This is a genomic window from Streptomyces sp. NPDC019443 (genome assembly GCF_044389785.1).
In the GTDB taxonomy this organism is placed as follows: Bacteria; Actinomycetota; Actinomycetes; order Streptomycetales; family Streptomycetaceae; genus Streptomyces.
On record NZ_JBIRYJ010000006.1, the window covers coordinates 1 to 224,143 of the forward strand.

Consider the following 224,143-nt stretch of genomic DNA (forward strand, 5'->3'; position numbering starts at 1 on the left):
GGCAAGATGGGGTGTTACTTGCCGTCAGAGGGCATGAAAAGGCCCCTCACCAGCGGGTTTCCCACCAATGAGGGGCCGTGTCAGGCCGCTTGGGCCGTCTCTGGGCCGTCATGAGCGTGACCGGCGGCCCGGTACATCGCGGAGATGGCTTTCCGGGTCCGGGTCTCGCTGGACGGCATGAGGTGCGTGTAGACGCGGAGCGTGAAGCCCGGATCGCTGTGACCGAGGTACAGGCTCAGCGCCTTGATGTTCTCCCCGGCGTCCAGGAGGACCGAGGCGTAGAAGTGCCGGAGGGCGTGCATGCCGTGTTCGCGGGCGGCCGCGTAGCGATCGCCCTTCTCCGGGGTCGGGATGATGCTGGCGAATGCCAGGGCAGGCTTCCAAGCTTGGTCATTGAAGCCTTGGCTCCATATGGCGGCGCCGATGCCGCTCGTGAAGACGAGGCGGTGTGTCACCTTCGGGCCGGTCGGGGTGAGCCAGGGCAACGTCACCTCGACGGGCGGGAAGCGCTGCATGTGCTCGCGCAGTGCGGTTGACACCTCGGGGTCGAGGGGCACGTCACGGAGCTTGCCTCGCTTGGGAGGGGCGAAGACGAGCGTGCCGCGAACCTTCTTGACCTGCTGGCGAACGTACAGCCAGCCGAGATCCCCGATGTTGTCGACGGCGAGTCCGAAGATCTCGCCCTGCCGCAGACCACATCCGGCCCCCACGTCGACCATGGCCTTATTGCGGTCGGACAGGCCAGCCCGTACGCCGAACACCTGCTCAGCAGTCCACGGATGCACGCGAGTCGGCGCGGGCCGAGGTGCCTTGACCGATCGGGCTCGGCAGGGATTCGAGGCCAGCAGACGGTCATCTACGGCCGCGTTCAGCACTGAGGAGACCGCGTCGAAGATGAGGCGCCGGTACTGGGCAGACGCTACGGCGTCTTCGAGCTGCCGGTTCCAGTCGCGGACGTGCTCAGGCTGGAAGGAGCCGATGGGTCGAGCTCCGAGGTACGGCAGAGCGTGAAGGCGCAACCTGCCCTCCACGGCGGCGCGGCTCGTGAGGTCGGTCGTGAGGGCGCCGATCCAGCGTTCCGTGTACTCGCGGAAGGTGACGCGACCAGCCTTCGGGTCCATGTACTGCCCGCGCGCCATGTCGGCTTCGATGTTGGTCAGCCACGTGTCGGCCAAGCGCTTCTGCTTGTCGGGGAAGCTCTTCGACTTCTCGGTGCCGTCGGGGGCGACGTATCGCGCCCGATAGCGCATGCCCAGGCCATGACGATCGGTCTTGACCTTGCGGGTCTTGCCGTCCGGGCCGACCTCGGTCCGGAACCAGCGGTCTTGGACGTGTCCGGCCATCAGGCAGCCTCTCCCATCTGGGAGTCCACCCAGGCCCGCACGTCGTTCGGGTCGAATCGCAAGTGCCGGCCGACGCGGAAGCCACGAGGACCGGTGCGCTTGCGGCGCCACTGGTAGACCGTCTCGACGCTGGGCAGCTCGAACATCTCCACCAGGTCGTCAGGCGTCAGGAAGCGATTCGGCAGCTCGGAGGACATGTCACCACTCCCTCTCGTCGGCTTGGTCGCGTAGGGCTTCCCGGGCGGTTTCGCGGTTGTGCTGGAGGTCCCGGGCGATGGTGGCGGCGAGGGCGGATTCCCCGGGGGTGTGGCCGTGTCCGGCGTACTGCCAGTCGGCGAGGACGAGGACGGTGTCCGGCTCGCGGTCGTCCAGGCCGAGGGCTTCGCGTTCCTGGGTGGCGCGGAAGTCGGCGCGGACCTGGCGGAGTTCGCCGAGGGTGGTGGAGTAGCGGCGGGACTTGGAGGAGAAGTGGCCGCGGAAGCCGAGCATGTGCGCCCAGGCCCACAGGCGCCGGTCGGGGTAGAGCGGATCGAGGATCTTGCACGCTTCAATCAGGCGGCGGGTGTGGTCGGGCACGTCGTGGCGGTCGAGTTCGGAGAGTTCGCCGATGCGGCGGTCGAGGGTGCCGGTGTTCTCAGCGGCCTTGGTGGCGTACTTGGCGACGTAGGAGGCCACGGCCTGTTCCGTGATGTCGGAGCCGTCTCCGCACGCCTTGACCGGGCGGACGTCGAGCTGTGTGCCCCAACGGAACGTTCGAGCGGGTTGGTCTTCGGCGGCGGGTACTGAGACCGACGTGTACGAGTGCGTGGCGGCGGCCCGGATCGCGTCGGCGAGGAGGTCGACGGTTGCCCAGGACGGCGGCGGTGTCTCGGGTCCCTCGGGGCCGTCGATGCGGATCACGGCGTGGAAGTGCAGGGCACCGCGCTTCTGGAACTCGGCGACCTTGCCGTACGAGATACGTACGTGATCGGCGAGTTCGCGGCGGGTGAGTCCGGCGCGGGCGGCGATCTCGCGGCGGAGGCGAGTCGTGAACCTCATCCACAGGTTGCCTGCGTGGTTATTGAAGAGGACGGCGGCGGCGTAGTCGTACGTCGTCGGGTCGAGCGCCGTGCCGAGCGCTGGATCATCGGGGGTGTGGCGGGTGCCGCAGCGGCAGGTGCCTCGGTCGGGCCGGTTGTGGACCGGGCCGAAGGACGGGGCGGTGAGGGTGGCGAAGACTCGGGGGTGGTCGCGGACGGTGGCGGGGATGTCGCGGCGGTCGTCTCCGGCCAGGCCTGCGCGGATGAGGTGGTAGGTGTCGCCCGCGTAGGTGAAGGCGCAGGAGGGGCAGCGGGAGGCGCGGCGGTTGCCGCAGGCGAGGCGGAGGCGTCCGCCCGGTTCGGACTCGGTGGAGTAGTGGTGCAGGGTCTCGCCGGTCGTCTTGTCCTTGGTGAGGGTCCAGCCGGTGAGGTGGATGGGGTCGGCGCAGCCGCCGGTGCGGCGGATCTGCTCGTGCCAGCGGTCGAAGTCGTCGGCCGAAGCCACCCTCAGCAGGTCGCCGAGGGTGGTCGTGTCGAGCAGCGTGTCAGGCACGGGCGCCCTCCCGGACGGGCGAGCGGCGGGCGGTGCCGGTGCCGTTGCACACCGAGCAGTGGGCGGTGATGGTCCGCAGGTGGCCGTGCTGGTCGCGGCCGCCGAGGGTGATGGCGGCGGAGGCGTGGCCGTCGCAGTTTGGGCAGATGCGGGACGGCGGGCGGGTGCGGTCGGTCATGCTGGCGGTTCCTTCCGGTTGTGAGATCGGAGTGGGGCACGGCTCCCGGGCGGCGGAGACTTGGCGGTTGAGGCCGCCCGGGGGCCGGTCAGCGGCGCTTTGCCTCGCTGTTGATGAGCGAGCGGATGACCAGGGCGCAGATGGCGACGGATGCGCCGGTGATGGCGACCGCGAGGAGCATCGAGACGAGGACGGCGCCGACGACCAGGACAACGGCCGCGCCACCGCCGACGAGGGCGATGACGGTGCCGGGGGTGAGCTGGACGGTGGGCCGAGCCGGAGCCGGAGCGGGCGCCATGGGTGCGGGGGCCGCCGGGGTGTGCTGGATGCCGGTGGTTGGCTCGACGACGGCGGGCGGGGTGACGATGCCGGTCGGCTGGGGCATGGTCGGGACCTTGGGGCGGAACATGATCGATCTCCCTTCAGCGGTGGTTACTTGACGGCGGTGTTGATGACGGGGGACAGCAGGCTGTCGGCGAGGAGGTAGCCGCCGAGGAGGAGCACGGCCACGAGCCACCAGGGCGGGCGGATGAGCTTGATGCCGAGGTAGCCGACGACGATCAGGGCGAGCCAGAGCGGGACGTCCACGGGGCGGGCTCCTATCGGGCGGTGCAGCGGTGGGTGCGGGCGGCGAGCTGGGCGGCGCTCTGGCTGGAGTAGTCGGCAGACCAGCCGCACCGGTCGGCGGTGCACACGGCGGCGTGTTTGGTGTGGCCGTGGCGGTCGCGGTGGGTGCCGATCTGCACGGGGCCGATCCGCATCACGGAGTGGAAGTGGTCGCGGGCGGGCATGTCGGTCAGTCCTTCCGGGTGGGGGCGGGGAACTGGGCGCGGATGCTGCGTGCGGTGGCCGGGTCGGTGGTGCGCTGTGCGGCTTCCTCGGCGAGGAGGTGGGCCAGGTAGGGGCGTCCGGCGGCGTGCATCTCGCGTGCACCGTCGAGGTAGTCGGCGTTCGTCAGGTCGGCCGGGTTGTTGGTCATCCGGGGCTTCCTTCCGCTTCTGGTCAGGCGAGTTGGGCGGCGATGGCGTCGGCGAGCTGGGGCGGGACGCCGAGGCGGGCGCGCAGGGTGTCGGTGTCGATCCGGCTTCCGGTGCGGGCGTGGTGGTCGTCGGCGACCTTGCGGGCGTGGTCGACCAGGGCGGCCGGGACCGGTGCCGCCGGGGTTGGGTCGGCGGCGGGCAGGGCGGGGGGTTCGTCAGCCGCGGGGATCTCGGCGGGCTCCGATGCCGGGGCGGAGGCCGCAGGTTCCGGGATCTGTGGTGCGGGTTCGGGGGCTGCGGGTGCCGGCGGATCCGGCACCCGGTCTTCGGCCGTAGGCGAGTGGGCGAGGAGCGTGCCGCCGAGGAAGGCCAGCGCGGGCCATCCGGCGATGCCGAACCGCAGCCAGGCCGGGGGGTGTTGGAGGTCGAGGAATCCGGCGGTGGCGACGTTGGCGCCGAGCGAGGCGACCAGGGCGATGAGGAACCAGCACCAGGCCAGCCGGGACGGGCCGTCCGAGCGGAGCCGTCGCCAGGCGGCGACCAGGAGCAGGTCAACAGAGATGGGGTAGGCCCAGGCTTTCCATCCGATCTGTCCGGCAGCGGCGGCCAGGTCGTGCAGGTGGGCGAAGGACAGGGCACCGGCAATCACGGCCTGTACGAGGACGGCGTCCGGGCGGATCGAGCGGGGCATGTCTTCACCTCCTTCAGGGGTGTTGGGCCGGGACGGGGCGGGGATCAGGTCCGGCCGCCCGGTCCCGGCGGGTGTTCAGTCGGTGGGGGCGTCGCCGGAGCCGAAGCAGGTCAGACAGAAAGCGGCCTGCCGGTCGGTGGTCTCGCGGGGCTTGCGGGCGGAGCCGACGCGGACGGATTCGGTGATCTCGCCGGTGCCCTTGCAGTCGGGGCACTTCTTGATCCGGGGCTTGCGGGCAGTGGGCTTGCGTGCGGCCATGGCGATCAGTCCTCCTGCCGGGGGTAGCCGTGGCCCACCGGCGGGTAGGCGCCGTCCGCGTGGTGAGCGAACTCGGTCTCAAAAGCGCTGCTCAGGACCGCAAGGAAGTCGTCCACCGTGGGGTGGAAGTGCAGGTGATTGCGCAGAGCCTCGTACAGGAAGCCGAGCCGGTTGGCGTCGTCCCGCTCGGCCGGGTCGAACTCGTACCAGCGTTTGTGGGACATCGGTGTCCTCCCGGATTTCAGGCATGGGCGGGGTAGGGACCTGGCGCGATGCGGTCGCGCCGACCGATGGAGCGGGGAGTGTCAGGCCGTGGCGGGCGCGGTCTTGGACAGCGGCACGCAGGCTGAGGGCAGCGGGGCGACGGCGGGCCGGAACGGGGCGAGTGCGGGCAGGTCCGGTGTGCGGTCCGCGTAGCGGTTGCAGATGTTCACGGCCTGGCGCAGCGAGGTATGCGGGGCGCGGATGCGGGCCCATCCGCCGGTCGAGTCGCCGGTGACGGCGATGCCGGGGGTTTCGGTGGGGATCTGGATGGCGGCGAGGACGGCGTCCGGGGCGATGTCGCCGAAGGCCATGTTTGCGGAGGATTCGTCGTTTACGCGATGGGCGGTGCGGCCGGTGAGCTGGGCGCGGAGCATGGTGATGCCTTTGCCGAGTTCGGAGCCGAAGCGCTGTCCGCAGATCTCCAGGTAGATCCCGGCTGCGCGGCCGAGCTGGGCGAGGCGGACCAGGGCGGTGATGATGCGGTCCCGGCGCTTCTCCTCGTCCTTGGTGGCGAACAGGGCGAGTTCGGCGACCTCGTCGACCAGCACGACGACCGGGACGGGGCGCAGGTCGTCGGGCAGGTCCCAGATGTCGGCGGCGATCTCCGCGTCCGGGACGTTGACGCTGACGCGTTGCTGAGCGCGGATGAGCTGGTAGACGTCCTCCATGTGGGAGACGAGCGCATCCAGGAGGTCGAGGGCGGTGTCCGGGTTGTCGGCGAGGGCGGAGAAGCGGCGGGCGAGCGGGAAGAGTTCGACACCCTGCTTGCAGTCGATGCCGACCAGGGCGACATCCTGCGCGGCGAGTCCGGCGACCAGGTTGCGCTGATAGACGGACTTGCCCGACTCGGTGGCGCCGAGCGTGAGCCCGTGCGGGACGGTGCGGTAGTCGCGGTAGTGGACGGCGCCGTCTTCGCGCAGCGAGACGGGGATCCGCATCGGAGCCGAGCCGGTCTTGGCGGGCATCTGCACCCGCTTGAGGACGTCGTAGCCGGTCATCCGCAACTCGACGACGCCGGAACGCAGTTCGCGGGAGGTGACGCCGTACATCCCGAAGGAGTGGCGCAGACGGTCGGTGGCGGCCGAGACGTCGAAGGCGTCCTGTCCGGGGCGGAGCTTGAGCCGCAAGACCAGGCCGGTCCGGGTGGCCCGCAGCCGCAGGATGCGCGGGGCGCGGGACTCAGGGACCGGGCGGTTGGTCGTCCGGGCGAGGGTGAGGCGCCAGCGGGAGGGAGGGACGGTCAGTCCGCAGGCGTCCATGACGGAGGCGTAGCGGAAGGCGACTCGCAGGGTGGCGAGGGTTACGCCGAAGGACAGCCAGAACCAGGCGGGGCGCCGCCACCGCAGAAGACCTGCGGCAGCGACGACCAGCACCAGCGCGACCGTGAACCAGGTCATGGTCAGGCCGCCTTGGGCTTCGTGGCACCGGCGGCCAGCGACGTGACGGCGACCGCGCGGAAGGCGATGCCGTGGCGCTTCTGCCCGTTGAACTCGTTCTCCCACGCCGAGGCGACCAGGCCCGTCAGGGCGACCGGGGTACCCATGGTCAGGTCCTCGGAGACGCCGGGCTGCGGGACGGTGAGCTTGAGGATCTCGACCTCGTCGGGCGTGGAGAACATGACCTCCACGGTCATCAGGGTGACGCCGTCCTTGTCGGTGGCGATCTCGCCGGTACGGCGGTCCTTGACCTTGGACTGCGGGGTCTTGGCAACCATCACGGTCGCGTTGGCGGTGTCGACGGGAATCTGACGCACAGCAGATCACTCCTCTATAGAGGGCTGGACTCCGTCACTCATGTATATGAGTGACATGAAGAAGAGTGCCCGACTCCTGTACATGAGTCAACCCGCCGCGAAGAAGAACTCGCGACGGGCTGCGGTGAGTTGAGCGCGCGTCAGTCGGCGGCGGGGATCCGGTACTCGAAAACGAACTGGTCAGCGGCCATGAGCGTGTCGCAGACCTCGACTACGAGACCGTCGGTCGTGCGTGCCTCACGGGTCAGGTGAACCACCGGTGCACCGGGGCTGAGCGCCAGCTCGGACGCCTCCGCCTTGGAGGCCGGGCGCGCTTGGAGCGTCTCGACGAACTCCGTGAACTCGTGCCCGTGGTCTTCGAGTCGGGCGTAGATGCCACCGCCGCCAGGGTTCTCGGCGAACAACTCGGGAATCTCCTTGACGACGTCCCAGGGGAGGTACGAGGTCGCGGTCTCGACAGGCGTGCCGTTGCGGAAGTAGAGGCGTCGCCGGGCGAGGACCTGAGTGCCGGCGGGGACGCCCAATCGCTGGGCGGCATCCTCGGGGGCCTCCATGGGGCCGATGTAGAGGACGCTCACCTTGGCCGTGGCGCCGGACTGTTCTGACTCGGCGAGGTACGCGGCTTTGCCGCCCTGCCGGAGCGAGCGCCGGAAGCGATCGGAGGAGCGATGCCGTACCGGCGGCCGATCCTTCACGATCGAGCCCTTGCCGTGCCGAGTCTCGACGAGCCCACTCGCGCGCACCTCGACCATGGCCTTGCGGATCGTGCCGCCCGAGACGCCGTAGCGCTCGACGAGATCCGACTCACTCGGCACCATGTCACCAGGCTTGAGGATCCCCGCCCGGATCTGCTGCACAATCTCGTCGGCGATCTGTACGTACCGAGGTGCGGACCTCTCTCCTCCTACCGCAGTTCCCATAGTCCTTCTCTTCCTCCTATGCTCCTGTACATGAGTCAATCACAGGAAGCAACGTCGCCGCCGCTGCACTCCGTATCTGTGGCCGGAGTAGTGGTGCGCGAAGACGGCCGCCTCCTGGCGATCCGCCGGGCGGACAACGGCACTTGGGAGCTCCCCGGCGGCGTACTCGAACTCGACGAGGCCCCCGAGACGGGCGTAGCCCGTGAGGTCCTGGAGGAGACAGGCATCCACGTCGAGGTGGACGAACTCACCGGCGTCTACAAGAACACGACCCATGGCATCGTGGCCCTGGTCTTCCGCTGCAAGCCGTCCGGCGGCACAGAGCGCACGTCGAGGGAGTCGACGGCGGTCTCTTGGCTCACGCCCGAGGAGGTCGCGGAGCGCATGTCCGAGGTCTTCGCGATCAGGCTCTTGGATGCCTTGGACGGCAACGGCCCTCACGTGCGGAGCCACGACGGCAAGCGCCTCATCCCAGCGGGATAGAACTTTCCCTACTTCATCAAGTGCTCGCTTCGCTCGCTGCCCGACCGGCGTTCGGTGCGAGCCAGATCATTGCCAGCCCAGCCGCCGTCACGCAACCCAGCCACAACGGGCCCGGCTCTGCCCCACGCCCGCCATGCGCCCGAGTGGCCCCCAGAAGGCTTCATAGGCACAAGCGCAGCAGGCCCGGGGGAAGAGGCGGACGCTCGGGAGAACACCACATTTGACGCATCGAACGTCTGCTTTCCCGGCCTCCTGAACTGCGGTAGCAGTCTGATCAGAGATCAGAGGCTGCCGCGCACAGCGCGGCGGCGCCGGCCGGACGCCGACGCGCTTGCCCCTCCATGTCTACGCCACCGGGGCCGCACGTCGTCGCCCGCCCGCGCCCACAAGGGGGCGAAATACCAGGCCGGGGGTGGGGGCGGTCGGCTCCACGGCTTTACCCACACTCCCCGATTCGGGTCCCGCGTCGAGCAAGACCAGGGGGCCACTCGGACACATTGCGGGCAGGGGACAAGCCTGCCCGAGTAGCTGGCAAGCGTACGGCCCCCTGATCATGCTCGACCCCAAACCGGGCAGGACACCGGCCAAAGCCCCTCCCCCGACCTCACGAAGTTGGACGCCCAGCCCGATTGCCCGCGCGCCCCCGAGTGCACATCAGCGGGCGAAAGGCACCCCATCTGGACAGGCCGATTACACCGATCTGCTGATAATCGGCGCATTCCTATCGAGCGGGACGATCGATCGGCTGCGCACGGGTCAAGCTCACTCCTGGGTTCTGACAAACCAACTGAAACAGGGAGTAAGTACATGAGTCCTGACATCAGGACAAGGTCCCCGCTGGGACCTGTGCCCCGTCGAGACAAGTGGAAGGCCCGCGGCACGATCGTCTCGCTCGCGCTGGTCCTGGCGGCCGGGGTGGTCAGTCCGGTCGCGGCCGCAGCTCAGAGCATGGGCGAACGCGTGAGCGCGTCGAGCGGGCCGGGCGGCGGAGACGATAAGTGCAAGGGCGTATCGATCCTCGGCGACAGGGACCGTTGCAAGGGAGGGACGGGTGCGACGGGTGCCACCGGTCCCGCTGGTCCGACCGGCGCGACGGGTGCAACCGGGGCGACGGGCGCGACCGGGGCGACCGGGGCGACGGTCAATGTCGGCGCGAGTGTCTTCTCCACACAGGACCAGACCATCCCGAGCGGCCCCGTGACTCAGATCACTTTCGATGGCTTCGCCTACGACACGGACACGATGTTTGATTCGACGACCTCCGAACTGGTGGTCAACACTCCCGGGCGCTACCTCCTCAAGGGGAGGCTTCTCTGGTCCTTCACTCTGACTCCGGGAGGCGATCGTCAACTAGGCATCTTCGTCAACGGCGTTCTCGCGGCCGTTGACGAGCAGGACACCTCAGCCACCGGGGCCAATCCTGGAATTTCGCAGGAGGTGTCCACGATTGTTGAGCTGGATGCCGGTGACAGGATCTCCCTCCGGGCCTTCCAGAACACCGGAAGCAACGCCTTGTCGCTCAGTGAATCTGGTGGAGGGGGAGGGCCCATCACAGCTCCGCAGCTCCAGGCGGAGTGGCAAGCGCCGTAGACAGCGCATCCGGCCCGGTGGATTCAGTGACGGTCCGCCGGTCCGTCCGGCAGGCCGTCACTGAGCCTCTCAGCTCGGCACCAGTGACTCAGCGGGTCGAGCGGGTGTGGGGTGCGACGAACCAGGCCTCCTTCGGGCTTTTTGAGGAGTCTCGGACCGTTGGCGATCAGGCGGCCAGGGCCATAGCCGCTCATACACGCTTCGGGTCGCGCAGTTAGGGCGAGCCGTACAGCAGTGAAGTACCGCAGCAACAACAACCGATCACGTCCGGTAGCGTTCCTTGGAGGCCTTGAGGCGGCCGGTATGACCACCGCTGACCGATCCAGCTAGAGCTACGGATCAGAAGGTGGCCATGCCCTTCCCGTGCCCGTTCGGTCGGGAAACAGCGGGGAACAGCGGTCGCTGGCGGACAACGCTCATGTGAACGGCCCCTGACCGAGTTGCCTGGTCAGGGGCCGTTCACCTGCGGTGGGTGTGGGATTTGAACCCACGGTGACATCGCTGCCACGACGGTTTTCAAGATCGCGGACTAGGTCCGGGGCGGAGCCGACGCTCGTACCCGAGGATGTCGTGAACCCATCGATCGAAGTACCGGGCCTCGGCCTCTCGGTCACCCTCGATGGTCAGCCACTCACGGGCGGCAGTGATCATATGTGTCTCGGCTTGATCCGTTTCCGCAGGACGGAGCTCGACCCAATCGGTCAGCGCGCCCCAGATGAGCGCGAGCGAATAGCACGCTTCGTCACCGTCATCCCCTGGCCACCCGCGACTAGCGAGACCCAAGATCTCCAACGCCGGGTCGTACGGTGAAGCATCGCCGTTCAGCATGCCCGCTGCGCACGCTCTGACCGCGGCGCGGAAGGCCTCCGAGTCCTCCATGATCTAGAGAATAGGGGACGCGATCCGCATCGCCTTTACAGCACAGAAGTACAGCAACCTCGGCGACTGTAAGTGACCGTCCAGTACCGCGAACGCCCTCGTGGCCAGCCGAGCAGACCTCAGCGACCTCCCCGCCCATAGTTCGGGACGAAATGGTCGCGTGCCACAACCGTGCCAGATCGATCGGTCCTGGACGGTCAATCGAGGCGCGTAGCGGCGTGGATGACCGTCGCTGGCCTCAGCGTCCCGGGCGGCCAGTGACCAGTGAGGATGTGTCTGCGGAGGGCGCCAGGCTTACAAGGCAGTGGTTTCCAAACACCGCTGTGGCCGGGTGTGTCACCCAGTAGCCTGCGGCCGTCAGCCTTTGCCGACCCTGGAGGCTCAGTGGACGCTGCTGCCATCACCAAGCCGGAGCAGCTGTGGTCGGCGCAGGAGGTGTTGATGCGACCCAGCCCTGTGCCAGCGGCGGCCGGGGTCTACGGGTGGTACTTCGAGGAGGCGCCCTACGTAGACCTGGCTGCTGGGCGCCTGCTCTACGTCGGCATAGCCCCGCGACACATGACGAACCGATCCAGCACGCAGAATCTGCGGAAGCGTGTGCGGTACCACTACCGTGGCAACGCGGCCGGATCAACGCTTCGTCTCACCCTTGGCTGCTTGCTGGGGCTGGAGCTGCGCCGCGTAGGCAGCGGGAAGCGCATGACCTTCGGCAAGGCCGGCGAAGCAGTCCTCAGCCAGTGGATGGCAGAGAACGCGCGGGTGTGCTGGATCGCGCGGAACGAGCCGTGGATCATGGAGTCCGAGCTCATCTCTCAACTCGACGTGCCGCTGAACCTCGACCAGAACCACCACAACGCATTCCACGGCCGTCTCAAGGAGCTGCGCGCCCAAGCGCGCCAGCGAGCACGAGCGTTACCCATCAGCGCATAGGGCGTCGGGTTGACACCGGCAGCTGAGATCAACGGCTTTGAACAGTCGTGGTCTGAAGGGGCCGCAGCCACCACGCCGCACCATAACGAGCGGCCTCCTAGATCACCACAGCCTCCAGAGCTGAGGTTGCAGCGCCGCCCGGCTCGGGCTCCACAACGGCCGCGCGCCGATGCGACCCGCACGCGCCCTTTCGACCCTGAACGTCCGTGCTCACTGTCGAACGCATGGGGGCAATTGGGGTCAATGCCGGGATCGTATGTCAGCGCTGTGGTGACGACGGCGCAACGGTGAGTGAACGTGGTCGCGTCAGTCTCATGGCCCTGCTCTGTGAGCGCTGCTGGAAGGCACACGCCGATGAGCTAGCCATCCACGAGGGCGCTACATGCACGCAGAGGCCGGAACCTGATCAGGATGACGTGACCCCGTACGAGCCGCTGCGCTGTCCTCACTGCAATGCTGAGGTCAAGTCCTACCCAACCAACTACGACCGCTGGATCCACCTCGCGACCAGGGACTACCCCGCAAAGGATGTGCCTCCTCGCTACCGGTGGCGCCTTGTGGCCGTCAGGGCTCGTCACTCCAGCGTCCCCACTGAGTTTGTGGCCGTGAGGGTCCGCGGGATCGAACCACTTCCCGGTGACCTCGTACGCCCTGCTCATCGGGCGTTGTGCCTCAGCCCGGACGCCATGGACGAAGTCGAGCAGGAGTAAGTCTCGGACTTGTAGCGAAAGCGAAAGGTCACATGACGCTCCGGCGAGGTATGCCTCGATACCTTCCATGCCCGGGCCTGGGCCGTCTCTGGGCCGTGCGGGGCTGCCCAACAGCGACCGACGGCGACAATCAGTGACAGATCAGCTACGGCCGCGGTCAACGAACGTCCAGGTCACGAGCGCCCTCACGTACTGGTTTCCTTCGCGGGGTAGCGGTCAGGCAAGATGGGGTGTATCTGCCCACCCACTTCTTGCCGGACGGTTTCTCTTGGCTGAGTACATCTACACGATGCGCAAGACGCGCAAGGCGCACGGCGACAAGGTCATCCTCGATGACGTGACGCTGAGCTTCCTGCCCGGTGCGAAGATCGGTGTGGTCGGCCCCAACGGCGCCGGTAAGTCCACCGTGCTGAAGATCATGGCCGGTCTGGAGCAGCCCTCCAACGGCGACGCCTTCCTCTCGCCCGGCTACACCGTCGGCATCCTGCTGCAGGAGCCGCCGCTGGACGAGTCGAAGACCGTGCTGGAGAACGTCCAGCTCGGCGTCGCCGAGGTCAAGGGCAAGCTCGACCGGTTCAACGAGATCGCCGAGCAGATGGCGACCGAGTACACCGACGCCCTGATGGAAGAGATGGGCAAGCTCCAGGAGGAGCTCGACCACTCCAACGCCTGGGACCTGGACGCCCAGCTCGAGCAGGCCATGGACGCGCTCGGCTGCCCGCCCGGCGACTGGCCCGTCACCAACCTCTCCGGTGGTGAAAAGCGCCGCGTCGCCCTGTGCAAGCTGCTGCTCGAAGCCCCCGACCTGCTGCTCCTCGACGAGCCCACCAACCACCTGGACGCCGAGTCCGTGCAGTGGCTGGAGGCGCATCTCGCCAAGTACGCCGGCACCGTCGTCGCCATCACCCACGACCGGTACTTCCTCGACAATGTCGCGGGCTGGATCCTGGAGCTCGACCGCGGCCGCGCGATCGGCTACGAGGGCAACTACTCCACCTACCTCGAGACCAAGCAGACGCGTCTCAAGGTCGAGGGCCAGAAGGACGCCAAGCGTGCCAAGCGGCTCAAGGAAGAGCTCGAGTGGGTCCGCTCCAACGCGAAGGGGCGGCAGGCCAAGTCCAAGGCCCGTCTGGCCCGTTACGAGGAGATGGCGGCCGAGGCCGACAAGATGCGGAAGCTGGACTTCGAGGAGATCCAGATCCCGCCGGGCCCGCGGCTCGGCAGTGTCGTTGTCGAGGTCGAGAAGCTCTCCAAGGCCTTCGGTGACAAGGTCCTCATCGACGACCTCAGCTTCACGCTGCCGCGCAACGGCATCGTCGGCGTCATCGGTCCGAACGGCGCGGGCAAGACCACGCTGTTCAAGATGATCCAGGGGCTGGAGGAGGCCGACTCCGGTGAGATCAAGGTCGGCGAGACCGTCAAGATCAGTTACGTCGACCAGAGCCGCGCCAACATCGACCCCAAGAAGTCCCTGTGGGCCGTCGTCTCCGACGAGCTCGACTACATCAATGTCGGCCACGTCGAGATGCCGTCCCGCGCCTATGTCTCGGCGTTCGGCTTCAAGGGCCCGGACCAGCAGAAGCCGGCCGGCGTGCTGTCCGGCGGTGAGCGCAACCGCCTCAACCTGGCGCTGACCCTGAAGCAGGGCGGCAACCTGCTGCTCCTCGACGAGCCCACCAACGACCTCGACGTCGAGACGCTCTCCTCCCTGGAGAACGCCCTGCTCGAGTTCCCCGGTGCGGCCGTGGTCGTCTCCCACGACCGCTGGTTCCTCGACCGCGTTGCCACGCACATCCTGGCGTACGAGGGCGACTCCAAGTGGTTCTGGTTCGAGGGCAACTTCGAGTCGTACGAGAAGAACAAGGTCGAGCGGCTCGGCCCGGACGCCGCCCGTCCGCACCGTGCCACGTACAAGAAGCTGACCCGGGGCTGAGGTTCACACATGGCCCGGCACATCTACCGCTGCCCCCTTCGCTGGTCGGACATGGATGCCTTCGGGCATGTCAACAACGTCGTCTTCCTGCGGTATCTGGAAGAGGCGCGCATTGACTTCATGTTCCGGCTGGCGCCGGGGGACGGTTCCCCGTCGTTCTCCGGCGGGTCCGTCGTGGCCCGGCACGAGATCGACTACAAGCGGCCGCTGGTCCACCGGCACGAGCCGGTGATCATCGAGTCGTGGGTGACGAAGATAGGCGCGGCGTCGCTGACCATCGCGTACGAGGTCAAGGACGCGGAAGGGGCCTCGCAGGTGTATGTGCGGGCCTCGACCATCGTCGTGCCGTACGACCTGAGTGCGGAGCGTCCGCGCCGGATCAGCGCGGAGGAGAAGTCCTTCCTCCAGAAGTACCTCGACGACGCTGACGAAATGGCTGACGAAAACGCCGACGAGAACGCCGACGCCGACGAGGGTGCTCTCGCGGCATGAGCGTGCCCGTGCAGAGTCTGCACTTCGCCGACGCGGGGGAGGCTGAAGATCTCGCAGCCTTCCTCTCCCGGCTGATCCATTACGACCGCGCCGCCGCAGTCCGGCTCCAGGCCGGCGGTGGCGCGCTCGCCGTTTTCGGGCGTCCGCCCTCCTTCGAGGTGCTCGCGATCCGTACGGCCAGACTCGGTGACCGAGTCGAACTGGATGTCACCGTCTCCGCCGGTGAGCTGCTGGAGGCCCTCGGCGGGGCTGAGTTCACCGTGCCCGCCGCCGTCACCGGGCCGCCCTGGGCCGGAATGCTGCCGCCGCGCGGCGGCTGGCGGGAACTGCCGGGGCTGCCCGAAGTGACCGCGATGCGGGGCGCGGTGGCCGCGGCCGTGGCCGAATTCCGCACCCGAGACGAGCAGTTGCCCGCCGAGCGGCGTACGCGCGCCGAGCGGGACCGGATCGGGCGCGAGATATGGTCGCGCACCGTCGGCGCAACCGGGCTGCCGCTGCGCGCCGTGCACGCCGCCCAGTCGCTCGGCTTTCTGCGTCCCGGAGTCCCGGTCGCGCTGCTGTCCACGGGCGCGTGGCTCAGACTGCGTACGCCCTTCGGGTCGATCGCCGTACGCAAGAACGGCCTCGGCGGACTGACTGTCACCCCCGTCAGGCCCGGCTGACCCGCTTGCACGCGTGCGTGACCGGGCAGATCGCCCAGGTTCCGATGCTGATCAGTCCGCGGTGTTCAGCATGGAGGCCGCGGCGTATGTGAGGTAGTTCCAGAGCGTCCGCTCGTGCTCCTCGGACAGGCCCAGCTCGTCGACGGCGGTACGCATGTGCTTCAGCCAGGCGTCGTGCGCGGCCCGGTCGACGGTGAACGGTGCGTGCCGCATCCGCAGCCGCGGGTGGCCGCGGTTGTCGCTGTAGGTGCGGGGCCCGCCCCAGTACTGGATCAGGAACAGCGTGAGCCGCTCCTCGGCCGGACCCAGGTCCTCCTCCGGGTACATCGGCCGCAGCTGCGGATCCGCGGCGACGCCCTGGTAGAAGCGGTGGACGAGGCGCCGGAAGGTCTCCTCGCCGCCGACCTGCTCGTAGAAGGTCTGCTCCTGAAGCGTGCCGCGCGGAATCTCTTTCACCTGACCATCGTCTCAGATTCACCGGCCGAGGACCGAGGCCCTAGGACCATCCACGAACGGGTGCTCGCCTCAGGCGCGGCGCCGCAGGACAGTGGATGCATGGGTGTGGATCTGGAGCAGTATGCCGAGCCGGCCGCCGAGGCGCGGCGGTCGCTGGTGCGGGTGATCGTGGCAGAGGGCGGGCTTACCGATCCGGCCTGGCGGGCGGCGTTCGAGGAGGTGCCGCGGCATCTGTTCGTGCCGTACTACTTCGTGGTCCGGGGCGGCGCGTACGAGCGTCTGTGGTGCGAGGACCCCGATCCCGTGCGGCGGAACCAGTGGCTGCGAGGCGCCTACACGGACGGGCCGCTCGCCACCCGGGTGCGTGACGGCGAACTGATCTCCTCCAGCAGCCAGCCCTCGCTGATGGCCATGATGCTCGAGGAGCTGGAGGTACGGGACGGGCACACCGTCCTCGAGATCGGCGCGGGCACCGGCTTCAACGCGGCGCTGCTCGCGCACCGACTCGGCGACGAGTTGGTGACGACTGTCGACGTGGACCCGGAGATCACCGAGTCCGCGCGTACGCATCTGGCGTCCGCGGGCTACCAACCGGCTGTGATCACTGGCGACGGGGCGCGCGGCTGCCCGCAGCGCGCGCCCTTCGACCGCATCATCGCGACCTGCACGCTGTCGTCCGTGCCGTTCGACTGGCTGCCGCAGTGCCGGCCGGGCGCGCGGATCCTGGCCCCGCTCTCCACCGGGCTGATCGCGCTGCGGGTGCGCGACGACAGCCGCGGCCGGACCGCGGAGGGGCACTTCCTGCGGACATCCGCGTACTTCGTGCCGCTGCGAGGCGGCGTGCTCGCCCGGGAGGGGCACATCGGCGGGCTGCCGAGGCGCGCGGTCGAGAACGATCTCTTCCGCTTCCTGTTGACGCTGACCGCGGGCAGCCTCGATCCGCACGAGGCGCTCTCGCTGTGGGAGCGGGAGCGGCGCCCGCAGCGGGACCGGTTCGGGGTCACGGTCAGCGGGCAGCACCAGTGGGCCTGGCTGGACGACCCCGAGGGGCCCTACGCGTGGCCGCTCGGGCATCCGTCCAGCTGACTGTCCTTGCCGACTGTTTGGCGGGCGGGGCCAGACGCGTCTACAGGCGGAGGCTAGCCCCGGCGGATGGTGATGGTCGTCCAGGCGCCGACGTGGACCCGGTCGCCGTCGTTCAGCGGGATCGGGACATAGGGCTGGATCGGCTCCTCCGCGCCGTTGAGCGTGGTGCCGTTGGTGGAGTTCTGGTCGACGACGGCCCAGGAGCCGTCGGGCTGCTGGACCAGCACCGCGTGCTGGTGCGAGACGCCCGGGTCCTCCGGCGGGACGGACAGGTCGATGTCGGGGGACTCGCCGGTGGAGTGCCGGCGGCGGCCGATCGTGATCTGGTTGCCGCCGAGCGGGAGGTGCTGCTCGGGGGAGTACGCGGGCAGGTTGAGGCCGCTGGCGTCGGGGCCGCTGCGCTGCATCATCGCGAGGAAGTACTCACGGTCGGGCGCTATGACGGCCGTCCAGCCCGCCGGAGCCTGGGTCTGGTACTGCGGGGGCTGCTGCGGACCGGGCTGCCCCTGGGGCTGACCCGGCTGCCCCTGCTGCTGGCCAGGCGGCGGACCGGGCTGCTGGGCGTACTGCTGCGGCATCTGCTGCTGGAACGCCTGTGGCGGCTGCTGGAACGCCTGGGGCTGCTGCGGCGCCTGGGGTGCCTGCGGCTGCTGCGAGGGCGGGGACAGCATCCAGTCGTCCCCGCCGCCCGTCTGCTGGGGTTGCTGCGGCACGGCCGGCGCCGACGGCTGCTGGAAGGACGGCGGGGGCGGGCCGTGCGGGCTCTGCTGCGGCTGCTGGAAGGACGGCGGCGGGGGCGGCGGCCCCTGCTGCAGGTACGACTGCGGCTGCTGCGGCGCCGACGGGTCGTTCATCAGCGGCTCGGCCGGCCGGTTCATCTGCGAGGGCCGCGAGCCCTGGTAGTCGTACGGATCGGGCTGCTGCGGCACAGGAGGAGGCGGCGGCGCGGGCGCGGGCTGTGACTGGAAGCCCGGCGGGAGGTTCAGCCCGGACGGCTGCTGCTGGGACGGGGCCACCGGGGTGTACGACGTGGCCGTGTGCGTGAGGAAGTTGTACCGGCACTCCTCGCAGAACGGGGCCATGGCCTCGCGCGGGGTGCGGCACTGCGGGCAGAGCTCGGCCTGGGCGGTGGCGTTCGGGTCGCCGGGGCCCGGGTAGCCGTAGGCCGACGGCGGGGGAGGCGGCGGCGGAACGGCACCCGCGGGAGCGCCAGGACCGGCCATGCGGTGGCCACAGACCTCGCACCAGTCGTCGGAACCCGACTGGTGTCCGTTCGGGCAGGTCGGCATGTCGGCGCTTCCCCCTCTCCTCGTCCGGCCCGAGGGCCGTTTCACTTCTGTGTTTCTGTCGGCCTTTGTGCCGGCTACTTCTTCACACGAACCGTCTTGGTGGAGCGCGTTTCGAGCGTCATCTCGTCAGCCTCCGCGACCTTCGCCTTCAGTCGCACAGTACCTGTCGCGGCATCGACGACGTCCACCACCTTCGAAAGGAGTTTCGCTGTGTCCTCGTTGCCCGAGTCCGCCGCGAGTTGCACCGCACGGCCGAGCTTCGCGGTCGCACCGTCATAATCACCCGACTTGCGGGCGTCAAGCCCCTGTTGGATGACTTGTGCCAGTTCGGCCTGGCCTGTGTAGTGCGCGACCTGCGGGTTGATCGAGGTGGACGCCACCATGTCGTCCGTCCACACCGCCCGTACGAGACCCTGCGACAGCACCTGCGGAGCCCCGCCGTCCGCGGCCGGAATGATCAGCGATACCCGGGCCGCCAGCATCTCCTGGCCGATCCCGGCCTCCGGGACCTGCACGCACACGTGGTAGTCGCGGGACTCGTCGCCCCAGGAGCCGGTTGGATAGTCGCCGGCCCGCGGGCCGGCTTCCGTACGCCGTCCGGTCAACTCCTCGACCGTCGGCGCCACTTGCTTGACGAACTTGATCTCCACGCCGACGGGCGTCCACAGCCGCAGCGCCACATCCGCGACCTCCTTGCCCATCGCGTTCTCCATCATGCTGGTGAAGTCCGCGGCCAGCTCTGCCGGGTTGGCGACGATGTCCGCCGTGCCGAGCAGCGCGGAGGCGATGCCGGTGACCTCCTTGACCTCCCAGTCGGTGCCGACGCCGCGGGCGTCGCACGTGAAGCGGCCCGCGCCGGCTTCGAGGGTGGCCCGCAGATCCTCCGGCGACTCGTGCTCGTTACGGCCGTCGGTGAGCAGGATGCCGTGCCGGATGGTGACATCGGAGCTTGCGAGCAGCCGGTCGGCGAGACGGAGCCAGGTGCCGATCGCGGTGCCCCCGCCCGCGGTGAGACGCCGCAGCGCTTCTTTGGCCTGGCCGCGGGTCCCCGGATCGGCGACCGCGAGCCGGCCGTCGCCCGGATAGACCTCGTTCGCCACATGCGTGCCCGCGACCACCGCGAAGGCGACGCCGTCGCGCAGCGTGTCGATGGCGGCGGCCGTGGCATCACGGGCGTTGCGCATCTTGGTCGGCGGATAGTCCATCGAGCCGGAACAGTCGACCATGATCACAACGGCGGCACTCGGCGCCTGTCCCGGTATGTACGCAGGTGAGCGCGTAGCGCCCGCGAGCGGTGCCCCGCCACTGGTGCCGCCTCCGGTGGAGGTGACGGTGACGATCCCGTTCACCTCGCGGCCGCCCTCCGGAAGATATTCGTTCTGATACACCTCGACGGAGAACTGCGGCACTTGTGACTTGGAGAAATTGGCCATCTGATTGGCTCCTTGAGGCTCCACTCGGGCAGAGAAATGACAGGAAGGTCCGGCAAGCGGTGACAGGCGGCGACAAGCATCCACTCGGCGGACATAAGGGGGCTCAAGCCCGGTTGTAGGCCGATCCTGCCCCTTGGTGCGGCACGGCGAACGGCAGGACGGCCACTGTTACGTTGTCGTGGCCCCCGCCGTCGAGTGCGTGGCCGACCAGAACCTGCGCGCTGTGCAGCGGGCGGCCCGCCGCGTCGACCGGGATCGCCTGTGCCATGTCCTCGGCGCCCTCCGCGTAGTTCCACAGGCCGTCCGTGCAGACCACGACCACGCCGGAACGGTCCGGCTTGAACGAGGCGGTGTGCGGCTCCAGTTCGTACGCATCGGCTCCGAGCCAGCCCGTGATGGCATGGGCGCGCTCGTCGGCGTACGCCTCCGCCTCGCTCATCAGGCCGGCCGCCACCATCTGGGCGGCCCAGGAGTCGTCCTCGGTGAGCCGGGCGGGCGGGCCGCTGCGGTCGTCCGGCACCCAATAGGCGCGGCTGTCGCCGACCCAGCCGACGACCAGCAGGCCGCCGGCCGCCACGGCGCCGACGATCGTGCAGGCCGGCGCGTTCTGGTGGCGGTGCGAGTCGTGCTCCATCGCCTCGCCCTCACCGGGCTCCCTGGCAAGGGAGTTGACCGCCTCGGAGGCCGCGACGATCGCCTCGTGCATGGCCTGCTGGGGGTGGGTGCCGCGTGGCAGCGTCTCGAGCAGCAGCTCATTGGCTGCGCTCGCGGCGGCCTCGGAGGCCTCGTCGGGGCGGGTCGCCGACGACACCCCGTCGCAGACGATCGCGACGACGGCGGGCGAGCCGTCGGGCAGGGCGGTGGACGACACCGCGAACGAGTCCTCGTTGCGGTGGTGGCGCAGCCCGCGGTCGCTGACGGCGGCGACCGAGCCGAGCTCCTGCTCCATGTGGTCGCGCTCGCGGGGCTGGGCGTGGCCGCAGTTCTCGCAGTACCCGTCGGTGTCGACATGGCCGGCGCGGCAGGCCACACAGAGTTTGGTGCCGGATTCGGGGGTGGTGATCGGGTCCACGGCGCGCGGGTCGGCGGCGACGGCGCTGCCCGCGGCGGGCGCGGGCAGCTCGAAGTCGCCGCTGGAGGACGCATTGGGCGGGGCCGTGGGCGAGACGGGTGGTGAGGCGTACGGTGAGGCGGGCGGGTCGTCGTAACGCACGGCGGAGGCGGGCAGCGGGCCGCCGCCCGAGTCCGTGCCCGGCAGATCTCCGGGCAGGTGCGCCGACGGGGGCATGCCCGAGCTGTCCGTCGCGGTCGCCGACGGCCACTCGACGGGCGTGCCGATGGCCATGGTCGGGTGGTCGTCCGGCGGCGCGGGAACGACGGAAAGGTCGTATCCGCACGCACCGCAGAAAAGGTCACCCGTTTCCAGCGGCTCGGCGCAGCTTGGGCATGTCGACCCGGCGGCCGGCTGGTCAATCTGCGAGGCCATCAATCACACCCACGTCCTGGGGCGGAAGCGGTTCGCCCGCTCCACCAGGTCTATCCGCTCCTCGCCACGCTGGGCGAGCCGGGCGAGCACCCGGTAGGAGCGTTCCAGCCCGAAGCGCAGGCCGCGCTCGTCCAGTTCGCTGCCGAGCAGCACGCTCTGTCCGGACGGCGGGGCTCCGGGACTACCGGAGAGTACCCAGTCGAGGGCCGTGCCGAGTACTTCTGTGGACAACTGCGCGCGGCGCACCGCGTCCAGACCGAAGTCCTTCAGGGCGTCCACCTGCGCGGCGGCCGCCGACAGGTCGTCGATCAGCGGGTCGTGCGCGGCGCGTCGCCGCAGCCTCGCCCGTACGGCGGCCACTCGCGCGGCCGTGTAGTGGATCGACGACTCCGGCACCGACTCCAGCGTCCGTACGGCTCCGGGCCGGTCGCCCGCCGCGAGCTGCACCCGGGCCAGGCCGAACGCGGCGCTGACATAGCTCGGGTCGGTCGTCCACACCAGGCGGTAGTACTCCGCGGCGTTGTCCAGCTGGCCGAGCACCTCGGCGCAGACGCCGAGCGCCAGCTTGGGCGCGGGCTCGCCGGGGAACGCGTCGTAGATCGCGTCGAAGGAGAGCGCCGCGACCTCGTTGTCCCCGGTCACCAGCGAGGTGAGGCCGCGGTACCAGACGACCCGCCAGTCGTCGGGGTGCTGGCTCTCCAGGGTGGCGAGAGCCCTGGTGGCGGAGTCCAGTTCCCCCATCTCCAGGCGGGCGCGCAGCTCGCGCAGCCGGGTCTCCGGGGAGGCCGCGGACGCGGAGTGGAGCGCGGCGATGAGCTCGGCGGGCGCGGAAGCCATCAGACCGGCGAGGAAACCGGCGTTGGGGTCGCTCGGGTCGACGCGCGGCACGGGCAGGGCGAGCGAGGTCGCCCGGCAGTCGAGCACGGCGAGATGCGGGGCGAGGGCGAGGTTCGGGGGAGCGGAGGCGAGTTCGGCGGAGCGGGGCGCGGGGATCGGTGCGGCGTAGGCATTGGCCGCTCCACCGCCCGGGTACCCGGCACCCGGTTGCCCCGGACCGGTACTCGGCACCGGCATGCCACCGGCGTTCCCAGCACCGCCGGCCGGAGCCCCGGCGCCCCAGGGGTGCGCGGCCGGGCCGCCGCCCACCGCCGGGCCGCCCACCGCGGCCGAGCCGTTTGCCGCTGCGGAGCGCTTGCCGCGGCCGCGGCCCGAGGGCGCCGACGTACGCCCGCCCAGCTGCGAGACGTCCTCCGTCAGTTCCGCGAACAACTGCGTGTCCGTGACCCGCAGTTCAGTTCCGAAGAGCGTCGACAGCGCAGGGCGCGGGCGGCCCGTCTGGATCGCGACGACCTCTCTGAGCACACCCGTCAGCTGCTCCGCCATCTCCTGCGCCGAGGCGAACCGACGCGCCGGGTCCGGGTCCGTCGCCCGTACCAGCAGCCGGTAGAAGGACTCGTACGTCTGGAAGACCTTGATGTTCTCCGGGTCCGGCAGGGAGTCCACGAACACATTCGTGTAGCCCTGGAAGTCGAAGGTCAGCACGGCCAGCGTGCGCGCGACGGTGTAGAGGTCGGAGGCGACGGAAGGGCCGACCTCGCCGACCTCCGGGGCCTGGTACCCGACCGTGCCGTAGATCGCCGACTCGTCGTCGTCCATCCTGCGGACCGCGCCCATGTCGATGAGCTTGAGCTGGTCCTGCTGCTGGATGGCGTTGTCGACCTTGAAGTCGCAGTACAGGAGGTTCCTGCTGTGCAGATGCCCGAGCGCCTCCAGCGCCTCGATGCCGTACGCACACGCCTGATCGACCGGCAGCGGATCGCGCTTGCCCCCCGGGTCGCGCCGTTCGTTGGCGATCTCCTTCAGCGATTTGCCGCCGACGTACTCCATGACGATGTAGCCGTCGAGCGAGCCGGTGCGCTGGTCGAGATGCTCCACGAAGTTGTAGATCCGGACGATGTTGGAGTGCTCGATCTCCGCGAGGAAGCGGCGCTCCGAGATCGCCGCGGCCATCGCGTCCTGGTCGCCCGTGTCCAGCAGGCCCTTGAGCACCACCCACCGGTCCGATACCGCGCGGTCCACCGCCAGATAGACCCAGCCCAGGCCGCCGTGGGCGAGGCAGCCCACCACTTCGTACTGCCCGTGCACGATGTCGCCGCCGGTGAGCTTGGGTACAAAGGAGTACGGGTGGCCGCACTTGGTGCAGAACCCTTCCGTACGCCCGGGACGCTCCCCGCGCGACCGCCCCACCGGGGCCCCGCAGTCGGAGCGCGAACAGAACCGCTTGCGCTCGGGTACCTCGGGGTTTTCCATCACCGCGGTACGCGGCTCGGGGCGCGGTACGTCGGGCACGGAAACCAGGCCCGCGCCCAGCCGGTTGCGGCCTGACGCGCCTGTGGAGCTGCCGGAGCTGCGCACCGAGACCGACCGGGACGAGGTGCTGCTCCCGGACAGCGAGCGCGAAAGCCGCCCGGAGACGGAACGGCGCGAGGTCGACGAGCGCGACGAGGCCCGCGACGAGCGCGAACTGCTCCGCCCGGAGCCGGAGTCCCGGCCGCCGCCCGTGATGCCGGTGGGCTGAGAGGACACCATCCCGTTGGACGCGACGACGGGCGCGAGACCGCACGTGTTGCAGTACAGCTCACCGCCGCCCATGTCCTCGTACGAGCCCTCACAGCCGGGACGCTGGCAGTTCTTGGTCTCGCTCACGAATCCCCCCTGCGGTCATTGAGCCCGGACGGTCCCGGCTGTCTCGGGACAAGGACTTCGGCGGCGGCCTGCTGATAACGCAGCACCGCCTGCTCGGCGACGCGCAGATCGCACGGCGCGCTCCACAGCATCCGGCGGGCGGCGTCGTACCGCTCGATCAGCAGTGGATCCTCCGCCATCCCGTGCCGGGCCACTTTCGCCTTGTACGCGTCGAGACGGCCGCGCAGCTCGGCGCGGACCGCGAGCGGGGCGGTGACGGCCGTCAAAGACTCACGGGCGCGCAGCAGTTCGTCCTCCGCCTCGCGCTCCAGGGATTCGAGCAGCGGCGAGAGCCGGTGCCACTGTGAGTGCCTGCGGTACTCGGCGGCGGTGGCGAGCCGCTCCTGCAGCGCGGTCGGCGGGCCGCTGACCGCGGGCACCTCGGAGGCGGCGATCTTGGCCAGCACCTCGCCTCGCGCTGACCGGGCCTCGGTCAGCGTACGGTCGGCGCGCGACAGCACGTCGCGCAGCCGGATCAGCCGCTCCTCGGAGTCCTGCCGGACCCGGAGCACGGCCTCGATCTCCCGGCGGATGTCTTCGAGTGCGCGCGCCGCACGGTCGTAGCGGTCGGTGTCGGGGCGGCCGCCGCCGGGTGCCGAACTGCCGAGCGCGGGCCGCCAGAAGGCGAGCGGATCGGAGATCACCTGGGCGCGCAGCGTGGACAGTTCATGGGTGATCGACTCCAGCTCGTCGCCGGCCGGGTGCTCCCCGGGCCGTACGCCGACGGAGTGCGCGAGTGAGCGGGTGCGCTGCAGCTCGGCGGAGAGCAGATCTATCCGGGCGGGCAGCGCCGACCACACCGAGTCGGCCGTCACCACCATGTCCAGCGAGCCCGCGTACAGCTCGTTCATCCTGGCGACCAGCTCTTCGAGCGTGAACTGCTGGGAGAGCTTGGCGGGTCCGGTGATCGAGGGTGCCGTGTGGGTGGCCGAGCTGGCGATCGTGACGCTGCGGCCGCGCAGCCGGTCGGTCAGCTCCACCAGGTCCTCGCGGTTCGGCCAGCGACGCCTGGCGCGCAGCTCACGGGTGTCGTTCAGGGCGGCGGTGTACGCGTCGAAGTACTCCCACAGCAGGCTGATCGCCTGCTCGGCAGAGGCCCAGCGGTCCTTGGTGACGCCTGTCAGCTCGGCGCCTTCGAGGAGTCTGCGGCCGGCATGGTCCTGCAGGGCGAGGAGCGAGGTCTCGATCGCCTCGTGCTCCGCGCCGAGCCGCGCCAGCGCACGGTCCACCTCGTCCCGGTCCATCACCGGGCCTGGGGGTCCCCCCGCGGAGCTGGGGGAGGGTCCCGCCGCGCCCATCGATCACCTCTCTGCTCTTCCCGTGTTCCTTGGAGGACTAGTTGTTCAGCCAGTCAGCTCGTTCAGCTCCGACTGTCTCAGCCGGCGCGGTACTTCGGCGCCGGTGGCCCGGTTATTCCGGGGAGATCGGCCACCAGCCATTTTTTGTACGCCTCCGTCCAGGCGCCCTTGCGGTACTCGTCAAGCACCTTGTTCACCCGGCGCACCAGGTCGTCCTTGCCGAGCTTGGTGGCCACGCCGTAGTACTCGGTGGTGAAGGGCTTGCCGCCCTTGAGCTCGACCGCCGGGTCCTGCGCCGCCTGGCCGGCCGCGAGCGCGTTGTCCGTCACGATCGCGTCGACGAGGCCCTGCTGGAGCCGCACCAGGCAGTCCAGCTGGTTGGACACGGTGAGCACGTCCTCGTCCCCCGGCTGCCCGTCGTGCTTGTCCTTGAACGTGGCGCCGAAGGAGTCCTTCTCCAGCGCGTCGTACGCCGTCGAGCCCTCCGCCGTGCAGACCTTCTTCCCGGCGAGGGACTTGTCGTATCCGGTGATGGACGAGCCCTTGGAGGCGAGGACCTGCTGGCCCGCTTGGAAGTACGCGGTCGAGAAGGCGACCTGCTTGATCCGGGCGCAGTTGATCGTCATCGTGCGTACGACGATGTCCACCGTGCCGTTGTTCAGCGCGGGTATGCGCTGATTGGTCGGGATGGCACGGAAGATGATGGCGTCCGGCTTGCCGAGGATGTCCTGGGCGATCGCCCGGGCGAGATCGATGTCGAAGCCTTCGAGGCCGCCGGTGGCCGGATTGCGGTAGCCCCAGCGGTAGCTGTTCTGGTCGACGCCGACGATCAGCTTGCCCCGCGCCACGATCGCGTCGATGTTCGGTCCGTTCGCCGCTGACGGCGACAGGGAGCGCTCCGGTTCCGTGCAGCTGTCGGCCTTGGCCGGCGTCGCCGAGGCGGCGCTCTGGCCGTCCAGGCCGGAGCCGAGGGCGTCCGCGCCGCCGTGGGACAGCGGCAGCAGCGTGACGGCGGCAGTCAGCGCACAGGCAGCGGCCATCCCCGCGACGCCGCCCCAGCCGCGGAACCTGGTCCTCAGGTCCGTCATCGCTCCTCCTCTCACCGGTACTCCGAAAGCCTGCGGTTGATACCGAGCAGGGCGCCCGCCGCACCCAGCACTGCCAGTGCCGCGGCGCCGACCGGCAGCCCGGTCAGCGCGCCGCGCCCGTCCTCGGCGGCGCGGGTGAACTCGCGCTGCTCATGCGCGAGCGCTGTCGCCAGCGCGTCGTCCACCTGGTCGAAGGACTGGCCGGTGGAGACCTTGGGCCCGATGACCTTGTCCAGCGCGCCTTCGTAGTCACCGGCCTTGTCGGTGGTGCTGGCGCTGGCGTGCCGGACCTTCCACTCGGACACGCCCTTGACGGCGGCCTCGACGGGGCCGAGACCTTCCTTGTCGTCGGCGAGCTTCTGCGCCTCGCTCAGCCGGTCGCCGAGCTTCTTCATGCCCGTGGTGTAGTCCGTTTCGTACTTGTCGCTCTTGCCGTCGTCGGTGAGCACCGCGCCCCGCGCGACGAGCGTCAGGTTCTCATTCGCCCGCGCCTTCAGGGAGCTGATCCGCGCGTCGTTGAGCACCTTGAGCGACTTCTGGCCGTGCGCCTCGGCGTCGTTCAGCTCGGCGCGGGCCACCGTGTGTCCCACGGCCAGCCACAACAGGACGACGGCGGCCGCGGCCGTGGCGGCGAGCAGGCCGTGGTTGAACACCCTGTTCGTCCGCTGGTAGTTGCGGCGCTGCGCCCACACCAAGGCAGCCAGCGCGACCACTCCCACTGCGAGCGAGAAGACCGGCCAGAAGCGGGCGTTGTCGTCGTCCCGGTCGAGTCGGGCCGTCTCCGCGTCGTACAGCTTCTGGGCGGCGGGCAGCAGATCCCGGGTCATCTGCGCGTTCGCGAACCGCAGATACGCGCCGCCGAGGGGCAGGCCCTGCCGGTTGTAGGAGCGGGCCGTCTCGATCACGCCGGTGTAGCGGGGGAGCTGCTCGTTGAGGGCAGCTATCTGGCGGCCCGACTCGCTCGAACTGTCTGTGTTCGCCGCGGCCTTGACCAGCAGCCGGGAAGCGAGCGCGATGTCCTTCTGGTACCGCTCACGGGCAGCGCGGGGCTCCTCGGCGCCGGCCAGGAAGCCACTGGAGGCCGCTGTGTCCGCGTCGGCCAGCGAGCGGTAGATGGACGCGGCGTCCGCGCTCAGCGGCTGACTCCGGCTCACCACATCGTCGGCCGCGGATGCCCGGTCGGAGATCTCGAACGCCGTCACCGCGCCGAACGCCACCACCAGCGCCGCCAGAACGGCCCCGATGATCTGCAGCCGCCCCGGCTCGGTCGTCGCCGCCGTGCGCAGCCGCTTCTTGCCCTCGGCCCAGGCGCCGCGGTGGGAGGGCGGCGTGGCGGGCGGCGTGGCCGGTGGCTGTGCCGGCGCATGCGTCGGAGCCGATTGGGGCGCGGTGCGCACAGTCGGCGGGTATGTCACGTGACCTCCCCCTCGGTCGCTGACGTCGGCCCGCCCCCGGCGGGTCGGGGGACGTCCCCCGGCCAGCAGTATGGCCGCAGTGACTGACATACACAGCAGGATTGACTGGATCTTGTCCTATCGCAGCAATTACAGGATCCGTCATGCCCCCGTCTCCCCCGCCATTCTCCCCACCATGAATACGCTTCAGCACCTTGATCGGTTCCCGTTGCAGGGATGTTGGTCAGCGGGGATGTCGGGCGGCACGGATGTCGGGCGGCACGGATGTCGGGCATGGCCAATCGCCGGACGGGCGTGACGTCAGCCCGTCCGGCGATTGGAGACGCAGCGGCTACGCGTAGTGCGCGCGCAGCCTGGCACGGACCTCGGGCGAGGCCCCGATGTGGTCCATGCCCAGCAGGGCCGCGCCGAGCACCGGCGGTGCCGTCACCACCTCGATCACCGCTTTGGGCGCCTTGGCCGCGAGCAGCTTGCCGATGTGCTCGTCCAACTCCGGGTGCCTGGCCGCGAGGACGCTGCCGCCCAGCAGCACCGGCGCCTCCTCGTCGAGCAGATCCAGCCGCGCCAGCGCCACCGTGGACAGGGCGACGACCTCCTCGGCCAGCCGGTGCACCACCGAGCGGGCGACCGCATCGCCCTCCGCGCTGGTGGCGAAGAGGACCGGCGTCAGCTCGTGCTTGCGCGCCGCGGGGATCCGCCGCAGGTGCAGCGCCTCGATCAGGGCGTACATGGAGTCCAGGCCGAAGTGCGCGGGCAGCGTACGGGCCAGGGCGGTCGGCTCGCCGCGTCCGTCCTCCGCCCGCGCCGCGAACCACAGCGCCTCCTCCGCGAGCCACGCGCCGCCGCCCCAGTCGCCGGAGATCCGGCCGATCGCGGGGAAGCGCGCCGTACGGCCGTCCGGCAGCATGCCGACGCAGTTGATGCCCGCGCCGCACACCACCGCGACCCCCCGTGGCTCATCCACGCCCGCCCGCAGGATGGCGAACGTGTCATTGCGCACCTCGGTCGTGAGCCCCCAGCCGCGCGCCTGCACCGCGGCCGCCAACTCCCGCTCCTCGGCCGGGAGATCGGCGTTGGCCAGGCAGGCCGAGACATGCGCGACGAACGGCTCGGCGAGCGCGGTGACGCCGTCCGCGGTGACGCCGTCCGCGGTGACACCGTCCGCGGTGAGGCCGCCCGTGGTGACGCCGCCCGTGGTCACACCGGCCGCGGTCGCGGCGGCAGCGACCGTACGGCCCAGGGCGTCGACAGCCGCCTCGATGCCGACGGCCGGCGGCTGGAACCCCCCGCCGCGGGCCTTGCCGAGGACGGTCCCGTCGGCCGCGACCACCGCGACGTCGGTCTTGCTGTTACCGGCGTCGATGGCCAGGACGCCACGTGCGGTCATGCCCACGCGAGGTGCTCCCGGTTGTGCGCGATCAGCTTGTCGGTGAGCGGCTCGGCGTACTCGTACTGGCCGATCAGCGGATGCGACAGCAGCGCCTTGAAGACTCGGTCGCGGCCGCCGCGCAGGGCGGCCTCCAGCGCCAGGTCCTCGTACGCCGTCACATTGGCGATCAACCCCGCGTACAGCGGGTCGAGTTCGGGCACGGCGAGCGGCGTGGTGCCGCTGCCGTCGACGCGCGCCTGCACCTCGATCACGGCGTCGTCCGGCAGGAAGGACAGCGTGCCCTTGTTGTACGTGTTCACCACCTGCACCGAGCTGCCGCCCCCGCCCAGCAGCGAGGCCGCGAGGTCCACGGCAGCCTCCGAGTAGAAGGCGCCGCCGCGCTTGGCGAGCAGCTCCGGCTTGCTGTCCAGCGCAGGGTCGCCGTACATCTTGAGCAGGTGCCTCTCCATCTCCGCGACCTCTGCGGCCCTGGACGGCTTGGTCCTCAGCTCGCGTACGACGTCGTCGTGCGCGTAGAAGTAGCGCAGGTAGTACGAGGGGACGACACCGAGCCGGTCCAGCACCTGGCGCGGCAGCCGCAGATCGTCCGCGATCGCGTCGCCGTGGTCGGCCAGCAGCTTCGGGAGCAGATCCACGCCGTCGGGCCCGCCGATACGCACACCCGTCTCCCACGTCAGGTGGTTGAGGCCCACATGGTTCAAGTGGATGTCGGACGGGGCTACTTCGAGAAGCCTCGCGAACTTGCGCTGGAAGCCGATGGCGACATTGCACAGCCCGACGGCCTTGTGCCCGGCCTGCAGCAGCGCCCGGGTCACGATGCCCACCGGGTTGGTGAAGTCGATGATCCAGGCATCAGGGTTGGTACGCCGCACCCGCTCGGCGATGTCGAGGACGACCGGGACGGTCCGCAGAGCCTTGGCGAGCCCGCCCGCGCCCGTCGTCTCCTGCCCGACGCAGCCGCACTCCAGCGGCCAGGTCTCGTCCTCGTTCCGGGCCGCCTGCCCGCCCACGCGCAGCTGCAGCAGCACCGCGTCGGCGTCCGCGACGCCCGCGTCCACGTCGGAGGTGGTGACGATCTTTCCGTCGTGACCCTGCTTGGCGAAGATCCGCCGCGCCAGGCCGCCGACCAGCTCGAGGCGGTCGGCCGCGGGGTCGATGAGCACCAGTTCACTGATCGGGAGGGTGTCCCTCAGCCGGGCGAAGCCGTCGATCAACTCAGGGGTGTAGGTGGATCCACCACCCACGACTGCGAGCTTCATATGTGCATCAGCCCTTCACTCCGGTCAGTGTGACGCCCTCGACGAACGCCTTCTGGGCGAAGAAGAAGACGAGGATCACGGGGGCCATGACCAGGACGGTCGCGGCCATGGTCAGATTCCAGTCCGTGTGGTGCGCGCCCTTGAACGACTCCAGGCCGTAGCTCAGAGTCCACGCCGCCGGGTTCTCCGATGCGTAGATCTGCGGGCCGAAGTAGTCGTTCCACGCGTAGAAGAACTGGAAGAGCGCGACAGCGGCGATGCCCGGCTTGGCCATCGGCAGCACCACCTTGATCAGCGTGCGCAGTTCACCGCAGCCGTCGACCTTCGCCGCGTCCAGGTACTCATTGGGAATGGTGAGCAGGAACTGCCGCAGCAAGAAGATCGAGAACGCATCGCCGAACGCCATCGGGATGATCAGCGGCCAGAGCGTGCCTGCCAGGTCCAGCTGCTTCGCCCAGAACAGATACATCGGGATGATGATCACCTGGGGCGGCAGCATCATCATCGAGATGACGAGCATCATCGACAGATTGCGGCCGCGGAAGCGGAACTTGGCGAGCGCGTAGGCCACCGGGATGGACGACACGACGGTCAGGACGGTGCCGAGACCCGCGTACAGCAGGGTGTTCTTCCACCAGGTCAGGAAGCCGGGGGTATCCAGGACCCGGGTGTAGTTGCCCCACTCCCACGTCGCCGGGACGAGATCGCGGGTGAGCGTCTGCTGGTCGCTCATCAGCGAGGTGAGGACGACGAAGACGAACGGCAGCACGAAGAAGAGCGCGGCCGCGATGCCCAGCGAGTGCACGGCGATCCAGTGCAGCAGCGCCTTGCGGCGCGCCGTGCGCCCGGCCTGGGAAGCGGCGGTCGGCGGCGCGGCAGGCTTTCCGCGCCGGCCGGGCTTGTCGAGTACTTGAGTCATGGCGGTCACCCACCTGCCTGCATCAGGCCGCCGCGCCGTCGCATCAGAAACGCGGTGAAGACCATGGAGAGCACGAACAGAACGAGCGCGATGACAGCGGCGGACCCGTAGTCGAAGCGCTGGAAGCCGAGGTTGTAGATGAGCTGCGGCAGCGTCAGCGTCGACTTCTCGGGGTAGCCGGGCTCGAACTGCTGCCCGCTGCCGCCGATGATTCCGGAGGCGACCTTTCCGGCCACCAGCGGCTGCGTGTAGTACTGCATCGTCTGGATCACGCCGGTGACGATGGCGAACATCACGATCGGCGAGATGTTCGGCAGGGTGACGAACCGGAAGCGCTGCCAGGCGGTCGCGCCGTCCAGCTCCGCCGCCTCGTACTGCTCGTTCGGCACATCCAGCAGCGCCGCCATGAAGATCACCATCAGGTCGCCGATGCCCCACAGGGCGAGCGCGGTGAGCGCCGGCTTGGACCAGGCGGGATCGGTGAACCAGCCGGGGGTGGGCAGCCCGATCGAGTCGAGGATCGAATTGACCGGTCCCGTACCGGGGTTGAGCAGGAAGACGAAGGCGAGCGTCGCCGCGACCGGCGGCGCCAGATACGGCAGATAGAACAGGGTGCGGAAGACTCCCGCGCCCGTCCTGATCCTGGTGATCAGTAGCCCGATACCGAGGCCGAAGACGACCCGGCAGGTGACCATCACCAGCACCAGCCACAGGGTGTTCTGCAGAGCCGGCCAGAACATCCGGTACTCGCTGAAGACGTACGTCCAGTTGTCCAGGCCGTTGAAGACGGGCGGCCGGAAGCCGTCGTACTTCATGAAGGAGAAGTAGATGGTGGAGATCAGCGGGTAGGCGAAGAAGACGCTGAAGCCGATCAGCCAGGGCGACATGAAGGCCGCGGTACGAAGCGTCGAGCGATGACGCTTCGACCGCAGAGTGTGCGTCGTCACGGTGCTACTTCGCCTTCGCGATGTCCGTGTCGATCTGCTGCGCGGTCTTCTCCAGACCGGCCTTCAGGTCGCTCACCTTTCCCGCCTCGTACTGGTAGCCGAAGTCCTGGAAGGTGACCTGGTACGCGCCGCCGTCGACGTTGGCCGGGGTGGTGCTGGACTTCGGGTGCTGCGCGATGTCGATGAAGGTCTTGAACTCCGGGTCGATCTTCAGCTGCGGCGACTTGAGCGCCTCGATCGTGGAGGGCACGTTGTGGATGCCGTTGGCGAAGGCCACCACCGCGGCGGTGTCCGTGGTCATGTACTTCACCAGCTCCCACGCGGCGTTCTGCTTCTTGCTGGTGGAGGCGATGCCCATGATCGTGCCGGAGAGGTAGCCCTTGCCGTAGTCGGCGGCCTGGTCGTCGGCGACGGGCAGCGGCGCCGTGCCGATCTCGAACTTCGCCTTCGCGTCCTTGGCCATGCCGAGCCGCCATTCGCCGTCCAGCTGCATGGCGACCTGACCGGTGTGGAAGGGGTGCTTGGCGCCCCACTCGTCACCGAAGGTGTTGCGGTACTTCTCCAGCTTGGCGAAGCCGCCCAACTTCTCGACCAGGCCCTTCTGGAAGGTCAGCATCTTCGAGAACGCCGGGTCCTTGACGATGTTGGACTTGCCGTCGGCGTCGAAGTAGGTCGGGCCCCACTGCGAGACGTAGTGCATCGGAGTCGTCTCGTAGCCGTGGTAGTTCGGCATGAAGCCGAGCTGCGAGTAGCTGTCGCCCTTGGACTTGGTCAGCTTCTCGGCGACCTTCTCGAACTCGCTCCAGGTCTTCGGCGGGGCGGTGATCCCGGCCGCCTTGAACGCGTCCTTGTTGTAGTAGAGGCCGTACGCGTCATTGAGGAGCGGCAGCGAGCACTGGTTGCCGTCGAACTGGGTGTAGTCCAGCAGCGGCTTGTGGAAGACCTTGGCCGGGTCGATCTTCGACTTGTCCAGGAACGGCTTCAGATCCACGAACGCACCGGAAGCGCAGAACTTACCGACGCTGTCGGTCGTGAACGACGAGACGACGTCCGGGGCGTTCGAACCACCCGCCCGCAGCGCCTGGTTGATCTTGTCGTCGGTCATATTGCCGACGACCTTGACCTTGATGTTCGCGTGCTCCTTCTCGAAGCGCGCGACGTTGTCCTGGATCGCCTTGACCTCGCTGGGCGCGGACCAGCCGTGCCAGAAGGTGATGGTGGTCTTGGCTTTGGGGTCGTCGTTCGCGGCGGTGTCGCTCGACCCCGTACAGGCCGAGGCGAGGAGGGATATCGCGGCGGTGGCGGCGAGCGCGGCGGCCGTGTTCCGGGTGCGTGTGGACATGGCGGGGTCTCCCTGTGACGGGTCGAGGTGGCAGGGGATTGCGCGGGTCTCTCAGCGGTCTCTCAGCGGTCTCGGCGGTCTGTCAGCGGTCTCGGCGGTTGCTCAGTGGTCTCGCGGCGGTCGCTCAGCGGTCTCTCAGTGGTCTCTCAGCGGGAGGTGTCGAAGATCTCGTCCCGTGTGGTGACCAGGGCGCTCTCCAACGCCCCGCGCAGGACCGGGTGTTCACGTACGGAACCGAGCACAAGGCGCGGCCGTGACGCTGCGAGTTCGGTGAGCTCCGCCTGCACGCGTTCGCGCAGCGGCTCGCCGCCGGCGGTGATCACATCGCCGGACAGGACGACGAGTTCGGGGTCGAGCACGGCGACCATGGAGGCGAGACCGGTCGCAAGCCCCGTCGCGTACGCGTCGAGAAGCTCGCGGTACGGACCCGAGTCGGCGCCGACCGCCCGGGAGACCAGCGCGGAGGCGACCTCGGCGTGCGGGCCGTGCCCGACGCCCTCGATCCCGAGCCCGCGCGCCAGCCGCGGCAGCGCCTGGGCACCGGCCAGTTCCTGGAAGCCGCCGCTGTTCGCCTTGGTCACCTGGCGTACGAGGGGGGTACCGGGCACCGGCAGAAAGCCGACCTCGCCGGCGCCGCCGGTGAGGCCCCGGTGCAGCCGGCCGCCGATGACGAGGGCGGCGCCGAGGCCTTCCTCGTTCCACAGCAGCACGAAGTTCTCATGCCCGCGCGCGGCGCCGAGGCGCTGCTCGGCGACCGCGGCCAGGTTGACGTCGTTCTCGTACTCGACGGGCATCGGCAGCACGGCGGCCAGCTCGTCGAGGAGGGTGGGGGAGTGCCAGCCGGGGAGATGTGATGCGTACCGCAGCCGCCCGGTGGAGGGGTCGAAGGCGCCGGGCGTCCCGATGACCAGACGGTGCACGTCGGAGCGGGTGACCCCGGCGGCCTTCACCGCCCCGTCGAGCGCCTCGGTGACCTGCCGTACGACACTCTCGGCACGCCGCCCGGGGGTCTGCAGCTCGAACTCGCCGACGGTGGCGCCGGTGATGTCGGCGACGGCGGCGCGGATGCGCTGCGGGGTCACATCGAGCCCGGCGGCGAAGGCGGCCCGCGCGTTGACGGCGTACAGCTGGGCGTTGGGCCCGGGCCGCCCCTCGGTGGTACCGGTGGCGACGACGAGGCCGGCGGCCTCGAGCCGGGCGAGCAGCTGGGAGGCGGTGGGCTTGGAGAGGCCGGTGAGCTTCCCTATCTTCGTCCGGGAGAGGGGCCCGTGTTCGAGCAGCAGGTCGAGCGCGGCCCGGTCGTTCATGGCGCGCAGGACGCGCGGGGTTCCCGGTGTTCCGGGGGTTCCGGGAGTACCCGGGGTACTGGGTGTGGTTCCGGCCACGACGGGGTCCACCTGCCCTTCGGCTGCCCACTTCCCCAATGCACTGTTAGGAAAGTTTCCTATTCGGTGAGAGGAAAGTAAGCCGCACGTCAGGCGGACGTCAATGGCCAGCGCGTTCTAGGCAGTCAAAGCGTTACCTGCCTGGATGTCAGTCGACGCCACTCGCGGCGGGGCCTTTTGGTTGTGTCTGTGCTGGTCTGAGCCGTTCCGGGGTGGGGTCAGGCTCTTGCATGACCTAAGGCTTTACGGCTGATTTTGATTGTCATGGACATCTAGGTGTGCCTAAGCTGCCCCGACTGATCTTCACCTGATCAGCTCTTTGTGATGGGTCTGGGGAGGCCCTGGGGCGGGGGAGCTATGTCTTGGCGTGCTCTGGGCGGCAGACGCTCGGTGATCGTGACGTTGGCCTGCGGGCTATTGATGGGCTCAACGTCGGCGCCCGCGTTCGCGGCAGCGCCTATACATGCGGCTGATGCGCGGAGGACCGCAGAACAGTCGGCGTCCGCCGACGCCGCAGCCTCGGGTGAGCCTGTCGAGGTGGTCGAGGAGCGCACTGAGTACGCGACCACAATGGCGAACCCGGACGGCACCTTCACACTGACGCAGTCCACCCGGCCCCAGCGGGCCCGCGCCAAGGACGGCTCGTGGCGCGGCATCGACGTCACGCTGGAGCGCCGCGCGGACGGCATGGTCGGCCCGAAGTCCGCGGCGGTCGACCTCTCCTTCTCCGGGGGCGGCAGCGCCGACCCCATGATCAGCCTCGGTGGCAAGCGGGGTTCGATGTCGCTGGGCTGGCCGGCGGCCTTGCCGGAGCCGCAGCTGTCGGGGGCCACCGCCACCTACCCGGAGGTCTTCAAGGGCGTCGACCTGAAGCTGACGGCGACGGCTGAAGGCTACCGCGAGGTGCTGGTGGTCAAGTCGGCTGAGGCGGCTGCCAACCCTGAGCTGGAGCGGATCAAGCTGACCGCCAAGGGCGATGGCCTGGACATTGCGGCGGGTGCGGGCGGAGGTTTGCGCGCGATCGATGCGGACGGCAACGCGGTCTTCACGGGACCGGCCGGGGTGATGTGGGACTCGGCGGGCGACGAGGGCGGCGCCCGGCCGCAGTTGATGCGTGCGATGAGCGCGGCGAGTGTGGCCGAGGAGCCGGAGCCGGAGGACCTCAGTCGGCCGGGTGAGGGTGACGCTACTGCGGAGCTGCCAGTGCAACTGGACGGCAGCGCCGTCGCGGTCACGCCGGATCTGGAGCTGCTCCGGGGCGAGGAGACGGTCTACCCGGTCTTCATCGACCCGCCGATGGGCGCGGCCCTGCAAGAGCGCACTGTGCTCTCGTCGGACGGAGACCGGTTCTGGGACTTCGACGGCGACGAGGGCGTGGGCAACTGCAGCCGTCTGGGTCCGTGGTTCTGCGGCACGGACTACACGAACCGTATGTACTTCGAGTTCGCGTCTACCAATCTGGCGGGCAAGTACGTGGTGGACGCGGACTTCCGTGCGTACGAGACCTGGTCGTTCTCCTGCAGTGCGCATCAGGTGGATCTGTGGCGCACGAACAACATCTCCGAGGGCAGCAGCTGGCCGGGGCCTGCGCATCTGGACAAGATGGGCGACGTCAATGTGTCCGCAGGACGGGGCACTAACTGCAGCCCCGAACAGCCGGACAGCTGGGTCGAGTTCAACGACAACCCGGCAGAGAGCGACGAGAATCTGACGTCCACGGTGCGGGCCTTCGCCGACGGAAAGTTCGCGCGGTTGACGTTGATGCTGCGCGCGCAGGACGAGGGCAATCCGGACGCCTGGAAGCGGTTCGACGACAATGCCGAGTTGCAGATCAACTACGTGCCCAAGCCGGGCTTGCCGACCCCGTACGGAATGATCCCCGGGAACGGCAAAACACCTCTCTGCAGGCCGTTGAACGACCCACTGACCGTCACCATCGCCACCCCGAAGGTGCAGGCCGGCACACAGACACTGGTGCCGCCGGCGTCCAATGGGTTCAAGGGGTCCCTGCGGGCCTATTTCTACGCCGAGCGGCAGGACCCGGTGACGAAGAACTGGATCCATACATGGGACGGCCTATCGCCCAGCTACCGTCCTGACGGTTACCTGGAAACGATCCAGATGACGAACCGGGCAGATCAGATCCTGTATCGGGTTCGGATGCAGACGCGGTCCTACTGGACTCATGAGGGAACAACGTCGTTCATGTCGTCGGGTGCGACACCGTGGTGCCACTTCAGAACCGACACCACCGCTCCCAAGTCCCCGCAGATCACGAGCGACGGCAAGTACTCGGAGTGCACCGCCAACGCGTGCGAGGGCATGGGCGGTCCGAGCGAGGCCGGAGGGTTCACCTTCCGTCCGAACACCGCAGACATTGATCCAGTCACGCAGAAGTCAGACATCACGGGTTACCGCTGGCGGCTGCTGACGGAGACCGGGCCTCACGAGGTCGAGGGCGAGGCACCACCGCCACAGCCAGTGGAGCCTACTTTGGCCGGCATTCAGGTGCTGACCGTAGAGGCCAAGGATGTGCGGGAGCGCTGGGGCGAGCCTCAAGAGTTTGAATTCAAGGTAAAGCCCGGTGAAGGCGCTGTGGGGCGCTGGCAGCTCGCTGACCGCCCGGACGAAGTAACCGTGACGACTACGAAAGACACGGCGACCGAGGGCGCTGTGCGGCATGACGCGACGCTGAACGGCGGGGCGACATGGTCTGAGCGGGCCAGACGGGGCAGTGGCGACTACTCGTTGGACTTGAGCAGCGCGGATCCGGCCAAGCAGCAGGCTTATGCCGCCACGACCGGGCCCGCGGTGAATACGAAGGATTCGTTCACGGTCTCTGCGTGGGTGTACCTGACCGACACCAGCGCGAATCACGTGGTGCTTTCCGCCCCCGGCGACCAGGACAGCGCGTTCACGCTGTACTACTCGTCCGGCTACAAGAAGTGGGCCTTCAACCGCGGTGCCGAGGACAAGAGCACAACACCGGATGTCATCTCCTGGGGGAACACGATCAATCCCCCTACCCGTGTCTGGACGCACCTGACCGGCGTCTTCAACACTCAGAAGACGACGGACGCGGCGGACGACACCATTCAGCTGTTCGTCAACGGTCGCCAGCAGGGCGATCCGGTCAACCTCAGCCAGGGCGCGGCGGCGTACGAGCCGTGGACGTCCTCCGACGGGCTGCAGATCGGCCGGACCAAGAGCACCGGTACCTACCAGCAGTACTTCCGCGGGTACCTGGACGAGGTTGCTGTGTGGCAGGGAGCGCTCAACCCGGACCTGGTACGGGAGGAGTCCCGGCTGCAGGAGGACACAGGACCAGCTACCGAACTCATGGCGTACTGGGATGCATCCCGGTCTTCGGGCACTGAGGTCACGGAGCGCAGTGGCTACGCGAAGCCGGGCTTGAAGCTTTCGGCCGAAGGCGCCCAACTGAGTGCCGCCGACGACGGGACCACACTGGTGCTCGACGGAAGCAAGGGGTACGCCTCCGCCACTGGACCCGTCCTGGACGAGACCGCATCGTTCACGGCTACTGCCAGCGTGAGGCTGGACAACGCCAAACTGGCCGCCAGCCCAGTGGGCTCCCGCGCCTACGTCTTGGGACAGGCAGCCCCAGCCGGTGGCGAGTCTTCTTGGGCACTGTGGGTCGAGAAGGTCGCTGAGGAGGGTTACCTGTGGCGCTTCGGGCGCACTGCCACTGACGCCAGCGGCAAGGTGACTGAGACGGCGTCGGTACCCTCCGATGAATCTGCGGAGCTGGGCACATGGGTCCAAGTCACCGGCGTGTTCGATGCTGCCGGGCCAGACGGCACCGGGCAAGGCAGCACTCGCCTCTACGTCAACACTGCCAAGCAGGCTGAAGAAGGCAACGCGTCCTTCACGACGACGATGCAAGGGAGCGGTGCGCTCTCCGCAGGTCGCGGACCTGCGATGGGTGTTACTGGGCATGCCCTGCCCGGAGCCCTGCGCGAGATGCGCCTCTGGACCGGGGCGATGACCGCGGACCAGGTCAACTCCAGGGTTCTGGGCAATCCCGGCGACGAGTAGCCGCACTCCGGCCTGGGTAGCCCCGCGGGTTGCCCCGTGCCCAGCCCAATCCCTGCACTCAACACCACCCCGTCCCTGGCCGCATGGCGGCACCATTGGAAATCGGAAGTCCCATGAACCGGTTCACACGGACCGCCGCTACAGGTGGCCAGAACAGCCCGCGCAGCAGAGCATGGCTGCTCCGCCAAGTCGCAGCCGTCGTTGGCTTTGCTTTGATACCGGGGTTGCTCACTCCCGTTGCATTCGCCGCTGACGCTGATCCGCTGGGCAGGCCGGACCTCAAAGCACCTCGCGCGGACAAGGTGTCCCGGTTTACCCCGCAGGAGAACAAGAAGGCCGCCGCGGCCATGGAGAAGGCGGCGGCTGCAGGCCGTGCGGACTCCGCGCGTGCCAAGAGGGAACAGGCCGACCGCAATGTGACCTGGCCCAAGGCCGGAACCGCGACAATCAACGCCCCCGCGACCGGTACGGCCAAGGCCGAACCCGGCGGGCTGCCTCTCACCCTCATGCCTGCCAAGTCCGCCCGGGGAGTAAAGCCGCCCAGGGCGGCCAACTCTGTCAAGGCCACTGTTCTGGATCAGGCGCAGGCGGCAAAGCTCGGCGTCAAGGGCGTAGTCCTGTCCGTCACCGGGCCCGCAACCGGCGGCAACGCCCAACTGGGCATCGACTACAAGGCGTTTGCTTCCGCGTACGGCGGTGACTGGGCCGGGCGTCTGCAGGTCCTGCGGCTGCCCGACTGTGCGCTCAAGGACGCGGCGAGTGCGAAATGCCGCACCCGCACCCCTCTCGAATTCACCAACCGTCGCCGGCAGAGCCGCATCGACGCCCAGTTGACCTTCGCGTCTGCTCCCACGCCTCAAGCCACGAGCGTTGCCTCCGGCCAGACGATGGTGCTGGCGCTGGCAGCCGGCACCAAGTCTGGCAGCGGCGACTACAAGGCCACTCCACTGGCGGCCTCCTCCACATGGGAGGCCGGCGGCTCGTCGGGCACCTTTACGTGGTCGTATCCGCTGCGTACGCCCCCAGCCGCGGCTGGCCCGAAGCCCGACGTGAAGATCTCGTACGACTCCGGAAGCGTAGACGGCCGAACCGCATCCACGAACAACCAGGGCACAGTGATCGGCGAGGGCTTCGAGATCACCTCCTCGTACATCGAGCGCAAGTACGGCTCGTGTGACGACGACGGCCAGACCGACAAGTTCGACCTGTGCTGGAAGTACGAGAACGCCTCCCTGGTTCTGAACGGCAAGGCCACCGAGCTGGTCAAGGACGACACCAGTGGCCAGTGGCGGCTGAAGAACGATGACGCTTCCACTGTCATCCACCGCTCCGATGCCAACGGTGCCGACAACGGTGATGACAACAAGGAGTACTGGACTGTCATCACCGGTGAGGGCACCAAGTACCACTTCGGCCTCAACAAGCTGCCTGGCTCGACCACGCAGGCCACCCAGTCGGTATGGACGGTGCCGGTCTTCGGCGACGACGCGGGTGAGCCCGGCTACAGCCAGAGCGGCTCCTTTGCAGGCCGGGCGGAGAAGCAGGCGTGGCGGTGGAACCTCGACTACGTCGAAGACACCCACGGCAATGCCTCTTCCTACTGGTACGCGGCCGAGTCCAATCACTACGACATGCTCGGCGACGACACCACGGGTACGCAGTATGTGCGCGGCGGCATCCTCCAGGAGATCCGCTACGGGCAGCGCAAGGACACCCTGTTCGCCTCCCCTGCCGGCTCGAACCGTGTGCTCTTCGACTACGCGGAACGCTGCGTGGCCTCCGGCACGGGTTGTGACTCGCTGACCGAGGACACCCGGGACAACTGGCCGGATGTGCCGTTCGACGCGGAGTGCAAGGCCGACCTGAAGTGCACCGGCAACGTCGGCCCCAGCTTCTACACCCGCAAGCGCATGACCGGCATCACTACCCAGGCCTGGGACGCGGCTGCCGCAACCCCCGCCTACGTTCCTGTGGACTCCTGGGCACTGAAGCAGACCTATCTCGACCCGGGCGACACCGGCGACTCCACCGACCAGTCCCTCTGGCTGTCCGAGATCCGCCACACGGGCCGGCGCGGAACCGCCATCATTCTCCCGCCTGTGACGTTCGGCCATGAGTACCGTCCCAACCGCGTCGATGGCGCCAGCGACAACATCCTGCCCCTCAACAAGCCGCGCTTGTACACGATCACGTCCGAGGCCGGAGCCCAGACGATCGTCAATTACATGCAGGCCGACTGCCTGGCCGGCCAGGCCAAGCCGAGGGTCGACACCAACACACGCCGCTGCTACCCGGTCTACTGGTCTCCCAACGGTGGTAAGGAACCGACGTTGGACTGGTTCCACAAGTACCCGGTTAGTTCAGTTTCCTCCAGCGACCAGGTGGGTGCCGCGCTCCCGGTGCAGCACACCTACACCTATGCGGGTGGCGGTGCCTGGCACTACAACGACGACCCGATGACCAAGGAGAAGGAACGCACTTGGTCCGTCTGGCGCGGTTTCGAGAAGGTCACCCACGTCACGGGTGCCGCTGACAAGACTCAGTCCAGGACCGTCAGCGTCTTTATGCGCGGTATGAACGGCGACCGTGTTCTCGGCCCGGATGGCAAGACCCCCGACGCGGACCAGCGCAAGGGTGTCACGGTCACGGGCATTAAGGCGTCGGAGCTCACCGACAGCGAGCAGTACGCCGGTTTCACCCGGGAATCGGTGACCTATAACGGAGCCCAGGAGGTCTCCGGCACCGTCAACGACCCGTGGTCCAAGCGGACAGCCACCCAGCACAAGTCCTACGCCGACACGGAGGCACACTTCGTCCGCACTGGTGCCACCCACGCCCGTACCAATGTCACCAGCACGGGGACCCCGAAGGACCGGGTCCGGACCACGGAGACGCTGTACGACGCGTACGGCATGGCCTATCAGGTCGTGGACCAGGGCGACGATGAGCTCACCAATGACCAGAGGTGCACCCGCACCTGGTACGCCCGTAACGACGCCGTCGGGATCAACTCGCTGGTCTCCCGTACCCGCACCACGTCCGGACTGTGCGTCCCCGATGCCCTGCTGGACCTGCCCGTCGATTACACGAGCCCCGGCGATGTCATCTCCGACACCGCCACCGCGTATGACTCCACCACTTGGTCGGCCTCGCAGGAACCGACAGTGGGCGAGGCACGATGGACCGGCCGTGCCAAGGGCTACGGCATCGATGACCAGCCCGCCTGGCAGAAGACCGCCACCATCTCCTACGACACGCTCGGCCGCCCACTGACGGTCAAGGACACCAACGACACCACGGTCACCACCAGCACCTACACCCCGTCGGCCGTCGGCCCGCTGACCTCCACCACGGCTGCCAACGCCAAGGGGCATACGACTACCACGCTTGTCGACTTCGCCACCGGCGCTGCCAAGAAGGTCACCGACTCCAACGGTAAGATCACCGAGTCCGAGTACGACGCCATGGGACGCGTCACCAAGGTGTGGCTGCCGAACCGGTCCAAGTCGCTGGGCAAGACGCCCAATTACGTCTACGCCTACAGCCTCACCACCTCGGCGCTGCCGTGGGTGTCCAGCGGGACGCTGAAGGGCGACGGCTCGGGCTACAACACCGCGTATGAGATCTACGACTCCCTGTTGCGACCCCGCCAGGTCCAGGCCCCCTCACCCGCTGGGGGCATGACGGTTGCCGAGACCTTCTATGACGAACGAGGGCTCGCCGTCACCGCCCAGTCCGACATCTGGGCCAACAACACCGCGCCATCCGGCACGCTGGTGGAGACCGACGGCGCCCAGGCGCCGACACAGGCCGACACCACCTATGACGGTGCCGGACGCGTGATCAAGACGATCACAAAGACCCGCAACGTACCCCGCTGGACCACGGAGACCACGTACTCCGGTGACACAGTCGCCACCAGTGCCCCCGCGGGCGGACAAGCCACCGCAGTAGTCACCAACGCCCTGGGCGAGGCCACGGAGCGACGCGAATACGCAGGTCCTCAGCCCACTGGCACAGGCTTTACCGCTACCAGCTTCACTTACACCGCAGCCGGTCAGCAGCTGACCATCACCGGCCCGGACCAGGCCAAGTGGTCTTACTCGTATGACCTGTTCGGCCGTCAGACCAGCGCCACCGACCCCGACAAGGGCACCGGCACCACCACGTACAACGAGCTGGACCAAGTAGTCAGCACCACAGACGCGCGCGCCAAGACCCTGCTCTCCGAGTACGACATGCTCGGTCGCAAGACGGGCGTGTGGGACGGCACCAGGACCGACGCCACCAAGCTGGCCGCCTGGACCTTTGACACTCTCGCCAAGGGGCAGCAGGACACCGCCGTCCGCTACGAGAACGGCGTCAATCAGGCCAACAGCAAGGCTTATACGCAGAAGGTCACCAGCTACAACTCCCTTTACCAGGCCACTGGCAATCAGCTGACGCTGCCTGACAGCGACCCCCTCGTCGTATCCGGTGTCCCCAAGGCCCTCGCGTTCTCTGTGGGTTACAACCTCGACGGCACCGTCATGCAGGTCGGCTCGCCAGCTGTCGCTGGGTTGCCGTCCGAAGTGGTCGCCTACACCAACAACGATCTCGGGCAGCAGCTGACGGCAAACGGGGCCACCGGCTATCTCCAAGGCGCCCTGTACTCCCCGCCCGGTGACCTTCGCCAGCTCACCTTGGCCACCAATAATGTGAGCACGACGAAGAAGGCCTACCTCAACTACGACTACGAGGACGGCAGCAGGCGTCTGACCCGCTCCTACGTCACTGACGACGTTCATGGCTACATGCCCCAGGAACTGAAGTTCGCCCAGGACGAGGCTGGGAACGTCAACTCCATCTTCGACGCCACGACACAGGGCGGTACGTCCAAGGCCGACTACCAGTGCTTCGCCTACGACGGCCACCGCCGCCTGACGGAAGCCTGGACTCCCAAGACCGCCGACTGCGACACCAGCGGCCGCACGACGGCGAATCTGGACGGAGCGGCTCCGTATTGGACGAGTTATACATATACGGCGGGCGGCCAGCGTAAGACGGAGACTCAGCACGCCACTTCGGGAAACGCCACGACGACGCACGAGTACGGGACCGCGTTGGGTCAGCCGCACGCGGTGAGCAACACAACGGGCGCCAAGGCATCCACATACGCCTACGACAAGGCGGGCAACACCACCAGCCGCCCCGGAACCCAGGCCCAGCAGACGTTGACCTGGAACACCGAGGGCAAGCTCGTCGGCACGACCGAACCCGCCGCCGGCGCCAAGCCCGCCACCGGCACCAGCTATCTCTACGACGCCCACGGCGAACTCCTCATCCGCCGTACCACCACCGGCGACGGCGATACGGTTCTGTACCTTGGCGGCAACGAAGTCCGGCTCACCACCAAGGGCACGACGAAGACGCTGTCCGGCACCCGCTACTACTCGGCGGCCGGCCAGACCATCGCAGTCCGCACCGCCACAGTGGGGACTACCGGCACCAAGCTCAACTTCCTCGCCGGTGACCACCACGGCACTTCCAGCCTGGCGATCGACGCGACCACTCTGGCGGTTACCAAGCGCTACACGACGCCGTTCGGCGCCCCTCGCGGCACGAACCCCACGGCATGGCCGGACGACAAGGCATTCCTGGGCAAGCCGGCCGACACGACCACCGGGCTCACCCACATCGGCGCACGCGAATACGACCCGGGAATCGGCCAGTTCATAAGCGTTGACCCCTTGTTGTCGGTCGACCAGCACCAGTCGTTGAACGGCTACAACTACGCCAACAACACCCCCGTCACCTCGGCCGACCCCACGGGTCTTCGCAGCGACGGCGACACTCCCTGCGGCGGAGTCGGCAGGTGCCCAGGGGCAGGACAGCCCGGAAGCGACAACTGCTACGCAGGCAACATGTCCGCGTCCTGTGACGGCATCGGCGGCAACAACATGGGCACCGGCGGCACGGGGGGCACCGCCAGCGGTGGCGGGGGCAGCGGTGGCGGCGGTGGCGGTGGCGGCGGGAACACCGGGGGTGGCTGGTGGTCGGACTTCACCAGCACCTTCGTGGACGAGGCGAAGAATCTGGGCAACGGCTTCGTCGACCAGATAGGCAACACCCTCAGCAATACCTGGAACTGCGTCACGCTTGATGGCACGTGCAGTGAGATGGCCCAAGGTTTCTATGCCGCGACCCCGAATGGGATGGCCACGGCGGCCGCAAATGGGCTGGCTGCTAGAGGCAACGAGATCTACACCGACTTCGACAATGGGCGGTCCGCGCAGGGCTCTGCCAAGATCGCATTCGACGTCGCCCTTGCCGCGGCGACGCGAGGGGTCGCTGGAAAAATTGGTGGCAGCAAGATCCCCCCTGGCTGTAAATGCTTCCTGGCGGGCACCGGTGTCCTCATGGCCAACGGCCAAGTCAAGGACATCGAGGACATCGAACTCGGCGACAAGGTGTTGGCCACTGATCCCGAGACAGGAGAAGCCGGTCCCAGAGAGGTGACCCGCCTCATCGTCACGGAGGCCGACAAGCACTTCAACAAGCTGTCCATCGCAACCAAAGATGGTCTTGAAACGCTCACGGCGACTCATGAGCATCCCTTCTGGTCACCATCCGAGCACGCCTGGGTCGAAGCGCGCGACCTCGAACCAGGCATGACTCTGCTGACTGACCACGGCAACACCGTCATCGTCACGGCGAACCATGCCTTCGCGAAGCACGCCCGCACCTACAACCTCACCGTCGATGACCTGCACACGTACTATGTGCTGGCGGGCGCCACTCCGGTTCTCGTTCACAATTCAGGCTGTGGGACCGCTGGCCCGTATACATTGAGTCGCACTGAAGGTCTGTCGGGAAATGCTTCGATCAAGAACGTAGACAAGCTGGCAAAGGACATGAAGGAGAACGGGTGGCAAGGAGACCCGATCGAGGTGTTCGAGCATGGCGGATCGAGGTATGTAATCAACGGCCATCACCGGGTAGCTGCTGCCAAACGTGCTGGGATAGAAGTTCCCTACACAAATATTTCCTTGGAGCGGCTCCAAGGATATGGATACAAGAGTGCAGATGACGTTGTAGCCGCATGGGCGAATGTCAGGCCGGATAGCCTCACAAATAAGTACAAGCGGAGATGACCGTGGTGAATGGATCAGCGCGTGAATACGTGCTCGAATTCGTCTCAGCGCTGGCATCGGTGAAGCAGTCGATGGTCGCCAGCTACCCAGAGTTGAGGACACTTTCTGACGTGATTCCGCTGGTCAGGCGTGGCGACATGGATCGACGTGGCGCCTCGCGCGAGGGTGTCTCCTACGCGATTCATGGGTTCGGTTGCAGGATGGTCGATCGGGAGGGCAGGGAAGTAGATGTCGACTTCCTGCCGGATGGGTCGGAAGTCTTCGACGATTGGCGAGTAATTCGCTTCGCCGAGAGCCTGGATGACGGAATCGCTATTTCTCGGGAGAATGTCCTGTCATCCTGTCGTGAACTAGTGCGTGATGGAATACTCGAAGAGGTTAGGGCGGGCTGGTTTGGTCCTGCTGGGCTGAAGGAGTAAGCAGCGCTGGGGTGAGATGTCGCCTGATCAAGTGGCAGGTCCCACGTCTGGGATCTATTAGCACTTGATGGTTGCATGTGGAATTCCATGTGCTGAGCACAAGGATTTTGTGCCTTCCGCCTCAACTCTCCGAAATACGCAAGGCGATGCCCCGCCGGGTTTGGTTCCGGCGGGGCATCTGGCCGTCCTGACGGCAACGCTGACGGCAACGTCAGTGGACGACTGCCGCGGCGGGTGGATCGTCAGGGGCGTCGTCGGCCTGGCCGAGGACATCGTTGAGCGTGTCTATGGCTTGGCGTTGGAGTCGGAGTCGGACGTGGGCGTAAACGCCTGCGGTGACGCCGATGTGGGCGTGACCGAGGAGTTCCTTGATCACGACGAGGTCGATGCCTTGCTCCAGGAGCAGGGTGGCGGTGGAGTGGCGAAGATCGTGGAAGCGGATCATCCGGAGCCCAGCGCGGTGGAGGAGGCGGCGAAAGCGGCGGGTGAGGTTGGCGGCGTCGAGGGGGCCGCCGGCGGGAGTGGTGAAGACGAGGCCGTTGTCCGTCCAGCCCGTTCCGCCAGCTTGGTGTTCTTCATGCTGTCGTTCCCGGTGGAGCTTGAGGGAGTTGATGCATTCGGTGGGGAGGGCGATGCGGCGTTCGGAGGCTCGGGTCTTGGTGTGCAGGAGGGTCAGGCCGCCGGTGCGGGTGCGTTGGAGGGAGCGGTGGATGGTGGCGGTACCGCTGTCGAGTTCGAGGTCTTCCCAGTGGAGGCCGAGGAGCTCGCCCTTGCGGAGTCCGGTGCGCAGGGCGAGTTCGTACAGGGCGTGGAGCCGGTCGCTGTTGGCTGCCTGGAGGAACTGCCGGGCCTCGGCGGCGGTGAGGGGCTGGAAGCGTCTCGGCCGGGGCGTGGCGGTCTTGACGTTCCGGGCGACGTTGCGCGGAAGTTCGTCCTCGCGAACGGCGTGTTCGAGGGCGGACTTGAGGACCGCGTGGACGTACGTCACGGTCAGTGGCGACAGCCGCTTTTCGCAGCACTGGCCGATGGCGCAGCAGCGCCGTCGGTTCGAGTCCCGTTCCTGGGTGCAGCACTGGCGGGTGGTGCGGAGTCCGGCGTAGCGGGTGTGGGTGTTCTCTCGGAGGTGGTGAACGGCGACGCCGTCCAGCCAGTACGTGAGATAGGCGTTCACGGTGCTGTCGGCCGTCGCGACGGGGAGACCGCGATTGCTGGCGGCGATCTTCTCGGTGAGCTTGGTCAGCGCGTCTTTACGGGTAGTGCCGTAGACGCGGACGCGCTTGCGGGTGCTGCCGGGGGCCAGCATGTATCCGGCGGCTTCCCACCGTCCGTCCTTGCGCTGGTAGACGGTCCCGTCTCCGTTCGCACGGGTGCGGGAGCGGCGGGACGAAGCGGGGCGGGGTGTGGTCATCAGGCGGCTTCCTGTTCGAGGCGGCTGCGGATGAAGTCGGTCAGCGCGTGGGTGGGGATGCGGCGGGCGCGGCCGAGGGTGATCGAGGCGAGCTGGCCGGTGCGGAGGAGGTCGTAGACGGCGGAGCGGCCGAGCTGGAGGTGGGCCATGACCTGGGGGACCGTCAGCAGCTCCAGCGTCGGGCCCGTCCCCGTGTGAAGGACGGCGGGCGGGTGCGAGGTCATCAGCAGCCGCCTTCGCCCGCGAACTGCCGTTCCAGGTCTCTGCGGTGCCGGACGGTGGCGGCGAGGAGTTCCGTGCCGGGGCTGTAGCCGAGCCCTGGTAGTCCCAGTGGCCGACGACGAGGGTGGTCGTCGGGTCGAGGTCGGGCAAGCCGGCATGGGCACCGGCCTCCTCAGTGCGCCAGGCGCGGCGGGCCTCGCGGAGCGCGCCGAGGGTGGTGGAGTAGCGGCGGGACTTGGTGGAGAAGTGGGCCCCGGAAGCCGAGCATGTGCGCCCACTTCCAGAGCTTGAGGGCGGCGAACTCCGGCGCTTGCCCAGTTCCCAAAAGGTGCGGATCATCTGCCGCACGTGGCGTGCGTCGGCGAGGCGGGCCAGCGGGTGGGCCTGCCCGGTGCCGGTGCATGCGGCGCACTGCATCGGGATTCCGTGCGCGCTGAGTGTCGCTCCGCGTCCCTGGCAGGGACGGCAGAACAGCGCGCGGTCGAGGGTGCCGGAGGCGTCGGCGGATTTGGTGGCGTACTTGGCCACGTAGGCGGCGACGGCCTGGTCGGTGAGTTCGGCGTCGGTGCCGAAGGTGGCGATCTCGCGTACGTCGAGCTGTTCGCCCCAGGCGAGTTCGCGCTCCCCAATCGCGTTCGACACGACGGAGATGCGGGCGCGGGGTGCGGCGGCGCGGATGGCGTCGGTGAGCACAGCGGCGGTGGCGTACGGGGGTGGGGCATGGCTGGTGCCGTCCGGGCCATCGAGTCGGATGACGGCGTGGAAGTGGACCAGACCGCGCTGCTGGTACTCGGCGACCTTGGCGAAGGACACGCGCAGGAAGCCGCCGAGGAGCGCTTCGCGAAGGCCGGCGCCGAGTTCGAAGCCGCTACCGTCCACCGCGACGCCATGCGAGCGGTCATGGAGCAACGCAAGCGCCTGAGCGGCAACTACACGCCCGAGGAGAATGCCGCCAAGGCCCAACGCCTGCACGACCGGCTGTCCGAAGGCAAGCGCCGACGCTGAACGCCGCCGAGCGCAACGGCCGCGCACGAGGCAACTCGCGCCTGTCGACGCTCAGTTGATGGTTGACGGGTTGGCTTCGGGTGATGCTTGACGTTTGTCCTAGACGATCTTCCGGCGGTTGTGTTCGCCGGACTTGCGGACGACCACCTCCTTTCTGGTCACGCGCGGGACAGTGGTGATCAGCTCTGGGCCGTGGAAGACGCGGATCACGTCCTCGTTCAGGTGGGCGGTGACGGCCTGGTGGGCATAGCCGCGGCCGAGTTGGATGCGCTGTCCGGCGACCAGGAAGCCGCCGACGCTGCTGACCGTTCGCTCTGCGATCTGCTCGGCGGGCGGGGGTGGCAGTGGTGGTGGCCCGGCCGGGCGGCCTCCTTGCGGACGTCCGCAAGCGGAGGCCGGCAGGGGGCTGGGCAGGGTGGCCTGCAGGACACGCTGCTCGTCGAGGACCTGGAGGACCCGGCCGTCCAGCCGCAGGATGACCCGTTGCCCGGCGAATGGCCAGCCGATCAGGACCTTGTCTCCGCCCAGGCCGACGTAGCCGACCGCGTTGACGGTGCGGTCCACCTCCACCGCGCCGCCGGACCGGTCGGCTGGCGCGCGGTCGTCCGCCCGTGGCCCGGCCGGGCGGGCATTCCCACTGGCCAGCAGGGCTTTCAGATCCCGGCTCGACAGCTTTGAGGGCAGCGTCAAAATGCAGCCGGTTGACGTCGATGCGCAGGGTCACCGTGGTGCCGGACAGGGCCGGGCCGAACCAGATCTGCTGCCCGCGCAGGCTCAGGTTCCCCGACGCGGGAACCACCGTTCCACCTCGATCGCACCGACCTCTCCCTCGATCATCAGCCAGGCCACGGCCACCGGCTCCGGCGCAGGCTCTGGGGCAGCCGGAGCGGGGACCGGATCGAGGCGGGCGGGCAGGACCACCGGCAGCGCATCCTGCTCGGACCGCTGTCTGGGGACGAATCTGCTGGCCGGGACGGCCATGTCCAGGGCCTGATGCGGCCGTGTCCGGTTGTAGTCCTCCAGCCAGCCGTCCACCGCCGCCTGCGCGGCCACCACGTCGACGAACGGCTGTGACCGTCGAGAAGTTCACGCCGCAAGGTCTGGTGGAACCGTTCGATCTTCCCAGTGGTGGTCGGGGACTGCGGTCTGGTGAGCCGGTGGGTGATGCCGTTCTCCCGGCAGATCCGGTCGAACATCGTCTCTCCGGGCTTGCCGGAGCCGAACCGGGCGGTGAACTGCTTGCCGTTGTCGGTCAGCATCTCGTCGGGCACTGCGAACCGCACCAGTGCCTCACCGAAGGCCAGACACACCGCACGGGCCGTCGCCCGCTGCACCACCTTCGCGATCACCACGAACCGCGAGTGGTCATCGATCCCGGTGACCACCTTGCACTCGCCGCCGTCAGCCAGCAGCACTCCACCAACGATGTCCATCTGCCACAGTTCCATCGCCGCCGACCGCTCCCACCTGCGGTAATCCGACCGGCGACGCCTGCGAACCCCGGCTCGACCAGGCCGTTGCGAACCAAGACCCGGTAGACCGTCGCCCTGGAGGGCACCGGCGTGATGCCCCCGCGTTCCAGCTCGTGCACCAACCTGCGCGGACCCCAGTCCGGATGCCGACGCCGCAGTTCACACACCACCGCCTCCACCTCCGCCGCGATCCGGTGCGGACACGAGGCCGGCCGATGCGACCGGTCCGCCAGCCCCGGCAGACCCGACTGCTCGTACTTGCGCACCCAGGCATGCACCGACTGCCTCGACACCCCATACCGGGCGGCGACTTGAGTGACCGGAACCCCCGCGGCCACCTCCATGACCGCGTGATACCGGATGGTCGCGGTCTCGCCCTATATGGACCTGGGCGGCAGGTCGCCCGGCGCGTCAGCGGCATGCCTTGGGTGAAGGGGCGGCGAGAGCCACTCCATCGACTTCCGGCGGATCCACCATGAGGACGGAGGCCGGACGCTGGCTGGTAAACGCATCACACCGGCGGTTCGGCTGACAGCTGCTGGCCCGGAGCCGACCCGGGGACGGTTGTGTCGGTCCGCTGCTCTACTCTTCAGCTTCCGCAAAGGATCCAGAGATCATCTCCCAGGGGGAAAGAGCATGGCAACACCGCCGCAGAATATTGATCCGTATCCAGCTCCACCGACTCAGCCCGCACCAGTACCGCTTCAAGGGCTCACAGGGGCCGACTCGCAAGGCTGCCAGTTCTGCGGAGGGATGCCGGCGCTCAAGGCCACGGTCCGGGGGCATCAGGGCCTTCTGGTCATCATGCGATTCCTCAAGCAGCAGGGGCACTTCTGTCGCACCTGCGGCATCGCTCTTCACCGTGAGATGACCACCAACACGCTGTGGCAGGGCTGGTGGGGCATCGCTTCCTTCGTCATCGCTCCGATCACTCTGATCCTCAACCTTGTCGCTCGCGCCCGCTTCGGTCGAATGGCGCCTCCCGCCAACGGCCTGCGACCTCCGCTCGACCCCGGCAAGCCGGTCATACGACGTGCCGGAGCGCTCGGCGTCTTCGCGCCGTTCCTCATCGTCGGTGTCCTCGCGATCGCCGCGGCGCTGGACGACAGCGCGAACACCGCAAGTGTCGGCGAGTGCGTGCGCAACAGCGGTACGGAAAGCGCTCCCGAAGTCGCTGTCGTCGACTGCCGTTCGGGCGAGGCGGAGTTCAAGGTCGCGGAGCGGCACGAGGGCAGTGACGCCGGCTGCGACCGCAATCGCTTTACCGAGTACGCCGAGTACGGAGGCCGAGACAGCTTCACTCTGTGCCTCACTCCGCTTCCCTAGAGTTATGCGATCCAGGAGCGGGGTGACGGTGGAGTGGCGTAGATCGCGGAGCCGGATGCGGTGGACGCCCGTTTGGTTGAGCAGGACATGGCTTGGCCGTTCGTCCTACTTGGACCAACTCCCATGAGGCCAGAGCCTCTTTGGGCGACATGGGGTTGATCTTCGTCGCCCCCTGAGACCTCGCGGCGTACTCTGCCTGTGACGTGGGTTGCACAGAGAGAGGCAAGGCCATGCCGTCTGATGTCCCCCCTGCCCCCTTCGCCGAGCCCATCGCCTTCGGCCAGCGCATGCAGGTCCTGCGCACCCGCCGTGGCATGAGTCGCACCGTGCTTGCCGGGCTGGTCGGAAAGTCTCCGAGCTGGGTGAAGCAGGTGGAGGGCGGGCAGTTGCAGATGCCCAAGCTCCCGATGGTGTTGCGGATCGCCGAAGCGCTGCGCGTACGGGATCTCTCCGAGCTCATGGGGGATCAGACCGTACCCGTCGCTTTGTTCGCCGGTCCGGGCCATGCGCGGCTTCCTCAGGTGCGTGCGGCTATCGATGCGTATCCGTTCACAGCCGACTATGAGGCTCCGCCTGTCGCTCACTTGGAGGCTCGCCTCGTGCGCGCCTGGCAGGCTCGGCACTCGGCTCCGAACCACCGAGAGGTCATCGGCTCTCTGCTGCCCGAGCTGATCCGCGACGCGCAGCTTGCCGTGCGACAGTCCGAGACGGCGGCTGAGCGGCGCGTCGCACAGGCGTTGCTCTCGCAGGCGTACAGCCTGTGTCAGTTCTTCATCGCCTACCAGCCCGACGTCGCACTGCTCTGGCGCGTGGTCGAGCGAGGGATGGTCGCGGCTCTGGAATCGGAAGACTCTCACACGCTTGGTGTGGCTGCGTGGCTTGCCGCGCAGGCGCACCGTGACAGCGGCCCGGGGCATTTCGACGCGGCTGATGCGGTGACGTTGGAGACCCTCCGCTATCTCGAACCACTGCTGCCGGAGTCGGGCGATGATGTGCTGGCAATCGCGGGGGCCCTTCAGTTCGAGGCTGGGTATACGGCAGCGCGCCGTGGCGACACGGGCTCGGCGTGGGGGTACTGGGACACGGCGCGGGCCATGGCCGAGCGCCTGCCGGCCGACTACTACCACCCCGTTACGTCGTTCTCACGGGCCATCATGGGCGCGCACGCGGTCACCGTCGCTGTTGAGTTGCACGCGGGTGGGGAGAGCGTCAGGCAGGCCGCCGTCGCCGATGCGGCGACGATTCCTTCACGCCCTCGGCGCGCTCGGCACCGCATTGAAGAGGCTCGCGGATACCAGTTGGACAGACAGCCGGAAGCGGCTTTGGCGGCTCTGGACAAGGCGTACGGAGCTGCCCCGGAGACCATGCGATACAACGGCTACGCGCGCCGAATCCTCTTGGAGGAAACGGAGTCGAAGAGTCCGTCCCAGCGGCGGCGAGCCAGTGAACTCGCGGTGAAAGTTGGCATGTTGGCCGCCTGACGGAGGGGCAGGAACTCTGCCCCTTCCTCCTGCACAGGGGACCTACGGTCGGTGGTCGTACGACTACCGAAGACCCCCGCGGCCGCTGTCACGGCCCGGGGGCGTGGTCCACCTGAAGAGAGAGCAGGTCGACGTGCCGCACTGTATCGCCCGTATCTTCGAGCAGTTGCTGATTCTGCTGTTACCCGCCCGTGGCCGACACCGGGGCTCCTGCTCGATGCCCACCGACGTACCCGCGGCCGCTCCACCCCTTCTGCGGGGTGAGGACTGCGCGCTCGTACGCCCGTATCTCGTTGCTCATGAGCAGCGATTGCGCAAGCAGCGCCGCCGGGTGTTGTTGTTCGCGTCGTACGGGATTGATCTCGACACCCGGGACATCCACTCGCTGGGGGCGATCTGATGGCCGGGGATTCCGCGGTCCGGCTGCTTCCGTGGACCGGCCCCGAGGGCAAGCCCTGTTACGTGCTCACCGACGGCAACGGAGGGTGCGTCTCTCGGATCGCCGACCAGATCGAGTGCGTGCAGCTCGGGATGGGTGCCGAACTGCTCGGCCATGCCGAGGCATTGCTCGACGAGCCCCGGGCCGACAGCAGTGAGCTCCGTTTTCTCTCCTCCCGGCTGGTTGAGGCGTTGCGTGATGCCCTGCGCGTCGCCGAGAGCCGTGGCGCTCGATTGCCGAGGCGTGACGCCGTGCCGCCATCCGAAGCCTGATGGACCCAGGGCGGCTCATCCGAGCCGCCCTGTCGAGGTCGGGAGCGGTGACCCACAGTGCTGGTCACCTAGACTCGAAGCGACACCCGTCCGCGAGGAGTCTCCATGGACACCAAGACCTACGATCGCCTGCGCGCGATTGCCGACGAGCTGCCCATCGAGCCCCCGGTCTGGGCTGTCGAGATCGACGAGGAGGGCATCACGATGATGATGAGCCCGGTCAAGCGGCACGAGCTCATCACCCTGCGGCTGCGTCGGCAGCTGGATGCTCAGTTGCTCGCCACCCACCCTGGGGTCGTCGCTCACAGTGGGCCGGAGATCGAGTCGCCAGCCATACAGCGCATGCGGCGGCCCGACCTGCTTGTGCTCCCCGAGTCCGCCCTGGACGAGGACGACGCCTACGTGGATCCGGCCGATGTGCTGATGGTGGCGGAGATCGTTTCGCGCTCGAATCCCGATAATGACTACGAGGACAAGGCTCGGGACTACCCGGCCATGGGGATCCCCGTCTACGTGATCATCGACCCCCGGAAGGGCACGGCCGCGGTTCTCACTGACCCCGGCCCCGGGGCGGAGGGCATCCGGTACCGGTCCAGGCACGACTACGTCTTCGGCGACACGATGACCGCCGGAGCCTGGGTTATCGACAGCGGACAGTTCCCGACCTACGAGAGTCCGTAGTACCGGAAACAGGACAGGGCCCCTCCGCCACGGGAGAGGCCCTGTCGCTGCCAGAGCTACTTCGACAGGTTCGCCGGCGGCGCGATCGGCGTCGCCGCCATCGACTGCGGCGACGTCGCCGACGCGTACGCCGACGGTGCCGCCATCCCCGCCGTCGGGTCTGCCGCCGACGCCTCCTCGACCGCCGGCGGCAGGCCGCCCACGATGCGGATGCCCGCCGCGTCGAAGGCCTGCTTGATGCGCCAGCGCAGTTCCCGCTCCACGCCCAGCGCCTTGCCCGGCATCGTCTTCGCCGAGACCCGGATCGTCATCGAGTCCAGCAGCACCTCGTTCAGGCCCAGCACCTCCACCGGGCCCCACAGCTGCTCGTTCCACGGCTCGGACTTCGCCAGGTCGTCCGCGACCTCGCCGATCACCGAGCGGACATCGTCCAGGTTCTCCGAGGAGCGGACCATGACGTCGACCGTCGCCGTCGCCCAGCCCTGGCTGAGGTTGCCGATGCGCTTGATCTCGCCGTTGCGTACGTACCAGATCTCGCCGTTGTCGCCGCGCAGCTTCGTCACGCGCAGGCCGACCTCGATCACCTCGCCGGAGGCGACGCCCGCGTCCACGCTGTCGCCGACGCCGTACTGGTCCTCCATGATCATGAAGACGCCCGAGAGGAAGTCCGTCACGAGATTCCGCGCGCCGAAGCCGATCGCCACGCCCGCGACACCCGCCGAGGCGAGCAGCGGGGCCAGGTCGATCTTGAAAGCGCCGAGGATCATCAGGCCCGCGGTGCCGAGAATCACAAAGGAGGAGACCGAGCGGAGTACGGATCCGATGGCCTCGGAGCGCTGCCGGCGTCTCTCGGCGTTGACCAGCAGACCGCCGAGGGGGGTGCCCTCCACGGCCTGGGCGGAGCGGTTCATCCGCTCTATCAGCTTGGTCAGGGCACGGCGGAGAAGCATGCGCAGCACCAGCGCAACCACCAGGATCAGCGCGATGCGCAGACTGGTGTTCAGCCAGGTGGACCAGTTCTCCTCCACCCAGCCCGCTGCGTCGCCGGCCTGCTTGGCGGCCTCGTCGAGCGAGACGGGCTCGGGTGACGGATCGGCGGCCAATAGGACGGACCAGGACACGGGGGGAACCTCCAGGCATTGCGGTAGCAGACCAACCACCCTAACGGGGCATCCGGTGTGTTCCGGTGCGCTGTTCGAGGGAGAGACGAGGCTCACCTGGGGATGAACCTGCCGAAGGCATGCCGAGGCACGTCACGGCACGTCGAAGGCATGTGGTTGAAAACACCTCGAGCCCGTTACCCGCACGTGGTGGCGCTCGGACCTGGCATGAGGAGAGACTGAGAGCAGATCGTCCCGGCGCGAGCCACGCGCCGCCGGCGTACAAGGAGGCATCCACCGTGCCGCACGTCCTGGTCCTCAATGCGTCGTACGAGCCCCTCGGCGTCGTACCGCTCCGCCGCGCGCTCATCCTCGTCCTGGAGAACAAGGCTCTCTGCCTCGAGGAATCCGGCGCCTTCATGCACAGCGCGACCCGTGTCATCGCCGCCCCCAGCGTCGTACGTCTGAAACGGTTCGTGCGGGTCCCCTACCGGGGGCCTGTTCCTCTCACCCGCAAAGCACTCTTCGCCCGCGACGGCGGGCGCTGTATGTACTGCGGTGGCGTCGCAACCAGCGTCGACCATGTCATTCCGCGCAGTCGCGGCGGACAGCACGTCTGGGACAACGTGGTGGCGGCATGCCGCCGCTGCAATCACGTCAAGGCGGACCGGCATCTGCGGGAGCTGGGGTGGCGGCTGCGCCATCAGCCCGCCCCGCCGAGCGGGCTCGCGTGGCGCATCATCGGGACCGGGCATAGGGACCCGCGCTGGCTGCCATACCTGCAGCCGTACGGCGCGGACGACGCGATGGCCCGGATCGACGGCATTTCTGCCTAAGATCCGGGCCTTCGTCGTCCCCCTTGTCCGGACTGTAACGGCTCGCTCACTCTGCGACGGCGTATGCCTCCACCGACCAGAGTGAGTAGCCGTACTGCGTTGCGCGCGCATCGCCCTGGACGCGGATGAAGCGGGTGTCGCGGCTGTCCATGCGGACCGCCTCGCGCCCGCCCCTGCCGTCGGTCACCGTCGCGGCCGTACGCCAGGTGCGGCCGTCCGCCGACGCCTGGACGCGGTACTTCGTCGCGTACGCGTCCTGCCAGTGCAGCACCACCTGGCCGACCCGGGCGGGCCGCTGCAGCTCCAGCTGCCACCAGGCGCCGTCCTCGGCGGGCGAGGACCAGCGGGTCTTCGGGTCGTCGTCGATCGCCGAGGCCGCCGGGAAGTCGGCCGTCTCGTCGCCGGACGAGGAGGCGACGGAGGCCGCGGCGCGCGCGAGGTCGGGACCCGCGGTGCGCGGATAGGCACGCACCGTGAGCGTGCGCTCCTGGCCCCCGAAGGACAGCGGCACCCGGTACTCCCCGGCCGGCGTGCCTGCCGGGACGGTGACCTCGACCGGCACGGTCGTACGCAGTCCACGCGGCACCGTCGTCTCCTTCGGCACCGACACCTTGATGCCCGCCGGAGCCTTCGCGGTGAGCGCGCCGCGCACGTCGGCGGGGCGGCGCGGGGTCAGCCGGATGCCCGCCCGCTGCGGACCGCCGCCGATCTCGGCGTCCGTCTCGCCCTGTACGAGATCCAGGCCGGCCGGCGGCTCGTCGGCGAACCAGGGCACGACGGACCGTACGGCGACGGGCTCGTCCCCGTCCGACGCGACCCGCACCGCGTCCATCCGCAGGCCCTTGGCGTCGGCGTGGGTCCAGCCGCTCGCCGAGAGGGGGCCGAGCGTGCGCCAGCCCTCGCCCGGGACATGCGCCTCAAGGCGGCCGGCGGAGCCCGAGCCACCGCCGGAGCCCGAGCCTCCGCCGGGGGTCCCGCTCGCGCCCCTGCCCGGGGCCCCGCTCGCGGCCCCGGAGACCGCCGCCCCGCGCGTCGGCTCCGACATCACCGTCACGGCCGCCACCGGCCTCGCCCGGTCCAGCCACACCGTGTCGTCGCCCGCCGTGTCCTTGACGCGGTCCGCGCCCGTCCAGGCCGCCGACTCCTTCGCCGCCCGGTCCAGGAACGGGTTCAGCACGCCCTTGCCGACCGTCGCCCGGCTCGCCCCGAGCCTCTTGCGCAGCGGTTCCAGGTCCAGCGAGGCCCGCCAGCCCGTCTCGCCGTCGCCGCGGGCCTGCGCCTGCAGCATGTCGACGGACAGCTCGCCGGCCCGGCCGTACCGCGCCAGCTGCTCGAGCCACGGCCGTACTTCGTCGCCCAGACGGCCGTCGGCGGGCCGCTTCAGCCGCTGCGGTGCCTCGCGCATCACGGTGAACGCGGCGCGCAGCGAGGCCGCGGCCCGGTCCCTGGCCGCCACGTCCGTCGTCGTACGCGACCACCAGAAGTCCTTCAGCAGCGGCTGCAGATAGCCGGACTCGGCGGGGCTGAGGATCGAGGAGGCGTGGTTCCCGGCCAGCGCGCGCAGCGCCTCACGGGTCGACGCGTCGCCGCCCGCGAGGTCGTTTATCGCGGCCTGCCAGGACTCCTGGGGGCGGTAGCTCCTCGGGTTCCAGGCATAGTCGGCGGCCGTGAACAGCGGGATGCGGGAGGCGGACGCCTGCTCCATCGCGTTGGCGAGCAGGGCGGCCGAACCGCTCGCCACGGCAGGCTCGCGGCCCGTGTAGGGGCCGAGGAACATCCGGTCCTGTGCGTAGTCGTTGACCGGGTAGTTGTCCATGGTGATCAGCGGGTGCTTGAACACGTCCCGCGCAACCACCAGTTCGCGCCCGGTGATCGTGCGTGGCACCACGCCCACGCCCGTCCACGCCACCTGGACCCGGCTGTCCAGCTCGCTCGCGAGCGCCTGCCGGTAGTCGGTGGCGCCGTCCTGGTAGAACTCCGTCGGCATCAGCGACAGGGGCTCGGCCCCGGGATACCGGTCCGCCAGGTGCCGGGCCACCGCGCCCGCGACCCGCGCATGTGCCCTGGCCGCGGCCTCCGGGCCCGAGCCGAAGGCGTCCGCGTCCTTGTCGCAGTGCCACTCGCTGTAGCTGACGTCCTGGAACTGCAACTGGAAGGCGCGCACCCCCAGCGCCCACATCGCGTCGATCTTGCGCGTCAGCGCCTTGACGTCGCCGTTCTTGGCCAGGCACATCTCCTGGGCGGGCGCGACGGCCCAGGAGAGCGTGACGTGGTTCTGCCGGGCGCGCTCGGCGAGTTCGCGGAACTCGGCGCGCTGCGCGGCGGGGTACGGGTCGCGCCAGCGGGCCTGCCGGAAGGGGTCGTCGCCGGGCGCGTAGAGGTAGCGGTTCTGCTTGGTACGGCCCATGAAGTCCAGCTGTGACAGCCGCTGTTGATGGCTCCAGGGCTGTCCGTAGAAACCCTCCGTCAGGCCGCGGACGGCCGTGCCCGGCCAGTCGCGTACGAGAACTCCGGCGACAACCTTGGCGACGGTCTTCCGGCCGGTCCGGGCGACGGCGTTCCGGTCGGTGATCAGTTGGCGCAGCGTCTGGACGCCGTGGAACAGCCCGTCCTCGCCGACGCCGTCGAGCGCGACCGTGTCACGGCCCTCGACCTGGCCGACCGCGATCCGGTAGCCGCCGGAGGGCAGGTCGGCGCGTTCGGGCGCGCGCAGGGCGCGCAGCGCGTTCTGCGCGCCGGTGCCGCCGATGCGCAGGACGGGGCCGCGGCCGGGCAGTTCGGTGTGCACGGTCCGTACGCCGGACTGGCGCAGCAGTTCCTTGAGCCGCTCCACGGTGTACGGGTCGGCGGCGCGGTCCGCGACGACGGTCACCTCGTCGCCGAGCGGCACGGCGGAGCCCGCCGCCCGCATCGACTGCGGGCGCGGCCACACGGAAGGCAGCGCGGCCTCGCCCTCGGGGTCCTTGGCGGTGCTGGGTGGGGAGACGGGGTCCTCGGGGGCCGCGACCGCGCCGTGCGCGCCGCCGAGCAGGCTGCCGATGACAGCGACCGCGACGGCTGTCGCGGTGCGCCTCCTGCGCGCGAGCCGCACGCCCGTCTCCCCTCGTTCTCCCCTGCCGTGCCGGTCGGTTTCGAGCCCACCACCACCACACTGAGGGTGTCAATGCGCATGGCCGTTGTGCACCTTTTGCCTGATGCGATGGGTGGTTTGCCGCAATGAGACTCAACTGCTCGGCGAGGAAGGGAATGCGGGGAACGGAATGTGATGCGGAACACGTTGACTGATCGTGTACGTCTGCCGTTGCGCCCGCTGGGTAGGGCGTCTGTGTCCCACTACCGTCAGCTTGGAGTGACCCCCATGGCCGCATCCGCACATCTGCTGCTCTCCGCCCTGTCCAAACAGGTCCCGGGCCCCGGCCCGCTGACCAGCGAACCCCCGCTCGCCGACGCCGCCCCGCTGACCAGCGAGCCGCCCCTCGCCGACACCGCTCCCCTCACCAGTGAGCCGACCGCGCCCGGCATGGCCGGCGGCACGGAGTCCCCAGGAGTCTGAATGGGCCTTGCCCGGCTCGCTGCGCTGCACGGAGTCGCCACCGCCTACGCGCCTTCGGAGGGCGTCACGGTCCCGGTCGCCGACGCCACGGTCGTCGCGGTCCTCGCCGCGTTGGGCGTCGACGCATCGACGCCCGCGGCGTTACGCGACGCCTTGAACCACGCCGAGTCCGCGGCGTCGGCCCGCCTGCTGCCGCCGACGGTGGTGCTTTGGCGCGAGGGCGCCCAGGCGCTCCCACCTGTCCTGACGGCGCTCCCCGCGGGTACGAATGTGCGGGTCGAGACGGAAGGGGGCGTGGCGGTCGAGTGGACCAGCCCGGGTGCGGCCGACGCTGTCCAGCAGGGCGGGGCGGAGCCGAACACCACGGCTGATGCGACGACTCCGGCCGATGCGCCTCCGGTCGGCGCGACGCCTCCGGCCGATGCGCCTCCCGCCAATGAGCCCCGCGTCTGGTCGCAACTGCCCCTCGGTGTGCACCAGTTGTATGCCCACGCCCACGCCCCCGACGAGCGCGTCGCACACTCCACCCTCATCGTCGCGCCCGCCCGCGTGCCGCAGCCCGACCGGCGTTCGTACGGCTTTCTCGTGCAGCTCTACTCCCTGCTCTCCGCCCGGTCCTGGGGCATGGGCGACCTTGGTGATCTGGCTGAGCTCGCCACCTGGTCGGGGCGGGCGCTCGGAGCCGGGTTTGTGCAGGTCAACCCGTTGCACGCGGCTGTGCCCGGGACGCCCACCGATCCCTCGCCGTACCGGCCGTCCTCACGGCGGTTCCCCGATCCCGTCCATCTGCGGATCGAGGACATCCCCGAGTACGCGTACGTCTGCGCCCGCGACCGGCAGCGGCTGGACGAACTCCGTGACGAGGCTGCGCGGCTGCGTGAATCCGTGCTGGAGAAGGGCGCGTTGATCGACCGGGACGCCGTGTGGGCGCTGAAGCGCGCGGCCCTGGAGATCGTGCACGGTATCCCGCTCGGGCCCGGCCGCCGCGCCGCGTACTGCGACTTCCTGGCCGAGCAGGGCCAGGCCCTGGAGGATCACGCCACCTGGTGCGCCCTCGCCGAGGTGCACGGGCCCGAGTGGCACTCCTGGCCCGCCGCGCTGCAGGACCCGCGCTCGCCCGAGACCGCGCGGGCCCGGCGTGAGCTGATGGACCGGGTCGACTTCCACGGGCGGCTCGCCTGGCTCACCGACCAGCAGCTGGCCGCCGCCGGGCAGGCGGCGCGCGAGGCGGGCATGGGCGTCGGCATCGTCCATGACCTGGCCGTCGGCGTGCATCCCGGCGGCGCGGACGCCTGGGCGCAGCGGAAGGCATTCGCCGCCGGGATGTCGGTCGGCGCGCCCCCGGACGCCTTCAACGCACGCGGTCAGGACTGGGGCCTGCCCCCGTGGCGGCCCGATGTGCTGGCCGCGTCCGGTTACGCCCCGTACCGCGGACTGCTGCGCGGCCTCCTCCGGAACGCGGGCGCGCTGCGCATCGACCATGTCATGGGCCTGTTCCGCCTCTGGTGGGTCCCGGAGGGCAGCCCGCCCACCGACGGCACGTATGTGCGGTACGACGCGGAGGCGATGCTCGCGGTCCTCGTTCTGGAGGCGCACCGCGCGGGCACGGCCGTCATAGGAGAGGACCTCGGCACGGTCGAACCGGGTGTGCGTGAGGCACTGACCCACAGGGGCGTGCTGGGCACCTCCGTGCTCTGGTTCGAGCGCGACTGGGCAGGCACGGGCCGCCCGCTGCCGCCCGAGCGCTGGCGCGAGGGCTGCGTGGCCACCGCGACCACGCACGATCTCCCGTCCACCGCGGCCCGCCTGACCGGCGAGCATGTGGCGCTGCGGCACCGCCTCGGTCTGCTCACCCGCCCCCTGGAGCAGGAGCGTACGCAGGACGCGGCGGACGTCGCCGAGTGGATCGGCCTGCTCACCGGCCTGGGCCTGCTGCCCGAGGGCAGGGGCGACGAGGAGGGCCAGATCCGCGCGGCCTACCGCTTTCTGCTGCGTACGCCCGCCCGCATGGTCGGCGTCTGGCTGCCGGACGCGGTGGGCGACCGCCGACCGCAGAACCTCCCGGGCACCTGGGACCAGTACCCGAACTGGCGCCTGCCGGTCGCGGACGCCGAAGGCCACCCGGTCACCCTGGAGGAGCTGGCCGCCTCGCCCCGCCTGCACGAGCTGATGGGGGTCTTCGGGCCCCGTACGGCACCCCCGGACGCGCGGCCGGGATAGCCGTTCGCTACGTTGGCACCGTGGACAAGAAGAACGCTTTGCGCGCCGGCGCCGTCGCGGCCGGTACGACGCTGATGATGCTGCTCCTGTCGTCGCCCGCGCTCGCCGCTGCCCCCGGCGCCGACGACGGCTCGGACCCGGGCCCGGGTCTGAGCGTGATCGAGACGCTGGGCCTCTATGTCGCGGCGCCGCTGGTCCTCTTCCTGGTGATCGCGGGCCTGGTGATGGTTCTCGACAAGTCCAGGAAGCAGAGCTGACCGGCTCCGAGCTTCACCAGCTCCACTAGCTCCTAGCTCCACCGGCTTTCCAAGGGCGCCTTGGGTGTGTACGCACCCAAGGCGCCCTTGCCATGCCTCCGCCAGAGGCAAGGGGGCCGATGGCAGTCCTGGTGTTTCCCCTACCCGCCCCTTCCCGCACTGGGGACGAGCCCCCAGACCCCCGGGGGAGGAGGGTGTGGGGGCTCGCCCCACACCCTCGGCGCGCCCGCTTCGCGGCGCCGTGTCTCCTTGGGGAGCACCTTCGCGTTGCACCGGGCGATGCGCCCGCTTCGCGCTGCGGGTGGGTTGCCGAGTGGGCGGCGCTGGGCAGGGCGTGGCCCGGGTATGGCCTCGAGATGCGCTGAGGGTGGAACATCGGCTGGATCAGCCGAGGTGACGACGTACATGGGCATCGTTCCGAGGTCTACCCGGACCAGATCGCCGCTGTCCCGCAGTGACTTGAGAAAGCCGAGCGGGTCGCGCCACAGCTTCAGGGCCTGCCCGAGAAGCGGTACCGCTCCGGGCGCGCGGGGAACCGACTGCAAAGCAGCCGCACCTGACACTGACACCGAGGAAGACATTGTTCTAGGCCGCGGTCTCTTGTACCGGCCGGCGCAGTGAGCGTGATGCGGTCTCGTCGGCCACGAGGCCGGGCACATGGTCGGGCACATGGTCGGGCACATGGTCGGGCACCAGGTCCCACCACCAGGACACGGCGGGGATGTCCAGCGGCTCGCGGCTGTCGTCGGTGGGCGTATCGCGGAACACCGAGGGGAAGTCGGCCGGATCGTCCGGCGTCGTGTACCGCACGGAGCTGATGCCCCAGTCCTGGGCGCCGCGTATGAAGCAGGCAAGGCTGTGCAGATACCGCCGCAGCTGCGGGCTGGCCTCCGGCTGCAGGTGCGCGCTCAGGCGCATGAAGAGAGTCATCACCCGGTCCCGCTGGGAGATCGCCGTGTCCAGCGCCTGGGCGGGGGTGAGGCCGTGCTGCTGCTCCAGCACCCGCAGGGCGTTGAGGTAGTAGCCCGACCCGTTGCGTTCCTTGTGGTGCGAGAAGATGTCGTTGTCCCACGTGATGATGAAGGACGCCATCTCGGCCGCGGCGCGCACGGCGGTGTGGTCACGCTCGTGGGGCTGGAGCTCGTAGCCGTGTCCCATCTCCAGCAGCGGAAGTACGACGGACGTCGCGCCGTCGTAGAGGCGCATCAGGGTGTAGTCGTTGAGGTCGGGCACGGTGTCCGCCCTGCGGTGGGCCGCCTCCCACACCACGGAGAAGAAGTACTCCCGCAACGCGTCCACCCAGCGGGCCGCCTGCCCCGCGGTGCCGTGGCGGCCGACCCTGAGCCGCAGGTCCCGCAGTCCCGCGGCCAGCGGGTCGTCGAGCAGTATTGGGACTTCCGGGTTCTGGGCGACGCGCAGCAGACGGTGGAGCAGGCCGGCCAAGTCGCCCGGCCGGTGGCCGAGTTCCCCCTCTTCGCAGTGTCCGTCGTCCACGCCGAAGAGCCACAGGACGAAGTCCGCGAGGAGAGAGACGACCTCCTCACTACCTTCCGGCAGTATCCGGGCGGAGAACGTGCCGATGTCCTGCATCACGAGTCTGCCGCGCAGCTCGTCGGACCCGATGCGAAACGTTTCGGCCCAGGCCGCGGTCTGCACATCTATGTCCGCATGGCGTGGATGGATCGCCGGCGGAATGGGAGAGAAGATCGGTGGAACTATCAGCTCGGGCCCCACTGCGGCCTCCCTCTCGTTGGGGGGCGACGCGAACTCTGCTTTCACAGACGCCACTTGCACCCCATAGTCATCAACTATGGCGCATAGTAATGACTCCGAACGGTTGATCCAATAGGACAATCCCTAAGGTATGCGGCATCGCGGCACTGTTCATCGCCGTGACCGGAACAGGCGGCCCCCGCCAGGACGTACGGGCCGGACACCACGGCGAAACCGCAGGCGCCGCCGGAGCAGTAACCGGAGCAGTAACCGGAACCGTGTCCGCTTCGGCCCGGGTATCGCCGACGTGCCGACGCACAGTCGAGGGGCAGTCCAGGGCGCCTTTACGCCACCCGGCCCTCGCCCCTCCCGGGCGTGCTCACGACGCTTCCTGCGTCGTGGCAAGTCTCTGCAGATAGCGCATCAGTGTCATCAGTACGTCCCGGCTGGACGCGCGCTGCCGGGCGTCGCACATCACGATCGGCACCGCCTCTGGCAGATCCAGGGCGGCCCGCAGCTCCTCCACCGGATGGCCGGGCGCGTCCGGGAAGGAGTTCACGGCCACCACGAACGGCACCCCGCGCTCCTCGAGACGGCCGATGACGTCGAAGCTGACTTCAAGGCGGCGGGTGTCGACCAGTACCACCGCACCCAGCGCGCCCTCGAACAGACCGCGCCACAGGAACCAGAAGCGCTCCTGCCCGGGCGTGCCGAACAGATAGAGCACCAGCTCCTCGTTGACACTGATGCGGCCGAAGTCCATCGCGACCGTCGTCGACGTCTTGCCGCCGATGCCCGCCGTGTCGTCGACGCCGACCCCGGCCTGGGTCATCGTCTCCTCGGTGGTCAGTGGCCGTATCTCGCTGACCGAGCCGACCAGGGTCGTCTTGCCGACCCCGAAGCCACCCACGATGACCACCTTGACGGCGGCGGTGGCGGTCGCCGGCAGCGCATCCTCGCTCCGCGGCCCGGCTGTGCGCGCCGGCTGCTCAGAGCCTTTGAAGTCCATCGATCACTGCCTCAATCAAAGCGCGGTCGGGAAGTCGGGCGGGTGGGACGGGCGCGCGGGCGACGATCCGGTTCTCGGCGAGCAGATCGCCGATCAGGACGGTGACGACGCTGAACGGGAGACCGGTGTACGCGGAGACCTCGGCGACGGACAGCGGCGCTTCGCAGAGCTCGATGATCGCCGCGTGCTCCGGCTGCATTCCGGGCTTCGGCCCGGACCTGGCGACGATCAGGGTGACCAGGTCCAGCGTGGCCGGGACGGACGAGCCGCTGCGGCCGCCCGTGATGACGTAGAGCCGCTCGGGACTGTCCTCCCAGTCCCCGCCGCCCGCGTCGCTCACCTCGGCTGTCCATCCTGACGCGGCGGGGTGCTGAGGTGCTCACCGATCCGCAGAACGAGGTCCCGCATCCGCTGGCCCATCAGCCCGGCGTCGACTCCCTCGTCGGCGAGAACCGCGAGGAAGGCCCCGGAGCCCGCCGCCATCAGATAGAAGAAACCGCCGTCCATCTCGATCACGACCAGCCGCATCCGGCCGTCGCCGTGCGGGAGTTCGGAGGCGACCGCGCCGGCCAGGGACTGCAGCCCGGCACAGGCGGCCGCCAGCCGGTCGGCGGTGTCGGTGTCGGTTCCGTACTGGGCCATGCGCAGACCGTCGGCGGAGAGCACGACCACATGCCTGGTCTGCGGCACGCCCTCCGCGAGGTCCTTGAGCATCCAGTCCATGTTGGTCTGCTGCTGAGTCATGGCTGGTTGGTCTCTCTGTTCGTCTCGGGGGTCTCGCCGGTCACGCCGCTCTGGAAGGCGGCCAGCCACATGCCGGGCTGCACCGCGGGTGGGGAATCCCGCCCGGACTCCGGCTCCGGCGCGGCAGCTGCGGCCAGTGCGGCCGGTGCCGCGACGGGCGTCTTGCGACGCCGCTGCGGCAGACCGTTCAAGGTCCGCTCGGCCACGACAGGGAGCTCGTCGTCCGCCGTCATGGGGCCGGTGGCCGGCCTGGGCGGCCGCTCGGCGGGGGCCTGAGGCAGGGTCGGGCGGGGACCTGAGGAGGCGCCGATGCCGTGCGCGAGACCGGTCGCCGAAGCGGCCGTGGTGATCAGTGCCTGCGGGACGACCAGGACGGCGCGCACACCGCCGTACGCGGAGGAGCGCAGCGAGACCTGGAAGCCGTACGCCTGCGACAGCCGGCCGACCACGGCGAGGCCGAGGCGCGGCGTCTCGCCCAGGTCGTTGACATCGATGCCCTGCTGGGCCTGGCGGAGCATGCGCTCGGCCCGCTTGCGGGCCTCCTCGCTCATGCTGACGCCGCCGTCCTCGATCTCGACGGCGATGCCCGACTGCACGTCGACGGCGGTCAGATGGACCTTGGTCTGCGGCGGCGAGTAGCGGGTGGCGTTGTCGAGCAGCTCGGCGAGCGCATGGATGAGCGGCTCGACGGCGGTTCCGAAGACGGCGACCTCGGTGACCGAGTGCAGCTCCACCCGCTGGTAGTCGATGATCCGCGACATGGCGCCGCGCAACACGCTGTAGAGCGGTACGGCCTTGCTCCACTGGCGGCCGGGCCGCGCACCGCCGAGCACGGCGATCGAGTCGGCGAGCCGGCCGATAAGCGCGGTGCCGTGGTCGATCCGGAGCAGATCGCCGAAGACGTCGGGGGACCGGCCGTGCCGGTCTTCCATCTCACGCAGTTCCTGGGCCTGTTGGTGGACGATGGCTTGAACCCGGCGGGCGATGTTGACGAAGGCGCGCTGTGCGGATTCGCGCAGGTCCTCCTCGGCGACGACGGCGTTGAGCACCGAACGCAGCACCGCCTCGTGCTCGGCCGGGGCGTCGAGCGAGTCGAGTACGTCCTCCGGGAACTCGCCCTTGCGCAGCCGCTCCACCACCTGCGGCAGCAGTTCGTCGGCGAGGTGCCTGGTCTCGGCCTGCTGCCGCGCCACCGCCGCATCCCGCTCCGCGAGTCTGTCCCGCAGCTCCTTGACCAGCCGGCCCCGGCGCGCCGCTTCGGCGCAGGCGGCCGCCACCATGACGACCGCTACGGCACCGATCCAGAGCACGGGGGTGCGGGCCGACTCGGAGACCAGTGCGGCAGCCGCCGCAGTGGCCACGGCTGTTACGGCGACGGGCAGCAGCCACACGGAGGAGGCCGCAGGCCGCGGACTTCCGGTCGACGTTTCCTGTCGAACCATCAGCACCCTCAAACCATCGAACGGGAAGATCACATGACGACGGTCGGGAGCATATCGGGGTAGTGCGAAGGGGTTTGACGGCGGGTCATCAAAATTGGCGCGTTGTTTTCGCCTTGAACGCGCGAGGGCGCCCCGGGCCGCCGTGGCCCGGGGCGCCCTCGCGCGAGGGAGTTACGCAGCCGCCGCGTCAGCCGCCTGCGCCTTCAGTGCACGCTCGACGCCCGAGCGCGACTCCGAGATCAGCCGCCGCAGCGCCGCGTTCGGTTCGGCCGATGCCAGCCACGCGTCCGTCGCGTCCAGCGTGGCCTGCGAGACCTGGAGCGAGGGGTAGAGCCCGACCGCGATCTGCTGCGCGATCTCATGGCTGCGGGACTCCCACACGTCCTTGACCGCGGCGAAGAACTTACCGGTGTACGGGGCGAGCAGCTCGCGCTGGTCGGTCTGGACGAAGCCGGCGATGACCGCCTCCTGCATCGCGTTCGGCAGCTTGTCGGACTCGACGACCGATGCCCAGGCCTCCTCCTTGGCCTCCGCCGTCGGCCGGGCCGCGCGCGCCGTCGCCGCGTGGCGCTCGCCCGCCGCCGTCTTGTCCCGCTCGTACTCTGCCGCGATCTCGTCCTCGTCGAGCTGGCCGACCGCCGCAAGACGCTCCACGAACGTCCACCGCAGCTCGGTGTCCACGGCCAGACCCTCGATCGACTCCGTGCCGTCGAGCAGCGCCTGCAGCAGGTCCAGCTGCTGCGGCGTCCGCGCGGTCGCGGCGAACGCCCGCGCCCACGCCAGCTGGTGGTCGCTGCCCGGCTCCGCCGCGCGCAGATGCGCCAGCGTCGCGTCCGTCCACTGCGTCAGCCCCGTCTCGCGCCACTCCGGCGCCGCGTACAGGTCGATCGCCAGCTTCACCTGGCGCTGCAGCGACTGCACTACGCCGATGTCCGACTCCTTGCCGATGCCGGAGAGGACCAGGGACAGATAGTCCCGCGTCGCCAGCTCGCCGTCGCGGGTCATGTCCCAGGCGGAGGCCCAGCACAGAGCACGCGGCAGCGACTCGGTGAAGTCGCCGAGGTGCTCGGTGACGACCCGCAGCGACTCCTCGTCGAGGCGGACCTTCGCGTAGGACAGGTCGTCGTCGTTGAGCAGGATCACCGCGGGGCGGCGGGTGTTCTGCGGGAACGGCACATCGGTGTGCTCGCCGTCCACGTCCAGCTCGATCCGGCTCGTACGGACCAGCTTGCCGTTCTCGTCGAGGTCGTAGCAGCCGATCGCGATCCGGTGCGGGCGCAGCGTCGGCTCGCCTTTCGCGCCGGCGGGCAGGGCGGGGGCCTCCTGGCGTACGGAGAACGAGGTGACGTACCCGTCCTCGGAGACCTCGATCTCCGGGCGCAGGATGTTGATGCCGGCCGTCTCCAGCCACGCCTTCGACCAGGTCTTCAGATCACGGCCGGAGGTCTCCTCCAGCGCGCCCAGCAGATCGGACAGCCGGGTGTTGCCGAAGGCGTGTGCCTTGAAGTACGCCTGCACACCGCGGAAGAACTCGTCCTGTCCGACATACGCGACGAGCTGCTTCAGCACCGACGCGCCCTTGGCGTAGGTGATGCCGTCGAAGTTGACCAGGACGTCGTCCAGGTCACGGATGTCGGCCATGATCGGGTGGGTGGACGGCAGCTGGTCCTGCCGGTAGGCCCACGTCTTCATCTGGTTCGCGAAAGTGGTCCAGGAGTGCGGCCATTTCGAGTCCGGGTGGTACGCCTGGCAGGCGATCGAGGTGTAGGTGGCGAACGACTCGTTCAGCCACAGGTCGTTCCACCACTCCATGGTGACCAGGTCGCCGAACCACATGTGCGCAAGCTCGTGCAGGATCGTCTCGGCGCGCGTCTCGTACGCCGCGTCCGTCACCTTCGAGCGGAAGACGTACTGGTCGCGGATGGTCACCGCGCCCGCGTTCTCCATCGCGCCCGCGTTGAACTCCGGCACGAAGAGCTGGTCGTACTTGGCGAAGGGGTAGTCGTAGTCGAACTTCTCCTGGAACCACTCGAAGCCCTGCCGGGTGACCTCGAAGATCGCGTCCGAGTCCAGGAACTCGGCGAGGGAGGGCCGGCAGTAGACGCCGAGCGGGACGCTCTGCCCGTCCTTCTCGTACGAGCTGTGCACGCTGTGGTACGGACCGACGATCAGCGCGGTGATGTACGTGGAGATCCGCGGCGTCGGCTCGAAGTGCCAGACGTTGTCCTTGGGCTCCGGGGTGGGGGAGTTCGAGATGACCGTCCAGCCCTCGGGGGCCTTCACGGTGAACTGGAAGGTCGCCTTCAGGTCCGGCTGTTCGAACGAGGCGAAGACACGGCGCGCGTCGGGCACCTCGAACTGCGTGTAGAGGTAGGCCTGCTGGTCCACCGGGTCGACAAAACGGTGCAACCCCTCACCGGTGTTGGTGTACGCGCAGTCCGCGACGACCTTCAGCTCGTTCAGGCCCGCGAGCAGATGCGGCAGCGCGATCCGCGAGTCCCTGAAGACGGCGGCGACGTCCAGTGCCTTGCCGTTCAGCACGACTTGGTGCACGGCCGGGGCGACCAGGTCGATGAAGCTCTCCGCGCCGTCCTCTGCGGAGTCGAAGCGCACGGTGGTCACGGACCGGTAGGTCCCGCCCTCTTGTGCCCCGCTCAGGTCGAGGTCGATCTCGTACGAGTCGACATTCAGCAGGCTCGCCCGCTGCTGCGCCTCTTCGCGGGTCAGATTCGTGCCAGGCACGCTGTCATCTCCTCGGTTCGTGACGTTTGCGGCCATCCTTCCATGGGGCGCGGGTCCGTCGCCTGCCCTATTTGCCTGCCCTGATGGAAGGGGCGGAAGCAGCACGAGGGCGGGGCACCCAGGGGTGCCCCGCCCTCGCCGGTGTCCGCAGCCGTCAGCCCTTGAGCTCCTCGGCGACGAGCTCCGCGATCTGCACGGCGTTCAGCGCCGCGCCCTTGCGGAGGTTGTCGTTGGACAGGAAAAGCGCGAGCCCGTTCTCGACGGTCTCGTCCACGCGGATACGGCCGACGTACGAGGCGTCCTTGCCGGCCGCCTGCAGCGGCGTCGGGATCTCGGAGAGCTCGACGCCCTGGGCGTCCTTCAGCAGCTCATAGGCGCGCTCGACGCTGATGGGTCGCTCGAAGCGGGCATTGACCTGCAGCGAGTGGCCGGAGAAGACCGGGACGCGGACACAGGTGCCGGAGACCTTGAGCTCCGGAATCTCCAGGATCTTGCGGGACTCGTTGCGGAGCTTCTGCTCCTCGTCGGTCTCGAAGGAGCCGTCGTCGACGAGATTGCCCGCCAGCGGCACGACATTGAAGGCGATGGGGCGCTTGTAGACGCCGGGCTCGGGGAATTCGACGGCCTCGCCGTCGTGCGTCAGCTCGCTCGCGCGGCCGGCGACCTCCTTGACCTGCCCGTCCAGCTCGGCCACACCGGCCAGCCCGGAGCCGGACACGGCCTGGTAGGTGGTGGCGACCAGCGCGGTGAGACCCGCCTCGGCGTGCAGGGGCCGCAGGACCGGCATCGCGGCCATCGTGGTGCAGTTCGGGTTGGCGATGATGCCCTTGGGGCGGTCCTTGATCGCGTGCGGGTTGACCTCGGAGACGACCAGCGGCACCTCGGGGTCGCGGCGCCAGGCCGAGGAGTTGTCGATCACGACGGCGCCCTGTGCGGCGACCTTCTCGGCGAGCGCCTTGGAGGTCGCGCCGCCGGCCGAGAAGAGCACGATGTCCAGGCCGGTGTAGTCGGCGGTGGAGGCGTCCTCGATGGTGATCTCCTGGCCGTCCCAGTGCAGGGTGGAGCCCGCGGACCGGGCCGAGGCGAACAGTCGCAGCTCGTCGACCGGGAACTTCCGCTCGGTGAGGATCTTGCGCATGACTCCGCCGACCTGACCGGTGGCTCCGACGATTCCGACCCTCACGGACGACTCCTTCGTACTGATTCGTACTGATCTGCTGGCCTGGGTGCTGCTCCATCATGCGTATGTCCCCGGCCGACTTGTCCAATCCATTGTCCGATGGCCGGGACGTGTGACACAGGACATGCCGGCGGGGCGGGTGCTCCGAAGAGCGCCCGCCCCGCCGTCGTACAGATCAATCCGCTACGGGAGTGCTACGGCGTGACCTTCTCGATCACTACGCTGCCGGCGCCCGCAACCGTGCCGCGACCGTTCAGCAACTGCACCTCGCCGAAGAACTGCCGTCCCTCGGGAGCCGCGCCACCGACCAGAACCTCGGCGCTGACCTGCGCCGACGCCCCGTTGGCGAGCTTGACAGGCTGCGCGGAGTCGACCTTGACCGAGCCGAGCGACGCCGCGAAGAACACATCGCGGTAGTTGTACTCGGTGGTCCCGGCCGGGACGGAGTAACCGTCGACCACGATGGTGTAGGTGCCGGCGGCCGGCTTGAGCAGGCTCACCGCCTCCTCGGAGTCGCCGTCCGCCGCCTGGCCGACCAGCACGTTGTTCAGGTAGACCGACAGGTCCAGGTCCGCGCCGTTGTCGGAGACCCCGCCGATGGCGACGTCGAGACGCTCGACGCCCTCACCGATGGTGACCGTCGACTCCTGCGACTCACCGTGCTTGATCGACGGGCGGGTGACCTTTGCCGAGCCCAGCGAACCGCCGGCGAGCTTGCCGTCGATCGCGGCGAAGCCGTTGGTGACCTTCCACTCGACGGGGGCCGGCGTGCCGACCTTCGCCTCGGGGAGCGTCTTGACGGCCGGGTCGAAGGAGGCGCCCAGCAGGCTGACGTCCAGCTTGTACGGGTTCTCGAGCAGCGGAGACGTACGCCGCGACTCGACCTCGATCTCCCAGACGCCCGGGGTCGGCTCGGCATACGAGCGCAAGTCCGGGCGGCAGGTGTTCGCCGGATTGTTGTAGTTCGGGTAGCAGAAGATCGTCGAGCTGTCGTCGACCGGGACGCCGTACGGGTGGATGCCGATGAACCGCGTCTGGCTGTCCTTGGCGAGTCCGCCGAGCGCGACCTCGAGGTTCTTCGCGCCCTCCGGCACCGTGACGAAGTACGACTTGTGGCTGTTGCGGTCCACCGAGCCGGACGCCGAGAAGGTGTACGAGGGCTTTGCCAGCTCCTTGGAGACGACCACGGTGGCGAGGATCTGCTTGTCCACACCCTCGGTGCGCTCGTCGTCCGCCTCCAGGATCGCGCTGTGCACCCCGGCCGAGCCGGGCTTCGCCTCGACCTTGACGGTGACCGGCTTGTTCAGCGGCAGCGAGACCGCGCCGGAGCCCGGCAGGTCGAAGGTGCCGTCGTTGTACTTCCAGTCCAGCTCGTGCCGTACGGGACGGTCCGGGCCGGTCGTACGCGTGATGGTGACGTCGTACGTCTTCTTCTGGCCGGCCTTGAGACCGCCCTCGCGGTCGTACAGACCGGTGCCGAAGCCCGGGGTCTTCAGCGCGAAGTCGATCGCGGTGTCGACCGGTGCCTTGACGCTGTACTCGTGGGCGGTGGCGCCGTCCTCGATGGCGTCCCAGGCGTCCACGATGTCGATCAGGCCGGAGCCCTGCTCATGCGCCTGCACTCCGGCGATACGGTGCGCGGTGCTGGTCAGCGCCGTGCGCAGCTTCGCCGGGGTCAGCTCGATGTTCCGCTGCTTGGCGGCCGACAGGAGCAGCGCGCTCGCGCCCGCGGCCTGCGGCGAGGACATCGAGGTGCCCTGCAGCATGGAGTAGCCGGCCGGGAGCTGGTAGCCCGCCTCCTTGACCGGGCCGCCGGGGGCCCAGGTCTGGGTGGTGTTGATCGACGCGCCGGGCGCGGTGATGGTCGGCGTGAAGCCGCCGTCCTCGCGCGGGCCGCGGGAGGAGAACGGCAGAAGGTTGTACTTCTTCCGCACCTCGGAGCCGTAGTTGGCGGCCCAGGTCTCCTTGGAGATGGAGGCGCCGACCGAGATGACCTTGTCGGCTACGGCCGGGTCACCGAGGGTGTTGGTACCGGGGCCCTCGTTGCCGGCCGAGATGACCAGCTGGACTCCGTAGGTGTCGATGAGCCGGGTGTAGAGCTCGGCGCGGGCGTTGTTGCCGTCGTTCAGCGGGGGCAGACCGCCGATGGACATGTTGACGATGTCCACGCCGCGGTTGATGACCAGGTCGGCCATGCCCTCGGTGAGCGCGATGTTGGTGCAGCCGCCGCTCCAGGTGCAGGCGCGCGAGGAGACCAGCTTGGCGCCGGGCGCCGCTCCGTTCATCCTGCCGCCGAAGAGGCTGTTGGCGGCGGTGATGCCGGCGACGTGCGTGCCGTGCGAGCCCTCGATGACGCCGATGTTGACGTAGTCGGCCTTGGCGCCCGCGGCGTTGTAGACGACGTCCTTGCGGACCTCGATGACGAACGGGATGCGCTCGACGACCTCGGTGGCTGGGTTGTCGGTGCCGAAGTAGCCGATCTGGAAGCCGTTCTTGTACGGCTTCATCACGGTGTCGTTGGAGAAGTCCGCGTCGTTGTTGAGGTCGACGCGGGCGGTCCTGGTGCCCGCGTCGTAAAGCACGCCCCAGACGTCGGTGGTGTCGCCGTCCCGGTTGAGGTCACCGGCCATGTCGCCGCCCTTGGTGGCGGCCTCGGCGAAGAGGTTGAACTTGTACGCGCCCGCCGGGGCGGAGTACGTACGGCCGTTGACGGTGAACGTCGGGCCGCTCACGTCGAGCGACATCCGGCGCCAGGTGCCGTCGCCGTCCGCCACCGGGTCGGTCGCGGTGACCCAGTCGACGATCTTGCGCTCGCCGGTGGTGGTCTTCTGCAGCGCCGGGTGGCCGACGTCGACGCCCGAGTCGAGGATGCCGATGGTCACACCGCGGCCGTCGGCCTTGGGGTGCTCCTTGACGAAGTCCACCGCGCCGGTCTCGAAGGACGGGTTGTACGGGTTCTTCGCCGGGGTGTTCTTCCCGGGCGCCGGGTACTGCGCGGCCTGCGCGCCGGCCGTGCCCGCGCCCTTGGCCGTGTCGCCCGCCGGGGTGGGGTCGTCCAGCTTGATCTCGTGCTTGAGGTCGATGCCGTGGACGCTGGAGAGCTTGGCGGCCGCCTTGAGCGCGGCCTCCGCCCGGCCGGTGGGGAGGGTGGCCCGTACATAGCCGAGCTGGTCGTACGTCTTGCCGACCACGGCTCCCTCGACGGCGTCGAGCTGGCCCGCGACCTGCTCGGTCGCACCGGGGGCCGTGGCCACCATGACGGTGACGCTCTTCGCGCCCGTGGCCTCGGCCTCGGCGAGAAGTTCGGCGTCGGCAGAACCGAGCTTGTCGGACGAGGACTTGGCGGCCTTGACGCCGGCGGTGGTGCCGGGGTCGTCGGCGGGCGCGTCGGAGAAGGCCGGTACGGCGCCCGCGGCGACCAGCGCGGCCACCATCGATGCGGCGGCCGCAATACGGGCCACGCGTCTGTGACCTGGTACGGAGCGCCCTGATATGGGGCTCTGGGATTCGGGGGTCATCAGCATCCCTGTTTTGTGAAAGAGAGGGTCCGGAATTCGGTGCCGGATGACCGCTCAGCCTTTCGTAAGTGACAGGGGTTTGTGGAGAGTTGCCGGAGGCGGGATGTGGTCATGGCGGACATCCGCCATCGCGGGCGATGTGCCATGAGGGGCAAAGGGGAAATTCAGGCTTCGCGGCTGCGGGCGTAGTGCCGGGACGCCTTTGCGCGGTTGCCGCACAGTGCCATGGAGCACCAGCGGCGGGTGCCGTTCCGCGATGTGTCGAAGAAGTGCAGGATGCACGCCTCGTGCGCGCAGGCGCGGATGCGGTCGGGCGCGGTGCGCAGCAGATCGAGATGCCCGCGGGCGGCGATCCAGCCCGGGCCCCAGGCCGGGTCCGCGAACTCGGCCTCTTCGCCGGGGCCTTCGGTGGTGAGAGTGGCGCGGATGCGCCCATGCCCGAGCACAGCGTCGACGCGGGCGGCCGCGGTGGGGTCGCCGGGGCCGTCGACGAGGACGGCGAGCGCCTCGCGGGCGGTCAGTGTCCGCTCCAGGGTGGCCGCGTCGGCGGTGAACCGGTCGGCGAGGCCGTTGGCCGTCAGCCAGATGTGCAGCCCGTCGACGCCGGTCAGCAGATCCTGGCGTACGCCGTCCTGCATCCAGCGGGTGTTGAGCAGGTCGAGGGAGACCGGCTCGCCGGTGAGCGGCCGCGGGTCGGACAGGGCGGGCATCCCTGGGCTCCTCTCATAGCTAACCCCTGAAGGTTACGTGACCGGTTGCATACCTTGATTCTAACCTCTAAGCTCAAATTAAGTGGTTAGTGGGTATCGACCTTCCGAGAGGTGTGCCATGACGGCGACCAGCACTCTGCGTACCGGCCATATCGGCCTCAATGTCACTGACCTCGACCGGTCACTCCCCTTCTACGGAGACGCCCTCGGCTTCGACGTCCTCGGTCAGGGCAAGGAGGAGGGCCGCCGCTTCGCCTTCCTCGGCCGGGACGGGCAGCTCATCCTCACGCTCTGGCAGCAGGCGGACGGGGCGTATGCCCCTGGTCTCGCCGGGCTGCACCACCTCGCCTTCGAGACCGAATCCATCGAGCAGGTCCGCGCCGCCGAGGCGCGTCTGAAGACCCTCGGCGTCGACTTCGCCTACGAGGGCGTGGTCGCCCACGGCGAGGGTGCGGCCTCCGGCGGGATCTTCTTCCACGACCCCGACGGCACCCGGCTGGAGATCTACGCCCCCTCCGGCGCCGAGGGCGCTCCCGCGCCGACCGCCGAGGCGCCCACCTGCGGTTTCTTCTGAGAGGGCTGATCCCCTGTGGACCCGGACCTGAAGCAGGACCCGGAGCCGTACCACCGCGGCTCACTCGCCGTGCAGAGCCGCGTCGGGGTACGCGACCAGGCCGCGCACGTCGGCCGCTCCATCGGCCAGGGCATCAAGCCGGTTGCCGCCGCCTTCCTCGGGCTCCAGCCCATGCTGGTGCTCGGCGCGGCGGACGCGGCGGGCCGGACATGGGCCTCGCTGCTCACCGGCGCGCCCGGTTTCGTCCGGGCCACGGGGGCGCACTCCGTCTCGGTCGCCGGCGGCGTGCACCAGAGCGACCCGCTCGCCGACGCCCTCGCCGCGGGCCCGCTGCCCGTCGGCACGATCGCACTCGACCCGCGCACCCGCCGCCGGATGCGGATGGGCGGTACGGTCCGCCCGTCCGCCCGCGGGCTCGCGATCGAGGCCGAGCGGGTCTTCGCGAACTGCCCGAAGTATCTGCAGAAGCGGGAGCTGTACGCACCCGATGGTGGCGGTGACAGCACCGGTGGCGTGCGGCGCGGCGGGCGACTCACCCCCGACCAGGAGGAGTTCGTCCGCGCCGCCGACACCTTCTTCATCGCCACCGGCACGCCGGAGGGCGTCGACGCCAGCCATCGCGGCGGCAACCCCGGCTTCGTACAGGTCACCTCGCCCACCACGCTCAGCTGGCAGGACTATCCGGGCAATGCGATGTTCCTGACGCTGGGCAACCTCGAGACCGACCCGCGCGCCGGACTGCTCTTCCTCGACTGGAGCAGCGGCACCACGCTCCAGCTCACCGGTACCGCGCGCACCGACTACTCCGACAGCGGCCGTACCGTCCGGTTCACCGTCGAGCAGCTCGTCGAGACCGAGGGGGCAAGCCCGCTTCGCTGGTCCGCGCCCGAGTACTCGCCCGCCAACCCGCCCCTCGAGCAGGGCGCTTGAACGTGCGTCTACCCTCACCGCATGAACAGGCAGTTGCGGAACAGTGAGTTGAGGGTTGCGGCCTACGCCGTGTGCGTACGGGAGGAAGAGATCCTGCTCGCCCGCTGGGTGGCCCGCGACGGCGTCAAGAAGTGGACGCTGCCCGGCGGCGGAATGGACCACGGGGAGGACCCTCTCGACACGGTCGTCCGCGAGGTCGAGGAGGAGACCGGCTACACGGCCGAGATGACCGCGTTGCTCGGCCTCGACTCCATCCGCCGCCGGTATCCGCGCAAACTCGGTGCGTTCGCCGATTTCCAGGGGCTGCGCATCGTGTACGAGGGCCGGATCACCGGAGGCGAGCTGCGCCATGAGACGAACGGGTCCACGGACCTGGCCGCCTGGCACCCGCTGGCCGCGGTGACCGGCCTGGAGCGGGTCGAACTGGTCGACATCGGGCTGGAGTTGTGGCGCTCCAGGCCCCCGGTGGGCCGGATCGCCGGAAATGGCCGATAGCCGCTCAACCCTCCTGCCCCGGGCAACGCCGCACGCTCCCCCCGAGTCCTGTCAGCCGACCTCAGTCGTAGAGCAGTCGGAGACAGGAGACTGGCATGTCAGTGCGTATGGTCCGGACGGCGTTGACGGGAGCGGTGGCGATGGCGGCCGTGGCGACCGCCGCCCTCGTGACCCCCGCCGCGGCGGACAGCCGGACGGGTGAGCCCCGTCACGGCAGCCACCGCAGCACCCAGCAGGCGATCGAGGCCGCCGTGCGCGACGGAGTGCCCGGAGTCGTCGCCCAGGCGCGCGACCGCGACGGCACCTGGAACGGCACGGCCGGCGTCGCGAACCTGCGGACCGGGCGCGAGCGACTGCCGCAGGACCGCTACCGCGTCGGGTCCATCACCAAGACCTTCGTCGCCACGGTCGTGCTCCAGCTGGAGGCCGAAGGCAGACTGAGCCTGGACGACACCGTGGACCGCCGGCTCCCCGGCCTGGTGCGCGGCCACGGCCACGACGGACGCCGGATCACCCTGAGGCAGCTCCTCAACCACACCAGCGGGATCTACAACTACACCGACGACCAGGGCTTCCTGGAGAAGGTCTTCGGCGACGGCTTCTTCCAGCACCGCTACGACACCTGGAGCCCGCGGCAGCTCGTAGGGATCGCGACGGAGCACGAACCCTACTTCGCGCCCGGCACGGGCTGGCACTACTCCAACACCAACTACATCCTTGCCGGGATGATCGTGGAGAAGGTGACGGGACGTTCGTACGCATCCGAGATCGAGCGCCGGATCCTGCGCCCGCTCTCGCTGCGCGCCACCTCCGTGCCCGGGACCGACGCCCGGATGCCACGCCCCAGCGGCCGGGCCTACTCGAAACTGTCCGAGGACCCGAAGGCGAAGATCCACGATGTGACCGAACTGAACCCGTCGGCCGCCTGGTCGGCAGGCGAGATGATCTCCGACTCCGCCGATCTGCAACGCTTCTACCGGGCCCTGCTGAAGGGGAAGTTGCTACCGCGGAAGCAGCTGCGGGAGATGACCAGCACCGTCCCGGTGCACCCGAAGGAACCGGACATCCGCTACGGCCTCGGCCTGATGCAGGTCAAGACGGGCTGCGGCACGGACGTCTGGGGCCACGGGGGCGGGATCCACGGGTCCTCGTCAGAGGCGCTCACCACGCGGGACGCGAGCCACTCACTCGCGCTGAACTTCAACGGCGACTGGTCGGGGGACAGTGGGGCGATCGTGGAGGCGGAGTTCTGCGGCTGACGCGGCCGACCGCTCAGCGCGGGAGCACCATCACATAGGCGGCGGGATCGCGGTCCGGCGCCGCCATCAGGGCCGTGCGGACTACGGTCGCCTGCTGCTCCGGCGACTCCCGCAGTCTCCTCGGCGCGAGGTGTACGACGGTGATGCCGAGCCGCTCCAGCTGCTCGCGCTTGCGGACGTACTCCGACCAGAGGGCGTCCCCGTCGTTGCGCGGCGCACGGGTGTCCAGCTCGACGGCGACGGCCTGCTCGGGCCAGTAGGCGTCGACGCTTCCGAGGTTCGGGCCGCCGGGGAGGCGCAGGTCGACGTTCCACAGGGGGTTGGGGAGCCCGTGCGTACGCACCAGGTCGTACAGCCGTTGCTCGGCGATGGTCCGCGCCTCGGCGAGCAGCGAGTCGACGGCGTCCGCGACATGAGGGAGGGACAGCAGCCGCGCGCGGCTCAACTCCTTGAGTACGGCGCCGGCTTCGCAGTGCCTGCCGCTGACCGCCTCGGTGAGCAGTCGGCGTACGGCACTGGCGTCGGCGAGCTGCGCGACGGCGTCCGCGAGGGCGCGGGGCACGGGCGCGACGGGCACGCCGGTGATCTCTTCCGGTCTCGGCAGCGTGTGCGTCCGTACGAGCCGGGCACACCCGGTCGACCGCAGCCGCCGGGTTCGGGGCACGAGGACGTCGATCCGGTCGAGGGAGAGGAGCGGCGGGGCGGAGGAGAACCGGTGCAGGGCGAGGGCGGCGAGTCCGGTGACCATGGCTTCGCCGTAGGGGGGTGGGGCGGGTGCCCCCTGGGGCTCGCCCTGGACGGGAAGGGCCGGCCGCCCCGCGTAGAGGAGGGCCCCGTGCAGCCGCTCCTCGCTGGTGGGCGGCCCGGGGTGCAGGAGATACACGCCGGGCAGCAGCGACTGCCAGGGCCCGCCCGGCAGGCACTGCGAGGTGATGCGGGCGGTGGAGATCCCGTGCGCACGCAGCTGGGCTGCGGTCAGTACGCGGCGCTGCACCTCGGAGAGGTGGCTGAGGGGGAGGGGGGAGAGCGGGGTGTTGTGGTTCATGCGACGGGGATGCCCGCGGGGGACCGGGTGGCTAACCGCTGTTACAAGCCCGTCGACAATTCGGGACAAGCTCGCCCTAAAGTACGGACGTTCGACTGCCGATCAGCCGCCCCGACGATCGGGGTGCGGGGTGTTCTTTTCCCCCACCCCGCCCCTTCCCGTAACTGGGCTCCGCCCCGGACCCCGCACCCCCACGATCACCCTCACCCCGCCGGGGTCCGGGGCATGGCCTCGAATGCACCTGCCGGGGACGGGGGCAGCGCCTCGAAAAGCACCCGCACACGCACCCGGCGCCGGTGACCCCTACGCGCCCGCACCCCCATCGCACGCCTGGGCCCGCAGCGCTCGTGCCAGGTCGTCCCTTGCCTCCAGTACCAGCCTCCGCAGCGCCGGCGGCGCGTCCGCGTGGGATGCCAGCCACTCGTCCGTCGCGGCCAGCGTCGACTCGTCGTCCTGGAGGCTCGGGAACAGGCCCTTCACCACGTCCATGCCGATCTGGATCGACCGCTCCGCCCACACCCGCTCGATCGCGTCGAAGTACTTCGACACGTACGGCGCGAGCAACTCCCGCTGCCCCGGCTGCACAAAGCCCGAAATCGTCGCCTCCACCAGCGCGTTGGACAGTGAGTCCGACTCGACGACCTGCGCCCACGCCTGAGCCTTCACCGCCGCCGACGGCCGCGCCGCCAGGCAGCGGACCTGGTGGCGCTTGCCCGACGCCGTGTCGTCGCGGGCCAGTTCCGCCTCGATGACGGACTCGTCCGCGACCCCGTGCGCGGCCAGCGGCAGCAGGAACGCCCAGCGCAGCTCCTGGTCCACCACAAGGCCGTCGATCCTCGCGGTACCTTCCAACAGCCCCTGCAGCAGCTGCAGATCCGCCGCCGACGTCGCCGTCGCCGCGAAGAACCGCGCCCACGTCAGCTGGTGCTGGCTCCCCGGCTCGGCCAGCCGCAGCTCACGCAGCGCACCCTCCGCCAGCAGCCGTCCGCCCTCCTCACGCCACGCGGGCGCGGCGTAGTGCTCCAGCGCGGAACGCGCCCACGCGTGCAGCATCTGCAGCACCCCGATGTCCGACTCGCGCCCCGCGAACCGCAGCACCAGGTCGATGAAGTCCCGCGCCGGCATCAGCGCGTCCCGCGTCAGATTCCACAGCGCCGACCAGCACAGCGCCCGCGGCAGCGGGTCCGTGATGTCGCCCAGGTGCGCGCGCAGCGTCGCCAGCGAGCCCTCGTCGAAGCGGATCTTGCAGTACGTCAGATCCTCGTCGTTGACCAGGATCAGCTCCGGCTTCTCCGCCCCGGTCAGCCCCTCCACGACCGTCCGCGGCCCGGCGACGTCCACCTCGGCCCGCGCGTACCGCACCAGATCCGTGTCCTGGCGCCGGTACAGGCCCACCGCCACCCGGTGCGGCCGCAGCTCCGGATGGGAGGCGGCGGCCTCCTGGACGACCGCGAGCTCCGTGATCCGGTCACCCGCGTCATAAGTGACCACCGGAGTCAGGGAGTTGACCCCCGCCGTCTCCAGCCAGGACCGCGACCACGCCGCCATGTCCCGCCCGGACGTCTCCTCCAGCACCGTCAGCAGATCGCCAAGACGCGTGTTCCCGTACGCATGGCGCTTGAAGTAGCGCCGCGCGCCCTCCAGGAACGCGTCCTGCCCGACGTACGCCACGAGCTGCTTCAGCACACTCGCCCCCTTCGCGTACGTGATCCCGTCGAAGTTGAGCTTCGCGTCCTCCAGGTCACGGATGTCGGCCGTGATCGGATGGGTCGACGGCAGCTGGTCCGCGCGGTACGCCCACGACTTGCGGTTGTTGGCGAAGGTGATCCAGCCGTTGGTGAACCGCGTCGCCCCCACCATCGAGAACGAGCCCATGAAGTCGGCGAAGGACTCCTTCAGCCACAGGTCGTCCCACCACACCATGGTGACCAGATCGCCGAACCACATGTGCGCCATCTCGTGCAGGATGACGTTCGCCCGGCGCTCGTACGACGCCTGCGTCACCTTCCCCCGGAAGATGAACTCCTCGCGGAAGGTCACACACCCCGGGTTCTCCATCGCGCCGATGTTGTACTCGGGCACGAACGCCTGGTCGTACTTCCCGAAGGGGTACGGGTAGTCGAAGTGGTCGTGGAAGAAGTCCAGTCCCTGCTTCGTCACCAGGAAGATGTCGTCCGCGTCGAAATGCCTGGCGAGCCCCTTGCGGCACATCGCCCCCAGCGGGATCTTCAGCGTCGAACCGTCGTCGAACGTCCGCGTGTAGACATCGGTCTCGTAGTGATACGGACCGGCCACGATCGCCGTGATGTACGTGGAGATCGGCTTCGTCTCCGCGAACCGCCACACCCCGTCCTCGCCCAGCGCGCCCTCGCCGTTGCTCCAGACACTCCAGCCCGCGGGCGCGGTCACCTCGAAGCGGAACGGCGCCTTGAGGTCCGGCTGTTCAAAGTTGACGAAGACCCGGCGCGCGTCGGCCGGCTCGTACTGCGTGTAGAGGTAGACCTCGCCGTCCTCCGGGTCGACGAAGCGGTGCAGCCCCTCACCCGTACGGCTGTACGCGCACTGTGCGTCCACGACCAGCACGTTCTCCGCGGCCAGGCCGTCCAGCGCGATCCGCGAGCCGTCGAAGACGGCGGCCGGGTCCAGCTTCTCGCCGTTCAGCGTCAGGGCCGTCACCGCCGGGGCCAGTAGATCGGCGAAGGTCGGGGTGCCCGGCTCCGCGCAGCGGAAGCGGATCGTCGTCACCGAACGGAAGGTGCGCGGCCCGGCGCCCTGTGGGGCCTCCCCGACCGCGGAACGCAGATCGAGGGCCACCTCGTACCCGTCGACGGATACCAGCTCGGCCCGCCTACGGGCCTCGTCGCGGGACAGATTCTCACCGGGCACGGGCACTCCTTTGTGTCTCGTTCGAACAGGACCGATCCTCCCATGTGCACCTGGCACGCGATATCCGGGAATCGGCCGGTCACGGTGGGCGTTGCCTGTTCGAGGCAGACGCGACGTTCCCCACGAGGAGAGACATGTCCGAGAACGGCAAGCCCGGCCAGTCCGGCAAGACCCCCGTCGACTTCTGGTTCGACCCCCTGTGCCCGTGGGCCTGGATGACCTCCCGCTGGATGCTCGAGGTGGAGAAGGTCCGCGACGTCGAGGTCCGCTGGCATGTGATGAGCCTCGCCGTGCTGAACGAGCCCAAGCTGGACGAGCTCCCGGAGCAGTACCGCGAGGGCATGAAGCAGGCGTGGGGCCCGGTCCGGGTCGCGATCGCCGCGCAGCAGAAGCACGGCGACGAGGTCCTCGGCGAGCTCTACACAGCGCTCGGCACCCGCTTCCACAACCGGGGCGAGGGCGCGACCCGCGAGGCGATCGCGGCGGCGCTGGACGAGGTCGGCCTGCCGGCCGAGCTGATCGAGTACGCCGACTCCGACGCGTACGACACGGAGCTGCGCGCCTCTCACAAGGAGGGCATCGACAAGGTCGGCCAGGACGTCGGCACCCCGGTCATTGCGGTCCCGGGCTCGGACGGGCAGCAGATCGCCTTCTTCGGCCCGGTGGTCACACCGGCCCCGAAGGGCGAGGAGGCGGCAAAGCTGTGGGACGGGACGCTGATGGTGGCGTCCATCCCGGGCTTCTACGAGATCAAGCGGACCCGCACCCAGGGCCCCATTTTCGACTGACCCGACCCGACCCGGATGTGGGCCGAGGGGCGCGCGCATGGAAGGACCCCCGCGAGTCACGTCCTCGCGGGGGGTCTTTCGTTACTCCGCCTGCAAGTGAAGGTTGAGAAGACGATCACGAGCAGGACGCTCACAGGGTGCTACGGGGCTACGGCACGAGCAGAAGGCTGTGCGCGCGCTGCTTGGCGTACGCGTAACGCTTCGCCACGTCCTGCCAGTCGACGACCTTCCACATCGCCTCGATGAAGTCCACCTTCTGGTTCTTGTACTGCAGATAGAAGGCGTGCTCCCAGGCGTCGAAGACCAGGATCGGGACCGAGCCCTGTCCGACGTTGCCCTGGTGGTCGTAGATCTGCTCGACGATCAGACGGCCGCTGACCGGCTCGTAGGCGAGAACGCCCCAGCCCGAGCCCTGCGTGGTCGCGGAGGCCTTCGTCAGCTGCGACTTGAACTTGGCGAAGGAGCCGAAGGACTCGGCGATCGCGTCCGCGAGCTCGCCGACGCCGTCCTTCTCCAGCGGTTCGCCGCCGCCGTCGCCCGTCATGTTGTGCCAGTAGATCGAGTGCAGGATGTGGCCGGAGAGGTGGAACGCGAGGTTCTTCTCCAGGCCGTTGATCGCGCCCCAGGCTTCCTTGTCGCGCGCCTCCTCGAGCTGCTCGAGGGTGTCGTTGGCGCCCTTGACGTAGGCGGCGTGGTGCTTGTCGTGGTGGAGCTCGATGATCTGCGGGTTGATGACCGGTTCGAGCGTCGCGTAGTCATAGGGGAGTTCAGGAAGCGTGTATGTGGCCATGTCTGTCCGGTCCCTCCGGCTGCTTATTGCACATCTTATGCAACTGCACGCTAGCAGCAGGAGGGCCGCTTCATGATCAGGCGCTGGTCCTAGGACCTCGGGTCGTTCCCGGCCTCGCTTCTGGCGATCACCGCGAGGTCCGGGAAGTCCGTGACGACCGCGTCCACACCGAGGCCGTAGTGCAGGGCGTACTCGGCGAAGGCGTCACCGAACTCGCTCGGGTTGGTGCCGCGCCGCAGCGCGGCCGGCAGGAACTGGTTCTCCGCACGGAAGGTGTACGCGCCGACCTTCAACCCTGCCGCGTGTGCGTCCGCCAGCAGCGGGGACGGCGGAACCACCGAAGACTTGTCCGGGCCGATCCAGTCCGCGTACTCGGCGATCTCCCGCAGCCCGGCCGGGGTCATCATCTGCGCGTACGTCGTGGTGTGGCCGTACGGACCGCCGGACGTGCCCAGCGCCTGCCAGAGCGGGAGGCGCAGCCGCGCGTCGGCGATGCGCAGCAGGCTGGAGGGCTCGAAGGACTGGACGACGCACTCGCGGGCGTCGAGGTGGCCTTGACGCACGACGCGTACGAGCTCCGGCTCCAGCGGGAGGCCGATGGAGCGGAAGTACGTCGGGTGCTTGGTCTCCGGGAAGACGGCGATCCTGCGGCCGTGCTGCCGGGAGAGCCTACGAGCCAGGTCGACGACCTCCTGGAAGGTCATGATCTGCTGGGTGCCGTCGAAGACGGTGTTGCGGTTACGGACCAGCGGCAGCCGCTCCACGGCCCGCAGGGTCTTCAGCTCGGCGAGCGTGAAGTCCTCGGTGAACCAGCCGGTCACCGCGCGCCCGTCGACTGTCTTCGTGGTGCGGCGCTCCGCGAACTCCGGATGCTTCGCGACGTCCGTCGTCTGCGAGATCTCGTTCTCGTGCCGGACGACCAGCACATGGTCCCTGGTGGGGACGAGGTCCGGCTCGATCCAGTCGGCGCCGGCCTGGACGGCGAAGGTGTACGAGGCTGCGGTGTGCTCGGGCCGCCAGCCCGCCGAACCGCGGTGGCCGATCACCAACGGCCGTGCGGAGCCGGGCTGTTGACGGACCTGGGCCGCCGCGGCGGGCAAGGCGGACACGGTGGTCGCGGCGGCCGCGGCGGTCGCCGCGCCGGCCGCGAGAAGAATCGAGCGGCGTCTCGGCAGTGCGGGCATGCGGGTCTCCCTCGTCGGTTCCCGGTCGTGGGGGGCGCTGTGCACCACGCTCCCGACGACGGGTTGCGGCAGAGGGGACTCAGGGTGTCAGGGACATGTCCTACGAGCCCGTCCGCGACGACGGTAATTGGATCCGTCCAGGACGCACCGGACCCCCGGGCCGTGGCGGCCCGGGGGTCCGGTGCGCTGCGTCGCATCAAGCCTGTCCTGCTGATTGAAGACGAACGGGGTGCGAAATCAAGCCCGTTGGGGCCCCCGGGCGAAGTCTGAGGGAGATTGAGGACAAAACGGCCGCCGGACGGCCCCGGCTACCTCTCGCCGACCCCCGCGTCGACCGCCTCCGGCTCCACGTCCCCCTTCGCCGCCGCCGCGACCTGGCGGATGTACCCCACGACGGCCAAGGCCAGCACCAGCCCACCCGTGTAGTACAGCTGCGTACGCGTATCCGCCTCCCGCGCCATCAGCACGAACACCGCCGCCATGCCCGCCAGCGCCACCCACGTCAGCGCGGGGTACAGCCACATCTTCACGACGAGCTTCTCCGGCGCCTCGCGCTCCAGCTTGTGGCGGAGCACCAGTTGGGAGACGGCGATGAAGATCCAGACGACCAGGATCACCGCGCCGATCATGTTGAGCAACCACATGAAGACGTCGTTGGGCCGCCAGTAGCTGAGCAGCACGCAGGCGAAGCCGAAGACGGAGGACACCAGCACGGCGATGCGCGGGACGCCGCCGGAGACCTTGCCCAGCGCCTTCGGGCCCTGGCCGCGGGCCACCAGCGAGCAAGCCATGCGGGAGGCGCCGTAGACGTTGGCGTTCATCGCCGAGAGCAGGGCGATCAGCACGACCACGTTCATGATCTGGCCCGCGGCGGGGATTCCCAGATGCTCAAGGGTCGCGACGTACGGGCCCTTCTCGACGACCTTCGGGTCGCCCCACGGTACGAGGGTCACGATGACCGCCATCGAGCCGATGTAGAAGAGCGCGATACGCCACATCGCCGTACGCACGGCCTTGGCGACACCCTGGACCGGCTGCTCGGACTCGGCCGCCGCGATGGTGACTGTCTCCAGGCCGCCGTATGCGAAGACGGAGGCGAGCAGGCCGACGACGAGGCCCTCGGAGCCGTTGGGCATGAAGCCGTCGTCGCCCGTGAGGTTGGCGGTGCCTGGGGCGTCGGTGCCCGGCAGGATGCCGAGGATCGCCAGTACACCGATGCCCAGGAAGAGGGCGATCGCGCCGACCTTGAGGGCGGCGAACCAGAACTCGAACTCGCCGAAGTTCTTCACAGCCGCCAGGTTGGTGCCGCAGAACACCAGCATGAACAGGGCGACCCACGCCCACTCCGGTGTGCCGGGCAGCCAGCCAGTCATGATCTTGGCGGCGCCGATGCCTTCGAGGCCGACGGCCACACAGAGCAGGAACCAGAACGCCCAGCCCGCGGTGAAGCCGGCCCAGGGGCCGATCGCTCGCTCGGCGTGCACGGAGAAGGAGCCGGATGCCGGGTTGGCCGCCGACATCTCGCCGAGCATGCGCATCACGAGCATGACGAGCAGGCCGGAAATCGCATAGGCGATGACGATCGAGGGTCCGGCAGCGGCGATGCCCGCGCCGGATCCGACGAAGAGTCCGGCGCCGATGACGCCGCCGAGAGCGATCATCGAAAGATGGCGTTGCTTGAGTCCGTGCGAGAGCGGCGTGTCGACCGGCTGGTCGACGGGCGCGGGCGCGGAAGTCCGAGACATGGGCGTGCCCTGTTCAGTAGCTGAGAGAGGGAGTGGGAACAGTCTGAGCACGCGTCCGGTTACAGGGAGCGGATGTCCGCTATACGGGCACGATGCTCACACAAGGTGAACACTCACCCACTTCGCGCCGGTACCTCTCGCACCCCGATGGTTTGGTGGGACCCCACAGTCTCCCCAAGTTCGGCCCCACTGCGCAAAACGGGCCGACTCGGCTCCGACCTCAGTGACGAGCGTCACGCCAACTCGTGCATGACGGGCCACCTTTGTGCGAACCCAACCAAGCGACAGAGTCGGCCTTTGTCACCGGCTGACGGTGATCGAGCGATTCCCGGTCGGCTACCGTCAGCCTGTCCTTACCTGCCCTCACCTTTCGCGGAGTCCCGATGAGCACTGCTTCCGTCATCTCACGCCCGGGAGCGGTCCTCGCCGACCTGCTGCCTGCATCTCGTACGAAGGACATCGCGTTGGTCGTCGGCGGCGCCGCGCTCACCGGCATAGCGGCCCAGATCGCCGTCCCGGTCCCCGGCTCCCCGGTCCCCGTCTCCGGGCAGACCTTCGCGGCCCTCCTCGTCGGCACCGCGCTCGGCGCCCGCCGCGGCTTTCTCTCCCTCGCGCTCTACGCGGTCGTCGGCATGGCGGGCATGCCCTGGTTCGCCCAGGGCGCCTCGGGCTACGCGATGCCGTCCTTCGGCTACATCCTCGGCATGGTGCTCGCCGCCACGGCCGTCGGCGCCCTCGCGCGCCGCGGCGCCGACCGCTCCGTGCTGCGCACGGCGGGCGCGATGGCGGCCGGCTCCGTGATCATCTATGCGGTCGGTGTCCCGTACCTGGCGCTGGCCACCGGCATGACACTGTCGCAGGCCGTCGCCGCCGGTCTGACGCCCTTTCTGATCGGTGACGCGCTGAAGGCGGCGCTGGCGATGGGCGCGTTGCCCACGGCATGGAAGCTCATCGACCGACGGGGCTGACAACGCCGTGTTGAGGACTGGGGCCCGCGACCGACGACGGCCGCGGGCCCTGCCTGCTTACCGTTCGCTCCGGGTCGTCCACCAGATCCCCGTGCCGCCGATCACGAGGAGCGCGAGTGCGGCCAGTGCGAGCGGCAGGGTGCCGTCCGGCGGACCGGTGCGCGGCAGCTCGGCGGCCGGTGGCTTCTGCGGCCCGAAGGGCACATTCTCGGTGCCGAGCAGCAGGGGAGTGTCGGGGGCGTTGGGCGTCGGCTGCGATGCGCCGAAGGGGACGGGGCCCTGCTGCCAGATCAGCTTCTCGCTGGTGCCGACAGTGACCGGGAGGCAGATCTTGCCGGTCTTCTGCAGATCGAATGTCGCGGCCACCTGATACGAACGGTCCTTGCCGGCGGCGAGGTTGTCGATGACGCAGGCGAAGCCGCTGTTGGAGCCCTGGGGGAGGCGCGCCTCGGGGATGGGCATGCAACCCTCGACGCCGGTGATCCGCATACCGTCGAACCCGACGACGGAGAGGGTGATGGGTCCGCTGTCCTTGCTCCCGCTGTTCTTGACCTTCGCTGTCACGGTGGTCTGCTCGCTCTTGTTCTTGACGGTGATCTTCACCGGCAACTCGGTGGTGATCTTCACGTCCGCGGGTGCGGCGGGCCCGGGGGAGCCCCCCTTGCTGCTCCCGGGCGTGGGGTCGTCGGCGGCGTGCGCGCTGACCGGAAGAGTCAGTACGACCGCCGCAATGAACGCGATGAATGCCCCCGAGGATTTTCCTGACCTTTTCAATACCTGCATTTCCCAGCCCCCTTGATGCACATCGGACAGTGCGTACAAGAAGGGTTCCACAAGATTGCGGCGAACTATGCTGTCATGGGGGAAAGTTCATGCTTCTGTCCTGGTCGCAGCAGGGGCTGACGGGGAGGAAGGGAATGCCGGGTATCCCAGGGCTATTGGTGGCGGGGCGTTACCGGCTGGACGAAAGCATTGGGCAGGGGGGAATGGGGCGGGTGTGGCGGGCGGCCGATGTAATTCTTGACCGGCCGGTCGCGGTCAAAGAGATGCGGATGGACGACGCGGACGCGGAGGACACCCGTATCCGCCGCGAACGCACCCTGCGCGAGGCGCGTGCGACCGCGCGTACCGACCACCCCAATGTGGTGCGGGTCTACGACGTGGTCGAGGAGAGCGACCGGCTGTGGATCGTGATGGAGCTCGTCGAATCCCGGTCCCTGGAACGATTGCTGGTGGAGGACGGCCCGGTGTCCTCGCGCGAGGCCGCGCGCATCGGTCTCGGTGTGGTGGCGGCGTTGCGCGAGGTCCACGCGGTGGGAGTGCTGCACCGTGACATCAAGCCCGGCAACATCCTGCTGGGCCGGTCCGGCCGGGTGGTCCTGACGGACTTCGGCATCGCCGCGATCCAGGACGCCAAGGCGCTGACGGTGGTGGGGATGCTGGTGGGCTCCCCGGACTACATGGCCCCGGAACGGGTGGGCGGCCGCCCGCAGGGCCCTGCGTCGGACCTGTGGTCGCTGGGCGCCACCCTGTGCGCGGCGGTGGCGGGCCAGTCCCCTTTCGCCCGCCCGACGACGCTGGCGACGCTCCACGCGGTGCTGTACGAGGAGCCCGAACTCCCGTCGGACGCAGGACCGTTGAGCCCGGTACTGGCGTCGCTGCTGGTGAAGGACCCGGAGGCCCGCCCGACGCTGGACGCGCTGGAGACGATGCTGACGAGGGCGACTTCGGCGTACGTCCCCACACTCCTCGTCCCGCCCCCACCGCCGCCCTTGGAACCCGTGCCCGCGGAGTCCGAGCCCGAGCCCGAGCCTGTTCCTGTTCCCGCGCCTGTTCCTGTTGCCGTGCCACAGCCTGCTCCTACCAGCGCGGAGCTCGCCCCGGCGCCCGCACCTCCGGTGGACGGCCCAACACCCGGGCCCGCGCCCGCTGTGGACCGGTCGCCCTCCGGGGCACCCGCGACCAGGCCGGGGCCCGCTCCCAAAGACGCGGTCCCGCCCGCCGAGGGCGAGGCAGAGCCCGCCGCGGGGCTCGCGCCGCCGGTGCCCGCGCCTGCGCGCACGGAGGGCCGCGCAGGCTGGGGGCCCGGGGGATTGCCCCCGGTTCAGGGAAGGGGCGGGGTGGGGGAACAAACTCCCCGCACCGAGCCCGGCGCAACCCAGGGGCCCGAAGCCCGGCCCCCCAAGCGCACCCCCATCCCCAGCCGCGCCCTCATCGCCACCGCCACCGCCGCCCTCGCCGCGGTCACCCTCGTCCTCGTCCTCACATCCCATGGCCAGGACGGGCACCCCGGCAACCGCCTCGAAGCCACGTCGCCGCCCCCCACCGTGGCCGGCACCTCACAAGCACCCCCCACCACCCCACCCCCCACCACCCCACCCCCCGGCACCCGCAGCGAGACCGGCTTCGCCTGGGCGCCCCCCAAGGCCTGGACCCGCAGTGCGAAAAGCCCCTCCAACGTCCACTACCACTCGCCGGACGGGACACAAGAAATCGCCGCCTCGTACGCACTCGCACGAGGCGGCGATCTCCTCACCCAATGGCAGCAGTTCGAACGCGACAGCCACGACGCCCCCGGCTACCGCAAGCTCCGCCTGGAACGCACCACCTTCCGCGGCAACCCCGCGATCATCTGGGAGTACGTCTTCACCCAGGACGGCGCACCCTGGCGCGCCAGCCAGCTCGGCTTCACCGCCGGCGGCAAGTCGTACCAGCTCAACATCTGGTACGACGCCGCCGCCCGGCGCGCCGCGCTGACCAACTACGACCGGGTGACCGAGTCCTTCACACCGCTCTGATCCAGCTCGATCTCCGTGCCGCGGCGCCCGAACCTCTCACGGCCGACCGCGATCGCGATCACCACCGCCGCCACCAGCAGAGACAGCAGCACCTGATCCCGTGCGTCGCCCCCGTCGTAGACCATGTAGCCCAGCACGAAAAGGATCATCGCGATGGTCAGCCAGGTCAGATACGGGAAGAGCCACATCCGCACGACGAGCTTCTCCGGCGTCTCGCGCTGGATGATCCCGCGCATCCGCAGCTGGGTGACGCAGATGACCAGCCACACGAACAGCGCGACCGCGCCGGACGAGTTCAGCAGGAACGCGAAGACGGTGTCCGGCCACTTGTAGTTGAAGAAGACGGCGAGGAAGCCGAAGATCACGGACCCGAGAATGGCCGCCTTCGGCACGCCACGCGAATTCGTCCGGGCGAAGGCCTTCGGCGCATCGCCGCGCTGCCCGAGCGAGAACGCCATCCGGGAGGCGGTGTAGAGCCCGGAGTTGAGGCACGACAGGACGGCCGTCAGCACGATCACGTTCATGATCTGGCCTGCGTGCGCGATGCCGATCGAGTCGAGGGCGGCGACGTACGAGCCCTTGTCGAGGATCGACTTGTCGTTCCACGGCAGCAGCGTCAGCACCACGAAGATGGAGCCCAGGTAGAAGACGCCGATCCGCCAGATCACGCTGTTCGTCGCCTTGGTGACCGCGCGCTGCGGGTCCTCGGACTCACCGGCGGCCAGGGTCACGATCTCGCTGCCCATGAAGGAGAAGACGACCATCAGCACACCGGTCAGGATCGCGCCCGCGCCGTTCGGCAGGAATCCGCCGGCGTCGGTGAGGTGTGCGAAGCCCGCACCGGGGTTGTCCGAGCCGGGCAGCACCCCGAAGACCGCGAGCACACCGATCAGTACGAACGCGCTGATCGCGACGACCTTGATGCCCGCGAACCAGAACTCGAACTCTCCGTACGACGACACCGACGCGAGGTTCGTCGCCGTCAGTACGACCATCACGATCAGCGCCCAGCCCCACTGCGGGACCGCCGGCATCCAGCTTTCGAGGATCTTCGCTCCGGCCGTCGCCTCGACGGCCAGCACCACGACCCAGAAGAACCAGTACAGCCAGCCGATCGAGAACCCGGCCCAGCGGCCGAGCGCCCGGTCCGCGTAGGCGGAGAAGGAGCCGGAGGTCGGGTTGGCGGCGGCCATCTCACCGAGCATCCGCATCACGAAGACGACCAGCGCGCCCACGAGTGCGTATGACAGAAGGATGGCCGGGCCTGCCGCGGCGATACCGGAACTGGAGCCGACGAACAGGCCCGCGCCGATCACGCCGCCGATGGCGATCATGGACAGATGGCGGTTCTTGAGACCGGCCTGGAGACCGTCGGAGGGCTGCGGATTCCCGGGTGTTTCGGGCTTTCCGCCTTCCTTCGTGAGGGTCTGCTGCGAGGTCATGGACGATTCCTTAGGTTCGAGAGCACTCGGGTTACGAGCCCCCGCATTCAAACCTGCGACACCTGATGACGGAAGACCCGTCTCCGTATCGTTAGGTCGATGCGGTAACCGAAAGGCCCGCGACCGCTGACAGGTCCGGACCCCGCTGGCCGCTACCCAGCCCCGCGCGTGCCACACTTTGACCATGCGCGTGTACCTCGGCTCCGACCATGCCGGCTTCGAACTCAAGAACCACCTCGTCGAGTGGCTCACGGCCCATGGCCACGAGCCCGTCGACTGCGGCCCCCACATCTACGACGCCCAGGACGACTACCCGCCGTTCTGCCTGCGTGCCGCCGAGAAGACGGCCGCGGACCCGGACGGCCTCGGCATCGTGATCGGCGGCTCCGGCAACGGCGAGCAGATCGCCGCGAACAAGGTCAAGGGCGTGCGTGCCGCACTCGCCTGGAGCGAGCAGACGGCCGCACTCGGCCGTGAGCACAACGACGCCAACGTCGTCGCCATCGGCGGCCGGATGCACACGCTGGAGGAGTCGACGAAGTTCGTCGAGATCTTCCTCACAACGCCGTACTCGGGTGAGGAGCGTCACACCCGGCGCATCGAGATGCTCACGGCGTATGAGACGACCGGCGAGCTCCCCCCGATCCCGGCGCACCACCCGCAGCAGGGCTGAGCGTGCCCGAGGGTCACACGATCCACCGACTGGCCGCCGACCACTTCGAGAGGTTCGGCGGCCGGCCTGTGCGGGCGAGCAGCCCGCAGGGGAAGTTCTCCGACAGCGCGGCGTTGCTCGACGGCCAGGTCATGGAGAGCACCGAGGCGCACGGCAAGCACCTCTTCCTCGGCTTCGGCCCGCTCGGCTGGGTCCATATCCACCTAGGCCTCTTCGGCAAGGTGAACTTCGGCGATGCGCCCGCGCCCCCGCCGACCGACACGGTCCGGCTGCGGCTGGCCTGCCCCACCGCATACGTCGATCTGCGCGGCCCCACCGCCTGCGCGCTGATCACCGACTGCGAGAAGCAGGCGATACACGACCGCCTCGGCCCCGACCCGCTGCGCGCCGACGACGATCCTGACGGGGCCTGGGCCCGCGTCTCCCGCTCCCGCACCACCATCGCCGCGCTGCTGATGGACCAGAAGGTCATCGCTGGCGTCGGCAATGTCTACCGCGCCGAGGTCCTCTTCCGGCACGGCATCGACCCCTACCGCGCGGGCAAGGACCTCCGCCGCGCCGAGTGGACCGTGATCTGGACGGACCTCGTGGAGCTGATGCGCGAGGGGGTACGCAACAACCGCATCGACACCGTCCGGCCCGAGCACACCCCCGAGGTGATGGGGCGTCCGCCGCGCGTCGACGACCACGGCGGCGAGGTCTACGTCTACCGCCGGGCGCAACTGCCCTGCCATGTCTGCGGCGGCGAGATCCGCACCGCCGGTCTCGCCGCGCGCAATCTTTTCTGGTGCGCGTCCTGCCAGCAGGGATAGTTCCCCGACCCTCCCCCTACGCCCTGGCGGGCGTGGGGGACCCCCACTTCCCGTGACTGGGTTGCGCCCCCAGACCCCGGTACGCCCTTCGGGCGTTGTCCTCAATCTCCCCCAGGCTTCGTCCGCGGGAGATTGAGGCGCGGGGTCTGGGGCGGAGCCCCCCGGGGGTCCGGCTAGAAGCCGTGCGGCAGCCAGGGCGCGACATCGCTGATGAAGGCCGACGACGCCTCGGCCAGCGCCCCCTGCCGCAACTCCCGCACCCGGCCCGCGCCCGCGAGCGCCGCCAGCGACACCCCGCCCAGATAGGCCGAGCCCAACTCCCGTACGGACAGCGCCAGATCGGCGTCGTCGTCGGTCCGCTTGCAGGACGCGCCCTTGCCGTCGCCGGTCAGCCGCCAACGTCCGCCGTTCCAGGGACAGAAGGCGTCATCGACGTCGAAGACCACATCCACCGGCGTCCGGTACGTACGCGCCTCCAGCGCTGCGCCCAGATCCACCAGCCGTACGAACAGCCCGTCCCGCACCCGCATTTCGAGCCGCCGCACATCGTTGACGAGATGCAGCAGCGGATCGTCCACGGGCCGGTTGTGAGCCACCACCTTCACCGTCAGGTCGATGTCGAAGAGGAAGCGCCACAGCACGGCGTACGTCACGGGGTCGAGCGCCTCGATGTGCCGCAGGGTGATGGTGCCGCTCGGCCCGCGGGGCTCCCACTCCGGCTTGTTGTGGTAGCGGACGAAGCCGACGATCTCGCCCTGCCGCTCGGCGACCACACACTGCATCGGCGACGCGCCGTCCCGCTCGCCCGGCAGGTCGAGCAGCGGCAGCCGCTCCCAGCCCGGCTTGCGGGCGAGCATGCCCGGCCGTGAGCCGATGCTGCGTACGTACACCGCCTCGCACTCCGCGGCGACATCCGCGACTTTGGCGAACCGCAGCCGGACGGCGTCGGCGCCCTCCGGGACGGTGATCCGCCCCCGGACCGTGTCGATCTGCGCGGACATCTGCTGGGTCGCGATCCCGTAGCCGAACCGTCCGTAGATCTCCGGCTCGGAGGCAGTCAGCACGGCCAGCGGCTCACCCCAGCCGCGTACGTCGTCCAGTTGGCGGCGCATCATCGAGGTGAGCACCCCGCGCCGCCGGTGCGTCGCCGCCACGCTGACCATCGTCACGCCCGCGGCCGGCACCATTGCGCCGCCCGGCACCGAGACCCCGAACGAGAACGCCCCGGCCGTCCCGACACAGTCGTTGCCGTCCCAGGCCCCGATCGACCGCTCGAGCTCCGTCAGCGAGTCCCACAGCTCGCGCTCCTCCTGCGGCTCCACGGCCCCGCCGAAGGCGAGCATCAACTTCCCGTACCAGTCGTCCCATTCGGATGGCCGCAGCACCCGCAGCTCGATCGTCATATGCCATGCCTACCAGGGCTACGGCAACAGGGCGACCCGATTTCGAACACATTGTCACAGGGGTCCCCCTGCACGGAACGCGGGCGTGTGGATAGGGTCCACGGCAATGGCCCGCGGCTCTGCAGCAGACTCGTACACGGCCCGGTTGCGCAAGGCAGTGCACCGGGCCCGTATTGCGCTGCGCAAATCCGGGGTCGACTACTTCCGCGGCGACGGCTCCGACTGGATCGCGCTGGTCGGGCTGCTGCTGACCATCCCCGCCTTCACCTGGGGCACGGTCGTGATGCCCGTCTGGGTGTCCCCGGCGGCGCTGGTCCTGCCGATCGTGGCCGGCGGTCTGCTGCTGCGCCCGGCGAACCTGCTGGGTCTGTACGCGGCGGCCGCGGCGGCTCTGATCGTCGAGTCGGTCGTGCTCGGCCCGTACGCCGAGGGCCCGGCCAGGGTCACCCCGGGCACGGTCCTGGTAGTCGCCGCGTGCGGCTTCTTCGGCTTGCTCATCGCGCAGTTCCGGGCCCGGGTCGGCGTGCCCTGGCGGCGTGGCGGGACGATGCTCTTCGACCTGCGCGAACGCATCCGAATACAGAGCGCCCTGCCGCGGCTGCCGAAGGGCTGGCACCGCGAGATGTCGCTGCGCCCGGCCGGCGGCCAGTCCTTCTCCGGCGACTTCGTGGTCGCGGCCCGTACGAACGGCGGCCGCACCCTCGAGGTCATCCTCACCGACGTCTCGGGCAAGGGCATGGACGCGGCGTCCCGCGCGCTGCTGCTGTCGGGCGCCTTCGGCGGGCTGCTCGGCTCGCTGCCGCCGCACGGCTTCCTGCCCGCGGCCAACGGCTATCTGCTCCGCCAGGACTGGGACGAGGGCTTCGCCACCTCCATCCATCTCGTCCTGGACCTGGACTCCGGGGACTACGAGCTGCTGTCGGCGGGCCATCTGCCGGCGCTCCAGCTGAACGCGGGCAGCGGCCGCTGGGAGGAGAAGTCCGCGGAGGGGCCGTTGCTGGGCGTCTACGACCGGGCCCAGTTCGACCCGGTCAAGGGCTCCCTGCGCCCCGGCGACGTACTGATGCTCTTCACCGACGGCCTGGTGGAGGCCTCCGGCCGTGACATCAGCGAGGGCATCGACCGCCTCACCGGCGAGGCCGACCGATATGTCGCCTCCGGCTTCGAGGGCGCGGCCTGGCATCTGATCGAGGCGGTCGCGAAGGACGTCAACGACGACCGGGCGCTGCTGCTGCTCTGCCGGGACGCGTGAGCGCGGGGTGGGGTTGCGCCCCACCCCCGATCCGCCGGCCTCGTGGACACCTTCCCGCACGAACTCGGCGCGGATCGCCGCGCGTTGACCGCCCCGACCACACCCGCCTTCGCCGGAGCGCCTGCGTAACGGCGCACCGTACGCCCGTACAGTCGTCCCATGCCGTATCTCACGCTCACCGAGGTCGAGGCCATCGCCCGTGAGGCGCACGCCGCCCAGAAGGACAAGTCGGGACGCCCCTACACCGAGCATCTCGCCGCCGTGGCCGAAGGCGTACGCGCCCGCGGCGGGAGCGAGGAGCAGATCGCGGCCGGGTGGCTGCACGACGCCGTCGAGGACGAGGTGCTCACCCGCGAATGGCTGGACGCGGCCGCGCTGCCGCAGTCCGTCAAAGACATGGTCCTGGCCCTCACCAAGGGTGAGGACGAGGACCCGCAGGACTACGCACGGCGCATTCTCGCCACGCCCGGCGCCCGCCTCGTCAAGGAGGCCGACCTCGCGCACAATGCCGACCCGGCGCGCCTCGCCGCCCTCGACGAGGCGACGCGGACCCGGCTGACGGCGAAGTACGCGAAGATGCGCGGCCTGCTGGGCCTGCCGGACGAGCAGCCCACCGACTGATTCAGCGGATAAGCGCGACTGATTCAGCGGGTCAGCGCCGGGGCCCCAGCTCCGTCACGTCCCGCCGGAACGCCCACGCCATCTCCGGCTCTGTCACACACCGCATCACCCGCCGCACCGGCGGCGTGCACAGCAGCGTCACCACGGCCGCGGCGACCAGCGTCACCACGATCTCGCCGCCGGGCGTGCTCAGCCAGGCGTTCTCCTGGAAGACATGCCCGTAGTCCGCGGCCTTGATCAGCAGGCCGTGCAGCAGATAGCCGCAGATCGTGCCCGCGCCCAGCACCGTGAACCACGTCCTGCGGCGCGGCACCCACGCCAGGAACCCGGCAGTGAGCAGCACCGCGCACCCGAAGAACGCGAGGGTCATCACAATCCCCGACCACCACGGCACACCCAGGTCCTGCGCGCTGCTGGAGCGGTAGAGCCAGCCCAGATCCATCCGGGGAGCGGCCCAGTACGCGAAGACGCCCGCGCCCGCGAAGAGCGGCAGCGCCAGCAGCCGGACCTCGCGCCGCCGCACCAGTTGGAAGTGCTCGGGCTTCAGACACAGCCCGAGCACGAAGAACGGCAGGAACTGCAGCACGCGCTGGAGATTGAGGTCCGCCCCGATGTTCGGCGTCAGCGCGGCGAGCGAGGCCAGGGCGAGCGCGACCGGCAGCGGCCACCGGATCAGCCGCCACAGCGGCGTCGTCAGCCGCCAGATGAACAGGGCGACCAGGAACCAGGTCAGATAGAAGGGGTCGAGCAGGCTGATCGGCTGCTCGGGGGCGTGCTGCGCCCATCGCCGGAAGAGGGAGTAGACCACCTCGAAGACGATGTACGGCACGGCGATCCCGGTCAGCATGCGTCTGAGCTGGTCGGGCCTGCCGGTGTAGCTCCGCGAGAAGTACCCGGAGACGAGGATGAAGGCCGGCATGTGGAAGGTGTAGACGAGCATGTACAGCGCCCGGGAGGCGCGGCTGCCCTCCATCACCGGCTCCCATGCGTGGGCCACGGCCACGAGCACGATGGCCAGATACTTCGCGTTGTCGAAGTAGGCGTCTCGCCTGGTGGACTTCGCGGCAGCCTTCTCGGCAGGCGCCGTGACGGCCGGTGTGGCCGTCTTCTGCGTCGTAGGGACGGGCTCCGACTCCCGGGCCTGGGGGAGCGGGGCCCTCTGATATTCATGCGGAGCGTGGAACATCTGAGGCACCCTAGCCTCGCCGATTCGATTTAGTAAAACCCCCTACGGATGCCCCCCATTCGAATCTGAAACGGCCACCAACCGCCCACTATGCCCCAATTAATCCCCCTTAAATGGGGCATATCGTCACGCCCTTGTGACCACGTGAATTTCCTCACCAACCACCTTCGAATTTCTCGTGTGCGACGTGTGGGGGCATGGCAACGATCAGGCCGAATTCCTTCCCGCATTTCACCCCGGCGGCCGAGTCGCCCCTTCGCCCCTGGCGTGCGCGGGCGCGTGGATGGCGTGATCCCGTCATCGATGATTCGTCAGCGGGCAGCATGTACGGGGCTGTTGGTGGCACGATGGTCAAGGCGGGGGTGTGCTGGGCCGCACGCTCCCAGGCCGGCAAGGCGGACCGACCCAGGGGTGTGATCAGTTGTGGCCATTTCGCTGTCTGTGGTGCTTCTGTTGGCGATCATCCTCGTGGTGCTGATCCGCGGCGGCTCAATCAAGGCCGGACCCGCGATAGTCGCGGTGCTGTTCGGCTTCTTCCTCGCCTCGACGGGCATGGCGCCGTCGATCAACAGGTTCCTCGACTCGATAGCCGACACCATCAACCAGATCAACTTCTGACCTGAAGCTGGAAACGCCTCAGGCCCGGCTCGGTTGAACAACAACCGAGCCGGGCCTGATGCCTGAAGAGAGCGGGCGACGGGAATCGAACCCGCGTAGCCAGTTCGTGGATCGCCCGCGTCCGGCTCTGGGCCTGAGGCTGGATCACAGCGGCCTCACCCTCGTGGCCAGCAGCTCCTGCAGCCGCTCCAGCTCACCGGCCCGGCCGACGAACACCCCGGACGCCGATCCCGGCAGATTCGCAGCCCCCGGCGGCGCACTCGCCGCGGCCGGGTCTGTACCGCTCACGGCTGCACAGTGGCATTGTCACCGGTGATCGCGTTGGTGATCGTCTGTGCGGCAATCGCCCGCTCACCCGACGCGGTCACCGTCACCGGCCCGGCCGGCAGCAATCCCGCCAGCTCCCGCAACAGTTCCCCGTCCTCCCGCAACGCCCGCTTGATCTGCTGGCGCAACGCAGCCGCCGCATCCTCATCCTCCGGCTCATCCACTGCGTCCTGCACCGCCGCCTCCAGCTCGGCACGACCCTCCTGGTCACGGCGACGCCACACCGCCTGCAGCATGCGCCGCCCCACATTCGCCGTCGCCTCGACCGCAGCGCTCTCCGTCCGCGTCAACACCCCAGCGCCATAAGCCCCCAGAGCTGCCGTCAGATACGGCCCCGCCTGCGCCACATACTGAACGATCTCCGCACTCATTCCCGACCCCCTGACACTCTCGGCCTCGACTCGCCGGCAACCCAGCGTAGGAACATGTCACGTCACGTAAGCGGAAAACGCAAAACTGCCATGCCCGGTTCCACGACACCTGGCCCGCGAGACAGGCCCTCATGCGATCCCGTGATCCACGGGCGACAAGTGCACCCGGCGCGCAGTTCGGCTCCATGCGCGCCACTGCCGAACGGGAGCGGCTGATCGGCCAGGCCCTGAGCGCCGTCGTCGAGCGGGCACGGAAGCAAGATCCCAACCAGAACGGGCACGCAACGGGCACATAGGCCGCAACGAAGACCGGAAACGCATCAGGGCCAGGCTGAGGATGAACCTCCGACCTGGCCCTGAGCCATCAAGAGCGGGCGACGGGAATCGAACCCGCGTAGCTAGTTTGGAAGACTAGGGCTCTACCATTGAGCTACGCCCGCAAGCATCGCACCGCAGGTCACGAGGGCCGCGGTTACGAAGAGCATCGTAGCGGGTCCGGGGCCGCTGCCGCACACCCCATTCCGCCCGCAACGCCTCCCTGAAAGCCTCACGGAGAATGCGGCAGCCGCATGGCCTGCGGGCATGTACCCTACGTGTCGCACCGACGGGGTGTGGCGCAGCTTGGTAGCGCGTCCGCTTTGGGAGCGGAAGGTCGTCGGTTCGAATCCGGCCACCCCGACCATCAGCACGATCGCCCCTCAAGATCGCATTGTGGGGCGCATCCTCCTTGCGGCTACTATGCAAACTGCGTGCCCGTGTGTCCGACGCGTCCGACGAACAGCCGGCGAGTGGGACGGAGAGCCGGGCCGATCCGCTGAGCCGCCTCCAGTGCGGCGGACGCAGCAGAACCCCAGAATCAGCCACCAAGGAGACCGAACCGTGAAGAGCGCCGTGGAGACCCTGAACCCGACTCGGGTTCGGCTCACTGTCGAGGTGCCCTTCGAGGAGCTCAAGGACAGCCTCGACGCGGCGTACAAGAAGATCAACCAGCAGGTCACGGTCAAGGGCTTCCGTAAGGGCAAGATCCCGGCCCGAGTGATCGACCAGCGGTTCGGCCGTGGTGCGGTGCTGGAGGAGGCGGTCAACGACGCCCTCCCGAAGTTCTACACCGAGGCGGTCAACGAGGCCTCGGTCAACCCGCTCGGCCAGCCCGACGTCGACATCACGGAGCTGAAGGACGGCGAGACGCTCGCCTTCACCGCCGAGGTCGACATCCGTCCGGCCATCGAGATCCCGGACTACTCCGGCATCGAGGTCACCGTCGACGCCGTCGAGGTCAGCGACGAGGACGTCGAGAAGTCGGTTGAGCAGCTTCGCGAGCGCTTCGCCTCCACCAACCCGGTCGAGCGTGCCGCCGCCGAGGGCGACGTCGTGACGATCGACCTCGAGGCCAAGGTCGACGGCGAGGTCCTGGAGGACGGCGTCGCGAGCGGCGTCCAGTACACGATCGGCTCCGGCGAGCTGCTCGACGGCATCGACGAGGCCGTCACCGGCCTGGAGGCCGACGGCGAGGCCACCTTCACCTCCGAGCTCAAGGGCGGCAGCGCCGAGGGCAAGGCGGCCGAGGTCACCGTCAAGGTCACCGCCGTCGCCGCGCGCGAACTCCCCGAGCTCGACGACGACTTCGCTCAGATGGCGAGCGAGTTCGACACCCTCGAGGAGCTGAAGGCGGACAGCCGCAAGCGCCTCGAGAACATGAAGCAGTACGACCAGGCCACCCAGGCCCAGGAGCGCGTCCTGGACGAGCTGCTGAAGCTGGCCGAGGTGCCGATCCCCGAGAAGCTCCTCGAGGACGAGGTCAACACCCGTAAGCACAACCTGGTGAACCACCAGCTCGCCCAGATGGGCCTCGACCTCGCCAAGTACCTGGAGATCCAGGGCAAGACCGAGGAAGAGTTCGATGCCGAGACCAAGGAGCAGGCGGTCAAGGGCATCAAGACCCAGTTCATCCTCGACGAGCTGGTCAACAAGGAGAAGCTGAACGTCAACCAGGAGGAGCTCACCGAGCACCTCATGCGGCGTGCTGCCTCCTCCGGCATGAGCCCCGACCAGTTCGCCCAGGCGGTCGTCGAAGGCGGCCAGGTGCCGATGCTCGTGGGCGAGGTCGCCCGCGGCAAGGCGCTCGCCGTGGTCGTCGAGTCCGTCAAGGTCATCGACACCAACGGTGAGCCCGTCGAACTCGAGGACGACGAGGACGAGGCCGAGACCGCCGCAGAGACGGTCGAGGCCGCCACCGAGGGTGACGGGGACACGGAGAAGACCGAGGCCTGAGCCTCGCGCTGACCCCTACGACGGGCCCCGGACGCACCCTGCGCCCGGGGCCCGAGTCGTACTGCTGTGCCCCTGGGCACCTTGCGCTCCGAGCGAACAGTTCGGGAACCGGGATGGCGTTGTCCCACCTGCGCGTTAGGGTCCATGAATACGAGGGCAGGGGAGTCCCCGCCCCCAGTACGAAGACGCTGAGACGGCCGCAGCCGTCAGAGACGAGCAGGTGGATACGTGACGAATCTGATGCCTTACGCCGCGGGTGAGCCGTCCATCGGTGGTGGCCTCGGCGACCATGTCTACAACCGGCTGCTCGGTGAGCGGATCATCTTCCTCGGCCAGCAGGTCGACGACGACATCGCCAACAAGATCACGGCGCAGATGCTGCTCCTTGCCGCCGAACCGGACAAGGACATCTACCTCTACATCAACAGCCCCGGCGGCTCGGTGACAGCCGGCATGGCGATCTACGACACCATGCAGTACATCCCGAACGACGTGGTCACGATCGGCATGGGCATGGCGGCCTCGATGGGTCAGTTCCTGCTGACCGGCGGCACCGCGGGCAAGCGCTTCGCGCTCCCCAACACCGACATCCTCATGCACCAGGGATCGGCCGGCCTCGGTGGTACCGCCTCGGACATCAAGATCCAGGCCGAGTACCTGCTCCGCACGAAGAAGCGCATGGCGGAGATCACCGCCCATCACTCCGGTCAGACCGTCGAAACGATCATCCGTGACGGTGACCGCGACCGCTGGTACACCGCTGAAGAGGCCAAGGAGTACGGCCTCATCGACGAGATCATGGCCTCCGCATCGGGCGTTCCGGGCGGCGGCGGCACCGGCGCCTGAGCCCTGAGCTCCGAGCTCCGAGCCAGACAGTCCGCGCCCCCGGCCACCCCAGCCCACAGAACGCCACCAGGATGGTGAACACCGACATGAGTAACTTCCCCGGCGCCTCCGCCAGCGGCCTCTACACCGGCCCGCAGGTGGACAACCGCTACGTCGTCCCGCGCTTCGTCGAGCGCACCTCGCAGGGCGTGCGCGAGTACGACCCGTATGCGAAGCTCTTCGAGGAGCGCGTGATCTTCCTCGGCGTGCAGATCGACGACGCTTCCGCCAACGACGTCATGGCGCAGCTGCTGTGCCTGGAGTCGATGGACCCGGACCGCGACATCTCGATCTACATCAACAGCCCTGGTGGCTCCTTCACCGCGCTGACCGCGATCTACGACACGATGCAGTTCGTGAAGCCGGACATCCAGACGGTCTGCATGGGCCAGGCGGCCTCCGCCGCGGCCGTGCTGCTCGCCGCCGGTACCCCCGGCAAGCGGATGGCCCTGCCGAACGCCCGCGTGCTGATCCACCAGCCGTCCTCGCAGACCGGCCGTGAGCAGCTCTCCGACCTGGAGATCGCGGCCAACGAGATCCTGCGGATGCGTACGCAGCTGGAGGAGATGCTGGCCAAGCACTCCACCACGCCGATCGAGAAGATCCGTGACGACATCGAGCGTGACAAGATCCTGACCGCCGAGGACGCCCTTGCGTACGGCCTCGTCGACCAGATCGTCTCGACCCGTAAGAGCACGGCCGCAGCGGCCGCCTGACCGGACCGGCGCCCTTGGCGTGGTGCACGACAATGTGAACCGCGCCAAGGGGGGCCCGAACGGGGGGCCCGGCAAGGTACCGTCGGATATGAGGCACCAGGAGCTGGCTGAACCAAGCTGCTCCCAGGCGAAGGGGAAGCACCTCGTGGCACGCATCGGTGATGGCGGCGACCTGCTCAAGTGCTCGTTCTGCGGTAAGAGCCAGAAGCAGGTGAAGAAGCTCATTGCAGGCCCCGGTGTGTACATCTGCGACGAGTGCATCGACCTCTGCAACGAGATTATCGAGGAGGAACTCGCCGAGACCTCCGAGGTGCGGTGGGAGGAACTGCCCAAGCCGCGCGAGATCTACGAGTTCCTCGAGGGGTACGTCGTCGGGCAGGAGCCCGCGAAGAAGGCCCTCTCGGTAGCGGTGTACAACCACTACAAGCGCGTCCAGGCCGGCGAGAACGGCGGCGGGGCGGGCCGGGACGACGCGATCGAACTGGCCAAGTCGAACATCCTGTTGCTCGGCCCGACCGGGTCCGGCAAGACGCTGCTCGCCCAGACCCTGGCCCGGATGCTCAACGTCCCGTTCGCCATCGCCGACGCGACGGCGCTGACGGAGGCGGGGTATGTCGGCGAGGACGTCGAGAACATCCTGCTGAAGCTCATCCAGGCGGCCGACTACGACGTCAAGAAGGCCGAGACCGGGATCATCTACATCGACGAGATCGACAAGGTCGCCCGCAAGAGCGAGAATCCGTCGATCACCCGGGATGTGTCGGGCGAGGGCGTCCAGCAGGCCCTGCTGAAGATCCTTGAAGGCACGACTGCCTCGGTCCCCCCGCAGGGCGGCCGGAAGCATCCGCACCAGGAGTTCATCCAGATCGACACGACGAACGTGCTGTTCATCGTGGGCGGCGCCTTCGCCGGACTGGAGAAGATCATCGAGTCGCGGGCGGGCGCGAAGGGCATCGGCTTCGGCGCGACGATCCGCTCCAAGCGCGAGATCGAGGCGAGCGACCAGTTCCAGGAGGTCATGCCGGAGGACCTGGTGAAGTTCGGGATGATCCCGGAGTTCATCGGCCGCCTCCCGGTCATCACCTCGGTCCACAACCTGGACCGCGAGGCCCTGCTCAAGATCCTGGTCGAGCCGCGCAACGCCCTGGTGAAGCAGTACCAGCGCCTGTTCGAACTGGACGGCGTGGAGCTGGACTTCGACCTCCCGGCGCTGGAGGCGATCGCCGACCAGGCGATCCTGCGCGGCACCGGCGCGCGTGGCCTGCGGGCCATCATGGAAGAGGTCCTCATGTCGGTCATGTACGAGGTGCCGTCCCGCAAGGACGTCGCGCGCGTGGTCATCACGTCGGATGTCGTCCACAACAACGTGAACCCGACGCTGGTGCCGCGGGAGCCGCGGATCGTGAAGAACGACGGCCGTCACGAGAAGTCGGCGTAACTCAGCCACACGGATCAGCTGCACGAAAGGGGCGCCCGGCCGTCAACTGGCCGGGCGCCCCTTCGAGTTGGGATCTTGGGGATCAGACCTTGGTGCGCGAGGTCTTGTAGAGCTTGGCGGCAAGCTCGGCGACCTGGTCCTGCGACATGGCCTTGCCACCCTTGCCCATCATCTGCGCCACGTCGATGACGTTGACGGAGGCGATGGTGCTGTAGTCGGCCCAGACGCAGATCGGGATCTCCATCTCCTTCGGACCGGTGGCCGACGAGCCGGAGTCACTCGTGTTCTTGAGCTTGGCGTTCTGGCACTTCATCAGGGCGCCCTCGAAGCCGGAGGGCGTGACCGAGGTGGGACTGCCGATGAGTTCGACGTCGACGTCCTTGTCCTCCTCGTCGTCCTTCTTGATGCTCGCGAAGTAGCCGTCGACCGCCTTCTCGGGGTCGGTGACTTCTCCCCACAGCCCGCCGAGGGTGAGAACCTTGCCGCCCTTGAGCGGATCGCTCGCGTCGCCGGCCTTGTAGGAGGCGGCAACCTCGGTCGGGTTCTTGATCCCGAGTGCCTCAGCCTCCTTCTTGTCCTTGCCGGTCGAGGGCTTCGACTTCTCGGCGCCGTCCCTCTTGTAGTCGTCGACCGAAGCCGCCGGTGTGAGCTTGTACCCCTTGGTGTCGTCCGCGACGTCACTGTTGCCGCCACTACCACCCAGCAGGTAGAACGCGCCGCCGCCGATCACCGCGAGCGCCACGACCACCGCACCGATGATCAGGCCCGTCTTCTTCTTGGGCGCGGGCGGCGGGGGCGGAACCTGGCCGGGGTACTGGGGCTGCTGGCCGTACGGGCCCGGCTGCTGGGGCTGGCCCCACTGATCCTGCTGCGGCGGGACGCCCTGCGGGGCCTGCTGCGGGTAGCCGTAACCGGGCTGCGGCTGCGGAGGCTGCTGCGGGTACCCGTAGCCGGGCTGCGGGGCCTGCGGCGGCTGCTGGCCGTAGGGACCCGGCTGACCGTACGGTCCGGGCTGCTGAGGCTGGCCGCCGTACGGGCCCGGCTGGTTGTAGCTCATTACGGGGTTCCCCTCCAGATACTTATGTGGTTCGAACATCCTGGCCCAAGCGCCCGGCCCATGGGGCGGCGGGGGTCACACCGTTACCGAAGAATCCCGTTTCAGTACGGCCCTGTGACACCTCTAAACTGAGCCCGTGACCGAGAACGCTCAGCAGCAGCCAGCCAGCAACCCCGAACTGCCGACCCAGTACGCGCCGGCCGAGGTGGAGGGGAAGCTCTATGAGCGCTGGGTAGAGCGCGGTTACTTCACGGCGGACCCCAAGAGCGAGAAGCCGCCGTACACCATCGTCATCCCGCCGCCGAACGTCACGGGCTCCTTGCACCTGGGCCACGCCTTCGAGCACACGCTGATCGATGCACTCACCCGCCGTAAGCGGATGCAGGGTTACGAGACGCTGTGGCAGCCCGGCATGGACCACGCCGGTATTGCCACCCAGAACGTCGTTGAGCGCGAGTTGGCGAAGGAAGGCAAGTCCCGCCACGACCTCGGCCGCGAGGCGTTCGTCGAGCGTGTCTGGCAGTGGAAGGCTGCGTCCGGCGGGCAGATCTCCGGCCAGATGCGCCGCCTCGGCGACGGCGTCGACTGGAGCCGCGAGCGTTTCACCATGGACGAGGGCCTCTCCCAGGCTGTCCAGACGATCTTCAAGAGGCTCTATGACGACGAGCTGATCTACCGCGCCGAACGCATCATCAACTGGTGCCCCCGCTGCCTGACGGCCATCTCGGACATCGAGGTGGAGTACCAGGACGACGACGGCGAGCTGGTCTCGATCCGCTACGGCGAGGACGACACCTCGATCGTGGTCGCGACGACCCGAGCCGAGACGATGCTCGGTGACACCGCGGTCGCGGTCCACCCCGAGGACGAGCGCTACGCCCACCTCGTCGGCACAGAGATCGAACTGCCGCTCACCGGCCGCCGAATCCCTGTCGTCGCCGACGCGCACGTCGACCCCGAGTTCGGCACGGGCGCCGTCAAGGTGACGCCCGCCCACGACCCGAACGACTTCGAGATCGGCCAGCGCCACAATCTGCCCTCGCTCGCCGTCCTTGACGAGCGCGGAGTCATCACGGCCCACGGCCCGTTCCAGGGCCTGGACCGTTTCGAGGCCCGTTCCGCCATCGTCGGCGCGCTGCGTGCCGATGGCCGGATCGTCGCCGAGAAGCGTCCGTACACGCACTCCGTCGGCCACTGCTCGCGCTGCAAGACGACGATCGAGCCGCGGCTGTCCATGCAGTGGTGGGTCAAGGTCGGCCCGCTCGCCCAGGCCGCGGGTGACGCGGTCCGCGACGGCCGCGTGAACATCCATCCGAAGGAGATGGAGTCCCGGTACTTCGGCTGGGTCGACAACCTGCACGACTGGTGCATCTCGCGCCAGCTGTGGTGGGGTCACCGCATTCCCGTCTGGTACGGGCCGAACGGCGAAGTCGTCTGCGTCGGACCGGACGAGCAGCCGCCGACGGGCGAGGGCTGGACCCAGGACACCGATGTCCTGGACACCTGGTTCTCCTCCGGCCTGTGGCCCTTCTCCACCCTCGGCTGGCCCGAACAGACCGAGAGCCTCGAGAAGTTCTATCCGAACTCCGTCCTGGTCACCGGGTACGACATCCTCTTCTTCTGGGTCGCCCGGATGATGATGTTCGGCCTGTACGCGATGGACGGCACCCCACCGTTCCACACCATTGCTCTGCATGGCATGGTCCGCGACCAGTTCGGCAAGAAGATGTCGAAGTCCTTCGGCAACGCGGTCAACCCGCTGGACTGGATGGACACTTACGGCTCCGACGCCGTGCGGTTCACACTGGCCCGTGGTGCCAACCCGGGGGTGGATGTCCCAATCGGCGAGGACTGGGTCCAGGCCTCCCGTAACTTCGCCAACAAGATCTGGAACGCGACCCGCTTCGCGCTGATGAACGGCGCGACGGTGGAAGGCGAACTGCCCGACCCGGCGCAGATGTCGGCGGCGGACCGGTGGATCCTCTCCCGGCTCAACGCGACCGTGGCCGAGGTCGACGCGTACTACGAGGACTACCAGTTCTCGAAACTGTCCGACGCCCTCTACCACTTCGCCTGGGACGAGGTCTTCGACTGGTACGTCGAGCTGTCCAAGACGACGTACTTCGCGGGCGGCGAGCAGGCGCGTGTCTCCGGCCGCGTCCTGGGCGAGGTCCTCGACGTCACGCTGCGGCTGCTGCACCCGATCGTCCCCTTCGTCACCGAGACGCTGTGGACCACGCTCACCGGCAAGGAGTCCGTCGTCATCGCCGACTGGCCGGCCGACAGCGGCTTCCGGGACAAGGCCGCCGAGCAGGAGATCGAGCTGGTCCAGCGGGTCGTCACCGAGGTCCGCAGGTTCCGCTCCGACCAGGGCCTGCAGCCCGGCCAGAAGGTCCCGGCCCGGCTCACCCTGGACGGCACCGCGCTGGCGCCGCACGAGGCGGCCATCCGCCAGCTGCTGCGTCTGCAGCCGGAGGGCGAGGGCTTCAGCGCCACGGCGACGCTCCCCGTCGCGGGGGCCACGGTCGCGCTGGACCTGTCGGGCACCATCGACGTCGCCGCGGAGCGCAAGCGGCTGGCGAAGGACCTGGCCGCGGCGGAGAAGGAGAAGGCGCAGGCGACGGGCAAGCTCGGCAACGAAGCGTTCCTCGCGAAGGCGCCGGACAACGTGGTCGAGAAGATCCGCACCCGCCTCGCCAAGGCGGAGGAGGACATCGCGCGGATCACCGCGCAGCTGGACCGGCTGCCGGAGGCGTAGGCCGTACACGAGTCGTCCGCGAGAGGCCCCGGGGATTCCCCGGGGCCTCTCGCGGCGTAAACCCCCTTCACGCCCCGTTCCGAACATCCCGAAAAGGGCGGGGTGAACGTCCTGTCACTGCTCCTCCGTAGACTGGCCCTGTGAGTGAGCAGCCCGACCCTTTCGACGAGATCGTCGACGCAGAGACCGACCGTGACCCCGACCTGGCGGTGATCGAGGCCGGTAGCCGTACCCTGCGCGCGCAGGCCGGGTCGCCCCAGGGTGACCCCGTGCCCGCCCGGCCCGCAGACCCAGAGGTGGACAAGGCGCTGCGCGCGGTGGAGCAGGAGCTCGCCGGGCGCTGGGGTGAGACCAAGCTGGAGCCCTCCGTCGCCCGTATCGCGGCGCTGATGGATGTGCTGGGCGAGCCCCAGCGCGCGTACCCCTCGATCCACATCACGGGGACGAACGGCAAGACGTCCACGGCCCGCATGATCGAGGCCCTGCTTGGCGCCTTCGATCTGCGCACCGGCCGGTACACCTCGCCGCACGTCCAGTCGGTCACCGAGCGGATCAGCCTGGACGGCGCCCCGATCGAAGCCGAGCGTTTCATCGAGACGTACGAAGACATCAAGCCGTACATCGAAATGGTCGACGCGGCTCAGGAGTTCCGGCTCTCCTTCTTCGAGGTGCTGACCGGGATGGCGTTCGCCGCCTTCGCCGACGCGCCCGTGGATGTGGCGGTCGTCGAGGTCGGCATGGGCGGCAGCTGGGACGCGACGAACGTCATTGACGCCTCCGTCGCCGTCGTCACGCCCATCGACCTGGACCACACCGACCGGCTCGGCTCCACCCCCGCCGAGATCGCCGTCGAGAAGGCCGGCGTCATCAAGCAGGGCGCGACGGTCATCATGGCGCAGCAGCCGGTTGACGCCGCGCAGGTGATGCTGAAGAAGGCCGTCGAGGCCGACGCCACGGTCGCCCGCGAGGGCATGGAGTTCGGCGTCGTCTCCCGCGAGGTCGCGGTGGGCGGCCAGTTGGTGACGCTGCGCGGACTCGGCGGGGAGTACGAAGAGATCTTCCTCCCGCTGTACGGGGCTCACCAGGCGCACAACGCCGCGGTGGCGCTTGCCACGGTCGAGGCGTTCTTCGGCATCGGCGCCGAGCAGGCCCGCACGCTGGACATGGACACGATCCGCAAGGCGTTCGCCGCGGTGGCCTCGCCCGGCCGCCTGGAGGTCGTGCGCCGCAGCCCGACGGTCGTCCTGGACGCCGCGCACAACCCGGCCGGCGCCCGCGCGAGCGCGGCGGGTATCACCGAGTCCTTCGGCTTCTCCCGTCTCATCGGCGTGGTCGGCGCGTCCGGCGACAAGGACGTCCGGGGCTTCCTGGAGGCGTTCGAGCCGATCTTCGCGGAGGTCGTCGTCACTCAGAATTCGAGCCATCGCGCGATGGACGTGGACGAGCTGGCGGCGGTCGCGGTCGAGGTCTTCGGCGACGAGCGGGTGGTCGTGGAGCCGCGTCTCGACGACGCGCTGGAGGCGGCGATCACGCTTGCCGAGGAGGAGTCCGAGTTCGCGGGCGCGGGCGTCCTGGTGACCGGCTCGGTGATCACGGTCGGCGAGGCCCGGCTGCTCCTGGGGAGGGGCTGACATCTGATGCGTACGCTCTGTGCATCCACCCTGATCGGCGAATTCTTTGTGATCGGTTTCGCCGGTCTTGTCGCCATGAAGTCCGACGACCTTTCGGCGGCGACGGTCTGGACGGTCTGCGGCGTCGGCATGCTGCTCTCGGTCCTGCTCTGCGGGATGCTCAGCCGCCCCGGTGGGGTGCAGCTCGGCTGGGCGCTGCAGATCGCGCTGGTCGTGAGCGGTTTCGTGGTGCCGACGATGTTCTTCCTCGGGGCGGTCTTCGCGGGCCTGTGGTGGGCGTCGGTGCACTTCGGCCGCAAGATCGACGAGGCGAAGGCCCGCTGGGCGGCGCAGGCCTCGTCAGAGCCTGACGCTGCGTAATCGGTGCCCCTTCCGGCCCTGTAGCCTCGAAACTCCTGAATCCGCACTGAAGGAGCCCGAACCGTGAGCCAGCGCACGCTCGTCCTGCTCAAGCCCGACGCCGTACGCCGCGGCCTGATCGGCGAGATCATCGGCCGGATCGAGGCCAAGGCCGGCTGGACCATCAGCGCGCTGGAGCTGCGCACCCTCGACCAGGAGACCCTGGAGCAGCACTACGGCGAGCACAAGGGCAAGCCCTTCTACGAGCCGCTGGTCGAGTTCATGGCGTCGGGTCCCGTCGTCGTGCTGGTCGTCGACGGCGAGCGGGTCATCGAGGGCCTTCGCGCGCTGGCCGGCCCGACCGACCCGATCGCCGCAGCGCCCGGCTCCATCCGCGGCGACTTCGGCACCATCGTCAGGGAGAACCTCATCCACGCCTCGGACTCCGAAGAGTCCGCCATTCGGGAACTCAAGATTTTCTTCCCTGGACTTTCCTGATTGGCCGTCAGCCATACAGCGCTCATGACCTGGGGCGACCGAAGGAATTTCGGTCGCCCTTCGGCATACGACCGCGCTTTGCGGGAACGCATCGCTGCAACACCTCGTCACCTATACAGAGGCGGGCCACCGCGCCGTGTCCGTGCAGGCGGCACTACGATGAAGCCTCCACGCCACAGCACCCACCTCGCCATCCTAAAAAGCCATCAATGCTCGATTTGGGAAGGCCAGACGCATCCTCATGGGGAACAACATGTCGTTCATCGGCCGTGACATGGCTGTCGACCTCGGGACCGCCAACACGCTGGTGTACGTCAGGGGCCGGGGGATCGTCCTCAACGAGCCGTCCGTCGTCGCCATCAACACCAACACGGGCGGCATTCTCGCGGTCGGCGCCGAGGCGAAGAAGATGATCGGCCGGACACCTGGCAACATCGTTGCCGTCCGGCCGCTGAAGGACGGCGTCATCGCCGACTTCGAGATCACCGAACGGATGCTCCGCTACTTCATCCTGAAGATCCACAAGCGCCGGTACCTCGCCCGTCCGCGCGTCGTCGTCTGTGTGCCCTCCGGCATCACGGGAGTCGAGCGCCGCGCGGTCATCGAGGCGTCGACGCAGGCGGGCGCCCGACAGGTGCACATCATCGAGGAGCCGATGGCCGCGGCCATCGGCTCCGGACTCCCGGTCCATGAAGCCACCGGCAATATGGTCGTCGACATCGGTGGTGGCACCACCGAAGTCGCCGTCATCTCACTCGGCGGAATCGTCACAGCACAGTCCATTCGCGTCGCCGGCGACGAGTTGGACAACGCGATCATCCAGCACATCAAGAAGGAGTACTCCCTCCTGCTCGGTGAGCGGACTGCCGAAAACATCAAGATCACCATCGGCTCCGCGTACGACATGGACAAGGACGAGCACACCGAGATCCGCGGCCGTGACCTCGTCTCCGGTCTGCCGAAGACCGTGGTCATCTCCGCCGCCGAAGTCCGCAAGGCGATCGAGGAACCGGTCAACGCGATCGTCGACGCCGTCAAGACCACCCTCGACAAGTGCCCGCCGGAGCTGTCCGGTGACGTGATGGACCGAGGCATCGTCCTCACCGGCGGCGGCGCCCTGCTGCGCGGCCTCGACGAGCGATTGCGCCGTGAGACCGGCATGCCGATCCATATCGCCGAGGATCCGCTGGACTCGGTGGCCCTCGGATCGGGCAAGTGCGTCGAGGAGTTCGAGGCGCTCCAGCAGGTCCTGGACGCCCAGCCCCGCCGATAGCGGACGGGCATGCGGATTCCTCCCCCTGCGCCCCTGGCGGGCGCGGGGGGACCCCCATACGGGTGCCTGCCAACCCGTGTGGCGGATCGTTGATATACAGACATCAACATTCCTACGAGGAAGGCACGGCCGTCGCACGTGAGGGACACACGAGAGAGCCGGCTGCTCCTGGTGCTGCTGATCGCCATCGCGTTCGCTTTGATCACGGTGGACATCCGCGGAGGCGAGGAGTCACCGGTTGACGGCGCCCGGCAGGCCGCCGCCACGGTCTTCGGACCCGTCGAGAACGGCGTCGCGGCAGCGGTCGACCCGATAGGCAATGCCATCGGAGCCGTCCGCGACTCGGGCCGGCGTCACGACCGAATCGGCGAACTGGAGCGCGAGAACGCCCTGCTGAAGGCAAAGCTCGGCAGCAACGACCGCAACCGCAACCGGGTGCGCGAGCTGGACAACATGCTCAAGAAGGCGGGCGCGGGACAGTACGGCATCAAGGGGGCCGAGGTCATCGCCATCGGAGCGGCCCAGGGCTTCTCCTGGACGGTGACCATCGATGTCGGCTCCAACGACGGCATCGAGCGCGACATGACCGTCCTCAACGGCGACGGACTCGTCGGCCGGGTCACCACGGTCGGCCCGAACACCGCGACCGTACTGCTCGCCAGCGACCCGGACTTCACGGTTGGCACCCGGATGGAGAAGACCGACGAACTGGGCTTCGCCACCGGCCAGGGCGACCGTCCGCTCTCCGTGCAGCTGCTCAACGGCAAGGCCAAGGTCAAGAAGGGCGACCGGCTCGTCACCTTCGGCTCGCAGGCCGACAAGCCGTTCGTGCCCGGCGTCCCGGTCGGTGAGGTCATCCGCGTCGATCCCTCCGGCGGCGACCTCACCCGGACCATCTACGTCCGTCCGTTCGTCGGCTTCAGCAAGCTCGACATCGTCGGCGTCGTCGTCGTGGCGCCCAGGTCCGATCCGCGCGACACGGTCCTGCCGCCCAGGCCCGCGGCTCCCAAGCCCACGCCCACGGTCACGGTGACGGTCACCCCGTCCGCGGACGGCGAGGGCGGCGAGCAGGTCCAGGGCGACGACCTGGATCCGGCCGACGCGAACGCCGACGACCAGAACGACGAGTAGGAGCTGATCCGTCATGCGCTTCAACCGGATGCTGCTCTCCACGACACTCGTCGTGGTCGCCCTCGTCATCCAGGTCTCCGTCCTCGCCCGCCTCCAGCTCCCCGGCGCCGTCCCCGACCTGCTGCTGCTCGTCGTCCTCGGACTCGCCCTCGTATACGGGCACATGGCCGGCGCCTTCATCGGCTTCGGCGCGGGCCTGCTCGCCGACCTCGCCCCGCCCGCCGATCACGCCGCCGGGCGCTACGCACTCGTGCTCTGCGTGATCGGCTACCTCGCGGGCCTGGTGCGCCCCGACAATGGCCAGCTCAAGTCGGCCACCGGACCGATGGTCGTGGTCGTCGCTGCCGCGATCAGCTCGACACTGCTGTACGCGGGCGTGGGCGCACTCGTCGGCGACACCGCCGCCCGCCATGTGGGCCTGGGCAGCCTGCTGTTCACGGCCGCCGTGTACGACCTGCTCCTCGCGCCCTTCACGGTGCCGCTGATCATGGCGCTCGCCAGACGCGCCGAGAGCAATCCGCTCTCCGAAAGCCAGAGCAGCGGCGGCCCGGGCGGAAGCGACGCCGCCTCCCGCTGGCTCTCCTCCGGCACCGGCCTGCGCATCGGCAAGCAGCGCAGCGGAATGCGGGTCAAGGCAGCCAGGTCGCGGGCGGCGCGGGCCGTCCGCATAAAGGGAGTCAAGCGACTGTGATCGAGGGGGCAGCACCGTGAGCAACATTCCGGAGACCGGGCGGACCCCCCGGGTCCAGATCCGGCTCGTCGTCATCCAGGTACTTGTCTTCTCCCTCCTGCTCACCCTCGGCGGACGCCTCTGGTACCTCCAGATCCGCAACGGCCAGGAGTACACCGACGAGGCGAAGAACAACCACGTCCAGCAGGTCGTCCAGCCCGCCGTCCGCGGCTCGATCCTCGACGCCCGTGGCATCGCGCTCGCCGACAACGAGACCCGCCTCGTCGTCTCCGCGTCCCGCACCGAGCTGATGAAGATGAAGGACGACGGCAAAGGCGTCCTCGCCCGCCTCGCGGGCGTCCTCGGCATGAAGCCGAAGGACGTCATGGACAAGGTCAGGCTCTGTGACGCCAAGACCCCGCAGCCCTGCTGGAACGGCTCGCCCTACCAGCCGATCCCGGTCACCGACGAGGCCACCACCCAGCAGGCCCTGCAAATCCGCGAGCGCGCCGAGGACTTCCCCGGCATCACCGCCGAGCCCACCGCCGTACGCCGCTACACCGCGCCCGGCAAGGCCAACACCGCGCAGGTCCTCGGCTATCTCTCGCCCGTCACCGACGAGGAGATCACCAAGGCCAAGGACACCGACTCGCCGTTCCTCCGCTCCGACCAGGTGGGCCGCTCGGGCATCGAGCGCACCTACGACAAGGAGCTGCGCGGCAAGGCCGGAGTCACCCGCTACGAGGTCGACAACCTCGGCCGCGTCATCGGCCAGGCGGCCAAGGACGAGGCCCAGCCCGGCGCCAACCTCGTCACCTCCATCGACGCACGCGTCCAGGCGGTCGCGGAGTACGAGCTCGACGGGGCGATGAAGACCGCCCGCAAGGAGACCGACAGGAACACCGGCGAGAAGTACAAGGCGGATGCCGGCGCCGTCGTCGTGATGGAGAACAAGACCGGCCGGATCGTCTCGATGGCCTCGCAGCCGACATACGACCCCAACTCCTGGGTCGGCGGCATCTCCGGCAAGGACTACGCCAAGCTCACCGGCAAGGACTCCAACTACCCGCTGCTGAACCGCGCGATCCAGGGCCAGGCCGCGCCCGGCTCGATCTTCAAGGTCATCTCCTCGACCGCGGCGGTCAACGCCGGCTACCCGTTCGACGGCGACTACCCCTGCCCGAGCTCGTACTCCGTCGGTGGCCAGGTCTTCAAGAACTTCGAGTCAAAGGGCTACGGCAGCATCAGCCTCGGCAGGGCCCTGGAGGTCTCCTGCGACACCGTCTTCTACGGCCTCGCCCACCGGGAGTGGCAGAAGGACGGCGGCATCAAGCCCAAGAAGCGCACCAACGACTGGTTCTACAAGACCGCCCACCAGTTCGGCCTCGGCAAGGAGACCGGCATCGACCTCCCCAACGAGGTCAAGGGCCGTGTCCCCGACCGCCAGTGGAAGCAGAGCTTCTGGGAGGCCAACAAGGACGGCTGGTGCAAGCAGGGCAAGAAGGACGGCGACTACGTCGAGAAGATCGCGTACGAGAACTGCCTCGAAGGCAACCGGATGCGTGCCGGTGACTCCGTCAACTACTCCATCGGCCAGGGCGACACACTCGTCACCCCGATCCAGATGGCCACCATCTACGCGGCCATCGCCAACGGCGGCACCCTGTACAACCCCACCATCGGCAAGGCCGTGATCAGCGCGGACGGCAAGACCGTCCAGGCGATCAAGCCGAAGTCCCACGGCAAGCTGCCCATGGACGCCGACACCCGGTCGCAGATAGACAAAGCCCTCGCGGGAGTCACGACCCGCGGATCGGCCGCCTGGCGCTTCGGCGGCTGGCCGCAGGACAAGATCCCGATGCACGCCAAGACGGGTACCGCCGAGGTCTACGGCAAGCAGACGACCTCCTGGTTCGTCTCGTACACCGAGGACTACACGATCATCATGACGATCGCCCAGGGTGGTACCGGATCCGGTGCCTCGGGACCGGCCGTGCGCAAGATCTACGAGGCGATGTACGGACTCGACGAGGAGGGCGGTCAGGACCTGAAGAAGGCCCTGCTGCCCAAGCCGCAGACGTCACTGCCGAAGATCGAGCCCGACGGCTCCATCGAAGCCCCCAAGATCGAGCCGTACGAGCCTGAGGAAGAGAAGCCTCCGGCCGAGGAACAGCAGCTCGCGGGCGCACCCGCGCGGAGGGACTGAGCCATGGCCGGCACGAATGGCTTCTCCGTCTCCGGATACGGGCCCAAGCGAGGTGGCCTGTGGTCGCAGCTGTCCGCCCGCGACTCCGTGGTGCGCAAGCTCGACTGGCCGCTGCTGCTGTCCGCGATCGCGCTGTCCTTGGTGGGCACGCTGCTGGTGTGGTCGGCGACCCGCAACCGCACCGAGCTCAACCAGGGCGACCCGTACTACTTCTTCCTCCGTCACGCCCTCAACACCGGGATCGGCCTCGCGCTGATGATCGGCACGATCTGGCTCGGGCACCGCACCCTGCGCGGCGCGGTCCCGGTGCTGTACGGACTCTCCGTAGTGCTCGTACTGCTGGTGCTCACGCCGCTCGGCGCGACCATCAACGGCGCGCACGCCTGGATCGTGATCGGCGGCGGTTTCTCCCTCCAGCCCTCGGAGTTCGTGAAGATCACGATCATTCTGGGGATGGCGATGTTGCTGGCCGCGCGAGTGGACGCGGGCGACCAACTGCACCCCGACCACCGGACGGTCGCCAAGTCCCTGGGCTTCGCGGTCCTGCCGATGGTGATCGTCATGCTGATGCCGGACCTCGGTTCGGTGATGGTGATGGCGGTGATCGTGCTCGGGGTGCTGCTCGCCTCCGGCGCCTCCAACCGCTGGATCATCGGACTGATCGGCGCCGGCGTCATCGGTGGCGTGATGGTCACCGCGCTCGGGCTGTTGGACGAGTACCAGATCAACCGCTTCGCGGCGTTCGCCAACCCGGAACTCGACCCGGCAGGCGTCGGCTACAACACCAACCAGGCGCGGATCGCGATCGGATCGGGCGGACTGACCGGCACCGGCCTGTTCAAGGGCTCCCAGACCACCGGCCAGTTCGTCCCCGAACAGCAGACGGACTTCGTCTTCACGGTCGCGGGCGAGGAACTGGGCTTCCTGGGGGCGGGACTGATCCTGCTGCTGCTCGGCGTCGTCCTGTGGCGCGCCTGCCGCATCGCACGTGAGACGACCGAGCTGTACGGCACGATCGTGGCCGCCGGGATCATCGCCTGGTTCGCCTTCCAGTCCTTCGAGAACATCGGAATGACGCTCGGGATCATGCCGGTGGCGGGCCTGCCGCTGCCGTTCGTGTCGTACGGAGGCACCTCCATGTTCGCGGTCTGGATCGCGATCGGGCTGCTCCAGTCGATCCGGGTGCAGCGGCCGATAACTGCCTAGGTGAACACATGGGGATGCCACAGAGGCGCCCAGGCAACTAGATTCAGTTCATGGCGGATACGAAGCGCGAGATCGAGCGGAAGTACGAAGCCACTCCCGAGACCCGACTGCCGGACCTGACCGGGGTCGCAGGGGCGTCGGCCGTCCATGACAGAGGCGTCGCCGAGCTCGACGCCGTCTACTACGACACCGCCGACCTGCGCCTTGCCGCCGCCTCCATCACCCTGCGCCGCAGGACGGGCGGCACGGACGCGGGCTGGCACCTCAAGCTCCCGGTCGCCCCGGGCGTCCGGGACGAGATCAGCGCACCCCTGTCCGATTCGGTCCCGCACAGCCTTGAGGGCCTGGTCCGCGCCCGGACCCGGGACGCCGCACTCACGCCCGTGGTGCGCCTGAGGTCCTCCAGGGACGTCCGTCACCTGGTCGACGCGGACGGCGCGCTGCTGGCCGAGCTGAGCAGGGACGCGGTCCGCGCGGAACGCCTCATCGACGGCGGCCGCACGGCGCAGTGGGACGAGATCGAGGTCGAGCTCGCCGACGACGCGGATCCCTCCATCCTCGACGCGGTCGAGAAGAAGCTCCGCAAGGCGGGCGTTCGCCCTGCGAAGGCGCCGTCGAAGCTGGCCAGGGCGCTGGCGGAGACCGCCCCCAAGGGGGACAAGCGGGCGGCACCACCCTCCCCGGAACCTCCGCAGACCGCCGGCGAGCACATCCTCGCCTACCTGCGGGAACAGGCCGACGCACTGCTCGCGTACGACCCCGGCGTGCGCCGTGACCTGCCCGACTCCGTGCACCAGATGCGGGTCGCCACACGACGGATGCGCAGCGCGTTCAAGACGTACCGGAAGGTCATCGACCGGACCGTCACCGATCCGATCGGCGACGAGCTTCAGTGGCTCGCGGGCGAGCTGGGCGTCGCCCGTGACCAGGAGGTGCTCACCGAGCGGCTGCGGTCGCGGATCGACACCGTGCCCAGGACCCTGCTGCTCGGCCCGGTACGCGGACGGCTGCGTATCTGGACCGCCGCCCATGGCGCAGGCGCCCGGCGCAAGGCCGTCGCCGTGCTCGACACAAAGCGCTACCTCTCGCTCCTGGAGTCGCTGGACGCGCTGCTCAGCGACCCGCCGCTGCTGAAGGCGGCGGGCGGCGCGGCCGCCAGGGTGATCCCCAAGGCGGTCCTGAAGGACTACGACCGGCTGGCCGCCCGGATCGACCATGCCCTGGAGCTGCCCCCCGGTGAGGAGCGGGACCTGGCCATGCACGACGCCCGCAAGGCCGCCAAGCGCGCCCGGTACGCGGGCGAGGCGGCGACGCCCTCGCTCGGCAAGGCGGCCAAGAAGTTCGCCAAGAGGATGAAGGCCGTGCAGACGGTGCTCGGCGACCACCAGGACAGCGTCGTGGCCCGCGAAGCCCTGCGGAATCTCGCGATCCAGGCGCATGCGGCGGGGGAGTCCGCCTTCACCTGGGGACTGTTGTACGGCAGGGAGGAGGCACAAGCCGCACAGCGGGAGGCAGAGCTGCCGGGGGTGTGGAAGGAGGCGTCCGCCCCGAAACTGCGGGCGGATCTGACCGGCTGAGCGTCAGGGTACGCTTGATGGTCACCCTTGCCCGCTCACGAGAGACACCAAGATGCCTGTCGAGTCGGTCTTCCCACGCCTGGAAGCGCTTCTCCCGCACGTCCAGAAGCCGATCCAGTACGTCGGCGGAGAGCTCAACTCAACCGTCAAGGACTGGGACGCCTGCGACGTTCGCTGGGCGCTCATGTACCCCGACGCGTACGAGGTCGGACTGCCCAACCAGGGCGTCATGATCCTCTACGAGGTACTGAACGAGCGCGAGGGGGTGCTCGCCGAGCGCACGTACAGCGTCTGGCCGGACCTCGAAGAGCTGATGCGGGAGCACAAGGTCCCGCAGTTCACCGTGGACTCACACCGTCCGGTCAAGGCCTTCGACGTGTTCGGTCTCAGCTTCTCAACGGAGCTCGGCTACACGAACATGCTCACCGCCCTGGACCTCGCGGGCATCCCGCTGGAGGCGAAGGACCGCGGCCTGGACGACCCGATCGTGCTGGCCGGCGGCCACGCGGCCTTCAACCCCGAACCGATCGCGGACTTCATCGACTGCGCGGTCATCGGCGACGGCGAGCAGGCCGTCCTCGACATGACCGAGATCATCCGCGCCTGGAAGGCCGAAGGCCGCCCGGGCGGCCGCGAAGAGGTGCTCTTCCGCCTCGCGAAGACCGGCAATGTCTACGTCCCGGGCTTCTACGACGTCGAGTACCTGCCCGACGGCCGCATCGGCCGCGTCGTCCCCAACAAGTCCGGCGTGCCGTGGCGCGTGTCCAAGCACACCGTCATGGACCTCGACGAGTGGCCGTACCCGAAGCAGCCGCTGGTCCCCCTCGCCGAGACCGTCCATGAGCGGATGTCCGTCGAGATCTTCCGCGGCTGCACCCGCGGCTGCCGCTTCTGCCAGGCCGGCATGATCACGCGCCCCGTGCGGGAGCGAAGCATCACCGGCATCGGCGACATGGTCGAAAAGGGCCTGAAGGCGACCGGCTTCGAGGAGGTCGGCCTGCTGTCGCTGTCCTCCGCGGACCACAGCGAGATCGGCGACATCGCGAAGGGCCTGGCCGACCGGTACGAGGAAGACAAGATCGGTCTGTCCCTGCCGTCGACCCGCGTGGACGCGTTCAACGTCGACCTGGCCAATGAGCTGACCCGCAACGGCCGCCGCTCGGGTCTGACGTTCGCCCCCGAGGGCGGCTCCGAGCGCATGCGCAAGGTCATCAACAAGATGGTCTCGGAAGAGGACCTGATCCGTACCGTCTCGACGGCGTACGGCAACGGCTGGCGTCAGGTGAAGCTGTACTTCATGTGCGGTCTGCCCACCGAGACCGACGAGGACGTTCTCCAGATCGGCGACATGGCGGTCAACGTCATCGCGGAGGGCCGCAAGGTGTCGGGCCAGAACGACATCCGCTGCACGGTGTCGATCGGCGGCTTCGTGCCCAAGCCGCACACCCCGTTCCAGTGGGCCCCGCAGCTGAGCGCCGAGGAGACGGACGCGCGGCTGGAGAAGCTGCGCGACAAGATCCGCGGAGACAAGAAGTACGGCCGCTCGATCGGCTTCCGCTACCACGACGGCAAGCCCGGCATCGTCGAGGGCCTGCTCTCCCGCGGCGACCGCCGCATCGGCTCGGTCATCCGCGCGGTCTACGAGGACGGCGGCCGCTTCGACGGCTGGCGCGAGCACTTCTCGTACGACAGGTGGATGGCCTGCGCCGAGAAGACGCTGCCCGCCTTCGGCTTGGACGTCGACTGGTACACGACGCGTGAGCGCACGTACGAGGAGGTCCTGCCCTGGGATCACCTGGACTCCGGTCTCGACAAGGACTGGCTCTGGGAGGACTGGCAGGACGCGCTCGACGAGACGGAGGTCGAGGACTGCCGCTGGACGCCGTGCTTCGACTGCGGTGTCTGCCCGCAGATGGACACGCAGATCCAGATCGGCCCGACCGGCAAGAAGCTGCTGCCGCTGACCGTCGTCAAGTGACCCACTGCGCCGGGGTGTTCGCGCGCCCCGGCACAATGGGCCGATGCCGCAGCTCATAGTGCCCGGCGACACCTACCTCGGCCGCATCCAGATCCGGCACCGGCTCACTCCTCATCTGCGCGACTTCGGCGGCCACATCGGCTACGGAGTGCGGCCGAGCGCCCGCCGCCGCGGCCATGCCACCGCGATGCTGCGCGATGTCCTCCCGTATGCATCCGCACTCGGCCTCGACCGGGGGTCCTGGTCACCTGCGACGCCTCCAACACCGGCTCGCGCAAGGTGATTGGGAACAACGGGGGCATCTTCGAGGACGAGCGCGGCGGACAGTGCAGGTTCTGGATCCGGACGGGCGTGTGACGCGTCATGTCTGACATGGAGTTCGAGAAGTCACCTCAGACGTACGGGAATCATCAGGTACCCGCGCACTACGAGCCCGGCGAGGGCTGTCTCACCACGGTCATCCGGATACCGGTGCGGATCGTGGTGCTGCTCGTGGTCGTTCCCGTACGGATGGTGTGGGACCTCCACGTCGTCTGCGGCCGGGCCGTGGAGCGGATGCTGCTGCGGCCGCTGGGCCGGGCGATGGCCTGGGTGTACGAGGCGGTGCTGACGCCGCTCGGGCACGGTCTTGTGTGGCTCGGGGTCTTCATCGGCAAGGCGTTGCTCGTCTGGCCGTGGGTTGCGTTGTGGCGGTATCTGGTGGTGCCGGTGGTGAGGTACGGGCTGGTGGTGCCGGTGGTGTGGACCTACCGGCAGCTGCTGACTCCGCTGGGGCACGGGCTCGCCTGGCTCGTGGAGCACCTGCTGGTCGCGCCTGTGCGCTGGATCTACCGCCGGCTGCTCACCCCCGTCGGGCACGGTCTGGGGTGGCTTGCGGTCTTCATCGGCAAGGCGCTGTTCGTCTGGCCGTGGGTTGCGTTGTGGCGGTATCTGGTGGTGCCGGTGGTGAGGTACGGGCTGGTGGTGCCGGTGGTGTGGATCTACCGACAGTTGCTGACCCCACTTGGCCACGGGCTCGCCTGGCTGCTCACCGCGATCGGGCACGGCATCGCCGCCGTCTGCCGCGGGGTGTGGACGGCGGTCGTCTGGCTGGTCGTGGTCCTGCTCGTCACGCCCGTCGGCTGGGTCTACCGCCACATCCTCGCGCCCATCGGCCGTGAGATCGCCGCCGCCGTCGGTGTCGCCTGGCGCATCGCCGGATACATCTCGCGAGCCGTCGGCCGGGGGATCAAGTGGCTCGCCTGGAACCTCGTCGGACGGCCGGTGCGCTGGTGCTACCAGAACGTCTGCACCCCCGTCGGGCACGTGCTCCGCGACGGCATCTGGCGTCCGGCCAAGAAGGCCGCCGTCGAGGCGGGCCGGGCCGCGCGGGCCGCGCTCCAGTCGGCCCGGGAGACGGTACGGCAGGCCAGGCGGGAAACCTGGCGCGCGCTCGTCGGCGGGCCCCGGGTGCCCAAGGCTGGGGAACCGGTGGTGCCTCAGGCGCGTACTCTGGGTAGTACAACGACCGTTCCCGGCGCGGTGGCCGCACCCGAGATCTCCTTGCGGAAGCAGGGGTGAGCCGGGCGGGCCCGCAGGGAACACCCCGCATTTCCGAGGGCGGCGCGCCCCCGCGCCCGCCCCGCACCGAGGAGAAGAACCACTGGGCAAGCGACAGCCCGAAGGCCCGCCGCCCGCACCGGCAGTGCAGCGCATCCGACTGCGCTACACCAAGCGCGGCCGCCTCCGGTTCACCAGCCACCGTGACTTCCAGCGTGCCTTCGAGCGGGCGCTGCGGCGTGCCGAGGTGCCCATGGCGTACTCGGCGGGCTTCACCCCGCACCCGAAGGTGTCGTACGCCAATGCCGCACCCACCGGCACGGGCAGCGAGGCCGAGTATCTGGAGATCGCCCTCACCGAGCACCGCGACCCCGACAAGCTGCGTGAGCTGCTCGACGAGTCGCTGCCGGGCGGGCTCGACGTCACCGACGCCGTCGAGGCCCGTACGTCAGGCCTCGCCGACCGGCTCACCGCATCCGTGTGGGAGCTGCGGCTCGACGGGGTCGACGTCGAGGACGCCTCGAAGGCCGTGTCCGCCTTTCTCGCCGCCGAGGCCGTCGAGGTCCAGCGGAAGACGAAGAACGGCATGCGGACCTTCGACGCCCGTGCTGCCGTAGCGGACCTGCAGGCGCTCCATCCACAGTCCGACGCAAGCGGCGGCTCCACCGGAGCGGCTGCCGCCGCGCTCATCAATAGGCCCGGGGACGGGCCCTGTGCGATACTGCGGCTGGTTGTTCGGCACGTGACACCTGCCGTGCGACCCGACGACGTCCTGTCCGGTCTCCGAGCTGTGGCCGACCTGGCGCCGCCGGTCCCCGCAGCGGTGACCAGGCTGGCGCAGGGGCTCTTCGACGAGGAGTCCGGCACGGTGACCGACCCGCTCGCGCCCGACCGCGAGGCAGTTCCGGCCGCTCTACCCACGGCCGCCGGGGCCGCCGTCGCGACGGCGCCGGAAGGTCCCGCCGCGTAAGGACAGTCGTTGTAGCGCAGCCCTGGTACTCGGGAGCCACCTGGGTCGGGCCGCGCACCGAACAGAAGACTTTCGCCAGGCCGTGCGTACATCGCGTACGGAACCGGCGAGCCATACATCAGCTCCCGTGCGGCGCCCGCGCCCCGGACGGCGGCACCGCGCACATCACGCGGGCCGCGGCCGGACCGGAATCAGGCGTGGCGCCCGGGAGCGTGACGGGAGAACCGCCCGCATGCTCGAGCCGAACGAATCCGGCACTGCCGGAGAGACCGAGAACAATTCGCCCAGCGATACGCTGCCGCCGCGCCGCAGGCGCCGCGCCGCATCGCGCCCCGCGGGACCGCCGACGGCGGCCGCGGGAGCAACGGACGCCGTGGAAGCCACGGACGTCTCCGAGACCGTCGCCGCTGCGCCCGGGCCGGAGGCCCCCGCGGAGGAGGCCGCAGCGCCGCGTACGCGGCGCCGTGCGACTCGTAAGGCGACCGCGCCTGCCGCTGCGCCGCAGGCCGCCGAGGCTGCCGAGCCGGAGGCCGCCGCGGAGGAGGCCGCAGCGCCGCGTACGCGGCGCCGTGCGACCCGTAAGGCCACCGTGCCCGCCGAGACGGTTGAGACCGCGGAGGCCGCTGAGCCTGCTGAGCCCGAGGCCGAGGTGGCCGCGCCGCGTACGCGCCGCCGTGCCACCCGCCAGGTGACCGCCCCCGAGCCGGTCGCCGAGCCCGCTGCCCCCGAGCCCGCTGCCCCCGAGGCCGTCGCCGAAGAGCCTGCCGCCGAAGACGAGGCCCCCGCGCCGCGTGGCCGTGCCCGTCGCAGGGCGTCCGCGCCCGCCGGTGCGCCGCAGGCCGTGGAGACGGCCGAGGCCACCGAGCCGGAGGCCGCCGCAGAGGAGGCCGCTCCGGCCGGCCGCACCCGCCGCCGCGCCGGCCGCAAGGCCACCGCGCCCGCCGGCGCCCCGCAGGCTGTCGAGGCCAACGGCGACGAGGCCGTCACCGATGAGGGCGAGAGCCTGCCCGCCGACGCGGTCGCTCAGATCGCCTCCGACGATGCCGAGGCCGAGGTCGCGGCCGCCGAGAAGGCGGCGACCCGGGGCCGTACGCGCCGCCGTGCCGTATCCCCCGAGTTCACCGCTCGCCCGGAGAAGGCCGAGAAGGCCGAGAAGGCCGAGAAGAGTGAAGCGGCCGAGGCGCCCGCGCGCGGCCGCCGTGCCGCCCGGCCCGCTGTGGCCGTGTTCCAGGCCCCGGTATTCACCGAGCCGATGTTCCAGACCCCGGAGACGGCCGCAGCGGCCGCCGCCGCTGCCGTGGACACCGAGGAGGAGGACGAGGACGTCGTCGAGCCGGTCGCCGAGACCGCCGCCCCGGAGCCCGCCGGCCGTCGCCGTCGTCGCCGCCGCGGTGAGCCCGCCGAGCCCGTCGAGACCCCCGCGCACGCCGCCCAGCAGGCCGAGCCCGAGGCGGAGACCGAGCCCGAGCCGGAGCAGGCCGCCGAGGGCGAGGAGTCGGACGAGTTCGAGGACCGCCCCTCGCGCCGTCGCCGCCGTGGTGGCCGCCGCCGTCGCCGCGGCGAGCCCGCCGACGCCGACGAGACCTCGGAGGAGCAGGCTGACGAGGCCGCCGCCGAGGACATCCAGGAAGAGGAGGACGAGGAGGAGCACGGCGAGACCGAGACCCCCTCCGCCGCCGGTACCTCCAGCAGCCGTCGCCGTCGTCGCCGCCGTCGTCGCAGCGGTGACTCCGCCGCCGAGGACGAGACGGGTACGACCGACCCGGAGCGCACGGTGGTCAAGGTCCGCGAGCCCCGCCCCGCGCGCCAGAAGAGCGACGAGCCGTCCGACGAGGTGCAGTCCATCAAGGGCTCGACCCGTCTGGAGGCGAAGAAGCAGCGCCGCCGCGAGGGCCGCGAGCAGGGCCGCCGCCGCGTGCCGATCATCACCGAGGCCGAGTTCCTGGCCCGCCGTGAGGCCGTCGAGCGCGTGATGGTCGTCCGGCAGAACGGCGAGCGCACCCAGATCGGCGTCCTTGAGGACAACGTGCTCGTCGAGCACTACGTCAACAAGGAGCAGGCGACGTCGTACGTCGGCAACGTCTACCTGGGCAAGGTGCAGAATGTACTGCCGTCCATGGAGGCCGCGTTCGTCGACATCGGCAAGGGACGCAACGCCGTCCTGTACGCCGGTGAGGTCAACTTCGAGGCGCTGGGCATGGCGAACGGCCCGCGCCGTATCGAGGTCGCGCTCAAGTCCGGCCAGTCGGTCCTCGTCCAGGTGACCAAGGACCCGATCGGCCACAAGGGCGCCCGCCTGACCAGCCAGGTCTCGCTGCCCGGCCGCTACCTGGTCTACGTGCCCGAGGGCTCGATGACCGGCATCAGCCGTAAGCTGCCCGACACCGAGCGCGCGCGTCTGAAGACCATCCTCAAGAAGATCGTCCCCGAGGACGCGGGCGTCATCGTCCGTACCGCCGCGGAGGGCGCGAGCGAGGACGAGCTGCGCCGCGATGTCGAGCGGCTGCAGGCGCAGTGGGAGGAGATCCAGAAGAAGTCCAAGAGCGGCAACGCCCCGACGCTGCTCTACGGCGAGCCGGACATGACGGTCCGTGTCGTCCGCGACATCTTCAACGAGGACTTCTCCAAGGTCGTCGTCAGCGGCGACGAGGCCTGGGACACCATCCACGGCTACGTCTCGCACGTCGCGCCGGACCTGGTCGACCGTCTGCAGCGGTGGACGAGCGAGACCGACGTCTTCGCGACGAACCGGATCGACGAGCAGCTGATGAAGGCGCTGGACCGCAAGGTCTGGCTGCCGAGCGGCGGTTCGCTGGTGATCGACAAGACCGAGGCCATGGTCGTGGTCGACGTCAACACCGGCAAGTTCACCGGTCAGGGTGGCAACCTCGAGGAGACCGTCACCAGGAACAACCTGGAGGCGGCCGAGGAGATCGTGCGCCAGCTGCGGCTGCGCGACCTGGGCGGCATCGTCGTCGTCGACTTCATCGACATGGTGCTCGAGTCCAACCGCGACCTGGTCATGCGGCGACTGCTCGAGTGCCTGGGCCGCGACCGTACGAAGCACCAGGTGGCCGAGGTCACCTCGCTGGGCCTGGTCCAGATGACCCGTAAGCGTGTGGGCCAGGGCCTGCTGGAGTCCTTCTCCGAGACCTGCGTCCACTGCAACGGCCGTGGCGTGATCGTGCACATGGAGCAGCCGACCGTCGCCGGTGGCGGTGGCGGCGGCAAGCGTTCCAAGAAGCGCGGCCGCGGCGGTGCGGAGCATGTCCACGAGCACGAGATCGCTGCCGAGGCCGAGGCCGAGGCCGAGACCGAGGCGGAGGTCGCCGCCGAGGTGGCTGCCCCGGTGGCGCTGGCTGACACTTTTGTGCCGGACGAGGAGCTGTACAGCAGCGCCGCGGAGGCCGAGGCTGCCGCTTCGCGCGGCCGTGGCCGCCGCCGGGCGACCCGTAAGGCGACCGCTCCGGCGGGTGCGCCGAAGGCCGCTGAGGCCGAGGTGGTCATCGAGGCCAGGACCGAGGCTCCGGTCGCCGAGCCGGAGGCTCCTGAGGTTCCCGTGGCTCCCGTGGAGGAGGCGGCCCCGACGGGCCGCGGCCGCCGCCGGGCCACCCGTAAGGCGACCGCTCCGGCCGGTGCGCCGAAGGCCGTTGAGGCGCAGGCCGCCGAGGCGGAGGTCGTCATCGAGGCGAAGGCCGAGACGCCCGTCGAGGCTCCCGAGGCTCCCGAGGCCCCCGTCGCCGAGGAGGCTCCCGTCGCGGCCCCGCCGCGTGCCCGCCGCCGGGTGACCCGCAAGGTCACCGCCCCGGCCGGCTCGCCCTCGGGCGCGGAGGAGGCCGCGGTCGTCGTGGTGAGCAGCACCACGGCAGCCGACACCGAGGCGGCGACGGCCGAAGAGGCCGCCCCGGCCAAGAAGGCGGCTCGTAAGACCGCCAAGAAGGCCACCGCGAAGAAGGCTGCCACCAAGAAGACGGCGGCCAAGAAGACCGCGGCGAAGAAGACGACCGCCAAGAAGGCCGGTGCGAAGAAGACCGCCGCGGCCGAGCAGCAGGCGCTGCCGTCTGTGACGGCGGCCACCGATAGCTGAACAGTTGATGAGCCCTCAGTGAACAGAACGTGTCCCACCTCGCAGGTCGCGGGGTGGGGCGCGCTCTTTGTCTCCGAATTGATGCAGTGCTCTGTTAACAGCCCCGAAATTGACTAGGAAATCCCTGATAATGTGACGGCGGTCGCTGCCGGGTGAGGCCCCGTTCCGGAGACTACGGTGGGTGACCGGCCCGGTTCGGGACAAGACCGGTCCCAGATCCTCGGTAGGGCGTTGGCTTGCGCCGGAGGGGTGTGCGCGGCCTCGCGAGACGTCCGCTCCGCCCCTGACCTCTGCCACAAAGAGCTCTTGCGGTGTTCAAGGAGGACGTCCATGACGAGCAGCAATCAGCAGCCCATCCCCGCTGCCCGCCCGGTGATCGGTGAGGAAGAAATCGAGGCCGCGGTACGCGTATTGCGCAGCGGCAGGGTCGTACAGGGCCCTGAGGTCGCCGCGTTCGAGGAGGGCTTCTCGGAGCTCGTCGAGGGGCGCCACTGTGTGGCCGTCAACTCGGGTACCTCCGCGCTGCACCTCCTTCTGCTGGCTTTGGGTATCGGCCCGGGTGACGAAGTAATCGTTCCTTCATTCTCGTTCGCCGCGTCGGCGAACGCGGTCCGGCTGGTCGGCGCCGATGTCGTCTTCGCCGACATCGAGCCCGGCTCCTTCGGCCTGGACCCGGCGGCTGTCGAGGCCGCCATCACGCCGCGCACCGCCGCGATCATGCCGGTGCACCTGTACGGCCACCCGGCCGCGATGGACAAGATCATGCCCATCGCCGCCAAGCACAAGCTGGCCGTCGTCGAGGACGCCTGCCAGGCGCACGCGGCGGCGCTGAACGGCACCCCCGTCGGCGCGTTCGGCTCCGGCGGCACCTTCAGCTTCTACCCGACCAAGAACATGCACTCCCTCGAGGGCGGCATGATCTCCACGGGTGACGCCGAGATCGCCCGCACCCTGCGCCTGCTGCGCAACCAGGGCATGGAGCAGCGGTACGCCAACGAGATCGTCGGCGCCAACATGCGTATGACGGACGTCGCCGCCGCCGTCGGCCGCGTACAGCTCTCGAAGCTGGCCGGCTGGACCGAGCAGCGCATCGCCAACGCCGCGTACCTCACCGAGCACATCACCGCACCGAACGTGCAGACCCCGACGGTCGCCGAGGGCGCGCGCCACATCTACCACCAGTACACGGTCCGGATCAGCGGGGACCGCGACGCCGCGATGGCGAAGCTCACCGAGGCGGGTGTCGGCAACGCCGTCTACTACCCGACCCCGATCCACCGGCTGAAGCCGTACTGGGAGCCGGACCAGAAGGCCGGCCGCAACTGGGACCTGCCCGAGACCGAGCGTGCGGCCGCCGAGGTCGTCTCGCTTCCGGTGCACCCTTCGCTGTCCGCGGAGGACCTCGAGCGCATCGCCGCCGCCGTGAACGAGCTTGGAGAGAACCTGTGAGCACCGCCCAGGGACTGCGGGCCGGCCTGATCGGCCTCGGCTCGATGGGCCGCCACCACGCCCGCGTACTCGCCGGCCTGGAAGGCGTCGAACTCGTCGCCGTCGTCGACCCGATGGGTGACAAGAACGGCTGGGCGCAGGGCGTACCCGTGCTGTCGACCGTCGAGGAGCTGATCTCGCTCGGTGTCGACTACGCCGTCGTGGCCTGCCCGACCGCGCTGCACGAGGAAGTCGGCCTCAAGCTCGCCGAGGCCGGGGTCGGCGCGCTGGTCGAGAAGCCCGTCGCGGACACCGTGGAGGGCGCCCGCAGGCTCGTCGACGCCTTCGAGTCGCGGGGCCTGGTGGCCGGCGTCGGCCACATCGAGCGCTGCAACCCGGCGCTGCGCTCGCTGCGCCAGCGCCTGGAGGCCGGCGAGCTCGGTGACGTCTACCAGGTCGTCACCCGCCGCCAGGGCCCTTTCCCGCACCGCATCGCCGACGTCGGCGTGGTCAAGGACCTCGCCACCCACGACATCGACCTCACCGGGTGGGTGACCGGACAGACGTACACCTCGATCGCGGCGCGCACGGTCTCCAAGTCGGGCCGTCCGCATGAGGACATGGTCTCCGCGGTCGGCCAGCTCTCCGACGGCACGATGGTCAACCACCTGGTCAACTGGCTGAGCCCGCTCAAGGAGCGGTTCACCTCGGTCACCGGTGAGAAGGGCTGCTTCATCGCGGACACCCTCACCGCCGACCTGACCTTCTATTCGAACGCCGCCCAGGCCACCGAGTGGGAGGCGCTGCAGGCGTTCCGCGGTGTCGCCGAGGGCGACATGATTCGTTACGCGATCCCGAAGCGCGAGCCGCTGCTGGTCGAGCACGAGCTCTTCCGCGACGCTGTCCTTGGCAAGTCCAACGACATCTGCACGCTGCGCCAGGGCCTTCGTACGGTAGAGGTGGCAGCAGCCGTGCTGCACTCAGCCGCCAGCGGTACCACAGTCGATCTCTCCGCGCACGCCGCGGCCCAGTAGGGCGAGGAGCCTTGACCAGTCCTGATGTCACCGTCGTCGTCGCCGTGTACAACACGATGCCGTATCTGACGGAATGCCTTAACTCCCTTGTCGGGCAGAGCATTGGCCTGGACAGGCTTGAGATCGTGGCCGTCGACGACGGTTCCACGGACGACAGCGGGGCGGAGCTCGACCGCTTCGCCAAGAAGTACCCGGACACCGTCAAAGTGATCCACCAGGCGAACTCCGGTGGCCCGGCCGCGCCCAGCAACAGGGCGCTGGACGTGGCCACCGGACGTTACGTCTACTTCATCGGCTCCGACGACCACCTCGGCAAAGAGGCGTTGGCACGGATGGTGGCCTGTGCCGACGAGCACGACTCGGACGTCGTGGTCGGCAAGATGGTCGGCACCAACGGCCGCTATGTGCACCAGGCGCTCTTCAAGAAGAGCAACCCGGACGTCAGCCTCTACGACTCGGCGCTGCCGTTCACGCTGGCCAACACCAAGCTGTTCCGCCGCGAGCTGGTGGAGATGTACAAGCTGCGCTTCCCCGAGGACCTGCCGGTCGGCAGCGACCAGCCGTTCACCATCGAGGCGTGCGTGCGGGCCCGGAAGATCTCGGTGCTCGCGGACTACACGTACTACTACGCGGTGAAGCGCGGGGACGCGAGCAACATCACCTACCGCGCCGATCATCTGGCGCGGCTGCGCTGCACTGCGAAGATCATGAAGCAGGCGGCCGGGCTCATCGAGGCCGGGCCACAGCGCGACACCGTCTTCAAGCGCCACTTCACCTGGGAGCTCTCCAAGCTCATCCAGGCCGACTTCCCGGCGCTCGACCCGCAGACCAGGCGCGAGGTGTGCGCCGGAATCGCCGATCTGGCCGACGAGTACCTCACGGACGGACTGCGCGACTCCCTGCCGGTCACGCGGCGGGTCAGGCTCGCCCTGGCCCAGCGCGGCGCGGTGGACGAGCTCGTCGCGGCGATCGAGGACGAGGAGGCGAACGGCGCACCGCCGTTCCACCTGGAGGACGGCAGGGCCTTCGCCCGCTACCCGGGCTTCCGGGACCCCGCGCTGAACATCCCCGACCGGGTCTTCGAGCTGATCGGGGAATCGGTGCCCGGCCGCCTCTCGGCCGGAACCGAGCTGGTCTCCGCCGAGTGGGAGCAAAGCGGCGACAATCTGTCCCTGGCCATCGCGGTACGCACCGGGCTGACCGGCGACACCGAGTCGGCCGTCATCCGCCTCGTCCAGGGCGCGATGCCCAAGAGCGCGGACAAGGCCGGCGCCCGCAGGCTGCCCGCCGGTCATGAACTCCCGGCCCCGATGGGCGAGTTCATCCAGGAAGTCACTGCCGATGCAGCCGGCACGGTGATCCGTGCGCGCATCCCGATAGAGCCCCGCCAGGCCCAGCTGGGCGTGCGCCTCTACGTGGATGTCGCAGGCTGGACGTACGAGATCCCGGTGCGCGGCACGGACAAGCCGATGCCGCTTGCCCGGCGCTGGCGCAGTGGCACCCCGTATCGAGTGGCGGCGCGCGTGAACACCAAGGGCCGGATGGTTGTGCTGACCGGTCTGCTGTTCCCGCCCGAGAATAGATGGTGGTCGCGCGTGCGACCCCTGCTGGTCCGGTTGAAGAGGAAAGTAACCCGATGAATATCTGTGTAGTCGCGCTCGGCAAGATCGGGCTTCCGCTCGCCGTGCAGTTCGCCGCCAAGGGCCACCGGGTGATCGGCGCCGACGTCAACGAGAAGGTCGTCGAGCTGGTCAACGCCGGCACCGAGCCCTTCCCCGGTGAGCACGATCTCGACCGTCTGCTCAAGGAGACCGTCGGCGCCGGGCTGCTGACCGCGACCACCGACACCGCGGCCGCCGTCGCCGAGTCCGACGCCGTCGTGGTCGTCGTCCCGCTGTTCGTGGACGCCGACGGCGTGCCGGACTTCGGCTGGATGGACTCCGCGACCAAGGCGATCGCCGCGGGTCTCAAGCCCGGCACCCTCGTCTCGTACGAGACCACCCTGCCGGTCGGCACCACCCGCACCCGCTGGGCCCCGATGCTGGAGCAGGGCTCCGGCCTCACCGCGGGCGAGGACTTCCACCTGGTCTTCTCGCCGGAGCGGGTGCTCACCGGCCGCGTCTTCGCCGACCTGCGCCGCTACCCCAAGCTCGTCGGCGGCATCGACGAGGCCTCGACGAAGCACGGCGTGGAGTTCTACGAGCAGGTGCTGGACTTCGACGAGCGTGCCGACCTGGCACAGCCGAACGGAGTCTGGGACCTGGGCACCGCCGAGGCCTCCGAGCTGGCGAAGCTCGCCGAGACCACCTACCGCGATGTCAACATCGGCCTGGCGAACCAGTTCGCCCGGTTCGCCGACAAGAACGACATCGACGTCAAGAAGGTCATCGAGGCCTGCAACTCGCAGCCCTACAGCCACATCCACCAGCCCGGCATCGCGGTCGGCGGCCACTGCATCCCGATCTACCCGCGGATGTACCTGTGGAACGACCCGGAGGCCACCGTCGTGCGCTCGGCGCGCGAGGCGAACGCCGCCATGCCCGAGTACGCCGTGGACCTGCTGGCCGCCGCCTACGGCGACCTGGACGGCGCGGGCGTGCTGGTGCTCGGCGCCGCTTACCGCGGCGGCGTGAAGGAGACGGCCTTCTCCGGCGTCTTCCCGACCGTCGAGGCGCTCAAGGCGCGCGGGGCCGTCCCCTTCGTGTCGGACCCGATGTACACGGCCGAGGAGCTGACCGCGCACGGTCTGACCCCGCACGAGGGCCAGACCGTTACCGCCGCGATCCTGCAGGCCGACCACGCCGAGTACCGCGAGCTGGCCGCCTCCGACCTGCCGGACGTCCGCGTCCTGGTCGACGGGCGGCGCACCACCGACCCGAAGCGCTGGGAAGGCGTACGCCGGGTCGTCATCGGCGGCTGACGCCCCCCTTTGCGCCTGAACCGGCGCCGCTCTCGCGGAGGTGGCTGGGCGCTGTTGGGGTTCCTCGATCGATGGCTGACGTACCAGGACGAAGGCCCCGGTCACCACTGGTGACCGGGGCCTTCGCCGTACGTACTAGCGCTTGTGCTGCTCCAGGAACTCCACCACGCGGTGGGCGGCCCTGCCGTCGCCGTACGGAAGGCCGCGCTCGGCCGTGGGGGCCGGGCGGGTGGCGATCTCCGCCCAGGCGGACGCGCCCAGGTCGTGCGGGTTCGGGACCAGCTGGTTCCAGTCGCCCTCCAGCGTCTCGACCCACTCGGTCTCCGGGCGGATCGTGGTGCAGACGCGGTCCAGCAGGAACGCCTCCTTCTGCAGACCGCCCGAGTCCGTGACCACACCGGCCGAGCCGAGGACGGCGGCGACAAGACCGGCGTACGGCAGGGGCCTGCCCGAGTGCAGCGAGCCCTGGTTCAGCTTGATGCCGTGCTCCTCGGCGCGCACGACGAGGCGCGGGTGCGCCAGCAGGGCCACCGGCACCGGCAGGTTCGCGAGCGAGTCGATGATCGCCGCCAGGCGCTTCGGGTCGTCGGTGTTGTCCGGACGGTGCAGCGTCGCGAGCAGGTACGGCGCCTGGGGGTCGATGCCCTCGGGCAGCACCGGACTGGGGTGCTCACCGGCCAGCACCGCGTCCCTGATCCGCAGGCACACGTCGACCATGACGTCACCGGCGAGCACCGAGCGCTTGCTGAGCCCCTCGGCCGCCAGGTGGCGCATGGCCTCCTCGGTCGGCGCGAGCAGCAGGTCGGCGGCGTGGTCGGTGAGGATGCGGTTGTGCTCCTCGGGCATCCGGCGGTTGAAGGACCGCAGCCCGGCCTCCAGGTGCGCGACGGGGAGGTGCATCTTCACCGCGGACAGCGCACCGGCCAGCGTCGAGTTCGTGTCGCCGTACACGAGTACCCAGTCGGGCTGCTCGGCGTCGAGGACCGGGTCCATCGCGGTGAGCACACCGCCGGTCTGGGCACCGTGGCTGCCCGAGCCGATGCCGAGGTGCACATCGGGGTCCGGAATGCCGAGGCCGGAAAAGAAGACGTCGGACAGGTCGGCGTCGTAGTGCTGCCCTGTGTGAACAATCACGTGCTGATGGTCGGTTTCCGCGAACGCAGCGGCGATCGGTGCGAGTTTGACCAATTGGGGACGAGCGCCGACGACGCTGATGACCTTCACGGTGAACTGCTCCTCGATACCTTGGGTTACGGGCCGCCGGCGGTGCCGAAGACCGAATTCCGTCCGATGATAAAGTGACGCCTCGACGTGTGCTCCGGGGAGGAAGTCGGTAATGAATCAGGCAGCATCCAGGGATGCGGCCGTAGTCACGCCGTGGTACCCCACACGTGAGCTGCCTTTCCGAGGATCTTTCGTCCAGGCAATGGTCGGTGCGACGGCCCCCGGCTGTGACAGCTTCGTGGTTTATCACTGCGACCCGTGGGTCGCACCGATGGACGCCGCCACCACTCAAGCGGTGGAAGCGGCCGGTGGCAAACTGGTGACCCGCGCCGCGCACCGCGTGCCCACCGCCGGCGGTGCCGATCTGGTGCATTTCCCGGTCACCACCCCGCGCGGCCAGGACTACGGCGCCCAGTCCCGCAGCCATGAACGGCAGCTGCGTGCGGCCCTGGGCAACAAGCCCATCGACGCCCCTGTCGTGCACGCCCATGTCGGCCTGCCGAGCGGCTGGGCGGCCGTGCAGAACGCCCGTCCTGACGCGAGGGTCTTCGTCACCGAGCACGCCTCGTTCCTCGAGCGGGTCTTCCAGGACCCCGAGGCCGTCGAGCTCTACGACGAGCTGCTGGCCCGGGTCACCGGCTTCTTCGCCGTCGGCGACAAGGTCACCGAGGTGCTGAGCAAGCAGTTCCCGCACCACGCCGACAAGATCCTGCGCATCCCCAACCCGATCTCCTTCGACGTGAGCCGCCCTGCCCCGGTCACCGAGCTGCGCAAGTGGCTCTACCTGGGCAGCATGGTCGAGCTCAAGGGCGTCAGCTGGCTGGTCGAGGCCTTCGCCCAGTGCCACGCCCAGGACCCGTCGCTGAAGCTGACGATGGTCGGCGAGGGCCCGCTGCGTAAGCCGCTGACCGCGCGGGTGGCCGAGCTCGGGCTGAGCGACGCCGTGGACCTGCCCGGCTCGATCCCGCACGAGCAGGCTCTCGACCTGATGCGCGAGCACGACCTGCTGGTCCACCCGAGCCGGTACGAGACCTTCGGGATGACCATCGTGGAGGGCATCGCCGCCGGAATGCCGGTGCTGGTGACCCGCTGCGGTGGACCCGAGAAGACGCTGGCCGGCATCGAGGACGCGGCCGGCGAGCTCATTGATGTGGAAGAGAACGCCGAGTCGATCAGTGACGGCTACCGGCGCCTGCGCGACCGCTTCGACAGCGGCGGTCTGGATCTGAAGCGTGCCCAGGAGCAGCTGGCCGCGCAGTACGGCTACGAGGCCGTCGCCCAGGCGCACTACCGTCTCTGGTTCCCCGACTCCCCGTGATGGAGTGACATGCAGGTCCTGTTCCTGGCTCTCGGCGCCTCCCGCAAGCGGGCCGTGGTCGAAGAGTCGGCGGAAGTTGTGGCGCGCGGCGGCCGGGCCGTCGTCCTGGTCGGCGCGCGCAAGCCGTGGCTCGACCAGGGCTTCGAGCCCGGCGTGGAGCTGGTGACGGCCGACGAGCTCGAGGCGCGCCATCTGCCGCGGAGGCTGGAGCGCCTGGTGCTCTACCGTGTGCCGAGGCTCGTCGTACGTGTCGCCGGCCGCGGCCCGCTGGCCGGCAAGGCGAAGCGAGCCCTCAAGGCGTACGAGCGCCGAGTGGCGGCCCGAGTCCACCGGCGGGTGTTCGTCCCGCTGCACCGCCGGGTGTGGCCGAAGATCTCCGACCGGCTGGTCTGGCGCCACTTCGGCCCGCGCAAGGGCCCGGAGCTGCTCGTCGTCGCTGATGCGCTTTCGGTGCCCCGCGCCGTACAACTGATTCAGGCGTGGGAGTCCGACGGCCTGGCAGTCCCCAAGGTCTGTTACGGCATCGACTCCGACGTATCCCCGCAGACCCCGCAGACCTCAGCCGCTCGCTGATCTCAACACCGAGGAAGATCCATGAAGAACCGCAGCGACCGGCGCCCACGCGTGCTCTATCTGGCGTTCTACTTCCCGCCCTCCCGGGCGAGTGGCGTGTACCGCGCCAGGGCGACGGCCAACCACCTCGTGGAGAAGGGCTGGGACGTCACGGTCTGCGCGTCTCCGCTGGACTTCCTCTACAAGAGGATCGGCTCGGTGGACGAGGGTCTCTCGGAGACGGTCGACCCGCGTATCAAGGTCGAGCGGCCGTCGCTCAACCAGTACACCTGGCAGCAGGACCTGCGTGAGTTCAGCTGGCTGCGCCGCAGCTTCCCGCTGATGGCGAAGCGCGTGTACCAGTTCAGCCAGACGAAGCTGTTCCCGGAGCGCTACTCCTCGTGGGCCTGGGCCTCCGTCGTACGCGCGCTGAAGCTGCACTCCAAGAAGCGCTTCGACGTCGTCGTCGCCACCGGCAACCCGTTCGCGTCCTTCGGCGCGGCCTGGCTGTTCAACCGGCTGACGGGTGTTCCGTACGTCATGGACTACCGCGACTCGTGGACGCTGGACCTGTTCCACGACGAGCCCGCCTTCCCCAAGGGTCATATCGCCTGGGCCTGGGAGAAGCGGATGCTGAACAAGGCGGCCGCGTCGGTGTTCGTGAACGAGGCACTGCGGGGCTGGCACGCGGAGCGGTACCCGGAGGTCGCGGACCGCATGATGGTGGTCCCGAACGGCTGGGACGCGGACGTCATTCCGGCGGCCCCCGAGCCGGCCGAGAATCCGGAGCCCGGGGCGGCTGCCGAGACGGGGGAGGCTGCCGAGACCGAGACCGAGACCGCTGCCGAGACCGAGGCGCCCGCCGTCGAGCAGTCTTCTGCCGAGGGGCAGCGGCCGCTGAAGTTCGCGTACCTCGGCACGCTCACCGTCAAGCAGCCCGTCGAGGAGATGGCCGAGGCGTTCAAGATCGCCCGCCGTCATCCCGATCTGACGGACGCCGAGCTGCAGATCCACGGCCACCTCGGTTTCTTCAAGAACAGCCCGGCGACGCTGAAGAAGAAGCTCGGCCTGGATGACGAGGCTCCCGAGAACGGGGCCGAGGACACCGGACTGCGCTACTGCGGGCCGGTCTCCAAGACCGAGGTCGGCAAGGTCTACGAGGACGCGGACGTGCTGGTCTTCCTGGCCGGCGGCGGCAAGTACGTGACCTCGGGCAAGATCTTCGAGTACATGGCCTTCGGGCATCCGATCGTCTCGGTGCACGCGCCGGGAATCGCCGCCCAGGACGTGCTCGAGGGCTATCCGCTGTGGTTCAACGCCAACAGCCTGGACGTGGACGAGCTGGCGGCCTCGATGGTCGCGGCGGGCAAGGCCGCGCGTGATCTGACGCCGGAGCAGCGCGAGATCGCGCGCAGGCACGCGGACAGGTACCAGCGCGACGCCGTGCTCAAGCCCTTCGAGGAGCGGCTGCGGACCATCGTCGGCCGCGAGGACTCATCCGAGGACCGAATCGAGGACTGATTCGGATCCGCCAACGGCGAAGGCCCCGACCGGAACTCCCGTCGGGGCCTTCGCCGTTGGCATCGGCGCCTACTCGTCCTACGCGTCCTTCTCGTCCTTCGGCGCGTAGATCTCCCGGTCCATGTGCATGGTGACGGTGAGGTGCGGGTGGGCCTTGGCCCATTTCCAGCCCGTCACCGTGGAGTTGATGTCGCTCACGAACACATGGTCGGCGAGGTCGAGCCGCAGCTCCGGAAGGGCGGCGCGCTTGGCCACCCGGGACAGCAGCTGCGGCCGGATCTCCCGGTATCCACGGTTGAAGATCTTCTTGTGGAAGGCGTTGGCGGCCCTGGTGTGAGCCCGCTGGACTGACGCGACGGCGAGCTCGGGCGTGATGGACTTGCGGTTACGGGCGGCGACTCTGCGGGCCTTGCGCAGCACCGCGCGCGGGGCGCGGTAGACGAGGAAGCGCTCGCCGCGCGGGATGCGCAGCTTCTTCTCGGCGGCCTCGATGCTCACCACGGGGACGCGGGAGTCCAGCTGTGCGCGTTGCCAGAACTGGCCCGCCCTGCCCGAGACCAGCGTGACCTCGACGCCCACCTCGGTCAGGTAGTTGGCGAAGTCGACGATGCGGCGCGGCCTGCCGGGCGGCGTCAGCGCGAGGATGACCGCGCGGCCGACCGGCTCGGTGCTCTCAGGGGCCTTCTCGTCCTGCTTCTCAGTGACCGTCGCGGCGCTCTCGGCAGGCTGCTCGGGCTGCTCGTGCTGCTCGGGCTGCTCGTGCTGCTCGGCCTGCTCGCGCTGCTCGGCCTGGACCGGGAGGGGCACGTCCGCGGCGGCGGGGAGCGGGGTGCCCTCGTAGACCGAGAGGAGCTGCTTGGCCACCGCCTCGGTGCCGAACCGGCTCTCCAGTACCTCACGGGCCGCCGACAGGTCGATCCCGGCCGCGTCCTTCCTGAGCTGCCAGTAGGCGTCGGCGATGACCCTGGGGTCCTCGCTGACGTCCATGAACGCGCCGGCCTTGGACTCGATGCCGGCCAGGCTCTCCTGCGGGCCGCCGCTGCGTGTGGCGAGGACGGGCAGGCCGGCGGCGACGGCCTCCACGACCGTCATACCGAACGTCTCGCCCTTGCTCGCGTGCACGAGCAGATCGTGCTTGTGCATCAGCGCGTTGACGTCCTCGGGGGACACGGGCGGCAGGATGCTGACGCGGTCGCCGAGGCCGAGCTCGTCGGCGCGGGCGATGAGGTCATCCTCGCGGGGGCCGTGGCCGACCAGGGTGAGCGTCGCCCGCGGCTCCTTCTTCGCCACGAGAGCGAAGGCTTCGAGCAGTTCGTCGACGCCCTTCGGCTTGATCAGCCGGCCGACGTACAGCCAGCTGAGCAGCTCGGCCGAGCGCTCCGGGCCAGGCGTGAAGCGACCGAAGTCGATCATGTTCGGTACGACGCTGAGCTTGTGCGCGTACGCCGGGAACTCCGCGGCGATCTGCTCCCGCAGCCGGGAGCTGACGCACAAGAACGCGTCCGCCCGCTCCAGCACCTCGCCGTACAGCTCCAGGGCGGCGGGCTGCGCGAATACCTTGTCGAGGAACGAGGAGTGCTCGGTGACGACCACGCGCGCGTCGGGCCTGGCCAGGTGCAGGGCCAGCACACCGCCGTAGATGCCGGTGTGGGCGTGGACGAGGGGGGCCTCGATCTTGCCCGTGGGCAGCGCGGGGAGCAGGGCCTTCTCCTGGGCGGCGACCCAGGGGCTGTAGTTCTTGCGGTGGGTGAGCGGCACGGGGATCCGGACGACGGTGCCCTCCGCGGACTCCACGACGGGGATGAGGTCCGAGCGCTCCTGGAGGCGGTCCACGGTGACCTTGATCGCGTCGTTCAGCGCGGGGTGTGCCCGGCCCGACCAGTCCTCGGTGTGCAAGACGGCGACCCGGTCGAACTGACCGGCCACCGCTGCCGTCATCGCCTGGACGAACGATCCGGCGTACGGGTTGTTCGGCGAGGGGTACCAGGGGGTGATCACGGCGAGGTCCGAAGGCTCCGCGGTGTGACCGTCCGTGTTGGCGGGCTCCAGCTCGAGCGTGAGCTCCGGCCGCCGCCGGATGGCCGCCCAGGCCGTCGGCAGTGCGTGTGCGTCACCGGCGATCAGGCGCTCGGCCGTGGCGAAGGGCCCCGACTTGTCGCCGACCAGCTTCTTCGCGGCGGGCCATGCCGAGCCGTGCTTGTCGAGGGAGAGCCGTACGACTTCCACGCCGTCCAGGCGCGAGAGTTCGGCGGCGGTCTCCGCCCACTCCTCACAGTCCGCGACGACCAGCACGACCTGCGAGCCGGAGGACGCAAGTTCCTTGACATGCTCGCGTGCTGCCCGTACCCGGTACGTTCCGAGCGCGAGATAGAGCACGTGGCTTTTCATCTGGTTCCCTTCGCACAACATGACGCAGGGCCCCAGGGTATCGAAGCCCGGGGCGGGCTCTGCGGCGAGGAGAGGGTGGGAGGAGAGGTGGTGGGGAGCCGGACGGGTGTCAGCTCCGGTCGTCGAGGACGCCGTCCTTCTCCACATACACCGCGCCGGTCTGCGGGCACTCCCACACGCCGGACTCGTCCGCACGCTCCATCAGACGGACGCCGGCCTTGCCGACCCAGCCGATCTGCCGGGCGGGCACGCCGACGACCAGCGCGAAGTCCGGCACGTCTTTGGTGACGACCGCGCCCGCCGCGACCATGGACCAGCGCCCGATCCGCACCGGGGCGACACACACCGAACGTGCGCCGATCGAGGCACCGTCGGCGATCTTCACGCCCACGGCCTCCCAGTCGCCACCGCGCTTCTGCTTGCCCTCGGGGTCGACGGAACGCGGGTTGTGGTCGTTGGTGAGCACGACGGCGGGACCGATGAAGACACCGTCGCCGAGCTCGGCGGGCTCATAGACCAGCGCGTAGTTCTGCAGCTTGCAGTTGTCGCCCATCGTGACGCCGGTGCCGACGTAGGCGCCCCGCCCCACTACACAGCCCTCGCCGAGCCGCGCGCCCTCACGGATCTGGGCGAGCTCCCAGACGCTGCTCCCGGCGCCGATCTCGGCGGTCTCGTCGACCTGGGCGGTGGGCTGGACCCTGTAGCTCACTGTGCTGCCTTTCACGCGGGGCTTGGCGGGCTGAGCATACGTGGCCCGCCGAGTGAGGAACCAATGATGTCTGCGGAGGCAATGTGATCAATCTGTGATCGCTCGGAGACGATCATGTCCGACATGTGTTCTTGTGCGGGTGCATGACACATGGAAAAGTCCCCTTCCGCTTCTACGGGCTGGTTGAGGTTGGGGAATGTCAGGTCCGCAGTGGGGGGAAGCGCAGCGGGGGTGCTTCGGCGCGGTGTGCGCCGAGCGTGTCGTCGGTCTGCCCGACACCACACAACTTCTCCTCAACAACTGCCCGGAGGCGGGGGGTTTTCCGGGCGACGCCGTCCGGTGACGCCTCCATCAGTCATTTGAGGTTCCCGCCGGCTTCTCACAGTCCGGCGCGGACGGAGTGTGGGGGAAACGATGCCGCGGGTCGGTACACGTACGGGCCGGGGGGTGATGGCCGTCGCTCTGGCGGCCGTCTTCTCCGTGCTGGGGCAGGGAGCGGCAGTGACGCCGCAGGCGGTGGCGGCCACGGCCTGTGCCGGGGCACAGTCCGATTTCAACGGCGACGGAATCCGCGATGTCGCCATCGCCGACCCGGAGGCCACCGTCTCCGGGAAGCAGCGGGCGGGGCTCATCCGCATCGTGTACGGCGGCGGCAAGGGCACCTTCGAACTGTCCCAGGACTCGCCCGAGGTCTCCGACGGAGCCGAGACGGGCGACCAGTTCGGCTTCTCGTTCGCCGTGTACGACGCCAATCTCGACGGCTGCAGCGACATCGCCGTGGGCATCCCGTACGAGGACATCAACTTGGTCGGCAACACCATCAAGGACGCCGGCCTGGTCCACCTCATCTACGGCTCGCCGGCCGGCATCGCCTCGGGCGGCCTGGGGAGCTACGGCTTCCGGCAGGGCTCCGACGGCAAGCTCGGCGGCGGCTACGAGGCCGAGGACTGGGTCGGACACGCCGTCGCCGCGGGCAAGTCCGCGACCGGCTTCCCCTTCCTGGTGATCGGGGTCCCCGGCGAGGACGGCGCGGGCGGCGTCGACATGGGGATGATCCACTACGTCTACGGCACCGCGTACGACGTGGCTAGCGTCTCCCAGGACACCACCGGTGTCTGGGAGGACGCCGAGGCGTACGACCAGTTCGGGGCGTCCATCTCCGCCACCGACCGGCACTTCGTGGTCGGCGCCCCCGGCGAGTCGATCGGAGCCGTGGAGTCCGCGGGCGGTGTCATCGCGTTCCGCCCGTCCATCAACTCCCTCGGAGTCCCCGACCCGCTGTTCGGCATGGGGCAGGGACGCACTCCCGGGCCCGACATCGCCGCCCAGGTCGACGACCGCTACGGCACATCGCTGGCGATGGCGCCGTACCGGCCCGCCGGCGCGGCCACCACGACCGACTCGCTGCTCGCCGTGGGCGTACCCGGCGAGGACCTGTCGACCACGGTCGACGCGGGTGCGGTGCACCTCTACCACATCAAGTCCGACGGCACCGTCACGCTGCTCAAGTGGATCGACCAGAACCAGCCCGGTGTCGAGGGCGAGGCTGAAGCCGGCGACTTCTTCGGGCAGCGACTCGCGGCCGTCAACACCGCCACCAACGTGGTCAGTACCGCCACGACCATGCGCCTTGCCGTCGGAGTACCGGGCGAGGAGTCCACGGAGGAGTTCCCGGAGGAGGGCGGCGTACAGCTGTTCTCGATGCTCGGCGAGCCCGGCGCCGCCGACAGCTGGATCGCACCCGGCGACGGCATTCCGTCCCCACGGGCTCCCCGCACGCTCGTCGGCATCGGCCTCGGCGCGAGCCCGACCTCGCTCTACGTAGGCATTCCCTACGGGCCCGCCGAGGGAAGGGCCGTCCACGCCTTCGCGTGGAACACGCCGAACGGCGGTGCGCCCACCCAGACCTGGAAGCCGGGCGAAGGCGGAATCCCGGCGGAGAACGTTGCGTTCGGCGCGCTCGTGCGCTGACAGCGCAGGTAAAAGTGAGAGAGGAAACATCTCAGTGACCAGTCCAACGCGCCCGCCACAGGGCGCGATTCGCCGGCGCACCGCCGGCGGCGCGAGTGTTGTCGTCCTGACAGCCTTCGCGCTCTGCTTCGGGCCCGGAACGCCCCTGACACCGCCCGCGGCGGCCATCGCCGCCGGCTGCTCGGGCGTGGAGTCGGACTTCAACGGTGACGGTGTCCGCGACACCGCGATCGCGGACCCCGAGGCCACCGTCGCGGGCGTACAGCGGGCCGGACTCGTCCGCGTCGTGTACGGCGGCGGCAAGGGCACCCTGGAGCTCTCGCAGGAGACGGCCTCAGTGCCCGGTGCCGCCGAGGCGGGCGACCAGTACGGGTACGCGCTCGCCGTCTACGACGCCGACGCGGACGGCTGCAGCGATCTCGCCGTCGGTATGCCCTATGAGGACATCTCGACCAACGCCGACGCGGGCGGGATGCAGATCGTCTACGGCTCCCCGACCGGCATCGGCGGCGGCAAGGCCGTCAAGGAGCACATCCAGGGCGAGACCGGGACGCTCGGTGGCTCCGCCGAGACCGGAGACTGGACCGGTTACGCGCTGGCCGCGGGCAAGTCGTCCGCCGGCACGCCGTATCTGCTGATCGGCTCTCCGGGCGAGTCGATCGGCACGGTCGAGGACGCCGGGGCGTTCTTCTACGTCTCCGGCACCGCGCAGACCGTCGTCGGGAACCACCAGGACACCGACGCCGGCGGAGCGGTGCCGGGTGTGGCGGAAATCGACGACCGGTTCGGTGCGTCACTCGCCGCGACGCCCACCCACTTCGCCGTCGGCACGCCGGGCGAGGCGCTCGGCACGACGACCTTCGCCGGAGGCGTCGCGGTCTTCAGCCACACCCTCGTGTCGGGCTATCCGAAGCCGCTGGTCGGACTGGGCCAGGACCAGGACGCCGTCCAGGGCGCCGAGGAGGTCGGCGACGGCTTCGGTACGTCGCTCGCGATGGTGCCGTACCGCCCCTCCGGCGCCACCTCGACCACGGAGTCCCTGCTCGCAGTCGGCGTTCCGGGCGAGGACCTGTCCACCACCGTCGACGCGGGTGCGGTCCAGGTGTTCCGGGTCACGGCGTCGGGGAGCTTCACGCAGACCGCGTGGATCGACCAGAACGTCGAAGGTGTGGACGAGGAGGCCGAGGCCGGCGACTTCTTCGGACAGCGGGTGGCCGCGGCCAACTCGTCGCCGAACACGGTCGCTTCCGCCACCACGACGCGGCTTGCGGTCGGCGTGCCCGGCGAGGAGTCCGCGGAGGAGCACCCGGAAAAGGGCGGGGTGCAGATCTTCCCGCTGGTCGGCGCCGTCGGCGCGTCCGACAACTGGATCGACCCGGGCTACGGGATTCCGTCCCAGCCCGCCCCCCGGCAGCTCGCCGGGATGAGCCTGGCGAGCAGCCCGTCATTGCTGTACGTGGGCATGCCCTATGGCCCCGCCGACGGCCACGCGGTCTACGGATTCCCGTGGAACGTGGCGTCCGGTGGCGCCCCCACACAGACCTGGAAGCCCGGCGAGGCCGGAATCCCCGCGGGTGACGTCGCGTTCGGCGCGGCGGTCCGTTGATGAGCGACATGGAGAGTGGACGCGTGTCCAGACGAATACGGCGCAGCCTCGTGCTGCGTGGCGCGGTGGCCGCTGTGGCAGCGGGCGCCGTGCTGACCGGTGGCTTCACGGCCCTGCCGGGCAACTCCGAGGCCAAGGAGCCCGAGCAGGCATCGGTCGCTTCCGGCAAGCCGGTGCAGACGGAGAACCAGGCACTCGCGGCGGCGAAGAAGAGCGGTAAGAAGGTTGAAGTCCTCGGGATGCGCACCGCGCGCCGGGAGATCTTCGCCGAGCCCAACGGCACCTTCACGGCACGTGAGTACACAGATCCCATCCGCACCGTCCAGGCGGGCAAGTGGGTCGACATCGACAAGACCCTGGTGAAGCGGTCGGACGGCAGCGTGGGGCCGAAGGCGGCCGCCGTGGCCCTGTCGTTCTCCGGGGGCCAGGCCGGCAAGCCGTTCGTCACCATGAACCAGGCGGGCCGCGAGCTCTCCCTGACCTGGCCGTACGGCAAGCTGTCGGCTCCGGTGATCAAGGGGGAGACGGCCACCTATGTGGACGCGCTGCCCGGCGTCGACCTGACGGTCCGGGCCGAGGCGGACGGGTTCGGCCACCTGCTGGTCGTCAAGACCCCCGAAGCCGCGGCCAACCCGAAGCTGGCCAGGCTGGACCTGGGGCTGAAGGCCGACGGCCTCAAGATCAAGGAGGATGCCTCCGGCGCCCTGAAGGCCGAGGACGCCGCGGTGGGCGGCACCGTCTTCGAGGCCGGCAAGCCGGCCATGTGGGACTCGGCCGCCGTGAAGGAGGCCGCGGCCAAGCCCCGGGGCCCCAAGGCGGTCTCCAAGGCGCTGTCCGCGTCCGCCGCCGCTGCCGAGCCGGCTCCGTCGGTCGCGCCGGCGCCCGCCCTGGCCGGCCCGGGCGGTGGCGGCAAGACCGCCTCGCTGGGCATCGAACTGGGCAAGGGCAAGCTGTCGCTCGTCCCCGACCAGAAGCTGCTCAAGGCGAAGGACACCGTCTTCCCGGTCGTCATCGACCCCATCCAGCGCACCACTTCGCGTACGGCCTGGACCGGCGTGATGTCCGGCATGCCGACCGAGCAGGACTGGAAGTACTCCGACAGCGCCGGCGTCGGCAAGTGCCCGACCGACTACAACCCGGTCTCCTGCAACGGTGTCGGCGTACGGCGTCTGCTCTTCACCATGCCGGTGTCGTTCTACAAGGGGAAGCAGATCCTGGGCGCGAGCTTCTCCGCCCGCGTCGCGCACATCTACAGTGCGTCCCCGACCGCCGAGCCCATCCGGCTGTACCGGATCGGCGGCAAGAACTACACCATCACCTCCTCCAGCAACTGGTCCAACACCCAGGACGACTGGACGGACCACATCGGGACCGTCGACAAGGCCATCTCGCCGACGTCCTGCTCCAGCCAGGCGAACCTGCACTTCGAGAGCGGCTCCACCGGTGAGCTCACCAGCGAGGTGCGGACCGCGGCGAACGAAGGCTGGTCGTCGATGACGCTGGGTCTGCGCGCCGCCGACGAGAGCCGGTTCGCGGAGTGGAAGCGGATCTGCGGCAACGCGTACCTGTCGATCAGCTACAACAACCTGCCGCGGAAGATCACCACGCTGTCCAGCGACCCGGGTGGTATCTGCGACACGGGCGCCGGCCGGCCGTACGCCGAGGTGCCGCCGAAGCTGCAGGCCGTGGCGAGCGACCCCGACCACGCGAACGGCCAGACCGACAAGGTCAAGGTCGAGTTCAAGGTGGAGTGGACGGACCCGGTCTCCAAGGAGGCGAAGAGCTACACGTATCTCACTCCCTCCTGGCTTGCGCCGACCCCCAACACCAAGTTCACCCACACGGTGAAGTCGACGATCCCGCAGAACACGGTCATCTACTGGAGCGCGCGGGCGTACGACGGTGACGGCTACGGCCCATGGAGCTATGACGGCGACACCACTCGCTGCGAGTTCATGTACGACAAGACGCTCCCCGGCAAGCCGAATGTGCTCTCCAAGCAGTACCCGTCCGACACCGTCTACCACGACGGTGTGGGTACCTACGGCACCTTCACCTTCTCGCCGAACCCCAATGACTCGGTGCCGGACACCGATGTCGTGAAGTACCGGTACGCGTTCGACAGCACGGCCACCCCGGCCACCACCATCAACGCCGCGACGGCCGGCGGCCCCGCCTCGGTGAACTGGATGCCGACGCGCTCCGGCCGCCACTGGGTGGATGTCATCGCGGTCGACAAGGCCGAGAACCCCAGCACCAAGGCGCACTACGAGTTCCTGGTGACCGAGGGCACGCCGGTCGCCGGCCAGTGGAACTTCGCCGACGGTGCGGGCAGCACCGAAGCCCACGACGAGACAGGTGAGTTCTCGGCGGACGCCGGCACCGGCGTCAGCTTCGGCGTCGAGGGCCCCGGCGGAAAGGCCGACTCGGCCGCTCGCTTCGACGGCTCCGGCAACGCCTTCGCCGACGTCAACGAGACGGTGCTCGACTCCTCGAAGAGCTTCAGCATCAGCGCCTGGGTCCGTCCGACGGCCCTCGACCGTGACATGACGATCGTGAGCCAGGACGGCACCGGTGAGCCCGGCTTCACCCTCGGCTACGACCACACTGTCGGCACCTGGTCGTTCTCCGTACCGGTCACCGACGTCGACTCGCTCGGCAAGTGGAAGGCCGTGTCCACCGGAATCTCCGTGGTCAAGGACCAGTGGGTCCTGCTGACCGGCGTGTACGACGCGCAGAAGAGCGAGCTGCGGCTGTACATCAACAAGGACTCCAAGGGCGTCGCCCAGCGGCGCTCGGTGTGGAAGTCGTACGGTCCGCTCCAGATCGGCCGCTCCACGGCCAAGAGTGGCTACCGGGACAACTTCGTCGGTGACCTCGCCGAGGTCCGGGTCTTCGACCGGGTGCTGCCCGCGGCGCAGGTCGCGGAGCTCATGACGGTCAAGCCGGACCGCAAGGGTTACTGGCAGCTTGACGCGGAGACCAACCGGACCTCCGCGGAGACCGGCAACGGGGCGGTTCTCGGCCTGGCGGGCAACGCGAAGATCCACACCGCGCCCACCGATCCGCTGTCGGAGGATCCGTTCCCGATGGTCGGAGCAGGCCACCTGCTGCTGGACGGTGACGGGGACTACGCGTCCACCGCCACCGCCCCGGTCACCGGAGCCGCCAGCTTCACCGTGACCGCGCGCGCTCAGCTCACCTCGCTCGACCCGGTCAAGGCACAGACGGTGCTCTCGCTGCCCGGCACGGCCGCGAACCGCCTCGCGGTCCGCTACCGGCCCGCGCCGGACGCCGAGACCCCGTCGATGTGGGAGCTGGCGGTCGCCACCTCCGACTCGGCCACCTCCAGTGCGGCGGTCTTCCACGACGACCAGGAGCTCCCGGACACCGACGTGGCCGGCCAGCACCTGGCCGTGGTCTACGACGCCTTCGCCAACGAGATCCGGCTGTACGTCAACGGAATGCTCGCCGCCACCGCGCACGGCACAGAGGACACCCTCTGGGGTGCCACCGGCGGCCTGCAGGTGGGTCGTTCGGCACTCGGCGGCGGCAGCGAGTACTTCGCCGGCGCGATCGACGAGGTCCGTGTCTACAGCGGAGCGGCCGACAAGACAGCGGTCCTGCAGATGGCCAACCCGATGGCACTGCCGGACATGTAAGTCGCACCGCGGGTGTGCCGGCCTCCGCACGGGGGCCGGCACACCCGCCTCTCATTTTCGGTTTTCATTGCCCACTTCGAATGCGGAGTCACGTGATGTCCTATCGGGGCCGGTTGTTGAACCGGTGCATACCCAGACGTTTGCTCAGTTCGGCCGTGATGGTCCTGTCGTTGGCCCTGACCGGGTCCTCGGTCGAGGCTGTCGCGTACGCCGATGAAAAGGGTCGGGGAAGGCCTGGTGTCCAGGACTTCGGCGACCCTGTGAAGGGCAGGAACGCCAAGGCCAAGGCGCGCCCGGCCGACCGGGCCAAGAAGGCCGCGGTCAAGCAGCTCGACAAGGCGACCTGGCCCAAGGGCGCCAGCGCGGAACTTCCCGTCGCCGTCGCCAAGGCCCCGGCCGAGGTGAAGGTCGGCGGACTGCCCGTCACGGTCACTGCCGTCAAGGCGCCGGCCGCGAAGAACCGGTCGGCGGCCAAGGGCACGGCTCCGCTGCCCGACAAGGTCAAGGTCGACGTCCTGGACCCGAAGCGCGCCGCCGCACTGGGCGCGGGGGCGCTGCTGCACGTGGAGCGGGCCGACGACAAGGCACAGGCCGCCAAGGTCCGCCTGAACGTCGGCTACTCCGCCTTCGCCGAGGGCTTCGGCGGCGACTACGGCGCGCGCCTGCACCTCGTCCAGCTGCCCGCGTGTGCCGCGGTCGCCCAGCCCGGCAGCAAGGCCTGCCCCGAGCTGCCGAAGCCGCTGGCCACGGTGAACAATGCGGAGGACCGTACGGTCTCGGCCGAGGTCACCGCGGCGCCGGCGCCCTCCGGGCCCTCGACCATGGCGGTCCAGAGCACCTCGCTCGTCGCGCTTGCGGCAGGTCCGTCCTCCGCCCAGGGCACCTACAAGGCGACGCCCCTGTCCCCGTCGGCGAGTTGGAGTGTCGCCAACTCCTCGGGCGGCTTCAGCTGGAACTATCCGCTGCGCTCCGTCCCCACGCCGGGCGGTCTGACGCCCAGCGTCGGGCTCGGCTACTCGTCCCAGTCCGCCGACGGCCGCACCTCCGGGACCAACAACCAGGGCTCCTGGATCGGTGAGGGCTTCTCGTACGACCCCGGCTACATCGAGCGCCGCTACAAGCCGTGCTCCGACGACGGCCACTCCGGGTCCGGTGAGCAGTGCTGGGCGTTCGACAACGCCACCATTCTGCTGAACGGAACCTCGAGTGAGCTCATCAAGGACGACGCCACTGGCGAGTGGAAATTCTCGTCCGACGACGGCACCAAGGTCGACAAGCTGACCGGTGCGACGAACGGCGACAACGACGGCGAGCACTGGCGCGTCACCACGTCGGACGGCACCGAGTACTACTTCGGTCTCAACCGACTGCCGGGCTGGGCCTCCGGAAACGAGGTGACCGACTCCACCTGGACGGCCCCCGTCTTCGGTGACGACTCGGGCGAGCCCTGCTACAACGCCACGTTCACCAGCGCCCACTGCAAGCAGGCCTGGCGCTGGAGCCTCGACTACGTCAAGGACACCCACGGCAACGTGATGTCCTATTACTACGCCCCCGAGACGAACTACTACGCGCTCAACGGCAAGACGGACGTCAACGGCACCGCGTACCACCGCGGCGGCTATCTGAAGCGGGTCGACTACGGTCAGCGCGACGGCCAGGTCTACGCGGCCAAGGCCCCGGCGCGCGTGGTGTTCAACACCGACGAGCGCTGCCTGCCCACCGCGGACTTCGACTGCGCGGAGAGCAAGCGGACCAAGGCCAACGCCGCCCACTGGCCGGACACCCCGGTCGACCAGGAGTGCAAGGCCGCCACCAAGTGCACAGTGGGCCAGACGTTCTGGACGACCAAGCGGCTGACCGGCATCACCACGCAGATGCGCAAGGACGCCACGACCTACCAGGACGTGGACGCGTGGACCTTCACCCATCTGTTCACCGACAACGGTGACGACTCCAAGACGCTGTGGCTGTCGAAGATCGACCACGAGGGCCGGGTCGGCACGGCGGTGAAGCTCCCGACGCTGGAGCTGTACGGCCAGCAGCTCGTCAACCGCGTCGACGCGATCGGCGACAACATCGCGCCGTTCCACCGCTTCCGGCTCGCGGCCGTACTGAGCGAAACCGGCGCCCAGTTGGACGTCAACTACGCGCCGACGAACTGCACGAAGGACGCCCTGCCGAAGCCGGGCGAGTCGACGAAGCGCTGCTACCCCGTCAAGTGGGCGCCGCCCGGCTACATCGACCCGATCACCGACTGGTTCCACAAGTACGTGGTCGCGGAGATCGTCGAGACGGACCGTACGGGCGGCGGCGACAGCCTGGTCACCCGGTACGACTACCAGGGCAACGCGGCCTGGCGTAAGGCGAAGCCGGACGGCATCACGGAGGACAAGTACCTCACGTGGGGCGGCTGGCAGGGCTACGGCAAGGTCAAGGTCACCAGCGGAAGCGCCGACAACCAGACCTCGCGGGTCGACTACACGTACCTGCAGGGCATGGACGGCGACAAGGACCCGGACGGCGGCACGCGTTCGGTGAAGGTCGCCGACTCCACCGGCGCGGAGTACACCGACGCCGAGGAGTTCACCGGCCACCAGCTGGAGGCGGCCACCTACGACGGCTCCAAGCTCGTCGCCAAGACGATCAGCACGCCGTGGAAGCACTACACCGGCACCCAGACCAAGAGCTGGGGCACCACGCGTTCGTCCATCGTCAAGTCGGAGACGGAGCGCGGGTTCAGCCTGCTGTCGGACGGCAGCTGGCGCGAGGCCAAGACCACGACCAAGTACGACACGGCGAACGGCACCGGCCGCGTCACCGAGGTCGACGACCAGGGTGACGTCTCGACTCCGAGCGACGACACCTGCACCCGCACCTGGTACGCGGACAACGTCGGGGAGAACATCCTCTCCCTGCCCTCGCGCAGTGAATCCGTCGGCGTGAAGTGCTCGGCAACCCCGGACCGCAAGACGCAGGTCCACGCCGACGAGCGCACCTCGTACGACGGCAAGGCATTCGGCGAGGCGCCGACCAAGGGCGACGCGACCACGACGGAGCGACTCACCTCGCACAACGGCACCACCGGCACGTACCAGGTCACCGGCACCACGACCTACGACGCCTACGGTCGTCCGCTCTCGCAGAAGGACGCGTCCGCCGCGGAGACCAAGACGGCTTACACGGACGTCAACGGTCTGATCTCGCAGGCGAAGAACACCAACGCGCTGGGGCATGTCACCACGACCGACTACGCCCCGGCCTGGGGCATGTCGGCCGGTCAGACGGACCCTAACGGCAAGCGCACCGACCTGGCCTACGACGGCCTCGGCCGGCTGACCTCGGTCTGGCTCCCGGACCGGGCGAGGACGCAGACGCCGAGCATCAAGTACTCGTACAACGTCCGCCGGGACAAGGTCGTCGCGATCAAGACGGAGAAGATCGAGAACGACGGCTCGTACGGTTCGGAGTACCAGCTCTACGACGGTCTGCTGCGGCCGCGCCAGATGCAGACCGAGGGGTCCGGCGGCACGCGTATGGTCGCCGACTCGTTCTACGACGGCACCGGCAAGGTCAAGAAGACCAACGCGACGTACAACGCGGCCGGGGCTCCCTCCGACGACCTGCTGATCGTCCACAACGGTGAGGTGGGCGCGCAGAGCCTCATGGAGTACGACGGTCTGGGGCGGCCGACGGCTCAGACCATGGCAGTGTCGGGCGTCGAGCAGTGGCGCACGACGACGACGTACGACGGCGAGCGGACCACGGTCGACCCGCCGACGGGCGGCGTGCCGACGACGACGATCGCCGATGCTGCGGGCAACACCAAGGAGATCTGGCACTACCGGGGAGCGTCGCCGAACCCGCTGTCCGGTTACGACGTCACCAAGTACACGTACACGCCCAAGAACAAGCTGGAGACGGTCACCGACGCCAAGGGCAACGAGTGGCGGTACGAGTACGACCAGCTCGGCCGCAAGACCAAGGGCATCGACCCGGACGAGGGAACGTCGACCACCGCGTACGACACTCTCGACCGTCCCGTCGCGGCCACGGACAGCCGGGGCAAGAAGACCTCTACGGTCTACGACAAGCTCGGCCGCCCCGTCACGACCTGGCAGGGCGAGCCCACCACGGGCACCAAGCTCACCGAGATCCGGTACGACAAGACCGGCTGGCTCGGGCAGGTTTACGCCACCCTCAGCTACGTCTCACCGACCGAGTACTTCGGCTCCGTCGTCCAGGCGGTGGACGACTTCTACCGTCCGCTCAAGACGGCCTATGTGGTGCCCGCGTCGCAGGGCGGACTCGCCGGCACGTACACCTTCACATCGGCCTACAACCGTGACGGCACGCTGCAGTCGAGCGGCCTTCCGGCAGTGGGTGACCTGCCTGCCGAGGTTCTTGCCTACGGCTACGACGAGCTTCAGCGTCCGACATCGACAACCGGGTCCACCTCGTACGTCACCAACACCGTCTACTCCAAGAACAGCCAGCTCCAGCAGCTCGAACTGTCGACCGGCAGCGGCAAGAAGGTCTGGCAGACCTTCGACTACGAGACGGGTACGGACCGGCTGACCCGCTCCGTCGTCGACGTCTACGGAGCGTCCGCTCCCGCGAAGGAGTCGAACTTCTCCTACGACCAAGCGGGCAATGTCCTGTCCATCTCGGACACGGCGAACGCATCCGCTCCGGACGTTCAGTGCTTCGGCTACGACAGCCGGCAGCGGCTTGCGCAGGCCTGGAGCCCGGCGTCCACTTCGGCCGACGCGGCCGGAAACGGCACCCTCGGTTCAACCGCGCCGGTCGAGGGCAAGGGCCCGAAGGCCTGTGAGGCGGCCCCTGGGGCCACTCCACTCGGCGGACCTGCGCCGTACTGGAAGTCTTACGTCACCGACGCCATCGGCAACCGGACCTCGGAGACGGTGCACGACACCGGGCTCAACCCGGTCAACAACGTCACCCGCACTTACACCTACGGCGCGGCGGGCGCGGCCGGTGACGGCCCGCACCAGCTCACCAAGGTCGTGGAGAACACGCCGACCGGTGACCGGCAGTCGACGTACGAGTACGACGACTCGGGCAACACCACCAAGCGCACCATCGGTGGTGACGCCCAGACGCTCGAATGGGACCACATCGGCAAGCTCGCCAAGGCGAAGGAGGCCGACGGTTCCGAAACCACTTACCTGTACGACGGGGGCGGCAACCGGGTCCAGCGCAAGGACTCTTCGGGCACGACGGTGTACCTGCCCGACATGGAGCTCAAGCTCTCGGCCGACGGCACCAAGAAGGAAGCCACCCGCTACTACTCGCACGCTGGGCAGATGGTCGCCGTTCGCAGCAACGACGGCAAGGTCTCCTTCATCGCTTCCGACCATCACGGCACGGGCGAGCTGGCCATCGACGCGGCCACGGGTGCGATCTCGCAGCGCCGCTTCGACCCGTTCGGAGTCGAGCGCGGTGAGGCGACCGGCAACTGGCCGGGTGAGAAGGGCTTCGTCGGAGGCACGATCGACAAGTCGACCGGCCTGACCCACTTGGGGGCCAGGGAGTACGACGCGGTCATCGGCAAGTTCATCTCCGTCGACCCGCTGATCGACTACACCCAGCCGCAGCAGATCAACGGCTACGCCTACGCCAACAACAGCCCCGTCACCCATGCCGACCCGAGCGGCATGGCCATCCCGGAGTGCATGCAGGGCCTCATCGAGTGCCGGGGCGGGCTGCCCGTCACCGGCGGCAAGTCCGACCCTGTCAAGGGTGCCCAGAAGAACGCCGACGAGGCCGCCGGCGCGGTCGCCGGCGCGGAGCAGCAGCAGTCCGCCGCCAAGCAGCGCATCAAGTCGGCGGGCAAGGCGCTTGTCAAGATCGTCCGGGACATCCTCGGCATCGACGCCGCGCTGGACTGTTTCTCCAGTGGCGACATGGGCGCCTGCGGCGAGACGGTGCTGAACATCGCGGGCAGCTTCGCCGGTGGTCTCGCCGGCAAGATCCTCGCCAAGTACGGCGCTCCGTGGAACTGGGCGAAGGGCGCCAGGCTCGCGAAGCGAGTGGTCGGCCTCGTGGGCGACCTCATCGGTGGTGCCAAGGATCTGTACAAGGCCAACAAGGCCGTGTCCAAGGCGAAGGACGGGCTGGCCAAGGCGAAAGACGCATTGGCCGCAGCCAAGAAGAAGGCTGCGGAGGCCCTCAAGAAAAGCAAGAAGGAGTGTCACTCCTTCCTGCCCGGCACGAAGGTGCTCCTGGCCGACGGTACGAGCAAGCCGATCGAGGACGTCAGGCTCGGTGACAAGGTCACGGTGACTGACCCCGAGACCGGTGTGACGACCGTCCGTGAGGTTGCCGGCACCATCGTCACCGAGGACGACAAGGCATTTGTTGACCTCACGATCGAGAGCAAGTCGGGCAAGTCGGCGGCGCTCATCGCCACGACGACCCACCCGTTCTGGGTGGAGTCCGAAGGGGAGTGGATCAAGGCGGGCGACCTCGAGCCCGGTATGACGCTGCGAACCCCGGGCGGCGACACGCTCACGCTGGAAGGCATCCGCTACTTCGAGAAACGCCAGCGCACGCGCGACCTCACTGTCACGGGTATCCACTCGTACTTTGTGCTGGCGGCGGCAACTCCGGTCCTGGTGCACAACTGTGACGAGTCGGTCGACTTCGCTCACGGCACCACCACGGAGCACGCAAACAACATCGATGCCAATGGGCTGGACACTGACGCGGCGAGAGCTTCCTCCAACGGCGGTGGCGTCGCACAGCCAGGCAACCTGTTCAGCTACAAGGTGTCGGGCCCTGCTGACCCGAACTTCAGCACGGCGGCCCAGTGGGGCGTCACCCGTAATGGAGGTTCGAAGAGTGGTGCTTCTGTCATGGTCTTCAGGATGTGCAAGTGCACCTATAATCGGCTCGTGAAGGAGGGGCATATCACTACGAGAGTGACCGGTGAAGGAATGCCGGAGGAAGTCATTTTCGGTCCCGAAGCGATGAGCCATCTGCGGCGAATAGCCAATATCCCTCTAGGCTGATCAAAAACACCGAGCGGTCAGGATGTAACCATGGGTTTCGACTGGGACAGCTTTGACGCTGTGCAAATCGGCGTTGCATCCTGGCCGCCGGACGAGGTTGTCGAAGACGGGCGGGCTCGGACGGAATGGCTGCTCCATACGCTCCGAGATGTGTCCAGTGAGGGGCTGCGTGCGCTGAGCGCGCAGGACCTCAGTCGGTTGGCCAGTGGCATGTCGTTCGAAGTCGGCGTTCTGGGGCCCAGGACGCTGGCGGTGACATCCTTCTGTGCTGCGGACATGCCCGGGCCTGTCAGGCTGGGAGCAGCTGCGCGGTTCTGGACGTTCATCGACGAGCACGTTTCGCGGATCTCGATGATCGGCGAGCAACACAGGGTTGTGTTCCCTGAGTTCATGCGGCAGAGGCGGCAGCTCGTCGAGGATATTCCCGGTCCGGCCAGGAGCGCATGGCTGTGGCTCGCGCTCATCCGCTCCGAGCCCTTGCTCGCGGCACTGAGCGGCAAGCAGAGTCGATCGGATCGTTTGCTGTCGGCCCTGCGCGAGTCGGATCATGATGCGAGGCTGGCCGACTACTTCGCCCATGTGCTCTCTCCCGCTGGTGGAGCCGGAGAAAAGCTGCCGTTCGGTCAGGGCCAGGAAATCCGGCGGCTCACGGATATGGCCGTCGAGTTCGGAATCCGCGGTACGCGCAGCGGGTCTGTGGACTCGATGGCGTACTCCACGGAGAGAGCCTTTGACGCACTCTGTGTTCTTGATCGGATTGCAGAGAGTGGTGCCGGTGGTGAATTCTCGACGCAAGAGGATATTGCCTGGTTCGACGATGCCGTACAGCTTGCAGAGTCGGGAATCGTGACCTCTGCGATGAACGACCGCAGCCTCGAATTCTGTGTGCAGCTGGCCAAGGTCTGCTCTCGGAAAGACGTGAGTGCGGCTCTCCGAGGTGAAGAGTGAGCCAGTTGACGCGCTGCGTTACTGCCGAGCGATTGTGGACGTCCTGAGCCAAACGCAGTTGCACCATTACGGAGGACCGTCGCCCGAGTTCCGGGCGGCGGTCCTCCTCGTTGTCCACATCCACCACAATCGCCTTGAACGCCAACCCCCCCGCTCAGCGCCGCTGCGCCCAGGCCTTCCTCAGCTGGAGCGCGTAGAAGAGTGACGCCGCCGTCGGGACCAGCGTGCGGTACCAGCTCACCCCCGGGGACCACCAGGCGTAGGCCGCCGCCGGGACCAGGATCACCAGGGCCACGATCCGCAGCACCCACCAGCGCCGCGGCCGGGGGATCGGCAGCGCCGGAGTGCCCAGGTCCGTCGACATGGTGTCGCGGATGCCCTTGAACACCCCGCGCCTGGCCAGGAGTTGGGCACCGTCGAGCCCGGCCAGGATCTCGTCGCGCTCGCCGAAGCAGTCCGGGACCGGCGGCAGCCTGAGCGCCGTGACCAGCTCCGACTGGCGGCGGGCCGGGTCGTTCGTGCCCCGCAGCAGCGTGACCAGGGGGCGCTGGTCCGGCACCGGGAAGATCGCGGCGAGGGCCTGTGCCGTGGCCGTGGCCTCCGCGTGGTCGGTGACCGGGGCGGACGGGTCCCACAGATGCGAGGCGCGTGCCTTGCCCCTGTGGAAGAGGGTGAAGCCGCAGCGGTCGGCGGTGCGGCGCAGCACCAGGGCGGGCCACTTCTCCCCGGTGGTGAAGTTGTCCGCGGCGGCCGTCAGCATCTCCTCGCCCGCCGAGAGGGTCGCCCGTCTGCCGGGGGACCGGTCGGGGACGAGTTCGACGTAGCTCATCCGGTACGGCGAGGGGGTGGGCGCGATCCGCAGCGAGACGCCGCACATCAGCGCCGCCTCGGCGACCTCGTGCGGCGGGGCCGCGGCTATGGCGAGCGAGCGCGGCGCCGGGACGGAGGGGAGGGCGGCCGCCGGGGTCGCGGGCTGCGGCGGGTGGCCGAAGAACGGGGTCTGCGACGCGACCTGCATCCGTACGCCCAGGCGGAACTCCAGGAATTCCTTGCGGCTGTCGCCGACGTACCCCCACGGGAAGCTGCGCGCGTGCACGCCGATCGCCCGGAAGACATCCAATGCCTCGGTCCAGCGCTCGGCGAAGATCAGTATCAGGGCCAGGTGATTGCGGAAGCCCGCGGCGTCGGGGTCTCCCGGCTCGTACCAGCTGGAGAGCTCCAGCGCGCGGGCGACCGCCGCCTCGATCCGGGCGCGGTCGATCGGGCCGTCCTCGGTGGAGTCGTCGGAGACGACCTCGTACTCCACTGCGGCCATCAGCGGCAGCGCGTGCAGCTTCGAGCCGGGCAGAGCCCCTTCGGCGGCCTGCTCGGCGAAGGCGAACATCTCTTCGTGCGAGCCGTACCACTTGTCGCACAGGTACTGCAGCGCGGTGGCATGGCAGCCGTAGTGGTGCGGGGCCCTGGCCACGGCCTCCGTCCAGTAGGCGACGAACACATCCCGGGGCGCCTGGATGCCGCGTGCGTGCGTGAGCGCGACCTCCCACGGCACCGGGTCGGTCGGGTTGAGCTGGGCCGCGGCGGCGATCACCGGAACGGCATCCTCGAGGAGCGTGAAGAAGGCCCGGAACTGGTCCTCGGACACATGCCTGGCGCGGTAGCCGGAACGTATCTCCCAGGCCTGCTGGATACAGAGATCCGCTTTCACCAGCACCGCGTCCGGGTCCTCGGGCGAAGCGGCCAGCCAGCCCTCCAGCCAGCCCGGGCTGTGCAGCGCGCACTCGGCCAGCTCGGAGACGCACACACTGCGGCGCTCCCACTGGGCGCCGAGCCGGGTCTCGGCCAGCAGCTCGCGGGCCGGAGTGGCGTCGCCGGCCGCGGCGACACTCAGCGCGGCCCGTAGGGCGGGGTCGGCGACGGCATCGACGGTGACGGCCTCGTCGGGCGGCAGATCAGCGCCCACGGCCGAGCCGTGGCGGAGCATGCGAGGCATGGTGATCAGGGAGCGCAGGGACACGAGCGCACATTCAACAGGCCACGGCGGACATCCACCAGGGATTCGAGGCGCCTACCCGGTTTGACCCCTCAAGCCGGGCCCCGTAACCTTGACCCTCGGTGTGTTTCCATGCACGCCCACCCCTGAGCAACTCCCTCCCGATGGTTCTTCCGGTCGGGAGAGGCCGCTCATCCTTCCGGATCGTCGCAGGCTTCGGCCTGTGCGAGCGGCTGGCATCAGGGGATCCGTTCCGAGCGAGAGTGAGATCCGCGTGTACGCCATCGTGCGCAGCGGTGGTCGTCAGCACAAGGTTGCTGTTGACGACATCGTTGAGGTTGACAAGATTCCCACTGCCAAGGTTGGCGACACGGTCGAGCTCTCGACCCTGCTCGTTGTCGACGGCGACGCCGTGACCAGCGACCCGTGGGTGCTGGCCGGTATCAAGGTCACGGCCGAGGTCGTGGACCACCACAAGGGCGCGAAGATCGACATCCTTCGCTACAAGAACAAGACCGGCTACCGCCGTCGCCAGGGTCACCGTCAGCAGTACACGGCGATCAAGGTCACCGGTATCCCCACGGCTGCGAAGTAAGGGACTGAGGAGACATGGCACACAAGAAGGGCGCATCGTCCACTCGGAACGGTCGCGACTCCAATGCTCAGCGGCTCGGCGTGAAGCGCTTCGGCGGTCAGGTCGTTCTCGCCGGTGAGATCCTGGTCCGCCAGCGCGGCACCCACTTCCACCCGGGTGCGGGCGTCGGTCGCGGTGGCGACGACACCCTGTTCGCGCTGCAGCCCGGTGCGGTGCAGTTCGGCACGCACCGTGGCCGCAAGGTCGTGAACATCGTTCCGGTCGCCTGATCGGATCTTTGCGAGGGCGGACCTCACTTCCCGTTGGGGAAGTGGGTCCGCCTTTCGCGTGTTGAAGCTAAGACATTTCGTACGTACTTCCCCAGCCTCCGGCCGGGGAGACCCAATCTGGAGGCACACCCATGACCACCTTCGTGGACCGCGTCGAGCTGCACGTCGCCGCGGGTAACGGAGGCCACGGCTGCGCCTCCGTTCACCGGGAGAAGTTCAAGCCGCTCGGCGGTCCCGACGGCGGCAACGGCGGCCGGGGCGGTGACGTCATCCTGGTCGTGGACCAGTCGGTGACCACGCTGCTCGACTACCACCACAGCCCGCACCGCAAGGCGACCAACGGTCAGCCCGGCGCCGGTGACAACCGCTCCGGCAAGGACGGCCAGGACCTGGTCCTGCCGGTGCCCGACGGCACCGTCGTCCTCGACAAGCAGGGCAATGTGCTCGCCGACCTGGTCGGCCAGGGCACCACGTTCATCGCCGGCCAGGGCGGCCGCGGCGGCCTCGGCAACGCGGCGCTGGCCTCCGCCCGCCGCAAGGCACCCGGCTTCGCGCTGCTCGGCGAGCCGGGCGAGGCGCGTGACGTCGTCATGGAGCTCAAGACCGTCGCCGACGTGGCGCTGGTCGGGTACCCGAGCGCCGGCAAGTCCTCCCTGATCTCGGTGCTCAGCGCGGCCAAGCCGAAGATCGCGGACTACCCGTTCACCACGCTCGTTCCGAACCTGGGCGTGGTCACCGCCGGGTCGACCGTCTACACCATCGCCGACGTCCCCGGTCTGATCCCGGGCGCCAGCCAGGGCAGGGGCCTCGGCCTTGAGTTCCTGCGCCATGTCGAGCGCTGCTCGGTGCTCGTGCACGTCCTGGACACCGCGACGCTGGAGTCCGACCGCGACCCGGTCTCCGACCTCGATGTGATCGAGGAGGAGCTGCGGCAGTACGGCGGCCTGGACGACCGCCCGCGCATCGTCGTCCTCAACAAGATCGACATCCCGGACGGCCAGGACCTCGCGGACATGATCCGCCCGGATCTCGAGGCACGCGGCTACCGCGTCTTCGAGGCGTCCGCCATCGCTCGTACGGGCCTGAAGGAGCTCTCCTTCGCGCTGGCCGAGATCATCGCTGCGGCGCGCGCGGCCAAGCCGGTCGAGGAGGCGACCCGAATCGTCATCCGCCCGAAGGCGGTCGACGACGCGGGCTACACGGTCGTGCAGGAGGAGGACGGGCTGTTCCGGGTGCGCGGCGAGAAGCCGGAGCGCTGGGTCCGCCAGACCGACTTCAACAACGACGAGGCCGTCGGCTACCTCGCCGACCGCCTCAACCGCCTCGGTGTCGAGGATGAGCTGATGAAGGCCGGCGCCCGCGCGGGCGACGGCGTGGCCATCGGCCCCGAGGACAACGCGGTCGTCTTCGACTGGGAGCCGACGATGATGGCGGGCGCGGAGATGCTCGGCCGCCGCGGCGAGGACCACCGCCTGGAGGCCCCGCGTCCGGCGGCGCAGCGGCGCAGGGACCGCGACGCGGAGCGGGACGAGGCGCAGCGGGAGTACGACGAGTTCGACCCGTTCTAGGAAGGTGCCCGGCCGCGGGGTGGTGCCCGCGGCCGGCGCTGGTGTGCCGTAGGCCTCGGGACGAGGCACATTGTGGTTATGACGATTTCGTCCCGTTCTGTATCCCCTGATCCGGCTAAATCCGCGGATCGGGGGCAACCTCCGGGCTCTCAGACCCGTCTGACTGGCGTGTGGCGATACGGGGACCACCCGTTCGCCTCCCGAGTCCCAGTTGAACGGAGCACCGAGGGCCGATGAAGATCTCCTTCCTCATCCATACCGTTTACGGTATTGGCGGGACGATCCGCACCACGCTCAACCTCGCCGAAGAGCTTGTGAACCGGCACGAGGTGGAGATCGTCTCGGTCTTCCGGCACCGGGACGTCCCGCTCTTCTCCATCGACCCGCGCATCACCGTCGTACCCCTCGTCGACACCCGGGCGAACTCGCCGACGAACGAGAAGGAGCATCCCTTCCAGCTCCAGCCCGCGACGTTCTTCCCGCAGAACGAGGCGCGTTACAAGGAGTACAGCCGGCTCACCGACGACCGCGTCCGCGAGCACTACGCCGCCTCCAACGCGGACGTCGTCGTCGGCACCCGGCCCGGACTCGTCGCGTACGCCGCGCAGTTCGCCCCCGTCGGCGCGGTCCGCATCGGCCAGGAACACATGACGCACAACCACCACAAGGCGGCACTGCGTGCCGAGATGTACGAGCATCTCGCCGCGATCGACGCCTTTGTGACGGTTTCCGAGGGTGACGCCAAGGTGTGGCGGGAGAAGATGCCGCTGCCCAGCACCCGGGTGCTGGCCATCCCCAACAGCGTTCCCGAGCCGCAAGTCGCCCCCTGCGACGGGACGGGCAACACCGTTGTCGCGGCCGGCCGGCTGGCGACGGAGAAGCAGTACAACGTCCTGATCGACGCCTTCGCCAAGGTCACGGCCGTGCGCCCGGATTGGGTGCTGCGCATCTACGGAGGTGGCGACCGGCACCCCGGGCTCCGCGACCAGATCCTGAAGATGGGCCTCTACAACAAGGTCCACCTCATGGGGCCGCATTCACCCATCGAACCCGAGTGGGCCAAGGGCGCCATCGCCGTCTCCACCTCGCGCCACGAGTCGTTCGGCATGACGCTCGTCGAGGCCATGCGCTGCGGTCTGCCGGTGATCTCCACCGACTGCGACTACGGACCGCGCGAAATCATCAACAACGGTGAGGACGGCGTCCTCGTCCCGGTCGGCGATGTGAAAGCGATCGTCGACGCGCTGCTCAAGCTGATCGACGACGAGGCGCTGCGGCGCCGGCTGGGCGCGGCCGCGCGGGAGAGCGCCCGCCGCTTCGACCCCTCTCAGGTCGTCAAGGAGTACGAGAACCTCTTCGAGGAACTGGCTGCCGGCACGTCACCGCGCGGCTCCGTGCCGGACTTCGCGCCGGTGGCCGACTGTGTGGTGGCCGCGGACGGCGCGCTGGTCCTCACCCTGGTCAGCCCGCGCCCGTCGGCCGACGAGGCGGGGCTGCGGCTGATGTGCGTACGTACGGAGGGCAGTACCGAGGTCCGTACGTACGCGTTCGAGCCGGACGGATCCGTCACGATCCCGGCCGGTGAGCAGCTCGGTGAGGGTGTCTGGGAGCTCTTCGTCGAGATGGCGGCCACCGGTGCGCGCTCCCGGCTGGGCAGCCGCAATGTCGACCAGCGCGGCGCCATGCACGCCGCGGAGCGGCTGGTGCCGGGCGAGGCCGTGCGCAACCTCGTGCCGTACGCCGACAAGGCCAAGGGCACGCTCGTCCTGCGGTCCTGGGTGCGGCCGGTGCACGCGGAGGCCGCGGATGTGCGGCTCGCCGGCAAGAAGGTCACGCTGTCGGGCCGCCTGATCGGCGCCGCCCCGGCCGGTGACCCCGTGCTCGTGCTGCGCCGTCGCGGCAGGCCGGCGCGTGAACTGACCATCACCGGGCGGTGGGAGGATGCGCATGTCTTCCGCTTCACCGTCCCCTGTGCTCAGCCGGCCGCGCACCAGGCCGCCGCGCACGATGTGTGGGACGCCCTGCTCCGTTACGCGCCGGAGGCCCAACCGGCAAAGATCGGGCGGGTGCTGGACGACGTCGTCATGAAGAAGGACATCTACAACTATCCGTTGACTATTCTGCCCAAGAAGAGGAAGGAGAGCCTCGCCCGCTCTGTCGCCAAGAAGGTCCTCAGAAAGCCCAGGAAGAGAGTCCGGGTGCGTTTCTTCTACACGGACTCCAACGATCTCGCTCTCAACGTGGTTGATCTGTAGAGATTTCCCGCACGTGAATTCCGTGGGTCAGCTCCTGTCGGCCTTTGCCTGGAGGAGTGGTTCCTTCCGCTTGTTCGTGTGGTCTCGGTCACCTGGTCAATCGTTGTGCGCGACCGGATTGGCCTGATGACAAGGCAAACAGCAGGTTGCACGGTGGTGTGGAGTGGAAGACACCCGCCTTGCGAGACGGTAACTGAGAGTGCAACCATCGGAATGTTCCCCCGCCCCCGCAAGGTAGGTCGTCTGTGTCTGTGCAGCACATAGTCAAGCCCCGAACCACAGCGGTCGTGCTCGCCGGTGGCACCGGCCAGCGCGTGGGTCTGTCGATCCCCAAGCAGCTGCTGAAGATCGCCGGCAAGGCTGTCATCGAGCACACGCTGACGATCTTCGAGCAGGCCGAGTCCATCGACGACGTGATTGTGCTGATGGCGCCGGGTTTTGTGCCCGACGTGGAGAAGATCATCGCAAAGGCCGGACTGACCAAGGTCACCAAGGTCATAGAGGGCGGCTCCACGCGCAACGAGACCACCGAGCGGGCCATCGCCGCGCTCGGTGAGGGACTCGCCGAGGGGGAGGACCGCAATGTCCTGTTCCATGACGCTGTCCGTCCGCTTTTGTCACAGCGTGTGATCCAGGGGTGTGTTGACGCCCTTGAGCGCTATCAGGCCGTCGATGTCGCCATCCCGTCCGCGGACACGATCATCGTGACCCGCACCCACGGCGAGGACGGTGAGTTCATCACCGACGTCCCGGACCGCTCGCGGCTGCGCCGCGGCCAGACGCCGCAGGCATTCAAGCTCTCCACCATCCGCAGGGCGTACGAGATCGCGGCCGGCGACCCGAACTTCCAGGCCACGGACGACTGTTCCGTGGTGCTGAAGTATCTGCCGGACGTACCGATCTATGTCGTCGCGGGCGACGAGTACAACATGAAGGTGACCCAGCCGGTCGACGTCTTCATCGCCGACAAGCTCTTCCAGCTGGCCACCACCGCCTCTCCGCGCCAGGCGGACGAGGCGGCTTACCGCGAGTTGCTGGCGGGCCGGACACTGGTCGTCTTCGGCGGCTCGTACGGCATCGGCGCGGACATCGCCGCGCTGGCGAAGGAGTACGGCGCGAACGTCTACGCGCTGGGCCGCTCCACCACGGGCACGCATGTGGAGAACCCGGAGCACGTCGACGACGCGCTCTCCAAGGCGTACTCCGAGACCGGCCGGATCGACTACGTCATCAACACCGCGGGTGTGCTGCGCATCGGCAAGCTCGCGGAGACGGACAACACGACGATCCAGGAGGCGTTGAACGTCAATTACCTGGCGCCGGTCCAGATCGCCCGCGCCTCGTACAAGTACCTGGCGGAGACCAAGGGGCAGCTGCTGCTCTACACCTCCTCCAGCTACACCCGCGGGCGTGCCGAGTACAGCCTCTATTCGTCGACCAAGGCGGCCATGGTCAACCTCACCCAGGCCCTCTCCGACGAATGGGCGGCCGACGGAATTCGCGTCAACTGCGTGAATCCCGAGCGCACGGCGACCCCGATGCGCACCAAGGCCTTCGGCCAGGAGCCCACCGGCTCACTGCTCTCCTCCGAGGCTGTGGCCAGGACCTCTCTGGACGTCCTGCTCTCCGAGCTGACCGGTCATGTCATCGACGTACGACAGCAGGATCCAACCCGCGAGGCGACCGAAGCATCGGGGTTCGAGCAGGCACTGGCATCCGTCCTGGACCGCCAGGAAGACGTGTAATATTCGGCAACAATTAAATTGTTGGGCCTCTGTGGTCGCCATAACGCGAACACGGAGGCCTCAATTCGTGAAGCTTATACTTCGCGTTTGCATCTTAATGTGGTAAACCGGCACCCCTTGGAGCAGGTTCTTCGTGATTTCGACCGCCATTCGCCTGGCCCGCGTGGGCAGTGGATCAGAATTGGTCGCAGCAGTCCTTCTGGGACTGGGCTTTCCGTGCGCGCTGCTCGCCGCGCTGATCCCGAGTTTCTGGGGCTTCGTCGCGGCCGCCGTCGTGACCTATGCCACGGACTGGTACCTGCACCGGCGTGGCAGCTATCTCGTCAACAGGCTGAACAAGATCAAGTTCGCTCTGCCGATGCGCTTCCTGGTGCGTCAGCTGCTGCTGGTCCTGTTGCTGGCCCGGCTGAACCTGGCAGAGCAGACCCTCTTCTATGTGGCGGTCGGCGGCTTCCTGTTCCTCTTCGGTCTCCAGGCCCCGCACGGCGCCCTGGCCACCCTGATCAAGCTGCGCCGCACCATGCCGGTGGTCACGCGCAACGTCGATCTTCAGGGCCTCAAGATCCCGGACGCCCCGCCCAGGGCCCTGCTGCGCCGGTCCACGGAGAAGCTGCTCCACCTGGACATCCCGGCCGTGGCGGGTGTGCTGATCGCCGCCCGGACGCACCAGAACGTCTTCGCGTACGCCGGTATCGCCGTCGCCGTCGGCCTGGCGGTGCTCTACACCGGTGCCCTCTTCCGGTACATCCGGCGGAACAGGCGCGTACCGACCGCGCCCCAGGTGCTCAAGGGCGTCGACCGGTGGCTGCGCGAGTACCGGCCGACCGTGGCCATGTACTTCTCCGGCTCCAAGGAGTCGGCGTACCAGGTGAAGATGTGGATGGAAACCCTGGAGCAGCTGGATGCCCGGGCGGTGATCATCCTCCGCGAGCGCTACATCGTGCCGCAGCTGGAAGCGACTTCGGTGCCGGTCATCTGTGTGCCCGGCGGCATCCACCTGATGAACCTGGACCTCTCCACGGTCCGGGTGACGCTGTACCCGGCCAACGTCGGCAAGAACATCCACATGCTGCGCGTACCGACCATGAGGCATGTCTTCATCGGGCACGGCGACAGCGACAAGATGGCCAGCGTCAACCCGTTCAGCAAGGTGTACGACGAGGTGTGGACGGCCGGCCGGGCCGGCCGTGACCGGTACGCCCTCGCCGACGTCGGCGTGCGCGACGAGGACATCGTGGAGGTCGGCCGCCCCCAGCTGGCCCCCATAGCCTCCTGGACCGGCGCCCCGAAGAACCCGATCCCGACCATCCTGTACGCCCCCACCTGGGAGGGCTGGGACGACAACCCCGGCAACACCTCCCTGCTGCTGGCCGGCGAGAACATCGTCAAGCGACTGCTCAACGCCGAGCAGCCGGTCCGTCTGATCTACAAGCCGCACCCCTTCACGGGCACCCGCAGCGCCAGGGCCAAGGCCGTCCACACGCGCATCATGGCGCTGGTCGAGAAGGCGGCCGCCGAGCGCGCCGCCGAGCCCCGCTGGGCCAAGGAGGCGGCTGCGGCACAGGCCGACCAGGCCGCCGCACGGGCGACGCTGGCCCGGGCCGAGGCGCGGCTGGCCGAGCTGTCCAAGCCCGGCCGGCCGGGTGGCGACGAGTCGGAGACGTCGCGGGTCTCGCTCGCGGACCCGCAGCGCCTCGAGGAGATCAAGAACCTGCGCGCGGAGTGGAACGAGGCGTACTGGAACTCGTTCGGCTGGTGGCACCACAGGACGGTGACCGGCACCGAGCCGCGTCTGTACGACTGCTTCAACGAGGCGGACGGCATGGTGTCCGACATCTCCAGCGTGGTCTCGGACTTCATCGCGAGCGGCAAGCCGTACGCCGTGACCGACTCGGCGGAGGTGGGCACCGAGGAGTTCAGGCGGCAGAACACCGCCGTACGGGCCGCGGTCATCCTCTCCAACAGCGCCGAGGAACTGGGTGAGTTGCTGGCCGCCGTCGCCGACCCGGCCGCGGACACCCTCGCCGAGGCACGGCGCGAGCTGAAGCGGTATCTGCTCGGGCCCGACGAACCCACCTCCATCGAGCAGTTCAACGCCGCCGTGGCGGCGCTGGCGGCCCGGTCCGAAGCACGCAACGCCGGGGCCGGTCAGCAGCTCGTCGACCTGGAGGCGGATCTGGACGACGTGGGAGAGGACACCGTGGCCGGGGACACCGACACCGCGGTCACGGGGCTCGACTCGCCGGTCGCAGGCTGACCGTTTTGGCGTCCGCCTCGTAACAACGACAGGATGGCGGGCCATGAACGTGAACGAGCCCGATGTCAGCGTGATCATCGGGGCTTTTGAGGCCATGCCGTATCTGGTGCGGTGTCTGGAGTCGGTCGAGGCGCAGAGCATGGGTGCCGACCGGATCGAGATTGTGGCTGTCGACGACGGTTCGACCGATGGCACGGGGGAGTGTCTGGAGGAGTTCGCGGCGGGGACGAAGGTCCCGATGCGGGTGGTCAGGCAGGCCAACTCCGGTGGTCCCGGTGGTCCGCGTAATGTCGGGCTGTCGCTGGCGCGTGGCCGTTATGTGTTCTTCCTCGACGCCGACGACTATCTCGGTGAAGAGGCGCTGGAGCGGATGGTCGCGATGGCCGACCGCGCCGGTACGGATGTGGTGCTCGGCAAGATCGAAGGCGTCAACCGCGGCGCCGCCAAGTCGATGTACCACCGGAGCGCCGAGCGTACGGATGTCTTCTCCTCCAACATCAAGTTCACGCTGAGCGCCCAGAAGCTCTTCCGGCGCGATCTGCTCGTCCGCCACGACCTGCGCTTCGACGAAGGCATGCGCCTCGGCGAGGACGCGCTGTTCACCATGGAGGCGTACCTGCGGGGCGACGGCGTCTCCGTGGTCGCCGACTACACCTGCTACTACCTGGTCGGCCGCGAAGACGGAAAACACGTCACCAAGGGCGTCGACCACGCCGCGATCATCGATGCGGCGCACGCCCTGATGAAGCTGATCGCCGCGCATGTGCCGCCGGGGGACCGGCGTGACCTGCTGATGGTCAGGCCCTTCGCGACCTCGCTGCTGCCCCAGCTGGGCCCCATCGTGCTGAAGCAGCCGGAGGAGAGAGGCCGGGAGAAACTCGCGCTCGTGGCTCCGCTGATGGAGACGTACTGGACCGAGGGTGTGGCGAAGCGCCTCAAGGTAGGCGAGCGGCTGCGGCTCACCAGCGCCGCGCTGGGACGGTTCGACCTCCTGAAGGACGTGCTGGCATTCGAGCGGGCCGGGACCGCAGCCGAGGTCGTGGAGCGCGACGGGTGCAGGTATCTCGCGTATCCGCACTTCGGGGACGGGACGGAGGGGCTGCCCGACGCGGTTTACGAGGTGCGCGTGGCCGAACAGGTCGGCGGGGAACGCGTCACACCTCTGTCGTCGCCCGTCGTGCCCGGTCGCCAGAACGGTGCGTCGTTCGCCAGGCGCGCGGCGCGGTGGGCCCGGCGGGCGCTGCGCGGGCTGGGGCGCGGGGCCTGACGTCCCCCAGGCCGCGGCCGCGCGCCTGCACCACGCCGGCTCCACGCCGGGTTTCAGTGCCGTGTCGCGTCCGACACACGGCGGATACACGGACAGGGCAGCATGGCGCGATCTTCCTCGCGCAAAACTGCCGGAGTGTCCATGTGCGATGTCAGCGTGATCATCGGGGCTTTTGAGGCCATGCCGTATCTGGTGCGGTGTCTGGAGTCGGTCGAGGCGCAGAGCATGGGTGCCGACCGGATCGAGATTGTGGCTGTCGACGACGGTTCGACCGATGGCACGGGGGAGTGTCTGGAGGAGTTCGCGGCGGGGACGAAGGTCCCGATGCGGGTGGTCAGGCAGGCCAACTCCGGTGGTCCCGGTGGTCCGCGTAATGTCGGGCTGTCGCTGGCGCGTGGCCGTTATGTGTTCTTCCTCGACGCCGACGACTATCTCGGTGAAGAGGCGCTGGAGCGGATGGTCGCGATGGCCGACCGCGCCGGTACGGATGTGGTGCTCGGCAAGATCAAGGGCGTCAACCGCAACGCCGCCAAATCGATGTGGGCGAAGAACGTCGAGCGCGCCGACATCTACGCCTCCAACGTCAAGTTCACGCTGAGCGCGCAGAAGCTCTTCCGGCGCGAACTTCTCGTACGGCTGGGCATGCGCTTCGACGAGACCATGCACACCGGCGAGGACGCGCTGTTCACCATGGAGGCGTATCTGCGGGGCGACGGCGTCTCCGTGGTCGCCGACTACACCTGCTACTACCTCGTCGGCCGCGACGACGGCAAACAGGTGACCAAGAGCGGCAGTTACACGCTGCGCTTCCACTCGGCACGGGTGCTGATGGAGCTGATAGCCGAGTACGAACCACCAGGCCCGAAGCGCGATCAGCTGATGGTCAGGCCGTTCCTGGTGACACTGCTGCCGCAGTTCGGTCCGGCCGTGCTGAAGCAGAAGGAGGAGATCCTGCTCCACAAGCTGGAGCTGGCAGCGCCCTTGATGGAGGCGTACTGGTCGCCGACTGTGGCGCGGCGGCTGGGTGGCAGGGAGCGGCGGCGGCTCACCTGCGTCGCCTGGGGACGGCCGGATCTGCTGAAGGAGGCGCTGCTCGCACCCGTGGTGAAGCGAAAGGTGCCCTTCGGCAGGCGGGTGCTGCGCCGACTGCGCAGGGACGTACGGCGCCTGCTGCTCAGGGCCCGTACCGCGGTGTAGTGCCGCACGGGCGCCTGCGGGCCGGTGTCCCGCCGGCGGCGACACCAAGGCGGGCCCCTGGGGAGGCCGTTCGCTCCGATCCGCGAGGTGCGGCGACCCGGCCGCGACAGCCGGCGGCACGCTGTCCAGCGAGTGAAATGGCCGAGCGCCCACCGCGCGCCCTGGCATAGATTCGGCTCTGTGACAGTGGCAAGACAGCAGGTAACGCAAGCCCGCAGGATCGTCGTCAAGGTCGGCTCGTCCTCCCTGACCACCGCGGCCGGCGGACTCGACGCCGACCGCGTCGACGCCCTCGTCGACGTGCTGGCCAAGGTCCGCAGCGGCGGCGAGAAGGAGATAGTGCTGGTCTCTTCCGGGGCCATCGCCGCGGGCCTCGCGCCACTGGGCCTGGCTCGGCGCCCCAAGGACCTGGCCCGCCAGCAGGCCGCAGCCAGCGTCGGCCAGGGCCTCCTCGTCGCCCGCTACACCGCCTCCTTCGCGCGCTACGGCGTACGCGTCGGCCAGGTGCTCCTGACCACCGACGACACCAGCCGCCGCGCCCACTACCGCAACGCCTACCGGACCCTGGACCAGCTGCTCGACATGGGCGCCGTCCCCGTCGTCAACGAGAACGACACGGTGGCCACGGACGAGATCCGGTTCGGCGACAACGACCGTCTCGCCGCGCTCGTCGCCCATCTCGTACGGGCCGATCTGCTGGTCCTCCTCTCCGACGTCGACGGCCTCTACGACGGGGACCCGGCCAAGCCCGGCGCCTCCCGGATCGACGAGGTACGCGGCCCCGCCGACATTGCCCACGTACAGATCGGCAGCGCGGGCAAGGCCGGCGTCGGCACCGGCGGCATGGCCACCAAGGTCGAGGCGGCCAGGATCGCGGCCGCCGCCGGCGTCCCCGTCGTCCTCACCTCCGCCGTCCGCGCCGCCGACGCCCTTGCGGGCCGCGCCACCGGCACGTACTTCCACAGCACAGGGCGCCGCTCCGCCGACCGGCTCCTCTGGCTCGCCCACGCCTCCACCCCGCAGGGCTCCCTGACCCTGGACGACGGCGCGGTACGGGCCGTCGTACACGGCAGGAAGTCGCTCCTGCCGGCCGGGATCGCCGGGGTCGAGGGCGAATTCAGCGCGGGGGACCCGGTCGAACTGCGCGATACCGCGGGCCACGCCGTGGCCCGCGGGCTCGTCAACTTTGACGCCAAGGAGATCCCGCAGCTCCTCGGCCGCTCCACCCGGGAACTCGCCCAGGAACTCGGCCCGGAGTACGAGCGGGAGGTCGTACACAGGGACGATCTGGTCGTCCTGCACCCCTGAAACGGCTGAAAGTCCAGTCTTCTGGCAGAGACCTTCACCAAAAGCGCCCCACGCTACGCCCGGGACTGGTCAACTTTGTTGCGGAGGAATGGCGGGGTACAGCAACACGACACATGCAACAGGAGGCCGCCGGTGCGACGAGCGCGCCCAGGGGATGTGCCCCGCGGGACGGGGGGCGTCCCCCACGGCCGCAGGGCCGTGGGCGAGGAACGAGCCCTGACCAGCGTCGGAGCGGGAGCGGACTTCGACGACGGCCAGGCGGGCCACGGCACGGACACGGCCAGGGAGACGGATACCCGCGGCGAAGAGCGTGTGCAGTCGAAGCTGTGGCACATCACTCTCAGCGTCTCCGGCGCCGAAGCCCCGCTGAAGGAGGTCCGGCGCGGTCTGGAGCAGCTCGCGCACGATCACCCCTTCCTGCTGACCAGCCGGTACGCCAACGACCACGCGGAGATCCGCTACTGGGAGGAGGCGCGGGACCTGCACGACGCCGCTGCGGTCGCGCTGCGGCTGTGGGGCGAGCACCGCTCCAGCGCCCAGCTGCCGCCGTGGGAGATCGTGGGCCTGGAGGTCATCGACCGCCAGACGTACCACCAGCGCATCGCGGAGGGCTACGGCCCGCCGCCCGCCGCCCCGGTGGGCGTACACCCCTTCTGAACGCACCTTCTGAACCCACCACCCACCTTCTGAACCCACCTTCTGAACCCACCACCCACCTTCTGAACCCACCTTCTGAAGCCCTCCCGCCCCTTCCGCCCCTTCCGTCCGGACCCCGTTCCGCCCCTTCCGTCTCACTTCCGTCTCGTAGTGCGGGATACGTGATGGACGCCCGCGGGGAGGCCATTACCCTGCGGGTATGACCTCGCTCTCGCCGTACGACAACCTCTCCCCGGTCGCCAAGGCCGCCTACCGGGCTCGTGGCGCCGCCGCCGACCTCGCGCCGCTGCCGCGGTCGGCCAAGGACGATGCGCTGCTGGCGATCGCGGACGCGCTCGAGGTCCGTACGAGCGAGATCGTCGCGGCCAACGCCGAGGACATCGCGCGCGCCCGGGAGGCCGGCACCAGCGAGTCGATCATCGACCGGCTCACCCTGACCCCGGAGCGGGTGCGGGCCATCGCCGCCGACGTCCGGGACGTGGCCGCGCTGCCCGATCCGGTCGGCGAGGTGGTGCGCGGCTCGACCCTGCCCAACGGCATCGACCTGCGCCAGGTCCGCGTCCCCCTCGGAGTCGTCGGCATCATCTACGAAGCCCGGCCGAACGTCACCGTGGACGCCGCCGCGCTCTGTCTGAAGTCCGGCAACGCGGTGCTGCTGCGCGGCTCCTCCTCGGCGTACTCCTCCAACTCCGCGCTGGTCAAGGTTCTGCGGGACGCGGTCGGCGGATCCGGCCTGCCCGCCGACGCGGTGCAGCTCGTACCCGGTGAAAGCCGCGATTCCGTACGGGAGTTGATGCGCGCCCGCGGCCTGGTGGACGTCCTCATCCCGCGCGGCGGCGCGTCCCTGATCCGTACGGTCGTCGAGGAGTCCATCGTCCCGGTCATCGAGACCGGCACCGGCAACTGCCATGTCTACGTGGACGCCCAGACCGATCTCGACATGGCCGTCGACATCCTGATCAACTCCAAGGCGCAGCGGCCGAGCGTCTGCAACGCAGCCGAGACGCTCCTGGTCCACCAGGACATCGCGGCCGAATTCCTGCCGCGCGCGCTGGACGCGCTGGCCGAGGCCGGGGTGAAGGTGCACGGCGACGAGCGGGTGCTGGAGTACGCCGACGCCACCAAGGCCACGATGGTGGCGGCCACGGCCGAGGACTGGGAGACGGAGTACCTCTCGTACGACATCGCCGCAGCGGTCGTCGACTCGCTGGACGCGGCCGTCGCCCACATCCGGCTCTGGTCCTCAGGGCACACAGAGGCGATCGTCACCACCTCGCAGGCGGCGGCCCGCCGGTTCACCCAGTTGGTCGATTCCACGACGGTCGCCGTGAACGCGTCCACGCGTTTCACGGACGGCGGCCAGTTCGGATTCGGCGCCGAGATCGGAATCTCCACGCAGAAGCTGCACGCGCGCGGCCCGATGGGTCTGCCGGAGCTGACCTCGACGAAGTACATCGTGACAGGAGACGGTCACACTCGGTGATCGTCAAGGGGGCTGTGCGGGGCGTCACTCGGGCAGGGAGAGTTCACGCTCTCCCTGCCCAAACCGACTGGCCCGGTCTACTCTGAAGGCGTGCCGGACGACGTGGGGGGCAAGCCGTTTCCGGACGGCTGGGAGCCCGACGACGACCGCGGGGGCGCGGACGAGGACTTCGCCTCCGTGGTGTTCGACGAGGACTTCGTACGGGCCGCCGAGATCCATGAGCCGACCGCCGTCGAGCGGCTGCTGGCTGCCGCCGAGGCCCGCGCCGAGGCCGAGGCCGCACGCGGCAGACGCCGCGGCGGGGTGCCCGACGAGGAGCTCTACGACGAGGGATACGGCCCCGGCGGGGGATACGGCCGGGAGCGGGCGTACGACGATGACGACGGCACGGATCCCGACGACGAGTACTCCGGGCCCTACGGACGGCACGGCGGCGCCCTGCGCCCCTACCGCGGCAGCGCCCGCTGGCACCGTCCGGTGGCCTGGATCCTCGCCCTGCTGATGGGCATCGGGATGGTCGCCCTCGCCTTCACGGCCGTCTACCGCGGGGCGGCGGGCAACCGCCAGGACCGGGTCCCGCCGCCCGCCACTACCGGCGTCGACGCCACACCCACAACCGGCTCTGCCACGGCCCGGGTGGGCGGGCCCTCGGCCTCCGCGGAGTACTCGGCGCCGCCGGTTTCGGCGGAGCCCCGCACCCCCTGAGCAGGCTCTGTACGCCCCCTTGTGCGCCCCCTCTACGCCGCGTCTGCAATCCCATCGGACGACTGCTCCAGGGCCCTGGCGCGACCGCTCAAGGGTCCTTGGACGGCCACGTAGGAACTCGTCGGAGTTTGTCGCGCACCAGCGCGTTTACCGCGGCCCCGCCAGACCTACCCTGAAAGTATGGCTGGGCGCGGAGACCCGCCTGAGGGGACACCCGAGGGACTCCCCGGCGGTGGTGAGGACGAGTACCGATCCGTCGTCTTCGACGAATCGTTCGTGCGGGCTGCCCGGCTTCAGGAGTTCTCGGCGCAGGAGCGGATGGGCGAGCACGCGCGAGCCGTGCGCAGCCTCCCCGCCTGGGGGCGCAGAAGGGGTTCCAGACAGTTCCTGGTGCTCATCCTGCTGGTCGCGATGGCTTTCGGAACGGCCATATACCTGGGCATCCGACATCCGTACCAGGCACCGGTCGCCAAGCACGCAGAGCCGCTGCGGATCACGGTGATCCCGCTGGCGCCGCAGGGCCCTGTCCCGGGTGGCATCCCCGCCGACCTGTATGCGCACAGCCCCGCCGCGCAATTCCGTATCGGAGCCTCGGGAATCAATCTGCCCGCTGCCCAGCGCACCAAGAACTTCTCCGAGGGCCAGGTGATGACGGCCCTGACCACCGCGAAGGACTACCTCGTGCAGTCCTCCCTCAACCCCGATGTCCTCACGGGCGGTGCGGTGCGGCCGGTGCGGGTGCTGCTCGACCCCGACCAACTGGAGCAGTTCGACCGGAGCATGGCCACCCCGGCCGCCGACGGCCGCCATGCCGCCACCGGCTGGCTGGTGCGCTACGACGCGGCGAAAGTGGCGCTGGCTGACCCTCAGGTGCGGGTGCAGGGCACGCTGCGCATCGCCGAGGCGGGGCCCGACGCCCTGGAGGTGACGTCGGACCACACCTTCGCCTATGCGCTGCGGCCGGTCGGCGTGAGCGGGCCGGCCTCGCTGTTCACCGTCCGCCGTGAGCTGCACTTCCGCTTCGACCGGGACGATCTGAACCAGCATCGCGCGGAGTTGCTGGTCAGCTATGTCCAGGCCGGCCCGCAGGCCTGCTCCGCGGACGCGTCCGGCACCCTGCGTCCGCTGCTCGCCGGCGAGCGGGCGACCGCGGGCGGCCCGGCGGGCACCGACCCGTATGCGACGGGCCAGGCCACCGCGGCGCTCTGCGGCTCGCTTGCGCCCGGAGCTCAGCCCTCGCCCTGACCGCGGTCGCTACCGCTCGGCTTTCGCCCTGACCGCTGCCGCTCCCGCTGCCGCTCCCGCTGCCGCTGCCGCTCCCGCTGCCGCTCCCGCTGCCGCTCCCGCTGCCGCTCAGCTCTCGCCCTGGCCGCCGCCGCTCCCGCTGCCGTTCTCGTTCGCCGGACCGCTGCCGTTGCCGCTGTCGTTGCCCTTGCTCCCGCCGGAGCTTCCGCCGCTTCCGCTGCCGCCCGCGCCGGTGAACTTGTCCCGGAGCTTGCCGCCCAGGTCGCCCGCACCGCCGGCTATGTCGCCGACCAGCTTCATCAGGGGATCCTTGCTGGTGCGCACGGTGTCGGCGTAGTGCGCGGCAGACTCGCGGAAGGAGTCGGACACCGAGGCGTCCTTGTCCTCCGTGCGCCGCGGGTAGTGACCGTCCATGATCCGCTGGTGGTCGCGGCTCTCGGCCCACTTCTTCAACTCGGCGGCGCGCACCGTGGTGAACGGGTGCGAGCGGGGCAGCATATTGAGGATCTTCAGCACGGAGTCGCGCAGATCGCCGCCCGCCTCGTACTCCTCGGCCTGCTGCAGGAACGCGTCGACGTTCATCTCGTGGAGGTGGTTGCCGCCGGCGATCTTCATCAGGCCGCGCATCGAGGCCTGCAGGTCCTGGCCGACCAGCAGCCCGGCGCGGTCCGCCGAGAGTTCCGACTTGCGGAACCACTCGCGCAGCGCTGTGACGATCGCCATGATCGCGACATTGCCGAGCGGGATCCACGCGACCTTCAGCGCGAGATTGGTGAGGAAGAGCAGGATCGTGCGGTAGACGGAGTGGCCGGAGAGCGCATGGCCCACCTCATGCCCGACGACCGCCCGCATCTCCTCCTCGTCGAGCAGCTCCACCAGCCCGGTGGTGACCACGATGATCGGCTCGTCCAGGCCGATGCACATGGCGTTGGGCCGCGGGTCCTGTGTGACGTACATCGAAGGGACCTTCTCCAGGTCCAGGATGTAGCAGGCATCCCGCAGCATGCTGTTCAGATGCGCGAACTGGGCGTCGCTCACCCGCACCGAATCGGAGAGGAAGAGCAGCCGCAGGCTGCGCTCCGGCAGCAGTCCGCTCAGCGCCTTGAAAACGGTGTCGAAGCCGCTGAGCTTGCGCAGGGCGACCAGCGCCGAGCGATCAGCGGGATGTTCGTACGCCCGTGAAGAGATGCCCGGGAAGCGCTTGCGCTGCCTGCTCGGCACGCTCTCGTGACTGCTTTCGGTCATTCAAGCCCCCTGTTGGCCCCTGTTGGTGCTAATACCGGCTCGTCCCCCTGACGGACCCCAGCGTAGGTGCTGGAGCTACGGTGTGGCGGGGGCTGTGGATAACTGAGGAGTACACCCGACATGCCGGACACCGCCGCACTGTTCGCCGCCGCATCCGAGCAGCAGGGACTGGGCAATGCGCTGCGCATCCTGCTGATCGCGTCGATCGCCGGAGCGGCCGTGCTCGCCTGGTTCCTGCTGCGCGGCTACCGCGGAAACGGCGCCGACGACCAGGACAACGACTGAGTCGCCGTGAGCGTGCCCGGACCTCCCGCATACGATGTCCGCGAAGTCTCTCCGCCCGTCCGATTCCCGAGTTCCGACTCCCGATCGATAGGTCCTGCTGAAGATGAGCCTCGCCAGCACCGCCGCCAACCTGGTCACTCTCGCCGAAGGCGCCGAGCACGGTGGCAACCACGAAAGCCTCAACCCCTACCTCACCGGCGGCGGCGCGCTGTTCGTGCTGCTTCTGATGCTGTGGATCACCACCCGCTTCAACCGCGACCGCTGAGTCCGGGCCGTGCCGCCGTGCCAGTAGGCTCTGCACGCATGGGAGAGCAGGAAGTGCCTACCGGTTCGGGTTCCGGTCCCGGCAAGCGCCGAATCGGCGTGATGGGCGGGACGTTCGACCCGATCCACCATGGACACCTGGTGGCCGCCAGCGAGGTGGCCGCTCTGTTCCACCTCGACGAGGTGGTGTTCGTGCCGACCGGGCAGCCGTGGCAGAAGAGCCACAAAGCGGTGTCTCCGGCCGAGGACCGCTATCTGATGACGGTCATCGCCACGGCGTCCAACCCGCAGTTCTCGGTGAGCCGCATCGACATCGACCGCGGCGGCCCGACCTACACGATCGATACGCTGCGGGACCTGCGCTCCCTCAACAAGAACGCGGATCTTTTCTTCATCACCGGAGCCGACGCGCTCTCCCAGATCCTCGGCTGGCGCGACGCCGAAGAGCTGTTCTCGCTCGCCCACTTCATCGGTGTGACCCGGCCGGGTCACGACCTGACGGACGACGGGTTGCCGGAGGGCGGGGTCTCCCTGGTGGAGGTTCCGGCGCTCGCGATCTCGTCGACCGACTGCCGGGCTAGGGTCGCGGAGGGTGATCCGGTCTGGTACCTGGTGCCGGATGGTGTGGTGCGCTACATCGACAAGCGCCAGTTGTACCGCGGCGAGTGAGCCACGGAGAGGGGCACCGGTGAACGACCAGCAGAACCCGTACGACCCGTACTACCAGCAGCCGCAGATCATCGGCTACGACGAGTACGGGCAGCCGGTCTATCAGCAGCCCCAGCCGTACGACCCCTACGCGCAGCAGCAACCGCAACACTCTCAGCAACCGCAGCAGTCACGGCAACCCCAGCAGCCGCAGGGTCAGGACCAGGGCTACGGATACGACCCGTACGCCCAGCCTCAGCAGTACGACCCGTATGACCAGCAGCAGGCCCAGCAGCCGCAGGGCCAGGGTTATCGGTACGAGGGCTACGGCTACGACACCGGCCAGCAGCCCGCCGCCGTCGACACCACCCAGCAGTGGAGCATCCCGCAGCAGCACCCGGCCCCGGCCGAGCCGCCCGCGCAGTCGCCCGAGGCCGCGCGGGCACGCGAGCAGGGGCAGGCCGCCGTGCCCGGGCAGCGCCGGCCCGCGCCCGACCGTGACTACCGCACCGAGCAGTTCTCCTTCATCGAGGAGCCCGACGAGGACTCCGAAGACGTCATCGACTGGCTGAAGTTCACCGAGAGCCGCTCCGAGCGGCGCGAGGAGGCCAAGCGCCGCGGCCGCAACCGCATCGTCGCGCTCGTCGTCGTCCTCGCGCTGGCCGTCGTGGGCGGCGTCGGCTACCTCTGGTACGCGGGCAAGCTGCCCGGCCTGTCGGACACCGGAAAGAAGAACAGCACGGCGACCGGACCGCAGAAGCGGGACGTGATCGTGGTGCATCTGCACAACACCAAGAAGAAGGGCACCTCCACAGCCCTCCTCGTGGACAACGCAACCACCAAGCAGGGCACCACCGTCCTGCTCCCCAACTCCCTCTCCGTCGGCAACGACGACGGCACCGCCACCACCCTCGGCAAGTCGGTCGAGGACGACGGCTCAACGGGTACCCGGGAGGCCGTCGGCACCCTCCTCGGCGCCAAGATCACCGGCACCTGGCGGCTCGACACCCCGTATCTGGAGAACCTCGTCGAGCTGGTCGGCACCATCGACCTGACCACCGACACCGACGTGCCCGGCGCCAAGAAGGGCGAGGCGCCGCTGGTGAAGAAGGGCGAGAACCAGACGCTGAACGGCCGCGCCGCCGTCGCGTACGCCACCTACCTCGGGCCCGGCGAGGCCGAGGCGAAGCAGCTGCAGCGCTTCGGGCAGGTCATGCAGGGCGTCCTGAAGAAATTCCCGGACGACCCGAAGACTGCGACCGTCACCGTGGAGACGCTCGCGCAGATCCTCGACCCGTCGCTGCGTGAGAGCGATCTGGGCGCCTCACTCGCCAAGCTCGCCGAGCACGCCAAGGGCGGTGACTACAAGACGGCGCTGCTGCCGGTCCAGCAGGACGGCACGCTCACCGCGCAGGCCGCCGACAGCGTCGTCAAGGACGTCCTGGGCGGCAAGGTCACCGCGCCGGACAAGGACGCGGCCGTCCGTGTCGGGATCAAGAACGCCACCGGGAAGACCAGTGCCACGGAGAAGGCCCGGATCGACCTGGTCAACGGCGGCTACTCGGTGCTCGACGGCGGCAGGGCGGACACCGCGTCGACCTCGCGCGTCACCTACGCGGACGAGGCGCAGAAGGCGAAGGCGGCAGAGGTCGCCAAGACCCTGGGCCTGCCGGCGAGCGCGGTCAAGAAGGGCGATCCCGCCCCCAACGCCGACGTCTCCGTCGTCCTCGGCAAGGACTACAGGACTGAGTGATCAAGGCTGCATGATCGGGGCCCTGATCAGGGGCGAATAAACACGGCAAGGGCTGTCGGTGGTCCGTGAGACCCTTGAGGGGTACCTGACCGACGACGAAAGCCTGCTTGTGACCGCCACGGATCGCTCCATCGAGCTCGTCAATGCCGCCGCCCAGGCGGCAGCCGACCGGCTCGCGCACGACATCATCGCCTACGACGTCAGCGACGTGCTGTCGATCACCGACGCCTTCCTGCTCGCCTCCGCGCCCAACGACCGCCAGGTCAAGTCGATCGTCGACGAGATCGAGGAGCGGTTGAACAAGGAGCTCGGCGCCAAGCCGGTGCGCCGCGAGGGCGACCGCGACGCCCGCTGGATCCTGCTCGACTACGTCGACATCGTCGTGCACGTCCAGCACAGCGAGGAGCGTGTCTTCTACGCCCTGGAGCGGCTGTGGAAGGACTGCCCGGAGCTGCCTCTCCCCGAGGACGCTCTGAAGACCCGCGGCAGGGCCGAGGAGCACGCACGGCTCGTCGGCGACCCGGACGGTGAGCTGAGCTGAACGGCGGCGACAACAGCAAGCGCAGCGGCACCGGCAGAGGGCGCCGCGTCGTCCTGTGGCGGCACGGCCAGACGTCGTGGAACCTGGAGCGCCGCTTCCAGGGCTCCACGGACATAGAGCTGACCGAGACCGGCGTCTCCCAGGCGCGCCGGGCCGCCCGGCTCCTCGCCTCCCTCAGGCCTGACGCGATCGTCGCCTCCGACCTCAAGCGAGCGGCGGCGACGGCGGGCGAGCTGGCCGAGGTCACCGGGCTCGACATCTCCTACGACGCCGCCCTGCGCGAGACGTATGCGGGTGCCTGGCAGGGCCTGACCCACGACGAGATCGTCGCTCGGTACGGCGAGCAGTACGCCGCATGGAAGCGCGGCGAGCCCGTGCGTCGCGGCGGCGGCGAGCTGGAGACCGAGGTCGCCGACCGGGCCGCTCCCGTGGTGCTGCACCACGCCGAGAAGCTGCCCGACGACGGCACGCTGGTGGTGGTCAGCCACGGCGGCACGATCCGTACCACCATCGGCCGGCTGCTCGGTCTGGAGGCCCACCACTGGGAGAGCCTCGGCGGGCTCTCCAACTGCTGCTGGTCGGTGCTCGGCGAGGGCGCGCGCGGCTGGCGTCTGCTCGAGCACAACGCCGGCACCCTTCCGGAACCGGTCCTCGGCGACGACGACTGACCCCGCCCGGGCCCGGCCCTCGGCCTCGCACCCCCGGATTTCACTTTCCGGCAGGTCGCAGGCTAAAGTTCTTCTTGTTCGCAGCGCCGAGCGCGAAGAACACGCGGGGCTATAGCTCAGTTGGTAGAGCGCCTGCATGGCATGCAGGAGGTCAGGAGTTCAATTCTCCTTAGCTCCACAAGTTCCACAATCCGGGTCCCGTCCTCGATCAGAGGGCGGGATTTCGCGTTTCAGTCGCGCAGTTCGCGCAGCTTCTCGATCCGTATGAGGCTCTCCTCGTCATTCGGGGTATAGGCGACGATCCGGCACTCCGGCATTCCGTTGATCGACAGCGATACGGACGTCATCCGCACCTCGCCGATGGCCTTGTGCCGGAACGTCTTCACTCGCGGGCCCGGCGGGACGACGTTCCCGCTTTCCCACAGTTCGGTGAAGTAGCCGCTGGCGGCCGTCAGCCGGTGGATGAACGACTCCCAGGCCGGCTCGCCCACATGCCGTCCGTACGCACCGCGCAGCTGCGCCACCATCAGCGGCAGCTCCGACTCCCGGAAAACCAGCGGGCAGTCCGGCTCGGCCACCGTGAACAGCCTCCACAGCGCATTGCGTATACCGAGGTGCTCCGGGCGGGGCGCGAACAGGTCGCGGTATGCGGCGTTGGTCGCCAGGATGTCGTACCGCGCGTTGTAGACCGCGGCGGGGCGCGGGTCGAGCGCGTCGATGAGGCCCTGGATGTCCGGGCCCACACTCTGCACGTCCTCCTGCCGGTCCGGTGCGTACGCCACCTCCGCCAAGTGGTAGAGATGCTCGCGCTCCGGCCGGTCGAGCCGGAGGGTGCGCGCCACGGCGTCCAGGACCTGCGCCGACGCGTTGATCGGGCGGCCCTGCTCCAGCCAGGTGTACCAGGTGACGCCGACGCCGGAGAGCTGGGCGACCTCCTCTCGGCGCAGCCCGGGTGTACGGCGCCGGAGCCCCGGCGGCATGCCCACATCGGCGGGCGTCACCCTCGCCCGGCGACTGCGCAGGAAGGCGGCCAGCTCGGGTCTGCGGCGGTGGTTCGCAGCGCCCGCGGTGTTCGTCGTCGCCGTCATCGTGGTCACATCCCCCATGGTCGAGGCACCGGCCCGTCCTTGCCAGGTGCTGTCAGTACCAGCATCAGCGGGCTCTCGTTACCCGTACCGGAACGGCGTCAGGCTCGCTGCCATGACGACGACCTCTCCGGAAAGTCCACTTCTCAGTAAAGACCCCGGCACTGACAACCGGCCACGCCTGCTGCTCGCGATCGTGCTCGCCGCGCAGTTCATGGCGCTCCTCGACACCTTCATCGTCAATGTCGCCGCCCCCACCATCCGTACCGAACTCGACGCGTCCGGCGCGGGGTTGCAGCTGGTCATCGCCGGTTACACGATTTCGTACGCCGTCCTGCTGATCACCGGCGCCAGGCTCGGCGATCTGCTGGGGCACCGACGGGCCTGTCTGGGCGGGCTGTTGCTCTTCACCGCCGCCTCGCTCGCCTGCGGACTCGCCGCGGGCACCGGCCAGTTGATCGCGTTCCGGCTGGTCCAGGGCGCGGGTGCGGCACTGATGATCCCCCAGGTGCTCAGCCTGATCCAGCGGAACTTCACCGGCGAGGAGCGGGTGCGCGCGCTCGGCGCGTACTCCGCGGTCCTCGCGACCGGAGCCGCCGCCGGGCAGGTCGTCGGCGGTGTCCTGGTCAGCGCGGACCTCTTCGGCGCGAGCTGGCGGCCGGTCTTCCTGGTGAACGTGCCGATCGGCCTCGCGCTGCTGGTGCTGGGCGCGCGGGTGCTCCCCAAGGACCGTCGCGACGAGCCTGAGCGCGCCCGCGGCCTCGACCTGCCCGGTCTCGTGCTGCTCGCCGCCGCCGTGTCGCTGTTCACCGTGCCGCTGGTGCTCGGGCAGGAACAGGACTGGCCGGCCTGGTCGTGGCTCTCGCTCGGGGCCTCCGCGGTGCTCTTCGGCTGCTTCCTGGCGTACGAGTCGAAGCTGGCGGGGCGCGGGGGCGCCCCGCTCATCGCGCCGCGCGTGCTGCGCATCGCGGGCATGGGCCGGGCCGTGCTGCGGATCATCCTGGTGATGGCGGTGAACGCGGGCTTCCTCTTCGCGCTCACCCTGCATGTCCAGGGTGGTCTCGGCCACAGCGCGCTCCGCGCGGGGCTGATGTTCGCGCCGACCGCGCTGATTTTCGGAGCGGTCGGGCTGACCTGGCGGCGCTGGCCCGCGGGTCTGCAAAAGGCACTGATCCCGGGCGGGTTCGCGCTGACGGCGCTCTCGTGCGTCGCGGTCGGCGCGTTGCTGAGGGACGGCGGCGACGGCGGGCTGTGGCTGTATCTCGCCTTCATGGGCGTCGGCGCCGGTCTGGCGCTCGCCTTCAGCCCCACCCTCACGAGAGCGCTCGCGATCGTACGTCAGGAGGACGCGGCTGACGCGAGTGGCCTGCTGGTGACCGTCACTCAGCTCGGACAGCTGATCGGTGTCGCCGCATTCGGCACACTCTTCCTGAATCGGCAGACAGTACCCGGGGTACTGGAGTCCGCCGACGCGCTGTGGGTGTGCGCCCTCGCGCTGGCAGCCGCGTCGATCTTGGGTGCGATGGCCGGTCTCGTCAGCGAAGGAATGGCGATGGCCACACGCAAACGCCGCTGACCCTCTTGCGTGGCCATGGCAGAATCGGACGGCCGGAGGGGACACCGGCCAGGACGGGAGGGAGAGCACGATGTCCGCCAGCAGCAGCGAGGAGGCCGATGACCTGCTTGCCACTGCGGAGGTGCGCGCTCGTCTCAGTTGCCCGTCCTGTGGATCGGGGCATGTCGCCCAAGTCCTCGGCGACAATGGTGGAGTTTCCTACGTGTGCACGGCCTGCGGCCATAGCTGGAGCTGAATGATGGGTGCACACAGGCGTAAATGCGACTGGTGCGGCGGTGGTACGCCCATCGTTCGGGACATGGACCCGATCAATCCCGAGTACCAGTACTGGTGCGAGGAGTGCGCACGGGCGCTGATCATAAAGGGCGACCCCATCGAGACGTACAGAGAGCTCGAAGGGGAGCCGATCTACGGGCGGCTCCTGGACGAGCACTGCACTCTGAAACGGTTCTATTCATTCGCCACAGCGTGACCAGGAGGGTCGCGGCCGTCAGCGAATAGAGGGCCGAAAGGACCATCTGGCCGCTGTTCTGGGCGAGTTCGAGCCGTCCCGGCCCGTGCGGTACCCACCACAGGGCGTACGAACAGAACACCAGCCCCGCTGCCGCCCGCCCCCTGCTGCCGCGCGCCACGAAGAGCAGCACCATGGGCACGCACCACACCCAGTGGTGCGACCAGGAGACCGGGCTGATCAGCAGTGCCGTCGCCGCGCAGGCCACGACCGCGCAGGCCCGGTCGCCGCGCAGCGCCGCACCCACGGACACGGCGAGCCCGGCCACAGCGACAAGAGCGGCCGCCACGACCCACCACGGCCCCGGATCGGGAGTGTGGAGCAGCCGGGCGAGGACCCCGCGCAGCGACTGGTTTGCGGTGTCCTCGGCGTGGCCGACCCGGCCGGCCGCGAAGATCATCCGGGTCCAGTAGCGCTGGGAGTCGTACGGCAGGACAGCGGCGGCCGCGAGCGTCGTGCCGAGGAAGACCGCGGCTGCTGTCGCCGCCCGCCGCAGCCACGGGTTCCAGCCCTCGCGCCGGGCCCGTACAAAGCCTGCGATCAGCAAGAAGAGCGCGAAGAGCGCGGGCGTCAGCTTCACGGCGGCCGCGCACCCAATGCCCGCGCCCGCCCACTTGTGCCCATCGCGGCGGGTGATGTCCCACAGCACGGCGACCGCAATCAGCAGATTGATCTGGCCGTAGCGGAGCGTCGTCCACACCGGTTCGCACCACACGGCGGCCGCGGCAACCCAGAGCGTCGCCGAGCGCCGGTCCATGTGCGGGTGCGTCAGCCGCAGCGACAGGTCGACGAAGGCGACGAGCAGGAGCAGGTTCCCGGCAGTGGCCAGGGCGCGCATCTCGGGGACGCCGAGCAGGGTGAGCGGCGTGAACAGCAGGGCGGCGAACGGCGGGTAGGTCGTCGGGAGGTTCGCCTTGGTGGTGCGCATCGCGTAGAGATCCGCTCCGGCGCGTACGGTCTCGCCCTCCGCCCGGTAGACCATCAGGTCGATCATGGAGACGTCGGCGGCGCGCTGTGCCATCCAGAAGGCGGTGAAGGAGAGCAGACAGACCGAGGCGGCGGCAAGGGCGGGACGTCGGGCACTGGACAGTGCGATCACGGTCACGAAGGTGGACGTTACCGGCCCAGTCCCTACAGACCGGAAACGATTTGGTGATGCACTGGAGGGAGCGTTAATGTTGTCGACGTCGCCGCGAGGGAGACCTTCGATCAAGGTGGCACATCGCAAGGGGCTATAGCTCAGTTGGTAGAGCGCCTGCATGGCATGCAGGAGGTCAGGAGTTCAATTCTCCTTAGCTCCACAGAAGCACAAGACATAAGGAAGCGGGCCATCCGGATCGGATGGCCCGCTTCTTCGTGTGCCCCTGGGGTGTGTCCCCAGGGGGCGTCAACTGCGGCCGCTGCCAAGCGCCTTGCGGTTGCTCGACGGCAGGGCGGGGCGGGTGGTCGGCGACGGGGCGGGTCCCTGCTCGATACGGAGCGCCAGCGCGGGGCACCGGCGTACGGCCCGCTGTGCGCGCCCCCGCAGATGCATCGGAACCGAGGCGTCAGCGAGCGCCGGATAGCCGTCGGGACCGAGCCGGATGAGCTCGGGGACGATGTCCGCGCAGAGCCCGTGGCCCTGGCAGAGCGTCCAGTCCACGGCCAGCTTCTCGCCGCTCGGAATCGACTCCTCGGCGTCCTGGTAGCCGGGCCCGGGAAGCGGCAGCACGCCGGTCGTCTCGCGCCCGCAGCCGCCGTCGAGCACATGCGCGGCGAGGTCGTCCGTGAAGGCGGACAGGGTCGAGGCGAAGAAGCGCGCCGAGCCGTCGGGGTGCTTGCACGCGCCGCGGCCCTTGACGGCCTGCGTCACCTCGCGCAGCGCCTCCAGGGCGGCGGGGCCGCCGCCGTTCATGACGTCGGACAGGCCGCCGGCCGCGGCGGGCAGGCCCAGCTTGCAGGGGCCGCACTGGCCGGCGGTCTCCGCGGCGAGCCAGTTGGCCACCCGCAGCGCCTCGCCCAGCGGGCAGGTCTCGGGGCCGATCGGGAGGATCGCGCCCGCGCCAAGGGAGCCGCCCACGGCTGCCAGCGATTCGCGCGAGACGTTGGCCTCGTGGACTGCGACCGAGTCGATCCAGTTGCCGTGGTAGCCGCCGGTGAGCACGCCCTGGGGGAGCGGCGGGGCGCCCGCCAGCTGCAGTACGTACCGCAGCGGGACGCCCGTGGGGACCTCGACGACCATGGGGCGCGCGACAGCCCCGGAGATCGTCAGCATGACCGTGCCCGGCTCGGTGTCCAGGCCGGTGTTGCCGTAGCGGCGCGCGCCGATACGGGCGCCGATGGCGAGCTGTGCGTACGTCTCGGCGTTGGACAGCAGGGTCGGGGCGCCGCCGACGCCGGTGTCGGAAGCGCGCTCGCGGCGGCCGGGCGGCAGCGCGGGGCCGCCGTTCACGGCACGGATGACCGCGGAGGCCTCGCCGGAGACCATGCGCTCCGGCGTACGGACCACCCGCGCGCGCAGCTGCTGTCCACGCCGGTCCGACAGGCCGCGCTCGGCCAGCGCGGCGCGCATGGAGATCTCCGTGGAGTTGCGGGTGACCGCGACCACCAGGGTGCGCGCGCCGAGCGCCTCCGCGGCGAGCAGGGCGCCGTCCAGGATCAGATGGGGGGCGCGGTTGAGCAGCACGGTGTCCTTGCGGCAGGCGGGCTCGCCCTCACTGCCGTTGACCACGACGACGGGCCGCACCCCGCGTCGTATCGCGGACTTGGCTACGGCACGTAGCTTCTGCCCGAAGGGGAAGCCCGCGCCGCCGCGGCCGCGCAGGGATATGTCGTCGGCGAGCTGGGCGAGCAGCTCGCCGGTAACGGGCTCGAGAGGGCCGTGCACCTTGAGATGCATCGGGAGGTCCAGGCGCTCGACAAGGTCGAACCCCTGCGTCAGCTGGGGAAGGCCGACGACACGAACCTCGGGGACATCAGGGAGGGGGGTGTTCACGGTCGGTCTCCTGCGGGCGTGTGCCAGGGCTCTCCGGCCGGGGGCGGAAAGAGGGGGCCGGGCATGGTCGCCGTGTCGTCGTACGTGTCGGCGGTGCCGGTGGCGTACGGGGAGGAAGGTGCTTCGTACGGGGGAGCGGGGTCGTAGGAGGCGGGAGCGGGAGGGGGCTCATAGGCCAGAGGGGGCTCGTATGCGGGAGGGGGCTCGTAGGCCGGAGGGGGCTCGTACGCGGGAGGAGCGGGCGTTTCGAGAGGCTCGGGCCGGAAGGCCTGCGCGGGCGGCGGCGGTGACGGGGTCGGCCACAGACCCTGCCGGGAACCCGACTCCGAGACGACGGGGATCTCCTCGGTCATCGGTATGCGCTCGGCCAGCGGGGCCGTCTGGTCGCCGGCCAGGGAGACCGCGCGGTACGCGGCGGAGATCCCGGGGCCGGGCCCGATGCCGCTGCCGACGGTCGGCTCGGCCTCCGGGAGCGGCGGCACCTCGTAGAGATTGGGCGAGGGCGGCGCGAGCCGTCGGGGCTGCGAGCGCGGCCGGCCGAGGGAGGACTGGCGCTGGAACTCCTGCTCGTGCGGGCGCTGGGAGGGAATGCCGTTCATGCCGTTGAGGCCGGCCGGTCCGGTCACTCCGGCCGCGCCGGGGAGCGGGGACGTGGTCGGATCGCGCCGTAGCTGCTCGTCCGCGGCAGACCGGTCGTCGCCCGAGCCGGTCAGCGACATGATCTTGGTGGCGATTCTCCGCTGCACCGGCCGCGGCATCAACCGCAGCGACACGGCGACGGCGACGCCTGCGAGTGCCAGGCAGTACATCGTCACGACCCAGGTCGCGGCGGGCCGGCCGGTGAACAGGCCGTGCACCAGCGCGGAGCACCAGGCCGGGTAGGCCAGCATGTGCAGCGGCCGCCAGCGGCCCGCTACCCGGATGTTGCCGGCCAGGGCGCTGCGCAGCGCGCCGGTCGTGGCGGCGATCACCATGAGGAAGCCGGCCAGCGAGCCGAAGCCGATCAGGCCGGACGTACCGGTGACGCCGAGTCCGAACGGGACCAGGGCGCCGATCGCTTCCACATGGCCCAGCGACACCTTCACGGTGGCGTGCAGCAGCAGGAAGCCGAGCGAGGCGACCGCGGTGGCCCGGTGGATGCCCTGGGCAAGGAGGCGGTGGCGCGTGGAGAGGAGCAGCCGGTCGGTGGCGATCAGGCCCCACGCCACGGAGGCGGTGAGGGACACCAGGGACAGCACCCCGGTGGTGAAGTCGAGCGCGGCGCGGAAGTTGTCGCTCCCGCCGACGGCGAGCAGGGGTAGGAGCACGAACGCCGCGACGGACAAGCCGCCTTGCACCGGGCGGCTTAGCCCGGTACTCGGCGCTGGCGACGAACGGCTCTTGCGATGAGGGTTCATGGGGCGACTCCGAATGGTGCGGGAAAGGCGGTCCCGTTGACGCATGCTAGGTCCACCCATACCGGGCAGTACGAGGTTTGAGCGTTTAGAGAGCGGAACCACAGCCAACTGACTCTGGGGTTGCCCTGGATAGGGTCGATACGCGGGGTAACCCCGGCGACCGGAGGCATCTGGAAGCGCGGTTCAGGGGGCGCGCGGAGGGCGTGCGGCGGGTGCTCGGGGGGCGTGCCGAGGAGTGGCGCGCGCCTTTCGGTGCGGATGCGGTGCGGCGGCCGGGGCCGCTGGGGATGGCTGCCGAGACCTCACCGGAGTCCGTCGAGGGCCCTTCGAGGGCTCTTCGGGATTGGTCTCATGCGCCCGGTTCGCTCGCTGCGGTACCCTGACGCCATGCGTGCCGTACGCCTTCTGCTTAGCGAGCCGCGCTGATCAGTCCCGACGGATGAAAGATCCGGTTGGAATCGGCGCGGCGTCCCCTCCTGTGCGAGGGGTTTTTTCGTTTGTGGAATCCGCTGGCAGAGACGAATCGATGGAGCTTCAACGATCATGAGCGAGACCAACCCTGCTGCTGCTGAGGTAACTGCAGCGCACCGCTACACGGCTGCCATGGCCGCCGACATCGAGGCACGCTGGCAGGACTTCTGGGACGCCGAGGGTACGTACGAGGCGCCGAACCCATCGGGGTCCCCCCGCTCGAGCGAAGCCGAGAGTGGGGGAGGTGACCTGGCCGGGGATCCCGCACAGGTCGCCAAGCCCAAAAAGTTCGTCATGGACATGTTCCCGTACCCCTCGGGCTCGGGTCTGCACGTCGGGCACCCCCTGGGCTATATCGCCACCGACGTCTTCGCCCGCCACCAGCGCATGACCGGACACAATGTCCTGCACACCCTGGGCTTCGACGCCTTCGGCCTGCCCGCCGAGCAGCACGCGGTACAGACCGGCGAGCACCCTCGGGTCACCACCGAGGCAGCCATGAACAACATGAAGTCCCAGCTGCGCCGGCTGGGCCTGGGCCACGACAAGCGCCGGTCCTTCGCGACGATCGACCCGGACTACTACAAGTGGACCCAGTGGATCTTCCTGCAGATCTTCAACTCCTGGTACGACGAGGACGCGAACAAGGCCCGTCCGATCGACGAGCTGGTGGCGCAGTTCGAGAGCGGCGAGCGTGCGGTGCCGGGCTCCACGCGCGCGTGGAGCGAGCTGAGCGCCTCGGAGCGCGCCGATGCGCTGGGCGAGTACCGGCTGGCGTACGCCTCCGACGCGCCCGTCAACTGGTGCCCGGGCCTGGGCACCGTACTGGCGAATGAGGAGGTCACTGCTGACGGACGCTCCGAGCGCGGCAACTTCCCCGTCTTCAAGGCCAAGCTGCGGCAGTGGAACATGCGCATCACCGCCTACGCCGACCGGCTGCTGGACGACCTGGACGCGCTGGACTGGCCCGAGGCGATCAAGCTGCAGCAGCGCAACTGGATCGGCCGCAGCGAGGGCGCACGCGTCCACTTCTCGGTCGACGGCCACGACGACGCACAGATCACGGTCTTCACCACCCGCCCCGACACGCTGTTCGGCGCCACCTACATGGTGCTGGCACCCGAACACGGCCTGATCGACTCCATCGTCCCGGCCGAGTGGCCGGAGGGCACCAGGGAGGCCTGGACCGGCGGCGCCACTCCGGCCGAGGCGGTTTCCGAGTACCGCAAGCAGGCCCAGACGAAGAGCGATGTCGAGCGGCAGACCGAACACAAGGACAAGACCGGTGTGTTCACCGGCGCCTACGCCCTGAACCCGGTCACCGGCGAACGGATCCCGGTCTTCGTCGCCGACTATGTACTGATGGGCTACGGCACCGGTGCCATCATGGCCGTACCCGGCCAGGACGAGCGCGACTGGGAGTTCGCCGAGGCCTTCGACCTGCCCATCATCCGTACCGTCCAGCCGCCTGACGGCTGGGAGGGCGAGGCCTTCACCGGACAGGGCCGGGCGATCAACTCGTCGAACGACGAGATCTCACTGGACGGCCTGGACGTCGCCGAGGCCAAGTCGAAGATCACCGAGTGGCTGACCGCCCGCGGAATCGGCGAGGGGACGGTCAACTTCCGGCTGCGCGACTGGCTGTTCAGCCGACAGCGCTACTGGGGCGAGCCCTTCCCGATCGTCTACGACGAGGACGGCATCGCGCACGCGCTGCCCGAGGCGATGCTGCCGCTGGAGCTGCCGGAGGTCGACGACTACTCGCCACGTACGTTTGACCCGGACGACGCGGACACCCAGCCCGAGACGCCTCTGTCGCGCAACGAGGACTGGGTCAATGTCGAGCTGGACCTGGGCGACGGCGTCAAGCGCTACCGCCGGGAGACCAACACCATGCCCAACTGGGCGGGTTCGTGCTGGTACGAGCTGCGCTACCTGGATCCGCACAACAGCGAGAAGCTGGTCGACCCGGAGATCGAGCAGTACTGGATGGGCCCGCGCGAGGGGCAACCGCACGGCGGTGTCGACCTGTACGTCGGTGGCGCGGAGCACGCCGTACTGCACCTGCTGTATGCGCGGTTCTGGTCCAAGGTGCTGTTCGACCTGGGACACGTCTCCTCGGTGGAGCCGTTCCACAAGCTGTACAACCAGGGCATGATCCAGGCGTACGTCTACCGGGACAGCCGCGGCTTCCCGGTGCCGGCCGCCGATGTCGAGGAGCGGGACGGAAAGTTCTACCTCGAGGGCGAGCCCGTCAAGCGCGAGCTGGGCAAGATGGGCAAGTCCCTGAAGAACGCCGTCACTCCGGACGAGATCTGCGCCGAGTACGGCGCGGACACGCTGCGGCTGTACGAGATGGCCATGGGGCCCCTGGATGTGTCGCGGCCGTGGGACACCCGGGCTGTCGTCGGCCAGTACCGCCTGCTGCAGCGGCTGTGGCGCAATGTCGTCGACGAGGCGACCGGTGAGGTCACGGTCGTCGACACCGAGCCCGACGAGGCGACGCTGCGTGCGCTGCACAAGGCGATCGACGGCGCCGGACAGGACCTGGCGGCCCTGCGCTTCAACACCGCCATCGCCAAGATCACCGAGCTGAACAATCATCTGACCAAGGCGGGCGGCCCGCTGTCGCGCAGCGTGGCGGAGCGGCTGGTGCTGCTGATCGCCCCGCTGGCCCCGCACATCGCCGAGGAGCTGTGGCACAAGCTGGGCCACACCGACTCGGTCGTGCACCAGGACTTCCCGGTCGCCGACCCGGCGTATGCCGTGGACGAGTCCGTGACCTGCGTCGTGCAGATCAAGGGCAAGGTCAAGGCGCGGCTGGAGGTCTCCCCGTCGATCTCGGACGAGGAGCTGGAGGCGCTGGCGCTGGGTGACGCGGCGGTGGCCGCGGCGCTGGGCGGCGCCGGCATCCGAAAGGTGATCGTGCGGGCGCCGAAGCTGGTGAACATCGTCCCCGCGTAGCGCACACGTGCGGGCAGGGGTTTCCCCTACGGGCAGGTTGGGGGTTCCGATGGAACCCTCGGCCTGCCCGTTCCGTTTACGGTGGAGAGACAACAGCCGACGCCGGAGGGGCGCTCATGGAAGCCGCGATTCTGATACTGACGCTGCTTTTCGTCGCCTTCGTGGCGTTGGGGGTGTATGTCAGCGTGAAGGTCATCGGCGCGGCCAAGCGCGGAGTGGAGCGCACGGTCACGCAGGCGCGCCGCACCGTCGAGGAGACGACACTGCGGGCGAAGAGCTATGGGCAGGGCGGTGTGGCCGGCGAGCTGGCGCAGCTGCGGCTGTCGCTGCGTACGTCGATGAGGGCGACGCAGGACGCGCTGCACGCGGGCGTCGCGGAGGACGCCTCGCTGTCCGAGTCCCTCGGACTGTTCCAGCGGCTGAGCGTGCACGGCCACGAGCTCGACGACGAGCTGAAGCGGCTGGAGCGCGAGCCGGACCGGGCGACGGTGGCCTCGCTGCTTCCCGGGCTGCGCGAGCGTACGGAGCGGATCACGCACTCTGCCGAGTCTCTGAGGTGGGCGGCGCGGGACCGGGCCCGGAAGTTCGCGGAGGATGATCTGGATGCGCTGAGCACGCAGATCGACGTCGAGGCGGGAGCGTTGCGGCACTGGTCGGAGGAGGAGACGCCGGACGGGGCTGCGGCGTCTCAGGCGGCTCAAGCTGCGCCGGCGTCGTGGCCGGAAGCCGGGGCCGATCACGGAGCGGTGCGCGAGCAGACGTGGCCGGAGGCGGGGGCGGGTGCGGGGGTTGAAGGTGGGCCTGAGGCCGGGGCCGGGCCCGGTGCTGAGCCGCAGCCGCAGGCGATCACGGCGCGCGATCCTCGGCAGCAGACGACGTATCCCTGGCAGAAGACCGCCCGTCCAGAGACCACGAATTGACCCACCGGCGGTCCGTCGGCGGTCCATTGGTGATCCATCGACGGTTCCTCGACGGTTCCTCGGCGGTCCCTGAGCGGTCCCTGAGCGATCCCTGGGTGATCCGCCGGCCGGGGCGACGCGTTCATTGCCGAGGGGCCGGGCTGCCGTGCGGCGGCTCCTGCGGGTAACCTCCCGCTCATGTCCCGCCATGTCGCGATCGTCACTGATTCAACGGCCTACCTGCCGCCACCGACGATGGAGCGCCACGGCATCATCGCGGTGCCGCTGACCGTCGTACTTGGCGATCAGGCGCTCGAAGAGGGCACCGAGATCTCGGCCCGCTCGCTGGCGCTGGCATTGCAGAAGCGACGCCCGGTGACCACGTCCAGGCCGAGCCCCGAGGTGTTCGCAGAGGCGTACCGCGCGAGAGCGGAGGCCGGTGCGACCGGCATCGTCTCACTTCATCTGTCGAGCGAGTTCTCGGGGACGTACGACGCCGCGGTGCTGGCCGCCAAGGACGCGCCGGTGCCCGTGCGGGTGGTGGATACCGGGATGGTCGCGATGGCCCTGGGATTCTGCGCGCTCGCGGCCGCGGAGACGGCTGAGGGCGGTGGCACGCTCGACGAGGCGGTAGCCGCCGCGGAGAAGCGGGCCGCGGGGACATCCGCGTACTTCTACGTCGACACGTTGGACTACTTGCGCCGCGGCGGCCGGATAGGGGCCGCGCAGGCGCTGCTGGGCTCGGCGCTCGCGGTGAAGCCTCTGTTGCAGTTGGACGGCGGCCGGATCGAGCTGCTGGAGAAGGTGCGTACGGCATCGAAGGCGATCGCCCGGCTGGAGGAGATCGTCGTCGACCGGGCGGGCACGAGCAGCGTGGACATCGCGGTGCACCATCTGGCCGCGCCGGAGCGGGCCGCGGCGCTGGCGGAGCGGCTGCGGGAACGGGTTCCCGGGCTGGTCGATCTGCATGTCAGCGAGGTGGGCGCGGTGATCGGGGCGCATACGGGACCGGGGCTGTTGGGGGCTGTGGTCTCGCCCCGCTGAGGCGCTGGTGTGGGCGCGCCGAGGCGGTCGCTGTCACCCCGGTGAGTGACCGAGTTTTCCACAACGGGGCGGTTTTCCACGGGAATTGGGCCTGCTCAGCGGGTTTTGACGGATGTGCCTAGCGTCTTGTGGCATGGCTCTCCGATCACGTTCCGCAACCAGTGGCCCGGGCCGCGCCCCGGCCTCGGACAGCCGCGCCCGTGACGGCCGCGGCTCAGGCCTGGGTCCTCCCCGTTCAGGGGCCGGCCCCGGTTCGGGCTTTCCCAGCCCCGGTTCGGGCTCGGGTTTCGGCTCGGGCAGCGGTCCCGGCCGTGGCTCGCGGCGTCCGGTTCGCCTCCGTGGCAGGCGAGTGGCTGCCGCACCGAGTACGGCCGCCCTGCGCCGCCGCGCGGACGCCCTCTTCGAGGGCCCCCCACGCAGTACGGCCACGAGTCTCGACGCGGCTGTTGGGCGCTCCCGCGCCGAAGCGGGTGGCGGTGGCCGATCTGCCGCGGACATCGATACGAGTCCGGGCACGGGCACTCGGCAGCGCGTGGGGCTTGCGGTGCGGGAGCGGTTGCCGCTGTGGGTGCAGCTCAGATGCGGGCTCGAGCCCAGGGCTCTCGCCGCCCTGGTCGTCGTACTCGTAGTGGCAGCGGTCTTCGCGGCGCAGCACTTCTGGGCGGGGCGGCCGCAGACCGTGCGCGCCCCGGAGCTGGTCCAGCAGGGCGCGGCCACGCGGGAGCCGGAGCCGCACCCGTCGCCGGGTCCGCCGCCGTCCGATGCGGGGCCCGGAGTGCGGATCGTCGTCGATGTGAGCGGCAAGGTACGGCGGCCGGGGGTGCACAGGCTGCCGGCCGGATCCCGGGTCGCCGACGCGCTGCGGGCGGCCGGAGGCGTCCGGGCCGGTACGGATCTGACGGGGCTCAACCGGGCGCGGGTGCTCATGGACGGCGAGCAGGTCGTGGTGGGCGTGCTCGTGCCACCGGGATCGCCGATGACAGGAGCGGGCACGGGCGGACCGGGCGCGGGCGGGGGTGGGCAGACCGCTGGGCCGGTGAGCCTCAACTCGGCGACCGTGGAGCAGCTCGACACCTTGCCAGGGGTCGGTCCCGTACTGGCCCAGCACATCGTCGACTACCGCACCCAGCACGGGGGTTTCCGGTCGGTCGACGAACTCCGCGAGGTCAACGGGATCGGCGACCGCCGGTTCGCGGACCTCCAGCCATTGGTGCGGCCATGACGACGGCCATGACGGCGGCCACGGCGCGTCCGGCGGTGCACGCCGCTGCCGGCCACCGGCTGGGGGCTTCCGACCCGCGACAGGAGGGACCGGCAGACCTGCGGCTGGTGCCCCCGGCCCTGGCGGCGTGGGCCGCGGCGGCTGTGGCGGTCGGCGCGCGGGGGTGGTGGACAGCGGTGGGCGTGACGGCCTGCGTCGTCGCCGCGGGGCTGTTACTGGCTCCGGCGACGGCCCGGGCGGTGCGTTCGGTGCGGGCTGGAGCGGGCAGGGGGCCGGCGCCGGCCGTCGGTGGCGCACAGATCAGCAGGCGCAGGCGTCGGCTCAACGCCACCGCCCTCGCCGCGATGCTGCTGTGCGCCGCGGCGGGCGGAGCTTCGGCCGGACTGCACAGCGCGGATCTGCGGCGTGGGCCGCTGCCGGATCTGGCAGGCCGATACGCGCACGTCACCGTCGAGTTGCACGTCACCGCTGATCCGCGAGCGACCCGGCCCCGCGTTCGCGGCGATCGGACGGCGCGCGGATCCGTCATGCTGGACGCCGAGGTGACCCGCGTGACGGCACCCGGTGGCGCGGTCACCGAGACGCGGACGCCCGTCCTGGTGATCGTGCCTTCGGGCGAATCGTCCGCGGCCAACGTGCCGTGGCTGCGGCTGTTGCCCTCGACCCGGCTGCGGTTGACCGGACGGCTCGCGCCGCCCCTGCACGCCGACGACAGGTTCGCCGCCGTACTGAGGCCGGAGGGGGACGGTCCGCCGCGGATCACCGGCCCGCCAACCGCCCTCCAGCGCACGGCCGGAGGACTGCGGGCCGGACTGCGCGAGGCCACGGACGGGCTCCCCCCGGACGCCCGGGCGCTGCTGCCGGGGCTGGTCGTCGGCGATACCTCACGGATCACGCCCGAGCTGCAGGGCGCCTTCGAGGCAACCGACCTCACTCACCTTCTCGCCGTATCCGGAAGCAATCTGACCGTCGTGCTCGTCCTGCTGATCGGGCCGCCGGGCACGGCCCTGCTGGCCGAACGGCGGGGTCTCGCACCCCGGTTGGGCATCACGCTGCGAGGTACCGCCCTTTTCGGTGGCGCGCTCACGCTCGCGTTCGTGGTTGTGTGCCGACCAGAGCCGAGCGTCCTGCGGGCCGCGGCCTGCGGTGCCGTCACCTTGCTCGCCATCGGCACCGGACGCCGCCGGTCGCTGATCCCTGCGCTGGCCACGGCCGCACTCCTGCTCGTCCTGTACGACCCGTGGCTCGCCCGGAGTTACGGCTTTCTGCTCTCCGTACTGGCCACCGGCGCGCTGCTCACCATCGGCCCCCGCTGGAGCGCGGCGCTGCAACGGAGGCGGGTGCCGCCCCGGCTCGCAGAGGCGCTGGCCGCGGCCGCCGCGGCGCAGGCCGTGTGCGCTCCCGTGGTGGCGGTTTTCGCGGCCAGGGTCAGCCTGGTGGCGATCCCCTGCAATCTGGTCGCCGAGCTCGCGGTCGCCCCGGCCACGGTTCTCGGTTTCGCCGCTCTCGCCGCGGCCCCGGTGGCGATGCCGGTTGCCGAGCTGCTGGCGCGCTGCGCGGGGTGGCCCGCCGGGTGGATCGCCTCCGTGGCTCGCAGCGGGGCGGGGCTGCCGGGGGCGGAGGCGGACTGGCCAGGTGGCTGGCGCGGTGGGCTGCTGCTGGCCGCCGTCACGGCCCTGGTCGCGCTCCTCGCCCGTCGGCTGCCGCGGCACCCATGGGCGGCCGCCCTCTGCGCGCTGCTGCTCCTGCTCGCTGTCCTGCGCCCCGCCCCGCTCACCAGGGTGATCACCGGCTGGCCGCCGCCGGGCTGGACGTTCGCGATGTGCGACGTCGGGCAGGGTGACGCCACGGTGCTTGCGGCGGGCGCCGGCGCGGCCGTGGTCGTGGACGCGGGCCCCGACCCGGAACTCGCCGACCGCTGTCTGCGGGACCTGGGCGTCACCCGGATTCCGCTGATCCTTCTGACGCACTTCCATGCCGACCATGTCCGGGGGCTGCCTGGCGTGTTGCGGGGCAGGGCCGTCGGCGCGGTGCAGACGACGACGTTCGAGGAGCCACGGGAGCAGAGCGAGTTCGTACGGAGAACGACGACTGCGGCCGGGGTACCCGTGATCCGCGCGGGACCGGGGGAGCGGCGCCGGGTCGGGCCGCTCGCCTGGCAGGTCCTGTGGCCTCGGGCAGCCCTTGGGCCCGGCTCCGGCTCCCGCCCGGACTCCCGCCCCGGCCCCGGCTCCGGTCCCGTCCCTGAGGAACCCAACGACGCAAGCGTCACGCTGTTCGTCCGGATCGAGGGCGGCCTCACCCTGTTGCTCCTCGGTGACCTCGAACCACCCGCCCAGCGAGGGCTGTTGCGCGCCCATCCGGCGCTCCCACCGGTCGACGTCCTCAAGGTCGCCCACCATACCTTCACTTAAAGGGTCCAACCCCAGTACCGTCGTGGCATGACGAAGCGACGAGCGGCGATCTACTGTCGGATCAGCAACGACAAGGAAGGTGGTGGCCTTGGAGTCGCACGCCAAGAGGAAGACTGCCGACTGTTAGCAGCGGCACTTGGATGGCACATCGTGGATGTGTATGTAGACAACGACGTCTCTGCTGCCGACCGTCGCAAGGTCCGCGACGAGTACCAGCGGATGATGGACGACATCAAGAGCGGTCGTGTTGATTCCGTCGTCTCTTGGCACACGGACCGTCTCCATCGTCAGCCGAGGGAACTTGAGGACTTCATTGATCTAGTGGAGACGAAGAAGGTCGAGATCAACACAGTGAGAGCCGGTGTGCTGGATCTAACCACACCATCAGGGCGTATGACGGCCCGAGTGCATGCAGCTATAGCCAAGCACGAGGTCGAGCATAAGCGTGAACGAGTGTTGCGCAAGGTCGAGGAATTGGCGCTGGAAGGCAAGATTCACAACGGCGGGCATCGACCCTTTGGGTACACCCGAATCTATGAGGGTGAGGGATCCCGGAGAAAGGTTCTCCGAGACGAAATCAATGAGAAAGAGGCGGAGATCGTGCGCGAGTGCGCCCAGAGGATACTGGAAGGGGAAACGCTCTACGCGATAGTGAACAGTCTCAATGCGCGGAAGATCAAGTCATCGACAGGTGGTACGTGGACCCAACAGGCGCTCCGCTACCTTCTAATATCTGGCCGTATCGCCGGGCTAAAGGAGCATCGGAGGCAAGTTATAGGGAAGGCGCAATGGTCCCCGATCATTACCGAAGAGGAGCATAGGCAGATCCGTGCGCTCCTTACCTCACCTAACCGCAACACCAGGAAACTTAGGGCAGCGCGGATCTACCACCTCAGCGGGTTGGTCCGCTGCACCTGTGCTCCGGAGCACATCAAGATGAAGGTTCGTAAAGGCTCGGACCGCAAAACGATGGTCTATGCATGCCCGGCGAAGGGTGAAGGAGGATGCGGAGGGCGGACCATTAAGGTAGAGGAACTAGAGCGCCTTATGAGGACGCTAGCCTTGAGGGAAGTGGGTGAAGTGGAGGACCTTGCGGAACAGGGAGAACCTAGCCCTACGATGGAGTTGGAACAGCAGATAGATCGGTGGGAGCGTCGACTAAATGAACTCAAAGAGGCATTTGCCGACAGTGAGCAGTCGGCCAGCGAATATCGCGATGTAACGCAGGATCTCCGCAAGAGGATTGATGCAGCACGCCTGAAGGTCACGAAGCATCAGGTCCGTCAGCTGGTAAGAGTTGAGCCGGACGAGTTGAAGGATGCTTGGGAGGATCTCCCCTTCGAGCGAAAGAGGACGATCTTTACGGGCCTCTACAAGGAGATCCTTATATATCCTGCAACTCGTCCGTTCAACGTCTTCAATCCTGCCCGAGTAGTTCCGGTACCCCTTGAACTCTAGAGATCTTCAATGGCGGGGGTTACGGGGGTGTGAGGTAGTCCGGTCTTGGTGATGTAGCCGTCGATGAGGCCGGGTCGGTACTGCATCCGTTTGAGCCGTGTCTTGACGAGCGCGGTCAGCTGGTCGATGCCGTATTTGGCGAGGTTTGCCAGGGATCTCTTCTGTGCGACCACACTGCCTCGATCGGGTTGAACTCTGGTGCATAGGGTGGGAGCTGGTAGACAGTCAGCCAGGGCCGGGCCGCGATCAATTGCCGCATGGTGAGGCTGCGGTGCGTGTTCAGAATGTCCCAGACCAGGACGACTGGTACGGCTGCAGACAATGGCCGATCTTCGGCCCCGGCGGGGACGCGTGACCCGTTCGTGAGCGTGCTGCTGGTGGCCCTCGCTCGCCGGCACCGTGCCGGTGGCCTCCTTTTGCGGTGATGCCCGGGGAAGCCCGAATCCCATCATCAGCAGGATGGTGGCGAACATCGAGAGGAACAGCCACCGAGGGCGCGGGAGGCGCGGAGACTGTTGAAGGCCCGGTGCCCAACCCCCTAAAAGGAGTAGCATCGCATGCGCTTGCGCGACTACATCCTCAGTCTAGTGGCATGGGAAATAGCATGAGGGCAGTGGTGCATCCACCAGACGAGGACGGTGCACGCCAAGTAACCCTCGGAATGCATCGGCAGCAGGTGCGGTCACGTGAAGAACTGAGCGAGTTCCTGCGCGACAATGGCCTCTCGGATGACGTGCACAACCCGAATCAGATCGAATGGCGCGGTGGGGGAAGCAGGGCGTGGGGGCCGTCTAGCACAGGTCCCAGCGGTGAGAGTCGCTGGAGAAGGTGGGTCACCGCAATTGCGTTGACCGCCGGACTTGTAATGGCTGCTTCATTCTTCGGCTTCATTGGCGCGAAGGATGTCAGCGAGGCGCTCACCTATGCCGGACGCATCGCCGGGGCTTTGCTCCTTGCCGTGGCATTCATCGCGCTAACGGCAGCTGTCGTAGTTCTCACCGACTACGGGCTGAGGCGTCGATTGAAATTCTCAGGCCCGGTAATCCTATTGGGCGTCCTGACTGTGCTCACGATGAATATCATTTTGCTGTGCGTGCAGATCCTGGGCCGTGAATATACTCACTGGCTATGGATGTGGCTGAGCCTCACCCTATGGGCGGCGTGGGCCCTTTGGGAACTCATCTACCACCAGCGAATATGGAAGGAGATTCCTCACCGGAGAAAGTTCGCAGCCGCCTTGTCCATCGGGGCCATCGTAGCTATCGGCAATTTTGTGTACACGCAGATATACCAGCCATACGCGTCTCCCCCCATTGTTTTAGCGGAGTCGGAGTTCGGCACGCCACACCTTGATCCAACAGCCGGAACCATCCACCTTCCGGTGACCGTGCGTTTCAAGAATACTGGCAAGGTGGCCGTCTGGGTCGTAGGAGCTTACTACCACGTTGTGGGCGTCAGTTGGGATTCCGCCCACCAGAAATTGCAGAGCCTGGAAGAGTGGCAGAAGAACGTGGTAGGCACGGGAGAAATGGATCTACATGACTACACGCGCGGGCGGACAGAATATGTAATCAGCCAAGGAATGATCCAGGAGCCGGATTACACCTACCTGGAGCCAGGAGACGGCCTCACCGAACAGAGGTTGATTGAAATGCCTGCCGAGAAAGGATTCTTCGATTCAGTATACGCATACGGCGAAGGCTATGTGCTAAGGAAAGACAGGACGAAGCTGGCAGGGGACCCAATTCATTGGAGAAAGCTTTCATGGGAGAGTGATAAGAGGAGCGTGCCCGCCTGGGTCTGGAGAAATGCGGGAACGAGAGCTGGGTCTGAATACATTGAGTACAATACGCCACTAAAATACAGCAACGAGATCCTCAATTTCACCCGGCGACCTAGGCGTTTGACGCAGTGGTGGATGCTTGGTACGAACGAAGAACCCGCATTCACTACGCAGATACTGTTGGCACCGAAAGGTGACCGACGAGAGCCTACAGCCTCTGAATGGCTCAAAGAGTCAGACAGGTACGGGCTGATATATGTGTGGAGTGGCCGGAGGGAGATATCATACGCTCAGCTAATGGCAAGGCAGCCAGCTTCGCCTTAGGTATTGGAATGATGCACCAGATCATGGGAGTGGGCCGGGTGGGGCTCCGGAGGCGGTCGTAGTACCGCGATGAGCTCCGGGACTGGCTAGCCTAGTCTCCCTGGGCGATTCTGCGCAGATCACGTTTCACCCTGCGCAGCATCGCTCTTTGCCGTGCGCTGAGATCAGACGCACGCCGCGCATGCAGCTCTACCCATTCCTCATCGCTCATGACGTTTTTCCGTCTGCCGCGACTGCAGTCAGGAGTCGCCATGAATAGACTCCTCACGCGCAATCTCCCGGTTTCGCGCGAGGTCTTCCGCGATTCCGACAGCTATAAGGGCAGCGCCGGAGGTGTGGCCCGACCCACGTAGCGCCAGGCCGCGTCGGTGACTGCGTTCGGATCACCAGCCACCCCAGCACTGGCGCGTAGATGCTCGGCCCGTTCAGCGCGCAGGGTGGCGTAGGTGGTGGAGTAGGCGCGTGATTTGGTGAGGATGTGGCCGCGGTAGCCGAGGGTGTGGGCCCAGGCCCGTAGCCGTAGGGACTCGAATTCCGGCAGGCCGCCGAGACGCCAGCAGGCGCGCATGAGGGATCGCACGTGGGGAGTGACTTGAGCGGTGCCTATGTCTTCAGCGCAGGTCAGTCGGTAGTCGGTGCCGGCGGCTGTGTCGGCCGCTCCTTTGGTGACGTACTTGGCTACGTACGCGGCGACCGCGTCATCTGCCAGCCCATCACCGTTGCCGAAGGAACGCAGCGGCCGGGCGTCGAGCTGAGCACCCCACCGCAGGGTGTGTTCACCTGTGGCCGGGCTGTACGGGGTGTGGACAGTGACGGCGCGTGCGGCAGCGCGTACGGCAGCGGTGAGGGCCTCGGCGGTTGCCCAGGGCGGGGACGGGTCGTGGGGACTGGCCGGGCCGTCCAGGCGTACCACAGCGTGAACATGGATGGCCGCTCGCCTCTGATACTCGGCGACTTTGGCGAAGGAGAGCCGGGCGTGGTCGGGGAAGCGGCTCTGGACGATCCTGGCAGCCGAGGCCAGGGCGCGGCGGACGCCACGCGTGAAGCGCGCCCATAGCTCCCCGGTGTGGGCATGCCACAGGACGTGTCCCGAGTAGTCGTAGCAGTCGGGACATAGCGGCTGACCGACGAGCGGATCTGTGTCGGTGTGACGGGCAGGGCAGCTGAGGGATCGGCCGTGTTCGCAGTGTCCGGCGTTCCGGCGGGGGCGGCAGCGTTCTGCCTCGGTGGTGATGTGGTGGACCGGGCCGAAGCCGGGAGCGGTGAGGGTGACGAAGAGCCGCGGATGTTCGCGTACGTCGGCGGGGACGCTCTTGCCACCGACGAGTCCGGCCCGTACCAGGTGGAAGGTGTCTCCGGCGTGGAGGCGGGAGCAGGGTTCACACACGGTGGCGCGCCGGTTGCGGCAGCGGACGAGGAGGCGTTCGCCGGGTTCTGCGGTTGTGTCGTAGTGGTGCAGGATTTCGCCGCTGTGGGTGTCTCGGACGGTGGTTGCGCCGGTGAGGTGGATCGGGTGGGCGCAGCCACCGGTGGCGGTGATCTGTTCCAGCCAGCGGGCGAACTGCGGGTCTTGGGCGAGGCGGATGACGTCTTGGTCGACTTCGGTGAGCTGACGCAGACGCGCCACGCGGTCGAGCACGGCGCGTCTGTCAGCCGAGGTGATCTCGGCGGTGATGGTGGGGACCTCCCTTGCTGGGCCGCCGCAGCGGCACGGACGGATGGTGGGTGGGTTGTGTCCATGGCGATCACCCCTTGTTGGTCGGTGCGTTGGCTGGCGGGTGGGTTAGCGGATGGTTCCGGTGCCTCGACAGCAGCGGCAGCGGCGCCGGTGTCCGGTGCGGGTCTTGCGGTAGCGCTCGCCCTTGCAGACGGGGCAGCGCACGCGGCGCATCGGCATACGACTCCCTGTCAGGTGTGGGTGAATCCGGAAAGGAACAAGGTGACGAGGCCATCCACGGTGAAGATGACCGGGGTCTGTCCCAGGTAGAGCCCGAACAGGCCGACCATGACGGCCTCCCACGCCTTCACGTCACGGGAGCGGACCAGGAGGACAGTGATGATCCCGAAGATCAGCGCGAAGGGAATTGCCGCTTCCTCAGTCATGCGCTCTCACCCCTTGCCGAGGCCTTCAAGGCAGCGGTGACGGCGGGCAGTTCGGGGGTCATGCCTGCGTAGGCGGCGGCGGTTTTCCGGGCCTCCTCGGTCGCGGTGAGGTGGGAGCGGGCCCGGTCCCAACCCCCTTCGGCCCCCGTGCACACGGCCACACCTTTCTCGTGGGAAGTGATGGACTGTGCGACGGCGACGGCGTCCTTATGGAGGTCGCCCAGCGTCATTTCCGCCGTACCGGGATCGTTGACCCGGTGACAGATCCGTCCCGCCAGCTGAGCGCGCAGCGCGGTCACTCCCGGCCCGAGGTCGGAGCCGACGCGTTGCCCGGCGACCACGAGATGCACGGCGAGGGCCGCACCGAGCTGTCCCAGGCGCAGGAGGTAGGTGGAACACTGCTCCGCCTCCGCCTTCCCCTCCCGCGTGCCATCCGTCAGATAGAGCTCGGCGAGCTCATCGACGATGACCACGACAGGCACCGGTCGCCGCGTGTGGGGCAGTTCCCAGATCGAGCGTGCCCCGGCTGCACGGCAGATGCGCATCCGGTCCTGGATCTCGACCACGAGCGCGCCGAGAACGGCCACCGCCTCACGTCGGCTGGAGGTCAGCGCGGTCAAGCGATCGCCGAATAGACCGAGCTCCATGCCGCCCTTGCAGTCGATGCCGACCAGCGCGACCGGCTGCGGGGCGAGTTGGCACACCAGCCGGGCCAGGAGCGTGGATTTGCCTGACTGGGTCGCCCCGGTGATCAGCCAATGGGGAATCTGCCGCAGGTCCATCACCCACGCTCCGCCGGACTCCAGCGCTCCGACCAGCGCGCAGAGGAGTTCGGCCGGGGCAGAGGCCAGGCCGGGTCGCTCCAGCGGATCCCGGGCAGTCGCCGTGATCAACACGGTTCCCCGCTCAGGGGAGGTCACCCGGACTCCATGCACACGCCAGGCGTGCATCAGAGCGTCGGCCGCGGCGATGAACGGCCCTGGCGTCTGCCCCGGATGCAGCCGCACCACCAGGCTCAGGCCGGTCGGTGTGGCACGGGGGAAGGAGATGCGCGGGGCCCTGGGGCGCACCGGCTCGCCCCGCACCTCCAGGTCGCCCACGATCCGGCGGGCGGGTTTGTAGGTGACGGTGAGACCGTTGAACTGCGCGACCCTGCGCCAGGTGACCAGCACCCGCACAGCGGTGACCGGGTAGCCCGTCAGGTACCAGAAACACACCGGGTGCCGCTCCCGCAGCGCGGACCCGGCAAGTAGCAGCCAGGCGAGTGCGGCGAGCGCGAACGCGAGCAGGATCGGTTGCATCAGGCGCCACCCGCCTTACTGGCAGAGGCGGTTGTGTTCCCGCCCGCGGCCGGTACGGGCGTAATGGCGGCAGCACGGAAGCTGATCCCGTGACGGTCGCCCATCGCCCACGCAAACGCCTCCAGGCCCGTGACCCTGACCTCCGTGCCCTCCGTGACGTCCTTCGGTTCCCCGGTCACCGAAATCTCGATCACCGACACCCGGCGCCCCTCCTGCCGGACCATGACGCCCACGGTGTAGATCGTGTTGCCGTCCCGGTCCTTCTTCACCTCCTTCGTCTCGAAGTTGCTGACCTTCGCTTCCGGCTCGACAGCGCACCGCAGTACGCCGAGCCGGGATGTGTCCACAGGTATGGACTGCATGGGTAGTTGGCCTCCTTGGCCATCCAGGCGCCAGGCATTCACCTGACGTCACTCGTGCTTACGAGTGACAACCATGCATGGCTTGACGTGAGATGGCAAGCACTTATGCTGACGAGTGACGTAACACGACGGGCGTCAACCGCCCGCTACCCGACCCGCGCCCTGAGCGGAGGCCACAGACATGGCAGGCATCGAGCGCCCCGGACCGCTGTACCAGCAGGTCGCCGCCGCGATCAGGCAAGGCATGGCGGACGGCGACTTCCCGCCCGGCAGTCCGCTCCCCTCCGAGGCCCAGCTCATCGGGCGCTACGAGGTCAGCCGCCCGACCGTCCGCAACGCGATTGCGGCGCTACGGTCCGAAGGGCTCATCGAGGTGCGGCACGGCAAAGGCAGCTTCGTGAAGGGCACGCCGACACCGCCGCTCACGATCGAGCGGACCATCTACCGCAGTGGAAAGGCGTACGCGCCCGAACTCGCCGAGTGGACCCAGGCGCACGAGCCGACCGTCTACCGGACCGAGACCACCGATGCGACCGGCTCACTGCTCGAACTCGGCGAAGGCGAAGCACTCTTCGGCGTCGACCGCGTGCTGGTCCACCAGGTCACCCAGACCCGGGCACTGCACCGCTTGCTGATCCCCTTCGCCACCGCCGAGAACGTGCCACCCCTCGCCGAAGCCCCGGACGCCTCGGTGGAGGAGATCTACACCGTCCTCACCGCGGCCGGCCACAAACTCACCTGGTCCGAAACCGTGCGCGCCCGCATGCCACAAGCCGACGAGCGCACCGCCCTGGAACTCCCCGACGCCACACCGGTCATCCACACGATGCGCGTCACCCACGGCACCGACCAACAGCCCCTCATCCTCGAAGAGCTCCGCACCAGCGGCAGCCAAGCCCAACTGTCGTACCGCATCACCGCCGACAGCCCCCGCGCGCTCCGCGCCGTCCGCAACTGACAGCCCGGGATCGGTCCAAACCCTCTTCACTTACTCAAGCCCCCGCCCGTTGGGCGGGGGATACGGCACGGCAGGTCACAGCCCGCAGCATCCGGCAGGCCTCAGCCGTGGCGCACTTGAGGGGAAAAGAACACAACCACCCCGCCCCCGGGACCGCAACTCCCCCACGCGCCCCGGCCTCAGCGAAGGCGCCTCAGCCCCGGTCCACGGTCCATGGCTTCGCGGGGCCGGGCGAGGGGATCTTGGCCTTCGGCCATCCGGAGCGCTGACCCACGGCGTCCTAGCCGCCGCACCGGAGATCCACAGACCACCAGCCCGCACAGCGGGCCGGCGCCGGGCTCGGGACTCGGGGCTGCGCTCATGCCTTCGGCCCGCGCCGCCCCGGCCCCGGCCCCGCGCCACCACATTGCCCCAAGGTGATCACCGTTTCAGACTCTGGCCGCCAAGGGCCGATGCACCGGACCGAACCTGACACCTCGCCCATCCGCATGCCAGACCTCACCTGGTCGAGCACCATCGCATGGCCAGGCAGCAGGGGTGCGCGCGTACAGACGGCAAGACGCTTTGTACTCAAAAAGCAGGTGCGCCACTGTTGAGGCCTGCCGGATGCTGCGGGCCGAGACCTGGCAGGCCGATCAGTGACTCGGCGATCGAATCCACACCTCAGAACATGCCTCCGGCGGGGGCGCTCCGACTCCGGGATGGACGGAGCTCCGTAGGCGAGTGCCGGCCCGTGGAGGGCGTGCGTGGGGGGGCTCCCATCCCGTCCGCCATCGACCCAGGCAGAGCCGAGCAGCCGCGGCCCAGGGCGTCAAGGTCGTTCGTACAGTGGCGCGCTCCACCTTGACGCCCTGAACCACGCCCGCTCCACGGTGTGTGGGCCGACGGCAGACGGGATGGGAGCGAGGCAGATGGTTGCTGGGGGAGGCGTGTGCCAGTGGCTCCGACTCGGCCAAGTGGTCAGGCAGTTAGTTCCGGGCGAGCTGACGGGGACGGAATTGCTCTACGCCGATGACGACCAGTCTGGCCATCCTCGGGATGCACGTCACCAATCGCAAAGTCGGTCAACAACTGCTCCAGCATCTGTGCACTTTGCGGATGACCCACCCGGTTGAGTGCATCCTGCGTTTCTCGAACCATCCTCTGAATCTCAATACGGGCACGCGCCTTGAGTCGATCAGCTTCGCGCCGTGCATCAGCAGCCACTGCATCCGCTTCCCTGAGCAGCGCGTCAACTTGCTCACCGGCCCGCGTATGCAAGCTGGAGGCGTGCATACGGGCGTCGGAATTGATGCGGTCCGCTACGTCGCGAGCGGCTTCGACCATGCGAACTGCTGTGGCTTCGGCTCCCCGGATCGTCCCCGTGGCCACCACTTGCGCATGTTCCTCCGTCAGCGTGGCCTGCGTCGTCGCGTTTCTGATCATCTCATCGCATTTCTGTTCAGTGTCTTTCTGTCTATCAAATAGATGGCGGATCTCTCCTTGTGCGCGCGTGAGGATTTCTAACACTTCGCTCTGCAATCTTGCTGCTTTTGCGGCTTCGTCTTTTGCTGCGGTCATCTTCCGCCCTGCCCAGTAGGCGACGGAATCAGGGTTTGCGATCGCTAGCTTCAGTGCCGCAATTTCGTCACGAGCCTGCTGAAGATCTTCGGCTGGGCCGGGGTTGGGCTCGGTCTCGCTCTGGGCCTGATCAAGCAGGCGGAGGTATTGCTCAGGGTTCCCGCCAAGTCCTTGGACAACGTCGCGAAGAAGTTCCCGGCTGGGTAACTGGCCATTAAAAAGTCCGGACAGGGCCGTGCGGGAATAGCCCGTGCGCTTGCCGATCTCCTCGTAGGTCGGGTCTCCGGCCCGTTCCTTCAGCATTCGCAGACGCTGCGCGAGCTGGGTCCTGGCCGACCCGTCGTCTGGCAAGTTTTTGAGCCTGCGTCCTGCCACGAGAACCCCCATTGTTCTGAGGGTGCTCATTGTTCCGGAACTTTTGCCCCGAGAGGGGCGGTTCGGAGAAGTCGATGTTGCATGCGCAGGTCAGTGGATTGTTCGGCATTCTTCGGAATGTCTGTTCAGGTGATGGAGTGATCAATGTGCAGCCCGTGTACTGGTCTCGTCGCTCCATCGCTGGAAGCGCAACCCCTGCATCGGGGCGGCGTGCGATTGGGCGCGTGGGAACTCAGTAGGAAGGAGAACTGTGCACGCCGAGCATGACACCGAGGAGGGACTGCACAAGCCCCGCTTGCGGTGGCGCCTGGCCCACGTCCTTAAGGTCGTCGGCCGCATCGAGCCTCTGGTTGCCCTGACGGTGCAAGTCGGATCGCTCATAATCACCGTGGTCAGCGTCTGGCCCGGTAGCCCTCGAGGCTGACCGGGCCAGACAGAAGGAGTTGATGACAGGCCGCCCGGGTGCAGCGAGCAAGCGAACCCCGGGCCGGCCGCACAACCTTCAAGACGTCGCGATGCAGCGTCTCACGGAGTGCGATCTCGCTTCTTCACTGATTCTCACTGGACCAGACCTGTCGGGCAACCTCTGGCCCAACACTGTTACCTGCTTTGCCTGCCAGCAGTACAGCAGCGAAGTACCGCAACCTCAGTGACCGTCCTCGGGCGCCAGCACCCGCACTTGTCCGAGGCTCGGCCGGTGCGCCCGTCGATGACCGATCTACTTAGAGCTACGGATCAGGAGGCTGCACCACGATCCACCGGCTCAACTCAGACGCCATCTCAGTGCATCCGCCACCACCGCACCCCAAGCGCACCAGATGGAGCGAGACTTCATCTCACGACGCATCTTCAACCGATTGCCTCCTGGGGCAGGCCCGGTAGTTCTAGGGTCCTCCCCATGGTGAACATGGCAGTTGAGGTCGGCGATGCCGCAACCTGGGGCAGCACCCTGGTCGCCCTGCTAGTAGCCGTTACGGCATGGTTGCAGGGCAGGAAGGCGAAGGCCGACCAGGAGGAGCAAGCGCGTGTGCAGCGCGAGACCATGGAGCTTGCCCACCGTCAGACCGAAGCCAGGGAGCGTCGAGCCTTCGCGGTAGAGCAGTTGCTGGAACAACTGATCGCCACGCACGAACTGCGTCCCAGCTCACCGCCCCAGCCGAGTCCATCGTCGGTTGAGTGGATGCTGGAGCGAAGGGGGAAGCATGTCTATTTGCTTCGCAACATCGGGAGCGGCACAGCAACTGGGGTACAAGTCGATCCCTCCAACATGCCGTCGATCGCATCCAATCTCCCCGAAGACGCGATTGTGCGTCCTGGTGAGTCGGTGGAATTTCTCATGGCCGCGTCACTGGCAACACCTCTGCCGGGAGAGATTTGGGTGTCATGGAGTCTCGGAGGCGACCCAGTGGCCGTTCCCGTCCCGAACTGATCCCCGTGCCCGAGGCGTGCCCGAACAGGCGGGAAACCACGGATAATAGCGGGTGCTGGACGTGGTTCCAGAGCCTGGCATCAACCCTCATCGTGCCTGGTCAGGGTCCGCGAGAGGCCGCAGAGGCGCGGTGATTCCCAAGCTCAGAGCACGTCCAAGGTACGCCTGCAGGGCGGCGGGCAACGGACGTTCTAGGCTCCCCTGCCATGGAGTGGATATCGCCAGTCAGTACGGCACTTGGCGCGGTGATCGGGGTCGGTTCGACGTTGATTGCCGATCGGCTCAGGTGGCGCAGGGAGCGCGCCGGCCAGAGTCTCGACGTGCGGAGGCAGCTCTACGCCGACTACACCGCTGCACTCTCGCGTATGCGAACGGCGCTCCACGAGTGCGCGCAGGCAGACATACCTGCAAGCGAGCGCCCTACGAGGGTGCGCGAGCTGTTTCTGGCGCCCGGGGCGTACGAGATCCGCCACCAGCTGGCCATCATCGCCCCGCAAGATGTCGTGGAGGCCGCCCGCGCCGCGTTCGTGGTCTTGAGGCACACGAGAGACCTGCTCGTGGACGGCGCTGTGATCGAGAGCCCGGCGTACAGCGAGCTGGAGAACAGGTTTGATTCGGCAGTGGCCGAACTCCGCCGTGTCATGCGCCGAGATCTTGGCGTGCCCGAATCGACCACGAGACGATGACACCGCCGCGGCCATTCAAGATCCGCCCTGGCTCAGCCGACCTTGCCTAGCCGAGCAATGGCCCGCATCAGTGCCGCCACGTCATGAGCCGCTGCCGCCGAGATCACCAAGCGCACCGCCCCGGACCCGTCCGCATTCGCCTTGGCCCTCCATTCGAGCCCCGTCGTGTCGAACCCGGCCGCCACCAACGCGTCCGCCAGCTCCGTACCGGCATCAGTCGCGTCCCGCCAGCCCGCCACGTAGTCCACCCCACGTACCCAAACCACGTCGTCAGGGTCGAACGCCTCGTCCTCGAAACCCGCGTCCTCTGGGTCGTGCATCTGTCTCAAGTCCCTTCCCCGTGCACTGGCTTGACTCTGACCATCGGGGGATCATCGGGCGTGAGCACGACGACGGCCCCGGTACCATCGGCACCGGGTTGCATCTGCATCCCGAACCGGGCCGCCCCACATGCTGTCCAGGCGAGAGGGGCGGTCCGGCCCGCAACCGGCTTATGAAGACCGGAAGTTAGAGGCCTGGCGAGTAGGGATTGCTGATCACCGCCAACGGCACGTACACGGTGATCCAGAACACGACGATCCCGAACGCGAATAATCGCTGCTTCATGAGTCGGCACCGCCGCTCTCGGCTCGCGTCGCTCGGAAGAACGTTGTCATTACGGCCCGGAAGCCCGTGTGCCCGGAACGGCCCGCATGCCGCAGGCACCACACCTCTGGCTGCTCTTTGCCGTCAGCCGCTTCTGACGACTCCTGGCACGTCGTGCACTCGGCCTCGAAGACCGGCCCGCTTCCAGAAGCGTCGGGCTGCAACACCCAGTCCACGAAGTGCAACACCGTCCTTGCCGCCATCACGTACGCCTTCCTCTCGGCTTGTCTCGTACAGTCCGGCCACGGCGATCCACCGTGAGCTCGTCGGCCGCATTCACTCGGAGTGCAGGACCCTCCTTGAAGACCAGGACCACCTGCGGGCCGCCCGCGGCGTACCGGTCGGAGCGGATCGCCTTGACCTCCCGCCACAGTCCGTGTGCGCTCACCCAGTCCCCGCGCCGCACCCGCAGCGCCATCACCCGAGCCATCGCGCCTCATCCCCGTCGGTGGCAGTCACCACGGCCCATACCGACTTGCCGACCCCATCCCGGTCGTCGATACCCCACCGGTTAGACAGCTCGTCGACGAGGCCAAGGCCCCAGCCGCCGGACTCTCCGGGCACGCGAGCTGCGGGACGTTCGTCAGCCGCGTCGTGAACCTCGATGCGGACGCCGTCTGCCTCACGCAGATACCGCGTCTCGATCTCGCGCCCCGGCGAAACGTGTGCATGCCGAACCGCATTGGTGACCAGCTCGGACAGCACCACCAGTGCCGCGTCTTCGACCGCGTTGAGGCACCACTTGGTCAGCGCCTTCTTTAATTCGGAACGCGCTCTTCCAACGCTTGCAGGATGGCGAGTCCAGCGCCGTACCAATGGCTGCTCATTCGCCTGCATGTCGCCCACCTCGGTTCCGGTGCTCGGTAGACCGGCTGTTCAACCATGCTGGCGACGCACAAAGCCCCCGACTTTCACAGTTCAGTGAAAGTCGGGGGCCAGGTGTGAGAGTCCTAAAGCCCCACCCAGGCGGCCAAGTGATCAAGAGTGTCGGGAGTACGCCGAGTCATATGCACCAGACCACGGATGGTCTCCCGAGCTCCCGCGTGATACCTGGTCTGCTGCGGCGCCAACCGCCGCGCGGTGATGAGCGACTTCAGCGCAGCCTCAGTGCGACCGGCCTCCATCTGTACGCGAGCCCGGTCCACGTAAAAGTGAGAAGCCCGGGACACCGCCCAGTCATTCGGTATGCGCACCTCTTCGGCCTGGCGCAGTGCTTCGCCGAATTCGCCCATCTCGATGTGGGCTGACACCGCATGAACCCTCACGTTGGTCGGACCGAACGACAGCCACAACACGTCCGACGCTTCGCCGACACGGGAGGCATACGCGCGTGCCTCTGCCAGCTGTGCCGTGACCTCACTGTGGTCATGAGCGCGAGCGGCGATGATCGAAGCCCCGAGGTGGAGCTGACCCGCCACGGCGAAGCGCTCCCGAGATGCGTGAGCCTGACTCAAGGTGTTTTGACCAGCCACGATGAGGCGCTGGCCAATGGTGTACTCGCCCTCCCGGAAGTACACCAGCGCCCGCATGTACTGCCGGACGGCCGCCAGCAAGGGATCGGAAGCACGTGAAGCGGCCCAGTCCATGCGATCGAGCGCCACGGTGGACAAGTCGTAATAGCCGAGTTTCACCGTTAGGTCGTGAGCAGTGCGATACGTACTGGACAACGCGGCCCAGACTTCTGAAGACGGCGCGCGGTAGGCGGCAGTGGTGATCTCGGCGATGACATCAGGTAGTTCGAGCGCAGCGTCATGCAGCTTCGTCGCGCGCACCAATCGGCACAGGTTCTCGGCAGCCGCCACGAGCTGAGGCGTGGGGCGGGGTGTGATCGCGGGATCTGCCCCCAGGTCATAGAGATCTAGTGCTTCCCTGATGGGTCGGACCAGCTCTGACAGACGATCTTGCTGAAGCTCGGTCACATATGGCTGACCCGTCAGCGACGTGACGTCGACACACAGCACCTTGGCGACCGTCGCGACCAGGTCAGGACTCGCAGGCTTGTGACCGCTCTCGACCTGAGTGAGGAGGCTGTACGAGTACGGGATCTTCTGAGCCAGACCGCGTTGGGTCAACCCGGCCCGCTTGCGGTGGTACGCGATCCGGCTGCCTGTGTGCTCACCTTCGGTGAGAGGCATTGCGGGCTCCATTCCGTGACGCGCTCACCGGAAACGCTACCCGTCCCACCAGCACGGCGAACGGCGAACCGTCCCCAACGCCTCAGCCATCTGCGGTTGCGGAAGCCGGAACATCCAAGGTGGACTGCGGCCATGACTGCGAACCGAGTCCTGTACTTGCTGGGCAGCGCGGCCCCTCCGGTGCTCAATGTCGCCGGTGTCATCAAGAAGGCACAGACGGCGGGGTGGGATGTCTGTTTGGGACTGACGCCCACCGCCGCCCGCTGGCTGGACGACCAATTGCCGGAACTGGAAGACCTGACAGGGCACCCGGTGCGCAGCCGGTACAAGCTGCCCAAGGACTCCGACGTGTGGCCCCCGGCTGAAGTTGCCGTGCTTGCCCCTGCGACCTTCAACACGATCAATCAATGGGCGTTGGGGATCACGGAGAAATTCGTGGTCGGATTCGTGGCCGAGGGAACCGGCAAGGGCATCCCCGTCATCACGATGCCGTGCGTCAACGCCGCGTACGTGAAGCACACGCAGTTCGACCAGAGCGTCGTAACCCTCCGCGCCATGGGCGTGCAAGTGCTCTACGGAGAAGGCGGGTTCATCCCGAACGAGCCAGGCGAGGGCCGACCGGACGCGTACCCATGGCACCTCGCGCTGGCAGCCGCTGAGTCTGCCGTCGGCTGACGCGACGCACGGTGACGCGGCGGGGCTCCCCGATAGATCGTTGCCTCATTGACGAGGGCCTGTGCGGCGGGTGTGGCCACCATCGTGGGGGCGGCGACAAGTTGTTCTACCGCGTGGAGATAGGACACGCCCGCACCTGATCAGGGCATGGCGGATGCATCTTGAGCCAGGACCCCCTAAGAAAAAGTATGGCACCACGGCTCCGCCCACCAGCACCCCGGCCTGCTGCGCGCCGTGCGCCCGCGGCTGGCGCTGATCTCCGCGGGCCGCGGCAACATGTACGGCCATCCTGCGCCCCGTACGGTCGCGGCGCTGAAGGCAGGGGGAGCGGGGGTGCTGCGTACCGACACGGACGGGGCGATCGCGGTGACCGGCGGCGGACGAGCCCTGCGGGCGGTCCCGCGAGGCCCGGACCCACCGTCGCACCCGTCGCACCGGTCCTACCCGTCGCACCGGTCCTACCCGTCGCACCCGTCGCACCCGCGCCCACGCGCCTCGGGCGAGAGGCCTAGGACCAGGGAGCCATGGTGCTCGGGCGGCCCTCGGGACACACTCGTCCCATGGATGCCTACCTCCGCCGTATCGGTGCGAGCCGCCCCGAGCGCGCCGACGCCGACGCGCTGCGCGATCTGCAGCTGCGGCACTTGCGGACAGTGCCCTTCGAGAACCTCTCCATCCACCTCGGCGAGGACATCGTGCTGGAGGAGAAGGCGCTCCTCGCCAAGATCGTGGACGCTCGGCGGGGCGGCTTCTGCTACGAACTCAACGGCGCCTTCGCGGCGTTGCTGCGCGACCTCGGCTTCACCGTCACCCTCCTCCAGGGCCGCGTGTTCGGCGACGAGGGCCGGCTCGGCATCCCGTACGACCATCTCGCCCTGCTCGTCGAGACGGTGGACTCCACCGGCCCCTGGCTGGCCGACGTCGGCTTCGGCGACCACAGCCACCATCCGCTCGCGTTCGACGAGCGGGGCGATCAGAAGGACCCGGCAGGCACGTTCCGGATCGTCGAGGCCTCTCAGTACGGGGATCTCGACGTCTACCGCGACGGCAAGCCACAGTTCCGCCTCGACACGCGGCCCCGCGTCCTCGACGACTTCCGCGCCGGGGCCTGGTGGCACCGCACTTCGCCCGACTCGCACTTCACTCAGTCCGTCGTCTGCTCCCGGCTCACCGCCGAGGGACGGATCACGCTCAGCGGCCGCAAATTGGTCACCACCGTGCACGGTGAGCGGCATGAGCAGCCGCTGGCCGACGACGCCGCGGTGCTCGCGGCGTATCGCGATCACTTCGGGCTGCTGCTCGACCGCCTGCCGACAGCCCCGGGCAGGGCGACCTGAACAATGTCCGTGTGAGTGCTGTGAGACATGTACTGGTGCTGCCCGACCGCGACGCCGCGGAGGAGGCGGCCGGGGCACTCGGCGACCGCTTCGGTGTCGCCGAGGAGCCGCTGCTTCTGCGAGACGCGCTGGCCGGCGAGGACGACGCCGAGGACGCCCAGTGGCTGCTGGTCGTCGAGGACCCGGACGGGCGGCTGGACCCGGCGAAGCTGGACGAGTTCGCGGGTGAGTGGGACGGCTGGCGCGAAGAGCCGTGAACGGAGAGGGCGGTGTCAGTGGCGCGTGGGATGCTGGACCGCGATGGCCACCAGGAAGAATTCGACCGACGATCCCCTCGCCCCCGTCACACTCGCCGTGGGCCAGGAGGACCTGCTCCTCGACCGTGCCGTGCAGCAGGTGGTGGCGGCCGCCCGGGCCGCCGACGCGGACACGGACGTACGCGACCTCACCGCCGACCAGCTTCAGCCGGGCACGCTGGCCGAGCTGACAAGCCCGTCGCTCTTCGCCGAGCGCAAGGTCGTCGTCGTGCGGAACGCTCAGGACCTGTCCGCGGACACGATCAAGGACATCAAGGCGTATCTCGACGCGCCCGCGGAGGAGATCACCCTTGTGCTGCTGCACCCCGGCGGTGCGAAGGGCAAGGGGCTGCTGGACGCTGCCCGCAAGGCAGGGGCGCGCGAGGTCGCCTGTCCCAAGACGACGAAGCCCGCGGAGCGGCTCACCTTCGTACGGTCCGAGTTCCGGGCGCTCGGAAGGTCGGCGACGCCTGAAGCGTGCCAGGCCCTGGTCGACTCGATCGGCAGCGATCTGCGAGAGCTGGCCGCCGCGGTCTCGCAGCTCGCGTCCGACGTCGAGGGCACGATCGACGAGGCGGTCGTCGGGCGGTACTACACCGGCCGGGCCGAGGCCTCCAGCTTCACGGTCGCGGACCGTGCCGTGGAGGGGCGGGCGGCGGAGGCGCTGGAGGCGTTGCGCTGGTCGCTGTCGACGGGGGTCGCGCCGGTCCTGATCACCAGCGCTCTGGCGCAGGGGGTGCGGGCGATCGGCAAGCTCTCGTCGGCTCGAGGCGGGCGGCCCGCCGATCTCGCGCGTGAGCTGGGCATGCCGCCGTGGAAGATCGACCGGGTGCGGCAGCAGATGCGGGGCTGGACGCCGGACGGGGTGGCGGTCGCGCTGCGCGCGGTGGCGGAGGCGGACGCGGGGGTGAAGGGCGGGGGTGACGACCCGGAGTACGCGCTGGAGAAGGCGGTCGTGGCGATCGCCCGCGCGGCACGCTCCCGACGCTGAGCCGAGCCCGCCCGGGCCGAGCCCGCCCGGGCCGAGCCCGCCCGGGCCGAGCCAGGCCGAGCCGGCTCGGGCCGAGCCCGCCCGGCCGCCGATCCCCCGCCGCCCCCGCCCTGCCCCCCGATCCCCGCACCCCCCCGCAATGCCGAAAGCCCCGGTTGCCGTCCTGGGGAAGGACAGCCACCGGGGCTCACAGTTCAAACAGTGTGCGCCGCACCCGCGTGGCGAACGCAGGCCGCGTGCAGCGCTGAGGGTGCCGGGTCAGGAGCGGAAGAGAGGGCCCGCTGAGTCCCTACCGGCGACAATCAAGAGGTTCAGCCCTTGAGGGAGCCAACCTTGGAGGCCAGCGCCGACTTCTTGTTGGCGGCGGCGTTCTTGTGGATGACACCCTTGGAGACGGCCTTGTCGAGCTTCTGCGACGCCTCACGGACGGCCACATTGGCCTTCTCGACGTCGCCCGAGGCGACAGCCTCACGGGCCTTGCGGATCGCGGTCTTGAGCGACGACTTGACGGCCTTGTTGCGCAGGCGCGCCTTCTCGTTCGTCTTGTTCCGCTTGATCTGGGACTTGATGTTCGCCACGAAAGAGCCTTTTCAGGTTCGATGATCTTTGAGTGTGTGTCTCGTACATGAGAGGGCACGAGACACAGCTGCCCAGGCTACCAGTCGCCCATCGAGCGGCCCAAACCGACCGCTGCCCCGCGGCCGTGGGACCATAGAAGCTCTACGTATCGATCCCGATCCGACATCGCCCGAGACGAGACGCCCGGCGTCTCAAGAATCAGGACCCTGCGTGCCCGCGACTCCTACCAACGTGCCCGAGCCGAGCCGTACCGACCCGGCGCTGATCCGCAATTTCTGCATCATCGCGCACATCGACCACGGCAAGTCGACCCTTGCCGACCGGATGCTCCAGCTGACCGGTGTGGTCGAGCAGCGGCAGATGCGCGCTCAGTACCTCGACCGCATGGACATCGAGCGCGAGCGCGGCATCACGATCAAGTCCCAGGCGGTTCGGCTGCCCTGGGCTCCCACCGCGGGCCCCGACCAGTCCAGGACTCATATCCTGAACATGATCGACACCCCCGGGCACGTGGACTTCACCTACGAGGTCTCCCGCTCGCTCGCGGCCTGTGAGGGCACCGTCCTGCTGGTTGACGCCGCCCAGGGCATCGAGGCGCAGACGCTCGCCAACCTCTATCTGGCCATGGAGAACGAGCTCACGATCGTCCCGGTCCTCAACAAGATCGACCTGCCGGCCGCCCAGCCGGAGAAGTTCTCGGAGGAGCTCGCCAACCTCATCGGCTGCCAGCCGGAGGACGTCCTCAAGGTCTCGGCCAAGACCGGCATCGGCGTGGAGGCACTGCTGGACCGCGTGGTCCGCGACGTGCCCGCCCCGGTCGGTGTCGCCGACGCGCCCGCCCGCGCGATGATCTTCGACTCGGTCTACGACTCGTACCGCGGTGTCGTCACGTACGTCCGTGTCGTCGACGGTCAGCTCAACAAGCGCGAGCGCATCCGCATGATGTCCACCGGCGCCACCCACGAGCTGCTGGAGATCGGCGTCTCGTCCCCGGAGATGACCCCGGCCGACGGTCTCGGCGTCGGCGAGGTGGGCTACATCATCACGGGTGTGAAGGACGTCCGGCAGTCCAAGGTCGGTGACACGATCACCTCCTTCACCAAGGGCGCGACCCAGGCGCTGGGCGGCTACAAGGACCCCAAGCCGATGGTGTTCTCGGGTCTTTATCCGCTGGACGGCTCGGAGTACCCGGACCTCCGCGAGGCCCTCGACAAGCTGCAGCTCAACGATGCCGCGCTGGTCTACGAGCCGGAGACCTCCGCGGCCCTCGGCTTCGGCTTCCGCGTGGGCTTCCTCGGTCTGCTGCACCTGGACGTCATCCGCGAGCGCCTGGAGCGCGAGTTCGGCCTGGACCTGATCGCCACCGCCCCCAACGTGGTCTACCGCGTGACCATGGAGGACGGCGCCGAGCACACCGTCACCAATCCGAGCGAGTTCCCCGAGGGCAAGATCTCCGAGGTGCACGAGCCGGTCGTACGGGCCACGATCCTCGCGCCGAGCGAGTTCATCGGCTCGATCATGGAGCTGTGCCAGACCCGCCGCGGCACGCTGCTCGGCATGGACTACCTCTCCGAGGACCGGGTCGAGATCCGCTACACGCTGCCCCTCGCCGAGATCGTCTTCGACTTCTTCGACCAGCTGAAGTCCAAGACCCGCGGCTACGCCTCTCTCGACTACGAGCCCACCGGCGAGCAGTCGGCCAGCCTGGTCAAGGTCGACATCCTGCTGCACGGCGACAAGGTCGACGCCTTCTCCGCCGTCACGCACAAGGACGCGGCGTACGCGTACGGCGTGCGGCTCGTGGCCAAGCTCAGGGAGCTCATCCCGCGGCAGGCGTTCGAGGTGCCCATCCAGGCCGCCATCGGCTCGCGGGTCATCGCCCGCGAGACCATCCGCGCCATCCGCAAGGACGTCCTCGCCAAGTGCTACGGCGGTGACATCTCCCGTAAGCGGAAGCTGCTGGAGAAGCAGAAGGAAGGCAAGAAGCGGATGAAGATGGTGGGCAGCGTGGAGGTCCCGCAGGAGGCCTTCATCGCGGTGCTCTCCAGCGACGAGAGCGGCGGCAAGGCGAAGAAGTAGCGCAGACGCGGCTAGGACGTAGCCGCACGTCGCGTCGCATCGCGTCCCGCACGCACCGCACGTCACGCGAAAGCGCCCGCCCGGGGGTCCGGACGGGCGCTTTTGGCGTGTCTGCGGAGACAGCGCCCGATAGATGAGGGATACACCGACCATGGCTTCCGGCCAATGAGGCGAGGGCCCGTTCGTTATCAAGCGGCAGCCCGCAGCCTCTTACGCACCGGCATTGTGCGCTCTACCCTGATCACGGCTCGATGGTTACTCGCCAGTTAAACAACCAGCCAGTTGCAGTGCTGCCGCAGGCCCGGAGGACGTCGTGAGCGACACACAGACCCAGATCGAGAACCGACCGCCCTCGGTGGCGACCCTGTTCACCGAACGCGTGGCGGCTACGCCGGACGCCGAGGCCTACCGCTACCCGGTGGCCCCCGCTGCCGGTCACGGGCCCGACGACTGGGAGTCGCTGAGCTGGGGCCAGGCCGCCGAGCGCGTCTACGCCATCGCCGCCGGTCTGATCGATCTCGGCGTGCAGCCCGAGGAGCGGGTCGCGCTCGCGTCCGCCACCCGGGTCGAGTGGATCCTCGCCGACCTCGGCGTGATGTGCGCGGGCGGCGCGACCACGACCGTCTACCCGTCCACCAACGCCGAGGAATCGGCGTACATCCTCGCCGACTCCGACAGCCGGGTGCTGATCGCGGAGGACGCGACCCAGCTGGCCAAGGCGCGCGAGCGGCGGGCCGAGCTGCCGGAGCTCAGGCACGTCGTCGTCTTCGACATGACGGGCGTGGAGCCGGACGAGAACGACCCCGAGGGATGGGTGCTCTCGCTCGCCGATCTTGAGGCCCGCGGTGCGCAATATCTCGACAAGCACCCCGAAGCCGTCAAGGAGCGGGTCGCGGCGATCACCGCCGACCAGCTGGCGACGCTCATCTACACCTCGGGCACCACGGGACGGCCCAAGGGTGTACGGCTGCCGCACGACAACTGGTCGTACATGGCCAGGGCCACCGCCGCGACCGGGCTGATCAGCAAGGACGACGTGCAGTACCTCTGGCTGCCACTCGCCCACGTCTTCGGCAAGGTGCTGACCTCCGGGCAGATCGAGGTCGGCCATGTCACCGCCGTCGACGGCCGCGTCGACAAGATCATCGAGAACCTGCCGGTCGTGCAGCCGACCTATATGGCCGCCGTGCCGCGCATCTTCGAGAAGGTCTACAACGGTGTCGCGGCCAAGGCGCGGGCCGCCGGCGGCGCGAAGTACAAGATCTTCCAGTGGGCGGCCGGTATCTCGCGCGAGTACGCGAAGGCCGCGCAGGACAACTTCCGCCGTACGGGCACGGCTTCCGCGCCCCTCGGGCTCACCGCCAAGCACAAGGTCGCCGACGTGCTCGTCTACTCCAAGCTCCGCGAGGCCTTCGGCGGGCACCTGCGCGCCGCGGTCTCCGGGTCCGCCGCGCTCGCGCCCGACATCGGCTACTTCTTCGCCGGCGCCGGGATCCACATCCTGGAGGGCTACGGGCTTACGGAGTCGAGCGCGGCGTCGTTCGTCAACCCGGGCGAGGCCTACCGCACGGGCACGGTCGGCAAGCCGCTGCCCGGCACCGAGGTGCGCATCGCGGACGACGGCGAGATCCTGCTGCGCGGCCCCGGCATCATGGAGGGCTACCACCGGCTGCCGGAGAAGACCGCGGAAGTCCTGGAGCCCGACGGGTGGTTCCACACCGGGGACATCGGCGAGCTGTCCGCGGACGGGTATCTGCGGATCACGGACCGTAAGAAGGACCTGATCAAGACGTCGGGCGGCAAGTACATCGCGCCGGCGGAGGTCGAGGGCCAGTTCAAGGCGGTGTGCCCGTTCGTCTCCAACATCCTGGTGCACGGCGCGGACCGTAACTTCTGCACCGCGCTGATCGCCCTGGACGAGCCGACCATCCTCGGCTGGGCCAAGGAGAACGGCCTGGACGGCAAGTCGTACGCCGAGGTGGTGGCCACCAAGCAGGCCGAGCAGCTCGTCGAGGGCTATGTGGAGCGGCTCAACGAGGGGCTGCAGCGCTGGCAGACGATCAAGAAGTTCCGGCTGCTCCCACGCGACCTGGACATCGAGCACGGCGAACTGACGCCCAGCCTCAAGCTGAAGAGGCCGGTCGTCGAGCGCGAGTACAAGGACCTGATCGAGGACATGTACGCGGGCTCCCGCGAGGCGTAGCCCGCGCCGCCGGGGCTCCGCCCCGTACCTCCGCCCCGTACCCCGGTCCTCAATCTCCGGACGGGCTGATTCTCAGCCCGTCCGGAGATTGAGGAGTTCCCTCATCGTCTCCTCTATCCGGGTCAACTGCACCCGCAGCTCCGGCACATCGCTCGGGCCGCTCCGCCCCAGCTCCGTCTCTATCGCCGTCAGCCGCTTCGCGATCTGCCCCAGCTGCTCCTGCTCACTCGCCAGCAGCCGCTCCAACTGACGGTTCTTGCGGTGCAGATCGAGGAACACATTCACCTTCGCCCGCAGCACCCAAGGGTCGAAGGGTTTGGTCAGATAGTCCGCCGCCCCCGTCGCGTACCCCCGGAACGCATAGCCGCTGTCCGCCTCCGTCCCGGTCAGGAAGATGATCGGGACGTCCTTCGTCTGGTCGAGACGCTTGATGTTCGACGCCGTCTCGAAGCCGTCCATGCCCGGCATCCGCACATCCAGCAGCACCACCGCGAACTTCTGCCGCAGCAGTGCCTTCATCGCCTCCTCCCCGGAACGCGCCCGGACCAACGGTTCGTTGAGGGACCCCAGTACTGCCTCCAGGGCGACGAGGTTGTCCTCCATGTCGTCCACGAGGAGGATGCTCGCGCGGTCGGTGGTGGTGGTCGCCTCTGTGCTCATCGTGTATGCCTCACGTGATGGTCGGCGGGACAGCCGGCTCCGCATCGCCGTTTGGCTGTCCCGGTATTGCGGGTGGATCTGCCGACGCCTGGCCGCCCGGTTCGGCCGGCCCGCCCTCGGGGTCGAGGAGGGCGCAGACGACCGTCAGCAGACGGTCCACGTCGACGGGTTTCGGCACGTAGTCATTGGCGCCCTGCGCGATCGACTTCTCGCGGTCCCCGGGCATCGCCTTGGCCGTGAGGGCGACAATCGGCAGGGCCGTCCAGAGCGGGCTGCGCCGGATCGCCTCGATCGTCTCGTACCCGTCCATCTCGGGCATCATGATGTCCATCAGGACCAGTTCTACATCGGGGTTGCGCTCCAGCGTCTCGATGCCCTCACGGCCGTTCTCCGCGTAGAGCACGGGCATGCCCACCCTGCCCAGCACATGGGTGAGCGCGAAGACATTGCGGATGTCGTCGTCGACGATGAGGACGCGACGGCCCGACAGGATGCGGCCCGCACGGCCCGACTTCCACTCCTCCAGCTTGGTGGTCGTCGGCCAGCCGTCGTCCACGTCCTGGCGCGGAAGATGTTCGGCGTGGTGCCGCTCCGGCGAGGTCAGCGGCACGTCATGGATGTCGTGGATGTCATGGACGCCGTGCAGTACATGGCCGTCGTACGAGCCGTCGCTGTCGCCGCCCACCTGGCCGGGGTAGAGGACGGGCACGTACAGCGTGAATGTGGAGCCGCGGCCCGGCTCGCTCTCCGCGATGATGCGGCCGCCGAGCAGCCCCGCGATCTCCCGGCTGATGGACAGGCCGAGGCCCGTGCCGCCGTACTTGCGGTTGGTGGTGCCGTCGGCCTGCTGGAATGCCTCGAAGATCACCGGGAGTTTCTCCGGGGCGATGCCGATGCCGGTGTCGGTGACGGCGAACGCGATCAGGTCGTCCGTGCCTTTGAGTAGCTTGTTGTCGGGGTCCTTGACCCTGTTCACGCTCAGTTCGACGCGACCGGAGGAGGTGAACTTTATGGCGTTGGACAGCAGATTGCGCAGGATCTGCTGGAGCCGCTGCTCGTCGGAGTACATCTCGCGCGGCACGTCCTCGCCGACGCCGACCTCGAAGGCCAGCCCCCGGTCCAGTGTGATCGGGCGGAAGGTGGCGTGGACGTAGTCGAGCAGCTTGATCAGCGGCAGCTTCTTCGGGCGTACGTCCATCCGGCCGGCTTCGATCTTCGACAGGTCCAGGATGTCGTTGATCAGCTGGAGAAGATCGGAGCCCGAGCGGTGGATCGTGGTGGCGAACTGCACTTCCTGGTCGGACAGATGGCCGTCCGGATTGTCGGAGAGCAGCCGGGCCAGGATGAGCAGGGAGTTCAGCGGGGTGCGCAGCTCGTGTGACATGTTCGCCAGGAACTCCGACTTGTACTGCGAGGAGGTCGCGAGCAGAGCCGCCTTCTCCTCCAGCTCCGCGTTCGAGCGCTGGAGTTCCGCCTGCTGGCGCTGGAGCTCGTCGGAGCGCTCCTGGAGCTGGACCGCGAGCCGCTGGGACTCGCCGAGCAGCGACTCCGTACGGGAGTTGGCGATGATGGTGTTGATCGCGACGCCGATGGTGTTGACGAACTGGTCGAAGAAGGCCAGGTGGACGTCGGAGAAGCGGGAGAAGGACGCCAGCTCGATGACGCCCAGCAGCTGGTCCTCGAAGAGGATCGGGATGATGACGACGCTGGCGGGGGACGCCTCGCCGAGCCCTGAGTTGATCTTGATGTAGTCGGGCGGGGCCTCCTCGAGGAGGATCCGCTTCTTCTCCAGGGCGGCCTGCCGGACCAGGCCGTGGCCCGGCATGCCGGTGGTGTCGACGGTGGAGGACTGCGCGGAGCCGTAACCGGCGATGAAGGCCAGTCCCTTGGTGGTGGACGTCGTACGGGACGGAGTGCCGTTCTGGTCGGGGTCGGCCAGGAAGAAGGCGCCGTACTGCGCGTTCACCAGCGGGGTCAGCTCGCGAAGGATCAGGTCGGCGACTTCCATCAGGTCGCGGTGACCCTGCATCAGACCGGCCAGACGGGCCAGATTCGACTCCAGCCAGTCCTTCGCGCGGGTGGTCTCGCGGAGGTTGGACACCATCAGATTGATGTTGTCCTTGAGCTCGGAGACCTCACCCCGCGTCTCCACGGTGATGGAGCGCGACATGTCGCCCTGGGCGACGGCGGAGGCGACCTCGGCGATGGCGCGGACCTGGGTGGTGAGGTTGAGCGCGAGCTCGTTCACATTGGTGGTGAGCCGCTTCCAGGTGCCGTACACGCCCTCGACGCGTGCCTGGCCGCCCAGCTGCCCCTCCGAGCCCACCTCGCGGGCCACCCGGGTGACCTCGGAGGAGAAGGAGGAGAGCGTGTCCACCATGGTGTTGATGGTGGTCTTGAGCTCCAGGATCTCGCCTCGGGCGTCCACGTCGATCTTCTTGGAGAGGTCGCCCTGGGCCACGGCCGTCGCCACCTGGGCGATGTTCCGCACCTGGGAAGTGAGGTTGTCGGCCATGTAGTTGACGTTGTCGGTGAGGTCCTTCCACAGGCCCGTGACGCCGAGGACCTGGGCGCGGCCGCCGAGCCGGCCGTCCGTGCCGACCTCGCGGGCGACCCTTGTCACCTCGTCGGCGAAGGCGCTCAGCTGCTCCACCATCGTGTTGACGGTGTCCTTCAGCTCCAGGATCTCGCCGCGGGCGTCGACGGTGATCTTCTTGGAGAGGTCGCCGTTGGCGACGGCGGTGGTGACCTGGGCGATGTTCCGCACCTGGGACGTCAGGTTGGACGCCATGAAGTTGACGTTGTCCGTGAGGTCCTTCCAGACCCCCGACACGCCGCGGACCTGGGCCTGGCCGCCGAGGTTGCCTTCCGTGCCG

The 224,143-nt window shown here is 68.9% G+C and carries 175 protein-coding genes, 5 tRNA genes and 6 pseudogenes; 105 read left to right on the plus strand and 81 right to left on the minus strand.

Translation table 11 applies throughout. The annotated features are described in order from the left end of the window. Positions 1 to 80: 80 nt before the first annotated feature. The 14 genes from ACH492_RS20175 to ACH492_RS20240 all read right to left on the minus strand — a co-directional run bounded on the left by ACH492_RS20175 (position 81) and on the right by ACH492_RS20240 (position 7,959). Positions 81 to 1,343, minus strand: a complete 1,263-nt coding sequence (locus tag ACH492_RS20175; protein ID WP_398988399.1) for a tyrosine-type recombinase/integrase — start codon at positions 1,341 to 1,343, stop codon at positions 81 to 83. Beyond that, positions 1,343 to 1,540, minus strand: a complete 198-nt coding sequence (locus ACH492_RS20180) for a helix-turn-helix transcriptional regulator (RefSeq protein WP_398988401.1) — start codon at positions 1,538 to 1,540, stop codon at positions 1,343 to 1,345. Before ACH492_RS20180 ends, ACH492_RS20175 begins: the two co-directional genes overlap by 1 nt. Position 1,541: 1 nt before the next feature. Beyond that, positions 1,542 to 2,915, minus strand: coding sequence for a replication initiator protein RepSA (gene repSA / locus ACH492_RS20185; protein ID WP_398988403.1), 1,374 nt, complete (start codon positions 2,913 to 2,915; stop codon positions 1,542 to 1,544). Then, positions 2,908 to 3,093: a hypothetical protein gene (locus ACH492_RS20190; RefSeq protein WP_398988405.1), complete on the minus strand. Its 186-nt coding sequence runs from the start codon at positions 3,091 to 3,093 to the stop codon at positions 2,908 to 2,910. Before ACH492_RS20190 ends, repSA begins: the two co-directional genes overlap by 8 nt. Positions 3,094 to 3,181: 88 nt before the next feature. Continuing rightward, positions 3,182 to 3,502: a SpdD-like protein gene (locus ACH492_RS20195; RefSeq protein WP_398988407.1), complete on the minus strand. Its 321-nt coding sequence runs from the start codon at positions 3,500 to 3,502 to the stop codon at positions 3,182 to 3,184. A 23-nt stretch (positions 3,503 to 3,525) separates the two neighbouring features. Continuing rightward, on the minus strand, positions 3,526 to 3,681 hold the full coding sequence (locus ACH492_RS20200) for a hypothetical protein (protein WP_398988409.1): 156 nt from the start codon (positions 3,679 to 3,681) through the stop codon (positions 3,526 to 3,528). 11 nt (positions 3,682 to 3,692) lie between these two features. Further along, complete coding sequence (locus ACH492_RS20205) at positions 3,693 to 3,884, minus strand: mobile element transfer protein (protein WP_398988411.1); 192 nt, start codon at positions 3,882 to 3,884, stop codon at positions 3,693 to 3,695. Between the two features lie 5 nt (positions 3,885 to 3,889). Then, a complete protein-coding gene (locus ACH492_RS20210; RefSeq protein ID WP_398988413.1) occupies positions 3,890 to 4,072 on the minus strand; it encodes a hypothetical protein in 183 nt (60 codons plus the stop codon). A 23-nt stretch (positions 4,073 to 4,095) separates the two neighbouring features. Continuing rightward, positions 4,096 to 4,764 carry a DUF2637 domain-containing protein gene (locus ACH492_RS20215; protein WP_398988415.1) on the minus strand — a complete coding sequence of 223 codons (669 nt, stop codon included), beginning with the start codon at positions 4,762 to 4,764 and terminating at the stop codon, positions 4,096 to 4,098. A gap of 75 nt (positions 4,765 to 4,839) precedes the next feature. Beyond that, complete coding sequence (locus ACH492_RS20220) at positions 4,840 to 5,022, minus strand: hypothetical protein (protein ID WP_398988417.1); 183 nt, start codon at positions 5,020 to 5,022, stop codon at positions 4,840 to 4,842. A gap of 5 nt (positions 5,023 to 5,027) precedes the next feature. Further along, entirely contained in the window at positions 5,028 to 5,246 is a 219-nt protein-coding gene (locus tag ACH492_RS20225) for a hypothetical protein (RefSeq protein ID WP_398988419.1), read from the minus strand. 81 nt (positions 5,247 to 5,327) lie between these two features. Further along, on the minus strand, positions 5,328 to 6,683 hold the full coding sequence (locus ACH492_RS20230; RefSeq protein ID WP_398988421.1) for an FtsK/SpoIIIE domain-containing protein: 1,356 nt from the start codon (positions 6,681 to 6,683) through the stop codon (positions 5,328 to 5,330). 2 nt (positions 6,684 to 6,685) lie between these two features. Further along, a complete protein-coding gene (locus ACH492_RS20235) occupies positions 6,686 to 7,039 on the minus strand; it encodes a hypothetical protein (RefSeq protein WP_398988423.1) in 354 nt (117 codons plus the stop codon). Positions 7,040 to 7,179: 140 nt separating this feature from the next. Further along, the gene (locus tag ACH492_RS20240) at positions 7,180 to 7,959 is read right to left on the minus strand and encodes a GntR family transcriptional regulator (RefSeq protein ID WP_398988425.1); all 780 of its coding nucleotides are present in this window, start codon (positions 7,957 to 7,959) and stop codon (positions 7,180 to 7,182) included. 18 nt (positions 7,960 to 7,977) lie between these two features. Between ACH492_RS20240 and ACH492_RS20245 the strand changes: the two genes are divergently transcribed. Both ACH492_RS20245 and ACH492_RS20250 read left to right on the plus strand, forming a co-directional pair. After that, positions 7,978 to 8,442, plus strand: coding sequence for an NUDIX hydrolase (locus ACH492_RS20245; RefSeq protein WP_398988427.1), 465 nt, complete (start codon positions 7,978 to 7,980; stop codon positions 8,440 to 8,442). A gap of 846 nt (positions 8,443 to 9,288) precedes the next feature. Continuing rightward, positions 9,289 to 10,032, plus strand: a complete 744-nt coding sequence (locus tag ACH492_RS20250) for a hypothetical protein (RefSeq protein ID WP_398988429.1) — start codon at positions 9,289 to 9,291, stop codon at positions 10,030 to 10,032. Between the two features lie 466 nt (positions 10,033 to 10,498). Here the strand turns inward: ACH492_RS20250 and ACH492_RS20255 are convergent. Beyond that, positions 10,499 to 10,613, minus strand: a tRNA-Ser gene (locus tag ACH492_RS20255). Positions 10,614 to 11,295: 682 nt separating this feature from the next. Here ACH492_RS20255 and ACH492_RS20260 point away from each other — a divergent pair. The 5 genes from ACH492_RS20260 to ACH492_RS20280 all read left to right on the plus strand — a co-directional run bounded on the left by ACH492_RS20260 (position 11,296) and on the right by ACH492_RS20280 (position 15,638). Further along, positions 11,296 to 11,841: a GIY-YIG nuclease family protein gene (locus tag ACH492_RS20260; protein WP_398988430.1), complete on the plus strand. Its 546-nt coding sequence runs from the start codon at positions 11,296 to 11,298 to the stop codon at positions 11,839 to 11,841. 314 nt (positions 11,842 to 12,155) lie between these two features. Then, a complete protein-coding gene (locus ACH492_RS20265; protein ID WP_398989184.1) occupies positions 12,156 to 12,551 on the plus strand; it encodes a DUF6083 domain-containing protein in 396 nt (131 codons plus the stop codon). A gap of 268 nt (positions 12,552 to 12,819) precedes the next feature. Continuing rightward, on the plus strand, positions 12,820 to 14,484 hold the full coding sequence (ettA, locus tag ACH492_RS20270) for an energy-dependent translational throttle protein EttA (RefSeq protein WP_398988432.1): 1,665 nt from the start codon (positions 12,820 to 12,822) through the stop codon (positions 14,482 to 14,484). A 9-nt stretch (positions 14,485 to 14,493) separates the two neighbouring features. After that, entirely contained in the window at positions 14,494 to 14,976 is a 483-nt protein-coding gene (locus ACH492_RS20275; RefSeq protein WP_398988434.1) for an acyl-CoA thioesterase, read from the plus strand. Then, the gene (locus tag ACH492_RS20280) at positions 14,973 to 15,638 is read left to right on the plus strand and encodes a hypothetical protein (protein ID WP_398988436.1); all 666 of its coding nucleotides are present in this window, start codon (positions 14,973 to 14,975) and stop codon (positions 15,636 to 15,638) included. Before ACH492_RS20275 ends, ACH492_RS20280 begins: the two co-directional genes overlap by 4 nt. A 51-nt stretch (positions 15,639 to 15,689) precedes the next feature. Here ACH492_RS20280 and ACH492_RS20285 read toward each other — a convergent pair whose 3' ends face one another. After that, positions 15,690 to 16,094, minus strand: a complete 405-nt coding sequence (locus ACH492_RS20285) for a globin (protein ID WP_398988437.1) — start codon at positions 16,092 to 16,094, stop codon at positions 15,690 to 15,692. Positions 16,095 to 16,193: 99 nt separating this feature from the next. On the opposite strand from ACH492_RS20285, the gene ACH492_RS20290 reads away from it, so the two are divergent. Beyond that, the gene (locus ACH492_RS20290; protein WP_398988439.1) at positions 16,194 to 17,180 is read left to right on the plus strand and encodes a methyltransferase domain-containing protein; all 987 of its coding nucleotides are present in this window, start codon (positions 16,194 to 16,196) and stop codon (positions 17,178 to 17,180) included. Between the two features lie 53 nt (positions 17,181 to 17,233). On the opposite strand, the gene ACH492_RS20295 is transcribed toward ACH492_RS20290, so the two are convergent. The 13 genes from ACH492_RS20295 to ACH492_RS20355 form a co-directional block, all read right to left on the minus strand. After that, positions 17,234 to 18,469: an FHA domain-containing protein gene (locus ACH492_RS20295; protein WP_398988441.1), complete on the minus strand. Its 1,236-nt coding sequence runs from the start codon at positions 18,467 to 18,469 to the stop codon at positions 17,234 to 17,236. A gap of 74 nt (positions 18,470 to 18,543) precedes the next feature. Further along, positions 18,544 to 19,902, minus strand: a complete 1,359-nt coding sequence (locus tag ACH492_RS20300; protein ID WP_398988443.1) for a VWA domain-containing protein — start codon at positions 19,900 to 19,902, stop codon at positions 18,544 to 18,546. A 103-nt stretch (positions 19,903 to 20,005) separates the two neighbouring features. After that, positions 20,006 to 21,388, minus strand: a complete 1,383-nt coding sequence (locus ACH492_RS20305; RefSeq protein WP_398988445.1) for a PP2C family serine/threonine-protein phosphatase — start codon at positions 21,386 to 21,388, stop codon at positions 20,006 to 20,008. Between the two features lie 3 nt (positions 21,389 to 21,391). Beyond that, positions 21,392 to 24,040, minus strand: coding sequence for a tetratricopeptide repeat protein (locus ACH492_RS20310; protein ID WP_398989186.1), 2,649 nt, complete (start codon positions 24,038 to 24,040; stop codon positions 21,392 to 21,394). A 50-nt stretch (positions 24,041 to 24,090) separates the two neighbouring features. Next, a complete protein-coding gene (locus ACH492_RS20315; RefSeq protein ID WP_398988447.1) occupies positions 24,091 to 25,431 on the minus strand; it encodes a hypothetical protein in 1,341 nt (446 codons plus the stop codon). Positions 25,432 to 25,508: 77 nt separating this feature from the next. Next, positions 25,509 to 26,519: a glutamate ABC transporter substrate-binding protein gene (locus ACH492_RS20320; RefSeq protein WP_398988449.1), complete on the minus strand. Its 1,011-nt coding sequence runs from the start codon at positions 26,517 to 26,519 to the stop codon at positions 25,509 to 25,511. Between the two features lie 11 nt (positions 26,520 to 26,530). Beyond that, positions 26,531 to 27,934: a hypothetical protein gene (locus tag ACH492_RS20325; RefSeq protein WP_398988451.1), complete on the minus strand. Its 1,404-nt coding sequence runs from the start codon at positions 27,932 to 27,934 to the stop codon at positions 26,531 to 26,533. Positions 27,935 to 28,265: 331 nt separating this feature from the next. Continuing rightward, positions 28,266 to 29,321 carry an N-acetylglucosamine kinase gene (locus ACH492_RS20330; RefSeq protein WP_398989188.1) on the minus strand — a complete coding sequence of 352 codons (1,056 nt, stop codon included), beginning with the start codon at positions 29,319 to 29,321 and terminating at the stop codon, positions 28,266 to 28,268. Continuing rightward, entirely contained in the window at positions 29,318 to 30,583 is a 1,266-nt protein-coding gene (locus ACH492_RS20335) for a 6-phospho-beta-glucosidase (protein WP_398988453.1), read from the minus strand. The genes ACH492_RS20330 and ACH492_RS20335 overlap by 4 nt, the downstream gene beginning before the upstream one ends. A 7-nt stretch (positions 30,584 to 30,590) precedes the next feature. Further along, entirely contained in the window at positions 30,591 to 31,502 is a 912-nt protein-coding gene (locus ACH492_RS20340) for a carbohydrate ABC transporter permease (RefSeq protein ID WP_398988455.1), read from the minus strand. A gap of 5 nt (positions 31,503 to 31,507) precedes the next feature. Next, positions 31,508 to 32,449 (minus strand): carbohydrate ABC transporter permease, encoded by a 942-nt coding sequence (locus ACH492_RS20345; RefSeq protein WP_398988457.1) that lies wholly within the window; start codon positions 32,447 to 32,449, stop codon positions 31,508 to 31,510. Between the two features lie 4 nt (positions 32,450 to 32,453). After that, positions 32,454 to 33,791, minus strand: a complete 1,338-nt coding sequence (locus ACH492_RS20350) for an ABC transporter substrate-binding protein (protein WP_398988459.1) — start codon at positions 33,789 to 33,791, stop codon at positions 32,454 to 32,456. A 146-nt stretch (positions 33,792 to 33,937) separates the two neighbouring features. Then, on the minus strand, positions 33,938 to 35,098 hold the full coding sequence (locus ACH492_RS20355; protein WP_398988461.1) for an ROK family protein: 1,161 nt from the start codon (positions 35,096 to 35,098) through the stop codon (positions 33,938 to 33,940). Between the two features lie 468 nt (positions 35,099 to 35,566). Between ACH492_RS20355 and ACH492_RS20360 the strand changes: the two genes are divergently transcribed. From ACH492_RS20360 to ACH492_RS20370, 3 genes are all read left to right on the plus strand, one after another. Beyond that, positions 35,567 to 39,232, plus strand: a complete 3,666-nt coding sequence (locus ACH492_RS20360) for a LamG domain-containing protein (RefSeq protein WP_398988463.1) — start codon at positions 35,567 to 35,569, stop codon at positions 39,230 to 39,232. A 113-nt stretch (positions 39,233 to 39,345) separates the two neighbouring features. Further along, positions 39,346 to 46,365 carry a polymorphic toxin-type HINT domain-containing protein gene (locus tag ACH492_RS20365; RefSeq protein WP_398988465.1) on the plus strand — a complete coding sequence of 2,340 codons (7,020 nt, stop codon included), beginning with the start codon at positions 39,346 to 39,348 and terminating at the stop codon, positions 46,363 to 46,365. Next, positions 46,362 to 46,784, plus strand: coding sequence for a DUF6896 domain-containing protein (locus tag ACH492_RS20370; protein ID WP_398988467.1), 423 nt, complete (start codon positions 46,362 to 46,364; stop codon positions 46,782 to 46,784). Before ACH492_RS20365 ends, ACH492_RS20370 begins: the two co-directional genes overlap by 4 nt. Before the next feature lie 211 nt (positions 46,785 to 46,995). Here ACH492_RS20370 and ACH492_RS20375 read toward each other — a convergent pair whose 3' ends face one another. The 6 genes and pseudogenes from ACH492_RS20375 to ACH492_RS20400 form a co-directional block, all read right to left on the minus strand. Next, a complete protein-coding gene (locus tag ACH492_RS20375; protein WP_398989190.1) occupies positions 46,996 to 48,192 on the minus strand; it encodes a tyrosine-type recombinase/integrase in 1,197 nt (398 codons plus the stop codon). After that, complete coding sequence (locus ACH492_RS20380; protein WP_398989192.1) at positions 48,192 to 48,416, minus strand: helix-turn-helix domain-containing protein; 225 nt, start codon at positions 48,414 to 48,416, stop codon at positions 48,192 to 48,194. The genes ACH492_RS20375 and ACH492_RS20380 overlap by 1 nt, the downstream gene beginning before the upstream one ends. A 133-nt stretch (positions 48,417 to 48,549) precedes the next feature. Next, a pseudogene (locus tag ACH492_RS20385) lies at positions 48,550 to 49,446 on the minus strand (replication initiator); the annotation flags it as partial. Between the two features lie 72 nt (positions 49,447 to 49,518). Next, on the minus strand, positions 49,519 to 50,109 hold the full coding sequence (locus ACH492_RS20390; protein ID WP_398988469.1) for a hypothetical protein: 591 nt from the start codon (positions 50,107 to 50,109) through the stop codon (positions 49,519 to 49,521). Between the two features lie 146 nt (positions 50,110 to 50,255). Next, positions 50,256 to 50,852, minus strand: a complete 597-nt coding sequence (locus ACH492_RS20395; RefSeq protein WP_398988471.1) for a DDE-type integrase/transposase/recombinase — start codon at positions 50,850 to 50,852, stop codon at positions 50,256 to 50,258. Then, a complete protein-coding gene (locus ACH492_RS20400) occupies positions 50,765 to 51,235 on the minus strand; it encodes a helix-turn-helix domain-containing protein (protein WP_398988473.1) in 471 nt (156 codons plus the stop codon). The genes ACH492_RS20395 and ACH492_RS20400 overlap by 88 nt, the downstream gene beginning before the upstream one ends. A gap of 409 nt (positions 51,236 to 51,644) precedes the next feature. On the opposite strand from ACH492_RS20400, the gene ACH492_RS20405 reads away from it, so the two are divergent. The 5 genes from ACH492_RS20405 (at position 51,645) to ACH492_RS20425 (ending at position 55,090) form a co-directional block, all read left to right on the plus strand. Then, entirely contained in the window at positions 51,645 to 52,217 is a 573-nt protein-coding gene (locus ACH492_RS20405; RefSeq protein ID WP_398988475.1) for a hypothetical protein, read from the plus strand. A gap of 230 nt (positions 52,218 to 52,447) precedes the next feature. Next, positions 52,448 to 53,698, plus strand: coding sequence for a helix-turn-helix domain-containing protein (locus ACH492_RS20410; RefSeq protein ID WP_398988477.1), 1,251 nt, complete (start codon positions 52,448 to 52,450; stop codon positions 53,696 to 53,698). Positions 53,699 to 53,831: 133 nt separating this feature from the next. Beyond that, positions 53,832 to 54,098 carry a hypothetical protein gene (locus ACH492_RS20415; RefSeq protein WP_398988479.1) on the plus strand — a complete coding sequence of 89 codons (267 nt, stop codon included), beginning with the start codon at positions 53,832 to 53,834 and terminating at the stop codon, positions 54,096 to 54,098. After that, complete coding sequence (locus ACH492_RS20420) at positions 54,098 to 54,409, plus strand: hypothetical protein (RefSeq protein ID WP_398988481.1); 312 nt, start codon at positions 54,098 to 54,100, stop codon at positions 54,407 to 54,409. The genes ACH492_RS20415 and ACH492_RS20420 overlap by 1 nt, the downstream gene beginning before the upstream one ends. A gap of 105 nt (positions 54,410 to 54,514) precedes the next feature. Beyond that, complete coding sequence (locus ACH492_RS20425; protein ID WP_398988483.1) at positions 54,515 to 55,090, plus strand: Uma2 family endonuclease; 576 nt, start codon at positions 54,515 to 54,517, stop codon at positions 55,088 to 55,090. Between the two features lie 56 nt (positions 55,091 to 55,146). Here the strand turns inward: ACH492_RS20425 and ACH492_RS20430 are convergent, their stop codons facing one another. After that, on the minus strand, positions 55,147 to 56,211 hold the full coding sequence (locus ACH492_RS20430) for a mechanosensitive ion channel family protein (protein ID WP_398988485.1): 1,065 nt from the start codon (positions 56,209 to 56,211) through the stop codon (positions 55,147 to 55,149). 278 nt (positions 56,212 to 56,489) lie between these two features. Between ACH492_RS20430 and ACH492_RS20435 the strand changes: the two genes are divergently transcribed. Next, on the plus strand, positions 56,490 to 57,026 hold the full coding sequence (locus ACH492_RS20435) for an HNH endonuclease (protein WP_356226193.1): 537 nt from the start codon (positions 56,490 to 56,492) through the stop codon (positions 57,024 to 57,026). Positions 57,027 to 57,072: 46 nt separating this feature from the next. Here ACH492_RS20435 and ACH492_RS20440 read toward each other — a convergent pair whose 3' ends face one another. Further along, positions 57,073 to 60,117, minus strand: coding sequence for a beta-N-acetylglucosaminidase domain-containing protein (locus ACH492_RS20440; RefSeq protein ID WP_398988487.1), 3,045 nt, complete (start codon positions 60,115 to 60,117; stop codon positions 57,073 to 57,075). A 267-nt stretch (positions 60,118 to 60,384) separates the two neighbouring features. Between ACH492_RS20440 and ACH492_RS20445 the strand changes: the two genes are divergently transcribed. From ACH492_RS20445 to ACH492_RS20455, 3 genes are read left to right on the plus strand one after another with little or no spacing between them, the layout of a single operon-like run. Further along, entirely contained in the window at positions 60,385 to 60,579 is a 195-nt protein-coding gene (locus ACH492_RS20445; RefSeq protein ID WP_307663483.1) for a hypothetical protein, read from the plus strand. Beyond that, complete coding sequence (malQ, locus tag ACH492_RS20450; protein WP_398988490.1) at positions 60,580 to 62,799, plus strand: 4-alpha-glucanotransferase; 2,220 nt, start codon at positions 60,580 to 60,582, stop codon at positions 62,797 to 62,799. Between the two features lie 20 nt (positions 62,800 to 62,819). Then, entirely contained in the window at positions 62,820 to 63,056 is a 237-nt protein-coding gene (locus tag ACH492_RS20455; RefSeq protein ID WP_398988492.1) for a hypothetical protein, read from the plus strand. Between the two features lie 585 nt (positions 63,057 to 63,641). Here ACH492_RS20455 and ACH492_RS20460 read toward each other — a convergent pair. The 9 genes from ACH492_RS20460 to ACH492_RS20500 form a co-directional block, all read right to left on the minus strand. Beyond that, a complete protein-coding gene (locus ACH492_RS20460) occupies positions 63,642 to 64,790 on the minus strand; it encodes a selina-4(15),7(11)-diene synthase (protein WP_398988494.1) in 1,149 nt (382 codons plus the stop codon). Between the two features lie 358 nt (positions 64,791 to 65,148). After that, the gene (locus tag ACH492_RS20465; RefSeq protein WP_398988496.1) at positions 65,149 to 65,778 is read right to left on the minus strand and encodes a GTP-binding protein; all 630 of its coding nucleotides are present in this window, start codon (positions 65,776 to 65,778) and stop codon (positions 65,149 to 65,151) included. Next, positions 65,759 to 66,118: a DUF742 domain-containing protein gene (locus ACH492_RS20470; RefSeq protein ID WP_398988498.1), complete on the minus strand. Its 360-nt coding sequence runs from the start codon at positions 66,116 to 66,118 to the stop codon at positions 65,759 to 65,761. The genes ACH492_RS20465 and ACH492_RS20470 overlap by 20 nt, the downstream gene beginning before the upstream one ends. Continuing rightward, a complete protein-coding gene (locus tag ACH492_RS20475; RefSeq protein ID WP_398988500.1) occupies positions 66,115 to 66,522 on the minus strand; it encodes a roadblock/LC7 domain-containing protein in 408 nt (135 codons plus the stop codon). The genes ACH492_RS20470 and ACH492_RS20475 overlap by 4 nt, the downstream gene beginning before the upstream one ends. Continuing rightward, positions 66,519 to 67,964: a sensor histidine kinase gene (locus tag ACH492_RS20480; RefSeq protein WP_398988502.1), complete on the minus strand. Its 1,446-nt coding sequence runs from the start codon at positions 67,962 to 67,964 to the stop codon at positions 66,519 to 66,521. Before ACH492_RS20480 ends, ACH492_RS20475 begins: the two co-directional genes overlap by 4 nt. Before the next feature lie 171 nt (positions 67,965 to 68,135). Beyond that, positions 68,136 to 70,706: an aminopeptidase N gene (gene pepN / locus ACH492_RS20485; RefSeq protein ID WP_398988504.1), complete on the minus strand. Its 2,571-nt coding sequence runs from the start codon at positions 70,704 to 70,706 to the stop codon at positions 68,136 to 68,138. 154 nt (positions 70,707 to 70,860) lie between these two features. Further along, positions 70,861 to 71,889 carry an aspartate-semialdehyde dehydrogenase gene (locus tag ACH492_RS20490; protein ID WP_398988506.1) on the minus strand — a complete coding sequence of 343 codons (1,029 nt, stop codon included), beginning with the start codon at positions 71,887 to 71,889 and terminating at the stop codon, positions 70,861 to 70,863. A 191-nt stretch (positions 71,890 to 72,080) separates the two neighbouring features. After that, positions 72,081 to 75,410: a S8 family serine peptidase gene (locus ACH492_RS20495; RefSeq protein WP_398988508.1), complete on the minus strand. Its 3,330-nt coding sequence runs from the start codon at positions 75,408 to 75,410 to the stop codon at positions 72,081 to 72,083. 158 nt (positions 75,411 to 75,568) lie between these two features. Beyond that, complete coding sequence (locus ACH492_RS20500) at positions 75,569 to 76,114, minus strand: CGNR zinc finger domain-containing protein (protein ID WP_398988510.1); 546 nt, start codon at positions 76,112 to 76,114, stop codon at positions 75,569 to 75,571. 118 nt (positions 76,115 to 76,232) lie between these two features. Between ACH492_RS20500 and ACH492_RS20505 the strand changes: the two genes are divergently transcribed. The 4 genes from ACH492_RS20505 (at position 76,233) to ACH492_RS20520 (ending at position 79,372) form a co-directional block, all read left to right on the plus strand. Next, positions 76,233 to 76,688 (plus strand): VOC family protein, encoded by a 456-nt coding sequence (locus ACH492_RS20505; RefSeq protein ID WP_398988512.1) that lies wholly within the window; start codon positions 76,233 to 76,235, stop codon positions 76,686 to 76,688. A gap of 15 nt (positions 76,689 to 76,703) precedes the next feature. Next, complete coding sequence (locus ACH492_RS20510; RefSeq protein WP_398988514.1) at positions 76,704 to 77,618, plus strand: pyridoxamine 5'-phosphate oxidase family protein; 915 nt, start codon at positions 76,704 to 76,706, stop codon at positions 77,616 to 77,618. A 21-nt stretch (positions 77,619 to 77,639) separates the two neighbouring features. Then, a complete protein-coding gene (locus tag ACH492_RS20515; protein ID WP_398988516.1) occupies positions 77,640 to 78,113 on the plus strand; it encodes an NUDIX hydrolase in 474 nt (157 codons plus the stop codon). Positions 78,114 to 78,208: 95 nt separating this feature from the next. Continuing rightward, entirely contained in the window at positions 78,209 to 79,372 is a 1,164-nt protein-coding gene (locus ACH492_RS20520) for a serine hydrolase domain-containing protein (protein WP_398988518.1), read from the plus strand. A 13-nt stretch (positions 79,373 to 79,385) separates the two neighbouring features. On the opposite strand, the gene ACH492_RS20525 is transcribed toward ACH492_RS20520, so the two are convergent. Next, a complete protein-coding gene (locus tag ACH492_RS20525) occupies positions 79,386 to 80,417 on the minus strand; it encodes a hypothetical protein (protein ID WP_398988520.1) in 1,032 nt (343 codons plus the stop codon). Between the two features lie 303 nt (positions 80,418 to 80,720). After that, complete coding sequence (gene pepN, locus ACH492_RS20530; protein ID WP_398988522.1) at positions 80,721 to 83,303, minus strand: aminopeptidase N; 2,583 nt, start codon at positions 83,301 to 83,303, stop codon at positions 80,721 to 80,723. Positions 83,304 to 83,437: 134 nt separating this feature from the next. Here pepN (ACH492_RS20530) and ACH492_RS20535 point away from each other — a divergent pair, with 134 nt between their 5' ends. Beyond that, complete coding sequence (locus ACH492_RS20535; protein ID WP_398988524.1) at positions 83,438 to 84,091, plus strand: DsbA family protein; 654 nt, start codon at positions 83,438 to 83,440, stop codon at positions 84,089 to 84,091. Between the two features lie 148 nt (positions 84,092 to 84,239). Here ACH492_RS20535 and ACH492_RS20540 read toward each other — a convergent pair whose 3' ends face one another. The 3 genes from ACH492_RS20540 to ACH492_RS20550 form a co-directional block, all read right to left on the minus strand. Further along, complete coding sequence (locus tag ACH492_RS20540; RefSeq protein ID WP_398988526.1) at positions 84,240 to 84,881, minus strand: superoxide dismutase; 642 nt, start codon at positions 84,879 to 84,881, stop codon at positions 84,240 to 84,242. An 89-nt stretch (positions 84,882 to 84,970) separates the two neighbouring features. Continuing rightward, positions 84,971 to 86,065, minus strand: a complete 1,095-nt coding sequence (locus ACH492_RS20545) for a glycerophosphodiester phosphodiesterase family protein (protein WP_398988528.1) — start codon at positions 86,063 to 86,065, stop codon at positions 84,971 to 84,973. 308 nt (positions 86,066 to 86,373) lie between these two features. After that, the gene (locus ACH492_RS20550; RefSeq protein ID WP_398988530.1) at positions 86,374 to 87,810 is read right to left on the minus strand and encodes an amino acid permease; all 1,437 of its coding nucleotides are present in this window, start codon (positions 87,808 to 87,810) and stop codon (positions 86,374 to 86,376) included. A gap of 383 nt (positions 87,811 to 88,193) precedes the next feature. On the opposite strand from ACH492_RS20550, the gene ACH492_RS20555 reads away from it, so the two are divergent. Then, the gene (locus ACH492_RS20555) at positions 88,194 to 88,778 is read left to right on the plus strand and encodes a biotin transporter BioY (protein WP_398988532.1); all 585 of its coding nucleotides are present in this window, start codon (positions 88,194 to 88,196) and stop codon (positions 88,776 to 88,778) included. 57 nt (positions 88,779 to 88,835) lie between these two features. On the opposite strand, the gene ACH492_RS20560 is transcribed toward ACH492_RS20555, so the two are convergent. Beyond that, positions 88,836 to 89,561 carry a hypothetical protein gene (locus ACH492_RS20560; protein ID WP_398988534.1) on the minus strand — a complete coding sequence of 242 codons (726 nt, stop codon included), beginning with the start codon at positions 89,559 to 89,561 and terminating at the stop codon, positions 88,836 to 88,838. A gap of 203 nt (positions 89,562 to 89,764) precedes the next feature. Between ACH492_RS20560 and ACH492_RS20565 the strand changes: the two genes are divergently transcribed. Continuing rightward, positions 89,765 to 91,576 carry a protein kinase gene (locus ACH492_RS20565; RefSeq protein ID WP_398989194.1) on the plus strand — a complete coding sequence of 604 codons (1,812 nt, stop codon included), beginning with the start codon at positions 89,765 to 89,767 and terminating at the stop codon, positions 91,574 to 91,576. Here the strand turns inward: ACH492_RS20565 and ACH492_RS20570 are convergent. Continuing rightward, on the minus strand, positions 91,540 to 93,018 hold the full coding sequence (locus ACH492_RS20570; protein ID WP_398988536.1) for an amino acid permease: 1,479 nt from the start codon (positions 93,016 to 93,018) through the stop codon (positions 91,540 to 91,542). The genes ACH492_RS20565 and ACH492_RS20570 overlap by 37 nt on opposite strands. Before the next feature lie 184 nt (positions 93,019 to 93,202). Here ACH492_RS20570 and ACH492_RS20575 point away from each other — a divergent pair, with 184 nt between their 5' ends. Then, the gene (locus tag ACH492_RS20575; protein ID WP_398988538.1) at positions 93,203 to 93,691 is read left to right on the plus strand and encodes a ribose-5-phosphate isomerase; all 489 of its coding nucleotides are present in this window, start codon (positions 93,203 to 93,205) and stop codon (positions 93,689 to 93,691) included. A gap of 2 nt (positions 93,692 to 93,693) precedes the next feature. Next, the gene (locus ACH492_RS20580; RefSeq protein WP_398988540.1) at positions 93,694 to 94,503 is read left to right on the plus strand and encodes an Fpg/Nei family DNA glycosylase; all 810 of its coding nucleotides are present in this window, start codon (positions 93,694 to 93,696) and stop codon (positions 94,501 to 94,503) included. A 173-nt stretch (positions 94,504 to 94,676) separates the two neighbouring features. Here the strand turns inward: ACH492_RS20580 and ACH492_RS20585 are convergent, their stop codons facing one another. Next, positions 94,677 to 95,906 (minus strand): GNAT family N-acetyltransferase, encoded by a 1,230-nt coding sequence (locus ACH492_RS20585; RefSeq protein WP_398988542.1) that lies wholly within the window; start codon positions 95,904 to 95,906, stop codon positions 94,677 to 94,679. A gap of 106 nt (positions 95,907 to 96,012) precedes the next feature. Between ACH492_RS20585 and ACH492_RS20590 the strand changes: the two genes are divergently transcribed. Continuing rightward, positions 96,013 to 97,158: a PP2C family protein-serine/threonine phosphatase gene (locus ACH492_RS20590; protein WP_398988544.1), complete on the plus strand. Its 1,146-nt coding sequence runs from the start codon at positions 96,013 to 96,015 to the stop codon at positions 97,156 to 97,158. Between the two features lie 159 nt (positions 97,159 to 97,317). Beyond that, positions 97,318 to 97,779 carry an HD domain-containing protein gene (locus tag ACH492_RS20595; RefSeq protein WP_398988546.1) on the plus strand — a complete coding sequence of 154 codons (462 nt, stop codon included), beginning with the start codon at positions 97,318 to 97,320 and terminating at the stop codon, positions 97,777 to 97,779. A gap of 31 nt (positions 97,780 to 97,810) precedes the next feature. Here ACH492_RS20595 and ACH492_RS20600 read toward each other — a convergent pair whose 3' ends face one another. Continuing rightward, on the minus strand, positions 97,811 to 98,965 hold the full coding sequence (locus ACH492_RS20600) for an acyltransferase family protein (RefSeq protein WP_398988548.1): 1,155 nt from the start codon (positions 98,963 to 98,965) through the stop codon (positions 97,811 to 97,813). 423 nt (positions 98,966 to 99,388) lie between these two features. On the opposite strand from ACH492_RS20600, the gene ACH492_RS20605 reads away from it, so the two are divergent. After that, the gene (locus tag ACH492_RS20605) at positions 99,389 to 99,583 is read left to right on the plus strand and encodes a hypothetical protein (protein ID WP_215097656.1); all 195 of its coding nucleotides are present in this window, start codon (positions 99,389 to 99,391) and stop codon (positions 99,581 to 99,583) included. A gap of 144 nt (positions 99,584 to 99,727) precedes the next feature. On the opposite strand, the gene ACH492_RS20610 is transcribed toward ACH492_RS20605, so the two are convergent. The 3 genes from ACH492_RS20610 to ACH492_RS20620 form a co-directional block, all read right to left on the minus strand. Then, on the minus strand, positions 99,728 to 99,871 hold the full coding sequence (locus ACH492_RS20610; protein WP_398988550.1) for a hypothetical protein: 144 nt from the start codon (positions 99,869 to 99,871) through the stop codon (positions 99,728 to 99,730). Then, positions 99,868 to 100,281 carry a hypothetical protein gene (locus tag ACH492_RS20615; protein WP_398988552.1) on the minus strand — a complete coding sequence of 138 codons (414 nt, stop codon included), beginning with the start codon at positions 100,279 to 100,281 and terminating at the stop codon, positions 99,868 to 99,870. Before ACH492_RS20615 ends, ACH492_RS20610 begins: the two co-directional genes overlap by 4 nt. 369 nt (positions 100,282 to 100,650) lie before the next feature. Next, positions 100,651 to 100,721: transfer RNA gene (locus tag ACH492_RS20620), tRNA-Gly, on the minus strand. A gap of 165 nt (positions 100,722 to 100,886) precedes the next feature. On the opposite strand from ACH492_RS20620, the gene ACH492_RS20625 reads away from it, so the two are divergent. The 5 genes from ACH492_RS20625 to clpX all read left to right on the plus strand — a co-directional run bounded on the left by ACH492_RS20625 (position 100,887) and on the right by clpX (position 105,591). Next, positions 100,887 to 100,963 (plus strand) — tRNA-Pro (locus tag ACH492_RS20625). Positions 100,964 to 101,160: 197 nt separating this feature from the next. Beyond that, on the plus strand, positions 101,161 to 102,552 hold the full coding sequence (gene tig, locus ACH492_RS20630; RefSeq protein WP_398988554.1) for a trigger factor: 1,392 nt from the start codon (positions 101,161 to 101,163) through the stop codon (positions 102,550 to 102,552). 228 nt (positions 102,553 to 102,780) lie between these two features. Then, on the plus strand, positions 102,781 to 103,398 hold the full coding sequence (locus tag ACH492_RS20635) for an ATP-dependent Clp protease proteolytic subunit (RefSeq protein WP_398988556.1): 618 nt from the start codon (positions 102,781 to 102,783) through the stop codon (positions 103,396 to 103,398). A 71-nt stretch (positions 103,399 to 103,469) separates the two neighbouring features. After that, positions 103,470 to 104,153 carry an ATP-dependent Clp protease proteolytic subunit gene (locus ACH492_RS20640; protein WP_356226350.1) on the plus strand — a complete coding sequence of 228 codons (684 nt, stop codon included), beginning with the start codon at positions 103,470 to 103,472 and terminating at the stop codon, positions 104,151 to 104,153. Positions 104,154 to 104,298: 145 nt separating this feature from the next. After that, positions 104,299 to 105,591: an ATP-dependent Clp protease ATP-binding subunit ClpX gene (gene clpX, locus ACH492_RS20645; RefSeq protein WP_307663518.1), complete on the plus strand. Its 1,293-nt coding sequence runs from the start codon at positions 104,299 to 104,301 to the stop codon at positions 105,589 to 105,591. Between the two features lie 82 nt (positions 105,592 to 105,673). Here the strand turns inward: clpX and ACH492_RS20650 are convergent, their stop codons facing one another. Then, the gene (locus tag ACH492_RS20650) at positions 105,674 to 106,648 is read right to left on the minus strand and encodes a hypothetical protein (protein WP_398988559.1); all 975 of its coding nucleotides are present in this window, start codon (positions 106,646 to 106,648) and stop codon (positions 105,674 to 105,676) included. A 136-nt stretch (positions 106,649 to 106,784) separates the two neighbouring features. Between ACH492_RS20650 and ACH492_RS20655 the strand changes: the two genes are divergently transcribed. From ACH492_RS20655 to ACH492_RS20745, 19 genes and pseudogenes are all read left to right on the plus strand, one after another. Beyond that, entirely contained in the window at positions 106,785 to 109,406 is a 2,622-nt protein-coding gene (locus ACH492_RS20655; protein ID WP_398988561.1) for a valine--tRNA ligase, read from the plus strand. Positions 109,407 to 109,546: 140 nt separating this feature from the next. Beyond that, positions 109,547 to 111,037, plus strand: a complete 1,491-nt coding sequence (locus ACH492_RS20660; RefSeq protein WP_398988563.1) for a bifunctional folylpolyglutamate synthase/dihydrofolate synthase — start codon at positions 109,547 to 109,549, stop codon at positions 111,035 to 111,037. Between the two features lie 6 nt (positions 111,038 to 111,043). Beyond that, entirely contained in the window at positions 111,044 to 111,397 is a 354-nt protein-coding gene (locus ACH492_RS20665; RefSeq protein ID WP_307663525.1) for a DUF4233 domain-containing protein, read from the plus strand. Positions 111,398 to 111,460: 63 nt separating this feature from the next. After that, the gene (gene ndk, locus ACH492_RS20670; protein WP_398988566.1) at positions 111,461 to 111,874 is read left to right on the plus strand and encodes a nucleoside-diphosphate kinase; all 414 of its coding nucleotides are present in this window, start codon (positions 111,461 to 111,463) and stop codon (positions 111,872 to 111,874) included. Positions 111,875 to 112,127: 253 nt separating this feature from the next. Next, complete coding sequence (locus ACH492_RS20675) at positions 112,128 to 113,147, plus strand: rod shape-determining protein (protein WP_142218247.1); 1,020 nt, start codon at positions 112,128 to 112,130, stop codon at positions 113,145 to 113,147. A gap of 138 nt (positions 113,148 to 113,285) precedes the next feature. Then, on the plus strand, positions 113,286 to 114,278 hold the full coding sequence (mreC, locus tag ACH492_RS20680) for a rod shape-determining protein MreC (protein WP_398988568.1): 993 nt from the start codon (positions 113,286 to 113,288) through the stop codon (positions 114,276 to 114,278). Between the two features lie 13 nt (positions 114,279 to 114,291). Further along, positions 114,292 to 114,969, plus strand: a complete 678-nt coding sequence (gene mreD, locus ACH492_RS20685; protein ID WP_398988570.1) for a rod shape-determining protein MreD — start codon at positions 114,292 to 114,294, stop codon at positions 114,967 to 114,969. Between the two features lie 16 nt (positions 114,970 to 114,985). Further along, positions 114,986 to 117,154 (plus strand): penicillin-binding protein 2, encoded by a 2,169-nt coding sequence (gene mrdA, locus ACH492_RS20690; protein WP_398988572.1) that lies wholly within the window; start codon positions 114,986 to 114,988, stop codon positions 117,152 to 117,154. A gap of 3 nt (positions 117,155 to 117,157) precedes the next feature. Further along, positions 117,158 to 118,360, plus strand: coding sequence for a rod shape-determining protein RodA (rodA, locus tag ACH492_RS20695; RefSeq protein ID WP_398988574.1), 1,203 nt, complete (start codon positions 117,158 to 117,160; stop codon positions 118,358 to 118,360). 50 nt (positions 118,361 to 118,410) lie between these two features. Next, entirely contained in the window at positions 118,411 to 119,937 is a 1,527-nt protein-coding gene (locus tag ACH492_RS20700) for a CHAD domain-containing protein (protein WP_398988576.1), read from the plus strand. A gap of 52 nt (positions 119,938 to 119,989) precedes the next feature. After that, positions 119,990 to 121,915: a TIGR03960 family B12-binding radical SAM protein gene (locus tag ACH492_RS20705; protein ID WP_398988578.1), complete on the plus strand. Its 1,926-nt coding sequence runs from the start codon at positions 119,990 to 119,992 to the stop codon at positions 121,913 to 121,915. Positions 121,916 to 121,973: 58 nt separating this feature from the next. Further along, a pseudogene (locus ACH492_RS20710) lies at positions 121,974 to 122,272 on the plus strand (GNAT family N-acetyltransferase); the annotation flags it as partial. A gap of 15 nt (positions 122,273 to 122,287) precedes the next feature. Further along, positions 122,288 to 123,475 carry a hypothetical protein gene (locus ACH492_RS20715; RefSeq protein WP_398988580.1) on the plus strand — a complete coding sequence of 396 codons (1,188 nt, stop codon included), beginning with the start codon at positions 122,288 to 122,290 and terminating at the stop codon, positions 123,473 to 123,475. A 124-nt stretch (positions 123,476 to 123,599) separates the two neighbouring features. Beyond that, positions 123,600 to 124,424 carry a TIGR03936 family radical SAM-associated protein gene (locus ACH492_RS20720; RefSeq protein ID WP_398988582.1) on the plus strand — a complete coding sequence of 275 codons (825 nt, stop codon included), beginning with the start codon at positions 123,600 to 123,602 and terminating at the stop codon, positions 124,422 to 124,424. A 232-nt stretch (positions 124,425 to 124,656) separates the two neighbouring features. Then, positions 124,657 to 128,511, plus strand: a complete 3,855-nt coding sequence (locus ACH492_RS20725; protein ID WP_398988584.1) for an Rne/Rng family ribonuclease — start codon at positions 124,657 to 124,659, stop codon at positions 128,509 to 128,511. 330 nt (positions 128,512 to 128,841) lie between these two features. Beyond that, on the plus strand, positions 128,842 to 129,960 hold the full coding sequence (locus tag ACH492_RS20730) for a DegT/DnrJ/EryC1/StrS family aminotransferase (protein WP_398988586.1): 1,119 nt from the start codon (positions 128,842 to 128,844) through the stop codon (positions 129,958 to 129,960). A 44-nt stretch (positions 129,961 to 130,004) separates the two neighbouring features. After that, positions 130,005 to 130,973 (plus strand): Gfo/Idh/MocA family protein, encoded by a 969-nt coding sequence (locus ACH492_RS20735; protein WP_398989197.1) that lies wholly within the window; start codon positions 130,005 to 130,007, stop codon positions 130,971 to 130,973. An 11-nt stretch (positions 130,974 to 130,984) separates the two neighbouring features. Beyond that, on the plus strand, positions 130,985 to 132,613 hold the full coding sequence (locus ACH492_RS20740) for a glycosyltransferase family 2 protein (protein ID WP_398988588.1): 1,629 nt from the start codon (positions 130,985 to 130,987) through the stop codon (positions 132,611 to 132,613). Then, positions 132,610 to 133,893: a nucleotide sugar dehydrogenase gene (locus ACH492_RS20745; protein WP_307663541.1), complete on the plus strand. Its 1,284-nt coding sequence runs from the start codon at positions 132,610 to 132,612 to the stop codon at positions 133,891 to 133,893. Before ACH492_RS20740 ends, ACH492_RS20745 begins: the two co-directional genes overlap by 4 nt. Positions 133,894 to 134,028: 135 nt before the next feature. On the opposite strand, the gene wecB is transcribed toward ACH492_RS20745, so the two are convergent. Further along, positions 134,029 to 135,081: a non-hydrolyzing UDP-N-acetylglucosamine 2-epimerase gene (wecB, locus tag ACH492_RS20750; RefSeq protein ID WP_398989199.1), complete on the minus strand. Its 1,053-nt coding sequence runs from the start codon at positions 135,079 to 135,081 to the stop codon at positions 134,029 to 134,031. On the opposite strand from wecB, the gene ACH492_RS20755 reads away from it, so the two are divergent. The 4 genes from ACH492_RS20755 to ACH492_RS20770 all read left to right on the plus strand — a co-directional run bounded on the left by ACH492_RS20755 (position 135,016) and on the right by ACH492_RS20770 (position 138,508). Then, positions 135,016 to 135,195 (plus strand): hypothetical protein, encoded by a 180-nt coding sequence (locus ACH492_RS20755; protein WP_398989223.1) that lies wholly within the window; start codon positions 135,016 to 135,018, stop codon positions 135,193 to 135,195. The genes wecB and ACH492_RS20755 overlap by 66 nt on opposite strands. A gap of 124 nt (positions 135,196 to 135,319) precedes the next feature. Beyond that, positions 135,320 to 136,435 carry a glycosyltransferase family 4 protein gene (locus ACH492_RS20760; RefSeq protein ID WP_398988590.1) on the plus strand — a complete coding sequence of 372 codons (1,116 nt, stop codon included), beginning with the start codon at positions 135,320 to 135,322 and terminating at the stop codon, positions 136,433 to 136,435. 9 nt (positions 136,436 to 136,444) lie between these two features. Then, a complete protein-coding gene (locus ACH492_RS20765) occupies positions 136,445 to 137,008 on the plus strand; it encodes a hypothetical protein (protein WP_307663543.1) in 564 nt (187 codons plus the stop codon). Positions 137,009 to 137,029: 21 nt separating this feature from the next. After that, positions 137,030 to 138,508 carry a glycosyltransferase gene (locus ACH492_RS20770; RefSeq protein WP_398988592.1) on the plus strand — a complete coding sequence of 493 codons (1,479 nt, stop codon included), beginning with the start codon at positions 137,030 to 137,032 and terminating at the stop codon, positions 138,506 to 138,508. Positions 138,509 to 138,586: 78 nt separating this feature from the next. Here ACH492_RS20770 and ACH492_RS20775 read toward each other — a convergent pair whose 3' ends face one another. Together ACH492_RS20775 and ACH492_RS20780 are read right to left on the minus strand one after the other, a co-directional pair. After that, the gene (locus tag ACH492_RS20775; protein ID WP_398988594.1) at positions 138,587 to 140,896 is read right to left on the minus strand and encodes a glycosyltransferase family 4 protein; all 2,310 of its coding nucleotides are present in this window, start codon (positions 140,894 to 140,896) and stop codon (positions 138,587 to 138,589) included. Positions 140,897 to 141,005: 109 nt separating this feature from the next. After that, complete coding sequence (locus ACH492_RS20780) at positions 141,006 to 141,605, minus strand: acyltransferase (RefSeq protein ID WP_307663546.1); 600 nt, start codon at positions 141,603 to 141,605, stop codon at positions 141,006 to 141,008. Positions 141,606 to 142,055: 450 nt separating this feature from the next. Here ACH492_RS20780 and ACH492_RS20785 point away from each other — a divergent pair, with 450 nt between their 5' ends. From ACH492_RS20785 to ACH492_RS20805, 5 genes are all read left to right on the plus strand, one after another. Then, positions 142,056 to 143,576 (plus strand): FG-GAP repeat domain-containing protein, encoded by a 1,521-nt coding sequence (locus ACH492_RS20785; RefSeq protein ID WP_398988597.1) that lies wholly within the window; start codon positions 142,056 to 142,058, stop codon positions 143,574 to 143,576. 34 nt (positions 143,577 to 143,610) lie between these two features. Further along, entirely contained in the window at positions 143,611 to 145,182 is a 1,572-nt protein-coding gene (locus ACH492_RS20790; RefSeq protein ID WP_398988599.1) for an FG-GAP repeat domain-containing protein, read from the plus strand. A gap of 23 nt (positions 145,183 to 145,205) precedes the next feature. Continuing rightward, positions 145,206 to 148,844 (plus strand): LamG domain-containing protein, encoded by a 3,639-nt coding sequence (locus tag ACH492_RS20795; protein WP_398988601.1) that lies wholly within the window; start codon positions 145,206 to 145,208, stop codon positions 148,842 to 148,844. A gap of 140 nt (positions 148,845 to 148,984) precedes the next feature. Next, positions 148,985 to 155,878 (plus strand): polymorphic toxin-type HINT domain-containing protein, encoded by a 6,894-nt coding sequence (locus ACH492_RS20800; protein WP_398988603.1) that lies wholly within the window; start codon positions 148,985 to 148,987, stop codon positions 155,876 to 155,878. 30 nt (positions 155,879 to 155,908) lie between these two features. Beyond that, positions 155,909 to 156,826, plus strand: coding sequence for a hypothetical protein (locus ACH492_RS20805; protein WP_398988605.1), 918 nt, complete (start codon positions 155,909 to 155,911; stop codon positions 156,824 to 156,826). 154 nt (positions 156,827 to 156,980) lie between these two features. Here ACH492_RS20805 and ACH492_RS20810 read toward each other — a convergent pair whose 3' ends face one another. After that, a complete protein-coding gene (locus ACH492_RS20810) occupies positions 156,981 to 158,807 on the minus strand; it encodes a hypothetical protein (protein WP_398988607.1) in 1,827 nt (608 codons plus the stop codon). 283 nt (positions 158,808 to 159,090) lie between these two features. Between ACH492_RS20810 and rplU the strand changes: the two genes are divergently transcribed. From rplU to ACH492_RS20875, 13 genes are all read left to right on the plus strand, one after another. Further along, on the plus strand, positions 159,091 to 159,411 hold the full coding sequence (gene rplU / locus ACH492_RS20815) for a 50S ribosomal protein L21 (RefSeq protein WP_223774625.1): 321 nt from the start codon (positions 159,091 to 159,093) through the stop codon (positions 159,409 to 159,411). A gap of 14 nt (positions 159,412 to 159,425) precedes the next feature. Continuing rightward, positions 159,426 to 159,680, plus strand: a complete 255-nt coding sequence (gene rpmA / locus ACH492_RS20820) for a 50S ribosomal protein L27 (protein WP_307663554.1) — start codon at positions 159,426 to 159,428, stop codon at positions 159,678 to 159,680. Between the two features lie 131 nt (positions 159,681 to 159,811). Continuing rightward, the gene (obgE, locus tag ACH492_RS20825) at positions 159,812 to 161,248 is read left to right on the plus strand and encodes a GTPase ObgE (RefSeq protein WP_398988609.1); all 1,437 of its coding nucleotides are present in this window, start codon (positions 159,812 to 159,814) and stop codon (positions 161,246 to 161,248) included. 233 nt (positions 161,249 to 161,481) lie between these two features. Then, positions 161,482 to 163,503, plus strand: a complete 2,022-nt coding sequence (locus tag ACH492_RS20830; protein ID WP_398988611.1) for a glycosyltransferase family 4 protein — start codon at positions 161,482 to 161,484, stop codon at positions 163,501 to 163,503. Between the two features lie 245 nt (positions 163,504 to 163,748). Next, entirely contained in the window at positions 163,749 to 165,248 is a 1,500-nt protein-coding gene (locus ACH492_RS20835; RefSeq protein ID WP_307663557.1) for a bifunctional cytidylyltransferase/SDR family oxidoreductase, read from the plus strand. A gap of 163 nt (positions 165,249 to 165,411) precedes the next feature. Continuing rightward, on the plus strand, positions 165,412 to 167,505 hold the full coding sequence (locus ACH492_RS20840; protein WP_398988614.1) for a hypothetical protein: 2,094 nt from the start codon (positions 165,412 to 165,414) through the stop codon (positions 167,503 to 167,505). Between the two features lie 43 nt (positions 167,506 to 167,548). After that, the gene (locus ACH492_RS20845) at positions 167,549 to 168,772 is read left to right on the plus strand and encodes a glycosyltransferase family 2 protein (RefSeq protein ID WP_398988616.1); all 1,224 of its coding nucleotides are present in this window, start codon (positions 167,549 to 167,551) and stop codon (positions 168,770 to 168,772) included. A 141-nt stretch (positions 168,773 to 168,913) separates the two neighbouring features. Then, entirely contained in the window at positions 168,914 to 169,969 is a 1,056-nt protein-coding gene (locus ACH492_RS20850; protein WP_398988618.1) for a glycosyltransferase family 2 protein, read from the plus strand. Positions 169,970 to 170,149: 180 nt separating this feature from the next. Then, positions 170,150 to 171,277: a glutamate 5-kinase gene (gene proB / locus ACH492_RS20855; protein WP_398988620.1), complete on the plus strand. Its 1,128-nt coding sequence runs from the start codon at positions 170,150 to 170,152 to the stop codon at positions 171,275 to 171,277. A gap of 132 nt (positions 171,278 to 171,409) precedes the next feature. Continuing rightward, complete coding sequence (locus ACH492_RS20860) at positions 171,410 to 171,934, plus strand: hypothetical protein (protein ID WP_398988622.1); 525 nt, start codon at positions 171,410 to 171,412, stop codon at positions 171,932 to 171,934. 199 nt (positions 171,935 to 172,133) lie between these two features. Then, positions 172,134 to 173,417, plus strand: a complete 1,284-nt coding sequence (locus tag ACH492_RS20865; RefSeq protein WP_398988624.1) for a glutamate-5-semialdehyde dehydrogenase — start codon at positions 172,134 to 172,136, stop codon at positions 173,415 to 173,417. A gap of 90 nt (positions 173,418 to 173,507) precedes the next feature. Next, on the plus strand, positions 173,508 to 174,122 hold the full coding sequence (locus ACH492_RS20870; protein ID WP_398988626.1) for a hypothetical protein: 615 nt from the start codon (positions 173,508 to 173,510) through the stop codon (positions 174,120 to 174,122). A 180-nt stretch (positions 174,123 to 174,302) separates the two neighbouring features. Then, positions 174,303 to 175,367, plus strand: a complete 1,065-nt coding sequence (locus tag ACH492_RS20875) for a hypothetical protein (protein WP_398988628.1) — start codon at positions 174,303 to 174,305, stop codon at positions 175,365 to 175,367. A 108-nt stretch (positions 175,368 to 175,475) separates the two neighbouring features. On the opposite strand, the gene ACH492_RS20880 is transcribed toward ACH492_RS20875, so the two are convergent. Next, positions 175,476 to 176,612, minus strand: a complete 1,137-nt coding sequence (locus tag ACH492_RS20880; RefSeq protein ID WP_398988630.1) for a M48 family metallopeptidase — start codon at positions 176,610 to 176,612, stop codon at positions 175,476 to 175,478. A gap of 120 nt (positions 176,613 to 176,732) precedes the next feature. On the opposite strand from ACH492_RS20880, the gene ACH492_RS20885 reads away from it, so the two are divergent. The 7 genes from ACH492_RS20885 to ACH492_RS20915 all read left to right on the plus strand — a co-directional run bounded on the left by ACH492_RS20885 (position 176,733) and on the right by ACH492_RS20915 (position 180,949). Beyond that, a complete protein-coding gene (locus tag ACH492_RS20885) occupies positions 176,733 to 176,897 on the plus strand; it encodes a hypothetical protein (protein WP_398988632.1) in 165 nt (54 codons plus the stop codon). Positions 176,898 to 177,000: 103 nt separating this feature from the next. Further along, entirely contained in the window at positions 177,001 to 177,162 is a 162-nt protein-coding gene (locus ACH492_RS20890; protein ID WP_307663568.1) for a hypothetical protein, read from the plus strand. A gap of 38 nt (positions 177,163 to 177,200) precedes the next feature. Further along, entirely contained in the window at positions 177,201 to 177,830 is a 630-nt protein-coding gene (nadD, locus tag ACH492_RS20895) for a nicotinate-nucleotide adenylyltransferase (RefSeq protein ID WP_398988634.1), read from the plus strand. A gap of 19 nt (positions 177,831 to 177,849) precedes the next feature. Further along, complete coding sequence (locus ACH492_RS20900) at positions 177,850 to 179,562, plus strand: LCP family protein (protein WP_398988636.1); 1,713 nt, start codon at positions 177,850 to 177,852, stop codon at positions 179,560 to 179,562. A gap of 109 nt (positions 179,563 to 179,671) precedes the next feature. Beyond that, positions 179,672 to 180,103 (plus strand): ribosome silencing factor, encoded by a 432-nt coding sequence (gene rsfS / locus ACH492_RS20905; RefSeq protein WP_398989201.1) that lies wholly within the window; start codon positions 179,672 to 179,674, stop codon positions 180,101 to 180,103. Next, positions 180,100 to 180,771: a histidine phosphatase family protein gene (locus tag ACH492_RS20910; RefSeq protein ID WP_398989203.1), complete on the plus strand. Its 672-nt coding sequence runs from the start codon at positions 180,100 to 180,102 to the stop codon at positions 180,769 to 180,771. The genes rsfS and ACH492_RS20910 overlap by 4 nt, the downstream gene beginning before the upstream one ends. A 105-nt stretch (positions 180,772 to 180,876) precedes the next feature. Continuing rightward, positions 180,877 to 180,949, plus strand: a tRNA-Ala gene (locus tag ACH492_RS20915). A gap of 52 nt (positions 180,950 to 181,001) precedes the next feature. Here the strand turns inward: ACH492_RS20915 and ACH492_RS20920 are convergent. Beyond that, a complete protein-coding gene (locus ACH492_RS20920; protein ID WP_398988638.1) occupies positions 181,002 to 181,877 on the minus strand; it encodes a helix-turn-helix transcriptional regulator in 876 nt (291 codons plus the stop codon). A 94-nt stretch (positions 181,878 to 181,971) separates the two neighbouring features. Here ACH492_RS20920 and ACH492_RS20925 point away from each other — a divergent pair, with 94 nt between their 5' ends. Together ACH492_RS20925 and ACH492_RS20930 are read left to right on the plus strand one after the other, a co-directional pair. Beyond that, positions 181,972 to 183,432 carry an MFS transporter gene (locus tag ACH492_RS20925; protein ID WP_398988640.1) on the plus strand — a complete coding sequence of 487 codons (1,461 nt, stop codon included), beginning with the start codon at positions 181,972 to 181,974 and terminating at the stop codon, positions 183,430 to 183,432. A gap of 238 nt (positions 183,433 to 183,670) precedes the next feature. Beyond that, a complete protein-coding gene (locus tag ACH492_RS20930; RefSeq protein ID WP_307665976.1) occupies positions 183,671 to 183,904 on the plus strand; it encodes a hypothetical protein in 234 nt (77 codons plus the stop codon). Here the strand turns inward: ACH492_RS20930 and ACH492_RS20935 are convergent. Continuing rightward, positions 183,831 to 185,048 (minus strand): annotated as a pseudogene (locus tag ACH492_RS20935) (glycosyltransferase 87 family protein); the annotation flags it as partial. The gene ACH492_RS20930 and the pseudogene ACH492_RS20935 sit on opposite strands and share 74 nt — an antisense overlap. Positions 185,049 to 185,171: 123 nt before the next feature. Here ACH492_RS20935 and ACH492_RS20940 point away from each other — a divergent pair. Continuing rightward, positions 185,172 to 185,244 (plus strand) — tRNA-Ala (locus tag ACH492_RS20940). An 86-nt stretch (positions 185,245 to 185,330) separates the two neighbouring features. Here the strand turns inward: ACH492_RS20940 and ACH492_RS20945 are convergent. Beyond that, positions 185,331 to 186,917: an NADH-ubiquinone oxidoreductase-F iron-sulfur binding region domain-containing protein gene (locus ACH492_RS20945; protein ID WP_398988642.1), complete on the minus strand. Its 1,587-nt coding sequence runs from the start codon at positions 186,915 to 186,917 to the stop codon at positions 185,331 to 185,333. Next, positions 186,914 to 188,242, minus strand: coding sequence for a hypothetical protein (locus ACH492_RS20950; protein WP_398988644.1), 1,329 nt, complete (start codon positions 188,240 to 188,242; stop codon positions 186,914 to 186,916). Before ACH492_RS20950 ends, ACH492_RS20945 begins: the two co-directional genes overlap by 4 nt. A 615-nt stretch (positions 188,243 to 188,857) precedes the next feature. Here ACH492_RS20950 and leuS point away from each other — a divergent pair. The 6 genes from leuS (at position 188,858) to ACH492_RS20980 (ending at position 198,786) form a co-directional block, all read left to right on the plus strand. After that, complete coding sequence (leuS, locus tag ACH492_RS20955) at positions 188,858 to 191,749, plus strand: leucine--tRNA ligase (RefSeq protein WP_398988646.1); 2,892 nt, start codon at positions 188,858 to 188,860, stop codon at positions 191,747 to 191,749. Between the two features lie 116 nt (positions 191,750 to 191,865). Further along, complete coding sequence (locus tag ACH492_RS20960; protein WP_398988648.1) at positions 191,866 to 192,669, plus strand: hypothetical protein; 804 nt, start codon at positions 191,866 to 191,868, stop codon at positions 192,667 to 192,669. 177 nt (positions 192,670 to 192,846) lie between these two features. Then, a complete protein-coding gene (locus tag ACH492_RS20965; RefSeq protein ID WP_398988650.1) occupies positions 192,847 to 193,692 on the plus strand; it encodes a DegV family protein in 846 nt (281 codons plus the stop codon). Positions 193,693 to 193,825: 133 nt separating this feature from the next. Beyond that, complete coding sequence (locus ACH492_RS20970) at positions 193,826 to 194,914, plus strand: helix-hairpin-helix domain-containing protein (protein WP_398988652.1); 1,089 nt, start codon at positions 193,826 to 193,828, stop codon at positions 194,912 to 194,914. After that, positions 194,911 to 197,328, plus strand: coding sequence for a ComEC/Rec2 family competence protein (locus tag ACH492_RS20975; protein WP_398988654.1), 2,418 nt, complete (start codon positions 194,911 to 194,913; stop codon positions 197,326 to 197,328). Before ACH492_RS20970 ends, ACH492_RS20975 begins: the two co-directional genes overlap by 4 nt. A 27-nt stretch (positions 197,329 to 197,355) precedes the next feature. Beyond that, positions 197,356 to 198,786, plus strand: coding sequence for a recombinase family protein (locus ACH492_RS20980; RefSeq protein ID WP_398988656.1), 1,431 nt, complete (start codon positions 197,356 to 197,358; stop codon positions 198,784 to 198,786). On the opposite strand, the pseudogene ACH492_RS20985 reads toward ACH492_RS20980, so the two are convergent. Next, positions 198,783 to 199,093, minus strand: a pseudogene (locus ACH492_RS20985) (transposase); the annotation flags it as partial. The gene ACH492_RS20980 and the pseudogene ACH492_RS20985 overlap by 4 nt on opposite strands. A 297-nt stretch (positions 199,094 to 199,390) precedes the next feature. On the opposite strand from ACH492_RS20985, the gene ACH492_RS20990 reads away from it, so the two are divergent. Beyond that, positions 199,391 to 200,893, plus strand: coding sequence for a hypothetical protein (locus ACH492_RS20990; protein ID WP_398988658.1), 1,503 nt, complete (start codon positions 199,391 to 199,393; stop codon positions 200,891 to 200,893). 239 nt (positions 200,894 to 201,132) lie between these two features. On the opposite strand, the pseudogene ACH492_RS20995 reads toward ACH492_RS20990, so the two are convergent. The 4 genes and pseudogenes from ACH492_RS20995 to ACH492_RS21010 all read right to left on the minus strand — a co-directional run bounded on the left by ACH492_RS20995 (position 201,133) and on the right by ACH492_RS21010 (position 204,659). Continuing rightward, a pseudogene (locus ACH492_RS20995) lies at positions 201,133 to 202,532 on the minus strand (replication initiator). 269 nt (positions 202,533 to 202,801) lie between these two features. Further along, positions 202,802 to 202,996, minus strand: coding sequence for a hypothetical protein (locus ACH492_RS21000; RefSeq protein WP_398988660.1), 195 nt, complete (start codon positions 202,994 to 202,996; stop codon positions 202,802 to 202,804). After that, on the minus strand, positions 202,993 to 204,297 hold the full coding sequence (locus tag ACH492_RS21005) for an FtsK/SpoIIIE domain-containing protein (protein ID WP_398988663.1): 1,305 nt from the start codon (positions 204,295 to 204,297) through the stop codon (positions 202,993 to 202,995). The genes ACH492_RS21000 and ACH492_RS21005 overlap by 4 nt, the downstream gene beginning before the upstream one ends. Beyond that, entirely contained in the window at positions 204,297 to 204,659 is a 363-nt protein-coding gene (locus tag ACH492_RS21010) for a hypothetical protein (protein ID WP_398988665.1), read from the minus strand. The genes ACH492_RS21005 and ACH492_RS21010 overlap by 1 nt, the downstream gene beginning before the upstream one ends. A gap of 181 nt (positions 204,660 to 204,840) precedes the next feature. On the opposite strand from ACH492_RS21010, the gene ACH492_RS21015 reads away from it, so the two are divergent. Further along, the gene (locus ACH492_RS21015; RefSeq protein WP_398988667.1) at positions 204,841 to 205,617 is read left to right on the plus strand and encodes a GntR family transcriptional regulator; all 777 of its coding nucleotides are present in this window, start codon (positions 204,841 to 204,843) and stop codon (positions 205,615 to 205,617) included. A 960-nt stretch (positions 205,618 to 206,577) separates the two neighbouring features. On the opposite strand, the gene ACH492_RS21020 is transcribed toward ACH492_RS21015, so the two are convergent. Beyond that, positions 206,578 to 207,582 carry a helix-turn-helix domain-containing protein gene (locus ACH492_RS21020; RefSeq protein ID WP_398988669.1) on the minus strand — a complete coding sequence of 335 codons (1,005 nt, stop codon included), beginning with the start codon at positions 207,580 to 207,582 and terminating at the stop codon, positions 206,578 to 206,580. 868 nt (positions 207,583 to 208,450) lie between these two features. Between ACH492_RS21020 and ACH492_RS21025 the strand changes: the two genes are divergently transcribed. Further along, positions 208,451 to 208,981, plus strand: coding sequence for a hypothetical protein (locus tag ACH492_RS21025; protein WP_398988671.1), 531 nt, complete (start codon positions 208,451 to 208,453; stop codon positions 208,979 to 208,981). A gap of 206 nt (positions 208,982 to 209,187) precedes the next feature. Next, complete coding sequence (locus ACH492_RS21030) at positions 209,188 to 209,667, plus strand: hypothetical protein (RefSeq protein WP_398988673.1); 480 nt, start codon at positions 209,188 to 209,190, stop codon at positions 209,665 to 209,667. A gap of 32 nt (positions 209,668 to 209,699) precedes the next feature. On the opposite strand, the gene ACH492_RS21035 is transcribed toward ACH492_RS21030, so the two are convergent. The 4 genes from ACH492_RS21035 to ACH492_RS21050 form a co-directional block, all read right to left on the minus strand. Next, positions 209,700 to 209,987: a hypothetical protein gene (locus ACH492_RS21035; RefSeq protein WP_398988675.1), complete on the minus strand. Its 288-nt coding sequence runs from the start codon at positions 209,985 to 209,987 to the stop codon at positions 209,700 to 209,702. A gap of 527 nt (positions 209,988 to 210,514) precedes the next feature. Then, positions 210,515 to 210,742, minus strand: coding sequence for a hypothetical protein (locus ACH492_RS21040; protein ID WP_398988677.1), 228 nt, complete (start codon positions 210,740 to 210,742; stop codon positions 210,515 to 210,517). Further along, the gene (locus tag ACH492_RS21045) at positions 210,730 to 211,149 is read right to left on the minus strand and encodes an ATP-binding protein (protein WP_398988679.1); all 420 of its coding nucleotides are present in this window, start codon (positions 211,147 to 211,149) and stop codon (positions 210,730 to 210,732) included. The genes ACH492_RS21040 and ACH492_RS21045 overlap by 13 nt, the downstream gene beginning before the upstream one ends. 113 nt (positions 211,150 to 211,262) lie before the next feature. Continuing rightward, a complete protein-coding gene (locus tag ACH492_RS21050; protein ID WP_398988681.1) occupies positions 211,263 to 212,447 on the minus strand; it encodes a helix-turn-helix domain-containing protein in 1,185 nt (394 codons plus the stop codon). A 132-nt stretch (positions 212,448 to 212,579) separates the two neighbouring features. On the opposite strand from ACH492_RS21050, the gene ACH492_RS21055 reads away from it, so the two are divergent. From ACH492_RS21055 to holA, 5 genes and pseudogenes are all read left to right on the plus strand, one after another. Beyond that, entirely contained in the window at positions 212,580 to 213,122 is a 543-nt protein-coding gene (locus tag ACH492_RS21055; RefSeq protein WP_398988682.1) for a flavoprotein, read from the plus strand. 183 nt (positions 213,123 to 213,305) lie between these two features. Beyond that, a pseudogene (locus tag ACH492_RS21060) lies at positions 213,306 to 213,527 on the plus strand (hypothetical protein); the annotation flags it as partial. A 155-nt stretch (positions 213,528 to 213,682) separates the two neighbouring features. Continuing rightward, entirely contained in the window at positions 213,683 to 214,459 is a 777-nt protein-coding gene (locus ACH492_RS21065) for an arylamine N-acetyltransferase (protein ID WP_398988684.1), read from the plus strand. Between the two features lie 11 nt (positions 214,460 to 214,470). After that, a complete protein-coding gene (locus ACH492_RS21070) occupies positions 214,471 to 214,716 on the plus strand; it encodes a hypothetical protein (protein ID WP_398988686.1) in 246 nt (81 codons plus the stop codon). Between the two features lie 43 nt (positions 214,717 to 214,759). After that, the gene (holA, locus tag ACH492_RS21075; RefSeq protein ID WP_398988688.1) at positions 214,760 to 215,746 is read left to right on the plus strand and encodes a DNA polymerase III subunit delta; all 987 of its coding nucleotides are present in this window, start codon (positions 214,760 to 214,762) and stop codon (positions 215,744 to 215,746) included. Positions 215,747 to 216,057: 311 nt separating this feature from the next. Here holA and rpsT read toward each other — a convergent pair whose 3' ends face one another. Beyond that, on the minus strand, positions 216,058 to 216,324 hold the full coding sequence (rpsT, locus tag ACH492_RS21080; RefSeq protein WP_307663582.1) for a 30S ribosomal protein S20: 267 nt from the start codon (positions 216,322 to 216,324) through the stop codon (positions 216,058 to 216,060). 211 nt (positions 216,325 to 216,535) lie between these two features. Between rpsT and lepA the strand changes: the two genes are divergently transcribed. Continuing rightward, the gene (lepA, locus tag ACH492_RS21085) at positions 216,536 to 218,404 is read left to right on the plus strand and encodes a translation elongation factor 4 (RefSeq protein ID WP_398988690.1); all 1,869 of its coding nucleotides are present in this window, start codon (positions 216,536 to 216,538) and stop codon (positions 218,402 to 218,404) included. A 313-nt stretch (positions 218,405 to 218,717) separates the two neighbouring features. Beyond that, positions 218,718 to 220,607 (plus strand): AMP-dependent synthetase/ligase, encoded by a 1,890-nt coding sequence (locus ACH492_RS21090; RefSeq protein ID WP_398988692.1) that lies wholly within the window; start codon positions 218,718 to 218,720, stop codon positions 220,605 to 220,607. Positions 220,608 to 220,679: 72 nt separating this feature from the next. Here the strand turns inward: ACH492_RS21090 and ACH492_RS21095 are convergent, their stop codons facing one another. Next, positions 220,680 to 221,267, minus strand: coding sequence for a two-component system response regulator (locus ACH492_RS21095; RefSeq protein ID WP_398988694.1), 588 nt, complete (start codon positions 221,265 to 221,267; stop codon positions 220,680 to 220,682). Positions 221,268 to 221,277: 10 nt separating this feature from the next. Next, positions 221,278 to 224,143: ATP-binding protein (locus tag ACH492_RS21100; RefSeq protein ID WP_398988696.1), on the minus strand; the 2,866-nt coding region annotated here is incomplete at its 5' end.

Excerpts from the sequence above, each read along its gene's own strand:
- ACH492_RS20730 (WP_398988586.1), top strand. The coding sequence starts at position 128,842 with ATGACGAGCAGCAATCAGCAGCCCATCCCCGCTGCCCGCCCGGTGATC.
- ACH492_RS20845 (WP_398988616.1), top strand. The coding sequence starts at position 167,549 with ATGAACGTGAACGAGCCCGATGTCAGCGTGATCATCGGGGCTTTTGAG.
- ACH492_RS20190 (WP_398988405.1), bottom strand. The coding sequence starts at position 3,093 with ATGACCGACCGCACCCGCCCGCCGTCCCGCATCTGCCCAAACTGCGAC.
- ACH492_RS20195 (WP_398988407.1), bottom strand. The coding sequence starts at position 3,502 with ATGTTCCGCCCCAAGGTCCCGACCATGCCCCAGCCGACCGGCATCGTC.
- ACH492_RS20805 (WP_398988605.1), top strand. The coding sequence starts at position 155,909 with ATGGGTTTCGACTGGGACAGCTTTGACGCTGTGCAAATCGGCGTTGCA.
- ACH492_RS20355 (WP_398988461.1), bottom strand. The coding sequence starts at position 35,098 with ATGAACGACCGGGCCGCGCTCGACCTGCTGCTCGAACACGGGCCCCTC.
- ACH492_RS20555 (WP_398988532.1), top strand. The coding sequence starts at position 88,194 with ATGAGCACTGCTTCCGTCATCTCACGCCCGGGAGCGGTCCTCGCCGAC.
- ACH492_RS21065 (WP_398988684.1), top strand. The coding sequence starts at position 213,683 with ATGGATGCCTACCTCCGCCGTATCGGTGCGAGCCGCCCCGAGCGCGCC.
- ACH492_RS20305 (WP_398988445.1), bottom strand. The coding sequence starts at position 21,388 with ATGGCCTCGCAGATTGACCAGCCGGCCGCCGGGTCGACATGCCCAAGC.
- ACH492_RS20575 (WP_398988538.1), top strand. The coding sequence starts at position 93,203 with ATGCGCGTGTACCTCGGCTCCGACCATGCCGGCTTCGAACTCAAGAAC.
- ACH492_RS20770 (WP_398988592.1), top strand. The coding sequence starts at position 137,030 with ATGAAGAACCGCAGCGACCGGCGCCCACGCGTGCTCTATCTGGCGTTC.
- ACH492_RS20340 (WP_398988455.1), bottom strand. The coding sequence starts at position 31,502 with ATGACTCAAGTACTCGACAAGCCCGGCCGGCGCGGAAAGCCTGCCGCG.
- ACH492_RS20175 (WP_398988399.1), bottom strand. The coding sequence starts at position 1,343 with ATGGCCGGACACGTCCAAGACCGCTGGTTCCGGACCGAGGTCGGCCCG.
- ACH492_RS20875 (WP_398988628.1), top strand. The coding sequence starts at position 174,303 with ATGGCTGGGCGCGGAGACCCGCCTGAGGGGACACCCGAGGGACTCCCC.
- ACH492_RS20210 (WP_398988413.1), bottom strand. The coding sequence starts at position 4,072 with ATGACCAACAACCCGGCCGACCTGACGAACGCCGACTACCTCGACGGT.
- ACH492_RS20420 (WP_398988481.1), top strand. The coding sequence starts at position 54,098 with ATGGCCGGGGATTCCGCGGTCCGGCTGCTTCCGTGGACCGGCCCCGAG.
- ACH492_RS21000 (WP_398988660.1), bottom strand. The coding sequence starts at position 202,996 with ATGACTGAGGAAGCGGCAATTCCCTTCGCGCTGATCTTCGGGATCATC.
- mreD (WP_398988570.1), top strand. The coding sequence starts at position 114,292 with ATGCGCTTCAACCGGATGCTGCTCTCCACGACACTCGTCGTGGTCGCC.
- rodA (WP_398988574.1), top strand. The coding sequence starts at position 117,158 with ATGGCCGGCACGAATGGCTTCTCCGTCTCCGGATACGGGCCCAAGCGA.
- ACH492_RS20320 (WP_398988449.1), bottom strand. The coding sequence starts at position 26,519 with ATGACGGACCTGAGGACCAGGTTCCGCGGCTGGGGCGGCGTCGCGGGG.
- ACH492_RS20500 (WP_398988510.1), bottom strand. The coding sequence starts at position 76,114 with ATGCCCGCCCTGTCCGACCCGCGGCCGCTCACCGGCGAGCCGGTCTCC.
- ACH492_RS20295 (WP_398988441.1), bottom strand. The coding sequence starts at position 18,469 with ATGCCGACCTGCCCGAACGGACACCAGTCGGGTTCCGACGACTGGTGC.
- ACH492_RS20300 (WP_398988443.1), bottom strand. The coding sequence starts at position 19,902 with ATGGCCAATTTCTCCAAGTCACAAGTGCCGCAGTTCTCCGTCGAGGTG.
- nadD (WP_398988634.1), top strand. The coding sequence starts at position 177,201 with ATGGGAGAGCAGGAAGTGCCTACCGGTTCGGGTTCCGGTCCCGGCAAG.
- ACH492_RS20215 (WP_398988415.1), bottom strand. The coding sequence starts at position 4,764 with ATGCCCCGCTCGATCCGCCCGGACGCCGTCCTCGTACAGGCCGTGATT.
- ACH492_RS20475 (WP_398988500.1), bottom strand. The coding sequence starts at position 66,522 with ATGACTCAGCAGCAGACCAACATGGACTGGATGCTCAAGGACCTCGCG.
- ACH492_RS20665 (WP_307663525.1), top strand. The coding sequence starts at position 111,044 with ATGCGTACGCTCTGTGCATCCACCCTGATCGGCGAATTCTTTGTGATC.
- ACH492_RS20395 (WP_398988471.1), bottom strand. The coding sequence starts at position 50,852 with ATGGACATCGTTGGTGGAGTGCTGCTGGCTGACGGCGGCGAGTGCAAG.
- ACH492_RS20640 (WP_356226350.1), top strand. The coding sequence starts at position 103,470 with ATGGTGAACACCGACATGAGTAACTTCCCCGGCGCCTCCGCCAGCGGC.
- ACH492_RS20330 (WP_398989188.1), bottom strand. The coding sequence starts at position 29,321 with ATGACCGCACGTGGCGTCCTGGCCATCGACGCCGGTAACAGCAAGACC.
- ACH492_RS20595 (WP_398988546.1), top strand. The coding sequence starts at position 97,318 with ATGCCGTATCTCACGCTCACCGAGGTCGAGGCCATCGCCCGTGAGGCG.
- ACH492_RS20220 (WP_398988417.1), bottom strand. The coding sequence starts at position 5,022 with ATGGCCGCACGCAAGCCCACTGCCCGCAAGCCCCGGATCAAGAAGTGC.
- ACH492_RS21095 (WP_398988694.1), bottom strand. The coding sequence starts at position 221,267 with ATGAGCACAGAGGCGACCACCACCACCGACCGCGCGAGCATCCTCCTC.
- ACH492_RS21025 (WP_398988671.1), top strand. The coding sequence starts at position 208,451 with ATGGTGAACATGGCAGTTGAGGTCGGCGATGCCGCAACCTGGGGCAGC.
- ACH492_RS20585 (WP_398988542.1), bottom strand. The coding sequence starts at position 95,906 with ATGACGATCGAGCTGCGGGTGCTGCGGCCATCCGAATGGGACGACTGG.
- ACH492_RS20990 (WP_398988658.1), top strand. The coding sequence starts at position 199,391 with ATGAGGGCAGTGGTGCATCCACCAGACGAGGACGGTGCACGCCAAGTA.
- ACH492_RS21005 (WP_398988663.1), bottom strand. The coding sequence starts at position 204,297 with ATGCAACCGATCCTGCTCGCGTTCGCGCTCGCCGCACTCGCCTGGCTG.
- ACH492_RS20310 (WP_398989186.1), bottom strand. The coding sequence starts at position 24,040 with ATGGGCGGCGGTGAGCTGTACTGCAACACGTGCGGTCTCGCGCCCGTC.
- ACH492_RS20675 (WP_142218247.1), top strand. The coding sequence starts at position 112,128 with ATGTCGTTCATCGGCCGTGACATGGCTGTCGACCTCGGGACCGCCAAC.
- ACH492_RS20480 (WP_398988502.1), bottom strand. The coding sequence starts at position 67,964 with ATGGTTCGACAGGAAACGTCGACCGGAAGTCCGCGGCCTGCGGCCTCC.
- ACH492_RS20370 (WP_398988467.1), top strand. The coding sequence starts at position 46,362 with ATGACCGTGGTGAATGGATCAGCGCGTGAATACGTGCTCGAATTCGTC.
- malQ (WP_398988490.1), top strand. The coding sequence starts at position 60,580 with ATGGGCCTTGCCCGGCTCGCTGCGCTGCACGGAGTCGCCACCGCCTAC.
- ACH492_RS21050 (WP_398988681.1), bottom strand. The coding sequence starts at position 212,447 with ATGCCTCTCACCGAAGGTGAGCACACAGGCAGCCGGATCGCGTACCAC.
- ACH492_RS20890 (WP_307663568.1), top strand. The coding sequence starts at position 177,001 with ATGAGCCTCGCCAGCACCGCCGCCAACCTGGTCACTCTCGCCGAAGGC.
- ACH492_RS20410 (WP_398988477.1), top strand. The coding sequence starts at position 52,448 with ATGCCGTCTGATGTCCCCCCTGCCCCCTTCGCCGAGCCCATCGCCTTC.
- ACH492_RS20735 (WP_398989197.1), top strand. The coding sequence starts at position 130,005 with ATGGGCCGCCACCACGCCCGCGTACTCGCCGGCCTGGAAGGCGTCGAA.
- ACH492_RS20600 (WP_398988548.1), bottom strand. The coding sequence starts at position 98,965 with ATGTTCCACGCTCCGCATGAATATCAGAGGGCCCCGCTCCCCCAGGCC.
- ACH492_RS20520 (WP_398988518.1), top strand. The coding sequence starts at position 78,209 with ATGTCAGTGCGTATGGTCCGGACGGCGTTGACGGGAGCGGTGGCGATG.
- ACH492_RS20280 (WP_398988436.1), top strand. The coding sequence starts at position 14,973 with ATGAGCGTGCCCGTGCAGAGTCTGCACTTCGCCGACGCGGGGGAGGCT.
- ACH492_RS20975 (WP_398988654.1), top strand. The coding sequence starts at position 194,911 with ATGACGACGGCCATGACGGCGGCCACGGCGCGTCCGGCGGTGCACGCC.
- ACH492_RS20765 (WP_307663543.1), top strand. The coding sequence starts at position 136,445 with ATGCAGGTCCTGTTCCTGGCTCTCGGCGCCTCCCGCAAGCGGGCCGTG.
- ACH492_RS21035 (WP_398988675.1), bottom strand. The coding sequence starts at position 209,987 with ATGCACGACCCAGAGGACGCGGGTTTCGAGGACGAGGCGTTCGACCCT.
- ACH492_RS20775 (WP_398988594.1), bottom strand. The coding sequence starts at position 140,896 with ATGAAAAGCCACGTGCTCTATCTCGCGCTCGGAACGTACCGGGTACGG.
- ACH492_RS20400 (WP_398988473.1), bottom strand. The coding sequence starts at position 51,235 with ATGGAGGTGGCCGCGGGGGTTCCGGTCACTCAAGTCGCCGCCCGGTAT.
- rpmA (WP_307663554.1), top strand. The coding sequence starts at position 159,426 with ATGGCACACAAGAAGGGCGCATCGTCCACTCGGAACGGTCGCGACTCC.
- obgE (WP_398988609.1), top strand. The coding sequence starts at position 159,812 with ATGACCACCTTCGTGGACCGCGTCGAGCTGCACGTCGCCGCGGGTAAC.
- ACH492_RS21030 (WP_398988673.1), top strand. The coding sequence starts at position 209,188 with ATGGAGTGGATATCGCCAGTCAGTACGGCACTTGGCGCGGTGATCGGG.
- ACH492_RS21055 (WP_398988682.1), top strand. The coding sequence starts at position 212,580 with ATGACTGCGAACCGAGTCCTGTACTTGCTGGGCAGCGCGGCCCCTCCG.
- ACH492_RS20240 (WP_398988425.1), bottom strand. The coding sequence starts at position 7,959 with ATGGGAACTGCGGTAGGAGGAGAGAGGTCCGCACCTCGGTACGTACAG.
- ACH492_RS20335 (WP_398988453.1), bottom strand. The coding sequence starts at position 30,583 with ATGAAGCTCGCAGTCGTGGGTGGTGGATCCACCTACACCCCTGAGTTG.
- holA (WP_398988688.1), top strand. The coding sequence starts at position 214,760 with ATGGCCACCAGGAAGAATTCGACCGACGATCCCCTCGCCCCCGTCACA.
- ACH492_RS20205 (WP_398988411.1), bottom strand. The coding sequence starts at position 3,884 with ATGCCCGCCCGCGACCACTTCCACTCCGTGATGCGGATCGGCCCCGTG.
- ACH492_RS20965 (WP_398988650.1), top strand. The coding sequence starts at position 192,847 with ATGTCCCGCCATGTCGCGATCGTCACTGATTCAACGGCCTACCTGCCG.
- ACH492_RS20315 (WP_398988447.1), bottom strand. The coding sequence starts at position 25,431 with ATGGGCGCGGCGGGACCCTCCCCCAGCTCCGCGGGGGGACCCCCAGGC.
- ACH492_RS20265 (WP_398989184.1), top strand. The coding sequence starts at position 12,156 with ATGGCCCTGCTCTGTGAGCGCTGCTGGAAGGCACACGCCGATGAGCTA.
- ACH492_RS20570 (WP_398988536.1), bottom strand. The coding sequence starts at position 93,018 with ATGACCTCGCAGCAGACCCTCACGAAGGAAGGCGGAAAGCCCGAAACA.
- ACH492_RS20785 (WP_398988597.1), top strand. The coding sequence starts at position 142,056 with ATGGCCGTCGCTCTGGCGGCCGTCTTCTCCGTGCTGGGGCAGGGAGCG.
- ACH492_RS21020 (WP_398988669.1), bottom strand. The coding sequence starts at position 207,582 with ATGAGCACCCTCAGAACAATGGGGGTTCTCGTGGCAGGACGCAGGCTC.
- ACH492_RS20850 (WP_398988618.1), top strand. The coding sequence starts at position 168,914 with ATGTGCGATGTCAGCGTGATCATCGGGGCTTTTGAGGCCATGCCGTAT.
- ACH492_RS20560 (WP_398988534.1), bottom strand. The coding sequence starts at position 89,561 with ATGCAGGTATTGAAAAGGTCAGGAAAATCCTCGGGGGCATTCATCGCG.
- ACH492_RS20650 (WP_398988559.1), bottom strand. The coding sequence starts at position 106,648 with ATGAGCTACAACCAGCCGGGCCCGTACGGCGGCCAGCCTCAGCAGCCC.
- ACH492_RS20760 (WP_398988590.1), top strand. The coding sequence starts at position 135,320 with ATGGTCGGTGCGACGGCCCCCGGCTGTGACAGCTTCGTGGTTTATCAC.
- ACH492_RS20865 (WP_398988624.1), top strand. The coding sequence starts at position 172,134 with ATGACCTCGCTCTCGCCGTACGACAACCTCTCCCCGGTCGCCAAGGCC.
- ACH492_RS20745 (WP_307663541.1), top strand. The coding sequence starts at position 132,610 with ATGAATATCTGTGTAGTCGCGCTCGGCAAGATCGGGCTTCCGCTCGCC.
- ACH492_RS20925 (WP_398988640.1), top strand. The coding sequence starts at position 181,972 with ATGACGACGACCTCTCCGGAAAGTCCACTTCTCAGTAAAGACCCCGGC.
- ACH492_RS21045 (WP_398988679.1), bottom strand. The coding sequence starts at position 211,149 with ATGCAGGCGAATGAGCAGCCATTGGTACGGCGCTGGACTCGCCATCCT.
- ACH492_RS20515 (WP_398988516.1), top strand. The coding sequence starts at position 77,640 with ATGAACAGGCAGTTGCGGAACAGTGAGTTGAGGGTTGCGGCCTACGCC.
- ACH492_RS20705 (WP_398988578.1), top strand. The coding sequence starts at position 119,990 with ATGCCTGTCGAGTCGGTCTTCCCACGCCTGGAAGCGCTTCTCCCGCAC.
- ACH492_RS20565 (WP_398989194.1), top strand. The coding sequence starts at position 89,765 with ATGGGGCGGGTGTGGCGGGCGGCCGATGTAATTCTTGACCGGCCGGTC.
- ACH492_RS20715 (WP_398988580.1), top strand. The coding sequence starts at position 122,288 with ATGGAGTTCGAGAAGTCACCTCAGACGTACGGGAATCATCAGGTACCC.
- ACH492_RS20980 (WP_398988656.1), top strand. The coding sequence starts at position 197,356 with ATGACGAAGCGACGAGCGGCGATCTACTGTCGGATCAGCAACGACAAG.
- ACH492_RS20545 (WP_398988528.1), bottom strand. The coding sequence starts at position 86,065 with ATGCCCGCACTGCCGAGACGCCGCTCGATTCTTCTCGCGGCCGGCGCG.
- ACH492_RS20495 (WP_398988508.1), bottom strand. The coding sequence starts at position 75,410 with ATGCTGATGACCCCCGAATCCCAGAGCCCCATATCAGGGCGCTCCGTA.
- ACH492_RS20930 (WP_307665976.1), top strand. The coding sequence starts at position 183,671 with ATGGGTGCACACAGGCGTAAATGCGACTGGTGCGGCGGTGGTACGCCC.
- ACH492_RS20405 (WP_398988475.1), top strand. The coding sequence starts at position 51,645 with ATGCCGGCGCTCAAGGCCACGGTCCGGGGGCATCAGGGCCTTCTGGTC.
- ACH492_RS20535 (WP_398988524.1), top strand. The coding sequence starts at position 83,438 with ATGTCCGAGAACGGCAAGCCCGGCCAGTCCGGCAAGACCCCCGTCGAC.
- ACH492_RS20445 (WP_307663483.1), top strand. The coding sequence starts at position 60,385 with ATGGCCGCATCCGCACATCTGCTGCTCTCCGCCCTGTCCAAACAGGTC.
- ACH492_RS20365 (WP_398988465.1), top strand. The coding sequence starts at position 39,346 with ATGAACCGGTTCACACGGACCGCCGCTACAGGTGGCCAGAACAGCCCG.
- ACH492_RS20425 (WP_398988483.1), top strand. The coding sequence starts at position 54,515 with ATGGACACCAAGACCTACGATCGCCTGCGCGCGATTGCCGACGAGCTG.
- ACH492_RS20465 (WP_398988496.1), bottom strand. The coding sequence starts at position 65,778 with ATGGACTTCAAAGGCTCTGAGCAGCCGGCGCGCACAGCCGGGCCGCGG.
- ACH492_RS20505 (WP_398988512.1), top strand. The coding sequence starts at position 76,233 with ATGACGGCGACCAGCACTCTGCGTACCGGCCATATCGGCCTCAATGTC.
- leuS (WP_398988646.1), top strand. The coding sequence starts at position 188,858 with ATGAGCGAGACCAACCCTGCTGCTGCTGAGGTAACTGCAGCGCACCGC.
- ACH492_RS20885 (WP_398988632.1), top strand. The coding sequence starts at position 176,733 with ATGCCGGACACCGCCGCACTGTTCGCCGCCGCATCCGAGCAGCAGGGA.
- ACH492_RS20725 (WP_398988584.1), top strand. The coding sequence starts at position 124,657 with ATGCTCGAGCCGAACGAATCCGGCACTGCCGGAGAGACCGAGAACAAT.
- ACH492_RS20180 (WP_398988401.1), bottom strand. The coding sequence starts at position 1,540 with ATGTCCTCCGAGCTGCCGAATCGCTTCCTGACGCCTGACGACCTGGTG.
- ACH492_RS20615 (WP_398988552.1), bottom strand. The coding sequence starts at position 100,281 with ATGAGTGCGGAGATCGTTCAGTATGTGGCGCAGGCGGGGCCGTATCTG.
- ACH492_RS20375 (WP_398989190.1), bottom strand. The coding sequence starts at position 48,192 with ATGACCACACCCCGCCCCGCTTCGTCCCGCCGCTCCCGCACCCGTGCG.
- ACH492_RS20880 (WP_398988630.1), bottom strand. The coding sequence starts at position 176,612 with ATGACCGAAAGCAGTCACGAGAGCGTGCCGAGCAGGCAGCGCAAGCGC.
- ACH492_RS20550 (WP_398988530.1), bottom strand. The coding sequence starts at position 87,810 with ATGTCTCGGACTTCCGCGCCCGCGCCCGTCGACCAGCCGGTCGACACG.
- ACH492_RS20590 (WP_398988544.1), top strand. The coding sequence starts at position 96,013 with ATGGCCCGCGGCTCTGCAGCAGACTCGTACACGGCCCGGTTGCGCAAG.
- ACH492_RS20350 (WP_398988459.1), bottom strand. The coding sequence starts at position 33,791 with ATGTCCACACGCACCCGGAACACGGCCGCCGCGCTCGCCGCCACCGCC.
- ACH492_RS20245 (WP_398988427.1), top strand. The coding sequence starts at position 7,978 with ATGCTCCTGTACATGAGTCAATCACAGGAAGCAACGTCGCCGCCGCTG.
- ACH492_RS20290 (WP_398988439.1), top strand. The coding sequence starts at position 16,194 with ATGGGTGTGGATCTGGAGCAGTATGCCGAGCCGGCCGCCGAGGCGCGG.
- ACH492_RS20275 (WP_398988434.1), top strand. The coding sequence starts at position 14,494 with ATGGCCCGGCACATCTACCGCTGCCCCCTTCGCTGGTCGGACATGGAT.
- ACH492_RS20970 (WP_398988652.1), top strand. The coding sequence starts at position 193,826 with ATGGCTCTCCGATCACGTTCCGCAACCAGTGGCCCGGGCCGCGCCCCG.
- ACH492_RS21040 (WP_398988677.1), bottom strand. The coding sequence starts at position 210,742 with ATGGCTCGGGTGATGGCGCTGCGGGTGCGGCGCGGGGACTGGGTGAGC.
- ACH492_RS20380 (WP_398989192.1), bottom strand. The coding sequence starts at position 48,416 with ATGACCTCGCACCCGCCCGCCGTCCTTCACACGGGGACGGGCCCGACG.
- ACH492_RS20525 (WP_398988520.1), bottom strand. The coding sequence starts at position 80,417 with ATGAACCACAACACCCCGCTCTCCCCCCTCCCCCTCAGCCACCTCTCC.
- ACH492_RS20700 (WP_398988576.1), top strand. The coding sequence starts at position 118,411 with ATGGCGGATACGAAGCGCGAGATCGAGCGGAAGTACGAAGCCACTCCC.
- ACH492_RS20960 (WP_398988648.1), top strand. The coding sequence starts at position 191,866 with ATGGAAGCCGCGATTCTGATACTGACGCTGCTTTTCGTCGCCTTCGTG.
- ACH492_RS20810 (WP_398988607.1), bottom strand. The coding sequence starts at position 158,807 with ATGCTCCGCCACGGCTCGGCCGTGGGCGCTGATCTGCCGCCCGACGAG.
- ACH492_RS21010 (WP_398988665.1), bottom strand. The coding sequence starts at position 204,659 with ATGCAGTCCATACCTGTGGACACATCCCGGCTCGGCGTACTGCGGTGC.
- ACH492_RS20230 (WP_398988421.1), bottom strand. The coding sequence starts at position 6,683 with ATGACCTGGTTCACGGTCGCGCTGGTGCTGGTCGTCGCTGCCGCAGGT.
- ACH492_RS20540 (WP_398988526.1), bottom strand. The coding sequence starts at position 84,881 with ATGGCCACATACACGCTTCCTGAACTCCCCTATGACTACGCGACGCTC.
- ACH492_RS20225 (WP_398988419.1), bottom strand. The coding sequence starts at position 5,246 with ATGTCCCACAAACGCTGGTACGAGTTCGACCCGGCCGAGCGGGACGAC.
- ACH492_RS20920 (WP_398988638.1), bottom strand. The coding sequence starts at position 181,877 with ATGGGGGATGTGACCACGATGACGGCGACGACGAACACCGCGGGCGCT.
- ACH492_RS20830 (WP_398988611.1), top strand. The coding sequence starts at position 161,482 with ATGAAGATCTCCTTCCTCATCCATACCGTTTACGGTATTGGCGGGACG.
- ACH492_RS21015 (WP_398988667.1), top strand. The coding sequence starts at position 204,841 with ATGGCAGGCATCGAGCGCCCCGGACCGCTGTACCAGCAGGTCGCCGCC.